This is a genomic window from Nonomuraea sp. CX421 (genome assembly GCF_059358955.1).
The window spans coordinates 397,146-622,702 of record NZ_JCADBK010000001.1 but is presented as its reverse complement, the minus strand read 5'-3'; the positions used below and the strand labels follow the sequence as shown (position 1 = coordinate 622,702).

Below are 225,557 nucleotides of genomic sequence, written 5' to 3'. Positions count from 1 at the left end.
TGCCGGCGGCGGCTCCCCAGGTGCCGGTGCGGATGACCGCCCCGTCGGCGAGCACCACGGTGACCCCGAGGGTGCTCTCGGCGGACGTGCCGTTGGCCGTCGAGCCCCACATCACGGTGTTCTGCGACAGGCTGCCGCCCACGGTCGCGTAGCGGCCGGACATCGGGCCCCAGAACGGGGTGCGCAGCCCGCGCTCGGCGAGCGCGCTCCGGAGCGCGGCCCAGGTGCAGCCGGCCTGGACGACGACGTACATGTCGGCCTCGTTGATCTCCAGGATCCGGTCGAGGCCCGACAGGTCGAACAGGACGCTTCGCTCGCTGGTGGGCGTGTAGCCGGCGGTGTAGGACATGCCGCCGCCGCGCGGCACCACGGCGAACCCGGCGTCCGTCGTCAGGCGGACCGCCCGGCTGACGTGGTCGAGGCTGCGCGGGCGCACCACGAGCGCGGTGGTCGCGCCCGCCTGACCGCCGTCGTGCGAGTGCTGCTCCCGGACGATCGGGTCGTCGAGGACGTCGGCGGCGCCGAGCACCTCGGCGAGCCGGTCCCTCAGCTCCTCAGCGGTGGCCTCGGCGGTGGTCTCGGCGGTGGCCTCAGCGGTGGTCTCGGACGAGGCGCTCATGACGCGGCCGCCAGGCGCCCGTCGGGCAGGCTCAGGAACTCGTCGACGACGCGGGCGAGCTCGTCGGGGCGCTCGTCGGCCACGAAGACGCCGGCGTCCGGGATCTCGTGGAACCGGATCCACTCGGACAGCTCGGCGCTGCGCTCCGTCTCCTCGCGGAGCATCTCCCGCGAGCCGGCCAGCGCCAGCGTGGGAACGCGCAGGCGGTCGATGTAGGGCCGGTGATCGGTACGGCCGACCGCGTTGTGCCCGTACGGCCGCTTGTCACCCGACAGCATCAGGTCGCCGAGACAGCGAGGCGCGACGGTGGGAGCCAGGTCGGGGCCGGACAACGTCCAGAAGGCCTTCCACCACGTCAGGATGTCCGTGGCCTGCTCGTCGAAGACGGGGGGCTCCTCCTCGGCCAGCGCCCTGGCCGTCTCCTCGTCCAGCAGGGCGACGCCGTAGGCGACGATGCGGCGGACCCGGTCGGGCCGCTCCAGGGAGGCGGCCATGAGCACGGAGGCGCCGGTGTGGTGGCCCACTCCGTCGAACCGCTCGATCCCCATGCGGGACAGCGCGTCGAGCACGCGGCGGGCGTAGTACTCGACCGTGGGCGGGGAGGGAGGCGCGTCGGACATCCCGTAGCCGGGGAGGTCGAGGGCGATGACCCGCCGGCCGGTGCCGACGAGGTGGGGGATGAAGGCGGACCACATCATCAGGCTGGACGGCGCCTGATGGAGCAGGATCACCGGATCGCCGGTGCCCTCGTCCCAGTAGTGGATCTGTCCTTCTGGCGTGTCGACGTAGCCCTTCGGCACGAGGCCCCTCCCATGGTCCTGCTGACGCGGCCGGAGGCGTAGGGGCACCTGAGGTGTCCATCCCCTCATCCGCCCGTGAATTTCGACCGAGCCTACGCAGGGCGGAATCCCACTGTCAATATGTCTTATGTTTCCATGAAGGTGCTCGGGAGTGGATCTAGGGGCGGTGGCTTAGACAATTGGGCTGGATCCGCGAGGGCGAGCCCTCCACCAGTCGTAACACTGAACCTTCTTGCCTTTTGCGCTCGTGTTAACGGGTCTTGCGGGCCCAAATCAATGCTTGACGGTGATGCATCAGACGTTTATTGTCAGCGTCACCAAGACGAGCTCGGGCTGCTCGGAGTCCTAGTGCCGGACCTACGCCCTTGCAGACAGATCTGCCTCGCGCCGACATGTCCGCCTTGAGCTGACTCATCCGCCTAGTGCCGACACATCCCGTGTGGGATCTTCTTTCAATCTGAGATGGTGACCATGAGCAAAGTGGACTCGCGGAGGCGTCGGGGCGGGCTGCGACTCGCCTGCGTCGCGCTCGGTTTGACGGTGACGATCACGGCGTGCGGGGGCGGCGGCACGTCCGGCACCGGTGACGCGGCCGACAGCGGCAAGCCGGCGAAGACGTCGATGTCCGTCGCGGCCGGCGCGATCGCCGAGAACATCGACCCGGACGCGCCCTCAGCGGTCGTGGTCGCCAACTACCAGACGGTCAAGAACGTCTACGAGCCGCTGGTCAGGTTCGGATACCAGCCCAACGACGCCGACCTGGGCGGCGGGCTCAAGCTCGACACCCAGAAGGTCGAGCCCGCTCTGGCCACCTCCTGGGAGTACTCCGACAACGCCTGGACCTTCAAGCTGCGCGAAGGCGTGAAGAGCCACGCCGGCAACGAGTTCACCTCCGCCGACGTGGTGTGGACCTACGAGCGCAGCAAGGCGCTCGCCGCCACCGGCGCGCTGCTGTGGACGAAGTTCATGGGCGTCAGCGCCGTCGACGCGGTGGACAAGTACACCGTCAAGTTCACCACCGACGGTGCCAGCCCCATGCTGCTCGCCACCATGGCGGTCGCGTCCTACGTGCGGCCGATCGACTCCACCGAGGCGAAGAAGCACGTGACGGCCGACGACAAGTGGGCCGCCAAGTGGCTGGGCGAGAACGCCGCCGGCTTCGGCGCCTACGCGATCTCCGACTGGCAGCGGCCGAGGAGCATCACCCTCCAGCCTCGCCCGGACTACTGGGACGCGGCCAACAGCGGCAACCTGGCGGTGACCACCCAGGCCGTGACCAACCCGGCCCAGCGCCTCAACGCGCTGACCAAGGGTGACGTGGACATCGCCCTGGGGCTGACGCCGCAGCAGGTGAGCACGGCGAGCCAGAACGACTCGCTCACGGTGGTGAAGTTCAACGCCAACACGCGCGCCTTCGTCTATCCCAACCTCGACGACCCGAACATCGCCGACGTGAAGGTCCGCCAGGCGATGTGGACCGCGGTGCCGACGAAGGACATCATCGAGCGCGTCTACAACGGTGACGCCTTCGAGCTGAAGTCGCCCGTGTCGCCGTACATCGCGGGCTACACCGACGAGTTCTTCCGCTACGACCACAGCATGGACAAGGCCAAGGCGCTGATGGCGGAGTCGAGCAAGCCGAACGGCTTCAAGTCGGAGCTGTACTACTCGTCGGAGGAGCCGATCCTCCAGCAGGTCGCCGAGATCCTCAAGTCGTCCTGGGCGCAGATCGGCATCGACATCCAGCTCAAGGCCGAGCCCAACGCCCAGCTCCAGACGCGTAACTTCAACAACCACGACATCCCGCTCTACATGGAGGACCTGGGCGCCACCGAGGTGCCGGACGCCTGCTCGATCGGCGCGCTGTGGGCCAAGGGCGGCATCGCGAACTCGAACAACTACCACGACGAGACGTTCAACAAGGCCTTCGAGGACTGCCTGGACAAGGTGGAGTTCGCCGACCGTGAGCCGGCCATGAAGGCGCTGCAGAAGGCCGCCATCGACAACCCGATGGTCATCCCGGTCGCCGGCCTCTACTCCACCACCGTCATCCGGAGCAACGTGCAGAACCTGGCCTTCGACCCCAGCGGCGCCACCCCGTACCGAACGGTGACGGTCAAGTAGCGAGCCGCGAGATAGGGGAAGTGCCGCCATGGTCCGGTATGCCACAGTACGGCTGATAACGATTGTCCCAGTGACGCTCGCGTTGATGATCCTCACCTTCATCGTGACGCAGCTGCTTCCGACAAACCCGGCTGTTGTGGCTGCCGGACCTCTGGCCACCCCGGAACAGGTGGCCCAGATGGAGGCGAGGCTCGGGCTCGACAAGTCGATCCCCGAGCAACTGGTCGCCTTCCTGGGCCGCCTGTTCACCGGAGACCTCGGTCAGTCGATCGGCACCGGCAACGCGGTGATCGAGGACCTCGTCCGCCGGTTGCCCTCCACGATGGTGCTGACGACGAGCGGGGTCCTGGTCGGGTTCGTGCTGGCCATCGGCCTGGCCGTCCTCACCGCCAACCGCGAGCGCGGGGTGCTGGCCTCGGTCGGCAAGACCTTCGGCGGGCTCGGCAGCTCCGTGCCCGACTTCGTCGTCGGCCCCATCCTGATCCTGCTCTTCTACGTCGCCATCCCGGTGTTCCCGGTGCCGATCGGCCAGGGCGGGTCGGGGTCGGACGTGCCGGCGGTGACCGGGGCGGCCCTGCTCGACGCCGTCATCGCCGGTAACGGCGGCGCGGTCGTCGACGCGCTCACCCACCTCGCGCTGCCCTCCCTGACGCTCGCCCTGTGCTACGCGGCGCCGATCTACCGCGTGGCGGTCTCCTCCATCGAGGAGATCTCGCGGCGCAGGTTCGTCGACTACGTGATCCTCAACGGCGGGTCGAACAAGCTGCGCTGGAGATACGTGCTGGAGAACGCGTTCCCGCCCATCCTCACCATGAGCGGGCTCGTCTACGGCCTGCTCATCGGCGGCGCGGTGGTCGTCGAGGCGATCTTCAGCTGGGGCGGCATCGGTGAGTACGCGGTCGAGTCCATCACCGGCAACGACTTCTTCGCCATCCAGGGCTTCGTGATGGTCACCGCTGTGCTCTCCATGCTGATCTACCTCAGCGTCGACCTGATCCACGCCTGGCTCGACCCCCGGACGATCAAGCGGAGCGCATCGTGAGCGGCGTACAGCAGATTCCCCAGGTCCCTCAGAACCCTCAGAACCCTCAGGCCGAGACCTCCCGCGCTCGCGGGCCGCTGCTCTCGTCACGCAACATCGGCCTCGCGATCCTGGCGCTGATCGTCATCGGTGCGGTGGTCATCCCCTGGATCTTCGCCGACCGGCTGGAGACCCGGCTCGGCGACGCCCTGCTGGGCCCCTCGCTGTCGCACCCCTTCGGCACCGACCCCGTCGGCCGCGACCTGTTCGCCCGCGTGGCCGAGGCCGCGAGGACCGACGTGACCGTCGCGGTCGTCGGCGTCCTGATCTCCGCGGTGATCGGCGGAATGATCGGCGTCGTCGTCGGCTACTCGCGCGGGAGATGGTCCGGCCTGCTGATGCGCGGCCTCGACGCCTTCCAGGCCTTCCCGCTGCTGGTCTTCGCGCTGCTGCTGCTCGCGTTCGTCGGCGGCGGCGTGTCGACGCTGATCATCGCGGTCGGCTTCGTCAACATCCCGATCTTCATCCGTCTGGTCCGCGCCGAGACCCTGGCCGCGTCGCGGCTCCCGTACGTGGACGCCGCGACCTGCGTGGGGTGCTCCACCCCGCGCATCCTGTGGCGGCACATCCTGCCCAACGTCCTGACCGGAGCGCTGACGCAGACGACCACGGCCGCCGGCTACGCGATCATCCTGGTCGGCGCGCTCGGCTTCCTCGGCGTCGGCACCGACCCCGGCGCGGCGGAGTGGGGCGTGATGATCCAAGAAGGAGTGCAGTACATGACCTCCGGCCAGTGGTGGCTCATCGCCTTCCCGGGGGTCGCGATCGTCGTCACCGTCGTCGCGCTGCAGATGGTCGGCGAGTCCGTCGTCAAAGCCAGGAGGGTCCGTTGAGCTCTCGCACGAACCTGCTCGAAGTCGAGGGCCTGGACATCGCGTTCGGTGCGCGGCCGGTGGTCCGGGACGTGTCGTTCGAGGTCGGGGAACAGGAGTTCCTGGGCATCGTCGGCGGCTCCGGCTCCGGCAAGTCGACCACGCTGCGCGCGGTGCTGGGCCACCTGCCACGCGGCGCGCGCATGACGGGGGGCGCCGTCAGGTTCCTCGGCGCCGACCTCGTCCGCGACGGCGTCCCGGTGAGAGCCGGCAAGGGCGGCCCTGACCAGCGCCGCCTCGGCATGAGCGTCATCGTCCAGGACCCGGTGGGCGCCCTGAACCCGCTCCGGACGGTGGGCAACCAGATCCAGACGCTGATGAAGAGCAGTGGCCGCCAGGTGACCGAGGACCGGATCGCCGACACGCTGTCCGACCTGTTCATCAACAACCCGCGGCGGGTGCTGAAGGCGTACCCGCACGAGCTCTCCGGCGGCATGGCGCAGCGGGTGCTCGTCGCCGTCGCGCTGCTGATGGAGCCGAAGCTGCTGCTGGCCGACGAGCCCACCAGCGCGCTCGACGTGACCGCCCAGGCGCAGATCGTCGAGCTGCTGCGACGGCTGGTCAGCGAGCAGGGGCTGTCCGTCGTCATGGTGACGCACGACCTCGCGCTGGTGAGCGAGACGTGCGACCGCGTCGTCGTCATGCGCGAGGGCGAGGTCGTCGACGTCGGCACCCCGAAGGCCGCCTTCTACGACGACCCGCGGCCGTACACCCGGGCGCTCGTGGACGCCACCTCGTTCACCAGGCAGGAGACAGCCGGATGACCACCGATCCGATCATTCGCGTCGACCACGTCAGCAAGGCGTTCCGGACGCGGAGCGGCGACGTCCAGGCGCTCGACGACGTCACCCTCACCGTGCGGCGCGGCACCACCCTGGCGGTCGTGGGCGAGAGCGGCTCGGGCAAGACCACGCTCGGCAGGTGCCTGCTCGGCCTCAGCTCCTGGGACTCGGGGACCATCGCCATCGGCGAGCACGACGTGGCGAAGCTGTCGAAGGCGTCCCGGGGCGACTTCCGGCGCAAGGTGCAGATGGTCTTCCAGGATCCCTTCGCCTCGCTCAACCCCCGGATGCGGGTCGGGCAGGTGCTGGAGGAGCCGCTGCTGCTGCGCGGCAGGGAACGCGGGGCCCGGCGCGAGGAGGTGCTCCGCTGCCTGGAGCACGTCCAGCTCGACCCCTCCTACGTCTCGCGCTACCCCGGCGAGCTGTCCGGCGGCCAGGCGCAGCGCATCGGCATCGCCCGGGCGATCATCGGTGAGCCCGAGGTCGTGGTGCTCGACGAGCCGACGGCCGCGCTGGACGCCGAGGTGCGCCGCGGCATCTACCAGCTCCTCCAGCGGCTGCAGGTCGAGCTTGGACTCACGTACGTGCTGATCTCGCACGACCTGGCGAGCGTCGCGGCGACGAGCGACGCGATCGCCGTCATGCACCGAGGGCGCATCGTCGAGTACGGCAGCACCGAAGACGTCTTCGAACGGCCGAGGCACCCCTACTCGGTGGCGCTGATCTCGGCGTCGCCCCGGCTCGGCGTCGAGTTCGTGGGCCGCGAGCGGGTCGCCGTGCTGCGCGGTGAGGACGTCCTGGCCCGAGCCGACCAGTGCCACCTGAGCAGCCGCTGCCCGGTGGCACTGGAGGTCTGCCGGTCGGGGCGTCCCGCCTTCGAGGCGGTGGACGGCGCGCACGCCTGCGCCTGCTGGCGGGTCGCGGAGATGCCAGGGGCGCTCGACGCCGCGATCTCGGAGCGCTCCCTCGACGCCGGGCAGCCCGCGTGACGGCTCAACCCTCGGCGAAGACGACGAAGAAGACGACGAAGAAGAAGAGGCGACCGTGAGTTTCGTGTCCACCGGCTTCACCCGCCCGTTCTCGCCCGACGGAACGGCCTCGGTGCTGCCCACGCCCCCCTACGACTTCGCGATCCAGGCCACCATGGTGCACTTCCGCACCGATCCCGAGGCGCTGGCCCAGCTCGTGCCGCCGCCGCTCAAGCCGCTTCAGGCCCGCGCCGGCGAGGCGTTCTGGCTGGTCATCGACCACATGATGAGCCCGGTGAACGTCTCGGGAGCCGACTGGCACCCGGAGCGGCGCCGGATGCTCGAAGCCACGATCGGCATCCCCGTCGATCTCGACGGCGCGCCCGGCGTCTACTACAGCCACTCCTGGACGGACCGCGAGTGGAGCTTCCTCATGGAGGCGCTGACCGGCATCAACGGCAAGCTCGCGCGCATCGCGATCACCGAGGGGCAGCGCATGCACCCGACCTGGTCCGGCCCGCGCGCGGGCGCGGTCTTCGACTCGGCGGTCGAACGGCTGGGCGCCCGCGTGGCCGGCAGCAGGGTGACCCTGGAGGAGAGGATCAGGCCGGAGGAGTCTCCCACCGCCGAGCTGTTCAACATCTTCATGCTGCGGCACGTGCCGAACTTCGAGATCGCCGCCGCCGGCCGTCCACTCGCCTACGACCTGGTCACCGAACGGGACGAGAACGTCGTGTTCGGGGACGTCTGGCGGGGCACCGGCGAGCTCACCTTCCACGACGTCGAGAACGAGTGGCTGACGCCCATCGCGCCGGTCGAGACGATCGCCGGCTACCACCTGGAGGTCTCCTTCCGCCTCCTGGGCATCGAGGTGGTCAAGGACCTCCTCCCAGCCTGGGACGCGGCACAGGCATCCCAGGTGCAGCAGGCATCCCAGGCACAGCAGGCACGGCCATGACGGACGGCGCCCACGACGCCACCACGGCGACCACGGCGACCACGGCGACGAAGGAGACGGCACGGTGAGCGCGAGCTCCAATCGGCTTTCCACGATCAGCGTGCGCGACCTCGAGACGTCGCTGCGCTTCTACCGCGACGTCATCGGGCTCCAGGTCGACGCCGCGACGGTGTGGAGGGGGCCTGAGTTCGAGGACTACTACGCGCTGCCGGCGGGCGCCTCCGGTCACCTGGCCGTGCTCTCGTCCGGGGGACGGCCCACGGGCCGCGTCATGCTGGTGGAGTTCCGCGACGCGGGCGAACGGGCCGGCGGCGACCACCCCGACTGGTTCCTCGGCTACACCAACGCCAACTTCTACACCCCCGACATGGCGGCGGCCCGTCGCCGGCTCGCCGGCCTCGGCTACGAGTTCTGGACCGACCCGCTCCAGTACGACATCGGCGGCCACGAGGGCGCCCCGACCGAGGTGTTCTTCGACGGGCCCGACGGCCTGGCCGTCAACCTGATCGAGCCCCAGGGCGACCCGTCGACCGTGGTCGGGAGCGTCGCGCGTACGTACGAGGAGCTGGGGCCGACCCCGACCGGCTTCAGCGAGCTGGCGACCGCGGCGCACAACGTGCCGTCGATCGACGACGCGCTGCGCTTCTACGTCGACGTCGTCGGGCTGCGCGTGCTGATGGACTTCGAGGTGGCGGGCGACGACCGCAACGACTTCCTCCGGCTGGAGCGGGGCTCGGTCTCCCGCAACCTGTTCCTCCACGGCGACGACCTCATGGGCAAGATCGCGCTGTGCGCGCCGCTGAACTACGTTCTGCCGGACATCCCGGAGGCCGCCAAGGCGCCGCCGGCGGTCGGGCACCTCGTGATGGCGGTGGTGGTCGACGACCTCGGCGCGACCTTGGACAGGGCGGCTGAGCACGGAGTCGAGGTCTTCGCCCCGCCCCGGCCGATCGACCACCCGGGCTTCGGCGACTGCGTCGCGGCCCTGGTCCGCGTCCCCGGCAGCGGGGCCCTGATGGAACTCGTCGCCCTCACCTGAGCGGGCGGCACCACTGACCACTGTTGTGTCGGCCGCCGGCACGCCACGGCCGACAGGGAGGACATTCCGCATGGCAAAGCTGAGCATCTCGGCGATCGCATCCGATGGCGCCGAATGGATCGCCTTCTGCAAGGAGGGCGAGAAGACCGGCCTTGAAGCCGCCTGGGCCGCCGACACCTTCGGCCGTGACTGTTTCGTGGACGCCGGTCTGGCGCTCAGCCACACCGAGACGTTGAAGGTCGGCGTGGCGATCGCGCTGCCGACCCGCACCCCGCTGCAGGCCGCGAGGGCCATCCAGTCGCTCGGCGAGTGGGACCACCGCTTCACCCTCGGCCTTGGTCCGGGGCACACCGCCCGGGAGGGCGCGGTCAGCGAGCGGTTCCACCGCCTGGTCGGCGCCGGCGACATGGAGAACGCCCACGGCATCCCCTTCTTCCCGCCCGCCACGCGGATGAAGGAGTACCTGGAGTGCATCACCACGCTGCTCTACACGCCGCTCGACGAGCCGGTGGACATCGTCCGCGAGCACTACCGAGCCAGCGGCAAGGGCTTCGGCTACCAGCGGGCCGACATTCCCACGATGTTCGGCGCCTTCGGTGACCGGATGGTGCGCATGTCCGGCGAGGTCGCCGACGGCGTGATCCTCCACCACATCGCCCCCCGCGCGGAGCTGCGGCGCAAGTCGGCCATGGCCCGCGAGGCCCACGAACGGTCCGGCAGCACGGCCCCGTTCAAGGTCAGCTTCGGCACGATCACCGCCGTGCACGAGGACGAGGGCGAGGCGCTGCGGCTCGCCCGCGCCGACCTGGTGGGCGCGTTCTCCGTGCCGCTCTACCTCGACCGGCTGGCCGTCGCGCACCCCGACGTGGTCTCCACCCTGAAGCCGCTCCTCGCCGCCGAGAAGTACACCGAGGCGGCGGCCGCCCTCTCCGAGGACGTCGTGCGCGAGCTGATCGTCGTCTCCACCCCCGAACGGCTCCGCGACGACATCGAGAGCTTCGGCGACGGCGTCGACGAGTGCATCCTGCTCCCGTCCGGAGTCTTCAGCTTCATGGTCGCCACCGAACTCGACGTCTGGCCGCCCGCCCTGGTCGAAGCCCGTGACGCGATGCTGCGCGGAATCTTCGGCGGCATCCCGACGGCGTCGAAGAAGGCGGTCTGAGCCATGGGCGACCCAGGATGGTCGGTCGAACCGCTGGGCGGCGACTCGTACGAGTTCGTCTGGCCCACCGGCTACTACCGGACGGTCTTCTCGGTGTCGGACGAGGGCGTGATCGCGCTCGACCCGATCAGCCGCGACGCCGCAGCCGCCTACCGTGACGCCATCGCGTCGGTCACCGACCAGCCGGTGACGTACATCGTCTACAGCCACGAGCATCTCGACCACATCGTCGGCGCCGAGGTGCTGGCCCCGCGGGCGCGGATCGTCGGGCACAAGGACCTCGGCGCCAACCTCACCTCGCGCGGCATCACCGACGTGCCGCTCCCGACCGTCCTGGTCGAGGGCCACCGCCGGCTCCGGGTCGGCCGGGTCACCTGGGAGCTGTACGACCTCGGGCCCAACCACAGCCGGACCAACCTGGCCGTGGTCAACCGCGCCGACCGGTGGGCCGCGCTCATCGACGTGATCGCCGGCGGCCTCGTCCCGTACCGCAACCTGCCCGTCACCGACTTCGTCGGCACGATGAGGTCACTGGAGACCCTGGACGCCTTCGACGACGTCGACGTCACCCTCGACGGCCACTGCCCGCCGGCGCCCCGGGAGTGGATCGACAACTACCGCCGCTACTACCGGGACCTGCTCGACGCCGCGGCCGCCGCCCGGGCCGAGGTGAACGAGGTGAGCATCCTCAACGACGGCGACTACCGGCCCGAGGAACTGGCCGACGGCGTGGCCATGACCGACCGGATGTTCGACGAGACGGCGGCTCTGGCCGTCGAACGGCTGCGGCCCGCGTACGGCGCGTGGGGCGGTTTCGAGCGGTGGGCGCCGATGAACGTCGACCGCGCCCTCATCTATCTGATCACCGGGGAGTGACTTCTTGTGAACGAGACCGAATTCGACGTCCTCGTCGTGGGAGCCGGCACCGCCGGCATGCCGTGCGCGATCGGGGCGGCCGAAAGGGGCCTGCGGGTCTGCGTGGTGGAGAAGCTGGACCGGGTCGGTGGAACGCTCCACGTGACCGGCGGCGACCTCAGCGCGGCCGGCACGCGGCGGCAGGCGGCGCGCGGGATCGTCGACTCTCCCCAGGCGCACTTCGAGGACATCGACCGGATCAGCCGGGGCACCGTCGACGAGGTGGTGACGCGCCTCGCGGTCGAGGAGGCCGCACGGACCGTCGACTGGCTGGAGGACAACGGCTACACCTTCGCCGACGCGGCCCCGGCCGTGCTGTTCGGGCATGAGCCGTACGACGTGCCGCGCACCCACTTCGCTCCCCGGCGCGGGCTGGAGATCCTCGACGCGATGCTGCCGGACTGGGACCGGCTGGTCGCGTCGGGCGCGATCGTCCTGCTCACCGGCAGCACGCTGCGCGAGCTGGTCACCGAGGACGGCGGCCGGGTGGCCGGGGTCGTCGTCGACCGGGCCGACGGGCCCCGCGAGATCCGCGCCGCGAACGTGGTGCTGGCCACGGGCGGCTACGCGGCCAACCCGGAGATGTTCGCCGAGGTGACCCCTCGGGCGCACCGGCTGGTCAGCTGCGCGCCGGAGACGTCGCAGGGCGACGGCATCGTCGCCGCCCGCAAGGTGGGAGCGGCCTTCGTCGGCGCGGACAAGCACCTGCCCACCGCCGACGGCATCGAGACGGCCGCGGGATCGGGCCGCGCCGAGCTCCTCGGCGCCTGGCCGGTCCTGCACGACCCGCTGCGGCTGCCGAGGGAGATCTACGTCGACCCGAGCGGCCGCCGGTTCATGAACGAGGAGGAGCTGAGCCCCGACACGCGCGAGCGCAACATCAGGCAGCTCGACGACACCGCCTGGTTCGTCGTCTTCGACGACGCCTCCATCGACGTGGGGCTTCCCCTGGTCCCGTTCTGGGGCCCCGACGGGCTGCGGGAGAAGGCCCGCGAGGGCGACGTCGCCTGGGTCGGTGACACGCCGGCCGAGCTGGCCCGCAAGGCCGGTATCGACCCGGAGGGGCTGGAGGCCACGATCGCGGAGTTCAACGCGAGCGTGCCGCACGGGCGCGACCTGTTCGGCCGGCGCAGGGCCAGCCACACCCTCACCCAGGGCCCGTTCTACGCGCTGCGCAACGTCGCCACGGTGTTCATCACCTTCGGCGGGCTCGCCGTGGACGGCGACCTGCGGGTGCTCACCGAGGCGGGCGAGCCGATCGAGGGCCTGTACGCGGCGGGCGAGGTGATCGGCGCGGCCGCGACGACGGGCAACGCCTTCTGCTCCGGGATGCTGGTCACGCCGGCCCTCTCCTTCGGCCGCGTCCTCGGCCGGACCCTGACCGGACGGGGAGCCTGAACGATGACGACTGACACGGCCACCCGCGAGGTGCGCGGCTACGTCGCCACCCGGGCCGGGCGCATCCACTACCGCGAGATGGGCGAGGGCCCGGCCCTGCTCCTGCTCCACCAGACCCCTAGCAACGGCAGCCAGTTCGCGCCGAGCCTCCCGCTGCTGGCCCGCGGTCGCCGGGTGATCGCCGTCGACACCCCGGGCTTCGGGATGTCCGACGCCCCGTCCGAGCGGCCTGGCGACGCCGCCTACTACGCCGAGACGTTCGTCGAGGTCGCCGACGCGCTGGGGCTGGCCGAGTTCGACGTCCTCGGGCACCACACCGGCGCCACGTTCGCCCTCGAAGTGGCCGCCACCCATCCCGAGCGGGTGCGCGCGAGCGTCTTCTTCGGGCTGCTGGCCCTCAGGGACGAGGACCGCGACTTCTGGACGAACGCGCTGCTCAAGCCGTACGAGCTGGATCGGGCGATGGACTTCGTCGACACCTTCGTCAAGCCCAAGGTGGCCGACATCGTGCCCGGCGCCGACGGGCCGCAGCTCCAGCGCGAGCTGATCGCGGCCCTGCAGGCCGGCCCCGCCTACTGGTGGGCGTACGACGCGGTCTGCCGGCACGACTCCTACGACCGGCTGGCGCGCCTGCGTGGCCCGGTGCTGTTCCTCAACGCGACGGAGGACGACCCGTCGCTGGTCACCGCCATGCGGGCGGCCGCTCCGACCGTGCCCGGCCACGTCTGGACCGACGTCGAGGGGCATCCCGCGTTCCACTTCCGCGAGCCGCGCGCCTACACGGCCGCCGTCGACGCGTTCCTCGGCGGCCTCCGATGAGCCTCGGATCGGTGCTCGAAGCGGTGGTCGCCAGCCGCGACCCGGCGGCGGCCGCCCGGTTCCTGAGCGAGGCGTTCGGCTGGGAGGTCCTCGGCAGCGGCCAGGACTGGACGCTCACCGGGCTGCCGGACTCCCCGACCGGCCGCGTCCGGCTGGTCGCCGCCCCGGAGGACGTACGGCTGCCGGAGCCGGTGTTCTGGGAGCCGGGGCCGCGCCTGCTGGGCATCTACTCGACCGACCTCGACCGCACCGAGGAGCAGGTCACGCGCGCCGGCGGCCGGGTCGGCCCGATCGCCACCTTCGACGCCGGGCTCTCCACGCCGCTGCGCGAGCGGCTCGCGTGGGGACCGGACGACCTGCTGTGGACGATCCCCGACTACGAGCCGCGGCTGCCCACTCCCGCCATCGAGCGCGACCCGGGCCGGGTCCACGGCGAGCTGCACTCGGCGGTCATCGTGGTCGAGCGGATGGACCCCGCCCTGGAGTTCTTCGTGACCGCGGGCGGCCTGGACGTCGTCTTCGACGGCGAGGTCGGCGGGCCGGAGATCGAGGCCCAGCTCGGGCTCGCGCCAGGCGTCACGTTGCGCAACGCCGTGCTCGGCGGCGACGGCCTGGCCCCGGCGCGGCTCGAACTCGTCCAGGTCTTCGGCGCCGAGCCGCCGCCCCCGGCTCGCCGTAGCATCGGCCTGCGCGAGCTGGTCTTCGGCTGCGACGACCCCGCCACGACCATGGACGCCCTCCTGCGGGCGGGCGGGACCCGGCGCGGCCCTGCCCGGCTCGGCGGTCCGGGAGGCGTCGACCTGACCTTCCGCGCGCTCTGACGCCCGGGGCGGCCGGCGTCGCCGGCCGCCCCGGCGTGCTCAGAGACTCGCCGGAGCCCAGGGCAGCGGCGCGCCGGCGTACTTGTGGGCCCGCACGTCTCCCGACCGCGCGTGCCCCTCGAAGAACTCCACGCGCGCCGCCCGCCCGCACAGCTCGCCGAGCGCGGCGCTGGAGGCCCGGTCGACGACCTCCTGGTACGTCACGGTCTTGAGGTACTTGCCGACCCACAGGCCACCGGTGTAGTTGGCCGCGCCCCGCGTCGGCAGCGTGTGGTTGGTGCCGATGACCTTGTCGCCGTACGAGACGCAGGTCCCCTCGCCCAGGAAGAGCGCGCCGTAGTTGCGCATCCTGTCGAGCGCCTCACGCGGCGACTCGGTGAGGATCTGCACGTGCTCCGAGGCGTACCGGTCGGCCAGCGCGTACGCCTCGTCGAGGTCGGCCACCACGACGACCTCGCCGTGGTCGCGCCAGGCCGGCCCGGCGAAGTCCGCCGTCGGCATGTCGACCAGGAGCTCCTCGACCAGCTCGATCACCTGGCGGCCGAGCGCCTCGGAGGTGGTGATCAGCACCGCGGGGGAGTCGGGGCCGTGCTCGGCCTGGCTGAGGAGGTCGACGGCGACCACGAACGGGTCGGCGTGCTCGTCGGCGACGATCAGGATCTCGGTGGGGCCGGCGAACAGGTCGATGCCGACCTCGCCGAACAACTGCCGCTTGGCCTCGGCGACGTAGGCGTTGCCCGGCCCGGCCAGCAGGTCGACCTTGCCGATCGTCTCGGTGCCGATGGCCATCGCGGCCACGGCCTGGGTGCCGCCCAGCAGCAGGATCTCGTCGGCACCCGCCAGGTGCAGGGCGGTGACGGTGGCGGCGGGGATCTCGCCGTGGATCGGCGGGGTGCAGGCGATCACCCGGTCCACACCCGCGACCTTGGCGGTCACGACCGTCATGTGCGCGGAGGCGACGAGCGGGTAGCGCCCGCCGGGCACGTAGGCGCCGGCCGTGGCCACGGGGATGTTCTTCTGGCCGAGGAACACGCCGGGCTCGGTCTCGACCTCGAAGTCACGCAGCGAGTCCTTCTGGTGCTGCGCGAACGCGCGCACCCTCGCCTGCACGGCGTGGATGTCGGCGATCACCTGGTCGGGGACGGAGGCGACGATCTTCTTGATCTGGTCGGCGTCGAGGCGGAACCGCTCCGGTGACCAGTTGTCGAACTTCTCGGAGTATTCGCGCACGGCCGCGTCGCCGCGCCGTCGGACGTCGTCGATGACACCGGTCACGGTCGTGCGGACGGCCTCGAGCCGCGCCGCATCCTGATTTGCGCCGATGGCGGACTTGAGGTGCTGGGACATGACTGCCTCTCGTATGGGGGCGGGGGATTCACGGTACTTTGCATACGTATACTTGTCCAAGGTCGGCCCAGAAACCGGCCCTCAGCCAGGCCTGGGGGCCGGCGCCAGGCAGGGCCGCGTTCAGGAGCGAAAGGGGCGTAGGCGAGTGCCGAAGAAGGTGACCAGTTTCGACGTCGCCCAGTTGGCCGGCGTCTCCCAGCCGACCGTGTCCCGGGCCCTGCGCGACGTCCCCGGCATCTCGCCCGAGACCCGCGAACGGGTCATGCGCGCCGCCCGCGAGCTGGCGTACATCCCGAGCGAGGCCGGCCGCACGCTGTCGATGCGCACCACCAGGCGCATCGCGGTGGTCACCGAGGAGCTGACCAATCCCTACTACCCGGAGCTGGTCGAGCCGCTGCGCCGCCACCTGGCCCGGCACGACTTCCGCACCGTGGTCGTGACCGACAACGTCGAGGGCCCCATCGGGCTGGAGGCGCTGGCCGACGGCTCCTACGACGGCGTCATCCTCACCACGACGCGACGCCGTTCCACGCTGCCCCGCGACCTCACCGAACGCGGCATCCCGCACGTCCTGGCCAACCGGCTGCTCGACCGGGCCGAGTCCGACAGCTGCGGGTTCGACAACCAGGGCGGCGCGACGGCCATCGGCGACCTGCTGGTCGAGCTGGGGCACGAGCGCGTCGGCGCCGTCCAGGGCCCCGCGGCCACGTCCACCGGTCAGGAACGCGCCGACGGTCTCGACCGCGCGCTGCGCCGCCACGGCGTGCACCCGCGCCACGAGCTCACCAGGCGGGTCGACTTCACCCACGACGCGGGGCGAGCCGCGGCCCTTGACCTGCTCTCCCGCGCCGACCGTCCCACGGCGATCGTCTGCGGCAACGACGTGGTCGCGTTCGGCGTGCTGTCGGCGGCGCGCGAGCTGGGCCTCACCGTCCCGCCGGACCTGACCGTGATCGGCTTCGACGACATCCCGATGGCCGCGTGGCCGCTGATCGGCCTGACGACGGTGCACTGCGACCTCGACCTGCTCGCCCGGATGGCGGTCGACCTGCTGCTCCGGCACGATCGCTCGCCGGACGAGCGGCCGGTGGAGCGCCGCGTCCCCACCCGGCTGGTGCTCCGGTCCACGCACGGCCCGCCGTGACGCCGGGTCGCCGGCGACCCACGACCGGCCGGCATGGATCGTTCCAGGCGATGCGAAGGGATGCGAGAAGGATGGAAAGCGCGGTTCAGGGGCCGAGGCGAGGGGTCGGGATCGCCCTGGGGCAGCCCAGCGTGAGCGCGGCCGAAGCGGTTCGCCTCGGGATCGCCGCCGACCGGGCCGGCGCCACCATGATCGGGGTGGGCGACGGCTTCACCGACGCGGTCGCCATGCTGGGCGCGCTGAGCACGGTGACGGACCAGGCCACGCTCATGGCCACCGTGGCGACCTGGACCCGCACCCCGGTCGCCACGGCCGTGGCCGTGTCGGCCCTGCAGGGGCTGTCCGGCGGGCGCGCGGCGGTGGCGTTCGGGGCGATGCCCAAGGCCTGGAGCGAGGACTGGCACGGCGTCGACCACAGCAGGCCGGTCGCCCGCATGCGCGACTTCATCGGCGCGGTCCGCCAGGCCTACGAGGCTCCGGACGGCGTGCCGCGCGATCACGACGGGCCGTTCTACCGGTTCGCCGGCTACCGCCGCCTGGCGCCGCCGACCGGCCATCCGCTGCGGGTGTGGATCGCCGCCACCGGCGCCAAGATGACCGAGCTGGGCGGCGAGGTGGCCGACGGACTGCTGATGAACGTCATGTGCTCCCCGGAATGGGTCCGGGAGACGTCGCTTCCCGCCATCGCCAGGGGCGCCGCCTCGGCACGACGCGACTCGCCGGTCGGCCGGGCCGCCATGGTCTACACCACGATCGGCGACGACGAGCGGGAGGCCATCGACCGGGCGCGGCCGGGCATCGCCTTCTACTTCCGGACCCCGTACTTCCACGACGTCCTGCGGTGGCACGGGTTCGAACGCGAGCTCGCCGCGGGCCTCGACGCGATGGCGCGCGGCGACGAGGACGCCCTGGTGGCGTCGGTCAGCGACGAGATGGTCACCACCTTCAGCCTGGCCGGTTCGCGGCGATCCGTGCTGGACCGGCTGCGCGTACACGCCGAGATCTACGACTGGATCGAGCTCGCGCCACCGGTCGGCCTCGACGGGCCGACGACGGTCGGGCTGCTGGAGCAGATCGTCGCCGCCATCCCCGACATGAACAACGTGTTCCGCCACTGAAAGCTTCTCCACCGGAAGCTCCTCCACCGAAAGGCCCTGTCATGACCGAGACCACCCCCGCCGAGCGCCAGGAACTCGCCCGGCTCCGGCAGCTGATCACCACCCTGTTCGAGAACTTCGGCAACGGAGACATCGACGCCATGGAGACGTTGCTGGCCGACGACTGCACGCTGTGGGACCTGTTCGTCCCCGACCTGGTCGTGGGCCGGCAGCAGCGGCTCGACTTCCACGAGACCGACCGGGCCCAGTCGAAGGCTCGGGGCGAGTTCGCGTGGAACATCAACTTCGTCCGCGAGGAGATATGGGGCGACGTCGCCCTCCTCTGCTACTACTTCGACTTCACCTACGGCGAGCCGAACGCCATGTCGGCGTCCGTGCGCATCACCGACCTGCTCCGCCGGCGCGACGGCGAATGGAAGATCGTCCACCACCACGAGGGCCGCACTCCGGAACCTCCGTCCTTCCCGCACTGAGCGCCGGAACGCCCACCGCCGGCTCGGACTGTCGACCGATCACAGCACGTATCCGGCGCCCGGCACGGTCTGGATGCACGGCGGTTCGCCCAGCTTGACGCGCAGGCGGCTGATGATGACGCGCACCACGGTGGTGAACGGGTCGGCGTGCTCGTCCCAGGCCGACTCCAGCAGCCTCTCCGCGCTCACGATGGCGCCGTTCGCCCGCATCAGCACCTCCAGTACCGCGTACTCCTTGAGCGACAGCCGCAGGAACCGGCCGTCACGGAACGCCTGGAGGCGGTGAGTGTCCAGTACGATCCCGTGCCGATGCAGCATCGGCGGCAGTGGCGATTGGCTGCGTCGCCCGAGGGCCTGCACGCGGGCGAGCAGTTCGGTGTAGTCGAAGGGCTTGGGCAGGTAGTCGTCGGCCCCCAGGGCCAGGCCGGCGACCCGCTCCGGCACTGATGCCGCGGCGGTCAACATCAGGATGCGCGTACGCGCCCCGGCTCGCACCAGGTCCTGGCAGACCACATCCCCGTGCACCTCGGGCAGGTCCCGATCCAGCACCACCACGTCGTAGTCGTTGACGGCCAGCCGTTCGGCCGCCGCCGCGCCGTCGTAGGCCACGTCGACCGCCATGGCATGCCGGCGTAGTCCCACGGCCACCAGATCGGCCAGACCGCGTTCGTCCTCCGCGACCAGTACACGCATGGCATCTCACTACCGCACCAGCCGTAACAGGGCGTTAACGCTCACGTTCACATCGAAGCAACCCCGGCATCGGCAGCCTTGCGCGACATGACCGACAATTCGACTGCACTGCTCCCCGCGAAGCCCAGGCGCACGGGGAAGAGCCGGCGCGTGCTCGCCGCCGGTGTGACCGCGGTGATCGCATCCAGCCTGCTGGCCTACGGCAGCCCCGTCGCAGCCGACGCGACCACGGCCCAGGCGCTGGCCGCGTGCGTCAACCCGCCCAACGGGCCGGAGCCGGCGACAGGATCACCCACCACGATCACGACCTTGGAGCAGGCGTACCACTGCGTCTTGGCGCACGCCTACAACGGTCCCATCATGGACAACCGCGCGCTGCTGAAGTCCGCCTTCTCGGCGTTCACGCAGGAACTGCAGCGCCGCGACCTCGACCGGCCGACGGCCGTCCTGCACAAGCTCACCGGCGATCGCGAAGCGGACTGGGACACCTTCGCCAAGACGTACGAGACCGTGCTGGCCGACCTGCCGGACCAGGCCGAGCTACGGCAGGCGCTGGCCTCCGCCACCATGCGGGGAATCATCACCAGCCTGCACGACAACCACAACACCTGGTTGCCCAGCCAGACACCGTCCACCACCCAGCAACTGGGTTTCGGCGTCGCGCTCGCATCGGAAGGCCGGGCACCGATCGACATGCGCGACGCGACCGGCCCGATATACCTCAAGGCGGTGGCGGCGGGATCACCGGCCGCGAAGGCCGGACTACGGCCGGGTGACGTCATCGAAAAGATCAACGGCCTGCCCCTCTTCGTCAACGGCATGCTGTCGCCGGGGCTGCTGGAGGACTTCCGCGCCAAGTCGGCGCAGGACTCGGTACGCCTGGCGATCCGACGCCCGGCCACCGGTAAGACGATCACCGTCAAGCTGCGGCCGGCGGCAATGCCCAGGCCCGAAGCTCCGGCCGTGACCGCCGAGCGACTGAGCGGCGACATCGCCCACGTCGTCATGCCCATGTTCGCGCCGGAGGCCGCGAACACCGTGCTCAAGAAGATCGCTGAGCTTCGCGAGGACAAGGAGCTGCGTGGTGTGATCCTCGACCTGCGCGGGAACGGCGGCGGGCGCGATGAGGAGGTCTCCAAGCTGCTCAGCGCCCTCGTGCACGACAAGGTCTACAGCTGGGAGTGCGATGTGAAGGGAGACTGCGAGGAGCATCGCACCGACACCACCACACCCCTGCTGAAGCTGCCCATCGCCGTGCTCACCGACAGCGCCTGCGCCTCCGCCTGCGACGCCTTCAGCAGCGCGGTCAAGAGCCTCGGGCTGGGCAAGCTGGTAGGCGCCCGAACGGCCGGCGGGGTCGCCGGTCTCCCGCAGGCGTACCAGTTGGAGGACAAGAGTGTGCTGCTCCTGACCCCGCGCCACCACGCCTCCGCGAACGGAGAGATCGTCGACGGCATGGGCGTGCCCGTCGACTACCAGGCGCCCATGACCGCCAAGGACTACTCGGCCGGCACTGACCCCGGCGTGGCGAAGGCACTGAAGGTGCTCGGGTCGTAGCCGACTCCACGCCCTCCGAGACGGGTGAGCGCGCCTCCGGACCAGACGTTCGCGCTGTCCGGTCTCCCGGGCCCGGCGTCCTCGGACAGATCGGTCACCGCCGGACAAGTGGTCTATCCCAGGACGCGGGCGGGGCGTAAGATCAACGCCGATGTCAGGCGCGACGCCAGGTCGTCCGCGTCCCCGGCTCCCGCCCGCGCGGACCGGCGAGAAAGGCCCGTGCCTGCGACTCGTCACCCCCCAGGAGTAGCCATGCGGAAGGCAGTCGTCACCGGCAGCACCAAGGGAATCGGCTTCGCGCTCGCCCGAGAGCTGCTCCGGCGCGGGCACTCCGTGGTCGTCTCGGGCCGCACCCAGGCGGCCGTGGACGACGCCGTCGAGCGGCTGCGGCCGGAGGCGACCGGAGAGGCCACGGTCCACGGGTTCGCCGTGGACGTCACCGACGCCGAGCAGGTCGAGAAGCTGTGGACGGCGGCCGTCGACGCGCTCGGCGGGGTCGACCTGTGGATCAACAATGCCGGCGTCGCCCACACCACCCGTACCATCGTCGAGACCACGCCCGACGACGTCCGCGCGATGGTCACCACGAACATGCTCGGCACCGTGTACGGCTCCCAGGTCGCCGTCCGGGGCATGCGAGCCCACGGCGGCGGCCAGATCTTCAACATCCTCGGCGGCGGCAGCGACGGCCGGATCCGCCCGGGCATGGGCGTCTACTCGGCCACCAAGCGCGGCCTCGACTCGTTCACCCGGGCGCTGGCCAAGGAGGTCGCCGGGACCGGCGTACGGATCGGGCAGGTCAGGCCCGGCATCCTCATCACCGAGGGCTGGCTGCGGGAGGCCGCCGTCGCCCCGGAACTGGTGGCCAAGCAGCGAAAGGCGCTCAACATCCTGTGCGACCACGTCGATGACGTCGCGCCCTACCTCGTCGACAGGATGCTGGCCAGCACCAGGAACGGCGACGCCGTCGCATGGCTCACCACCGGCCGGATGACCAGGAAGTTCCTCGCGCCGCGCAGGCGAGACGTGCTCAGCCGCTACGGCCTGTGACGCCCGGAGTCGAAGGCGGGGGCCACCGGCTTCGACGGCAGATACCCCCTACCCGTATCATGGGGAGCCGACCACCAAGGAGGCTCCACGTGTCTCACGACAGCCACCACCCCCCTTCCCGGTCAGCCGGGTCTCATGACCATGACGCCGCCGGCCCCGGCGCGTCCTGGGCGATGGCGGCGCAGGCGACCCTGCACTGTCTGACCGGGTGCGCCATCGGCGAGGTGCTCGGCATGGTCATCGGCACCTCGGCCGGCCTGAGCAACCTCGCGACCGTCGTGCTGTCGGTGGCGCTGGCGTTCGTCTTCGGCTACGCGCTCACCATGCGCGGCGTGCTGCGCGCCGGTGTGGGGCTGCGCACCGCGCTGAAGGTCGCGCTGGCCGCCGACACCATCTCCATCGCCGTCATGGAGGTGCTCGACAACGCGGTGATGCTCGTCGTGCCCGGGGCGATGGACGCCGGCGTCACCAGCATGCTCTTCTGGGGCGCGCTGGCCGGCTCCCTGCTCGTGGCGTTCCTGCTCACCACCCCGGTGAACAAGTGGCTGATCTCACGAGGCAAGGGGCACGCCGTGACGCACCAGTACCATCACGGCCACTGACGACCGGTCGCCTCCGGGCCGTGCTCAGCCCACACGGATCGGGAGGGTGCGCGGGCCGCGCACCTGACCCGTGGCCCAGGTCACCGGCGCCGAGTCGGAGAGCCCGAAGACCGGAAACCTCTCCAGCCAGACCTCAAGGGCGACCCGCAACTCCATGCGGGCCAGGTGCGACCCGACGCAGCGGTGGATGCCGAGGCCGAACGCGGCGTGCCGGTTGACCTCACGGTCGATGACGACGTCGGCCGCCCGGTCGAACTGCGCCGGATCCCGGTTGGCGGCCGGGAACGACAGCAGGACCCAGTCCTCGGCCTTCATGTCGACGCCGCCCCAGTGCATGTCCTCCTTGACCAGCCGGGCCATCGTGACCGGGGCGTAGGCGCGCAGCAGCTCCTCCATCGCGGTCGGCAGCAGCTCCGGCTCGGCCACCAGCCGCTCGCGGTCGGCGGGAGTCTTCGCCAGATGCCAGAGAGAGGCGCCGATGGCGCTCCACGTCGTGTCGATGCCGGCGATGAGCAGCAGCGCCATCGTGCCGGCCACGTGCGACTGCTCCAGCTTCCGGCCGTGCAGCTCCACGTTGACGAGGTAGGTCGTGAGGTCGTCGCGCGGGTGGTCGACGTGGTCGCGGATCTGCGTGAGCAGGTAGTCGAACAGCTTCTCCATCCGGGGGATGCGCACCTCGGGCGGAGCGTTGACGCCTTCGAGCGCGTTCTCGACGAACTCGCGGAACTGCGGCCCGTCCTCGGGCGGGAAGCCGAGCATGTCGGCGATGACGCGCATCGGGATGTGCTGGGCGTAATCACGGGCGGCGTCGACGACCTCCTGCCCCTCCAGCGCATCGATGAGCGAGTGGCAGAACGCCCGGGTCTCCGCCTCTCGCCGGGCCACCGCGGTCTTGGTGAACGCCGGCAGCAGGAGCCTGCGCGCGTGGTGGTGGAAGGGCGGGTCGGAGGAGATCGGCGGCACGCTGCCCACCGGCGCCAGTTCGAGAGGCGGCCGGACGTTGCTCACGATGATCGCGCGCGAGGAGAAGCGCTCGGTGTCGTAGGCGATGGCCGCGACGTCCTCGTAGCGGGTCGGCAACCAGGCGCCGCCGAACCGCTCGGTGCGCGCGATCGGGCAGCGCTGCCGCAGGTCGTCCTGGATGGGGTACGGGTCGGCCGCCCATTCGGGCTCGGCGTGGGAGAAGTCGGTCGCCCAGTCGGAGACCGGGCCGGTGATGATCTCGTTGCGGATGCCGAGGGGCCGTTCCTCCAGCGCCTCCCGATAGTCCTGGCCGAAGCGATCGTCGACGGTCATGGCGGCTCCTAGAGGATCTCGATCGCTCGTTCGGGACAGTTGGACACCGCCAGGCGCGCGGGCCGCTCCTCGCCGGGCGGCACGGCGCCATCGCCGATGACCTGCCCGTAGCCCTCGTCGTCCTCGCCGAACAGGTCGGGGGCGAGGTCGTAGCAGCGGCCGTGTCCCTGGCATCGCCCGGCGTCGATCCGTACCTTCACTGCGGTGCTCCCGTCGGTGCTGTGGTGTCGGTCGGAGCGAGGGCGCCGACGATCCGGGTGAGCAACGAGGTCCACTCCTCGTCGTTCACGGCGTGCAGGTCCGGTGTGATCAGCGCGCTGCCCATCGCCAGCAGCAGGCAGAGGTGGGCGAGCGCGTCCGGCGACAGCGTGGTGTCGAGCTCGCCCGCCGCCTGGCCGACGTGGACCAGCCCGGCGAGCCAGTCGGCGCGTTCGCCGATGTAGTCGCGCATCGGCCGGGCGACGTCCTGGTCGCGCCGGGCCGCGACCAGCGCCTCGACGATGAGATAGCCGGCGGCCTCGCGGCGGTGGGGCAGCCGTCGGCCGACGTCGACGAGCAGGTCGGCGATCGGCCGGTCGGGTTCGGCGGCGAACAGCGTGGCCAGCAGGCGCGGCCCGTGCGCGCGCAGCGCGGCCACCAGCAACTCGGCTTTCGAGCCGAAGTGCGCGTACAGCGCGCCGTTGCTCACTCCGGCGGCGGCGGCGATGTCGGCCACGCGGGTGCCGTCGTAGCCGCGCTCCGCGAACCCGTCGGCGGCCGCCTGCAGCAGCCGTTCACGGGTCTCGGCGGCGGTAACCCCTGCGATACGCGCCATATGCGAATTAAAAGAGCGTTCATTTCCTCCGTCAAGAGCGCGACGAATACTCGATGAATGTCTGACGGCCTTGCAGATGTCTGGCCCCGGCGGCCAGGACGCCACCTTCCACAGCGCGATCATCAACGGGCCCGGACACTGCGGCAAACGTCCCTGCTCAAGTTGATCGGCAAGGAATGCGAGCTGGACTGGTGGCGCCGCCACCCCGACCTGGTCCCCAGCCCAGGAGTGTCACCGGCCGACTTTCGTGGAGACTTTCTCGGCGACCGGGTGCCGGTGATCTATGTCAGCGCCAGCACCGGCGCGACCGCGGGCATGCTGTCGCAGGCCATCGGCAAGTTCCTGCACGTCCCGAACCCCGGCCGCACCGCGACGAAGTGGACCCTCACCGATCCCGTGCTGGACGCGATCGAGGCATGTGGCACCGAACTGCTGCTCCTGGACGACCTGCACATGCTGGACAAGATCCGCGATGGCGGCCAGGAGACCTGGCCCTGGTGCCGCCGCCCGCGGACGGGGAGGCCTTCCACTCCTGGTTCTTCCGCCTGGTCGAGGCGCAGCACAGCCACCGCGACACCGTCGCGTCCCTGCTCGGCCTGCCGCCCTACACCCCGCAGCGCTACACCCTGGGCGAGGACATTCTCACCATCTTCGACGGCAAGTACGTCTTCGAGAACCTGCGCGACGCCACCGGCCTGCGCGCCCGCGCCATGATGCGCATGGCGCTGTTCGGTCAGGGCGGCCAGTTCATCACCTACAGCTGGACCGGCACCACCAGCACCCGGCCCTGGCCCTGGCGCGCCGACACCGCGGCCATCTGCCCCCGCTGCCTAGCCGGACCCGACCCAATCTGGCGCATCGCCTGGCACCTGCTGCCCTGCGTGATCTGCCCCCAGCACCGCGTCTATCTGACCGGCTGCTGCCCGAGCTGCCACACCCGGATCAGCGTCGGCGACACCCTCCGCTACCGCCGCGAATGCAACGGACCGTTCGGCCCGCAGGGACGCATCGTCGGCGCCCGCAACTGCCGCCAGCAACTCGCCCACCTCCCCAGCCAGCCCGTCGAAAACGAGCGATTGCTGCGCATCCAACAGGACCTCCTGGCCCGGCTACGCCGCCTACGCGATGGCCCCATCGAACCCACCAAGACGTTCTGGGATCTCTATGAACTGCTGTTCCGCCTGGCGATCTATTTCGGCACCCCGGAGATGCTCCCCGCCGACACCGACGTCCACCTGTGGTGGACCTTCCACGAGTTCTGCCACCTGCGCGACCAACTCGCCCTCACCGCCGGACCCACCGCCCGCGAACGCTGCGGCGACCTGCTCGCCTACCAGCCCGGACCGCTGCTCAGCGTCGCGGCGATGCTCATCATCGACGAACTCAGCTTCACCGGCAGCCTGCTGGACGCGCTGCGCTACTTCATGGACCAACGCCGCTACGACCCCTGGGCCGGCACCCTCTGGCACGAATACTGCGACGACTACCACCCCACCGTGGTCGCCAACCGGATCCTGAACCACCTCAAGATCAGAACCGTCGATCCGGCGCTGCTCAAACCGCTCGCACTCTGGGAACCCGGCGCGCCCCACCACCTGCACTCAGCCGAAACCGCCGAAGACCTCGACCTGCCCGAGGCCGCGCTACTCCTGGCCGGCGAAGGCATTCGACCCTGGCAACCACCGCAGCAGTCCGGGCATCCCTGAAGCAAGTACGGGCATAACAGTTGATCTTCGGCTCCGTACTCTCAACTTCGATGCCACAACTGTCATCTTCGCTGCGTCCAGACAGCGGCGGTTGTCCATCTGAGGCGCTTGCAGCGTGTTCCGCAGGCTGGGGGCCTGGTCGTCAGTGGGCGCGGGGTGGGTCGAGGACTTCGGCGATTCCCGCCCGTTCGTACTCGTGACCGCTCGGTATGGGACTCGCGTCGCCGGCGAGTAGCGTCTCGGCGACGGCCGTACGGGCATAGAGCACATATCTCCCCGTGCGGTGCGCGCTGGCCAATCCGGCCCTGCGGAGAGCGGTGAGGTGCTGGTTCGCGCCTGGTTCCGACAGGTCGAGGCGGGCGGCCAGTTCCCTGGTTGAGGCGGGCTGGTCGAGTTCGGCCAGCAGTCGGGTGCGGGTCCGGCCGAGCACGGCGGCCAGCGCCTGTGGCGGGTCGCTCTCGCGGTGCTCCCAGAGCGTCGCGACGCCGCGCGGGGGGTAGCGGATCGTGGGCTGCCAGGGCGGGGTCGTGATGGAGAAGACGCGCGGCCAGGTGAACACCGATGGCACAAGCAACAGTCCCAGGCCGCCTAGCGGGCGCACACCTTCGCAGACCGTCTTGGGCAGGCGCAGTGTCTCTCCCCCCCACGTCACGGCGGGGTCAAGGTCGCTGAGCATGCGCCGCAGGCCGCCCTCGGCCAGCAACCTGGCGCGGTAGAGCACATCGCCTTCGAGCAGGGCCCGTACGCGCGGCCAGTAGGGCGCGATGGCCGCCTCCCAGTAGCTGCGGATCTCCTCGGCCAGCCGTTCGAGGCCGCCCACGGGGTCGGCGTAGAGCTCTTGGAGTGCTCGGGTGCGCGGACCGTCCCAGACGTCGAGACCCTCCTGAACCAGGGGTGCCATCGCCGCCATCCCGGCCAGCTCGACCTCCAGGTCGGGTACGGAGGTTGAGGGCGGCGGGCAGACGAAGCCGACGATCGAGATCGTCGGCACCGGCACCAGGTCGGACAGCAACCGCCAGTCGACATCGGCGAGCCGCCGCCGCACCCGTTCGGCCCAGGGCTTCAGTACGGCATGCGCGGCCGGATTCTTCACCACCCGCACGCTGGCGACGACCTCCCACAGAGGAGAAGCCGCGAAACGGACATTGGCCGCATCCTGTGCGGTGAACGTCAGCTCAAGGCCCATCCGATTCGTCCTCTGCTTAATCAATAGCGCTCGGACTGACGATTCCATCATCTAGGTGGTATGACAACTGTTGCCGAGCCTCCGCTCCTGCATGACCCCTCCTTCAGAAATTTCTACCTGGCGTCGGCGGTCAGCCAGTTCGGCACCCAGGTCGGCTACGTGGCGATGCCCCTGCTCGCGGTGATCGCCCTCAATGCGGGGCCCGGTGAAGTGGGACTGCTCAGCGCCCTCACCACCATCACCGTGCTCGTCCTCGGCTTGCCCGCCGGAGCATGGGTGGACCGGGTCAGGCGCCGCCCGGTGATGATCGCGACGGACCTGGTTCGCGCCGTGCTTCTGGTGTCGGTAACGGTCACGTGGTGGCTGGACGCTCTCACGATGACCCAGCTGTACGGCGTCGCCATCGCGACGGGAATCGGCACGCTCTTCTTCGACGTCGCCTCGCAGAGCACGGTCCCGCACCTGGTCGGCCGCGACCGGCTCACCGCCGCGAACTCAGTGCTCGTCGGCACGAACGCGGCGATGGATGTGGGCGGCAGAAGCTCCGCCGGAGTGTTGGTGGCTCTCGCGGGCGCGCCGGTGGCGATCCTGCTCGACGCGCTCACCTACCTGTGGTCGGCCGTGTGGCTACGCCGGATCAGTAAGCCCGAACCCGCGCCCGCCCCCGTACCCGGCGAGCGACTCGGACGGCAGATCGGCGAGGGGGTGCGATTCCTCTTCGGCAACCGGGTCCTCATCGCCATCGCGACACAAGGCGGCATGACGAACCTCGCCTTCCCGCTCTGCTCGACGCTGCTGCCCGTGCTACTCGTCAACGAGCTCGGGCATCCCGCCTGGGTGCTCGGGGCTTACCTTGCCATCGGCGGGCTCGGTGGGCTGGCCGGTTCCTCGACGGCTCACCTGATCGGCCGGCGGTTCGGCCGCGGGCGTGCCGTGTGGATCGTCGGCATGACCACTGCGCCGTTCGCGCTTCTGGTGCCGTTCGTCGGCTGGAGCGTCTGGATCTCGGCGGCCGCATGGAGCATTTTGTGCTTCCGGACAGGGGTGAACAACGTGCTGCTCGTCAGCTTCAGGCAGAAGGTTACACCCGACCCGATGCTCGGCCGGATGAACGCCACCATGCGCCTGATCCTTATCGGTGCGGTCGGCGTCGGTGGTCTGCTGGCGGGCCTTCTTGGCGAGGTCTGGGGCATCGGGACGGCAATGTGGACAGGCGCAGCGATCATGGCGCTTAGCTGGATACCGATCTGGTTCAGCCCACTCCGCCACGAGGTCTGATGCAGGCCGCCATCGCCCGTCTCCAACCACAGGAGGAGTAGCGAATGCGCCGACTTCCGGCCTGTCGGCCGGTGTCGCAGGACCAGGCCGACCAGCCAGCCGGGCTGCCCGGCGCAAGGCGGGCTCAGCGGGGCCATGATCTCGGGCCAGGCTTGGCCGCGCGGGCCGGTCTCGGCAGTGGGAACTGATCACCTTGACCACCTTTCGTGATCTATGAGTGCCGGCCTGATCATCACGATGCCTCTCCGCCAGTGGGGACTCATCGACGCATCCATGGACAACGACGCCAGCGTCGAGACGGTGAACGGCAATCGCCAACGGGCCGGTCTTGTGCGCAGCATCCGCAGGGCTGGCTGGGATCAGATCGCCCACTGGACACCCGGCGTTCCAGCCCGCCCAAGCCATGACACTTGATCTTCGGCCGGATACTGCCAACTTCGATGACGCGAGCACTGGTAATTCGACACCCATCGAAGTGACAGTGCCCAGGTCGGAAGCAGGTCCTACTGTCATCTTCGCTGCGTCCAGACAATGAACTGCGTGCCGCCGGTCCTCCGCCCGTCTGTCGTCGTGTCAACGCCTATGTCCGGATACGGGTGGGCTCGTGTGTCCGGTTACGGGTGGGCTCGTGCAGTCTCACATCCGGGATCTCAGCACGTCGACCTCGCAGCCTGGCAAGAACGGGTCGAACCCGTGCTCGACCAGCCAGCGGATCGCCAGCAGGCTTCGCGACGACCACCATCCGCGAATCACGTCGAGGTCGACATCGGTGCCATAGCCGGCGACGACGTCGCCAAGACGCTCCTCGTGTCCGAACGTCAGAATGGCCAGGTCATGCAGGGCGTCGCCCTGGCTCGCCTCAGACCAGTCGATCACGCCGGTGATCTCGTCACCGTCGACGAACACGTGGCTGACCTGCAGATCGCCGTGCGTGAACACCGGTGTCCACGGCCGGAGCGCGGCCTCGGCAACCTGACGGTTACGCGTGACCAGGTCGGCGGGAAGGACGCCGTTCGTGATGAGCCGCTCGGATTCGCCGTCGAGGCGCGACGCGACCTTCTCCAGATTCGGGCCAGGCCAGGGCGGCAGTGGCGCCTCGTGCAACTTCCGCACGGCGGCACCCGCCGCGGCCCACGCCGACGATGAGGCGGTCGATGGCTCGCCGAGGCGGCCGAGTGCCGTGCCGGGGAGGGCGGCGAGCGCGAGCACGGGGGGCGTGCGCCACAAGACGTCCGGAGTCGGGATCGGCGCCATCGTCATCGCCTCGACCTCGACGTCGGTACGCCGCTGGTTGGTGTCGATCTTCAGAAACACGTCGCCGACGCGCAGGGTCGCGCGCTCGCGATGGGCGACGACGACCTTGATCTCCTCCACGTCGGCCATTATCACGGCGTCACGCTGACGAACGCGACGGGCTCGGCGCCGTTGGCGGCGAAGGGGTGGACGTTGTCGCCGTCGAGCGCATCGGTCAGCCGTTCGGCCTGGTTGGGGGCGTGTTTACCAGCATGGTCATGCCCTGTACGACGTACGCCGCACCAAGCCGTTTTCCAGGACGTACTTCCTTCCTCGTCGGCTGGCATACTTCTCCGATGGGTACGCCGAGGGCTTTCTGGTCCAACACGACGCATGACTGGGGGAGCGGCGTCGACATCGACCACCTCACGCACATCCGCCAGAGGCCGGCCACGTTCGCTCCCGGCGGCGTCCCGCACCTGATCCTGGAAGTCGTCGCCTACGCCGCCGACGAGGCCGAGTGCGGCGACGGCGGGCGCTGCGTCATCACGCTTCAGGCCGACGGCTCGGTCTCGGTGGCGGACGACGGGCGAGGCACGGACACCCGCCTCGATGATCAGGACCAGCTGGTGAAGAAGCCGATCATGGCGTCGAAGGACCTTCGGTTCTTCGATCACCCTGAGACCCAGACGCTTCCCGATGGCCACCCTCGTCGCGGCATGTCCGTCGTCGCGGCGCTCAGCGAGTGGCTCGTCCACACCAACCGCCGGCGGGACGGAGCTTGGCACCAGCGTTACGAGCACGGTGTTCCGGTGACGGATCTGGAACCGATCGCCGGCGACGGAGCGACAGGGACGGTCGTCCACTTCCGGCCGGATCGGTCTCTGCCCATGCTCGGCGCCTTGCCGACCGACGAACTGCTACGGCTTGCCCTGTCCTGGCCGGCCCTGACGGTCGAGGTCGAGGATCGGCGAGCCACCTAGGCGACCGGCGCGACGACGTGGTGGCCCGCTACGAGCGGACCGCGGGCGTCCAGGTCCAGGACCTGGACTTCTACCTCACCTACGCGGCGCCGCGGTACGGGACGGTGATGGCCCGGATCCACCGCCGCCGCATGCACTTCGGCGAGCTGGCGGCTCCCGAGGACCCGAACGAGTACGTCCTGCACCACCAGATGCGGCGGCGACTCATCGACGGCACCTACAGCTGGAAGTGAGCCCGGCGAGCATGACCGAGCCCGAAGGGGCAGATATGACCCACCACCACGACAGGGAGCCCCGATGAAGCCCGTGCCACTCGACGAACTGCCGGTCCACCAGGCACCGCTGTCCATGGCGCGGGTCGCCAGCAGCGACAAGAACTTCTATGACCGCTACTACTTCAACGCCCACGACCGCACCGGCGAACGGTTCCTGGTCATGGGCCTGGGCATCTACCCCAATCTCGGGGTGATCGACGCGTTCGCCACCGTGCGCTCCGGCGACCGGCAGTGGGCGGTGCGCTTCTCCGACGCCTATGAGGCGGGCGAGTTGCGCACCGAGGTCGGCGGCTTCCGGATCGAAGTGATCGAGCCCCTGCAGAAGCTGCGCGTGGTCTGCGAGCACGAGAGCCTCTCCTTCGACCTCGTATGGGAGGGATCGTTCCCGGCGACCCTGGAGGAGCGTCACATCCTCGACGCGGGGCCGCGCTCGATCCTCGACGCCACCCGGTTCGCGCAGGTGGGCAGCTGGTCCGGGACCCTGGCGTTCGACGGCGGCGAGCTGGTCGTGGATCCCGGCACCTGGATGGGCAGCCGGGACCGCTCATGGGGCATCCGCCCGGTCGGCGACGCCGATCCCGCCGGCCGGCTCGGCGACGAGCCGACCGGCGGGCACTGGTGGACCTACGCCCCGCTGCGGTTCGACGACTACTCGCTGCTCGTCATCGTCCAGGAGAGCCCGGACGGCCACCGCACGCTCAACCACGCGACCCGCGCCTTCGCCGACGGCCGCGTCGAGCAGCTGGGCTGGCCGCGCGTCGAGATCACCTACCGCAGCGGCACCCGCTATCCGGAGTCCGCTCGGCTGCACCTCACCACGCCTGATGGCGCTCCGCTGGTGGTGGACGTCCAGACACTCGGCTCCGTGTCGCTCACGGTCGGCGCGGGGTACGGCGGTGACCCGGAATGGCAGCACGGGCAGTGGAAGGGCCGTGACTGGACGTCTGCCACCGAGTACGACCTCACCGACCCCGGGATCGTCGGCCGGCTGCCGTACTCCACCGTCGACCACATCGCCCGGGTCACCTGTGAGGGGAGCGTCGGCCATGGCCTGTTCGAGCACGCCGTGATGGGCCGCCATGACCCGTCGGGGTTCGAGGGCTGGCTCGACCTGGCTCCCTGACGGCCCGGCCTGGCTCGGACGACGGGGAAGGCCGTAGGCTGATCCGAGCGCGGACGTCGCGCGATCGTGAGGATCCTCCAGAGACATCGCCCCATGGGCTGAGGGTCGGGCCGGAGAACCGGTCGTGTCTCCCGAGCAGGGGAGGTGCGGCCGCATGGCCGAACGAAGGATCATCGCGGTGGTGTTGCTGGCCGGTGTCACGGCCGCTATGACGCTCGGGGCGTTGACCCCGTTCCTGGCACAGCTGAGCGACGAGTTCGCTCTCCCTTTCGCGATGACGGGCTGGTTGGCGTCCGGGGTCACCTTGGTGGCCGGGCTCACCTGTATGCCGGTGGGCCAGTGGGCGGACACGCGTCGATTGCGCGGGCCGTTCATCGCAGGACTCCTGATACTCGCGGCGGCGAGCATGGCGTCGGCGAGCATGAGCCACTCCGAAGCGCTGATCGTGCTCCGCGTGGGCCAGGGGGTCGGATACGCGGCCGTGGTGGTTCTGGGCCCCGCCCTGCTCGCCCGGCTGCTCCGAGCCGAGCGGGCACGGCTCGCGCTGGCGTTGTGGGGGATGTGCGTTCCGGTCGGCTTGGCTCTGGCCTCGGTGATGGGCGGGTTGCTGAGCGCTTCAGGATGGCGGGCGTCGGCGACCGCGATAGGAGGGCTGGCGCTCGTCACGGCCGGCGTGGCACGCCTGGCCCTGCCGGACATCGCGGGTCGCCCCCGGCAGGCGGTGCGCGGGCGTGGCCGCGGGGTCTGGCCGCTGGCCGTGGCGTTCGCCCTGATCGCCCTGGTCGGGGTGGCCGTGGTGACCCTGTTGTCGACGTTCCTCTCCACCGTGCATGGACTGGCCGTGAGCGACGCGGGTCTGGTGACCGGGGTGGTGGCCGCGTCGAGCGCGCTCGGCAGCATGTCGGCCGGTGCGCTGCTGAACGCGGGGGTGGCGCCACAGCGGCTCCTGGCCGCGGTCATGCCCATGGCGGCGGTGTCCGCAGGTGTTCTGCTCGCCGGATCGACTGTCGTGGCAGCCCTGTCGGCGGCGGCCCTGATGGCGATGAACGGGCTGGCCGTGTCGGCGCTGTTCGCGATGGTGCCCGTGGTCGCGGGCGACCGTACGGCCTGGGCCGCCGGCGCCCTGACCCAGCTCGGCAGCCTGGGCACGCTGCTGGGGCCGCCCCTGTACGCCGCTGTCATGGAACGAAGTGGCTGGGCGGCGCTGGTCCCGGTGACGATCCTGGTCGCGGCGGTCGGACTCGGCTGTGCCGTGGCGGCCCTGCGGCAGCGACCCGGTAGACCTCGACCGTCTCCTTCGCGGCCCTGGCCCAGCTCAGCCGCTCCCGGACGAACCGTTCCCCGTTCTCCGCGAGAGCACGGCGTGCGGCCGGATCGTTCATGAGGTCGATCACGGCGTCGGCGATGGAGCCGGGGTCGGCGCTCCGGGCGTACCGCACGGCGGGGGCGGCCGGGTCGCCGAGGAAGATCTGGGATGCGCCGGACCGTGGGCGCCGGACTGCGGCGAAATGCATGACTTACGGCTTTTGTGGCGTCTGGATTTCATGCAATGTCCAGTCATACTCCGAAAGCGAACTCTATTCGTTCTCTATATAGATGGGGAGTTTTTGGTGGATCTTCCTATTGTGGCTGGCGGGATTCCCGGGTTTTCGCGTTGGCGCCGGTCCGAGCGCCGCGCAGGGGCGTGTGCCCGCCAACCGTGACGAGACCTTCGGCTCGTCGAGCGCGCCGCCTCATGGGCCGACGCGCGTCAGTCCCACCCGCCGGAGGAGCCGCTGTCCCCACCGCTGTCCCCACCGCTGTCCCCGCTGCTGGACGATCCACCGCTGGAGTACCCGCCACTGGAGCCCCCGCGGCTGGACGATCCACCGCCCGAGTAGCCACCGCCTGAGGACCCGCTCGTTGAAGCCTCGCCGGCGGAATCGGCGTGCGGCGAGATGTCGGCGAGCCAGTCCAGGTCGCCGGCTTCCGGCTCGAACCAGCCCCTGGCGCCCTCGTCCAGGTTGCCGGCATCCGACTTGGGCCAGTCGCCGCCGCCCTCGGGGAAGTCTCGCGCCATGGACCCGGAGATCTGGTTCACCCACTGCTTCCACACCTCGGCGGCCGCCTCACCGTAGTGCCGCCGCGTCTCCGCGACGGCGGCGGGATCCCACTTGACGCGCCTGACCCGACCACGGCGCAGGGCGCGAAGTCCTGCCGTGAGCTCAAACCCGCTCACCGGCCGCGAAGCGCGGGCGGCCGCGCTGGACGGCGGCATGCTCGGGTCCGGAGTCACGTCATCCCGATAGGCGACCGCGGTGTAGGGAGAGTGGTCCGCCACTCCGTACCGCCATACCTGCTGGGCGGACACCGTCCTGAAGACCTCCTCCTGCCTGCGCCTCTCCGCCGCCAGCCTGAGCCTGATCTCCTCCTGGACGGGCTGGTACGCCTCGACCGCCCGCCGGACTCGTGCGTCATGGCGTGAAGAGATCCGACGGGTCCGCCAGCGTAGCTCCCAGGCCTTCGCCTTGTGGAGCTCATCCCTCGCCGCCGCGATCTCCCCGCGGCACTCCTGTAAGGCCGCCAGCCACGCCAGCCGCTCGTCCTCGGTCCCTGGCACCCACTGCGTCAGATCGTCATCCTCGCCGGGCCCGCCGTCCCTGCCCTGGAAGCCGCAGAAGAGAACCAGGTCCCCCGTTCCTTTCAGCCCCGTCGGTTCCACCACCGTCTCGACTTTGACCCATTCGGTCACGAGGACCGTCCCTTCCCCCGGTGAAACCCCCCCACCATGATCCCTTGGCCGTTGCCGCTATTCAATGCAAATAGCCACAAATCAAGCAGCCAGTTACAGGGTGACGACGATCCTGCCCCGGGCCGTCCCCTCGGTCAGGTAGCGGAGCGCCGCCGGTGCCTCGGCCAGGGGGAACGCGCGGTCGATGACCGGGCTGAGCTCGCCCGTCCTCAGCAGGTCCGCGAGCACGGCCATCGAGTCCTTCGTGGGAGGCGTGGCTCTGGTGGGTCTCGGCAACTGCCGCTGGAACACGGACCGGGCCATCAGACCGACGAAGCGCGGCAGACTGCCCAGCACCTTGCGGCCCGCGTCGCCGTAGCGGTCGTGGCCGATGAGGACGTACGTGCCGTCGGGGGTCAGCGCGCGGCGGCAGTCCGCGAACGAGTGATTGCCGGGGATGTCCACGATGAGGTCGTAGCGTACGCCGCGCCGGGTGAAGTCCTCCACGGTGTAGTCGATCACGTGGTCCGCGCCGAGCGCGCTCACCAGGTCGAGCTTGGAGGTGTGCTCGACGCCCGTCACCGTCGCGCCGCGCGCCTTGGCGATCTGTACGGCGCACCCGCCCACGCCCCCGGCGGCGCCGTTGACCAGGACGTTTCCCAGCGGGCCCGGCGGGAGGTTCAGCAGGGTGATGAGCCCGGCGGTGGGCACGCATGCGGCCTGTTCGAAGCTGACGCCGCCGGGTTTCGGCGCCAGGTTGTCCGCTGGCACGGAGACGTATTCGGCGTAGGCGCCGCCGTTCTTCCACTGCTGGCCGCGGATGGTCTCGCCGAACACCTCGTCGCCGGGCCGGAACCGGGTCGCGTTCGCCCCTGCCGACTCCACCACGCCGGCCATGTCCGTGCCCGGGACGCGGTTCTTCGGCCGTCGCAACCCGGACCCCATGACGCGCAGCACGTACGGCCGGCCGCTCACGACGTGCCACACGTCGGGGTGCACGGAGGCGGCGTGCACGCGTACGAGCACCTCGTCGTCCTTGACCGCTGGAATGTCGATGTCTCGTAATTGAAGGACATTTGGTGACCCGTACGCTTCCTGGACGATTGCCCTCATGCCGTCATTCTGCGTCGGCAGCGGGCCCGGCGCTGCGCCGCGCTGGCGTACCAGCCGGTGTCCGCTACAAGTCGCCTCCAAGTGAGCCACAAACGCCAGGTGGTGGGCTTCGACCGCGAGCCGACGACGCCTGCGCACGTCTCCAAGGACGACGCCCGCGCACGTCGCCAAGGGGGCTCGCGACTCACTGAAAGGGAGGGAAGACCAGTGGACAAGAAGATCGTTCGATTGGACGACCTGAGCGACGAGCTGACCGCGATCGACGAGGTCGATCTCGGCCTCGTCACCGGTGGCCGGCCGATGGAGCGCTGCTACCACACGGCCGGCACCGAGGGCAGGCCGTCCGACGGCTGGGTTTCGGACTACTAAACCCAGGGGTCGACATGGCGCCGCGTGGGAGGGAAACGCGTCCCTCCCACGCGGCTGAGGGGGAGAGTTGCTGCTGATCCTGAGTGAACCCGGCGACGCGACGGTTCACATGGTCCTGCCCAAGCTGAAAGCCCGAGGGGTGGACGTTCTGTGGTGGGATCCCGGCGAGTATCCGGCCGACGCCCGGCTGACCGCCCGATTCGACGCGGACGGGACCCGGCTCATCCTGGCCAGAGACGGGGAGGTCGCCGACCTCTCCACGGCGACGGCCGTGTGGTTCCGACGCCCCGGGGCTCCGCGCGCCGCCGAGCAGGTCACGGCGGCCGACCTGCGGGATCGCGTCGGGGAGCTCTCGGAGTGGTTTCTCGAAGGACTCTGGGATCTGCTGGACGCGCGCTGGTTGCCCGGCAGGGAGCCGGTGCTGCGCCGGGCGCACAACAAGCTGGTCCACCTGGCCCTGGCCCGGAAACTGGGCTTCGCCGTACCACCGACCACGATCACCAACGATCCGTCCGAGCTGGCGCCCGCCTATGAGCGGGCGGGCGGACGGCTGATCGCGAAACCGATGGAGCACACCCCGTTCCAGATCGACGGCGAGGCGCACACCGTGTTCACCACCGTGGTCGAACGGAGGGATCTCGTGGGCCGGAGCCGGATCGCCCATGAGCCGACCATCCTGCAGCCGTACGTCCAGAAGGCGGTGGAGCTGCGGGTCACGGTGGTCGGCGACCAGGTCTTCACTGCCGAGATCGCCTCGCAGGACTCGCCGCGCACGCGGGACGACTGGCGGCACTATGACTTCGACCGCGCCCGGCACAGCGTGCACCACCTGCCTGATGACGTGGCTCGCCGCTGCGTCGATCTGGTCGCGGCGCTCGGCGTGTCGTTCGGGGCGATCGACCTCATCCTGACCCCCGAAGGGGAGTACGTGTTTCTGGAGATCAACCCCAACGGTCAATGGGGCTGGATCGAAGATCTGACCGGCCTGCCCATCAGCACCGCCATCGCTGACTGGCTCACGGCCGGAGAAACGGACCCGCGATGACTCAGTCCTCTCTCGGCCCTGCCCTGGAAAGCGGCGTCAACCTGCTCCGCGGGCTGACCCGGCGGCGTTCCGCGGTGGCGGAGGCACACTGCACCGCCGATGAGTGGGCCACGGCGCATCCTTCGCTCGCCGCCCAGCTCGTGGCCAGCCCACGTCCCGGGTCATCGCTCGTCGATTACGATCTGCTGATCGAGGATCCGTCGGGCGGCACCATCATGCTCGGCGTTCAGGCGGACGACGGGGCGTCCTGGCTCGTCGACCACGCGACGCACTGGGCCGCCAGCCGGCTGCTGACCGTCGACGGCACCCCCGTCTCGGTCTCCGAGGCGATGCTCATGCTCCGTTCGCTCACCCGCCCCGGGCTATCGCCGCAGGACGAGTTGGTGCGGTTCTGCCTCCTGCGCGACGCCGCCGCCAAGGAGCAGGTCAGCCTGTACGACATCCAGGCGGCCGCGGACGGCTTCCGCAAGCGGCGCGGCCTGACCAGCCGGGACACGATGCGGGAGTGGCTGGACCGGATGGGGCTGAGCGCCGAGGCGTTCCACGACCACATGGCTGCCAGCGCGAGGGATCACCGGTTCCGGGCCCGGATGCGTGAGGAGCTCGGCCCTGGGCATCTGGCCCGTCATCCCGAGCGGTTCGCGCGGGTATGGGCGACCTGGGTGCTGTCGGAGGAGCCGATCGACGTCGCCGAACTTGACGGCTCACTCGGTGACCGCTGGGACCTGCGACTGACCAGGGCCCGGACCTGGTCCGGCGATCTGCCCGCCCCTCTGCGCGAGACGCCGGCCGGTGGCGGTGTCGGACCGGTCTCCCACGACGGGCGTTTCCTGACCGGCTTGATCACCGAACGGCAGGAGGCCGTGGCGGACGCGGAAACACTGGAGGCCGCGGGACAGGCCGCCTTCGATCAGTGGCTGGCCGACGCCGCCAAGCGAGCCCAGATCACCTGGCACTGGCTCTGAGTGGCTCTGAGCCTCTTCTTTGTGACGGTGGCTCGCCGCGGACGTGCATGGCCCGCAGCGCGGCGGTGCCGGCCAGAACCAGGGTCGCCTCGGGGGTGAGGGGGTGGAATGGGCCGCCACGGACGTCCCGATATGCCCGTTCCAACGGGGAGGTTCGGAAGAAGGCGGCACCTCCCACGACGTCGAGAGCGAGATCGACGATGGCCTTCGCCTCGCACACGGCGTGCCGCTTGGCCACCATCAGCGTGATCAAGGTCGGCTCGTCCGCCGGGGGGTCGTCGCCGACTTCGTCGACGGCGGCGAGCAGCGCCCACCAGGCCACCCGCAGGCGGGTGGCCATCTCTCCCAGCTGACGTACCGTCGCCGGAGCCGGCTCTCCCGTACGCGAGCCGAGCACGCGGAGCGCCTCCTCGTACGCCCCCCGCGCGATGCCCAGATAGACCGCGCTCACGACGGGCGCGAAGTGAATGGCGGCGACCAGCAGCGGCCCCGCCAGCTTCCCGTACGGCCGGCGCCCGAGGATCTTGTCGGCCGGGACGAACACATCCTCGAACACCAGGTCATGGCTCGCGGTGCCACGCATGCCGAGCGTGTCCCAGGTCTCGACCATCGAAACGCCGGGGCTGGACAGCGGTACCCCCGCGTGCAGCACTTCGGCGTCAGGGCCGGGTTCCCCGAGCACCGCGGAGGTGGAGATGACGGTGGCGACCGGCGCCTGCGAGCAGAACGTCTTCCGTCCGGTGAACCGGAACCCGCCGTCGACCTCGACGGCCGTGGTCGTCGGGCACACCCAGTCCGATCCGCCGCTGGTGGCCATGATCAGCCCGTCCGCGGCGACCCGGCGCAGCACGCCCTGGGCATCCGGCGCGCCTCGACGGTGCCGCCAGCACTGGACGAGGGTCAGGTAGAGGTGCATGGCCGCGGACAGGGCGGCCGATCCGGCATGGCGGGCGAGCTCGCCCTCGGCCAGCACGACCTGACGCAGTGCGGCGCCCAGGCCGCCGAACTCCGTGGGCACGGCCAACCGGAGGTAGCCGTGATCCCGCATTACCTGGTAGCCCTCGGTGACGAAGGTCGCGTCCAGGTCGTGTTCCGCCTCGCTCGGCGCGCACCGCAGGCCGACTTCGGCAGCCAGCGCGACCGATGTGGCGGTGCACACCCGCGACTGGTGGCTGGTCATCACCCGCGGCGACGCCGACGTGTGCGACGACGATCCCGGCCATCCGCCGACGGTGAAGGTGACCGTGGGGCTGCGGCGGATGACCGAGATCTGGCGCGGCGATCTCACCTGGCCGGACGCCCTCCGCTCCGGCGCTGTCGAGGTGCACGGCCCGGAGGCGCTACGTCGCGAAATGCCCCGGTGGTTCAGGCTGTCCAGCTTCGCCCAGGTCCCCCGGCCGCACCGGGAGAGCTGACCGCACTCGAAGCCGTTCGCACGTCAGGGCCGGTTGTTCTTCCCATCCAGCCACAGCATGTTCGACTCATCCCGATGACTCCCGGAGCTACCGACATGCTTCGAATCGAGCTCCGGACCCTTTTTGATCACGTGGACCAGTGCCATCGCATGCCCGCGGCCGAGACCATAGTCCTGCTTGAGCCATTCCACGATCACGCCCGCCTTGACCGACGCGTCATCGAACCCGCGTTCCTTCGCGAGATCGATGAACTCACGGGGCGTCAGCCCGGTCCTGTCCTCGATGTTGTCCAAGTACGCCTGAAAAGACATGTGATTCTCCTTGCCGGTCGTAGAGCCACGAGCATGTGCATGTACGTCCATACTGCGTGAAGTGGTGCAGCGCGGTCCCTGAGCACCGCGCCCGTTGCCAGGGACGGTCCGTCAGATCTGAGCGGCCTGCTTCAGCCTGAACATGGTCACCGTGATCCAGGTCCAGGCCGCGATGACGCCGACGAACATGGCGAGCGGCCCCCCTGCCGCGCCGCTCATCGCCCAGCTCAGGCCCACTGCCAGCATCACGCCGCCGGTGCGGCCGGCAACGGCCCACGACGTGCCGCTGAACCGCCGGCCCAGGACGAAACAGAACGCGATCATCGCGATGAACGACATGCTCGCCGCGGCCATGTGCGCGACCCCGGCGGAACTCATCACTCCTGGGACATCGGGCGTTCCAGGAGGAAACGCGAAGCCTGGATCGGCCGGGAAGACGCCGGCCAGGATCAAACCGGCTCCCTGGAGGCCGAGAAGGCGAGGCCCCCAGGCGCCACCCGTACCGGCGTGCCGTAGCCCTGCCGCGCCGCACAGGGTCAGAACCCCGGTTACCACGAAACTGGAGATCTGGATCCAGCCGAGGTCCCCCAAGGAGAGCATGCTGACCGGATGCCGGGTCAGGTCGAAGCCCGTGCGAGTGGCCGCCTGGGCCACGGCGAGCAGAATCCAGAGCGGGGCTGCCAGCATGCCGGCAGTGAGCAGGAGCGGCCCGCTCCGCGTTCTCGCTTCAACGATTGTCATATCGGCATCTTCAGAACGGCGTCGCCGAGGCACCAGAGCAAACTGAGTTCCCGGCATGCCGTCACCAGCGATAGCGTTACCGGCAACGCCATTTCCTGCTTGATGCGGCGAGGGGGAAGACGCTGAACGAGAGCCGCGAACTCCTTGGCCAGTTCCTGCGCGAACGCCGTGCCAGGATCACTCTCGGCCAGGCGGGGCTCCCCGCACGACGATCCCGCCGCGGAAGCACCCTTACGCAGGAGGACCTGGCGTACATCACGGGGTATTCCATCCGTACGATCAGCGCGCTGGAACAGGGCGCCGAACATCGCCCCACCCCCGAACTCCTCGAGGCCATCGCCTCAGCACTCCAGCTCAGCCAGGACGAGCGCAGCGTCCTGTGGTATCTCGCGAACGGCACCCCGCCGCCCGAGCCCCACGGCACCGCCGAGCCCGACCCGGCCCTGCACCGACTGGTCAACGCCCTGGAACCGCATCCCGCCTACGTGACCGACGGCTTGTGGAACTTCCAGGGGCAGAATGCCGAGTTCGCCCGCTGGATCTGCGACTTCACCGCCATGCCCGCCGACGAGCGCACGATCCTGCACTGGTTCTTCCTGCACGAGCACTCCAAGCACGTCATGGTCGAATGGGAGTACGAGGCGACGGCGCTGATGTCGCTGGTCCGCGGCTGGGCGATGCGGTCACGGCGCGGCCACGAGCTCACGGCCGTGGTGAACGACATCTGCGACCGGAGCCCCGACGCCAAACGCATCTGGGCCGGCGGCACCGATCTGCTCGTCCAAGGCCCCTCCCGGCCGATGCTCTTTCGCGAGCCCGGCTACACCGACCCCCGCCAAGCGGACGACCGGCACCATCACGTCCGGTTGACCATCACCACACTCACTCCGGTGCGGGCAGGAGAGAGTCATCGCGTGCTGGCCTTCCTCCTGCCCGAGGACTACACCGCGCCCACCGCGTCGAGCGACGCCTGCTTCGCCTGTCACGCGGCTCCCACATAGGCGCGACGTCCTACGCCGGCGGGCGGATGACCCCAGGAATGCCGTGCCCGGAGACTGGTCGTCAGGGCGTCTGACCCGGCTGGTCCACGAGCCCGGCCCCCAGGACCGACATGGCCCACTCCTCACCATCCCGCACGCTCTTGGTGCCCAGGTAGTGATAGTCGGCCGGGTCGAGAATCGTGTAGCCCTTGCCCGCCTCGCCCAGGTCCAGCACGACGCCGAGCCCGGTGCGGCCGTCGGCCGTGGACACGTTCTCCTCGATCTTGACGTTCGGGATGCGGGCCATGGCGCGGTACATGGTGGCGGCCTTGTCCGGCGGGATGATCGGGCCGAACTTCATGTACCACTGCAGGGTGCCGAACGCCTTGACGTCGTCCTCGGTGCCCGCCGGGCACTCGGGGTGGCAGATCGACAGCGCGGTCCGCTCGTCCATGCCTCGCAGGTGGGCGAGGAGCGCGTCCGGGTCGGTGGGGAACGCCTCCACTTCCTGCTGCGTCTTGAGCGGGTAGGTGCGGCCCTTCTCGGTGCCGACCTTCACCTCGCCACCGTCGCCCTCGCGGACGGCGGACCGCTCGCCGTCCATCCGCGACCAGGTCTCGAAGACCGGCATCCTGTCGAGGAACTGCCGCTCCTTGAGGTAGAACCACTGGTCCGGGCGAGGAGCGGGAACATCGGTGCGCTCGGCGACGAGCGCGGCGTTCTCCAGCACCTTCGCCGCGGTCAGACCGGTCCCCAGGTTGGGCGCGGGGCCGGAGTCGAGCCGGGGCACCACCAGCACGGCGGCCGCCATGGTGGCCCCGGCCAGCGTCAATCCCCAGCTCAGCCGCCCCACACGCTTGGGGCGGCGAGCCTGGTGCGGCGTCGCGATGGCCGCGTGCAGCCGGGCCTCCTCGGCGCGCAGGTCCTGCCGCGGCGGGACCTCGGCGCGCAGCCGGTCGAGCAGCTCCAGTTCGTTCATTGGCCGTACTCCTCGTATGAAGTGGTCGGATCGATGTCGCGCAGGGAGCGGCGCAGCTTCGCCCTGGCCCTGTTCACCCGTGAGCGGATCGTGCCCACGGCCACCCCCAATGACCTGGCGGCTTCCTCGTAGCTCAGCTCACCCCAGGTGACCAGCAGCAGCGCGTCGCGGTGCCCGCCGGGCAGCTTCGCCAGGGCGCCCGCGAGCGCGGCCCGCGCCCCCGACGCGGCCACCCGTGAGTCCACCCCGTCGGTGAACGGTTCCGTGACGGGGTCGACGCCGGTGCGGGCGAGCGCCCGGTACAGCGCGATCTCACCGCGGCGGTGCCGGCCGATGAGGTTGGTCGCGATGCCGTACAGCCAGGGCCGCGCGTCGGCGCGCGTCAGGTCGTAGCGGGCGCGCTGCCGGAACGCCGCCACGAACGTCTCCGCCACGACGTCCTCGGCCGCCTCGGCGCCCAGCCTGCGCACGACGTACCGCTTGAGCGTGGGGGCGTGCCGGGTGAACAGGGCGGCGAAGCGCTCGGGATCATCCCTGGAGCGGGCGATGATTTCCGCGTCAGCCAGCGTCTCCTGGTTCATCGGCGGACTCTGTGGTCGCATCTGCTGCCTCTCCGGTATCGGCGGTTACGCAGGTACTTGCCGCCGCGGCGAGGGCCGGTTCCCACTATCGGGCGATTTTTCAGGACTTCGGGGACGTCATGGGGGTGGCGCGCGGATGAGCCGGTTTACTCACCGTCGGAGCGGAGCACGTTCTGGCCATGAATCAGGCGACAACCGGACATGGCCACACCAGGTGCACGCCCGCACGGCTGTTCGAGATCACCGTCCTGGACACCACGGGTACGGAGGCGCGGTGGCACACCGTCGGCTGGGGCATCGGCCGCCAGGACGCCGACGCCCTCGCTCGGTCTTACGTGACCCGCCCCCTGTGCCCGTACGAGCGTGCCCGGGTCACCCACAACGGCCGCCTCCTCGCCGAGCACCGCCGCCCCGCGCTCTGACCCCCGGCTTCGCGAGAAGGGAAGTGGCCGCAGAGGGGACCCCCCCGACGCCGACCTCTACGGCGATGCCGGCGATGGGGCGACGCTGCAGGCGGCGGCGCTCCGCTCCTCGGCGAACCGCCGCCGCAGTGAGCCGCGCGCCTGCTCCGGCTGCGTGCGCGGTGGGACACTTCCACGTTTCTAACGGTATCTCCGGGTTGACGACGTTAGGACAGCTCTGTCATATTCCTAACGCCCAGAAGGGAAGGTAGGCGTTAGATATCGAAGGTGTTCGTCACATCCACTCCGGAGATTCCGCATGAGCCCCTTCTCGGCCGCGACGGCACCCTGCTGGTCGCGCTGTGGCAGCAAAGCACCGGCACCCATGGACCGAGAGAGGTAGTAGACATGCTTCCCCCTGCGATCGCCCGCACCGCCCACCGTCACCTCGACGTCGGCGGGGTCCGGGTCTTCTACCGGGAGTCCCTGCCCGAGCGGCCCGACGCGCCGGTGCTGCTGCTCCTGCACGGCTTCCCCTCCGGCTCTCACCAGTTCCGTCGCCTCATCGACGTCCTCGGCTCGCGTTACCGGCTCATCGCACCCGACTACCCCGGCTTCGGCCACACCGCGGCCCCGGACGACTTCACCTACTCCTTCGACCGGCTCGCCGACGTCACCGAGGGCCTCGTGCGCGGGCTCGGTCTGACGCGGTTCGTGATGTACGTGTTCGACTTCGGCGCGCCGATCGGCTTCCGGCTCGCCGATCGGCACCCCGAGTGGATCGCGGGCCTGATCGTGCAGAACGGCAACGCCTACGAAGAGGGCCTGTCGGACGGTGCCCGGGACTTCATCTCGCTACGCCCGGATACGCCCGGCGCGGAGGAGACGATCCGCGATCTGCTGACCCTTGCCGGTACGCGCATGCAGTACGAGACCGGCGTACGCGACCTGGCGGTGCTGGCCCCGGACGGTTGGCTGCTCGACCAGCACTTCCTTGACCTGCCCGGCCGCAAGGAGGCGCAGGTAGCGCTGGCCTTCGACTATCACTCGAACGTCGAGCGCTATGGCCGCTGGCAGACCTGGCTCCGCACGCACACCCCGCCCACGCTCATCACCTGGGGCGTCCGCGACCCGTTCTTCCCCGAACCCGGCGCCCGTGCCTACCTGCGGGACCTTTCCGACGCCGAACTGCACGTGTTCGACACCGGCCACTTCGCCCTGGAAACCCACCTGCCCGAGATCGCACCGCTGATCGCCGACTTCCTCGATCGCACCTGGAAATAGGGGTGCGAGCCAGGAGGAGATCGCCATGCGCCCCGTCGCCCGCCACCCGCTCCTGAGCGCCCGCCAGGCTGGCCATGCTCGGCGGTGACGCAGGGGATCCGAACCGCCGGCAGGGGTTCGCGGCGCGGTAACCGCCGCGCACGGACTGCCGGCCGAACCGGGCGCCATCTGTGCCCGCCACTCAGCCTGCCGCGCTTGCTCGGCAAGACATTTTGTTAATCTCTTCCGAGCTGGGTTGCGCTTCAAGAAAATCCTGCGTTAGAGGCAGGCGTTCGCTGAAGTGTTTCTGCCAGTCCTTGCTGCTGACGTATTTTTGCAAGGCGATTCGGAGGCGTTCGCAAGTCTCATGATTGCCCTTGGCTATCGCGAATCCCGTGGATTCCCGATCGCCGAAGCTGATCCCCTCGATAAGTTTAGTACCTTGTTGCTCCGCTAACTGCATGCCGGCGAGTGTCAACCGGTCTCCGACGATCGCGTCCGCGTTACGCTGATATAGCCTGGTGAGGCAGCCGCCAAGTCCCTCTTCCATGACGATCTGCGCCCCCTTTTCGACCCTCTCCAAAGAGACGGCTGTTGTCGAACTCGCAATCGTGCATACATACCGCCCGGAAAGGTCGGAAATTTTCTCGATACCTTTTTCTTGGCGGCGAACCAATACGCCCAGTCGCGAGGACGCGAGCGGACCGACAAAGTCGACTTCTCTTTCTCTGGATGGGGTTATGCCCAGCGTGCCGGCGATGTGAACCTCGCGCGTCATCAGCGTTCTTATCGCATGTTCTCGCGCAACCTTCTTGAATGTGATATCTCCTTCGAAGTCAGCAAAATCAAGCAATCCAGTGATTACGTCTTCGTTATAGCTCGAATCTGCTTCGTTATTGCGATTTCCTTCGTCGTCTTTCCAGACTCCCGCCACTATGCGCGTGGCATCGAGGAATGGGTCTGGCGCCTGGGGTACGTAGGTGCTGCCCTGAAGCAAAGCGAGCGGCAACATCGCGAGCAGGGCACGGCCCGTCTTCGCCATAGCGCTCGGCGGCTTCTTGCGGGAGCGGGAAGTGGCCGGACGGGGTCCTTGTTGAGAGGACAGTCGGGGGACAGCAGGTGGGGGCGGGGGTTTGATCGGCCCCCGTGTCACGGTGAGGTTTCCGGCGGTGCCGACGGAGCGGCGTTGCGGGCGGGGGAGACCTCGGCCAACCAGTTCTTGGTCGATGTGGCGGTGGATCTGATCCAGGGTAAGCGGGCCGGGTACGCGTAGTGCGTTCAGCAACGCTCCGGTGAAGGCGGTGTTCCGGGCACCGAGTGGGGCGTGGGAGAGGGAGGTGGCAGGCGTGGATGTCAAGGTATAGGTGCCCGTCAGGTCAAGCTGCCCCAGGGCGAGGCTCCTCCGGCTGCTCATGACTGTGACGGCTTGGCCGGAGAAGCAGCAGTCCAGTAGGAGCACGCGGGCTTTGGCGCGAGCGCTACCGACCATGCGTTTGACAAGGTCGACGTGGATGGCGGAAAAGCCGACGTGCTCGGCATTCGTGCCGGTCAGAGCGAAGTGCAGCACTCCGGTGTCGTCGAGGACCCCGTGCCCGCAGTAATAGACCAGCAGCAGATCCTCCGCCTCGCGGACAGCGGCGGTCAGGGCCACGCCGACAGCGGCCTGGTCTGCGGGATCGGCCAATACCTGGCAATGATCGGCTGTGAGGAGGCCATGTACGGGATGCGTCAGCACTTGGCGCAGGTCTTCCAGATTCGTGTGCACAGCCGGGATGTCAGGCAACTCCGGGTCGCGGAAGGTGCCTGCCCCGATGAGCACCGCCCGACTGCTCCTACCATCCAGGAGCGGCTTACGACTCACTATGCCGCTCGACAGCCGCCGGGAACTGTTTCGCCACCTCGCGCAGCACCGCCGTCGGGTCCGCAGCACGATGGATGTCCACCTCGATACGCCGCCCGTCGGCAGCGCTGATGGTGACCTTGACGTCGGCACGGCGGGAGGTAAGCCAGGTGCACACCGATTGGATCAGCACCACCACCGCGCCACCGGAGCCCACCGCCACAGTCAGTAACTCCACCGACGCGCCCATCTCTCCCGGCTTGGGTGCTCGCCGCTGAGGCCGTACCCGCCCTCGCAGTTCGTCCTCCAGACCAAGCCAGTTGAACAACCCCACAGTGTGGGGCGCGGCCTCTGCACCCTTGACAACTACCTGCAGGTCTACTGGATCGGACATCTCAGACACGAGGTAACGTCCTTTAATAGCGGCTATTTGGTATCCATCATGCTAGCGGCCTGGATGTGCCCCAGACTTTCATGTCGCTAACCGGACGGCCCGCAGCAGCCTCAAGCGATCGGCGCCAGACCAGACTGACGGCGGCCACGGCATACTTCAGGCATTCCGCAGCGTGTACGGCTTGTCTCCGCGCCAGTTCCGCCAGCAGTGCGCGCTGACTGAAGAGATGGTCGCGCACGCGAAAGACGCGCCGAGCCGCGGTCCGCATCCTTGTGGGAGTACCGACACGGAAGTGGCCAACAGCGATTCATCGGCACGCATCCCGCGTGTCGCGTCGTTGGGCCCCAGACAGGAGACAGGTGAGAACCATCTCGAAATTACTGTTCCGTCTTATCGCCATCGGCGCCCTGGCCTTTTCCGCCATCGCGTTCGGCAGCCCGAATGCCCAGGCTGCGATTCGCGCCTTTCCCGCCGACGGAGGCACCTGCGTCGGCAGCCAAGTCCTACGGTGCCTGGAGCTGCGCTTCGGCGACGCAAGCGAGAACATGGTGGCAAGGGCAGAGATCACTGACCCGGCCGGCGGCTCCTCGGTGGATGTCAAAGTCAAGCAAGTGTGTATACACAACGTCGGTTGTTCCGGCCCGACCGCCAGAGAGGGGTACAAGGCCAGCCTGTCGTCTCCCACGGATTGGTGCGTACAGGGCGAGATCATGAAGGTCGACTTCTCCGCCAGCTTCGAGTGGTGGGACGTCGGCACCGGCTTCCACGGTCAGGAACTGCGTACCGGCGAGGCCCGCTTCACCTGCACCTAAGCGCACCCGGTGACGCCCGGCTCTCAGGGCGGCGACGACGCCCCACCCTCTCGTCTGAGGGTGGGGCGTCGTCGAGCGTTGGCTGGGACCGGTATTCGAAACCCGTCGGCAGCGCCCACCCCCAGGGCACCGCTTCCCGCCGGAGCCCTGGGGGTGGGCAGCCGCTGATCGTCCGCAGCAGTACTCTGCGCGGCCGCAGTCCGCCGAACTGCCGGCAGCTCTGGTGAACGGGCGTCCCGGATATCGGTGCCGTCACGGCTACACCAGCGCCAGATCTCGCGAGGCGTCCGGCCCGAAGTTTCTGTATATGCGTGAGGGTCGGCTGCTGGCAGAGCTATTAGCGCATGTCGGCGGCAGAGGACAGGAGGGGCCGGCAGAGATCGTCTCTGCATTACGAGCCAATGGCCTGGTCATCGTCTGCCACGCGGCGACCCGTGTCGTAACTGAGCTCAACACAGAAGAGCCCGCCCTTCGGGGCGAGCTCTTCATGGGGTAATCCTGTGTCCGAGGGGGGACTTGAACCCCCATGCCCCGCAAAGGGCACTAGCACCTCAAGCTAGCGCGTCTGCCTATTCCGCCACCCGGACGTGGTGCCTGCACGTGGGACCGTCATCCCGCGTCGGCTCCGTAAGGTTAGCAAACTCTGAGGGGTGCGTCATACCAGTACTCCACCGGGCCGATCGGGGCGCGGTCCGTACCCACACAAAGAAGCGCCGATTCCAGGGGGCGACGGGTCGTGCCGGGCAGGCCGCTGCCTGTTCCTGGGCTTCTCTGGGACGTCCCATGGGGCGGACCAGCGGGAGCAGGGCGATTCGCTGCGGTTCGGGGTGCCGGTGCATGACCGATTCCTGGATCTCTGCTGAAAACTCCTTGTGGCAACCGTGGGTGCTGCTACGGTTACGGACCGTTGAGGGGTGAGTCCATGGACCGGCCTCACATTGTGAGGTCGGTTCTGGAGTTCCGGGAGGTCACGTGGCACGCACGCCGAGGCGGCAGCTGAGGGCGCAGCCCTCTGCCGTGCGGCGCGCGTCCATGTCCCTCCGGGCGGAGGATGTGATGACCGAGCGGGCCGACCGGATGGCGCGGTTCGCGGCCGGCGTCCGTCAGGTCATCGCACGAGCGGTCGCGGTCGGCTTCCTGCTGGCCGCTGGTTGGCTGCTCGCCGTCCTGTTCGGGATGACCTTCGCCGCTCCCGCCGCTGCGGACTCCACCGCGGCGCCAGGAGCCGGCGCGCCTCTCACCGTCACCGGGTCCGTCATCGACGGGTTTGCCGCGGTCGACGGCAAGGCCACGGCGTTGGACGACGCCGAGGCGATGGCAGGGCTGACGGTCGACGGGCTCACCAGCCAGTCCGATCCCGGCCTGCCTGCACCTTCCACCGCGAGCAAGATGCTGGACACCGACGGTCTGGTGCCCAACGGCGGTGGCAGCGGCCCGTTCGGGCCGGGCCTGGGGGACATCGCGAGGTCTGTTGACGGCCCGCGTCCCGAAGCTGTGCGCGCCCCCCTGGCGCGCGTGCTTCCCCCCGTCGTCCGCACAGCGGCGGACGACCCTTCTTTCTCACCTGACTGATCCTCGCCACAGGTTCCGGCCCTTCATGTGCCGGCGGCGGAGCGCGGCATCGATCCCCTCCGCCAGCGGGAGACACGTCAGTCATCCCTGGTTCGCCGAATCCGAGGTCCCGCTGTGCGCGGCGCCCTGCGACCTCGCACGGCCTCGGCTGTCCGCGAACTGTCAGGCAATCCCCCTAGAACCACACAGGAGCATCCATTATGCGTACGTGGGCCAAGGCTTCCACTCCCGCCGCCCTGCTGGCGGTCGCGGTCATGTCATTCAGCGGCACCGCGCTCGCTGACACGTCCGGCGACAACTCCATCGGCGGCGGCAACCAGGTCAACCTGCCGATCTCGCTGCCGATCGACATCAGCGGCAACGCCGTCGGCGTGGCCGGCGAGTCCAACGCGTCCTCCGAGGGCGGCGCGACGGTGACCAACACCGGCAAGGGCGGCATCCCCAACAAGACCTCCGGTGACCACAGCATCCTCGGCGGCAACCAGGTCAACGCGCCGATCAGCGCTCCGGTCAACGCCTGCGGCAACGCGGTGGCGATCTTCGGCAGCTCCGACGCGGGCTGCAAGGGCGGCGCCTCGGTCACCAACTCCGGCAAGGGCGGCGCGGGAGGCAACCGGACCTCCGGTGACCACAGCATCCTCGGCGGCAACCAGGTCACCGCACCCATCAGCGCTCCGATCAACGCCTGCGGCAACGCGGTGGCGATCTTCGGCGAGGCGACCGCCGGCTGCAAGGGCGGCGCCTCGGTGAAGAACACCGGTGTCGGCGCCGGGGGCAACACCACCTCCGGCCGCAGCTCCGTGCTCGGCGGCAACCAGGTCATCGCGCCGATCAGCGCTCCGATCAACGTCTGCGGCAACTCGGTCGCGGCGTTCGGCGAGGCGTTCTCCGGCTGCAAGGGCGGCTCGTCCGTCACCAACGGCGGCCGCAAGCCCGGCCACGGCTACCACGGTGGCCACGGCCGCCCCGGCTCCCGCGGCAACGACACCGACGGGCGGTTCGGCGCAGGCAGCGGCAACCAGGTCGTCGCCCCGATCAGCCTGCCCATCACCGCCTGTGGCAACTCCGTGGGCAACGCCGAAGCCGGCTGCAAGGGCGGCACGTCCGTCGACAACCGCGGCGGCGGCTCTGGCGCCGGTGGCAACACCACCTCGGGCCGGTCGGGTGTGCTGGCGGGCAACCAGGTCGTCGCGCCGATCACCGCGCCGATCAACGTCTGCGGCAACGCCGTGGCCGCGTTCGGAGAGGCGTTCGCCGGATGCCGGGGCGGCGCTTCCGTGCAGAACGGCGGCCGGGGCGCCGGTGGCAACACCACGTCGGGCCGGTCGGGCGTGCTGGCGGGCAACCAGGTCGTGGCCCCGATCACCGCGCCGATCAACGCCTGCGGCAACGCGGTCGCCGCGCTCGGCCTGGCCGAGGCCCACTGCAAGGGCGGGGCCAGCGTCTCGCCCCAGCAGGGCTCGGGCGCCGGTGGCAACACCACGTCGGGCCGGTCGGGTGTGCTGGCGGGCAACCAGGTGGTCGCGCCGATCACCGCGCCGATCAACGTCTGCGGCAACGCCGTGGCGGTCCTCGGTGACGCCGCCGCCGGATGCCTCGGCGGGGCCCGCGTCGGCCGGCCGGTCGACCACGGGCACGACCGTTTCGACCGCTACACCCAGATGAGCGGCAAGGTCGCCCAGACCAAGGGCGGCATGTCCGCGCTGCCGGTCGTCCCGGCCCTGAGCGGTCTGCAGGACGCGGGCAACGTCACGCAGTCGATGCGCGGTGGCCTGCCGGCCCTGCCGGTCGTCGGTGACGTGTCCCAGTCGTTCGGGCTCCCCGCCCTGCCCGGTCTCCCCGGCCTGCCGGCCCAGCCCACAACGCCGAGCCAGCCCGCCACTCCGGGTAAGCCGGCCAAGCGCGCCACGGCCGCCGCGTCCAGCGTCGCGGGCCCGTCCGGGCCGCTGTCCGCGGTCAGCCCGGCGACCTCGCTGGTCTCCTCGACCCCGGTGGGGGGCGCGGTGACGTCGGCCGCGGGGGCCCTGCCCATCGGGCTGATGAGCGCCGCCCAGCCCATCGGCGTCACCGGCATGAACAACGGTTCGCTGTTGGCGCTGGTCCTGGGCGGGATGTTCGCCGCCTCGGCCACGCTGTTCGCGGCGACCCGCCGGTTCCGTCTCGGCCGGAAGTAGGGTCCCCGGCCGGCACCCTGTGAGCTGCCGGCCCACGTGACGCTTTGCCCGTTCCGGGGGGCGCGGCCCCGGGACGGGCAAAGCCATGTCCATACTTGGTGGGCAAAGCATGGCGATGGTCAGAGGGTGCGCCGCACCCGCATGATCTTGCGGCGGAGCCGCACATGACGACTTCCGTCCGGATGCAGCCGCACCCGCGCGAGCTCCCAGTGGCCGTACTCCGCGTGTTCGGTCAGCAGTTGACGTGCGGCTTCACGGGACAGGTCGCGCGGAATGTAGATATCCATGTAGGAGTAGTCGAGCACAGCGATTAGTCTCCAGGGTGAGTCAGGGCGCGATGCCGCTCAGTGAGCCTTATTCTGCGTGCTGGTGGGTGGACCCGGAAGCTAGTGGGTAGCCCCGGGGGAAGGAAAAATCCGCGAGACGGGTTACCTTTCAGATCTGTGCCGGGTCCCGGCAGGGGGAATTGTTAGCGAACAGCGAGGTAGGAAGCAGCGTGCCAGCCAACAACGGCAGCGTCGGCGGAACCCGCCTGGTGATAGTCGAGTCGCCGGCCAAGGCGAAGACGATCGAGCAGTACCTCGGTAGCGGCTACGTCGTCGAATCGAGCATCGGCCACATCCGTGACTTGCCGGAGAAGGCCGACGACATCCCCGAGAAGTACAAGGGGGAGGCGTGGGCACGTCTGGGCGTCAATGTCGATCATGAATTTGAGCCGCTGTATGTCGTCAACCCTGACAAGAGGGCGCAGGTCAGCAAGCTGAAGCAGCTGCTGAAGGATGCGGACGAACTCTACCTGGCCACTGACGAGGACCGCGAGGGCGAGGCCATCGCGTGGCACCTGCGCGAGGTGCTCAAGCCCAAGGTGCCGGTGCACCGCATGGTGTTCCACGAGATCACCCCGCAGGCGATCCGCGACGCGGTCGCCAACCCCCGCGACCTCAACCTGCGCCTCGTCGACGCCCAGGAGACCAGGCGCATCCTCGACCGGCTCTACGGCTACGAGGTCAGCCCGGTCCTGTGGAAGAAGGTCAAGCCCCGCCTGTCCGCAGGCCGGGTCCAGTCGGTGGCGACGCGCCTGGTCGTGGAGCGCGAGCGCGAGCGCCTGGCGTTCACGTCGGCCCACTACTGGGACCTGCAGGCGCTGTTCGACACGGGCAAGGCCGAGGAACGGCCACGCGACTTCAGCGCGACGCTGACCAACGTCGATGGCAGGCGCGTGGCGCAGGGCCGCGACTTCGCCAGCACCGGGCAGCTCAAGACCAATGACGTCCTGCACCTGTCGGAGGCCGCCGCCGGTGAGCTGGCCGGCCGGCTCCAGGGCTCGTCGTTCGCGGTCAAGTCCGTCGAGCGCAAGCCGTACACCCGCAAGCCCTACGCCCCGTTCCGGACGACCACTCTGCAGCAGGAGGCCAGCCGCAAGCTGGGCTTCTCCGCCAAGTACACGATGCAGGTCGCGCAGCGCCTCTATGAGGAAGGCTTCATCACCTACATGCGCACCGACAGCATCACGCTGTCGGAGACCGCGATCGCGGCCGCGCGCTCCCAGGCGATCAAGCTGTACGGCCAGGCGTACGTTCCGGACAAGCCGCGCGTCTACACCAGCAAGGTGAAGAGCGCGCAGGAGGCGCACGAGGCGATCCGGCCGTCCGGCGAGGAGTTCCGCACGCCGGGCGAGACCAGGCTGAGCGGTGACAAATTCCGGCTGTACGAGCTGATCTGGCAGCGCACCGTGTCGTCCCAGATGAAGGACGCGGTCGGCGAGTCGGTCACGGTCAAGGTGGGTGGCCGGTCCTCCTCGGGCGAGGAGGTCGAGTTCAGCGCCTCGGGCCGGACGATCACGTTCTACGGCTTCCTGAAGGCCTACGTCGAAGGCGCGGACGACCCGTCGACCGATCGCGACGACTCCGAGAAGCGGCTGCCCAACCTGGCCGAGGGCGACGCGCTCAGCGTCACGCGGCTCGACGTGGCCGGCCACTCGACCAAGCCGCCGGCCCGCTACACCGAGGCGTCGCTGGTCAAGGAGCTGGAGGATCGCGAGATCGGGCGTCCCTCGACGTACGCCTCGATCATCGGCACGATCCTCGACCGGGGTTACGTGTTCAAGAAGGGCACCGCGCTGGTGCCGTCCTTCCTGGCGTTCGCCGTGGTCAACCTGCTGGAGCGGCATTTCGGCAACCTGGTCGACTACGACTTCACCGCCGAGATGGAGAAGGTGCTCGACGACATCGCCAACGACCGGGCCGAGCGGGTGCCCGAGCTGCAGCGCTTCTACTACGGCGAAGACGGCGACGAGGGCCTGAAGGAGATGGTCACCGACCTCGGTGACATCGACGCCAAGGAGATCAGTTCCTTCCCGATCAGGGGCACCGACATCGTCATCCGGGTCGGGCGCTACGGCCCCTACCTTGACCGCGACGGCACCCGGGTCAACGTGCCCGAGGACATGACGCCCGACGAGCTGACCGCCGAGAAGGCGGAGGAGCTGTTCTCGCGGCCGACGGGCGACCGTGAGCTGGGCAAGGACCCGGTGACCGGCAACACGATCGTGGCCAAGGACGGGCGGTTCGGGCCGTACGTCACGGAGATCCTTCCCGTGCAGGAGGAGGAGACCCCGAAGAAGCGGACCAAGAAGGCCGACGTGGCCAAGCCGCGTACGAGCTCGCTGTTCAAGACCATGTCGCTCGACACGGTGACGCTCGACGACGCGCTCAAGCTGCTGGAGATCCCGAGGGTCGTGGGCGAGCTCGACGGCGAGCAGGTCGTCGCGCACAACGGCAAGTTCGGGCCCTACCTGAAGAAGGGCACCGACTCCCGGTCGCTGGCGTCGGAGGAAGACCTGTTCACGGTCACGCTCGATCAGGCCAAGGAGCTGTTCGCGCAGCCCAAGCAGCGGGGCAGGGGCCGGGCCGCGGCCGCCGCGCCGCTGCGCGAGCTGGGCGACGACCCCAACTCCAAGAAGCCCGTCGTGGTGAAGGAAGGCCGATTCGGCCCCTACGTCACCGACGGCGAGACCAACGCCTCGCTCCGCAAGGGCGATTCGGTCGAGGAGATCACCATCGAGCGGGCGGCCGAGCTGCTGGCCGAGCGACGTGACCGGGCGCCCGCGCCCAAGAAGGCGGCGGCTCGGAAGGCTCCGGCGAAGAAGGCGCCCGCCAAGAAGAAGCCCGCGGCCAAGTCCTGAGAGCCCTCTCAGGCGTGAGCGCCCGCCGGTGTGGCTCTGCTCGTAGCATGACGACGTGATTGTCGGCTTCGTAGGCATGGTCATCACGGTGGTCATCGCCGTGCACGTATACCTGTGGCATCGGCTGGTGCGCTCCACCACCCGGCGCGGGAGGGCGCGCAGGGCGTTGACCTGGGGGCTCGTGGGTTTGGGGGCGCTGGTGCCCGTGACCTTCGCGGGCACGCGCTCCGAGTGGGGGCACTGGCTGGCCTGGCCGGGCTACCTCTGGCTGGCGATCATGTTCTACCTGCTGGTCTACCTCGTCGTGCTGGAGATCCCGCGGGCTGTGGCGTGGCTGTTCATTCGCCGGTCCCCGCGTGCGAAGGCGTCCGAGCCGCCGGTCGCGGTCCCTGTCGCCGCACGTTCGACTGTCCCGGGTCCGCCTGTGGTGTCCGGTTCCGCTGGGGAGGTCGCACGCGACGGCTCTCCGGTGGCGTCGGACGGTCAGGACGCCCCCGTCGGAGGGGCGTCGGACGGTCAGGGCGTCCCTGCCGGAGGAGGGCCGGTCGGTGAGGCGATGAGCAGGCGGTTGTTTCTCGGCCGGACCACCGCCGCCATCGCGGGCGTCAGCGCGCTCGGCACGGTCGGCTACGGCATCCGCACCGCGCTCGGCGACCCGGTGATCGAGCCGGTCAAGGTCGTGCTGCCCAACCTCGATCCCAGGCTCGGCGGCCTGCGGTTCGCCGTGGTCAGCGACATTCACCTGGGTCCGTTGACGGGCAGGGCGCACGCCGAACGCATCGTCCGGATGATCAATTCTCTGCGGCCCGACGTGGTGACGATCGTCGGCGACCTGGTCGACGGAACGGTGGCCGAGCTGGGAGCTCTGGCCAGGCCGTTCGCCGACCTGGAGGCGAGTTACGGGTCCTATTTCGTCACGGGCAATCACGAGTACTACACGGCCAACGGTCCGACGGAGTGGATCGACGAGCTTCAGTCGCTGGGGGTGCGGTCACTCCGCAACGAACGCGTGGAGATCCGTCACCAGGGCGGAGTGCTCGACCTGGCCGGGGTCAACGACGTCACGGGCGCGACCATGGACGACGGGCCCGACTTCGACCGGGCGCTCGGCGGTCGCGACACCACGCGGTCCACGGTCCTGTTGGCGCACCAGCCGATCCAGGTCGAGGAGGCCGCCCGGCACAAGGTCGATCTGCAACTGTCGGGTCACACACACGGCGGGCAGATGGTGCCGTTCAATCTGGTGGTGCCATTGCAGCAGCCGGCCGTGTCAGGGCTGTCCACGGTCGACGGGGTGCAGGTCTATGTCACGCGTGGTGCCGGGTTCTGGGGACCGCCGGTCCGGGTGGGCGCGCCGCCGGAGATCACGCTGGTCGAGCTGCGGTGACATTCCGTGCGCGACCTCACGCGCGGTGACAGGTTGGTCGATTACTTTACGTGATCTGCCCGTCACGCCGGCCCTGCGCGGGTGGTAGTATCCAACTGGATACGCTGTCCGGAGGTGGTGATGATGATCTCTTCGCCGGTCCCCGATGTCACGTTCTGGGCGGAGCGAGGCGGGCTGCTGCTGAAGCAGGCCCGTCATGCGGCGAGCATGAAGCAGTCGGCCCTGGCCAGTGTCAGTGGCACGTCGAGGACGACGCTGTCGGCCTACGAGCACGGCAGAAAGTCGCCCACCTTGGAGACGGCGGGGCGCATCCTCGACGCGGCCGGGTTCCGGCTGGTGCTGGAGCCGAAGATCAAGTTCACCGCCGGCGTCGCCGACGGCCGCCGGTTCTTCGTGCCCAGCAGGCTCCCGCGGTTAGCGGCGGCCCAGGCGCTGGGCGACGTGTGGCTGCACGGCACCGCCTACGACCTGGCCGACCGTGACCAGCGTCGCGAGGCCTACACGGTGCTGCTCAGGGAAGGTGACCCAGAGCAGTTGCTCGACCATGTCGACGGGGTGTTGCTCGTCGAGCTCTGGGACGATCTGGTCCTGCCCGCCGCCGTCCGATCGGGCTGGCTGCCGCTGGTCGAGGAGGCCCGCGGAGCCCGCACTTGTGGGTAGGGAGCATCAAGGAGGCCCGCGGAGTCCGCGCTCGTGTGCGAAAGAGCGTCGGGCAGGCCCGCGGAGCCCGTGCGACGAGTGTGGAGAGCTACGAGCGGGACGGGAGGTTTCATCCATGGTCTTTTCGGGGGCCTATTCAGGGTGGGTCACCTGCGCGACCGCCTGCCGACGTAATACTCTCAGCGGCGAACAGCCGGGGCATTTCCGGCTTTTCGCTAGTCTTCCAAGTTCCGGCGAGCACCTGGATACGCTGACATCATGACCGCCCCTGGCCGACGCCGAACCATCCATGTGCTGGCCAACGCTCCGTTCCGCCGGTTGTGGACGGCTATGTCGGTGTGCAGCCTGGGTGACTGGCTCAACATCCTCGCTCTGACCGCCCTCGCCGGAAACCTGACGAAGGGCGACTACCGCACCCAGTCGCTGGCCATCGGCGGCGTGTTCATCGCCAAGATGCTGCCGGCCGTCCTGCTCGGCCCGCTCGCGGGCGCGTTCGCCGACCGGTTCGACCGGCGGGTGACCATGGTCGCCGCCGACCTGTCGCGTTTCGCGGTCGTGCTGTCGATCCCGCTGGTCGGCAGCTACCAGTGGATCATCATCGCGACGGTCCTCGTCGAGTGCGTCAACCTGTTCTGGGTCCCGGCGAAGGACGCCACGGTGCCCAACCTGGTGCCCAAGGATCAGCTCGAGTCGGCCAACCAGCTCAACCTGCTGGTCACCTATGGCAGCGCGCCGATCGCGGCCCTGTTGTTCGCGGTGCTGTCCGTGGCGGCCGACCTGATGCGCAACCTCGTGCCGTTCCTGTCGGGCATGGACCCGACCGCGCCGGCGCTGATCCTCAACGCCGTCGCCTACCTGGTGTCGGCGGCGCTCATCTTCACCCTGCGCGACATCCCGCGGCGCGACGGAGCGATCTCCACCCCGTCGGTGCTCAGGCAGATCGTGGACGGGTGGCGGTTCGTCGGCGGCAACCGCCTGGTGCGCGGGCTGATCATCGGCATGCTGGGCGCGTTCGCGGCGGGCGGCGCGGTCGTGGGCGTCGCCAAGATCTACGTGGAGGCGCTCGGCGGCGGCGACGCGGCCTACGGTGTCGTGTTCGGCGCGGTCTTCGTCGGCATGGCGCTCGGCATGTTCTTCGGGCTCCGGTTCCTGCGGGAGCTGTCGCGGCGGCGGCTGTTCGGGCTCGCCATCACCCTGGCCGGTCTGGTCCTGGCCGCGATCGCCGTGGTGCACAACCTGGCGATCGTGGTCATGCTGACCGTGCTGCTGGGGGCGTGCGCGGGCATCGCCTGGATCATCGGTTACACGCTGATCGGCCTTGAGGTCGAAGACGCGATGCGCGGGCGCACGTTCTCCTTCCTCCAGTCCACGGCGCGGGTGACGCTGCTGCTCGTGGTCGCCGCCGCCAACCCGCTGGCCGCGCTCGTCGGCGCCCACGTTTTCACGCTGGGCGACCTGACGTACCAGTTCGACGGCTCCAACCTGGTGCTGCTGGTAGGTGGGGTGCTGGCGGTGGCCGTGGGCATCCTGGCGCTCCGCCACATGGACGACCGCAAGGGCGTCTCACTCTCCGAGGACCTGCTCGCGGCGGTGCGGGGTGAGCGGTTCCAGCCTGAGTCGGCCGAGCGGATGCCCGGGTTGTTCGTCGCGTTCGAGGGTGGTGAGGGGTCGGGCAAGACGACCCAGTCACGGCTGCTCGCGATCTGGCTGCGAGACCAGGGTTACGACGTGGTGCAGACCCGTGAGCCCGGCTCGACCAAGGTCGGCATGCGGCTGCGGGCCATCCTGCTCGACGCGGCCGAGAAGGGGCTGTCGGCGCGCTCGGAGGCGCTGCTGTACGCCGCTGACCGGGCCGAGCACGTCGAGAAGGTCATCCGGCCGGCCCTCCAGCGGGGCGCGATCGTGGTCACCGACCGCTACGTCGACTCCTCGCTGGCCTACCAGGGGGCCGGGCGGGAGCTCGATCCCGAAGACGTGTCCAAGGTCAACGCCTGGGCCACCGGCGGGCTGGTGCCGCACCTGACCGTACTGATCGACACCCCGCCGGAGATCGGGCTGACCCGGCTGGGCGGGGCCGCCGACCGGATCGAGGCCGAGCCGCTGGCGTTCCACGAGCGGGTGCGCAAGGAGTTCCGCGCGCTGGCGGCGGCCGCCCCCGACCGCTACGTGGTCGTCGACGGCACCCTGCCGTCCGACCAGCTCAGCCGCGCCATCCAGGACCGGGTGCGGGAGATTCTGCCCGACCCGGTGCCCTACGAGTCCGAAGACGCCACGGGCACGATGCCGGCCATCCGCGACTAGCCTGTGTCCGTGACGGTTTTCGATGACCTCGTCGGGCAGGACCAGGCCGTAGCCGCGCTGTCGCGGGCCGCGGCGGCGGCGGACGAGGTCATCGGCGGCGGCCGTGGGGCCGGCATGACGCACGCGTGGCTGTTCACCGGCCCGCCCGGTTCGGGGCGTGAGGAGGCGGCTCGCGCCTTCGCGGCGGCCCTGATGTGTCCCGACCGCGGCTGCGGCCACTGCGACCAGTGCCACCAGGTGCTGATCGGCTCACATCCCGACCTTGAGACCGTACGTCCCGCCGGCCTGTCCTACAGCGTCAAGCAGACCCGCGAGCTCATCCTCAGGGCGGCCGGCGCGCCGACGCAGGGCCGCTGGCGCGTCATCCTGTTCGAGGCGGCCGACCGGGCCACCGAGTCCGCCGCCAACGCCCTGCTCAAGGCCATCGAGGAGCCGCCTCCGCGCACGGTCTGGCTGTTGTGCGCCCCGGCCCCCGACGACCTGATGATCACCATCCGGTCCCGCAGCCGCCTGGTCACCCTGGCCACACCGACGACCGAGGCGGTCGCCCACGTGCTGGCCACCCGCGACAGCGTGCCCTGGGAGACCGCCCGCTTCGCCGCCCGTGCCGCTCAGGGCCACATCAGCCGAGCCAGGGCGCTGGCCCTCGACGAGGACGTCCGCCGTCGGCGCGAGGCCGTCCTGAGCATCCCCAGGTCGCTGACCGGGGTGGGCGAGTGCGTGTCGGCCGCCGAACGCCTGGTCAAGACGGCCGAGGAGGAGGCCGCCGCGGCGACGGCCGCGCTCAACGAGTCCGAGACGTCCGACCTGCGCAAGCTCTACGGCGAGGGCTCCACGGGCAAGGGGCTCAACCGCGGCCTGGTTCGCGGTGGCGCGGGGGCGCTCAAGGAGCTCGAGGACCGGCAGAAGTCCCGCGCCACCCGGATCAAGCGCGACTCGCTCGACGCGGCGCTGCTGGAGCTGGTGTCGTTCTACCGCGACGTGGTGGTGATGCAGCTCGGCGCCCAGGTGGAGCTGGCCAACGACGACCTGCGGTTCGAGCTCGACCAGTTGGCCAAGGGGTCCACCCCTGAGGAGACGCTGCGGCGCATCGACGCCATCATGCTGTGCCGCGAACGCCTCGACGCCAACGTCAATCCCCAGATCGCCGTCGAGGCGATGATGCTGTCCCTGCGCAGTCCCTGACGCCGTCCACGCACCGCTCGCGTCAACCGGTGCCGCACAGGGCGTGGTCCACCAGGGTGGCCATCGCCCGGTCGGCGCGCTGCTCGGCCTCGAAGTCGGTGAGCGAGCGGGAGGTGACCGAGACCACGACCCACGGCGGCCGTCCGGCGTGACGCCCAACCGCCTTGGGCCTTGATTCGACAGCCAGCTAATTTGACACGCTTCTAAGCAGAGGTCATGATGATGGCTACTTAGACAAGCTTCTATTCAAGAGGGTCTGCCGATCACGGCACGCCACCTTCGATGAGGGGTGTGGCGACCGCCGTGCCCTACCTCTGACCGCCAAGACCTCACCGATCCAGGAGACGCCATCATGAGCGACGGATGCTGCGGCACCACCACCTCCCTTGAGCTTGACCAGCTGGTGAGCACAGGTGACACCAGCGCGCTGCCGGTCGTCGTGATCGGCGCCGGGCCGGTCGGCCTGGCCGCCGCCGCGCACCTGACCGAACGCGGCCTCGACTTCCTCCTGCTGGAAGCCGGGCACCAGGTCGGCGCGTCGGTGGCGCAGTGGGGGCATGTGCGGGTGTTCAGTCCGTGGAAGTACAACATCGACACCGCCGCCCGCCGCCTGCTGGAGGCCGACGGCTGGACGGCGCCCGACGCCGACTGGTTGCCCACCGGCGCCGAGCTCATCGATTACTACCTCGCCCCGCTGGCCAAACTCTTCGGAGACAAGGTACGGCTCGGCAGTAAGGTCGCCGCGATCAGCCGTCTCGGCTACGACCGCGTTCGCACCAACGGTCGCGAGGACGCGCCCTTCCTGATCCGCCTGGACTCGGGCGAGGAGCTTCACGCCAGAGCGATCGTGGACGCCTCCGGCACCTACACCACGCCCAACGTCCTGGGGGCCAGCGGCCTGCCCGCCCACGGGGAGCCCGGGGTCGACGTCGACCATGCTCTGCCCGACGTGCTCGGCGCCGACCGCGACCGGTACGCGGGCAGGCGCACCCTGGTGGTCGGCGCAGGTCACTCCGCGGCCACCACGCTGCTGGCCCTGGCCCAGCTGGAGGACACGCGGATCACCTGGGCGATCCGGGCGGGCAGCGCCGGCCGTACCTATGGTGGCGGCGACGCCGACGCCCTGCCGGCCCGCGGCGCGCTCGGCACCCGGCTGCGCGCGCACGTCGAGTCCGGTCGCATCCGGCTGCTGACCGGCTTCTTCACCCACACCGTTCGGCGGAACGGCGACGGCGTCGAGGTGATCAGCCGCGATGCGTCCGGACACGAGCAGACGGTCACCGTCGACCAGATCGTGTCGGCGACCGGCTACCGGCCCGACCACTCCATGGCGAGCGAGCTGCGACTGGACCTGGACCCGGTCCTCGGCTCCACCCGAGCGCTGGCGCCCCTGATCGACCCGAACCAGCACTCCTGCGGCACCGTGCCCGCTCACGGAGTCGACGAGCTTGCCCACCCCGAGCCGGGCTACTACGCCGTCGGCGTCAAGAGCTACGGCCGTGCCCCCACGTTCCTCATGGCCACCGGCTACGAGCAGGTGCGCTCGGTCGTCGCCGCCATCGCCGGAGACTGGGAGGCCGCTCGCGACGTTCGGCTCGACCTGCCCGAGACCGGCGTCTGCTCCTCCAACCTCGCCGAAGCCCAGGAACAGCGCATCGGCCTGGCCACCGGGATCAGCGGCGGCCTGCTGGCGACCCCGCTCCCCCTGGCCACCGTCTCCGCCTCCGACGGCGGCGGCTGCTGCGGCTGAGCTGAGGAAGGACTCCGAGGGCGAGGGCCGGGCGCTGGTCGACCGCCCTTGGAGCGTTGGCTCTGCTCGCCTGCCATCGCCTATAATTTCGACAATTGTCGAAGTAGGGGGTTGTCGTCATGACCACCGTCACGATCCAGTGCTGCGCGCCGATCGCCCGCGAGCCCCTCGCCGAGCATGAGGCGGCCGAGCTCGCGGTGCTGCTCAAGGCGGTCGCTGACCCCGTACGGCTGCGCCTGCTGTCGATGATCGGCTCCCATGCGGGCGGCGAGGCCTGCGTCTGCGATCTGACCGGCGCCTTCGACCTGACCGCCCCCACGATCTCCCACCACCTGAAGATCCTGCGCACGGCGGGCCTGATCGACGGCGAGCGGCGCGGCACCTGGGTCTACTACCGGATCGTCCCGGAGACGGTGAACCGGCTCGGCGCGCTGTTCGCTCCGCTGGCCGATCCAGCTCCTGCCTCAGGTGCGCCGGTCGAGGTGGAGTTCGTCAACACCTGAACGGCGGGGGGCGGCGCGGGCAGCGGGGGCGCTTCGGCGCTCCAGCAGCACCACGTCCCGCCAGCGGCCGTGATGGCGGCCGAGGCGTTCGCGGGTGCCGACCACCCGGAAGCCGAGCGTCTGGTGCAGGGTCAGGCTGGCGGTGTTCTCGGGGAAGATCCCGGCCTGGACGGTCCAGACGCCGGCGTCCTCGGCTGCGGCGATGAACGCGCCGAGCAGGGAGCGGCCGATGCCGTGGGCCTGGCAGCCGGGGTGGACGTAGACGCTGTGCTCCACCACGCCGGCGTAGACCGGGCGCGAGGAGACCGCTGAGGCGGCGACCCAGCCGAGAACCTCACCGCTGTCGGTGTCGACGGCGACATAGCGCAGGTGCGGTAGCTTGCCCGAGGTGAAGCCTTCCCAGTCGGGTGCGGTGGTCTCGAAACTGGCCTGGCCGCTGTCCAGGCCCGCCTGATAGATCTCCAGCACCTGCGCCGCGTCCGCGTCACGCATCGGCCGGATCTCCAGCCCCGGCCCGATGGCGGGCTTGCTCGCCCGCACGATGGCCGAGTGGACGCCGTCGCCGTGAGCGGCCGTCAGCCGTACGGTGATGCCGACGAAGCCCGCCCGCCGCAGCAGCGCCCGGTATTCCTCGGCCTCCAGCGAACCTGCAACGCAGCCGACCCGCTGCTCTGCGGCAGTCCGTCGTGCCGGATCGGCCGAACCGTCGGTGACGATGTCGCTGACCCCGAACAGGCCGCCCGGCCGCAGCACCCGGAACGCCTCGGCCAGCACGGCGGCCTTGTCGTCGGACAGGTTGATCACGCAGTTGGAGATCACGGCGTCCACCGCGTGATCGGGCAGCGGAATCGCCTCGATGTCGCCGTGCAGGAACTCCACGTTGGCCGCCCCGGCCTCGGCGGCGTGGGCACGAGCCAGAGCGATCATGTCCGCGCTGGCGTCCAGGCCGTAGACCTTGCCGTGCGGGCCGACCCGGCGCGCCGACAGCAGCACGTCGAGGCCACCGCCGCTGCCCAGGTCCAGCACCGTCTGGCCGTCGCGCAACCCGGCGACCGCCACCGGATCGCCGCAGCCCAGACTCGCCTTCAGCGCCCCGGCGGGCAGACCACTGGTGTCGTCGTAGCCGGCCGTACCGAGACAACCCCGCTCGAACTCCGCCGCGCCGCCGTCGGCGATCACCCGGCCGAGCAGTGCCGCCCGGGCCAGGCCCGAATAGCGCTCGACCACGTCGTCATCAGCCATCAGAGATCTCTCCTCATTCGCACACCGGGGTTGCCGGCACGGGGTTGCCCATCACGACATCGGCCGCTGTGGGGAAGCAGCTCACGCAGTTCTCGTTGATCCGGTAGAGGCTGGAGGTGCCGTGACGCGTGACCAGCACGAACCGCACCTCCGCAAGGATCTTCAGATGGTGGGAGACCGTGGACTGCCCCACTCCGGAGGCCGCGACGATCTCACCCACGCTCATCGGCTCTCGCCGCCTGGCCAGCAGGGAGACGATCTGGATGCGGGTGGCGTCGGCGAGCGCCTTGAACCAGCTCGCGTACTCTTCCGCCTCGGCACGTGCCAGAGGTCTATCGCCCTCATTCATCGTTAATCGACGATAATCGTTTAAACGGGTAAGGGGAAGGTCTCCGTGCGACGTCATCGACAAGCCGGGCCGTATGGACGGAGTAGACAGCAGGTGTGAGGAGTTCCGGGTCGACGCTCAGCTTCGATACGGCATCCCGGCGCCGTCGCGGAAAATGTGTGGCACGAGATCGTCATGGGGCACTCACGCGACGCGCGTCCGCAGACGTACTGTGGCAACCGAAGGCCGTAAGAACCCCCGAGGCCGTCAGGAGGCGAGCACGAGCCCATGGGAATGATCATGGCCGTGAGCTTCACCCGTTATGGAAGGCTTTACTACCTCGACCCGGGCGGGCACAGCCCCAAGGTCGGCGACAAGGTGCTGGTGCCGACGGACTCCGGGCCAGAGGTGGCCGAGTGCGTGTGGGCGCCGCAATATACGAGCGAGGACATCGACGGGCTGCCGGTCTGCGAGGGCATCGCGGCCGACGAACATCTCTCGCGCGACGAGACCAACAAACGCCGCCGAGCCGAGGCCCGGAGCGTGTCAAAACGCCTGATCAAGCGGCACACACTGCCCATGAAGGTGGTGGGCGTCGACTATCTCGACAGTGACAACGTCTACACGGTCTACTTCTCGGCCCCGCATCGCGTCGACTTCCGCGCCCTCGTACGTGATCTGGCCCGCAATCTCCGGGCCAGGGTCGAGCTGCGGCAGATCGGCCCGCGCGACGAGGCGCGGCTCCAGGGCGGCATCGGGCCGTGCGGCCGTGACCTGTGCTGCGCGACGTTCCTCAAGGATTTCGAGCCCGTCTCGGTCCGCATGGCCAAGGACCAGGACCTTCCGGTCAACCCACTGCGCATCGCGGGCGCCTGCGGGCGGCTCATGTGCTGCCTGAAGTACGAGCATCCGCTCTATGTCGAGACGCGCAACAGGATGCCTCGCACGGGAAGCCGCGTGAGCACGCCTCAAGGAGATGGAAGCGTGGTCGGGCACAACGTGCCCGCCGACACGGTCACCGTCCGTCTGGACGACGGGGGACGGCGCTGCGCCTGTCCTTCGGCCTCTGTCTGCTCACCACGGCAACAGCACGACAAGGTGTACGGCGCCGACGGCGGCGCCTCGCCCCGGGAGGAGCAGCGGTAGGGCAGGCGGTACGGACCTGACATTGTGCCCCTCTGGGAGCCCCCGACCAGACCGAAAACAGTCAGCGTAAGTTGTTGCTACATGCCACTTTCCGGAGCAGGCATGGCTGTTTATCGGGGGGTAACAGTGAACTTTGCGATGAGCGTCGTCTTCCGCGCCATCCCATTGGTGATGGGCGTGATCTGCGTCGCCTTCGGTTGGTACATCCTCACGGGCGGCTCGGACTCCAACCATTTCGTGGCCGGTCACGTGGTCGTGTCCCTGGCCGCCATCTGCTACGCGCTCTTCACCACCGCGGCCACGATCATCCGTCAGCTGATCTACCGCTACAACCTGGCCTGGCGCGTCATCCTGCCCCTGACCGGCTACCTGGCCGCCCTCGTCGCCATCATCTACGGCATCGTCCTCATCACCCGAGGCGACGAAGCCCAGTACGTGGTGGCCGGCCACGTGGTCGTCGGTGTCGGCCTGATCAGCACCTGTGTCAGCACCGTGGCCACCTCCTCGACCTGCTTCGCCCTCATTCCGGTCAACGCCGCCCGTATGCCGGAGGACGATCCGCCCCCGAACGCCTATTCGTCAGCCGTGGGCAGGATCCTGATAGGGATCCCCGTCGTCTGCGCCCTTGTCGGGTTCGTCTACGCCTTCATCCTCATGGCCCAGGGCGGCAGCGCCTACTACACCGCCGGTCGTGTCGTCTTCGGCCTCGCCGCCGTCTGTGCCAGCCTCATCGCCCTCGTCGCCAGCATCGTCCGCCAGGTACGCAACGCCTTCGACGAGCCTGAGCGCTACCGCTGGGGCTGGCTCGTCATCGCTATGGGCACCATGAACCTTCTCTTCGGCGCCTACGTCCTGGCCGCCTCTGACGAGCCCTACCGCATCGCCCCCGGCTGCATCCTCATCGGGCTCGGTCTGGTCTGTTACAGCATCCTCTCCAAGGCCCTGCTCCTGGCCCTGGTCTGGCGCCGGACCTTCCCTCTCGCCAACCGCATTCCCATGATCCCGGTGATCACGGCACTGGCCTGCCTGTTCTTCGGGGCCTTCCTCTTCGAAGCCGCGGACACGGCCGCTTCCTTCTTCATCCCGGCCCGGGTCATGGTCGGCCTCGGGGCCGTCTGCTTCACGCTCTTCTCCATCGTCTCCATCCTTGAGGCGGGGACGTCGAAATGACCGCGGGACGGCGCGATCTGTCCCAGGTTCAGTTGGTCGTCGGGAGCGAAGAGCCCCGCGGCTCCTGTAGACTCTTCCAAGCCGTACGGCACGCCGCCTTAGCTCAGTCGGCCAGAGCACTTCACTCGTAATGAAGGGGTCTCGGGTTCGAATCCCGAAGGCGGCTCCAAGTCAGAAGCCCCTCAAGATCTCTTGAGGGGCTTCTGAGTGTCTAAGCGACAGATCAGCCTCTACCGGGGCCGGCGTCCGAGTCGGAGAGGTTCGCGAGCGGGCGGAGCGGTCCGACAGCCGGGCGCGGCGGTGTCCCTTAGGACTGGGATGGGACGAGGGCTCGCAGGGCGACGTTGACGGAAGCCTGCAGGTCTTCACGACTGGTGCCGGACGCGGCGTGGACGGCGAATCCCTCGCTGAGCGCCATCACGAATCGTGCCAGTGCCCGGTGATCCACGCCGGGCGGAAGGTCTCCTTCTCTCGCCGCGCGAGACAGCCGCTCTTCGATGGCGGCTTCGTTGGCGGCCCGGCCGGCGGCCAGGACCTCGGAGATGCGGGCGTTCTCGGGCGAGCAGGCCAGGCCTCCCTGGATGGAGAGGCAACCCAGGGGATGATCGCCGGCGGTGAGGCCGTCGGCGCTGGAGCGCAGGAACGCTTCGATGGCTGCGTACGCGGTGGGTTGGTCGAGTGCGGCGCGGACGTTGGCCAACTGGGTCTCGCGGTAGCGCGCGAAGGCGCGCTCGAACAGTTGCTCCTTGCTGCCGAACGTGGCGTACAGGCTCGGTCGGTTGATGCCCATCGCGCTGGTGAGGGCGGTCATTGACGCACCCTCGTAGCCGTGTCGCCAGAAGACCTCGGCGGCCCGGTCGAGGGGCGCACCCGAAGGAGGTGCAGCAGCGGCCAGGCGAGCACGATCGCCGCCCAGTTCCCCACCGTCCACGCGCCGGCCAGCTGGCCGACGCAGCCGAAGTGGCCGCAGCGCGAGTCATCGGACAAGGCGGCTACAAGCAGCAACCAGCCGAACTGGACGAAGGGCAGGATGATGCCGGCGAGCCCGGCGGCGACCACCCGCTCGGCAAGCCGCCCCTCGGCGGCGGGTGAGACACTCGCGTTGCGCGTATCCACACCCTAAGCATCTGATTCGACCGTCTCGCGATGCACACGTATTGATCACGGTTCATGTGGGGCGCAACAGGTAATACGTCACGCCGCGGACCATGCTACGGATCAGTTGTCGGCGTCCTGCCATGTGCTCAGCGCCGTACAGCAGACCCGTCGGGGCCGTGGCCGTCCAGCCCGAGGTCCCCCTGGTGGGCTGTCTGACGCTTTGATCGCACGGGGAAGGCCCTTCGACGCGAGGGGCCTTCGGCGTCCATTGAGGAACGGACTGTGCCGCGTCGGCTTCTACCTTGCCGTCCATGACGTACGAAACCGTTCACCGATCTCCTCGGCCCGCTGTCGGAGACCTTCCACGTGATCGCCCCCTCGCTGCCAGGGTTGGGGTTCTCCCCGTTCTCCGAGCCCGTGAACGAGCGGCCGTGGAGCATCGAGCGGGTGGCGCGCACGTGGGCGGAGTTGATGGACAGGCTGGGGTACAAGCGCTACGGCGTACACGGCAACGACGCGGGCGCGCTGGTCTCACCGCAGCTCGCCGTTCTGGTCCCGGAGCACGTGGTCGGGGTGCACATCACCGGCGGCCTCGGCCTGCCCTCCGGCCCCGCCGACCTCGAAGGGCTGTCGGAGGAGGACCGGGCCGGCGTGGAATGGGTGGCCGACATGCTGAGCGGTGCCGGCGGCAGCGGGTACGCGTCCTACCTGGCCGCGCGGCCGCAGACGCTCGGCTACGGCTGGGCGGACTCGCCGGTAGCCCAACTGGCCTACCTGGTGGAGCGGTTCAAGGAGTTCGACGGCTGGCCCGAGGGCGTGGCGCCGCACGAGCCGATCGACCGCGACCTCATCCTCGCCAACGCGAGCCTCTACTGGCTGACGAACACCGGCGGATCGTCGTCGTGGACCTACTACGAGGACGCGGCAGGCATGCCGATCGACCAGGATGTGGTGCCCACCGGCGTCTCCCACGGCGGCCCCGCGGCCTTCCGCCGGATCGCCGAGCGGAGGAACACCATCGTGCACTGGGAAGACCACGAGCACCCCAGTCACATGCTCGCGATGGCGGCCCCCGGTCCGCTGGCGGAAGACATCCGGACCTTCTTCAGCGGAAGATGAGCGGCCGGGCCGGCCCGTGCGGGCCGGCACGGCCGTCGCGATCAGGCCAGGTTGAACCGGTCGAGGTTCATGACTTTGTCCCACGCCGCGACGAAGTCCGTCACGAACTCCGGAGTCGAGGCGTCACGGCCAGTACGGGGCGAGGAGGTCGAACTTGTTGGGCAGGCCCAGCCGGTAACGGACGTCGTCCAGGTCGTAGAGGGACTGGAACTCGTTCGGCAGATACAGGTCGTACAGCTGGGCCTTGGTCGCGGAGGAGCCGGCGGCGTCGAGGATGGCGTTGGCCGTCGTGCGGCCCGCCTCGTTGCCGCCTTCCATGGTCGCCAGGTTGATGTTGTTGCGGACGTAGTCGGCGGCCAGGTAGAAGTTCGGGATCCGGGTGACTGAGTCGGGGCGGTTCGCCCACGAGCTCGGGGAGTTGATGAGCAGGGGCTCGTCGTTGGCTACCGCGGGGGTGCCCTCGCCGGTGATGGCGGGGTCGACGAACCAGCTGTGGACGAGCGAGTCCGGCAGCAACTGGGCGCCGTTGGGGGTGACGGCGCGGATCTGGGCCAGGACCTCCTGGACGATCTGCTGGCGGGTGCACTGCTTGGCGGTCTTGCCGAACAGGATGCCCGGCGTGTTCCAGTCGGACAGGTCGAGCGACAGGCAGTCGCGGGCCTGGCCGTTGCCGTAGGTGGCGGGGAAGTCGGTGGTCCAGAACTGCGCCTGGCTGATCGAGGTGAGCGCCCACGGGGTGCCGGCGTAGACCATATGGCCCTTGACGATCGGCCTGGGCTCCTTCAGGTAGATCATGACGCCGTTCATCCAGTCCGTCTCCAGGTTGCTCAGCCTGGCCAGCTGGGGGTCGGCGGACTTCATCGCGGTCGACAGGATGGGCGTGAGACGCTCGATGGGCATCGCGGCCACGTAGTGGTCGGCGGTGATGGTGCCGGCGGCGCCGGTGGGGTCGGTCACCCTGGCGCCGGTGATTCGCCCGCCGCTGTAGTCGAACCCGGTGGCGGTCCAGCCGACCTTGAACTGGACGCCGAGCCCGGTCAGGTAGTTGATCCAGGGGTCGATCCACACGTCGTTGGAGGGGCCGTTGAGCACCTGGTCGGGCGGGCCGTACGGGCCGAGCCCGAGGCCGCTGTAGAGGAGCGCCTCGAACATCATCGCGATCGTGCGGGTGTTGGCCCGATCGGGCTGGGCGGCCACCAGGGAGGCGGTGAACATCCTGGTCAGCAGCTCGCGGTACTCGACCGACATGATGTCGGACTTGGTGAAGTCGGAGAAGCTCATGTTCTCCCACTGGCCGAGCTTCCGGCGAGGACCACTGGTGATGAACGTGATCATCTTCGACAGGAAGAAGTTGACCTGTGTGAGCGGGATGGTGGTGCCCGCGATGAGCGCGCTCCGTAAGAAGTCCTGGATGACTTCCGGGGTGAGCCCGCCGCTCAGCTCGCTGGGGATGGGGACGCGTAGCATCTTCTGCCGGTAGGCGATGGCCGTGAGGCTGGCGGCGACCAGGTTGTCGCGGACGGTGCCGGAGCCGAACGGGATGCGGCTCATGGTGTCCGGCAGGTTCTGGTAGAAGCCGGGGAAGAACCGGAAGCCGTGCTCGCCGGGCAGATCCTTGCGCCCTCCGGTGGCGGTGCCGGGCACCGGGATGCTCCTGGACTTGCCGCCGAGGATCTTGCGCTCGTACACGGTGACCTGGAAGCCGCGTTCGGCCAGCTCGTGGGCGGTGCTCAGGCCGCCCATGCCGGCCCCGAAGACCGCCACCTTGCGGCCGGCGCTGCTGCTGATGAGTGCGGGGGCGGCCGCTCTGGCGCCCTCCGCGCCCCATAACGGCCCGGTGGCCGCTCCCGCCGCGGCGGCCATCGCGCCGGTGACGAACCTGCGCCGGTTGATCCCGCCCTGACCGTTGTCTTGGATCCCCTGCTCTGCCATGGACCGGCCTCCGCTCACCGATAGCTAACCGACAGGGCTGTTGGTTCAGCTAGGCGAGACGATGAACGCGCGGATCACTTCTGTCAAGACATGGATGTGCGTCCTGGTGTCTGGGAGAGACCGTTCCACAGCACGAGCATGCCTGCCTCGACGAGTTGCCCGCGCGGCATCGACGGGTTTCTGGCCCACCACTGGGCGAGGCCGTCGGTGCCGGAGATGAGCAACTCGACGACGGCGTGCGCGGTGTCGCTGTCGGGTTCGAGGCCGAGGTTGCGCAGGTCGCGCCCGAGCATGACGGCGACCGAGCGGGTGCGGGTCTCGCGGATGCCCCAGCGGACGGCCTTGATCTCCGGGTCGTCCTCGTCGGTGTGGTCGAACAGCAGGCGCCGCGCGTCGGGCCAGTCCTCGGAGAAGCTGAAGTAGGCGTCGAGCGTGGCGCGCAGACGCCGGCCGGGCGAGCCGGAGCCGGTGATGCGGGCGCCGATGTGTTCGACCAGTCGCGCGTTCTGCTCCTGCAGAACCGTGATGAGCAGGACCCGCTTGGACGGGAAATGGTCGTAGAGCACCGAGCGGGTGACTCCGGCCGCGGCCGCGATCTCCTCCATGGCGGTGGCGTGGTAGCCGCGGGCGGCGAAGACCTCCAGGGCCGCCTCGGTGATGCGGGCCCGACGGGCCGAACCCCGCATGCGTTTCTTCGGCTCCTGGATCGCCATGTCCGGCAGCCTACCCGCGACCCGTTGACGCCGCGCCTGTCTGGGGCATAAAACCGACACTAGAGTCGGTTAGCGCGCCAGGAGGCCACATGCCAGAGCACGCGGACGTCGTCATCGCGGGAGCACGTTGCGCGGGCTCCGCCGCCGCGGCCGCTCTGGCACGGCGCGGATGCAAGGTGATCGCGGTTGACCCGGCGCGGTTTCCGTCGACCACGGTCTCCACCCATTTGCTGTTCGCCTCGGGCGTCGCCGAACTGGCCAGGGCCGGCGCCCTGGAACGCGTCGAGAAGATCGGCGCGCCGAAGCTCTCCCGCGCCTTCGTCGGCGGCCCTGGCCACGCCGCCTCCGGCCGCTACACCCCGATCGACGGCATCGATTACGGCATGTGCGTGCGCCGGACCGCGCTGGACGAGGCTCTCGTCGACACGGCTCGCGCGGCGGGCGCCGAGGTCAGGGAGGGCCACCGCGTCGTCGACCTCCTGTGGGAGGGGGGCCGGGCCGTCGGTGTGAAGGTCAGCGAGCGCGGCGGCCGGGAGTACGAGGTGCGCGCCAACCTGGTCATCGGCGCGGACGGGCGCCGCTCGACCGTCGCCCGCCTGGTCGGCGCCGAGCAGCCGCGGATCTCCCACGCCAACGGCCGGGCCTGCTATTACGCGTACTACGAGGATCCGCGTGAGGAGTGGCGCACGACGGCGGCGATGTGGTTGACCGGGCAGGAGCTGGGCAACGCCTTCCCCTGCGACGGCGGGCTGTCGATGGTGCTGCTGATGCCGCCGGCCGCGCGGGCCGCGGACTTCCGGGGCGACCTGGAGACGGAGTTCCACCGTACCGTCGGCCTGGTGCCGGGGCTGGCGAAGCGCCTGGAGGGGTGCACCAGGGCGACGAAGATCGTCAGCTCGGCCGTGCACCCCTCGTTCTTCCGCACGTCGGCGGGCCCCGGCTGGGCACTCGTCGGCGACGCCGGGCACTTCAAGGACCCGGTCACGGCGCAGGGCATCCGCGACGCCGTCAGGTTCGGGCGGCTGCTCGGCGAGCGCGTCGCCGATGTGGTGGACGACCCCGCGGCGCTCGACCAGGCGACGCGGGCCTGGGAACGGTCACGCGACGCGCAGTGCCTGATCATGTATCACTGGACGAACCTGCTCGGGCGCGGCGACGGGCTCGCGTACGTGCAGATCGAGCTGCTGCGCGGGCTGACCGACGGGCCCGACGGGGTCCGCCGGATCCTGGAGGTCTACTCCAGGATCCGCGACCCGCGTGAGACGCTGGCGATGAGCGGCATGGTCAAGGCCGTCGCCCGAGCCCTGCGCGACAACCCGGGCGCCCGCCTGTCGGTGCTGAAGGCGACGGGCGAGACGCTGCGCGAGATGGCCGGCCACCACGACGAGGCCAAACGGCTGCTCCGCCCCGCCATGTCCGCCTCGGCCTGACTCCGGTCACCTTTGCGCGGTCGCGGGCGAACGCCGTACGTTGGCCGCCATGGAGATCATCAAGGGTGCCGGGGAATGGGCGCCGCCGGCTGCCGGGGCCGCCAACGACTGGGTTGAGCACTTCAAGGTGTCAGACCTGTCCGTGGGGACGTACTGCATCCCGGCGGGTGGGGTCGACAACCAGAGCCCGCACACCGAGGACGAGATCTACGTGGTGACCTCAGGACGGGCCCGGATCGTGACACCGAGCGGTGAGGCCGAGGTCGGCCCCGGTGCGGTGATCTTCGTCCCGGCGGGCGAGGAACACCGCTTCGTGGACATCACCGAGGATCTGGCGCTGCTGGTCGTGTTCGGCCCTGCCTACGGCTCCCGGGCCTGAGTCCCGGTCATCGCCAGGCGCGTACGATGACCACGCCGTGGACCAGGGGATGGGAGCCGTCATGGGGCACGTGCTGGTGACCGGGGCCACCGGTGGGATCGGGGTGGCGCTGGTCGACGCGCTGGTGGAGGCCGGGCATCGGGTGACTGCCGTGGGGCGCGACGTCGGGCGGCTGACTGTGCCCGGGATCGAGGTGGATCTCGCCGAGCCTGGGACGCTTGCCGTCACGATCGGCGCGGCGGAGGACGCGGGGGAGTTGGGGGAGGTGCACGCGCTGGTGCACTGCGCGGGGATCTCCCCTGTCGCGGCCGTTGCCGACACCGACCCCGAGACGTGGCGACGGACGCTGGCGGTGAACGTGGCCTCCGCCGCCGAACTCGTACGGCTGACGCTGCCCGCGCTACGGCGTTCACGTGGTCACGTGGTCTTCGTGAACGCGGCGCCCGGAATGACCGGAGTCGCCCGCTGGTCGTCGTTCGTCGCCGGTAAGGCGGCGCTGCGCGAGCTGGCCGATTCGCTCCGCGAAGAGGAGGCGGCCCGCGGAGTACGCGTGACCACCGTCTATCCCGGCCCGACGGCGACCGCCCTCCTCGGCGAGGTCAGGAACGCCTTCGGCCGGCCGTACGATCCCGAGCTGTGCATCCGGCCTGAGACGGTCGCTGCGATGATCGTGTGGGTGCTGAGCGCACCCGCCGACGCCTACGCCTGCGATCTGTCCGTACTGCCGTCGCCGCGCTGACCGGTACGCGACAAGGTGTCGGCTGGAGACAGGTGGGTGAAGTGCCTGGGAGTGTCCGAAGAAGGCTGACGCGCGCGGTCACTCGTCCCTGGGCATGAGGGTCAGCACCTTGCCCTTGATGTCGGCGGCCAGGTAGGCGCCGCCGTACTCGTCGGAGAGGTAGGCGAGCAGCACGGGCTGGTCATCCGCGAACGTCCAGGAGCCGTGCACGATCAGGTAGCGGCTGGTCGCCTTGGGGATGCCGAGTCTGTTGTCGGCGGTGCGCCACAGGGCGGGGAGCGCGTCCCAGTTGAAGGAGCTCAGCTTGACCTTGGCGTCGTCGGGGCTGAGGGTTCCTCCGGTGTCCCGGGTGACCTGCCCGTTGCGGTAGGTGTAGGTGTCGTAGAGGTTCTTCCTGCCGCGGACCGGGGCCTGGGCGATCGCGTACTCCTTGTACACGGTGAGGCCGGTGAACTCGGTGCCACCTGAAGCCTTCTCCAGGAGGGGGATCACGGCTTTGATCCCCGCCGGGGTCAGCAGCGACCCGGTCGGGGTGTCCTGCGGCGACGGTTCGTCGGTGGCGGTGGCCACGGGAGCGTTGGTGGCGGTCGTCTCGGGGGCGTCGCTGGCGGTCACTTGGGGAGTGCCGGTGGCGGACGGCGAGTTCGTGGACGTCGTCGGGCTCGCGAGGCCGTTCAGGGTCCGGGGGAGCAGCACCACGACCGTGGCGAGGATGCCGCCGAGCGCGGCGACTCCGGCGATGGTCACCGCGCGCAGCCGGCGGGGGCGACGGTTGGGCATCGTCGAGTAGCCGGGCATGGGCGGGCTTCCCGGCGACGCCGGCTGGTAGCCGGGCATGGGCTGGCCGGCGGCCTGGGCCAGCATCCAGTCGAGCCGCGCGGCGTCGGGCCGGGCGGCGGGGTCGGGGGTCAGCAGTGCCGTCAGCACCGGAGTCAGCGGACCGGCCTGGAGGGGCGGCGGGACGTGGCCGTTCAGCACGGCCGCGAGCGTGGCGATGGGGGTGTCGCGGCGCATGGGGTGGCGGGCCTCGACCGCGACGTACAGCAGCATGCCCAGCGACCACAGGTCGGAGGCGGGGTTGCCCTCCTGGCCGCGCAGGCGTTCGGGCGCGATGTACTCGGGGGAGCCGACCACCTCGCCGCTGACCGTCAGCCCGGGTGCGTCGTGCAGGGCGGCGATGCCGAAGTCGGTGAGCACCGGGCTGCCGTCGGGACGCAGCAGGACGTTCGCGGGTTTGACGTCGCGGTGGCAGATGCCGGCCGCGTGGGCGGTCCGCAGCGCGGCGAGGATGCCGCGCCCCACGTGCGCCGCCTCCGCCGGGGTCAGCGGTCCGTGCGCCAGGCGCTCCTGCAGCGAACGGCCGCGTACGAGCTCCATGACGATCCACGGGTGCGGCGTCATCGAGGAGTCCACGATGTGGTGGATGGCGACCACGTTGGGATGGTGCAGCCGGGCCAGCGCGCGGGCCTCGCGCAGCACCCGTTCGCGGAGCATCCCGGCCCTGTCCGAGTCCAGCTGCTCGGAGCCGGACGGGCGCACCTCCTTCAGCGCCACCTCCCGCTGGAGGGCGAGATCGTGGGCGCGCCACACCGTGCCCATGCCGCCGCTTCCCAACTGTTCCAGCAGCTCGAAACGGCCGTCGATGACCATCCGCCCAGGATTCACAGCGCACAGCCTAGAGCCATAAAAAGCCGCGAAACGGGTCGGATGCCCAAAGAAACGACCAGAGGGTGTGCGCCTTCAATATCGGCCGTCTGAGGGGGCCCTTGCGGGGTGGGACGAAATGCCCAACCATTAGGAAGGTTTCTTACCAAATGCCCAGGGAGCGCCGGTGCGCGAGAGCTCGATCCGGGAACGCGGCGGAGTGGCGCACTGGCTCGTCGTCCTGGGGTTGCTGCTGGTGGCCGCCTGCGGGGTGGCCGAGCCTGCGAGTGATCCGGTCGACGCCGACGACGTGATGTTCGTGCAGATGATGGTGCAGCATCACCGGCAGGGCATCGAGCTCGCCAGACTGGGCGCGGCCAGGGCGCGGACGCCGGAGCTGAAGACGCTGGCCGCCGCCGTCGAGACGACGCAGCAGGCCGAGGTCGAGATGATGCTGCGCTGGCTGCACGCCTGGGACCAGCCGCTGACGGCCGCGTCGGGGTCGCACGACGATCACGGCGGCCTGCCGGAGACCGACCGTCAGCGGATCGCGGCGCTGCGGAGCTCGCGTGGTTCGAAGAGGTTCGAGCGCGACTTCCTCCACCTGATGATCGCGCACCAGGGCGTCGCCGCGCGGATGGCCGGCGAGCACCTCACGGCCGGGGTCAATCCGGAGGTCAGGCGGTGGGCGGGGCAGGTGGAGGCGTCGCGTACGGAGCAGGTGCGGCTGATGCGGGCCATGCTCCCGGCGTGACTTCGCGAGCGAACGGGACGAGCGGGCCGTCATCCGCCTGATGACGAGAAAAATACTCTCGTCATAGACGGCTGTGACGAAAAGTGATTAGATCACTTGATATGTCCGAGGTAACACGGCCGACACTTTCCGACGCGCTGACCGAACGCATGCTGGAGCTCATCCGCACCGGCGGGCATCGGCCGGGCGACAGGTTGCCCTCGACCAGGGTGCTGTCGGAGCGGTTCGCCGTCACCACCCCGACATTGCGTGAGGCACTGCGCAGACTTGAGGCCACGGGGGCCATCGAGATGCGCCACGGCTCCGGCATCTATGTCGGCGCCGACATCGAGCGCCTCGTGCTGCCCAACCCCAACATGCGCGAGATGCACGCCGCCCAGCTGCTGGAGCTGCTCGGCGCGCGCATCGTCATCGAGCCGCCGCTGGCCGCGATGGCCGCCGAGCGGGCGAGTGGCGCCGAGCTCGCGGCGCTGGAACAGGTGCTCGACGCCGCCGCCAGGCATCTCGACGGCAAGGACGCCGAGCTCCACGACACGAACATGACCTTCCACCGGGCGACCGCGCGGCTGGCCGGCAACAGCGTGCTGCACGAGGTCGTCGACTCGCTGCTCACCGTCCACGGACCCGAGCAGAGGGAGATCCTGCAGATCTTCGACGACCGCCGCCGCGACCACGACGAGCACCTGTCGATCCTGGAGGCCATCGTGGCGCGCGACGCCGCGGCGGCCGAGGAGCGGATGCGGGCTCATCTGGTGGACGTCAAGACGGTCATCGAGCAGAGGTTGCACCACCCCCCCAAGTGAAGCAAGGAGGCCGGGAATGATCCGGTCACGCATGGCCGTGCTCGGCGTGGCGGCCGTTGTCCTCGCCGCCTGTGGCGGCAACGGCGCCGAGGCGCCCGCGAAGAAGAAGACCGAGCTGACGCTCTACAACGACAAGGGCGCGTGGAGCAAGTTCTTCGACGAGATGGGCGTCCTGTCGAAGGAGAAGATCGGCTTGGGCATGAAGCCGACGGGCTACACCGACTCGGCCCAGTACCAGGCCTTCATCAAGGCGTCGTTCCGTACGAACGTCAAGCCTGACCTGTTCACCTGGCAGACCGGGGGGATGCTGGAGGAGATCGTCAAGCAGAAGCAGGTGGCCGACACGACGGCCGTCTGGCAGCAGGCGATCAAGGCGGGCGACCTGTCGCAGGACCTGGCGCCCTACTACACGATCGACGGCAAGCAGTACTGCGTGCCGATGAACGTCGCCTACTGGGGGATGTTCTACAACAAGAAGATCTTCGACCAGCACGACCTGCGGCCGCCCACGACGTGGGACGAGCTGATCACGGTCGCGGAGACGCTGAAGAAGAACGACGTCAAGGCGTTCTACCACACCAGCGTGCTGTTCTCCTTCGTCTGGTTCGAGCAGCTCATGGCCGGGATGGACCCCGACCTGTACGACCGGCTGTCCACGGGCGAGGCGAAGTACACCGATCCGGGCGTGGTCCAGGTGATGGAGAAGTGGAAGGAACTCATCGACGCCGGATATTTCATTAATCCTGGCGACAAGACCGACCCGGGCGACGTGCTGAAGAACGGCAAGGCCGCCATGGTCTCCTTCGGCACCTGGTTCAACACCAGCATGACCCAGCGCGACATGAAGGCCGGCGCCGACTACGGCTTCTTCACGATCCCCAACGTCAACGCCTCGCTGCCCAAGACGTCGATGATCTTCGAGAGCGGCCCGCTCTGCTCGCTGGCCAAGGCCGACGACCCCGAGGCAAGCCTGAAGTACCTCACCTGGTGGACCACCGCCGAGGCCCAGGAGAAGTGGGCCACGACCCGCGGCGACGTGAGCGCCAACCCCAAGGTGGAGATCAAGGACGAGGCGCTCGGCCAGGTCACCAAGGACGCGGGCAGCGGAAAGTATCGCCTGGTCAACCGCTACTTCGAGGCCACGCCGCCGCCCATCCTGACGGCCGCGCTCGACGGGTTCGGCAAGTTCGTGACCGAGCCCGGCAGCTACAGGGAGGTTCTGGAGACCATCCAGAAGGAGGCGGACGAGTACTGGAGCACGCACCAGTGAGCCTCGTGAAGCCATGAGCACGCGCATCCCCATGCTCGGCCGCTTCCGGCTCGGGTACGTGGCCCCCGCGGCCTTACTGGTCGCGGGGCTGCTCTACACGCCTTTCCTGTGGACCGCGTACCTGAGCCTCACCCGCTACGACGGCCTGGCGCCGCCCGAGTGGACCGGCCCGCACAACTTCGTCAAGCTGCTCGACGACCCGGCGCTGCTGACCTCGATCCGCAACACGCTGCTCTGGGTGATCGGCACCATGGTGCTGCCGGTGGGCCTCGGTCTGCTGGTGGCGGTGCTGTCCTACGACCTCAAGGGCGGCGCCTGGTATCGGGTGCCGTTCATGCTGCCGTACGCGCTGAGCGGGGCCGGGCTCGGGCTGGTGTGGAGCCCGATCCTGTCGCACGACGGCATCGCCAACCAGCTGCTCGGCGTCGACACGGCCTTCTTACAGGACGCGCCGCAGAACACCCTCGCCATGCTGCTGGTGTGGACGTGGCAGCAGCTCGGCGTCAACACGCTGCTGTTCGTGGTCGGGCTGCAGTCGATCCCCAAGGAGCCGATCGAGGCCGCGCGGATCGACGGCGCCTCGGGCTGGCGACTGTTCCGGTACGTGATCTGGCCGCTGATGAGGCCGCTGACCGCCGTCGTGGTGGGCCTGGCGCTGGTGGCGAGCCTGAAGACGTTCGACATCGTCTGGGTAATGACGCAAGGGGGGCCGGGGCGCAACTCCGAGACGCTCGCCGTGACGATGTACAAGGAGACGTTCGTGGCCAGCGACTACGGCTACGGCTCCGCGGTGGCCGTGCTGCTCACCGTGGTGACCGGGCTGGCGTCCTACCTCTATCTCAGGAGGCAGGTGCGATGATCCGCCGTGCCGTGCTGATCGTGCTCGGCCTCGTCTGGCTGGGCCCGACCTATCTGCTGCTGGTCAACGCCTCGCGGCCGGCCGCGTCCTACGACCCCTCGTCGGCGTGGCTGCCGTCGGGCGACTTCGAGCTGCTCGCCAACTTCGGCAGGGCGCTGGCGAGCGCCGACCTGGGCCAGAGCCTGGCCAGCACCGCCCTCTACAGCGTCGTGTCGCCTCTGCTCGGCGTCGTCATCGGGGCCCTGGCCGGCTACACGATCGTGGTGCTGCGGCTGCGCCACGGGTTCTGGTGGTTCCTGCTGATCTTCGGCGGCACCGTCTTCCCGTCGCAGATGCTACTCGTGCCGCTCTTCGTCGGTTACAGCGACGCCGGTCTGTACGACACCAGGCTCGGCATGATCCTCATCTACACGGCGATCAACGTGCCGCTGGCCGCGTTCGTGCTGCGCAACTTCTACTCCGGCGTCGCGTTCTCGATCTTCGAGGCGGCCCGGATGGACGGCGCGTCCACCTGGCGCGTCTTCTGGCGCATCTACCTGCCGATCTCGACCAGCGCGCTGGCCGCCGTGTTCATCCTCGAGTTCACCTTCATCTGGAACGACCTCATCTTCGGCCTGACCCTGAGCACGACCGCGGACGTCCGGCCGGTGATGACCGCGCTCGCCGGGCTGATGACCGACGTCTACGCCGGCACCCCGGTGCCCGTCGGGCTGGCCGCCGGGCTCGTCTGCTCGCTGCCGACGGTCCTGCTGTTCCTCGCCACCCAGCGCCTCTTCGCCCGAGGCCTGTCCCTAGGGAGTGTCTGAATTGACCAGCCGGTTGCTCCAGCGGAGTCTCGGCTCCCCCGACTACGACGGGATCCGGCAGGCGCTGCGCGACGGCACCTCCACGCCCGTCATCAGCGTGCGCGGGCTGGAGGTGCGGGTCGCGGTGCTGCCGCTGTTCACCCACGACGGCCGCCAGGCGGTCCGGGTGTCGAGCACCCAGCCACTGACCCACGTGCTGGTCGGCGTCGACAGCGCCACCGGCACCGACGTGACGCTGCTGGTGCCCGAGGTGAACACCCCCCGCGTGCTCACCCTGGAGTCGCGCGACGACGCCGGGCTCGTCGGGTCCGCGCAGGTCACGATCAGCCCGCAGCGCAAGTGGAGCGTGTTCGTCGTCCACCACTCCCACCTCGACATCGGCTACACCGACCCGCAGGGCACGGTGCTGCGCCACCACCTCGACTACCTCGACGCCGCGCTCCGGCTGGCCGAGGAGACCGCCTCCTGGCCCGACGACGCGAAGTTCCGCTGGACCGTCGAGTCGTCCATGCCCGCGCTGAAGTGGCTCGCCGCCCGGCCCGCCGAGCAGGTCGACGCGTTCGCCGCGCTGGCCCGCGAAGGCGTCATCGAGGTCACCGCGCTGCCGTTCCAGCTGCACACCGAGGCCTGCTCGACCGAGGAGCTCTACCGCCAGCTCCGCTTCACCTCCCAGCTCCAGCGCAGGTACGGCTTCGCCACCCGGTCGGCCATGCACACCGACGTGCCCGGCGCGGTCGTCGGCCTGGTCGACGCGCTGGGCGCCGCCGGGGTGCGCTACCTGGCCGCGGCCCACAACTGGGCCGGGCGGTCCGTGCCCTACCTGCACGGCGGCGACAAGCTGGCCCGGCCGTTCCGGTGGCGGGCGCCGAGCGGCAACGAGGTGCTGGTCTGGTTCACCGACACGCCGCACGGCATGGCATACATGGAGGGCAACACGGTCGGGCTGACCGACTCCTACGAGCTGGCCGATGACCTGCTGCCGCGTTACCTGTCGGCGCTGGCCTCGCGCGGTTACCCGTACGGGCCGGGGACGTTCGGCTGGCAGGGGCCCGACGCGCCGCGCGAGCCGTACGAGCTGGACGTGCTGCACCTGCGGGTGCAGGGGGCGCACGCCGACAACGCCGGCCCGTCGATCGTGCCCGCGTCGATCGCCCGCAGGTGGAACGAGCAGTGGGCCTTCCCTCGGCTGCGCTCGGCCGTCAACAGCGACTTCTTCGAGCACGTCGAGGAGCGCTATCTCGATCGGCTGGCCGTGCACGAGGGCGACTGGACCGACTGGTGGGCCGACGGGCTCGGCTCGGGCGCGCGCCCGCTCGGCTACGTGCGGCGGGCGCAGTCGGCGCTGCGGGTCGCCGAGACGCTGCACACGCTGGCCGGCGCCGACGCCACCGAGCTGATCGACGAGGCGTACGACAAGGTGGCGCTGTTCAACGAGCACACCTGGGGCGCCGCGAACCCGTGGGAGGACGCCGAGGAGGCGGGCGACTCGGGCGGGCTGCAGTGGACGCGCAAGTCGTCGGGCGCCTACGACGCCCAGGACGACGCGGCCGACCTGCTGCACGCGGCCACCCGCCGGTTCGCCGCCGCGCTCTCGGGCGAGAGTCCGGGCCCGCTGGCTTCGTTCGCGGTGTTCAATCCCGGCACGCGAGCCAGGACCGACGTGGTCAGGGCGTTTCTGCCGCGCGACGTGGTGCCGGTCGACGTGCCGATCGCGCTGGTCGACGCGCGCACCGGGGAGCGGGTCGCGCACCACGAGGAGTACGTCGACCCGGTGGACTGGCCGACCAGGCCGATCGGGCGGCACCTGCGGGCGGTCGTGCCGGACATTCCGGGCTACGGCTATGCCCGGATCGACGTCGTCCCGGGCGAGAGCCAGGCTCCCGAGCCGGTCGAGCTCGACCTCGGCGGGGTGATCGAGAACGAGTTCTACCGGGTCGCCTACGACGTCCGCGAAGGCTACATCAGCTCGATCTTCGACAAGACCGCGGGCCGCGAGCTGGTCAACGGCGACGCGGCGGCCGGGTTCGGCCAGTACGTCTACGACCGCTACGCCACCGCCCCGCACTTCAACCACCTGTCGGGGCATGTCGGGGCGCACGACCGGACCCTGCTCGGCGACCGGGCCATCGGCCGCAACGCGACGATCGTCAAGGCGCAGCGCACCGCCGTGGGGGAGAAGCTCGTCGTCGAGCTGCAGGGCAAGGGCGTCGACTGGCTGCGCACCACGGTCGAGCTGCACTACGGCGTCGCCCGGCTCGACCTGACCTACCAGCTCGCCAAGCAGGGCACCCCGGCCAAGGAGGCGGTCTTCCTCGCCTTCCCGTTCGCCTCCGGGCCGGCGACCGCGTGGGAGCTGACCGGCGGCGTCGGCGGCCCCGACGTGCCCCAGGTGCCGGGGTCGGCCGCGTACATGCTGCCGATCAGGCACTGGATCGCCTTCGACGACCCCGAGCTGACCATCGCCTGGGCCACGCTGGAGGCGCCGCTGGTGCAGCTCGGCACCATCCACATGCCGTACGCGCCGTTCCCGCCGACCCTGGACCGGGAGGACGGCACGGTCTATTCGTGGGCGCTCAACAACATCTGGGACACGAACTTCCCGGCGCAGCAGCAGGGCGAGACGACGTTCCGTTACGCGGTCATGTCGGCGGCGGGCGTCGAGGGCAGGCGCCTCGGCGCGCTGGCGGCCTCCGGGCTGACCGAGCCGTTCGTCGGCGCGCTGCTGGAGGGCCCGGCCGAGGCCGCCGCCCGCGCCTACGTCTCCGTCGACCATCCCGACGTGCTGGTCACCTCGATCGGCCGGGCGGGCGCGGAGCGGGTGGTCCGACTGCAGTCACTGGCCGCCGAGCCGGTCGAGGTCACCGTCGGTCTGCCCGGCCTGCTCCGCGCGCGGGTGAGCGCCGGGCTGGCGCACGAGCTGGAGCCCGCCGAGGTCACCGGCGAATCGGTCAACGTACGGCTGCCCGCCTGCGGGGTGGCCGCCGTCTGGGGGACATGCGAGTGAAGATCGTTGACATCCGGGCCACGACGGTCACCGTCCCGCTGGAGGCGCCGCTGCGGCACAGCAACGGCGCCCACTGGGGGCGGTTCGTCCGGACCATCGTGGAGGTCGAGGCCGACAACGGGCTGATCGGCCTGGGTGAGATGGGCGGGGGCGGGGAGAGCGCCGAGGCGGCGTTCCGCGCGCTCCTGCCGTACCTGAAGGGGCACGATCCGTTCCAGCTGGAGGCCCTGCGGTTCAAGATCGCTAACCCGACCGCCTCGCTCTACAACAACCGCACCCAGCTGCTCGCGGCCATCGAGTTCGGCTGCCTCGACCTGGTCGGGCAGCAGCTCGGGGTGTCCGTCGCCGAGCTGCTGGGCGGCCGGATCCGCGACGAGGTGCCGTTCGCCTCCTATCTGTTCTTCCGCTACGCGGCCGAGGGCCACGCCGAGATCCGCACCCCCGAGCAGCTGGTCGAGCACGCGCGGTCGCTGCGGGCGGCGCACGGGTTCGGCGTGCACAAGCTGAAGGGCGGCGTGTTCCCGCCCGGCCACGAGCTGGAGTGCTACCGGGCGCTGGCCGACGAGTTTCCCGAGGACCGGCTCAGGTACGACCCCAACGCCGTGCTGTCGCTGGCCGAGGCGCTGAGGTTCGGCAAGGCCATCGAGGGGCTCAACAACGACTACCTGGAGGATCCCGTCTGGGGGCTCGAAGGGCTCAGGAGCGTGCGCGAGCAGGTCCGGGTGCCGCTGGCGACCAACACCGTCGTCGTCAACTTCGAGCAGCTCGCCTCCAACGTGCTGCGCCGCGCCGCGGACGTGGTGCTGCTCGACACCACGTTCTGGGGCGGCGTCCGGCCGTGCCTGAAGGCGGCCGGGGTGTGTGAGACGTTCCAGCTCGGGGTGGCCGTGCACTCGTCGGGCGAGCTGGGCATCCAGCTGGCGACCATGCTGCACCTCGGCGCGGTGCTGCCAAACCTCACGTACGCGGCCGATGCCCACTACCACCAGCTCCGTGACGACGTGATCGAGGGGGGCAAACTGCCCTACTCCGGCGGCGCGATCGCGGTGCCGACCGGGCCGGGGCTGGGGGTGCGGCTGGATCGCGAGCGGGTCGCTCGCTACGCCGAGCTCTACCGCGAGCTGGGCGGCTATCCGTACGACCGCGATCCCGGGCGGCCGGGCTGGTACGCCCAGGTGCCGAACGAACGCTTCGCAGACCCCACTGTTTCCGGAAATATCACTCTCTGACTGGTAGGTACCCCTGGGCCCGGCCACGCCGGTCGAGCGGATGGGCGGCGAGCGCGCGGAACCCTTACCTGACCTGGCATGTCATAACGAGGCGCGTTCTCGTCGGCACGCTAGGTTACCGGTCGAAAGGCTCCGCCGATCAAGGAGACAGCCATGAAGCCGATCATCCGGGCCGCCGCCGTCGTGGGCGCGGCCGTGTCGCTCGCCCTGGTCCTCCCCGCCGCCGCCTTCGCCGGCCCCAGGGGCACCTGCTCCTCCGGCCGGGTGTGCCTGTACAAGGCGCCCGACTTCAACAACGGCTTCAGCGACCTGTGGGCCGACTTCGGCGGAGACGACACAGACCTGCGCAACAACCGGTGGCGCTTCGGCGACCACGCCATCGCCTTCTGGTCGCGGGTGGACAACGAGACCAGCTCGCTCAAGAACGACAGCGCCTGCCGCGTCACCCTGTGGCAGGACCGCTTCTTCACCGGCGCGCACAGCACGTTCGAGCCCGGCGCTGCGGACGGCTACCTGCCGAACAACGCCGTCGGCGACAACAGCGCCAGCTCCATCGACATCTCTTGCGAATGAGGTCCGGTGCCGGGGCCCGGCCGGCGGGGAGGGGGCGGCGGCTCGCGCCGGTCCTGGTCGTCCTGGCCGGGCTGCCGTCCTGCTCCGCCGCTCCCGTCCCGAAGGCGGCCGAGCCCGTGGTCCGGGTCACCGGCATGACCGACCTGGTGCTGCCGTTCGACGCCTACAAGCCGACGGCCGGGCAGCGCGCCGTGCTCGCCGACGCCCACGCCGGCCTGCTCGCCCAGTGCATGCGCCGCCACGGGTTCACCGTGTCACCGCCCCCGGCCGATGCGTTCAAGATCGCGCGGACCGATCCCGGCAACAGCCGTCGCTACGGGGTCGCCGACCCCGAGCATGCCCGGCGCTACGGCTACCACCTCGCCCCGTCCGACCCGGCCGGTCCGGCGTGGCACGACAAGCTGTCCCGGGCCGCCCGCCACCGCCTCTACGGCTCGTCCGGACGTCCGGGCTGCATGAGCGAGGCCTCGGCGATGATCGCAGGGGGAGCGCCCAAGGCCGACTGGCGCTGGCTGGCGCTGCAGGACTCACGCAGCCTCGATGAGGCGGCCGCCCAGCCCGCCGTCACCGAGGCCGTCGAGCGCTGGAAGGCGTGCATGGAGCGCGCCGGCCTGCGCTACCCGACGCCGGAGGCGGCCATCGCCGACCGCCGCTGGAACCTGGAGCGGGCCGCGATCACGGCCACGGAGAAACGCATCGCGTCGGCGGACACCGCCTGCAAGTGGTCGTCCGGCCTGGTGGCGGCCTGGTTCGCCGCCGACGCCGCACTCCAGCGGGCCGTCATCGCCGCCGAGCCCGACCGGTTCGCCATGCTGCGCGCCAATCTCCGGCACCGCCTCTCACGCGCCTCCGCCGTGACCGACCGCTGAGGTCGGCGTCGGCCGTTGAGGTCCGGCGCCGGATGTCGACCGGTCGTCGACTGCTGGCTTCGGCGCGGACCGGCCGCTGGGCCCCGCGTCGCTCACTCGGGCAGCGCCGCCGGGTTGCGCGCCAGCAGCCCGCCGTCCACCCGGTGCTCCGTGCCGGTGATGAACGACGAGCGGGGCCCCGCGAGGAACGCCACCAGCTCCGCCACCTCCTCCGGCCTGGCCACCCGGCCCAGCGGATGAGCGCGGCCCCACTGCGCCACCTGCTCGTCCTGCGACAGATCGCCCCGCCACAGGTCGGCCGCCCAGCGCAGCATCGGTGTGTCCACCGAGCCCGGGCAGACCACGTTCACCCGGATCCCGTCGGGCGCGTGGTCGAGCGCCATCGCCCTGGTCAGCCCGTTGAGCGCGGCCTTGCTCGCGGTGTAGGCCGCCACCCGCGTCTGCGAGGAGAACGCCTGCACCGACGACATCAGCACGATCGACCCGCCGCCGCGCGCCCTCAGCTGGGGGATGGCCGCCTGGCAGGTGAGGTAGACGCCCTTGAGGTTGATGTCGAGGACCTCGTCCCAGACGTCCTCGGGGGTGTCGACGACCGTGCCGTAGCGCTGCACGCCCGCGCACGTCACGACGACGTCCAGCCCGCCGTAGCGGGTCACGGCCAGGTCGACCAGGTCGCGCATGTCGCCGGCCCGCCGGACGTCCGCGACCACACCGGTCACCTGCTCGCCGTCGAACTCCGCGTCCTTGTCGGCGCCGCAGAACACCACCGACGCCCCGCCGTCGGCCAGCCGGTCGACCACCGCCCGCCCGATGCCCATCGAACCGCCCGTGACCAGCGCCACCTTCCCGCCGAACTCGCTCATGCCAGAACCTCCGCCCGCAACCTCGACACCTTGCTCTCATAGGGGGCCAGGGTGAGCGCCGTGCCGTTGGCCACGGCCGTGGCCAGCCCGTCGGTCGGCATGCTGGAGAACGGCTCCAGCCCCAATGTGTACGCCAGCCCCCACCAGGGATAGCCGGTCGTCGCGCCGAACTCCTGCCACATCCACAGATGGGGCAGCAGCGCCGCGTCCCACTCCACCCGCAGGCCGACGCCGGCCGAGATCTCGTACCAGCCCTCGGTGAACCCGGTCAGGTAGACGATGTCGCTCGGCGCCCCCGGCGCCCCGACCACGCTCAGGTCGATCTCGCCGCCACCCTCGGCGGGCACCACCGGCCACGTCCACGGCCCGCCGGCCCGGACCAGCCGCCCGGCCGGGCTGATCGCGCTCTCGTGCGGCACCACGATGACGCCGGCCGGCAGCCGGATCCGGGCGCCCGGCCGCAGGAACGGCCGGCCGTACACGATGTGCTGGCCCCACATCGCGTGCACCTCGACGCCCGACTCGTTGGTGGCCCGCCCCTCGATCTCCAGCGCGGCGGTGCCGGACCGCACCCGCAACGTCCTCTCCACCAGGTACGGCAGCCGCCTGGTCCGCACGCTGAGCCGGACCGCGACCTCCTGCTCGGAGTCGGCCACGACCTCGGCCTCCCACGGCAGCCCCGCGACCTCGCCGTGCTGGGCCAGCCGCGCGCCCCGGTATTCGCTCGGGGCGCCGCCGTTGGGGAAGACCTCCTGCCAGCCGCCCTCGTAGTGGTCGACGAACTGGGCGACGTCGTCGGACGCGCCCTGGAGATGGCCGGCCGGGTCACGCAGGCCCTGCGGGGAGAGCCAGACGAAGTCGGTGTCGCTGGGCTTGTACAGGAACTCCACCACGTCGCCGCCCTTGCCCGGCACGACGGTCACGCGGAGCTGCTCGTTCTCGAGCACGACCGCCCGCAGCCCGTCGATCACGACGCGCCGCAGGCGGGCGCCCCAGTTGCGTCTCACTCGAAGGTCACGTCGATGAACCGGGGCCGGTAGATCGACACGTCGCGGTAGTGGTCGGTGTTGACGAAGCTGTTGACGTTGTAGGACACGACCAGGCCATGACCCGCCGCGTGGGGATGCGCGTGGGCGTTGTACGTGAAGATGTTCCCGCCCGTCTCAGGGGTGGTGTAGACGTGCTGCTTGCCGGTGAACGGCCCGAACGGCGAGCAGGAGGAGTAGGCCACGATGTCGGGGCTGAGCACCTCGGTCGTGTCATGGGTGATCAGCACGTATCCGTCGCCGACGCGGCTCACGCTGTATTCGTTGGCCACGCCGCTCATCACGCGGGCGGAGTCGGCCTCGTTCGGCGACCAGGTGCCGTCGGCCCTGAGAAACTCCCACCGGCCGAGCAGGCTCTGCCCCTTGACCCGGGCGATGTGCATGTACTTCGGCGACCCGTGGTCCTCCACTCCGTAGACGTAGGTGTGACCGCCGGTCTTGAGGATCCCGGAGGCCCAGGCCACGCCGTGCCCCGAGGGCAGGTCGTGCACGCTGATCGGCTGGTTGAGGCGCCCCGGCGCGAACCTGGCGACCACGTTCCGGTGCCAGCGCCAGTCCCAGGCGCCGGCGCCGAAGCGCTCGTACTCCTGGTAGGTCACCTCGACGATGCCCCCGGCCAGGGTGGCGTCGCCGGCCCAGTACCAGTGGTTCTGGTCGCGCGGCGGCATCACCGCGGTCGGCCGATCGGCGGTGCCGTCGTGGATGGTCGACAGCCGGCCGTCGCGCTCGACGGCGAAGGAGTTGTTCAGGAAGACGGTGGTGCCGCCCTCCTCGACCACCGGCGGCCGGGAGCCGTCGGCGTTGACCTGGCCGAGGAACGTGTCGGAGAACACCCACAGCTCACGTCCGTTCGGCAGCCGGAGCGAGTAGGTGCCGTCGGCGCCGGTCCAGTCGTCCAGGCGGCTGTTGTCGTCGCCGTAGGTGGTGAACAGGCTGGTCAGCCTGGGGTCGATGGTCGCGCCGCGCACCGTGGGGGCGCACGAGGACGCCTCCGTGGCCTGCTGGGCGACGGCCACGGAGGGCACCGGCTTGGGCGGGGCGGCGAACGCCTGCTGCGGCACCGAGGTCAGGCCGAGCAGCGTCGCGGCGGCTAACGGGATGAGGGCTGACCGGAATCGCGTCATCACACGTCCGTCCTTGGGGGGAGGATGGCTGCCTACAGTTCTAGTCATTAGATCACTTACTGTCCAGCCCTCCTGTGAGCCCTCCCGGGTAACCGTTCGGATGGCTCTGAAGTGTGAACAGCTTGTTCCACGGCGTCGGCGTTCCACGGCGTCGGCGAGATCCGGTCGATGTCCACCTCGCGGCCGAGGGCGCGCCCGCTCGACGTGGTGCCGCACCAGCGGAAATGAGGTGCCCGTCGGCGAAAGCGGCGAGTACGCTGCGCGAGGACCTTTGGAGAGGAATCGTCGTGGGACACGTCGAAGTAGGACACCTGACCTACGTGCTGCCTGACGGGCGGCCGTTGCTCAACGACGTGTCGTTCCGGGTCGGTGAGGGGGTCAAGGCCGCGCTGGTCGGGCCCAACGGCGCGGGCAAGACGACGCTGATGCGGCTCATCGCGGGAGACCTGCAGCCGGTCGAGGGGAGTGTGGCCAGCTCCGGCGGGCTCGGCGTGATGCGTCAGTTCATCGGCAGCGTGCGCGATGGCAGCACGGTGCACGACCTGCTGCTCGGGGTCGCCCCTCCGTCCGTGCGGCAGGCGGCCGAGCGGCTGGAGCAGGCCGAGCTGGTGATGATGGAGCGCGACGACGAGAAGGCGCAGCTGCGCTACGCGCAGGCGATCACCGACTACACCGACGCCGGTGGCTACGACATCGAGGTGCTCTGGGACACGTGCACGGTGGCCGCCCTCGGCGTGCCGTACGACAACGTGAAATATCGGGAAGTGTCCACGTTGTCGGGCGGTGAGCAGAAGAGGCTGGTCCTGGAGGCGCTGCTGCGCGGCCCCGACCAGACGCTGCTGCTCGACGAGCCCGACAACTACCTCGACGTGCCGGGCAAGGAGTGGCTGGAGCGGCAGCTCCGCGAGACGCCCAAGACCGTCCTGCTGGTCAGCCACGACCGTCAGCTCCTCGCCAACGCCGCCGACCGCATCGTCACCGTCGAGTCGGGCAACATCTGGATCCACGGCGACGGCTTCGCCACCTACGCCGAGGCCCGCCGGGCCCGCAACGAGCGCCTCGACGAGCTGCGCAGGCGGTGGGACGAGGAGCACGCCAAGATCAAGGCCCTGGTCAACATGCTCAAGAACAAGGCCCGCTACAACGACGGCATGGCCGCCCCCTACCACGCGGCCCAGACGCGGCTGCGCAGGTTCGAGGAGGCGGGCCCGCCCGAGGTGGCCCCCAGCGACCAGAACATCAGCATGCGCCTCAAGGGCGGACGCACCGGCAAGCGCGCGGTCATCTGCGAGCAGCTGGAGCTCACCGGTCTCATGCGGCCGTTCGACCTGGAGATCTGGTACGGCGAGCGGGTCGCGGTGCTCGGCTCCAACGGCTCGGGCAAGTCCCACTTCCTGCGGCTGCTCGCGGGTGAGCCGGTCGGCCACTCCGGCGTGGCCAGGCTGGGCGCCCGCGTGGTGGCCGGCCACTTCGCGCAGACGCACGCCCGGCCCGACCTGCTGCGCCGCACGCCGGTCGAGATCGTGATGTCCGAGCACGCCAAGGACAAGAGCCAGGCCATGAAGGCGCTGGCCCGTTACGAGCTGGCGGGGCTGATCGCCGACCAGCGGTTCGACACCCTCTCCGGCGGACAGCAGGCGCGGCTGCAGATCCTGCTGCTGGAGCTGTCGGGCGCCACGCTGCTGCTGCTCGACGAGCCGACCGACAACCTCGACCTGGCCAGCGCCGAGGCGCTCCAGATGGGGCTCGACGCCTTCGACGGCACGGTGGTGGCGGTCACCCACGACCGCTGGTTCGCCGCCGACTTCGACCGTTTCCTGGTGTTCGGCTCCGACGGCACGGTCTACGAGGCGCCACAACCGGTCTGGGACGAGGCCAGGGTCGTCCGTCCGCGTTAAAGAGTTGGTACGGCTGGCGCGTGTCCTCTGCCAGCCGCACCCATGGAGGGGCTATCACGGCAAAGTGATCCCGCGTAGCCGAACCGTCAGCCTCCTCGCACTCGGGGCGATTTGTCTCGCCGCGTGCTCGACGGAGAAACCGCCAGAGCCCCAGCTCAAGCCGCTCACGCTCAAGGAGCAGGTGTCGAACGTCGTCAAATCACCTGACGGCTACACCGTGAACTGGGCCGGAGTCCTCGCCAACGCCAACCCATGGCACTTCGGCGAGCATGTCGTGGCCACGGTCGTCGGGCGTGACGCCGCCGGCGCCGAGGTCGTCAAGATGGAGCAACCGCTGGACGCGGTGCCGCCGGGCGGCTCGCTGGCCTTCACCGGCCAGACGTCCGCCACGAAGAAACCGGTCAAGGTGACGATCGGCTACCGCCCCGCCCAGTGGCGGCCCGCGGCCCGCATCGTCTCGGCGTTCAAGCAGTTTCCCGTCACGCGGGTGCAGACCCTGCCGCAGAAGAACGGGTCGTACCTCATTACCGGATACATCGCGAACCCGTACCAACTGCCCGCGAGCACGCTGGTGGTGAGCGCGCTGCTGCGTGACAAGGCGGGCAAGTTGCTCGGGGGAGGCAGCACGTTCGCCGACGACGTGAAGGCGGGCCGCCCACCGCGCTTCATCCTGACCATCGAGGGGCTGCCCAAGGGGGTCGAGGTGGCCAGGACCGAGGTGACGGCCCGCACCTGGGGCTCGACCGCGCGGCCGTACGAGGATCTCGCGCTGGGCGGCGCGGTCCCGTTGCACACGATCAAGCCCACGACCCCGCCGTTCGCCGTGGACCGTGGCAGCCAGATCGTGACCGGCAAGCAGTGAGAGCCGCGCCTGTTCCCGGGCGCGGCTCGCCCTATTTCCCGCTATCTCCTCCTATGGTAAATCTCAATCGAATAAGGCAATAAATCGGGCAGGCAGTGAAATTCCGCACCGCGCGGTAGGTGAAAGAGTTGTTTTTTATCGGCCGTCCCGATAGTGATCGCAGCTATTCATGGTGAAAGGGTAGAACTACTAGTTACCAATCCATTACCTTCGGTCACATGAATGACCGCGTCCTGGTCGAGGCACTCCGCGCCGACGACCCGGGTGCCCTCGCGGCGCTCTACGATGCGCACGCCGAGGGCATCTACAGATACTGCTGGTCCCTTCTCCGCAACTCCGACGGCGCCCAGGTGGCACTCCGCGACACGTTGATCGCGGCTGAGGCGCACGCCGATTCCCTGGCCGATCCCAACCGTCTCCGGCCGTGGCTCTACGCGCTGGCCCGGAGCGAATGCCTGCGCCGCCGCCGGGCCGCGGGCCCCGGCGAAAGCCCGCCCGGCGGTGCCCAGGCGCCGCCCGTCGAGCCCGCCGACGCCGACCTGCGGGTCATGGCGTGGAACGCGACCCAGAGCCTGGGTCCGGCCCACCGCGAGGTGCTGGAGCTGTCGGCCAGGCACGAGATGCCGACCGCCGACCTCGCGGCGATCCTCGGGGTGGCGCCGCGCCAGGTCGAGGATCGCCGGCATGAGGCCCGCGAGCGGCTCCGTGACGCGATCACCGCCGAGATTCTGGCCCGCAAGAGCCCCTACGAGTGCCCGGCCCGGGCGGGCATCCTGGCCGGGTTCGCCGGCGAGCTGACCCCGGAGCTGCGCGACCGGTTGGTCCGCCACGTGCCGCTGTGCGTCGCCTGCTCGCCCCACCGCGCCCGTCAGGTGTCCGAGGCGAAGGTCTTCGAGCTGCTGCCGGTGGTCACGCTGCCCGAGTCGCTCAGGGTCAGGGTGATGAGCTGCTTCGCCGACCCCGGCCTGGTGCCCTACCGGCGCTACGTGGCCAGGCGGTCCGGAGCGCTGGACGGCGCCGGATTTCCCGTCCCCGGTGGCAGGCCGGCTCGACGGTGGCCTCAGGCGGTGGCGGGCGCGATGGCGGCGGTCGCGACCGTGGTGGCGATAGCGATGCTCCTCAACGACTTCGGCAGGCAGGAGCGTGCCGGGTCCGGCATCGGCGCGGTCGCGTTGCCGGTGATCGGCGACTCGCCCGGCATCAGGCTCCCGTGGCTGGCCGCCCCCCAGGACTCCCCGGTCAACGTTCAGCCCATCCTCGACATGCGCGACACCGTCCCGGTGGGGGCGACGGGCTCGGCCTCGCCGAACGGCCCGGTCGTCACGCCCGGCGCGCGTCTGACGACGGCCCCTCCGGGCGCCTCGCCCCGCGCCACCCCTCCGACCCACCCGACCCATCGGCCCGACGGCACGCCGAAGCCGCAACCCACCGGCCACCCGGTCATCTCGGCCGACCCGACCGGCCCGACCGGCCCGACCGGTCCCAAGGAGCCGCCGCGCCGGCAGCCCCGTGACCACCAGAGCCACCCGCCCACGCCCTGCCCCGCCACCCCGAAACCCGGGCCGTTCCGCCCACGTCCGGACAGACCGCGACATCCCCACACGCCGACCGCGACGCCGACCGCCAACCCGGCTCCGACCGTCACGCCGCCCGAAACCCCCGTGCCCACGGCGACTCCGACCTGAGGCCCGGACCAGCTCTGATTACGTTGCGTAAGTGACGGGTGTGCGAAGAGTGACTGGTGGGAACGGTGTGCATAGACCACATCCGAGGGGGATCTATGCACACCGTCAGGGCTGGACTTGTCGCCTGCCTGGCCCTCCTGCTGTGCACACCGGCCCACGCCGACCCCCGGCCGTCGCCGCACGACCTCGCCGAGGCGCGGCACGCCGTACGCGATAGGAAGAAGGACCTGGGCGTGGCGAGCGCGGCGCTCGCCACGGCCGAGGCCCGGCTCCATGACCTGGCCGCCGGAGCGGAGCGTCTGGTCGAGGCCTACAACGGCGAGCTCGTCCGGCTCCGGCAGGCCCGCGAGACACTCGACCTGGCGCGGGCCAGGCTGAGCGCGGCCGAGGCCGAGGTGGCGCTGGCGCGCGACGCGGTGGCCCTGATGGCGGCGCAGAGCTACGGCGGGTTCAACGTGAGCAGCTCGGCCATCCTCCTGATCAGCGACACCGGCGACCAGGACGGTTACCTGCACCGGGCCAGCACCCTCGAACAACTCAGCGGCGAACGCGCCTACATCCTCGGCCGCCTGCGCGACGCGCAGGAGGTCTCGGCCATCCTGCGCGCCCAGGCGGCCGACGCCTACACCGAGCACGAGGCCGCCACCGAGCGCGCCGAACAGGCGCAGGCCGCCGCCGTGCGGGCCGTGACCGAGCAGCGGGCCGAGACCAAGGACCTGCGGGCCGAGCGCGCGCACCTGCGGCGGCGGGTCGAGGCGGCACGCGGCCGGGCCGACCGGCTGGCCAGGCAGCGACTGGCGGCGCTGCGGCAGGTCGGCTACAGCGCCGCGCTGCGCGGGACGGGCTCGCTGATGGGCGACGTGGCGGCCAACTGGGCGTTGACCCAGCTCGGCAAGCCGTACGTGTGGGCCGCCGACGGGCCGTCGAGCTATGACTGCTCCGGCCTGACCATGCGGGCCTGGGAGCAGGCCGGGGTGCGGATCGACCACTGGACGGGCACCCAGTGGACGTCCGGCCCGCACATCCCGCTCGACCAGCTACGCCGCGGCGACCTGCTGTTCTTCGGCTACGTCTCCAGCGACCCCGGCACGATCCACCACGTGGGCATGTACGTCGGCGACGGGATGATGGTGCACGCTCCGCAGACCGGCGACGTGGTGCGAATCGCCTCGATGTGGCGCCCCGACCTCGTGGGCGCCACCAGGCCCCAGGGGTGATCAGTGGGCGTGATCGGTGTCCTTGGCCCGCTGGAACGAACGCTGGATCTCGACCTCGGCCTCCATGCGGCCCACCCAGTTGGCGCCCTCGACGGACTTGCCGGGCTCCAGGTCCTTGTAGACCTCGAAGAAGTGCTGGATCTCCAGCCGGTCGAACTCCGCGACGTGGTGGATGTCGCGGATGTGCTCCATCCGGGGGTCGGTGGAGGGGACGCAGAGGACCTTGTCGTCGCCGCCCTTCTCGTCGGTCATCCGGAACATGCCGACCGCCCGGCAGGTGATGTAGCAGCCGGGGAACGTCGGCTCCTGGAGTAGCACCAGCGCGTCGAGCGGGTCGCCGTCCTCACCGAGGGTGTTCTCGATGAAGCCGTAGTCGGCGGGGTACTGCGTGGAGGTGAACAGGAGCCGGTCGAGCCTGATCTTGCCGGTCTCATGGTCCACTTCGTACTTGTTCCGTTGCCCCTTGGGAATCTCAACGACAACGTCGAACTCCACCGCGGTTCCTCCGCTCGAGCCCCCGGGTACCCCCGGTTGGGCGTTAATGTCTCGTAGGCGAACACCAGAGAGAGGTCAGGCGACGTGGCGCGGCACGAGCGGTGGGTGATGTTGACCACACTCGTCCTGCTGCAGGTCGTCACCATCGTCACCGGCGTCCATGTGCTGCGCGACGATCTCAACCTGAGCACGTTGACGAGCGGGCCTGCACCGACCACGCCGACAGCGTCTCCCGAGGAGACTCCTCCCGTCCCCGTGGTCACCGCGGGCCCTGTGCTGGCCCAGCTGCCGGCGAGGGCCGGAGACGGACCTCTCCCGACCAAGGGTACTTTGACGCGACAGCTCACCGACGCGCTGGGTGACAAGGCGCTCGGTGACAGGGTCGGCGCGGTCGTCATCGACGCGGCCACCGGCGAGCGCGTCTTCGCCGCCGATCCCGAGACCGGCATTGTCCCGGCCTCGACCACGAAGGTCGTCACCTGCGCCGCGGCGCTCGCCGCGCTCGGCCCCGACGCCCGCCTGTCCACGCGGGTGGTGGACGGCGCGTCGGCCGGCTCGATCGTGCTGGTGGGCGGCGGCGACACCACGCTGGCCGGCCCGTCGGCCAAGCCCGGCGCCTACCCCAGGCAGCCCACGCTCGCCACGCTCGCCGCCCGCACCGCCAAGGCCCTCAAGGCGCGGGGCACCACCAAGGTCACGCTCTCGTACGACGCCTCCCTCTACACCGGCCCTACGCGCGCCCCCGGCTGGAAGCCCAACTACGTGCCCGACGGCGAGGTCACCCCGGTGCACGCCCTGACCATCGACGCGGGCCGGCAGTACCCCGGGCACTCCCGGCCGCGGGTGTCCGACCCGCCGCGCTTCGCCGCCGCGGCCTTCGCGGGGCTGCTGCGCAGGCATGGCATCGGCGTCGCGGGCACGATGCGCCCGGCCAGGGCCGCGCCCGGGGCCGCCGAGCTGGGCAGGGTCGAGTCCGCCCCGGTCTACGCCCTCGTCGAGCGCGCGCTGACCTACAGCGACAACGATCTGGCCGAATCCCTGGCCAGGCAGGTGGCCGTCAAGGAGGGAAAGCCCGCCTCCTTCGCGGGCGCGAGCGACGCCGTCCACGCAGTCCTCCAGCGCCGCGGCGTCGCCAAGGGCATTGAGGTCCACGACGGCAGCGGCCTGTCCACGCGCAACCGCATCAGCGCCGACGCGCTGGCCCGGCTGATCGCGCTCGCCGCCGGCCAGCCCGACCTGCGCGCGCTCGCCTCCGGCATGCCGATCGCCGGGTTCTCCGGCACGCTCGGCAACGGCCGGCGCTTCACCGGCGGCGACAGCAAGGGCCAGGTGGGCCTCGTCCGGGCCAAGACGGGCACCCTCAACAACGTCAACACGCTCGCGGGGCTGGCCACGACCAAGGACGGCCGGCTCGTCACCTTCGCCTTCATGGCCGACCAGGTCCCGTCCAACGCCGAACCCGTCCTCGACCGCCTCGCCGCCATCGTGGCGAGGTCATAAGGGGGCTTCTTCGCGGTACGAGCATGGAGCACGTACGGTGGACGGTATGCAGGTGATCGACTGGGATCTGGCCGTCACGACCGGCACGCGCCTGGTGCGCCCCGGTCCTCAGGTGAGCCGAGAGGAGGCCAGGCAGGCCGTCACCGAGCTCCGCACCCTGTCCCGAGAGGCCGAGGGACACGTCCGCGAGTTCACCAAAATCCACACCGAGACCGCCCCGCAGCCGGCGACGATCGTCGACCGCCCCGGCTGGATCAAGGCCAACGTCGAAGGGTTCCGCGTCGTCCTGGAGCCGCTGACCCAACGCATGACGAGCACCGCCACCCCGCCTCCGGCCATCGTCGCCGCCGTGGGCTCCCGCATCACCGGCGTCGAGGTGGGCGCCGTGCTGGCCTTCCTCGCCTCGCGGGTGCTGGGGCAGTACGAGCTGTTCCTGCCGCCCGACCCGACGGGCCGTGAGCCGGCCGGCCGCCTCACGCTGGTCGCGCCCAACATCGTGCACGCCGAGCGCGAGATGAACGTCAACCCGCAGGACTTCCGCCTCTGGGTGTGCCTGCACGAGGAGACCCACCGGGTGCAGTTCACCGGGGTGCCCTGGCTGCGCGAGTACATCCGGTCGCAGATGACCGAGTTCCTGCTGGCCTCCGACCTCGACCTGCCCACCGTGCTCGAACGACTGCGCAGCGCCGCCGACACGGTGGCCGACGTGGTGCGCGGCGGCGAGGGCAACCTCATCGACGCCATCCAGTCGCCCGGCCAGAAGGAGATCCTCGACCGGCTGACGGCCGTGATGACCCTGGTGGAGGGCCACGGCGACTTCGTCATGGACGCCGTGGGGCCCTCGGTCGTGCCCTCGGTCGCGATCATCCGGTCCAAGTTCGCGCAGCGCCGCGAGGGTGGTTCCCGGCTCGACCGCACGATGCGCCGCCTGCTGGGCATCGAGCTGAAGATGAAGCAGTACGCCGAGGGTTCCGCCTTCGTGCGCACCGTGGTCGACAGGGTGGGCATCGACGGGTTCAACAAGGTGTGGACCTCCCCGGAGACGCTGCCGACGACCCCGGAGATCTCCGACCCCGCCGCCTGGATCCGCCGCGTCGTCGACGCCCCGGCGCTGCCCGCCTGACCCTCACCGAGATCGCCGGTCCACGATCTCGGCGACAATGGAGCCTGTGGGTCCGCAACCAGCCGTAGCCGACGTCCGCCGGGTCGTCCGCGAGTCGCTGGCCGACGTCCCCGAGGGCCGGCTGGTGCTGGCCGCCTGCAGTGGCGGCGCCGACTCCCTCGCGCTGGCGGCGGCGCTCGGTTTCGTCGCCCGGCGGGCCGGGCTCAGGGCGGGCCTGCTGACCGTCGACCACGGGCTCCAGCCCGGCTCGGCCGAGCGGGCGGCCCGAGTGGCCGCGATGGCCGACCGGCTCGACCTGGAGCTCGCCGAGGTCCTCACCGTCCAGGTCGGCACCGCCGGCGGGCCCGAGGCGGCCGCCCGCGACGCCCGATACGAGGCGCTGGCCGGCGCGGCCGACCGGCTCCAGGCGGCGACCGTGCTGCTCGGCCACACGAGAGACGATCAGGCCGAGACCGTGCTGCTCGGCCTCGCCAGGGGCAGCGGCCTCAGGTCGATCTCGGGGATGGCCGCCAGAAGCGGCCGTTATCGCAGGCCGTTCCTGGAGCTCTCGCGGGCCACCACCGTCGCCGCCTGCCGCGCGCTCGGCCTCACGCCGTGGGACGACCCGCACAACGAGGACCCCCGCTACACCCGGGTGCGGGTGCGTGCCAGAATCCTGCCGGTGCTGGAGGCGGAGCTCGGTCCCGGGGTGGCCGAGGCGCTCGCCCGCACCGCCGCGATGGCGCGGGAGGACGCCGACGCCCTCGACGGGTGGGCCGCGAAGGCGTACGACGATTGCGCTCTTAGCGATATCGGCGGGTGCGTGACGCTCGCCGTGGAGGGGCTCGGCGGGCTGCCGGCCGCGGTGCGCCGGAGGGTGCTGCGGCGGGCGGCGCTCGCGGCGGGGGCGCCCTCCGGAGCGCTGTCGGCGACGCACGTGCTCGCCGTGGACCGGCTGATCACGCACTGGCGCGGGCAGAAAGCCGTCGACCTGCCCGGCGGTCTGTCGGCCGTTCGACGGTATGGGACCCTGATACTCGCCACCCGTCCCATCCCGTAAGGAACCACACGTGGACGCTGCCGACATGGGCAAGGACCTGGAGAAGGTCCTCATTTCAGAGGACGACCTCCAGGCCAAGATCAAGGAGCTGGCCGGGCGCATCGACGCTGACTACGCGGGCCAGGACGTGTTGCTCGTGGGGGTGCTCAAAGGCGCCGTCATGGTGATGGCCGACCTGGCCAGAGCGTTGCACGTGCCCGTGCAGATGGACTGGATGGCGGTCTCGTCCTATGGGGCGGGCACCAAGTCGTCGGGTGTCGTGCGGGTGCTGAAAGACCTCGACACCGACATCATGAACCGTCATGTGCTGATCGTCGAGGACATCATCGACTCCGGATTGACCCTCCACTGGCTGCTCGAGAACCTCAAGTCGCGCAACCCCGCGTCCCTTGAGATCTGCGCCGCGCTTCGCAAGCCCGACGCCCTGAAGGTGCCGATCGACGTCAAGTACGTCGGCTTCGACATCCCCAGTGAGTTCGTCATCGGATACGGCCTCGACTACGCCGAGCGCTACCGTAACTTGCCTTTCATCGGGACCCTCGCGCCCCATGTGTACAAGTCCTGATACCGCCGGCCGCCGGGAACACCGGGCACCCTGACGTACGTTGGTAGGGCAAGACCGGTCCAGCGGGCGGTGCCGCCGCACGCTGTGCAGGTGTACCTTCTGACTCCGGAAGGGTGACCGCGCGTCCCCTTCGGGTAGTCAGAAGTCGCGGCGCCGGATGTCGCGGCCCCGGGCGCTCCCCGGGGTTCCAGGCCATGGTCAGGAAGGGACGGGCCCGCAAGGGGGTTCCGCATCGGATGGATCTCAAGCGATTTACACGTGGGCCACTGCTGTGGATCCTGGGCATCGTCGTGCTGCTCCTGCTCGTCACCCAGCTCTGGAGCGGCGGCGGTAATTTCAAGCAGGCCGACACGTCCACGGTCCTTCAGCAAATTCGCACTGGAAACGTCAGCAACGCGAAGATTGTCGACAAGGACCAGCGCATAGAGCTCACGCTCTACAACGCGATCCCGGTCAAGCCGGGTGACACCCCCACCAAGACGATCCAGTCCGACTGGGTCTCCGGTTACGGGCCCAAGCTGACCGAGGAGCTGCAGACGCAGTTCCAGGCCGGCAAGACCAAGAGCTTCACGACCGAGGTGCCCCAGGACAGCATCCTGGTCAGCATCCTGGTGAGCTTCCTGCCCATCGTCATCATCGTGCTGCTCTTCCTGTTCATCATGAACCAGATGCAGGGCGGCGGCTCGCGGGTGATGAGCTTCGGCAAGTCCAAGGCCAAGCTGATCACCAAGGACACCCCCAAGACCACCTTCGCCGACGTCGCGGGCGCCGACGAGGCCATCGAGGAGCTCCAGGAGATCAAGGAGTTCCTGCAGGCCCCGGCCAAGTTCCAGGCGATCGGCGCGAAGATCCCCAAGGGCGTGCTGCTGTACGGCCCGCCCGGCACCGGCAAGACCCTGCTCGCCCGCGCGGTCGCGGGTGAGGCGGGCGTGCCGTTCTACTCGATCTCCGGCTCCGACTTCGTCGAGATGTTCGTCGGCGTCGGCGCCTCCCGGGTCCGCGACCTGTTCGAGCAGGCCAAGGCCAACGCTCCGGCGATCATCTTCATCGACGAGATCGACGCCGTCGGCCGCCACCGCGGCGCCGGCCTGGGCGGCGGTCACGACGAGCGTGAGCAGACGCTCAACCAGCTGCTCGTCGAGATGGACGGCTTCGACGTCAAGGGCGGCGTGATCCTGATCGCCGCGACCAACCGGCCCGACATCCTCGACCCGGCGCTGCTGCGTCCCGGACGGTTCGACCGGCAGGTCACCGTCGACCGTCCCGACCTCGAGGGCCGCAAGGGCATCCTCAAGGTCCACGGCCGCGGCAAGCCGTTCGCGTCCGACGTCGACCTCGACGTCATCGCCCGCCGCACGCCCGGGTTCACCGGTGCCGACCTCGCCAACGTGATCAACGAGTCCGCGCTGCTGACCGCGCGGGCCGACCAGAAACTGATCACGATGGAGACCCTCGAAGAGGCGATCGACCGCGTCATGGCAGGGCCCGAGCGCAAGACCCGGGTCATGTCCGACAAGGAAAAGAAGATGATCGCCTACCACGAGGGCGGTCACGCGCTGGTGGCCCACGCGCTGCCCAACTCCGACCCGGTGCACAAGATCACGATCCTGTCCCGCGGCCGCGCCCTCGGCTACACGATGACGCTGCCGATGGAGGACAAGTTCCTGGCCACCAGGTCCGAGATGATGGACCAGCTCGCCATGCTGCTCGGCGGCCGTGCGGCGGAGGAGCTTGTCTTCCACGAGCCCACCACCGGCGCCTCCAACGACATCGAGAAGGCCACGGCCGTCGCCCGCCGGATGGTGACCGAATACGGCATGAGCGAGCAGCTCGGCGCCCGTAAGTTCGGCACCGGCCAGGCCGAGGTCTTCCTGGGCCGCGAGATGGGGCACGAGCGCGACTACTCCGAGAAGATCGCCTCGACGATCGACGAGGAAGTCCGCCGGATGATCGAGTCGGCGCACGACCAGGCGTGGGACATCCTGGTCGAATACCGCGACGTGCTCGACAACCTGGTGCTCGAGCTCATGGAGAAGGAGACGCTCTCCCGCGACCAGGTGCTGCGCGTCTTCGCACCCGTGGTGGTCAAGGAACACCGGCCGTCCTACGCGGGCTACGGCAAGCGGCTCCCGTCCGACCGGCCGCCGATCCTGACCCCCAAGGAGCAGTCGGGCAACGGCTCGCTCCCCACGGGCCACCAGGACGCGCTGCCTTCCGGAGACAGTGCGTGACGTCTCAGCACGAGGTCGATCTGGGCCGGATCGAGAAGGCCGTCCGGGAGATCCTCTACGCCATCGGCGAGGATCCCGACCGTGACGGCCTCCTCGACACCCCCTCGCGGGTCGCGCGGGCCTACGCGGAGCAGTTCTCGGGCCTCGGTCAGCAGCCCGAGGACGTCCTCACCAAGGTCTTCGACGTCGACCACGACGAGATGGTGCTGGTGAAGGACATCGAGGTCTACTCGACCTGCGAGCACCACCTCGTGCCGTTCCACGGGCAGGCCCACGTCGGCTACATCCCCAACGAGAAGGGGCAGGTCACCGGCCTGTCCAAGCTCGCCAGGCTGGTCGACGTCTTCGCCCGCCGGCCGCAGGTGCAGGAGCGGATGACCTCGCAGATCGCCGACGCCCTGATGCGGGTGCTGGAGCCGCGCGGGGTCATCGTCGTGGTGGAGGCCGAGCACCTGTGCATGACGATGCGCGGAGTCCGCAAGCCGGGCGCCAAGACCGTCACCTCGGCGGTCCGCGGCGACTTCCGCACCAGCGACAAGACCCGGGCCGAGGCGATGTCCCTCATCCTCCACAGCTGACGCGGCGACGCTCGGCCGGCCACCCGATGGCCGCGTGGGATTCGTTATGCACAATGGGGGACCCATGACATCAACGGGTATGAACAAGAGCCTAGGCTTGGCCCATGACAAGCCTGCCGACTAGCGTGCCGGGGCTGGCCGCCGAGGAGCGGTGTCTCGTCATGGGCGTGGTCAATGTGACGCCTGACTCGTTCTCCGACGGCGGTGAGTGGTTCGACGAGACGGTCGCCATCCAGCACGGGCTCGACCTGGTCGCGCAGGGGGCCGACATCGTCGACGTGGGCGGCGAGTCCACCCGGCCCGGCGCCGCCAGGGTGCCGCTCGACGAGGAGCTGGCCAGGGTGGTGCCCGTGATCAGGGCGCTCAGCGCGGAGGGTGTGGCGGTCAGCGTCGACACGATGCGCGCCGAGGTGGCCAGAGCCGCCGTCGCCGTCGGGGCCAGGCTGGTCAACGACGTGAGCGGCGGCCTGGCGGATCCGGCCATGCCCCGCGTGGTCGCGGCCACCGGCGTCCCCTACGTGGTGATGCACTGGCGCGGCCACAGCCACGACATGGACAGCAGGGCCGTCTACACCGACGTGGTCACCGAGGTGCGCGAGGAGCTGGCCAAGCGGGTCGATCTGGTGCTCGCCGAGGGTGTGTCCGAGGACCAGATCGTGATCGACCCCGGGCTGGGCTTCGCCAAGAACGCCGCCCACAACTGGGCGCTGCTGGCCGGCGCCTCCCAGCTGGCCGAGCTCGGCTACCCGCTGCTGATCGGGGCCTCGCGCAAGAGGTTCCTGGGGCGGCTGCTGGCCGGCGCCGACGGCAGCCCTCGCCCGTTCGGTCGCAGCGACGACGCCACCGTGGCCGTGACGGCGCTGGCCGCGCACGCCGGGGCCTGGTGCGTCAGGGTTCACCAGGTAGGTCCCAACGCCGATGCCGTGCGCGTGGCCGCCGCATGGAAGAGAGCCGGAGCCAATACATGAGCGTCGACACCGCTGCCATCGAGACGGTCAACCAGGATTTCTACACCGCCATCGAGGACGCCGACCTCGACAGGATGACCGAGATCTGGGCCGAGGACACCGGCGACGAGCAGGTCAGCTGTGTTCACCCGGGCTGGACCCTGCTGGCCGGGCGGTCCGAGGTGCTGCGCTCGTGGGCGCTCATCATGGCCAACACCACCTACATCCAGTTCGTGCTGACCGACGTCCACACGACTGTGCTGGGCGACGTGGCCGTCCTCACCTGCGTCGAGAACATCCTGACGGCCGGCGAGGAGGGTGAGTCCAGCTTCGCCGCGGGCAAGGTCGTGGCCAGCAACGTCTACATCCGGACCGCTCAGGGCTGGCGGCTGTGGATGCACCACGGCTCGCCCGTGCTCCAGGGCGACGAGGACGAGGAGGAGGAAGGCGAGCTTGAGCGCTGATCGCATCGCGCTGACGGGCCTGCGGGCCCGTGGGCGGCACGGCGTGCTGGCGGCCGAACGTGAGCTGGGGCAGGAGTTCGTCATCGACGCGACACTGTTCCTCGACACCCGGCCCGCCGCACTGACCGACGATCTCAGCAAGACCGTCCACTACGGAGAGCTCGCCCAGGCACTGGTCAAGGTCGTGGAGGGGGAGCCCGTCCAACTGATCGAGACGCTGGCGCAGCGCCTCGCCGACGTGTGCCTGGCCGACGAGCTGGTGCGCTCGGTCGAGGTGAGCGTGCACAAGCCGGCGGCGCCGATTCCGCTACCCTTCGACGACGTCACGGTGACGATCGAGCGGAGCCGCCCATGAAGGCAGTCCTCTCTCTCGGCAGCAATCTCGGCCAGCGGTTCGACACGCTGCAGGGGGCCATCGACACACTCTTCGACGCTCCGGGCCTGGAGTTCGTACGAGCGTCGCCGGTCTACGAGACCGATCCGGTGGGAGGTCCTCCCGGGCAGCGGCCGTTCCTCAACGCGATCGTGATCGCCGAGACCACGCTGGAGCCGCGCACGCTGCTGGAGCGGGCGCAGGGAGTCGAGAACGCGTTCGGCCGCGAACGCCTGGAGCGTTGGGGGCCGCGTACGCTGGACATCGATCTGATCATGGTGGGTGACACGGTCTGCGACGACCCAGAGCTGACCCTGCCGCATCCGCTGGCGCACGAGCGGGCGTTCGTGCTCGCGCCCTGGGCGGACGTCGACCCCGAGGGTGAGCTGCCCGGGCGCGGCCCGATCACGGCACTGCTGGCCGGGCTGACCGAGCCCGACGAGCAAGGTGTGCGGCTGCGGGCCGACCTCGATCTGCAGAGCCCCGATTGAGGCCCACCCGTCCCGGCGTGCTCGTCGGTCTGGTCCTGGTCGCCGCCCTGATCACCTGGCTGGTGGTCAGGCAGGTCTACGCCGGGCTGCCGGTCCTGCCGTGGACCGCCATCCCGACGGTGCTGCTGCTGGCCGTCGGTGAGGGTTACACCGCGTGGATGACCAAGGCCAGGATCGACCGCAAGCCCAATACCAAGCCGGTCGAGCCGATGGCGGTGGCGCGGCTGGCTGCCCTGGCCAAGGCGTCGGCCTACGTGGGAGCGGTGTGCGCCGGCCTGTTCGCCGGGTTCGCCCTCCACACGGTTCAGTTGCTCACCCGGGACACGCCGCGGCTCGAGTTCTTCATCTCGCTCGGGTCGTTCCTGTCCTGCGTGGCGCTCGTCTGTGCCGCTCTGCTGCTGGAGCACGCCTGCCGCATTCCGAAGGCCCCGGAGGATCAGAGCCCCAAATAACGCGCGACGGCATGCTCGACCGCGGCGAGTTGCATGTGCCTGCTTGAGCCAGACCTCACGCTCGAGTTTTGTCTTGCAGATGTTCAACGGCGGCGGCCGAAGAGGTAGATGACGGGGAGGGTGCAGAGCAGGGGGCCCACGATGGCGATGGGGCGTTCCAGCCACCACTTGAGGTCGGGCGGCACCTTCTCGCCCAGGGTGCCGAAGAGCCACCACGAGACCCCCAGCGAGATCGCCATGCCCGTTGTGTGAAAGAGGAAGAGCGGCAGGGCGAAGCGGTTGATGGTGTGGTTGGCGCGCTGCCAGCCGGGCCGTTCCAGGAGGCGTTCCATCGACGGCCGCAGCACCTCGACCAGGCCGATCTGGAAGATGAGCAGGGCCACGATGACGAACGTGGGCGGGGCCATGTTCGACCACTTGTCGCCGGGCACGCCCACCATCGAGCCCGGGTAGATGCCCGAGTAGACGAGCCCGAACAGCGCGAACAGCCCTGTCCACAGCAGTCCGACGTCATAACGTCTGGGCAGGGCGACGATCCGTTGGTAGAAGAAGCCCGCTTGGTGGGCCAGCCCCCAGACGATGATCATGTTCAGCCAGCCGACCCAGTCGACGCCGTAGCGGAAGCGCACCACGTCGACCACCAGCGCCGCGCCGCCGAACCAGATGAGCGTGAGCACGTCGTAGCGCCGGTGCAGCCAGAGCGCCAACGGCAGCAGCACGATGAGCACCAGGTAGACGCCGAGGAACCAGAGCGGGCTGAGCACGAGCAGCACCACCCGCCACATCCAGTCGACCCCGAACACCCAGGTCACGACCGCGCCGATGGCGACCCAGACGCCGGATAACGCCAGCGCGGGCACGGCCAGCGCGCGGATGCGCCGCCAGACGAACGCCCCGATGCCGACGCCGCGCCCGTGAGCCCGGTTCCAGGACAGCAGGTGGACGTGGCCGCCGACGTAGAAGAACAGCGGCAGCACCTGCAGCAGCCAGGTGAGGATCCACAGGCCGGAGGTGAAGCCGAGCGGGCTGGTCGGCACGGGGCCGCCCGGCTCCCACTGCAGGATCGTGAACGCCCAGTGCCAGACGACCACGACGATCAGGCTCAGCGCGCGGAGCCAGTCGACGTACTGGTCGCGCCGAAGGGGAGGGTCGGCCGCCGTCACTTGTCGATGTCACCCACGACGAAGAACATCGAGCCGAGGATGGCCACCATGTCGGCCACCAGGTGGCCGGGCAGCATCTCGCGCAGCACCTGGATGTTGTTGAAGGAGGCCGAGCGCAGCTTGAGCCGCCACGGCGTCTTGTCGCCCCTGGACACGAGGTAGTAGCCGTTGATGCCGAGAGGATTCTCGGTCCAGGCGTACGTGTGGCCCTCGGGCACCTTGAGCACCTTGGGCAGGCGCTGGTTGATGGGCCCGGGAGGCAGCGAGCGGAGGTGTTCGACGCAGGCGTCGGCCAGGTCGAGCGAGACCTTCAGCTGGTCGAGCAGCACCTCGAAGCGGGCGTGGCAGTCGCCGGCGGTGCGGGTGACGACCTTGACGGGCAGCTCGGGGTAGGCGAGGTAGGGCTGGTCGCGGCGCAGGTCGAAGTCGACGCCCGAGGCCCGGGCGATGGGGCCGCTCACGCCGTACTGCATGATCTGCTCGCGACCGAGCACGCCGACGCCCTTGGTGCGGGCCCGGAAGATCTCGTTGCCCAGAATGAGGTCCTCGATGTCGGGGACGCGGCGGCGGGTCTCGGCGACGGCCTCCGACACCCGGTCGAGCCAGCCGAGCGGGAGATCCTCCTTGAGGCCGCCGACCCGGTTGAACATGTAGTGCATGCGTCCGCCGGAGATCTCCTCCATGACGCCCTGGACGCGTTCGCGCTCGTTGAAGGCGTAGAAGAGGGGGGTGATCGCGCCCAGCTCCAGGGGATAGGAGCCGAGGAACATCAGATGGCTGAGCACGCGGTTGAGCTCGGCCAGCAGAGTGCGCGCCCAGACGGCCCGGACCGGCGGCTCCATGCCCAGCATGCGTTCGGCGGCGATGACCACGCCCAGCTCGTTGGCGAAGCCGGACAGCCAGTCGTGCCGGTTGGCCAGCATGATGATCTGGCGGTAGTCGCGGACCTCGAACAGCTTCTCAGCGCCCCGGTGCATGTAGCCGATGATCGGCTCGGCGGTGGCGATGCGCTCGCCGTCGAGCGTGAGCCGCAGCCGCAGGACGCCGTGGGTGGACGGGTGTTGCGGGCCGATGTTGAGGATCATGTCCTCGGTCGCCAGCTCCTTGGCGCCCGCACCGATCCCCACCACGCGTTCCGTCATAGGGCCCATGCTGCCACCGGCCGCGGTGGGGGGCCAGCCGGGCGAATGGTCAAGGAACGGTATGGGAGTGCATCGCAGAGTCGGACATGGGGATGATAAACGGGAATGGAGGGAGAAATCGCCATGAAAAGATCTCTCTTCGACCTAGCTGCCCTGATCTCGCGGGTGACCATCGGCGTGATCTTCATCGCTCATGGATGGCAGAAGTGGCAGGCCGGTCTCGGCGCCACGGCGCAGAACTTCACGCAGTCGGGGGTGCCGCTCCCGCAGTTGGCCGCCGGGTTCACCATGGTGGCGGAGATCGTGGGAGGCGCCCTGCTGATCCTCGGCCTGTTCGTCCGGCTGGCGGCCCTGGCGCTGCTGATCGTCAGCGTCGGCGCGCTGGTCTTCGTCCACGGTTCGCAGGGAATCTTCGAATGGGAGCTGGTCGGCTCGCTGGCCGCGATCTGCCTGCTGTTCCTCGCCGTGAGCGGCGGGCGGCTCGGCCTCGACGGCCTGCTCCGCCGGATCCACCGCAGACGTGCCGAACGCGAGCTCGCCGAGAACGGCACGACCACGCGGACCTCGTCCGCGACGACCAGGCCCGCGCCCACATCGCGTGAGAGCACACCCGGCGGGACCGCATCCGGGGGGACCGCATCCGGGGGGACCGCATCCGGGGGGACCGCATCCGGCGAGACCCCGACGCGTCCGATGAACGTGCCGAGACAACCGAGGGCGCCCAGATCGGTCAGCGACCTGAGCGACCAGGACATGCGGGACATCGACGCCATCATCGACGAGCCGACGAAGCGGCGGCCGCCCAACCGTTGAGCGGCCTAGCGGCCGGCGAGGTCGCGCAGGGCTCCGATGAGGCGGTCCACGTGCTCCTCGGTGCTGCCGATGCCGATCGACGCGCGCACCGCGGCGGCCGCGCCGTCCTGGCAGCCGCCGCCGGGCTCCTGGCCGCGCCCGCTTCGGCTCTCGCCGGCTCCCGCGTCGCCCGCCTCGTCCGAGCCCCCGCGCTCGGGCCTGCCGAGCAGGTGGCGGACGAACGGGTGCGCGCAGAACTTGCCGTCCCGTACGCCGATCCCGTAGTCGTCGGAGAGCGCTTCGGCGACCTCCCGGGCGGAGTGGCCGTCCACGGTGAACGAGACGATGCCCACGCGCGGGTGGTCGGGCCCCCACAGTGACAGCTCGCGTACACCCTCGATCGAGGCCAGCCCGGAGCGGAGCCGGGCGATCAGCCGCTCCTCCTCGCGGACCAGCGCGGTCCACCCCGTGGCGGACAGCGCGTCGCAGGCGGCGGCCAGCGCGATGGCGCCCAGCACGTTGGGGGTGCCGGCCTCGTGGCGCGGCTCGGGGTCGTCGTGCCACTCGGGCTCGCCGTCCACCGAACGCACCGCGCCGCCCCCCTTCAGGTACGGCTCGCCCGCCGCCAGCCAGTCGCGCCGCCCAATCAGCGCCCCGGCGCCGAACGGCGCGTAGAGCTTGTGCCCGGAGAAGACCACGTAGTCGAGGTCGAGGGCGGTCAGGTTGAGCCGCCGGTGGGGCACCAGCTGGGCCGCGTCGACCAGGATGCGGGCGCCGTGGCGGTGCGCGACGTGGGCCAGGGCGGCGATCGGCCAGAGCTCGCCGGTGACGTTGGAGGCGGCGGTCACCACGAGCAGTTTCGGCCCGTCCGTGGCGGCCAGCGCCTCGTCGGCCGCGCGCACGGCCTCGCCGGGGAAGGCGGGGGGCGCCAGCCGTACCGTGTGGGGCCAGGGCAGGAGCGAGGCGTGGTGCTCGGTGTCGAAGACGACGGTGGTCGTGCCGGCGGGCAGGCAGGAGGCGAGCAGGTTGGTGGCGTCAGTGGTGTTGCGGGCGAAGATCACGGCGTCGTCGGGGCGGGCGCCGACGAAGGCTCGTACGGTGTGGCGGGCCTGCTCGTAGCGGGTGGTGGTGAGCTGGGAGGCGTAGCCCGCGCCGCGGTGCACGCTGGAGTAGGCCGGGAGCGCGGCGGCGACGGCCGCGTTGACCGGCTCCAGACAGGGGGCGCTCGCGGCGTAGTCGAGGTTGGCGTAGCCGACCAGCCGGCCGCCCCTGACCGGGACCTCCAGGTCGGCGCCGAGCACGGCCGGGATCGGGCGGCGGCCGTCCTCGACGGGCGCCTCGGCGGGCACGGAGTTGAAGATCGTCAAGGTGGACACGGCGAACCTCCTGAGGGCCGTCGGACCCCTGGAGCAGCCATGGAGCCCGCGCTTGCCCGCCACACCTCGTGACGGACCAGGTCTTCACCCGGGGCACCCCGCCGCGGACGCGAGGGTTGCCGGCCAGCGAGCCGGGGCTTGGCGCTGGCACTCATGACCTACGCCCGCACTATAACCGAACCGCCACATTCGTTGGCAATCCGGTGAACTTCTGAAGCGGCTGGCTCGTTGGTACCCCCGACATCCCGACATCCCCGAGGCCGTGGAGGCAGACAGATGCTGGACTGGGTGGCCGACCCACAGATCTGGATAGGCTTCTTCACCCTGGTGGCCCTGGAGATCGTCCTGGGCATCGACAACATCATTTTCATCTCCATCCTGGCCGGGAAGCTCCCGCCCGAGCAGCGCGACAGAGCGCGCGTTCTGGGCCTCGCGGCGGCTCTGATCAGCCGCCTGCTCCTGCTGCTGGCGCTGTCGTGGGTGGTGCGGCTGACCGAGCCGTTGTTCGAGGTGCTGGGCCACGAGATATCCGGGCGCGACCTGATCCTGCTGCTGGGCGGGTTGTTCCTGCTGGCCAAGAGCGTCACCGAGATCGGGCACAGCATGGAGCCCAAGCACCAGGACGGCCGGACGCGGGCCGCCGCCTCGTTCGCCTCGGTGATCGCGCAGATCATGGTGCTCGACGTGGTGTTCTCGCTCGACTCGGTGATCACCGCCGTGGGCATGGTCGACGAGCTCGGCGTGATGGTGGCGGCGGTCGTCGTGGCGGTGCTGGTGATGCTGTTCGCCTCGGGGCCGATCAGCAGGTTCGTGGACCAGCACCCGAGCATCAAGATGCTGGCGCTGGCGTTCCTCGTGCTGATCGGCGTGGTGCTCATCGCCGAGGGTCTCGACCAGCACATCCCGAAGGGCTACATCTACTTCGCGATGGCGTTCTCGGTCATCGTCGAGCTGCTGAACATCCGGATGCGCGGCAAGCACTCCAAGCAGGAAGAACTTCCTTCTAAGATGAAATAGTGCGCTTTGATCCTTGGAATCCGGATTTTGTGGCCTACCCCTACGACGTCTACGCCGACCTGAGGCGGGCGGCTCCGGTCAGCTTCTTCGAGCCGACCGGACAGTGGCTGATCTCTCGGCACGCCGATGTCAACGCCCTGCTCCGGGACCGCCGGCTGGGCCGCTCCTACCTGCACGTGGCCACCCACGAGGAGTTCGGCCAGCAGGCCGAGCCGGAGTTCCAGGAGCCGTTCTGGCGGGTGGTCAGGGCCGGGATGCTGGACGTCGAGCCGCCGGTGCACACCCGGCTGCGCCGTCTGGTCTCCAAGGCGTTCACCCCGCGCATGGTCGAGTCGCTGCGCCCCCGCGTGCGGGCCATCGCCGGCGGGCTGATCGACACGTTCGTGGAGAAGGGCGGCGGCGACCTGATCGCCGAAGTGGCGGAGCCGCTGCCCGTGACGGTCATCGCCGAGATGCTGGGCATCCCGGAGGCCGACCGCCACCTGCTGCGCCCCTGGTCGGCCGACATCTGCGGAATGTACGAGCTCAACCCCTCGCCGGAGGCCCAGCACACGGCGGTCCGGGCGGCCGACGAGTTCGCCGGCTACCTCAAGGACCTGGCCCGCGAGCGCACCGCCCGTCCGGGAGACGACCTGATCAGCGCGCTGGCCGCGATCGACGAGCTCACCGAGGACGAGCTGATCGGCACCTGCGTGCTGCTGCTCAACGCGGGTCACGAGGCCACCGTGAACGTGACGGGCAACGGCTGGTGGTCGCTGTTCAGAAACCCCGCCGAGCTCGTACGGCTGCGCGAGGACCGCGGCCTGCTGCCCACGGCGATCGAGGAGCTGATGCGGTGGGACACCCCGCTGCAGATGTTCGAGCGGTGGGTGCTGGAGGACATCGAGGTCGGCGGGGTGGAGATCCCGCGCGGGGTCGAGGTGGCGCTCCTGTTCGGCTCGGCCAACCGCGATCCCGAGGTCTTCGACGATCCCGACCGGCTCGACGTGGGCCGGGCGGACAACCCGCACATCTCCTTCGGCGCGGGCATCCACTTCTGCCTCGGCGCGCCGCTGGCCCGTATCGAGCTGCTGGAGTCGTTCGGGGCGCTGCTGGACCGGGCGCCCAAGCTGGAGCTGGTGCGCGAGCCGGTCTGGAAGCCGGGCTACGTCATCCGCGGCCTGGAGTCCCTGGAACTCGCCGTCTGAACAGGTCCTCGGAGCTCCCCGTCCAACAAGTTTCTTCGGACCGCGCCGTCTAACGGGTCTGGCTGAGCCAGCCGAAGCCGCCGAGACCGCGTGGGTCGATCAGCTCGGCCTCCTCGGAGGCCCGGGCCAGCGCCCGGAGGTAGCCGCGCGGATCGTGCTTGGCCAGGTCGAGCGGCGGTCGCGCGCCGGTGACCCCGAGCGAGCGCAGCTCGTCGCGCTGTGTGGACAAGGCTGTGGATATCGCGCCGGCCCGCTCACCGGCCTCGGCGCACGCGTCGAGGGCGACGTGGGCGGTGATGTCGCAGGTGCCGTCAGGGATGGGCGTCACGACGGAGCCGTCGCGGTATCCGGTGAGCGTGCCATGGGTCGGACGGTTATCCACAGGGTGTGCATAATCGACGGCGACCGCCCGGCCGTGTGTGAGCCGCCGCATCACCGCCGCCCAGGCCGCGTCGCGGGGGTGGCCGATCTCGGCGCGGGACCCCACACAGGACAGCGGCCACCACCGGTCGATCCACTCGCGGTCGGCGGCCCCGACCGGCTCACCCAGCCGCTCGGCGCCGGTGCGGAGGTCGACCATGACCAGCCGCGGCCCGTCGGGGGTCTGCTCGGCCACGTCGAGCGGGATGTTGTCGAGCCACTCGTTCGCGATCGCCAGGCCGATGATCCCGGACGGGATGGCGGCGGTCCAGCTGATCGAGCCGTCCAGCCCGGCGGGCCGGGGGGAGAGGTCGACGGCCGTGATGCGCAGCCTGTCGCGCAGGGCGGGCTCGGCGGCGTCGAGAACGTGGCCGACCAGGAGGCCCTCGCCGGCGCCGAGATCGACGAGATCGAGGACGGGCGGCGTCTTCAGCTCGGCGTCGACCTCGGTCAGCAGCGCCAGGACCGCCTCGGCGAACACCGACGAGGCGGCGACCGAGGTGCGGAAGTGGCCCGATGGCCGTTCGCGGAGGTAGAAGCCGCCCTCGCCGTAGAGCGCGTGCTGTGTCGCGGCGCGCCAGGTGAGCCACATTCCTGGACTATCTCATGACCGGTCGTTGGAGACGTGAAGTTAACGAGCGAACACTCTTGGTCACGCCGTTGCGCTACCGTGTACGCGTTCGTGAGAGCTCGGGCGGCCCTGTCCAGCCTGTCCGAGCTCCCATTCCCGGCCGGTCAGTCGGCGGCTGGCCGGCCCAGGTGCGCACCTCCAAGGGGGTCGCACGACGCGGGCGTCGGGTCCGGTTCGGGGACTCGGCGCCCGCTCCTCCGCGATGCCCCCTCTCCTCATCTCTTCCGACAGGGGTGCACCGTTTTGTCTGCCCTTGTGTGATATGTCACTAACTCAACATGCGGCAAAACCCCAGTCACGTACGCAACTCCCCACAGTGGTTACGCTGGTCGGCAGTGCCATCGGGTCGACAGGGGTGGGACGTCATGGACGCAGGTGATCGCCCGGCACGGCTGGCCGTCGGCGTGCTGGGGGCAGGAAAGGTGGGCTCCGCGCTGGGCGCGGCGCTCGCGCAGGCGGGGCACCGGATCGTCGCCGCGAGCGGGGTGTCCGACGCCTCGCATCGTTGGGCCACCGACCGGCTGGGCGTCACACCGACGCGCCCCGAGGAGGTCGTCACCGCCGCGGAGCTGATCCTGCTGACCGTGCCCGACGACGCGCTGCCCGATCTCGTCAACGGGCTGGCCACGACCGGTGCCGATCTCAAGGGCAAGCTCCTGGTGCACACCAGCGGGGCCTACGGGCTGTCGGTGCTCGATCCGGCCGCCAGGGCCGGCGCCCTGCCGCTGGCCCTGCATCCCGTGATGACGTTCACCGGCAGGGACGACGACCTCAACCGCATCACCGGCTGCTCGTTCGGGGTGACCGCGCCCGATCCGCTCCGGCCGATCGCCGAGGCGCTGGTCATCGAGATGGGCGGCGAGCCGGTCTGGATCGCCGACTCCGACCGGGCGCTCTACCACGCGGCGCTGGCCGGGGCCGCCAACCACATGGTCACCCTGATCGCGGAGTCCTCCGAGCTGCTGCAGCGCATCGGCGTGGACCATCCGGGCCGGATGCTCGGCCCGCTGCTCGGCGCCGCGCTCGACAACGTGCTCAGGCTCGGCATCGCCGCGCTCAGCGGTCCCGTCGTGCGCGGCGACGCGGGCACCGTACGCAAGCACGTCGACGCCCTCATCCTGGCGGCTCCCGAGGCGGCCGACGCCTACATCGCGCTGGCCAGGCTCACCGCCGACCGCGCGCTCGCGGCGGGGCTGCTCAAGCCGGAGGAGGCCGAACGCCTGCTCGACGCGCTGGGTGGCAACATATGGACCTGACCGTGACCCGCATGGCACGGATCCGACCGCCGCCTCCGGAGGCACCACATGGCCCTGATCGTCGCCCGCAACCGCGCCGACCTGCGTAAAGCACGCGGTGACGGACCTGTCGCCCTGGTCCCCACCATGGGGGCGCTGCACGAAGGGCACCGCTCGCTGATCCGCGACGCCCGGGCCCGTGCCGCCCAGGTGGTGGTCAGCATCTTCGTCAACCCGCTGCAGTTCGGCCCGCACGAGGACTTCTCGCGATACCCGCGCACCTTCGAGGCCGACCTGGCCGTCTGCGAGGCCGAAGGAGCCGACGTGGTCTTCGCCCCGTCGGCCGAGGACATGTACGCTCCCGACCGCCAGGTCAGCCTTCACTCCGGCGAAATGGGGCGGATCGTCGAGGGTGCCGCCAGGCCGGGCCACTTCGACGGCATGCTCACGGTCGTGCTCAAGCTGTTCAACCTGGTCCAGCCCGACCTCGCGGTCTTCGGCCAGAAGGACGCCCAGCAGCTCGCGATGATCCGGCGGATGGTCGCCGACCTCGACCTGGACATCGAGATCGTCGGCGCACCCACGGTCCGCGAGCCCGACGGCCTGGCCCTGTCGAGCCGCAACCGCTACCTGTCGGCGGCCGACCGCCAGGTAGCGCTCGCGCTCTCCCGGGCCCTGCGCGCCGGGGCGGCGCAGGCCGCGTCGCCGAAGATCCTGGGGGCCGCGCGGGCGGTGCTCGACGCGGCCGCGCCGGCGCTCGACCTCGACTACCTGGTGCTCGTCGATCCGTCCACCTTCGCCGAGGTGGGGGAGTCCTACTCCGGCGCCGCGGTGCTCGCGGTCGCCGCCAGGGTCGGCGCCACCCGGCTGATCGACAATGTCGTCGTGTCCGTCGGCGGCTGACCCCGGGCATGCCCCATGAGTCGGCAGGCGTTATCGTCATAGTGACGAAATCGCCTCGATGAGGAGACTCCATGAGCGCACCGGCGATTCCCCTGCGGCTGACGGCCCCGGCACCGGGCTGGATCGTCGAGGCGGACGTGGTCGTCGTGGGTTCCGGCATCGCCGGGCTGACGGTGGCCCTGCGTCATGCCGAGCTCGACCCCACGGCCAAGATCCTGGTCGTCACCAAGGACGTGCTCTCGTCCGGCTCGACCAGGTGGGCGCAGGGGGGCATCGCCGCCGTGCTCGCGCCCGACGACTCGACCGACGAGCACCTGAACGACACCCTGGTCGCCGGGGTCGGCCTGTGCGACGTGGGGGCCGTGCGCACGCTGGTGACCGAGGGCCCAGGCGCGCTGCGGCGGCTGATGGACCGCGGCGCGCTGTTCGACCGGACCGCCGGCGGAGAGCTCCAGCTCACCAGGGAGGGCGGCCACCGCCGCGACCGCATCGTGCACGCGGGCGGCGACGCCACGGGCGCCGAGGTGCAGCGCGCGCTGGTCGAGGCGGTGCGGGCCACCACCGCGATCGAGGTGATCGAGCACGCGCTCGTTCTCGACCTGCTCAAGGACGCCCGCGGCCGGGCCCGTGGCGTGACGCTGCACGTCATGGGCGAGGGCGCGCGTGACGGCGTCGGCGCGGTGCACGCCAGGGCGGTGGTGCTCGCCACCGGCGGCATGGGGCAGGTCTACGCGGCCACGACCAACCCCGTTGTCTCCACGGGCGACGGCGTGGCGCTCGCGCTGCGGGCCGGCGCCGAGCTGCGCGACCTGGAGTTCGTCCAGTTCCATCCCACGGTGCTCTGGCTCGGCGAGGGCTCGACCGGCCAGCAGCCGCTGATCTCCGAGGCGGTCAGGGGCGAGGGCGCGTTCCTGGTCGACCACGAGGGCAACGCGTTCATGCGCGACGCGCACGAGCTGGCCGACCTGGCCCCGCGTGACGTCGTGGCCAAGGCGACCATGCGGACGATGCGGGCGACCGGGCGGGACCACGTCCACCTCGACGGCCGCCACTTCGGCGAGCACAGGTGGCGGACCAGATTCCCCACCATCTACGCGATCTGCCGCGACAACGGCATCGACCCGGCGACCGAGCCGATCCCCGTCGCCCCGGCGGCCCACTACGCCAGCGGCGGCATCCGTACGGACCTGAGGGGCCGTACCTCCATCGAGGGCCTCTACGCGTGCGGCGAGGTCGCCTGCACCGGCGTGCACGGCGCCAACCGGCTCGCGTCCAACTCCCTGCTCGAAGGGCTCGTCTTCGCCGAGCGCATCGCCGAGGACATCCACGCCGTACGGCCCGCGCCCGGCGAGCCGGTGGCCGGCCGGACGACCACCGGCCTGGTCGACCCACGGGCGCGGACCCGGATCCAGGCCCACATGAGCACGGGAGCGGGCGTGCTGCGCGGCCGCGAGTCGCTCACGGCCACCGCCAGGGCGCTGCGCGACGCCCGCTGGACCCCCGTCCACGTGCCTCCGTGCACCGAGTCCTGGGAGGCGACCAACCTGCTCACGGTGGCCACCGTCCTCACCGGGGCGGCCCTGGCGCGGCTGGAGACGCGCGGCTCGCACTGGCGCGAGGACTTCCCCGATCGCGACGACAATGACTGGCTGGGGCACCTGGACGTGACCCTGACGGAGGAGGGCCTGACGATGACCTACACGCCGCACGGCGACGCCGCGCCGCCGCGCCTGACCCAGGAGCTCACCGCGTCGGGGCTGGATCCGGCCGAGGTCGGCGCGGTCGTCGACCGGGCGCTCGCCGAGGACCTCACCGAGGCCGGTGACGTCACGAGTGAGGCGACCATTCCGGCCGGGCAGCGCTCCACGGGCGACGTGGTGGCCCGCCGGGACGGCGTCGTCGCGGGCCTGGGCGTGGCCGAGGTGGTGTTCCTCCGGTTCGGGGTCCGCGCCGAGCGCAGGGCCAAGGACGGTGAGCGGGTCCGGGCGGGTGACGTGCTGATGACGGTCGAGGGGCCGACGCGTGGCCTGCTGACGGCCGAGCGCACCGCCCTCAACCTGCTCACCCATCTGTCCGGCATCGCCACCCTGACCGGCAGGTGGGTGGAGGCGGTCAGCGGCACCGGCGCGCGGGTGCGCGACAGCCGCAAGACGCTGCCGGGCCTGCGGGCGCTGGAGAAGTACGCGGTGCGCTGCGGAGGCGGCGTCAACCACCGGATGTCCCTGTCGGACGCGGCCCTGATCAAGGACAACCACGTGGTGGCGGCGGGCGGCGTGGCCGAGGCGTTCCGCGCGGTGCGCGAGCGCTTTCCGGAGCTGCCGATCGAGGTGGAGGTCGACCGGATCGACCAGCTCGAGCCGGTGCTCGACGAGGGGGCCGAGTTGATCCTGCTGGACAACTTCACGATCGAGCAGACCGCGCTGGCCGTACAAATAGTGAAAAACCGGGCGAAACTGGAGGCGAGCGGTGGGCTGACCTTGGAATCGGCCCGGGCTGTGGCTGAAACTGGCGTTGACTACCTTGCGGTGGGAGCGCTTACGCACTCGGCGTCGGCCCTGGACATCGCACTTGATCTACGGGGGTAACCGATGCTGCTCACGATCGACGTCGGCAACACGCACACGGTGCTCGGCCTGTTCGAGGGCGAGGAGGTCATCGAGCACTGGCGGCTGGCCACCGATGCCCGCCGCACCGCCGACGAGCTCGCGGTCGTGCTTCAGGGGTTGCTCGCCCAGTCACCGTTGCTCAAGGGAGCCGACGTCAGCGGCATCGCGATCTGCTCGACGGTGCCCAGCGTGCTCAACGAGATGCGCGAGATGTGCCGCCGCTACTACGGCGACGTGACCGCGGTGATCGTGGAGCCCGGCGTGCGCACAGGTGTGCCGGTCCGGATGGACAACCCCAAGGAGGTCGGCAGCGACCGCATCGTCAACGCGTTGGCCGCCATCGACCAGTACGGCGGCCCCTGCATCATCGTTGACTTCGGCACCGCGACCTCGTTCGACGCGGTGTCGGCCAAGGGCGAGTACATCGGGGCGGTCACCGCGCCCGGCATCGAGATCTCGGTCGACGCGCTGGCCGCGGCGGGCGCCCAGTTGCACAAGGTCGAGCTGGTCAGGCCCCGTTCGGTGATCGCCAAGAACACCGTCGAAGCACTCCAGGCCGGCATCATCTACGGTTTCGCGGGCCAGGTCGACGGCATCGTCGAGCGGATGGCGGCCGAGCTGGCCGAGGACCCCGACGAGGTGACCGTGGTGGCCACCGGCGGCCACGCGGCGCTCGTGGTGGGCGAGTCGCGCTCGATCGACGTGCACGAGCCGTGGTTGACGCTGATCGGCCTGCGGCTCGTCTACCACCGCAACACCGCCTGAGACCGAACAAGCGGCCCCCCGCTCGGGAAGGGGGCCGCCTGAGCTCGTGGAACATTGGTAACGGAGAGTTCTTGCGGCGTTCCTGCAGCGACCCGACGAGTCCTTGCAGTTCGCCATATCCCCTACGCTTTGATGCTGTGAGCGACGAACTTCCCGAGCAGATGCGCATCCGGAGGGAGAAGCTCGACCGCCTTCGCAGCGAGGGCGTCGACCCTTACCCGGTGAACTACCCGCGTACGGCCACCAATGCCGAGGTCAGGGCCCGATACCAGGGGCTGGAGGCCGACACGGCGACCGGTGACGAGGTGGCGGTCGCGGGCCGCGTCATGCTCAACCGCGTGGGCGGCAAGCTGTGCTTCGCCACGCTCCGCGACGGCAGCGGCGATCTGCAGGTCATGATCTCGCTCGACAAGGTGGGCGAGGAGTCGCTGGCCGCCTGGAAGCGCGACGTCGACCTCGGCGACCACGTGGGCGTGACGGGCGAGGTCATCACCTCCCGGCGCGGCGAGCTGTCGATCCTGGCCGACGCCTGGCAGATCACCGCCAAGTGCCTGCGCCCGCTGCCGGAGAAGCACGTCGGCCTCACCGACCCCGAGGCGCGGGTGCGCCAGCGCTACGTCGACCTCATCGTCAACGACGAGGCCCGCGAGATGGCCCGCGTCCGCAGCGCCACCGTGCGCGCGGTGCGCGACTTCTGGCACGAGGAGGGCTACCTCGAGGTCGAGACGCCGATGCTGCAGCCGATCCACGGCGGCGCCGCGGCCCGGCCGTTCAGGACCCACATCAACGCCTACGACATGGAGCTCTACCTCCGCATCGCGATCGAGCTCTACCTGAAGCGGCTCGTGGTCGGCGGCATCGAGAAGGTCTTCGAGATCAACCGCACCTTCCGCAACGAAGGCGCCGACTCCACGCACAACCCCGAGTTCACCATGCTCGAGGCCTACGGCACCTACCTCGACTACAACGACATGGCCGACCTGACCCAGCGGATGTACCAGAAGGCCGTGGTGGCGGCGCTGGGCACCAGCGTGGTGGTGCACGAGGGCGTCGAGGTCGACCTGGGCATCTCCGAGTGGCCGCGGGTCACCCTGTACGGCTCGGTGTCCGACGCGGTGGGCGAGGAGATCACCACCGACACCCCGCTGGAGCGGGTCCGCGCGCTGGCCGACAAGCACGACGTGCACTGGGACGCCAAGTGGGGCCAGGGCAAGCTGGTCCAGGAGCTGTTCGAGGGGCTCGTCGAGCACACGATCGTCCAGCCCACGTTCGTCATGGACTACCCGCTGGAGACCTCCCCGCTGACCCGCCAGCACCGCGACAACCCGCTGCTGACCGAGAAGTGGGACCTCATCGGCTTCGGCAGCGAGCTCGGTACCGCCTACTCCGAGCTCATCGACCCGATCGAGCAGCGCCGCCGCCTGGTCGAGCAGTCGCTGCTGGCGGCGGGCGGCGACCCCGAGGCCATGCAGCTCGACGAGGACTTCCTGCAGGCCCTCGAATACGGCATGCCGCCGACCGGCGGCATGGGCGCGGGCATCGACCGGATGATCATGGCCTTCACCGGCCGCAACATCCGCGAGACCATCCTGTTCCCCCTGGTCAAGCCCACCCGCTGAGCGTCAAGCCCAGCGTTGAGCGTCAAGCCCAGCGTTGAGCGTCAAGCCCAGCGTTGAGCGTCAGGCCCGCACGCTGAGCGCCCGCACCGGCAGGCTCGCGAGGCCGCGCAACACCAGGTTCGCCTTGTACGGCGGATCAGGATCGACGAGCTCCAGCTTGGGCGCCGCCCGGGCCAGGGCCCGCAGCGCGATCTCGCCCTCCAGCCGGGCCAGCGTCGCGCCGAGGCAGAAGTGGATGCCGAGCCCGAAGGCCAGGTGCCTGCCCGGGCCGCGCGTGGGGTCGAACCGGTCGGGGTCCGCGTACTCCGCCGGGTCCCGGTTGGCGGCGCCGATCAGCGCGAGCACGGGGGTGCCCGCCGGCGTCGGCGTGCCGCCCAGCTCCGTGTCCCGCAGCGCGGACCTGAGCGTCAGCTGGACCGGCGGGTCGTACCTCAGCACCTCCTCGACGACCTCCCGGGGGTGTTCGGCGGCCAGGGGCAGCGCGCCGTGCCGCAGCAGGGCGAGCACGCCGTTGGCGATGAGGTTGACGGTCGTCTCGTGACCGGCGACAAGGAGCAGAACACAGGTGGCGAGCAGCTCGGCCTCGGTCAGCTCCTCGACCTGGGCGAGCGCGCTGAGCAAGTCGTCGCCCGGCCGGCTGCGCCTCTCCTTGATGAGCCCCCGGAAGTAGTCGCCGAACTCCAGCCGGGCGCGCTCGCTCTCCGACATCAGCTCGGTGGACAGCAGCGGGTCAAGGCCGCGGGCCAGCGCCTCGCTCCAGCCCTGGAAGCGTCCGTGATCATCGGCGGGCACACCGAGCATCTCGGTGATCACCATGACCGGCAGCGGGTAGGCGAACCCGGAGACCAGGTCGCCCTCCTCGGGCAGCGCGGTGATCAGCTCGGCGGTGATCGCCTCGATCCGCGGCCGGAGCCGTTCGATCATTCGTGGGGTGAAGGCCCTGCTGACCAGGCCGCGAAGGCGCGTGTGGTCGGGCGGGTCCATGCGCAGGAACGATGGCACGCGCTGCTCCGGATCGGCCGTCCTGAGCGGATTGGAGTCGTGGCCGAAGGCCGGGTGGCGCAGCAGGGTCGAGCAGTGCTCGTACGTGGTCGCCACCAGGAGCCCGCCCCGGGTGCGGAGCAGCGCGCCCTGCTGCCGCATTTCCCGATAGTGCGAGTAGGGATCGCGTAGAAACTCCGGATCGAACGGATCAAAACCCAGGAGGTCGGTCGCGCTCGTAGACGAGCTGTAAGGGTCACTGTGGCCGCTCATCGCGCTCCGAAGTGTAGCGACATATCACGAGTACTTCATATATAACGGATCATGTCAATGTATAGGTCAAGTGCAGGGATTATCGCGCTTGACGACCTTTCAGATATGCGTTTACCGTCTGCGGGACGAGCAGGTGGTTCGGGGAGAATCGCTGTTGGGGGGAGGGCTCCCGATGGATGTGCTCACCGAGGGTGTTGAGCTGAGCCATGCCGACTTAGCGTTGCTGGCGGAGCTTGCCAAGGGAGTCACGGTCGATCGGGTCGGCAGACGGCTGGATATCAGCGGCCGTACGGTCCGCCGCAGGCTGCGAGGGATCTGCGACCGCATCGGGGTGGCCACGGCGATCGAGGCCGTGGCCTGGGCGGCGCGCCGCCAGCTGATCTAGCGGAGAACCGGCGCCCGGTCGCCGGAGCCTCGCCGTGAGATCGGGTGCCCTGGGTGAAGGCGCTCAGTCGGCAATGCGTACGGCGCCGGCGAACGGCCGCCGGGCGATCGACGCGATGCGCACGACGTCGCCGGTGCGGGGCGCGTGGACCATCATGCCGCCGCCGAGATAGATGCCGACATGGTGCAGGTCGCTGTAGAAGAACACCAGGTCGCCCGGCCGCATCTCCTCTTTGGAGACATGCCGGCCGGCGGTCCACTGGCTGCCCGTGTAGTGCGGCAGCGAGATGCCGACTCGCTGGTAGGCGGCCATGACCAGGCCGGAGCAGTCGTAGCCGCTCGGCCCCTCGGCGCCCCAGACGTAGGGCTTGAGCTGCTGCGTCAGCGCCCACCTGGCGGCCTCGGCGGCCTTGCCGCTGCCCGCGATCGGCAGGTTGACCCGCACGGCGCGGGTGCCGGGACGGCCGGCCTCGCCGAGCGCGCGGTTGAACAGGTTGCTCTCGACCTTGGCGACCAGTGTCACGATCTTGTCGCGCTTGCCGCCGAGGTCGTCGACGAGTTTCCGCACCTCGTCGATGCGCGAAGCCGCACTGTCCCTGGCCTGCTCGGCCGTCGCCCTGGCCCGGTTGACCTGGTTGACCTGTTCGCCCTGCTGCTGCTCCAGGGCGTAGGTGGTGGCGGCGCGGTCGAGGAACCGCTCGGGGTCGTCGGAGCTGATCAGGGCCATGGCCCGGCCGAGGCCGCCGGTCATGTACTCGTTCTGGGCCAGCAGGCTGGCCTTGGCGCGCTTGGTGGCCAGGTCGGTCTCGCTGGCGGCCAGTGTCTTCTTCGCGGCCGCGGCCGACTTCTGGGCGGCCTTGAGCTTCTCGCGCTGGCCGTTGTACTCCTCGGTCAGCGTCGCGATCCGCGTGTGCATCTCCTCGACCTGCTTGGACAGCTCGCTGAGGGATGGCGTGGGATCGGCGGCGACCGGAGCCGCGGGGAGGGCGAAGACGAGCGCGGCGATGGCGGCGCCGAGGACGGCGAACCGGCGGGGCCCGGAATGTTCCGGGGGGCGGGCGTGCTCGCCCGCGATCTTCCTCCCGCGATCGCGCGTGCGCTTCACCGACCAGCTCCTCTCATCGACGCCTACCGGGTTAGCTGACGGGTTCGGGCCGGAGCAGCCCTACCGAGCGTCGCGCTCGGATTCACCCCAGTGGTGGTTGGCGGCCACCGGCGGGTCCCCGGCTCCCCCGTGGGGGATTGGGCGCGTCTCCACGCGGCGATCGCATGGGTGACATCGTCGCTGGACATTAGTGCACCTTGGGTTCTTGCTCAACCAGAACTGCCAACTCGGTTGAGATTGCGCCACCGATGGGTCACAAGGTGATGTCGGGCCCAGGCGACCCTGACTGATTTTATGCCGCGTTTGCCCCTGCTTGAGCTGGCCTTGTCCTTCTGGGAGTGACATGTCGGGAGAAGGGCAAGAGGAGAGATTTACGGGCGAGCCGTAATGCGATCTGTACTCTGGAGAGCCATGGAACAGGCCACCGAAGTGACGGTCCAGGACACCGGCATTCTCGTGCGCCGTGCCCGCACCGCCGATGTCAGGACCATCGGACGCCTGGTCGCCACCTACGCGGGCGCCGGGCCCCGCCTGCTGCGGAAGGCCACGGTCACGCTGTACGAGGACGTCCAGGAGTTCTGGGTGGCCGAGCGGTCAGGAGAGGTCGTCGGCTGCGGGGCGCTGCACGTGCTCTGGGAGGACCTCGCCGAGATCCGCACGGTGGCCGTGGACCCCGAACACCGCGGGCTCGGGATCGGTCACCGCATCGTCTCCGCGCTGCTGGGCACGGCCCGAGAGCTCGGCCTGCAGCGGGTCTTCTGTCTCACATTCGAAGTCGACTTCTTCGGCAGGCACGGATTCCATCCCATCCAGGGCACGCCTGTCTCCCCTGAGGTCTATGCCGAACTCCTGGCCTCGTACGACGAGGGTGTGGCGGAGTTCCTTGATCTCGAACATGTCAAGCCGAACACCTTGGGCAACACCCGCATGCTGCTCCACTTGACATCAGGTGACTCGGATCTTGACTAAGGCGAAAGGTGATTGTTGATACCTATGTCGATACGTTGGGCGACACAGGCATGTGTCCTGACACGTGCCACATGCGCACTCGAAGCGAGGTGACACGGTGAGCACAGGACAGCCACCGTATCCTCAGGACGAATCCGGCGAGAATCCTGGATCTCCTGAATACGGACAGCAGTACCAGGGTCGTCCCCATGGCGAGCCCGACCCCGATGTGACGGTCGTCGGCTACCGTGCCGACGACTACGGCCAGCAGCAGGGCCAGCCCCAGTACGGCCAGCAGGGCCAGTCCCAGCCGGGCTATGGTCAGCAGCCCCAGTACGGCCAGCAGGCCGACTACGGCCAGCAGGGCTATGGCCAGCAGGGGCAGCCCGGCTACGGCCAGCAGCCCCAGTACGGCCAGCAGGGTTACGGTCAGCAGAGCCAGTCCCAGCCCGGTTACGGTCAGCAAGGTCAGTCCCAGCCCGGTTACGGTCAGCAGGGCCAGTCCCAGCCCGGCTATGGTCAGCAGCCCCAGTACGGCCAGCAGTCGCAGTACGGCCAGCAGCCCGAATACGGTCAGCAGGGCTATGGCCAGCAGCCCGAATACGGTCAGCAGGGCTATGGCCAGCAGCAGGGGCAGCCCGAATACGGCCAGCCTGGTTACGCCCAGCAGCCGGAGTACGGCCAGCAGCAGCCTTCGGGCCAGCAGGGCTACGGTCAGCAGGGGCAGTCGCAGCCCGGTTACGGCCAGCAGCCGCCCTCGGGTCAGCAGTACGGCCAGCAGCCCGGTTACGGTCAGCAGCAGTACGGCCAGCAGCCGCCCTCCCAGCCGGAGTACGGTCAGCAGCAGTACGGCGGGCAGCCCGGCTACGCGCAGCCCCAGCAGGGCTACGGCCAGCCCGGTTACGGCCAGCAGCAGTACGGCCAGCCGCAGCAGGGCTACGGTCAGCCCGGTTACGGCCAGCAGGGCTACGGTCAGCCCGGTTACGGCCAGCCGGTGGGCGTGCAGCCGCCGGGCGCGCCGGCGCCGCTCGCGGAGTGGTGGCAGCGGTTGGTGGCGAGGCTGATCGACGGTGTCATCTTCGGTGTGATCTCGACCGTGTTGTCGCTGATCCTGGGAGGCCTCTTCCTCGCCAGCTACAACTGGACCACCGGCCAGACGACGGGCCTGATGGGGCCCTTCGTGTTCGGCCTCATGATGGCCATCCTCATGACCGCCCTCTACGTCGCCTACGAGTTCTTCATGACGAAGGCCAAGGGGCAGACGGTCGGCAAGATGGTCATGGGCATCAAGATCGCCCAGGTGGGCGGCCCGGTGCCGCTGGAGGGCATCCCCAATGATGTGGCCCTCAAGCGGGCCGGCGTGACGTGGGGCGGCTACCTCCTCAACCTCGTCCCGGCGTTCGGGGGTCTGCTCGCCGCGATCGCCGTGGGTCTGAACGGCGCGTCCCAGCTGTGGGACAAGCCGCTGCAGCAGACCTTCGCCGACAAGGTGGCCGGCACCGTGGTGGTGAAGATCAAGTAGTCGTCGTCCACGCCAACAGAGGCCGGCCGCTGGCCGGCCTCTGTTTTGCGTGCACCTCCCGTACCAATATGGGAGTCGACCGGATCGCCGATGGGGCGAGGTGGGGTTATGGCGGGGACGTCGGCGGGCGCGAAGCCCGCGGAATGGTGGGAACGACTCGTAGCCCGACTCATTGAAGGCCTCGTCTTCGGGGTCTTCTATTACATTCTGTTCATTACGTTGTGGGGCGCCTTCCGGACTGTCGGGGTCTTGGACGCCTTCGACGGCCGTCTGCCGGGGGTGTTCGCCTGGTTACTGGCAGGTCTGGGATATACGGTCTATGACTGGGTCGCGCATTCCACGCGCGGTCGCACGTTCGGCAAGGCGATCATGAAGATTCACGTGACGCCGGACGACCTTCCTCGCAGGGCCCTGCTGAAACGCGCCCTGGTCTATCCCGGGCCGGTCATGCTGATGGGCATTCCGGTGGTCAATGTGCTCGCCGGAATCTTCGTGTTCGCTGTGGGGTTGCTGATCCTGGTGGACAAACCGCTCGAACGCGGTCCGCACGACAGGCTGGGACGAACCCGGGTGGCCAAAGATCTTGGTTGACCCGGCCGGGGCCCTCGGCTGAGGCCTTTCCGCAAAGTTTTCCCTTGATCCGGTAAGGAGCCTGGAGAGACTGCCATTAGGCTATGGGCGTCCCTGATGTCGGACGTTGGTGCCCCTGACACGCCGAGTGCGTCTCTGTGCCGCTATGGTCGGGTGCGGGGGTTGTCCATCCCACGCGGTGTGCGAGCCGCTCCTGCTCCCGCTCGCCGCGTCGGCGATCCGAAAAGACGCCCCTGAAAGCCCGTCCGCTGTGGAAGCGAGGACGAATGGAAGCCGTAACCGACGTATTGTCAGCGCTCATCCCCCCGGTGGTCGTCGCCGGCGCCTTCATCTTTGGCGTTGTGAAGTTGGTCCGCGCGGACGGCCCCCGGCGAGGCCCAAACCCCGAGGATCAGGTCGAGAACCACAACTGATCGGCGAGTCAGCCGAATCCCCGTAGCGTTGAATTGTCTCCGCGCCTTTTCGGGTATATGTTTGGCCTCAGCGAATGAAACAATGCTCCGCGAAAGGATTGCGTAGATGGCCAAGCAGATCCAGGAGATTCTCATCGATGACCTCGATGGGGGCGAGGCCAATGAGACGGTCAGCTTCGCTATTGACGGCTCCTCCTATGAGATTGACCTCAGCGACGTAAACGCCAAGAAGCTGAGGGACGCGCTCACACCTTTCGTACAGCACGCTCGCCGGGCTGGTGCCGTGGCCGCGCGGCGACGGGGGCGTGGTGGGCAGCGTGCGATGAGCCGCGAGAAGAGCTCGGAGATCCGGCAGTGGGCAAAGGCTCACGGCCTGCCGGTGAGCGAGCGAGGCCGCATCGCCTCCACCGTCGTGGAGAAGTACGAAGCCGCTCACTGAGCGACCTCGCCTCCGACCATGCGCTTATGCCGTTCGCCTAGGACCCCGGCGAACGCCATAAGCGCATGATCATTTTACCGTCCTTCTCAAATGCTGGACGGTTCGGTTTGTCGATCTTCCCACTGCTTCGTATGGGGACATTTGGGCCTGTGTCGCTCCCGTTACTGAATGCCACGAACGTAAAGCCTTTTGTGACGACCCCCGCGAATGCGGGTTTCTCCGCCCTGGCGCGTTCCACGGTGCGTTCGGACGCCCGGATCCGGCGTGCGCGCCGAATGCCGGCGCCGGCCCCGTCTCCGGCGGGAGTTCGGAGGCTCGGAGCGCCTTCGGTAACCGGGCTGACCAGTCCGCGGATTTTGCGTGTGGAGAGGGCGGCCATCCCGGGCGGTTTGGCATGGTTTGAAGCGCGACATAGGATGTTTGCGTATGAGTCTCGGGCGCGACATCCGCGACGGCCTCCCCAGGCCCACTCGCTCCCGCGTCCGACGGCGATCCACGTCGATCCGCCCCCGCTGCGGCGGCCATTTCGAGCCGCTTCCCGCAGTCCCGCTAAACATCGTTCGCTTGCGGCGTATCGGGAACACGCCACCCCCGAACGGTAGTTGGATAGAGGGTGAACGCCCTGCTCTCGGGGAACGTCTCTGCTATAGAGCGTGTCAGCGGCAGTCGGCGCGGTTCGCCGAGCCAGGGCTAGCATGCGGGATGACGGGACCGGATTAACCGGCCTGACTGACCGCTCTGTGAGGAGCGACGAGATGTTCGAGAGGTTCACCGACCGAGCGAGGCGGGTTGTCGTCCTGGCCCAAGAAGAGGCCAGGATGCTCAACCACAACTACATCGGCACTGAGCACATTCTTCTTGGCTTGATCCATGAAGGTGAGGGCGTGGCCGCCAAGGCTCTGGAGAGCCTCGGCATCAGCCTTGAAGGAGTGCGCCAGCAGGTCGAGGAGATCATCGGCCAGGGCCAGTCGGCTCCGTCGGGGCACATTCCGTTCACCCCGCGGGCCAAGAAGGTTCTTGAGCTGTCGCTCCGTGAGGCTTTGCAGCTGGGTCACAACTACATCGGCACCGAGCACATCCTGCTCGGGCTCATCCGTGAGGGTGAGGGTGTGGCGGCGCAGGTGCTGGTCAAGCTTGGAGCAGATCTCAACCGTGTCAGGCAGCAGGTCATCCAGTTGCTCCACGGCTACCAGGGCAAGGAGCCGGCCGCCGCGGGCGGTCCGCAGGAGTCGGCCCCGTCGACCTCCCTGGTGCTCGACCAGTTCGGCCGCAACCTGACCCAGGCGGCCCGTGAGGGCAAGCTGGACCCGGTCATCGGCCGCGAGAAGGAGATCGAGCGGGTCATGCAGGTCCTCTCCCGGAGGACCAAGAACAACCCCGTTCTCATCGGCGAGCCCGGCGTCGGCAAGACCGCCGTCGTCGAGGGCCTGTCGCAGAAGATCGTCAGGGGCGAGGTGCCCGAGACGCTGAAGGACAAGCAGCTCTACACGCTTGACCTCGGCGCCCTGGTCGCCGGCTCCCGCTACCGCGGTGACTTCGAGGAGCGCCTGAAGAAGGTCCTCAAGGAGATCCGCACGCGCGGCGACATCATCCTGTTCATCGACGAGCTGCACACGCTCGTGGGTGCGGGCGCCGCCGAGGGCGCGATCGACGCCGCCAGCATCCTCAAGCCGATGCTGGCCCGCGGTGAGCTGCAGACCATCGGCGCCACCACTCTCGACGAGTACCGCAAGTACCTCGAGAAGGACGCCGCGCTGGAGCGCCGCTTCCAGCCGATCCAGGTGGCCGAGCCCTCGCTCAGCCACACGATCGAGATCCTCAAGGGTCTGCGCGACCGCTACGAGGCGCACCACCGCGTGTCCATCACCGATGGCGCGCTGGTCGCCGCCGCGCAGCTGGCCGACCGCTACATCAGCGACCGCTACCTTCCCGACAAGGCGATCGACCTCATCGACGAGGCCGGTTCCCGGATGCGCATCCGCCGGATGACCGCTCCGCCGGACCTGCGCGAGTACGACGAGAAGATCGCCAACGTCCGTCGCGACAAGGAGTCCGCGATCGACGCGCAGGACTTCGAGAAGGCGGCTGCCCTCCGCGACCAGGAGAAGCAGCTCCAGCTCAAGCGCGAGCGCCGGGAGAAGGAGTGGAAGGCCGGCGACATGGACGTCGTGGCCGAGGTCACCGAGGAGCTCATCGCCGAGGTCCTGGCGACCGCCACCGGCATCCCGGTCTTCAAGCTGACCGAGGAGGAGTCCCAGCGCCTGCTCCGCATGGAGGACGAGCTTCACAAGCGGATCATCGGCCAGGACGACGCCATCAAGGGCCTGTCGCGGTCCATCCGGCGCACCCGCGCCGGTCTGAAGGACCCGCGGCGTCCCGGCGGCTCGTTCATCTTCGCGGGTCCGTCCGGTGTCGGTAAGACCGAGCTGTCCAAGGCTCTGGCGGAGTTCCTCTTCGGTGACGAAGACGCTCTGATCAGCCTGGACATGTCCGAGTTCATGGAGAAGCACACCGTCTCCAGGCTGTTCGGCTCGCCTCCCGGCTACGTCGGCTACGAGGAGGGCGGCCAGCTCACCGAGAAGGTGCGGCGCAAGCCGTTCTCCGTGGTCCTGTTCGACGAGATCGAGAAGGCCCACCCCGACATCTTCAACTCGCTGCTGCAGATCCTGGAAGACGGTCGCCTGACCGACGCCCAGGGGCGCGTGGTCGACTTCAAGAACACGGTCATCATCATGACCACCAACCTCGGCACCCGGGACATCTCCAAGGGCATCGGGGTCGGGTTCGCGAAGTCCAACGACGCCGACTCCAACTACGACCGGATGAAGTCCAAGGTCCAGGAAGAGCTCAAGCAGCACTTCCGGCCCGAGTTCCTCAACCGTGTCGACGACATCGTGGTCTTCCACCAGCTGACGCCGGCCGAGATCATCAAGATCGTGGATCTGATGCTCGCCCAGGTCGACGCCCGCCTGAAGGACCGCGACATGGGGCTCGACGTCTCGCCCGACGCCAAGCAGCTGCTGGCCGACCGCGGTTACGACCCGGTCATGGGCGCTCGCCCGCTGCGGCGCACCATCCAGCGCGAGCTGGAGGACTCGCTGTCGGAGAAGATCCTCTACGGCGAGCTCCGTCCGGGGCAGGTCGTCAAGGTCACCATCGAGGGCGAGGGCGACAACGCCAAGTTCGTCTTCGTCGGTGAGGACGCGGCCTCCCAGGTTCCCGACTCGGCCGCCGCGATCGCCGCGCCGATCCAGCACTGACAGCCACCAGGCTCGTCGAAGCCCCCGTGTGAGTCATCACACGGGGGCTTTCGCGTATCCCGGACGCCTGGCCGGTGGTTGTTGCTGAATTGTTGGTCAGCGAGGTGTATCGCCACCACAAGTAGTACTACACTGCGTAGAGTACGTTCAGCCTGCTCCAAGTAAGCCACAAGATCGAATTCCTAGGCTGTCACTGCGCCCACGGGAGTAGTGAGCCGTCAACTCAGGGGGGACGCGTGTGCCCGCCCGGAGCAGGCATGCTCGGCAGGGCCCCCGTGTGATCCCTGAGGCGGGCGACGGGAACGATCTCGAATGCAAGCCGTGGAGGAAACCGATGCGCCTGCGTCACAACGACGGAACGCTCGTTCACCTCGCCTACAACGCAGGCGTCCACCCCGCTGAAGACCTGGAGAACTTGATCGCTCACCTCACCCGCTACGCTGTGCCGGTGCGCAAGAGGCTCGGCGTCGAGCGGATGGGCATCGGGCTGTGGCTCTCGTCCAGCGTGGCCGACCACCTCACGGCCGACCGCATCGAGCTCGTACGCCTGCGCCGCTCCCTGGAGGAGCGCGGCCTGGAGGTGGTGAGCCTCAACGGCACCGGCGGGCGCAACCAGGAAGTGCCGGGCCCCGACTGGGCCAAGCCCGAGCGCTACCGTTACACGATGGCGCTGGCCAAGATCCTGGCCTTTCTGCTGCCCGACGACGTACGGTTCGGCAGCATTTCCACGATCCCGATCGGCTGGCGGCGCGACTGGCCCGCCGATCTTCACTCGATCGCCACGCGCCGCCTGGAGCGGCTGGCCAGAGAGCTGCGCGGCATCTACAGCGTGACCGGCAAGACCATCCGCGTCGGCTTCGAGCCGTGGCCCGGCTGTGTCCTGGAGACCACGGAGCAGGCGCTGGAGCGGGTCTGCGGCATCGACTCCGAGCATCTGGGCGTCGTTCTCGACGCCTGCCACCTGGCCGGCGGCGCCGAGGAGGCCGGTGAGGCGCTGCGCGGCCTGGCCGCCGCGGGCGCTCCCGTGGTCAAGCTGGGCCACGTCCACAGCCACGAGACGCCCGGCACGGGCGCTGTGCTGCACGACACGCTCACGGCCATGTTGTCGGGCGCGGTGAGCGGCACCGCGCACATCGAGGTCGAGACGCACAACCTGTCGGTCCCGGGCCGGGCCAAGGGGCCGGGCGCCCTGGTGTCCTTGCTGGCGGAGGAGCTCGACTGGGCTCGCAGCAACCTCACGGGTCTGGGTCTCCAGCTCGCCGCGTAGCGGCGCGTCCCTCGGCCCCGGCGGGTCTTCACTCGTGCGGTGCAGCCGTCACAGGGTGCCGAACCAGCCGGGGGCGTCGAGGCGCCACAGGTCGGCCGGTGTCACCTTGCGGAGGTCGGCCTCGAGTGCCTGGAGGCGGTCCTCGCCCAGCGTGGCGGACCACCGGGCGCGAAGGTCGTCGAAGATCTGGGCCGAGCGGGCCAGGGCGTCCATGCCGTAGGGGGTCAGGCGGACGATCTTCCGCCGCGTGTCGTCGGGGTCGCGCGTGCGCTCCACGTAACCGATGCGTTCGAGGGTTTCTATGGTCTTCCCGGCGGCCTGTTTGGTCACGCCGAGGGTGTGGCCGAGGTCCACCGCCGTCGTGCCCTGAGGGCCGATGGCCTGCATGACGAAGCCGTGCATGGGCCGGATGTCCGGGTGGCCCTGCCGTCCGAGCTCGGCGTGGAGCTCGTCGATGAGGCTCCGGAAGGCCAGAAGGAGACGGAGTGGCAGCTCGAAGCCCGGGGGGGCGCTTGACATGATAGACAACCTGGTTCACTATCTAGACAAATGTGTTGTCTATCTTAGAGGGGACAGTCATGGCTGTCATTCGTGACGCGCAGGCTCGCCGGATCGAGACGCCCAACGGGGTGATGACCACTCTCGCCTCGCCCACCCAGGGCGCGGCCGGGCAGGCCATGTGGCGGGTCGACGCCACGCCGGGCATGGCAGGGCCCGTGCACGCCTTCGACGGCGAGTCCGTGTGGACCTGGCTCGCCGGGGCGGGCACCGTGGACCTGGGCGGCGAGCGGTTCGAGCTGGCGGCGGGGGACACGATGGTGCTGCCCGCCCACGTGACGCGGCGCATGTTCGCCGACCCGGAGCATGGTTTCGCGGCGATCGTGACGGCGCCGGCCGGGATCCAGGTCTACAACCAGGAAGGGCTGGCGGCTCCGGGCGCCTGCGACCTCGTCCCCGAGGGGACCGTCCGGATGCCGCTCCCGTGGGCTCAGTGACCGGGTAGGCGGTAGGTGCCGTCGTCGAGGTGCTCGGCCAGGCCGTCGGCGATGAGGCCGTCCAGGGCGCGCTCGCGTTGCACGGCGTCGTCCCACACCGTGTCCAGCGCCGCCTTGGGCACCGGGCCGTGGGCGGCGCGCAACACCGCCAGCAGGCGGCCGCGACACTGGCGGTCCGTGCCCGCGTAGGTCTGGCCCTTGCGGGCGGGGCCGGCGTGCGGTGGCTTTCCGGCCAGACGCCAGGCGCAGGTGTGGGCGATCGGGCAGTCGGCGCATCTCGGGCCCCGGGCCGTGCAGACCAGGGCGCCCAGCTCCATGACCGCGACGCCCCAGCGGGCGGCGCCCAGCTCGGGCAGGAGCGCCTCGGCCAGCCGGCGTTCGGCCGTGGACGTGGCCGTCGGTGGATACTCCTCGGCTCGAACCGCCCGCGCGAACACCCTGCGCACGTTCGTGTCGAGCACCGCGTGCCGGCCGCCGTACGCGAAGCTGGCGACCGCGGCGGCGGTGTATTCGCCGATGCCGGGCAGCGCCAGCAGCGTCGCGTGGTCCGCCGGGACCTCGCCGCCGTGGTCCTCGGTGATGGCCCGGGCGCACGCGTGCAACCGGAGCGCCCGGCGGGGGTAGCCGAGCCTGCCCCAGTGGCGGACGGCCTCACCGGACGGCTCGGCGGCCAGCGCCTTGGGCGTGGGCCAGCGGTCCATCCACTCGTGCCACACGGGCAGCACGCGGGTGACTGGCGTCTGCTGCAGCATGATCTCGCTGACCAGCACGCCCCAGGGCGTCGCCTCGGCGGCGCGCCACGGGAGATCCCGGGCGTTGGAGTCGTACCACTCCAGAATGGGTAGGTGCAGGAGGTTCGGCTCAACCACGCGCCCCAGCGTATGCCGAGATGGCCAACAGCGGCGTGTCGTCACCCTAAGTAGCCAACGAATTACCATGCTGTGTGTATGGATCCGGAAGCGATGCGTGGCGACGGCGGCGATGGAGACGGCGACGTCTATTGGCGACGGCGGATGAGCGTGCTCATCGCGGTCCTGGTAGTGGTGGCCGTGGTGGCGTGGGCGTGTTCCAGCGGGGCCGACGGGCCCGAGCGCACCTCCAACGCCGAGACCTCGCCGTCCGCCTCTCCGAGCACCGACCCCCTGCTGGCCGGGCTCCGCACCCTGGCGTTGGGCACGGCCACCCCGACGCCCAAGCCGAGCGTCACCAAGGCCACGCCGTCCGCCAAGCCGTCGCAACGGGCAGGACAGCCCTGCGCCGAAGGCGATCTGGTGCTCAGCCTGCAGGGCGAGCAGGAGGTCTACGGGGCCGGCGCCCGGCCCACCTTCCTCGTCACCGTGGTCAACACCGGGCCGGTGATGTGCAAGGCCGACGTCGGGCCGAGGGCGATGGAGATCCGCATCACCTCGGGTGACGATCGGATCTGGTCGACGGTCGACTGCGTCAGCGGGCCGGGCACCGACATGAAGGAGCTGCAGCGGGGCGTGCCCTACGTGCGTTCCATGGAGTGGGACCGCCGCCGTTCGAGCGAGACCTGCGGCACCCAGTCGTCGGAGGCGCTGCCGGGGACGTACGTGGCGGTGGTGCGGATGGGCGGGCTACGGAGCCCCAAGGGGGTCTTTCACCTGCGCTAGCCCGTGAGGGCTCAGACGTAGCGCTCGAGGATCGACGACTCGGCCAGGCGCGACAGACCCTCGCGGACGCTGCGGGCGCGGGACTCGCCGACGCCGCCGACCGCCTGCAGGTCGTCGATGCTGGCCGCGAGGAGCTTCTGCAGGCCGCCGAAATGGTTGACCAGGCGGTCGACGACCGTGGCGGGCAGGCGGGGGACCTTGGCCAGCAGGCGGAAACCGCGCGGGCTGACCGCGCTGTCGAGCGTCTCGCCATCGTCGTGGCCGAGCACATGGGCGACCGCCGACAGGTCGAGGAGCTCACTGCCCGAGAGCTGGTCGAGATCGTGCATGGCCTCGGCGAACCGCCGGGTGCGCCGGCCCGTGGGCGACGGGAGATAGTCGCGCACCACCAGCTCACGCTCGGAGTCGACGCCCGCCACCAACTCGTCGAGCTGGAGCGAGAGCAGGCGACCGTCGGTGCCCAGCTCGACCACGTAGCCCTTGATCTCGTCGTTGATGCGCCTGACCATCTCCAGACGCTGCGCGACGGCCGCCACGTCGCGGACCGTGACCAGATCCTCGATCTCCAGGGCGGACAACGTGCCCGAGACCTCGTCGAGGCGGTGTTTGTAGCGCTCAAGGGTGGCCAGGGCCTGGTTGGCCTTGGACAGGATGGCCGCCGACTCCTCCAGGACATAGCGGATGCCGTCGAGGTAGAGGGCGATGATGCGCATCGACTTGCTGATCGCGATGATCGGCAGGCCGGTCTGCCGGGCGACGCGCTGGGCGGTGCGGTGACGGGTGCCGGACTCGTCGGTGGGGATGGCCGGATCGGGCACCAGGTGCACCGCCGCCCGGATGATCTTGTGCTCGCCGTTGACCACGATCGCGCCGTCCATCTTGGCCAGCTCGCGTAGCCGGGTCGCCGAGAAGTCGACCTCGAGCTCGAATCCGCCGCTGCACACCTGCTCGACCACGTTGTTGTAGCCGAGCACGATCAGCCCACCGGTCTGCCCGCGAAGGATCCGCTCGAGCCCGTCGCGCAGTGGTGTGCCCGGAGCAACCGAAGCAAGGGCTATGCGACGACGGTCGTCGAGACTCCTGTCGTTTGCCACCTGACCCCCGTGTCCGATTAGTCAAGGCCAGCTTAGCCGTGCTATGTGACGTGTGTGAGCGCGTCCCAGACGTTCTCCGCCTCCACGACCTCGAAGCCGGGGGCGAAGGCGACCGGCCCCACCGGCACGAGGCTGCGCCCGCCGCCGCGCTTGCGGGTGCTCTCGTCGAGCGAACCGGCGGGCACCAGCGCGCGTTTGAAGCCGAGCCGTGCGGCCTCGGCGAGCCGCCGCCGCACGTCCTTGACCGGTCGCAGCTCGCCCGCCAGCCCGACCTCGCCGAGCGCGACCAGCCCTGCGGGCAACGGCTTGTCGCCCGCGGCGCTCGCCACGGCCAGCATCACCGACAGGTCGATGGCGGGGTCGGCCAGCTTGATGCCGCCGACGGTCGCGGTGAACACGTCGCAGCCGCCGAGCTTGGCGTTGAGCCGGCGCTCCAGCACCGCGAGGATCATCTGGACCCGGTAGGTGTCGAGCCCGGAGGAGGAGCGCCTGGGCTGCTGGGCCTCGGTGCGGGCGACCAGGGCCTGCACCTCGGCGGGCAGCGGCCGGGTGCCCTCAACGGTCACGGTCACACAGGTGCCGGGCACCGGCTCGCTGCGCCGGGAGACGAACAGGCCGCTCGGGTCGGTGATGCCCTCGATGCCGCGCTCGTGCAGGTCGAAGCAGCCGACCTCGTCGATGGGGCCGAACCGGTTTTTGATCGCGCGGACCATGCGGAGCCGGGAGTGCCGGTCGCCCTCGAAGCTGAGCACGACGTCGACCAGATGCTCAAGTGTGCGCGGGCCGGCGATCGAGCCCTCCTTGGTGACATGGCCCACCAGGACGGTCGCCATGTTGCGCTCCTTGGCCAGCCGCACCAGGTTGGCCGCGACCTCGCGCACCTGGGTGACCCCGCCCGGCACGCCGGTGGCCTGCGCGGAGCCGATCGTCTGCACCGAGTCGACGACGAGCAATCTGGGCTGGACCTTCTCCACGTGGGTGATCAGGGCCGACAGCTCGGTCTCGGCCGCGAGGTAGAGATCGCGCTCGATCGCGCCGATGCGGTCGGCGCGCAGCCGCACCTGGGCGGCCGACTCCTCGCCCGTGATGTAGAGGACGGTGTCGCGCTCGGCGATGCGGGCGGCGGCCTCCAGCAGCAGCGTCGACTTGCCGATGCCCGGCTCGCCCGCCAGCAGCACCACCGCGCCGGGCACTAGGCCGCCGCCCAGCACGCGGTCGAGCTCGGCCACGCCGGTCGTGCGGGCGGCCGCTACCTCGGCCTTGACCTGCCCGATCGGCATGGCGGGAGCGGTCGTGGCGCCCGCCTGGACGACGTGCGCGCCGGCTCGCGCGCCCTCCTCGTCGACCGTGCCCCACGCCTGGCACTCGCCGCACCGGCCCACCCATTTGGTGGTGCGCCACCCGCACTCGGCACAGCGGTAACCGGGCTTCTGCGCTGACTTGGCCATGCGGAGCAGGCTAGCGGGCACCGCCGACAATCTTCGACCACCCCGTCGTGCCGTCGCTCACCAAGCACCTACAGCGTGGATGCCCCGTCCTTCAGGGCGGGGAGGAAACGCGGAACGGTCAGGCATCTCGATCTCCCGTTTGTGTCGGTGGTGATCGGTAGATTGGCCGGCGTGTCCCGCTTCCGGCTCCAGCCCTCGCCTGCCCAGGAGGCGGCGTTGCTGGAGCATTGCGGGCACGCCCGGTTCGTGTGGAATCTCGCTGTTGAGCAGCACGCGCACTGGAAGTCGGGACGCAAGAGCGCGCCGGGTTTCGCCGAGCAGTGCAGGCAGTTGACCGAGGCGCGGGCGGAGAACGAGTGGCTGCGAGCGGGGTCGATCATCGTTCAGCAGCAGGCGCTCAAGGACTTCGCTCAGGCGATGGCGAACTTCTTCGGCAAAACCCACCGTCGTCCGACGTGGCGCAAGCGGGGGCGGGGCGAGGGTTTCCGGGTCGTAGCGGTCAAGGCCGGTGACGTGCGCCGCCTGTCCCGCAACGTGGGCGAGGTGAAGGTTCCGAAGGTGGGCTGGGTGCGGTTGCGCTGGTCCCGTGCCGTCCCTGAAGCGGTGAAGTCGTTCCGCGTCACCCGTGACTCGGCGGGCCGCTGGCACGTCGCCTTCGCTGCGATCCCGGAGCCGATCCCCGCACCAGGTACGGGCGAGGTGGTCGGCGTTGACCGGGGCGTGGCCGTGTCGGCGGCGCTGTCCACCGGCGACCTGCTCGGCGCGCCCACGCTCCGCGACACGGAGAAGGCCCGCCTGCTGCGGCTGTTGCGGAAGCTGGCGCGGGCCAAGCGCGGGTCGAATGGGCGTGGCGAGGTGAAGGCCGCCATCGCCCGGTTGAAGGCACGCGAGACGGATCGGCGTAGGGACTGGATCGAGAAGACCTCGACCGGCCTTGCCCGCAGGTTCGACATGATCGCCGTCGAAGACCTCAAGATCTCCAGCATGACCCGCTCGGCGCGCGGCACCATCGACGCGCCGGGCAAGAACGTCCGGCAGAAGGCGGGCCTGAACCGGGGCATCCTTGCCAACGGCTGGGGCCTGCTCGTCGAACGGCTGGAGCACAAGGCTCCCGGCCGCGTCCAGAAGATCAACCCGCGTTACACGTCGCAGACCTGCAACGCCTGCAAGCACGTCGCCAGACAGAGCCGCGAGAGCCAAGCGGTCTTCCTGTGCGTCGCCTGCGGGCACCAGGCCCACGCTGACGTGAACGCCGCGAAGAACATCAGAGACATGGCGGCAGGGCATGCCGTCGCTGCGCGGGGAGGCTTGCCGTTGGGCGAGCCGATGAACCGCGAACCTCAACGCGACCTCCTCCTCGTGGGGTAGTCGCCGTTGGAATCCCCCGCCTTCAGGCGGAGGAGGATGTCAAAACGTGTACGTCCGGAAGGCGGTCGTCTGCGGCGCCAGGTACGCGGTGTGCGGCTGAGCGGTGAAGCCCGGGACGACCGAAAGATCGTGGCCGCGGGTGAAGACGCGGACCTGGGTCTTGGCCGCCGGCAGCACCAGCGTGACCTCCAGCGGCCCGGCGGGGACGTGATAGGCGAAGCCGCTCCGGCTGCCCAGCTCTCTCCCGTCCACCGTGATGGGCACCGGCTCCGCCAGCCTGAGGCCGGTGACCGGAGCGCCCGCTCCAGGCGTCAGCCTGAGCGTGAGCGTGCGGCGGTCACCGGACGTCTCGTCCTTCAGCACGTCCACCGAGGGCGCCCGTAACCGGGTGGACGCCTGGGCGGGAGTGGTGGCCCAGCCTCCGTCGTCGAAGAACTTCTCACTTTCCGCGCTCTGTTCCGCGGAGCGGGACCCCCAGACGGCCGTGCCGGTCGCCGTGTCCATGGCGTAGGCGACGCGCGTCTGGCGGGGATGCTCGGCGTCGAAGCGGTCGACGGCCAGGCCAGCCCCCAGCAGCGCCACGGCCGCGACCAGGCCGGTCACCGGCACCAGGACGGCCCGGCGACGCGCGGACGGTGGTGACCCGGCCGGTGGCGGCAGGGGCGTCTGACGGTGTGCGGACGGTGGTGACCCGGCCAGCGCCAGCAGGAGCAGCGCCAGGAGGGCGAAGTGCGGAGCGGACAACATGCCGCCGATCCGGAGGCCCACGTCGAGCGAGCCCAGCGCGGTGCCGCCGAGCAGCACAGTGGCCGGGGCCAGCCCGACCGTGAGCGCGAGAACGGGCCATCGCACGCGCAGCGAGACCAGCCAGCCGATCGCGACGAACAGCGCGGGCCAGGCCAGGGTGTGGGACCCGCCGGGCAACGCCGCCGCGGAGGCCGCGCCCAGCAGGGCCACGAGCAGCACCGCGCCGGCCGCGAGCTCGACGGGCCGCCCGAGCAGCCGCCAGGCCGCCACGATCGTCGCTGTGAACACCAGCAGTGCGGCCTGGTAGAGCCACGGCCGATAGGGGTCGCCGGTGAGCAGCTCGGTGTATTCGGGTCTGATCAGCCCGAGTAGCGGCATGATCGCGTAGCCGGCGGCGCCGGCGGCCAGCACCGGCAGCAGGGCCAGCCCGGTGGCCGCGGCCAGGCGGGGCAGGGTGAGCAGCGCCCGCCGGCGCAGCGCCCACACCAGCGCGCCGGCCGCCACCAGCGCGCCCAGCGCGACGGGCAGCTCCAGCCAGGCCGGATAGCGTACGAACAGGCCGGGCACGGTGAAGTAGACGGACTCCCCGGCGGATCGGAGCGTCGCCAGGTCGGTCCCGCCGAGCGCGCGGGTCAGGGCGAGGGCGTTGTCGCCCATCTGCTGCAGGCTGCCCAGGTCGAGGTGGGCCGGGTCGTCGAGGGGCGTGTGATAGTAGGCCCCGCCGCCCAGGAAGGCCGAATCGAGGCCCATCCAGCCGGCCTCGTCGAACACGTGGTAGTCGGTGTTGTTGGGCAGCAGCGCCAGCAGCGCGGCGAAGGCCGAGTCGGCCGACGGATGGGGCGCGGCCGAGCCGTAGACCTCGACGGCGCCGGGCGAGCCGCGGAACATCTGCACGGTGCCGCGCACCCCGCGGGCCTCGTTGTTGAGCACCACGGTCGTGCCCTTGGCCAGGGCGTCGTGCCTGATGAAGGCGTCGGCGCCGAGCAGGCCGAGCTCCTCGCCGTCGGTGATGAGGAAGATGACGTCGTTGCGCAGCGGCCCGGGCAGCGCCCTGGCGACCTCCAGCATGGTGGCCACGCCCGCGCCGTCGTCGGAGGCCCCGGGACCCGCGGCCACCGAATCGTAGTGGGCGGCCAGGACCACCCGGCCGGTCGGATCGGTGCCGGGCCGGACGGCGACGATGTTGCGCATCCGGCCCATCGACGTCACGCCGTCGTGGTCGAGGGGCAGCACTCCCACTTCTTCCTGGACCCTGGTCTCCAGGCCGAGCGCGCGCAGCCGGGAGACCACATGGTCGCGGACGCGGTCGTGCTCGGTGGAGCCGGGCGGATGGGGAGCCTGGGCGATGGCCTCGACCTGCTCGAAGGCCCGGGTGGCGCTGAAGGAGCCGGCGGGGGCGCCGGCCGGGCTGGGGTTGGGGGGCGCGAGGTCGAGCATGGTGACCGCGAGCAACGCCGCGAGCGCCGCGAGCCCGATGAGAACGTTGCGGGTCATGGGCACCACGTTAGGCGGCCGGATACCGCCTGTGATCAGCCCCGAGCATGATCTTCGGGTCAATCCTAGGGACTACGCCGCGGGCTACGCCGACGGACTGCGCCGACGGACTGCGCCGACGGACTGCGCCGACGGACTACGCCAGGCCGAGCTCGGCGACCAGCATGCGCTTGGGCCTGGCGCCCACGACCTGCTTGACCGGCTCGCCGTTCTCGAACAACACCAGTGTGGGCAGGCTCATGACGCCGTAGCGCGCCATGAGCTCGGGGTGCTCGTCGGTGTTGACCTTGCCAACGGCCAGGCCGAGCTCGGTCTCGATCTCGGCGAGCACCGGGGCGACCATGCGGCACGGCGGGCACCACTCGGCCCAGAAGTCGACGAGCACCGGCTCGTCGCTCCCGAGGACCCGCTCCGTGAAGTTCTCCGTGGTCAACGTGATCATGTTTCTCCCTTGAGTACGCAACCTGGACAGGATTCGGCCAGTTGGGCGGCCACTTCCGCGCGACGGGCGAGCAGGACGCGGATCTCGTCGTCGATCTGGGCCAGCTTGCGCCGGTAGACCGCGACCGACTCGCGGCAGGACCCGCCCGTCGTGTTGCCCGCGCGCAGGCAGTCGACGAACGGCCGGGTGTCCTCGAGCGTGAAGCCCACGGACAGCAGTGCCCGGATCTCGTCCACCAGCCTGACGTCGTCCTCGGTGTACTGCCGGTAGCCGTTGGCCCCCCGCCGGGTCGTCAGCAGGCCGTGCTGCTCGTAGTAGCGGAGGGAACGGCTGCTCACCCCGGTCCGCCGGGCCAGCTCTCCGATGCGCATGCGGCCACGGTAATCCTTGACACCGACGTCAGGGTCAAGCCGGGAAGTGGCGCCAGCGCAGCACGTTGGGGTAGGCGAGCTCCAGGCCGGGCGTCTCGGCGATCGCCTTCTCGGCCACCCGCGGGGCGAACTCGATGCGCAGCACCGCCTCCAGGTCGGCCCTACGTTCGAAGACCATGCGCAGGTCGAGCGGCTGCCGCTGCCAGCCCTGTCGCAGCCAGAAGTCCTCCACCCGCTGCGCGGAGTAGGTGGGCACGGTACGCGAGAACCACCGGCCGAACGATCCGCGCCCGGCGTCGAGGTCGATGACGAACGCCGTGCCGCCTCGGCGCAGCACCCGGGACAGCTCGCGCAGGCCGGGCTCGCAGCCGGGGCCGAAGAAGTAGGCCCAGCGGGCGACCGCGACGTCCACCGAGGAGTCGGGCAGCGGGAGGTCCTGCGCCGTGCCGGCGTGCACGGTGACGTTGGCCAGCCGGGCGCACCGGCGGCGGGCCAGCGCGACCAGGTCGCCGTGCGGCTCGACCCCGATCACCCGCGCCGCGCCCATGATGTCGCCGGGCACGCTCGCCGCGCCCCCGGCGACTTCCGCCATGCTCGCCGCGCCCGTGGCGACCCCGGGCACGCTCGCCGCGCCCGTGGCGAGGCCGGGCAGGTGGTAGCCGGTGCCGCAGCCGATGTCGAGCACCGTGGCGCCGGCCCACGGACGCAGCGCCCACATGGCCGCGTTGGCCGCGCCGTCCGGATCGACGGCGCGATTCTCCAGCTCGTAGACCTGCGGAGAGTGCCAGATGTTGGGGCTCGGGATGGCGCCCTTGGCGATCCGGGACATGCCTCAACCGTAGGGGCTCGCGCGCCAGAACGGCTTCACCGGCTTAGGCTGGCAACGTGGCTGACGTCATCCGTGTGCCCAATGCGAAGATCGCATTGTCCACCGCTTCGGTATATCCAGAGCGCACTCCCGACGCGTTCGAGCTGGCCGCGCGCCTGGGCTACGACGGTGTCGAGATCATGGTCGGCGCCGACCCCGTGAGCCAGGACATCGACGTGATCGAGCGGCTCTCTGATCACTACGAGATCCCGGTCCTGGCCATCCATGCGCCGTGTCTGCTCGTCACGCAGCGGGTGTGGGGGCGTGACCCGTGGGCCAAGCTGGTCAAGGCCCGGCAGGCGGCCGAGCGGCTCGGCGCCTCGACGGTCGTGGTGCATCCGCCGTTCCGCTGGCAGCGCGACTACGCGCGCGACTTCGAGACCGGGCTGGCCCGCATGCGCGACGAGACCGACGTCACGTTCGCGGTGGAGAACATGTTCCCGCTGCGCGCCAGGGGCAACGACGTGGTGCCCTACTCGCCCGACTGGAACCCGCTCGACTACGACTTCCCCCAGGTCACGCTCGACCTCTCGCACACCGCCGTGTCGGGCTCCGACGCGATGGAGCTGGCCACCAAGCTCGGCGACCGGCTGGCCCACCTCCACCTGGCCGACGGCCTCGGCGTGACCAACAAGGACGAGCACCTGGTGCCCGGCCGCGGCAACCAGCCGTGCGCGCCGATGCTGGAACGGCTGGCGCGCTCCGGTTACGGCGGGCTGGTCGTCCTGGAGGTCAACACCCGCAAGGCGACCAGCCGCACCGAGCGCATCGACGATCTCGCCGAGGGGCTGGCGTTCGCCCGGCTCCACCTGGCGGCGTCCACATGAGCGCCGGCCCGATGCGCGGAGTGTGGCTGTGAGCACCATCAAGCGGCGTCCCGGCCGCCGGCCCGGTTCGGCCGACACCCGCGGCGAGATCCTGGCGGCGGCCAGGCGGGTCTTCGCCGAGATGGGGTTCGACAAGGCCACGGTGCGGGGCATCGCCAGGGAGGCCCAGGTCGACCCCGCTCTCGTGCACCACTATTTCGACACCAAGGAGGGCATCTTCGCGGAGGCTCTGCGCCTGCCGCTCAACCCCGAACTCGTCGTGTCGACGCTGCTGGAGGGCCCGCGCGAAGAGATCGGAGAGCGGTTGGTACGGTTGATCCTGACAGTGACGGCGGTCCCCGAGACCCGGGAGCCGATGCTCGCCCTGATCCGTTCGGCCATGACGCATGACCATGCCGCGTCGATGTTCAGGGACTTCGTCACCAATGCCCTCCTCTACCGGGTCGCGGACGCGCTCGGCGTTCCCCACCTGCGGATCGAGGCCGCGTTCAGCCAGATGTTCGGCGTGCTGATGGCTCGTTACGTGCTCAAACTCGAACCGATGGCCGGCGCCGACCCGGAGGAACTCGTCGAACTGCTGGCTCCGACCATCCAGCGCTACTTCACCGAGTAGAGCATTGTTCTAGAATAGGTCCTGGCCATAGGGTAAGGTCGCGTAACCTCGGCGATGTTACCGATAGGTAGGATTTAGAGGACACCTGGTCATTACGTGGATGACCGGCGACCGTACGCTGGCAGCCAACGTCGTCTGTGGGAGGACCCCGTGCTCTGGGTAGCCATCATCGGGCTCGTCATGACCGTCCTGGCGGTGGCCGTCGCGGGCCGCAGGGCGATCTTCCTCTTCAAGCTCGCGACGGTGGGCCCACCCGCGCCCGAGCGCATCGAGTACGCCAAGGACAACGCGGGTGCCGAGCTCAAGGCGCAACTCGTCGAGGTGTTCGGGCAGAAGAAGCTGCTCAAGTGGACACCGTCCGGCGTCGCGCACTTCTTCGTCATGTGGGCGTTCTTCATCCTGCTGACCGTCTACATCGAGGCGTACGGCGCGATCATTCAGGGCGCGATCACCGGCAGCCCCGACTTCCACATCCCGCTCGTCGGGACCTGGCCGATCCTCGGCTTCCTGCAGGACTTCATCGCCGTGGCCTGTCTCCTGGGCCTGGTCGCGTTCGCCGCCATCCGGATCAAGAACTCACCCAAGACGCTGGGCCGCAAGTCGCGCTTCTCCGGCTCCCATCTCGGCGGCGCGTGGCTCGTGCTGTTCATGATCTTCAACATCATCTGGACGCTCTTCCTGGCGCGCGGCGCGGCGTCGGCCAACGGCAACCTGCCCTACTCGGCGGGCGCCTTCGTGTCGATCCCGCTGGGCGAGGTGCTGCCGCGGAGCACCCTGCTGGAGGAGATCGCGCTGCTCCTGCACATCGGCTTCATGCTGGTGTTCCTGGTCATCGTGGTGCACTCCAAGCACCTGCACATCTTCACCGCGCCGCTGAACGTGCTCTTCTCGCGCCGCCCCGACGGCCTCGGGGCCGCCTCCGAGCTGCGCATCGACGGTAAGGCCGTCAACTTCGAGGACGAGGACCTCGACCCCGAACGGCTGGGCCGCGGCAAGATCGCCGACACCACCTGGAAGGGCTTCCTCGACTTCTACTCGTGCACCGAGTGCGGTCGCTGCCAGTCGCAGTGCCCGGCCTGGAACACCGACAAGCCGCTGTCGCCGAAGATGCTCATCCTCGACCAGCGTGACCACGCGTTCAAGGTGGCCCCGTACCTGATGGCGGCGGCCAACGGCGGCTCGACGGCCGAGGCCAACCCGCACGCCGACACCGACGTGCTGGCCCTCCTGGAGAAGCCGCTGGTCGGTGAGGAGGGCGTGATCCACCCCGACGTGCTCTGGGCGTGCACCAACTGCGGCGCCTGCGTCGAGCAGTGCCCGGTGGACATCGAGCACATCGACCACATCCTCGACATGCGCCGCTACCAGGTGATGGTGGAGTCGTCGTTCCCGTCCGAGGCGGGCGTGATGGTGAAGAACCTGGAGAACAAGGGCAACCCGTGGGGCATGTCCGAGATGAAGCGGGCCGACTGGATCGAGGAGCTCGACTTCGAGGTCGAGGTCGTCGACGAGAAGATGCCCGAGGACACCGAGTACCTCTTCTGGGTCGGCTGCGCCGGGGCCCTGGAGGACCGGGCGAAGAAGACCACCAAGGCCGTCGCGGAGCTGCTGCACATCGCGGGCGTGAAGTTCGCGGTGCTCGGCCCGATGGAGGCGTGCACCGGCGACCCGGCCCGCCGGCTCGGCATGGAGTACCTGTTCAACATGCTGGCCCAGCAGAACATCGAGACGCTGAACGAGGCCGGCGTCAAGAAGATCGTCGCGACCTGCCCCCACTGCTTCAACACGCTGGCCAACGAGTATCCACAGCTCGGCGGCACGTACGAGGTCGTCCACCACACGCAGCTGCTGGCCAAGCTGGTCGACGAGGGGCTGCTCACCCCGATCACGCCGATCGAGGAGAAGATCACCTACCATGACCCGTGCTTCCTCGGCCGCCACAACAAGGTCTACTCCCAGCCTCGCGACATCATGTCGAAGGTGCCGGGCGTGCAGACCCAGGAGATGCACCGCCACAAGGATCGCGGCTTCTGCTGCGGGGCCGGCGGCGCCCGCATGTGGATGGAGGAGCGCATCGGCAAGCGCATCAACACCGAGCGCGTCGACGAGGCCCTCACCACCGATCCCGACACCGTTTCCACCGCCTGTCCCTTCTGCATGGTGATGCTCGGCGACGCCATCAACGAGAAGAAGAACAACGGCGAGGCGAAGGAGTCGCTCGAGGTTGTGGACGTCGCACAGCTCTTGATCAAATCGGTTAAAAGCGCATCTTGACCGGATAAAGTCGGACTCCTCCATGGTTTCTGTGGGGGAGTTCCGCCTGTCAGGAGCGCTTCTCGCCGGAAATCTGCCATCCACATAACGGGAAAATCACGGTAACCTCAACGTCGCATGGCTTCATTCGACGGGGAGGGGGCTCGCGATGCGCGTCGTCGTCACAGACGCGGAAGTCACGCTCGCGGACGTGCTCTCCCTGCGACTCGCCATCGAGGAGCCGTTGGTGGACGGCACGGAGCTGGTGCTCCGGCACCGCACGACGGGGGTCGAACGCGGGGTGCTGCTCGGCACGCCGGGCGCCAGGGCCAGCGACGCCACGCTGGCCGTCTCACTGGCGCCGCTCGTGCTCACCGCCGGGCGCTGGGACGCCTACCTGCGTCACGACGGCAAGCGCACGCGGCTGCGCAGCGTCGACCCGGGCTTCTCGCTCGACCACCTCGACACCTACGCGCTGTGCAGGCGCACCCTGGCCTACCGGTCCTACCGGACCCGCAACGGATTCCTGGCCCTGAAGATCGACGATGCCTCGCCGGCCGCCGAGGTGCGCGCGATCTGGTTCCGCGAAGGCCGCTTCGAGGTGACCGGCGTGCTCGCCTTCACCGGGCTGGAGGACGACGACTGCCGCCACGAGGCTCGCCTGGCGCTGCACCGCAGGCAGTCCGAGGACTTCATGACGCGCACCTCCGCGACCGTGCAGGGAGTCCGGTTCCATGCCGCGTTCTCGCTGGTCGACGTGCTCGCGGCCGACCCCGACGGGGCCGGCACCTGGGAGCCGTCGCTGAAGGTCGAGGGCGTCCCGACGGCGATGAAGCTCGGCTCGCGCCTCGACGACGTCGACGGCAAACGCCGCCGCCTGCACTACCCGTCGGCCCGCATCGACGGAGTGCCGATCCGCCCCTGCTACACCGCCGACGACGAGCTGCGGATCGAGGTGGGCGGGTGAAGATCACCCTCGTCCTCGCCTCCGCGTACGGCATGCGCGGCGACGTGCGCTCCACCCTCAACCTGGCCAACGCGCTGGCGGAGCGGAACGAGGTCGAGGTGATCAGCGTCCGGCGGCCGAAGGAGAAACCGTTCTTCCCCGTCGCGTCCGGAGTGACGATGCGCTCGGTGATCGACGCCCGGCCGGGGAGCAGGCGGTTGTTCCCGCGTGGCCAGGTGCGGGCCGAGGTCGCGCTGTGGCGACTGCTCCGCGGCCTCAGGTCCGACGTGATCATCACGACCCGGCCCGGTCTCGGCGTCCAGGTGGCCAAGCACGCGCCGCGCGGCATCCTCAAGATCGCCCGTGAGTGGAGCCGGCCCACCGTTCCCGGCCCGGTGCAGCGGTTCTACCCACGGCTCGACGCGGTCGTCACCGCTACCGAGACGGCCGAGGCGGAGTGGTCCGAGCTGCTGGAGGACGAGGGGCCGGTCGTGCACACCGTGGCCGACGCGCTGGCCCACGGGCCGTGGCCGCGTTCGCGGATGGACAACCGCATCGTGGCGGCGGGCGGCCGGTGGGTGCCCGTCAAGGGGTACGACCGGCTGATCAGGTCGTTCGCCGTCGTCGCGGACAAGCGGCCCGACTGGCGGCTCCGGCTCTACGGCGGCGGGCCCGAGGAGAGGCGGCTGCGTGCCCTGGTGCGCGAGCTCGACCTGCACAACCACGTCTACTTCATGGGCACCACGCCCGACCTGCCCGGTGAGTTCGCCAAGGCGTCGATCGTGGCCAACACCTCGCACACCGGCGACCTGGGCATGACCGTGCTGGAGGCGATGGGCTGCGGGGTGCCCGTGGTGGCGGTCGAGGGCGCCAGAGGGCCGATGGAGTTCGTGGCGACCGGCTACAACGGCGTGCTGGTGCCCGAGGTCGAGGACGAGCTGGAGCTGTTCGCCGCGGCGTTGCTGGCGCTGATCGACGACGAGCGCAGGCGGCGTTCGCTGGCGGCGGGAGCGCTGGAGACGGCGGTCCGCCATTCGGCCGACGAGATGGCCAGGCAGTGGGAGACGCTGATTTCCGGCCTCCGCTGAGAGATACCTGATACGGGTATCCTGGAGGTATGCATGGGTACAGCGGAGACAAGCAGGCCTATCTGACCCGGCTGAGGCGGATCGAGGGGCAGATCAGAGGTCTGCAGCGGATGGTCGATGACGACTCCTACTGCATCGACGTGCTCACGCAGGTCTCCGCGGCGACGCGGGCGCTGCAGGCGGTGGCGCTCGGGCTGCTGGAGGATCACATCTCCCACTGCGTGGCCGACGCGATCAACACCGGCGGGCCCGAGGCCGAGGCGAAGGTCAAGGAGGCGTCGGCCGCGATCGCGCGTCTCGTCCGTTCGTAGGAGATCGGCGGCTTGACTGACTAGTCATATTGTGGGAAGCGGCACACCCCCCAAAATGACTGTCCCGGACCCCTGAGGAGCCCGGGACTAGGTCCAGTGATGGTCCTTCAGCGGCTCGCCGAAGTCCGCAATCCGAGCGCGTCGTCGAGCTCGTCCAAGGTCAGCCGCCGCTCACTGACTGCGACGGCGGTAAGCACCTCGGCGTAGAGCGCAATCTCGTCCAACGCGACACGGTCGTGGACCCGAGAGTCCAGGTCATCGTGCCCCACCGCGTCGTCCTTCCTTCCGCAGCCCACACCCTCTACGAGGTTACGGCTGAGGCCCTTCCGGCGACATGGCCCATCGGAGTCATTCCTTTCGGCGCCACTCCGGTCCCTCCAGGATCGTTTCCGGAAACCGAGATCACAATTCAGCGAATTATCTGTTGCCTGAAGTGGCGACACGATACGGGACGGGTAAGAGTTAATACCGGTATTAGTGGGTTAAGAGGGAACATCGTCGCGTTCGTGGGCGACCCGCCGCACGAGCGCCGACTGGCCGGCGAACCCGCGCTCCGGCACCCTGGCCCCGCTCACCCTCGCCCACGCCAGCCCGACGGCGTACGCGGATCCCAGCACCGCCGCCGCGCTCACCCGGTCGGGCGGCTCGATCTCGAACCCCGACACCACGTGATGACCCGGTGCCCGGGCGGGCACATGCCACCCCTCGCCCTCCCGCGCCACCTGCCCGTGACGCTCGTGCGGGTCGGCGGGCAACGGCTGGGCCGGCCCCAGCACCGGGAACCCGTCGGGCTCCGTCGACTCGGCGGCCGAGGTGCCGGTGAGACCCGCGCGGGCCAGCTCGCCGTAGGCCCGCCTGAGCCGATGGTCGAGCCGGCCGGGCAGCATGCCCCTGGAGTCGGACAGATCGGCCAGCAGCGTCGCCGCCGCGTGGGCCGGATCGCCGGTGAAGGCGAGCGCCTCGGACAGCTCGTAGACGGTGTGGCAGAAGTGCGCCGAGGGATCGGTCTCCGCCAGCACCGCCCTGGACAGCCGGGCGGGGCAGCGTTCCAGCCACGCCCGGCGTACGGTCTCGTCGTCGCGCAGCGCGGCTCGGTCGTCGAGGCCCGGCCGGTCGAGGGCGGGCTCGACCATCGTCAGCAGGGCGAGCGCGCGCGGCCGGAAGCGGGGGTCGGCGAGCAGGACCCGGGCCGTGTCGGCCATCACGGCCGTCAGGCGGAGCGCCTCGCGCGAACGGCCCGAGCGCACCCGCTCGGCGACGAGCGCGACGAGGTCGAGCAGCGGCGGCGCGGGCAGCCAGCGCACCCACTCGTCACCCGGCAGCGGCCGCCGAAGGTACTCGCCGAAGATCGTGATCAGCCCCTCGTTGCCATCGAAGGCGGGCGCGTAGGCGCACCACATCACCGTCCCCCAGACGGCGGCGACCGTCCCGGGCACGTCGGACGCGAAGATCTCGCCGAAGGCGGTCAGCGGGAAGTCGTGCTCGGACCTGCGGCCACTGGCCCGCAGCAGCACCCGGACCTGGTCGGTCAGCGCCGCCGGCACGTCGGGGCCGATGAACGCCTGCGTGGAGCCGGGCTCGGCGGCGAAGTCGGGGCCTTGGGGGATCACCCGGGAGGGCAGCGCCGCGGCGGCGTGGCCGACCCGCCGGGCCCGCCCGCCTCTCGGTGGCGGGGACAGGTGCCAGCGGCCGTCGGCCGGGTCGTGCAGGTGCCACCGCGCGTGCGCGCCGAACAGCCACCGGTCGCCGTCGGGTGTGCCAAGGCCGCGCGCGGCGATCGCGCGGGCGCGCGCCGGCACCGGAAGAGTGGCCCAGCGATGGTCGGCGACCATCGCCCGGACCTCGGCCTCCGCCGCGGCGAACGCGTCCCAGGTGCGCACGGCGGCCATCGTACTGTCCGGGTTCGGAAATCAGCAGTGACCATGACACGGCAGAATGTCCACTATGAGGGCGAAGATGGCAGCAGTCGTGTCGGTCGCGGGCATGCTCGCCGGTTGCGGGACAGCGACGTCGGCGCAACCTTCGCCCACGGGACCGGGCGTGCTCACCTTAGAGGCGGCCATCCCGCCCACGCCGGGAGGCGAGGTGGGTGCCGCCTCCGCGGAGTTCGCCATGGCCACGGACCTGGCGATGTGGAAGAAGCTGAGCGACGTCGAGAAGGACCTCGACCGCATCGCCAAGCTCGACGTGAACAAGACGGCGAAGGGCGCGATGTACCTGGAGCCCAGGACCTCCGCCTGGTTCGACGGCTTCCGTGGGCCGTTCGTCTTCCAGGAGCTGGCCGGAGACATCGTCATGCACGCCCGGGTCAAGGTCGAGGGCAGGAGCGGCGGCGTACCCAAGCGGAAGTTCTCGCTCGGCGGCCTGATGGCCCGCCAGCCCGGTTCGTACGCGGTCCCCAACTGGGTGTCGGTCACCACCGGCACAGCCGACAAGGGCAGCCAGGTCGAGGTGAAGTACACCAGGGAGGGCAGCTCCAAGCCGCAGGAACTGGCGGTGAAGGCCGGCTGGGTCGACCTCGTCCTGGCCAGGGTCGGCCGCGTCGCCGTGGCCCTCTACAAGGAGGACGGCGGCACCTGGAAGGTCGGCAAGCGCTGGGAGTCGAACCTGCCCGAGGTGCTGCAGTGGGGCATCACGGCCTACACCGACTGGGACAGCTACAGCACTCTCAAGAAGGACGCCACGAAGGGCAACGCCACGCAGGTCAGGGGGGTGCCGGACGTGAAGCTGACCGTGGACTTCGTCAGATTTCTGCGCCCGGAGCTGCCTGACTACGCGGACCCGCTCAACACCGCCTCGGTGCCGGACGCGGCGCTGATCAAATCACTGACGCCTGCCCGTGCCTGATCGCCTTGGCCATGTAGTTGTCGGGCGTGCGGGCGAAGGACTCGCGGTCGTCGTCGGTGAGCTCGCGGACGACCCGGCCCGGCACTCCGGCGACCAGCACCCCAGCCGGGATCTTCTTGCCGGGCCCGACCAGCGCTCCGGCCGCCACCAGCGTGCCCGCCCCGACGCGGGCGCCGCCGAGCACGATCGCGCCGATGCCGATCAGCGCGCCCGTCTCGATGTGGGCGCCGTGCACCATCGCCTTGTGGCCCAGGCTTACCCTCGACTCCAGGATCGCCGGCTCGCCCGGATCGGAGTGCAGGCAACAGAGATCCTGTACGTTGCACTCCTCCCCGATCTCGATCCGCTCGTCGTCTCCCCGGAGAACGGAGCCGTACCAGATGCTGGACGCCCGGCCCACTCGCACCCGCCCGACCACGACGGCGCCAGGGGCGATGTACGCCTCGGGATGAATGTCCGGGACTGCTCCGTTGTTCAATGCAGCGATGTACACCCGTCTCATCGTAATTCCCGCCCAGGTCTGGTGTTCCGGTTGCGGACGTGGGCAGATGGCAGGAAAGTCGTTTCCTGACGTCTCGTCACCAGACCCTTACCAGCCGCAGTTCTCCCCCGCCTCACGCAAACCCTTAGGTAACCCCCATGACAAACCAGCACGAGAGCTTTCCCGATCTGATGCAAGAGGACACCTTCGAGGTCGCGCTCCGCGGCTACAACCGTGCTCAGGTCAACGACTACGTCAACCGCACCCGCAACCAGATCCGTGATCTGGAGGAACGGCTGGTCCGGGCGATCGACCAGGCCGAGCAGGGCCGGCTGGAGCTCGCCGAGGCCCGGCGGCGCATGGTCGAGGCGCCACAGAGCTACGAGGACCTCAGCCCCAGGCTCGCGCAGATTCTCAAGCTGGGCGAGGAAGAGGCCGCGCAGAAGAAGGAGGACGCCGAGGCCGAGGCCATCAGCGTGCGTGACGCGGCCAAGTCGGAGGCCGAGCGGCTGGTCACCTCGGCCCGCGAGACGGCCGACAGCATCCTCACCTCAGCCCAGGCGGAGGCCGAGCGACGGGTGGGCGAGGCCACGGCGGCGGCCGAGCGGATGCTGGCGCAGGCGGGCGCCGACGCCGACGAGAAGCTGACCAGCTCCCGCATGGAGGCCGACGCCACCCGGCTCGAGGCGCGCGAGGAGGCCGAGCAGTTGGTCGCCTCCGCCCAGGCCGAGGCCGAGCGGCTGATCGAGAGCGCCCAGGCCGAGGCCGCGCAGGGGCTGGCCGCCGCCCGGGAGGAGGCCGAGTCGACCCTCGCGGCCGCGCAGCAGCGCGTGGCCGCGCTCGACGAGCACGCGGGCCGGCGGGTCGAGTACCTGGGCAACACCCACACCGAGGTCGTGCGCCGGTTGACCGAGATCAGCTCGGTGCTCGGCGACCTCATGCACGCCGAGAAGGCCGCGGGCCCGCTGCTGGTCGAGCAGGCGGACGCGCCGCGGCTCGAGCGCCCGCAGGAGGCTCGGTCCCTTGAGGCCGGATCCGACGAGCGGCCGACCGAGGACGCCCGCCACGACGAGCGGCCGATCGAGGCTCGCTACGACCAGCGGCCGACCGAGGAGGCCCGCTACGACGAGTCGCGGACCGAGGATGTCCGGTACGACGGGTCGCCGACCGAGGAGGTCACGTTGGCCGACCCTCGCGCGGAGCCGCTGGACCCTCAGCGGCGGGAGGCCCACCACGAGGAGCCTCAGACGCGCGACCTGACGCTGCCGGCGAACGCGCAGGACGACGTCCGCGTCATCGTCGAGGAGGACGAGGCGTCACGGGTCCGGCCCGCGGTCTCCGATGACACCGACGTGACCCTCGGCCACCTGTCCGACATCCGCAAGTAGCACGCGTCTCCGGGACAGCCTTCGCGGGCGGACGTCCCGTGAGCGGAAGCCTCCGCCCCCGATCGGGTCGGAGGCTTCCGCGTGTGCGGCCCCCTGGGGGCCCGGTGCCGGGGCCGCCGAGACGCTGGACCCGGCACCGGGCTGTTCGTGTGCGCCTGCCGCCGGGCCGTCTTCTGACGGCCGGCGGCCCGCGCTAGGGCGGGGCGGGGCCGGTGCGGCGTCGTGGTCCCTCCCGCTCCGCGGCCCTGCTCTCCTGGTCCCGGAGCTGCTCGCGCAGGTCGTCCGGGTCGTCGGCGTCGATGGTCATCGCGCATCCGGCGTCGCGTTGCCCGGCGCTGAGCGGATGGTGCCTGGTGGCCCACCAGCGTCCGGCGTCGCTTCGCCAGATGGTCCATTGCGGGAACTCCCGGGCGATTTCGGCGAGATGCCGGTCAAAGGACATCTGGTCATCCTTCCGGGGCCCCCTTACGAGGTTCCGTCTCCCTGAAGGATCCGTCACCTCTCTAGAGAAATCTATGATCGGGAAGGACAGGTCAACCTATCGCTTGACATATCCGCTTGAACTACGGACCGGACTGCGGGTCGGATGGGACTCGAGGACAGCTACGCGTCGAAGTCGTACTGAAGGACGTAGGCGGCGGAGTCGAGCACCATCTCGTTGTGCTCCACGGGCCGCCCCTCCTCGGTGTAGGCGGTGCGGCTGATCACGATCACCGGCGTGCCGCCCGGCAGGCCGAGTAACCGGGTCTCGCGCGGAGCCGGCATCCGGGCCCGTACCTCCTCGGTGAAGTGCGCGGGCGACAGGCCGAGGTCGCGCAGCCGGGCGTAGACGCCGCCGGGGCCGGTGTCGGGCAGCGTGATGGGGGTGCCGTCGACCAGTGGAGCGGGAAAGTAGGAGGTCGCCAGCTGCACCGGGCGGTCGTCGACCGAGTAGCGGCGGCGCCGGACCCACGCTTCTTCGGTCGCGAGCAGCCCGGCGATCTCCTCGGACGCCTCCTCAAGCACCACCTCCACCTCGTCCACGGTGAACGGCCGGCCGCGGGCGTCGGCGTCCCAGATGGCCCGCCCGCCACCCCATTGCTCGCGTGACAGGCGGCGGGAGCCATGCCTGCGGATCGGTTTGAACAGCCTCACGTAGACCCCCGAACCTCGCTTGGGCACCGCCAGCCCTTCGTTGATGAGTACGGCGAGCGCCTGCCTCGCTGTGGCGCGGGCGATCGCGTGGTCGGCCATGAGCGTGTTCTCGCCCGGCAGCCGGTCCCCGTCGCGCAGTTCGCCGGACAGGATCCGGGCGCGGAGGCCGTCGGCGATGCGTCGGTAGATTGGGGGATCGTGGGGTACCGGGGATTCAGACACGTTTGACCACCCTCTGTCACCAACCGGGTTCGGCGTCTCCAGAGAACTTGCCCCGTCTTGTCCACGATCGCACAGATACGGAGGTTGGTCGCGAGCTTCTTTTCAGCAGATCGGGCCTATGTGGTGATAGGTGATGGGTTTCAGCCATCCGTTATGGCGAAATGACTCCGGCCGCTGTTCGGCGGGCCCGCCAGCGGCGAGTAACCAGCGCGGCCGGCACCACCCCCAGGGTGTCGAGGAGCACGTCGTTGATCAAGGTGAACCCGCCCGGCCGTAAGCCGTACCGAAGGGCCTCGACGGTGATCGAGGCGGGGGCCGCCGCGACGCTCGCTCCGCCCCATGACTCCCGGGTTCGCGTCACGCGCACCCCGATGAGGTACGGGAAGGTGTCCTCGCGGACAGGGTGGCTCACCGTACGGGCAGGTGCTCCCCTAGGAAGTCCAGGGCGATCCGCCAGGCGCGGTCGGCCGCCTCCGGCTGGTGGAACATCGGCGCCTCGCTGTTGAGAAAGGCGTGCCCGGCCTCCTCGTCCACGTGCAGGCGCACGTTGGGCCGGCCGGCGACGGCCTGCTCGACCTTGGCCACCTGCTCGCGCGAGATGAAGGGGTCGCTGCCGCCGAAGACCAGCAGCAGGGGAGAGCCGATGCGCTCCACCAGCCCGGCCGCATCGGGCACGGCCGAGCCGTAGAAGGACAGCACCGCGTCCAGCTCGGTCTGGGTGGCCAGCATGAAGCTGAGCGAGCCGCCCAGGCAGAACCCGAGCACGCCGGCGCCGCCGGTCACCTCCGGCAGCCGCCGCAGGTGGCCGAGGGTCAGCGCGCAGTCGGCCACGCCCTGCGCGACCTCGAATCCGCGGGCCAGCTCGATCGAGGCCGCCGTGCCCTCCGGGGTGTGCTCGCCGACCCAGCCCCGCTGGAGGCGCCAGAACAGGTCGGGCGCGGCGACGACGTAACCTCGGGCCGCGAGCTCCTCGGCCACCTTCGTGATGTACGGGCCGACGCCGTAGATCTCGTGGATCAGCAGGATGCCGGGGCCGCTGCCGCCGGGAGGCAGCCAGACGTGGACGTCGAAGGAGCCGTCGTGGGCGGTGACCTGATCGAGGCGTGTCTGCATGATGTCCAGGATGTCTACTCTGTTGCGGGCGCGCGGCCGGTTGCCCCAGCCGCTCGTCCTGTTCTACCCAGAAATGCGGGAAACCGGGAAACTGTGGTGATGCTCACCCTCTGCTGGAATCCACTGACGCCCCCTGGAGCCGCGTGATGAACGACGAATGGTCGGAGGCGGTGGACAGCCGCACCCAGGCGGCCGACCGGCTGCTCGACGCCGCGCGCTCCGGCAAGCCGTGCCCGCCCGTCCGTGACCTGATCGGCGCCGAGCGCGACGCCTACGCCGTACAGGAGATCAACCGGCGGCGGGCGCTGGACGAGGGACGGCGGCCGGTCGGATGGAAGATCGGCCTCACGAACGCCGAGACCCGGCGGCGGTTCGGAGCCGACGAGCCGAGCTTCGGGACGCTGTTCGCGGACAGGTCGCAGCTCGACGGGCTACCCGCGCCGGTGGACGGGTTCCTCCAGCCGCGCGCCGAGGCCGAGATCGCGCTGGTGCTCGGCCGCGACCTGGAGGGCGGGCCGTTCACGGCGGCCGAGGTGATCAGGGCGGTGGAGTTCGCGCTGCCCGCGATCGAGATCGCCGACTCCCGCGTGGCCGCCTGGGACATCACGCCGGTCGACACGATCGCCGACAACGCCTCCAGCGGCGCGTTCGTGCTGGGCAACACGCCCGTCCCGCTCGCCGGCCTGGACCTGCGGCAGGCCGCGATGACCATGACGCGTGGCGACGCCCCACAACAGGAGGTCTCGACCGGCTCGGGCGCCGCCTGCCTGGGCCATCCGGTCAACGCCCTGGTCTGGCTGGCCGGGCGGCTGGGCCGTACGGACCGCCCGCTGCGGGCCGGCGAGGTGGTGCTGACGGGCGCGCTCGGGCCCGTGGCGCCCGTCGAGCCGGGTGACGTGTTCGAGGCGCGCATCGCCGGGCTCGGGTCGGTGCGGGCGGTGTTCGCGCCGTGACGGGCTCCGGCGACGCCCTGCTGGTGCCCGGCAAGGCCACTCCGAGGGGAGCGTTCCCGCACGTCAAGCGGGCCGGCGACTTCCTCTACGTGTCGGGCACCAGCTCACGCAGGCCGGACGACACGTACGCGGGCGTCGAGGTCGACGAGCGCGGGGCCGTCACGCTCGACATCCGGGCGCAGACCAGGGCGGTGATCGAGAACGTCGGCGACATCCTCACCGCCGCCGGCGGCTCTCTGGCCGATCTCGTGCAGATCACGACCTATCTGGTGAGCATGTCCGACTTCGAGGGTTACAACGAGGTCTACGCCGACTACTTCGACGTGGCCGGACCTACGCGGACCACGGTGGCGGTGCGCCAACTGCCCCATCCGCACCTGCTGATAGAGATACAGGCTGTCGCCTACCGTCCCCAGGAGCCATCATGATGCCCCCCATCGACTTCACGAAGTGGATCGACGAGCACGCCCACCTGCTCAAGCCGCCTGTCGGCAACAAGCTGGTCTTCGAGGGCGCGAGCGACTTCATCGTCATGGTCGTCGGCGGGCCGAACGCCCGCACCGACTTCCACGTCGATCCCTATGAGGAGCTCTTCTACCAGGTACGCGGCAACATGCACGTCAACGTGATGACCGAGGACGGGCCCGACACCGTGCACATCCGCGAGGGGCAGATGTGGCTGCTGCCGCCCGGGGTGCCGCACTCGCCGCAGCGGCCGGAGGCCGGGTCGGTGGGCCTGGTGGTGGAGCGGATCCGGCCGGAGGGCGAGCTGGAGCGGTTCCAGTGGTACTGCGCGGAGTGCGCGGCCCTGGTGCACGAGGTGGAGTTGCAGGTGCGTGACATCGTCAAGGACCTGCCGCCGGTGTTCGAGGCGTTCTACGCCGACCCGGCCGCCCGCACGTGCGGCGGCTGCGGCGCCCTGCACCCCGGTAAGGGCTAGCGCGTGGTCATCGACGTTCACACGCACTACGTGCCCAAGGGCTGGCCCGAGCTGGGCTGGCCCGGGGCGCCCCGGTTGCGGGTCGAGTCCGAGCGCGAGGCGATGATCCTCGTCAACGACCGCGATTTCCGGAAAATTCAGGATGACTGCTGGGATGCCGGGGAGCGGCTGCGGCAGATGGACGAGGACGGGGTCGACCGGCAGGTGGTCTCGCCGACCCCCGTGTTCTTCGCCTACGAGCGTCCGCCGGAGCAGGGCGTACGGGTCTCGAAGATCTTCAACGACCTGGCCCTGGAGATCTGTTCGGACGAGCGGCTGATCCCGTTCTGCCAGGTGCCCCTGCAGGACCCCGACCTCGCCTGCGCCGAGCTCGACCGGTGCGTCGACAACGGCCACCGCGGAGTCGAGATCGGCAACCACGTCGGTGACCGCGACCTCGACGACGCCGGGATCGTGCAGTTCCTGCAGCACTGCGCGGCCAGGGACGTGCCCGTCTTCGTGCACCCCTGGGACCTTCCCGGCGGGGCGCGCATGGGCAGGTGGATGGCGCAGTGGCTGGTCGGCATGCCGGCCGAGACCCACCTGTCGATCCTGTCGATGGTCCTCGGCGGCGTCTTCGACCGGGTGCCGCCCACGCTGCGCGTCTGTTTCGCCCACGGCGGCGGCTCGTTCGCGTTCTGGCTGGGGCGGGTCGAGAACGCCTGGCACCGCAGGCACGACGCGGTGGGCGGGTCGGAGCTGCCGCCCTCCGGCTACCTCGATCGGTTCAGTGTCGATTCGGTGGTCTTCGACGAGCGGGCGCTGCGGCTGCTCGTCGACACGCTGGGCGAGGACCGCGTCATGCTGGGCTCCGACTTCCCGTACCCGTTGGGGGAGTCTCCGGCGGGCGACCTGATCAGGAAGGCGGCCTTCCTCACCGAGGAGGCCCGCGCCAAGCTGCTCGGCGGCAACGCCGAGAGCTTTCTGAGGTGAGGGCGACCCTCCCGCGCCTGGCGCGGACAGGAGGGATGAAAATGGGGTGATTAGCCACTATCGCCATGAAAGAGTGACCGCATGCTCGACCGCGATCGCTGCCTCGCCCTCGACGCCGACGACCCGCTGCGGGAGTTCAGGGCGGAGTTCGTGCTCCCCGAGGGAGTCATCTACCTCGTCGGCAACTCCCTTGGCGCGCTGCCCCGCCACACCCCCGAACGGGTGCGGCGGGCGGTGGAGGACGAGTGGGGCGGCCGGCTCGTCGGCGGCTGGAACGACGCCGGCTGGTACGACCTGCCCCTCACCCTCGGCGACCGCATAGCGCCCCTCATCGGCGCGGGCCCCGGCCAGGTGGTCGTCGGCAACACCACGTCCATCGCGGTGCACCAGGCGGTGTCGGCGGCCGTCAGGCTGCGTCCCGAGCGGCGGGTGATCGTCTCCGACACGCGCAACTTCCCGACCGACCACTACATGATCCAGGGGCTGGCCCAGGCGCTCGGCGGCTACGAGATCCGCGACTTCGCCGAGGGCCGGTTCGACGACGCGGCCGTGGTGCTGCTGTCGGAGGTCGACTACCGCACCAGCGAGCGGCACGACGTGCCCGCCGTCACCGCGCGCGTGCGGGAGGCGGGAGCGCTCATGGCATGGGACGTGTGCCACAGCGTCGGCGCCCTCGACGTGGACGTCTCGGCAGCCGACTTCGCCGTGGGGTGCACGTACAAGTACCTCAACGCGGGGCCGGGCGCGCCCGCGTTCCTCTACGTCAATCCGCGCCACCACGCCGACGCGGTGAACGTGCTGTCCGGCTGGCACGGCCACGCGGAGCCGTTCGCGTTCGAGGAGGGGTACCGGCCGGCCGAGGGGATCAGGAGGTTCGCGGTGAGCACGCCGCACGTGCTGTCGATGGCGTCGCTCGACGCCGCCCTCGACATCTGGGAGCGGGTGCCGCTCGACCTGCTGCGCGCCAAGAGCATGGCGCTCGGCTCACTCTTCGTCGACCTCGTCGGAGACGCGCTGGAGCTCGCCTCGCCGGCCGACGCGGAACGGCGCGGCAGCCACGTGAGCTTCCGCCACCCCGACGGTTTCCCGGTGGTGCGAGCCCTCATCGACCGGGGCGTCCAGGGCGACTTCCGGGCGCCCGACATCCTCCGCTTCGGCATCGCGCCGCTCTACACCCGCTACGTGGACGTGTGGGACGCCGCCCACACCCTGGTCGAGGTGCTGGACAAGGAGCTGTGGAAGGACGAGAGGTACGCCCAGCGGCCGGCCGTCACGTGACCGGGCCGTCCAGCAGCCTGATCGCCCGCTTGGGCGCGATCGCCCGGTAGCTCTCCTCCACCCAGTCGATCAGCACCTCGGTCTCCGGCAGCTCGGCCAGGAACGGCACCGTCACCCACCCGGCCTTGCCCAGCCCGTAGCCGCTGGGCTTGGCGCCGGGCACGGTCAGCGCGTGCCCGTGCGCCTCCGACAGCAGCTTCACCCCGAACGTGGGATCCCACTTCTCGGTCGGCTCGTCCAGGCCGAGGAAGAGGAACACCTTCTTGTTCACCTTGATGACGGTCTCGCCCCACGGGTGGTCCTCGTGGGTCTCGGGCAGTCCGAGCGCGAACGCCCGCAATTCCTCGCGTACGTCGTGCCAGTCGTTCATACCTCTCCTCGGGACTCGACCGCTCGGGACTCGGTTGCTCGGGACTCGGTCGCTCGGGAATCGGTCGCTCGGAATTCGGCGAGTTTGGCGTCGATCCGGTGCCTGATCCGGTCGCGCGCCTCCATCCGCGGGACACCCGACATCAGCAGGGCGTCGTAGTCGGTGTCGAGATGGCGGATCGACGCGACGACGGCCAGGGTGATGGCGCCCGCATCGAGCGCTCTGGCCGCCGCCGTGCGGCCGACCCGGCCGCTGCCTCGCTGACCGGCGTGCGCGGCGATCTCCTGGGCCCGCTCGGCCGGGCAGGCCGGGAACAACCGGGCGATCTCGGCCGCCATCCGGGTCTGGAACTCGACGTCCTGCTCGGCCCTGCGCTCCCTGTCGCGCTCGCGGCGGCGCAGGCGGACCTCCTCGTCGGCCAGGCAGCGGTCCTCGGCCGCCTCCCGCGCGCGCTCCTCGACCAGCAGGCCCTGGCGCTGGTAGACCTTGCGCCGCCGGTTGTACCGGACGACCACCGCCGACAGGCCGCTCTCCTGCTTGGCCCGGCGGCTGAGCGCGGCGTTGCCCGCCGGCAGGAAGACCAGGTGGTCCATGTCCGCGCAGGTCAGGCAGTGCGGTCGGTCCTCTTCCATGATCAGATAGGGGCCGGTGTCGCGGCAGGTCGAGCACGTCCACACGTCCAGGGGGGCGACCACCACCAGGTCGGGAGCCTTGGCCTGGCGCTCGGTGAGCCGTTTCACCCGCGTCTCGCTCAGGTCGGGCGACAGCCAGTGCACGCGGAACGGCTCCTGCTCCGGCGAGGCGGTGAAGCGCAGCTCGCGCCGGTCACGGCTGCCGGCCAGATAGGGCGTGGCCACCGGCCGCAGCCCTCTGGCCTCGGCCCAGTCGCGCAGCAGGGCGGCGGTCGCGCGCAGCCGGTCGTCGTCGACCGCGGCCAGCTCGGCCAGCGTGGCGACCCGGCCCTGCCGCCACAGCTCGACGTGCCGGGTGTGCAGCCAGCGCAGCCCGGTCACCACGTCGATGAACGTCACGTACTTCTGGTTGGTCAACGCGATCTCGGCCGCCTCCGCGACCCTGCGCGCCAGATTCGGCTTTCCCACGCCCCTCAGTGTGCCGCCTCTTTGTCGTCCGATCGGCTTTCCTTTTGCCGATCGGGGCTAGGAAACAGGCCGGATCCGGCTGCCTGAGGGGACAGGCCGGGAGCTATCTGGGAGAAAACGTGCGTCTGTTCTGGCCTGCCGTGCTCGCCACCTCTGACGTACCGACCGTGACGGGCGGGTTCGGCGGCCGGCCGGTCATCGCCGTTCCCGACGCCAAGCCGGGACACACCCCCCGGGTCATGGTGCTGTCGGCGGGCGACGGCCGGCGCACGGTCCCGGGCGACGTGGTGCTGACGGACGTCTCCGTCCACGAGTGGTCCGGCGACCGGCCGTACATCAGCACGTACGACGGCCACCGGCCCGTCGCGGTCGCCTTCGACGGCCGCGACCTCCCCGGCACCTGGCACGAGGCGCTCATCGACCGGCCAGCGGGCTCGCGCGTCATGCTGATCAGCCCGGCGGCCCACGCGGCCGGGCCGGGCGTGCCGCTCACCGGGATAGCGCCCCAGGACGCGGTGGTGCTGGTCTTCGACATCATCGGCGGCTACCCGCCGGACGCGCGCCTCGTGGGCCGCCCGCTGCCGGCCGTTCCTGCCGACCTCACGCCCACCGCCGCCCCGCGCGTCCTCATCGACGGTTCCGGCGCGGAGGTCCGCCCCGGCTCGAAGGTGGTGGCGCAGTACGTGACGGCCGAATGGCCCAGCCGGCGGGTGGTGGACTCGTCCTACCGCCGCGGCGGCCCCGCCGCCTTCGACCTCGCGGCCGGGACGGCGCCCGCCGGCTGGCCGGACGCCCTCCCGGGCCGGCGGATCGGCGCCCGGCTCGCCTTCGGCGCCCCCGAGAAGGCCAGGATGTACGTCGTCGACGTGCTGGACGCGCTCGACCTCGCCGGACAGGCGTAGGCGGCCCCGGCGGCAGGAGGGACGCCGGGACCGCCTGGACCAAGGCGGGACCCACAGGGGATCCACGGGGGATCAGCCGCAGTGCTCGAACGGGCTCTCGTAACTCGTCGAGCCCGCCTTGCCACCCCACTTCACGCAGGTGTTGGCGGCCGTGGCGCGGACCGGGCCGGCGTAGAACGCGGCCACGACCGGGAGGCGCTGTCCAGGGTGCTGGCCGCCTGGACCGCCACCACCGAACAGCCAGTTCAGCGGCCGGCAGGCCCGGTCGCTCGGCCACTTCCGGCGCGCGCTGGCCATGTTCCTGGCCGCGGACGACCCGCACGGCGAGGCGTTCGTCCGCCAGGCCATCGGCCGGGTCCATCTCAGGACGGGCGAGCTCGCCCAGGCGTCGGAGTCGCTCCGCCAGGCCATGCGGCTGGCCCAGGAGCTGGGCGACTCCCACCGTGAGGGCTGTGTCTGCCTGCAGATGGGCAACCTGCACGGGGCCATGTCCTTCCACCGGCACGCGCTGGACATCACCGAGTCGCTCGGCGACCGGCACTGCCGCGCCTACGCCCTGCAGAGCATGGCCGGGCTCCAGGTCACCCGCGGCGAGCTGGCGCCCGCCTCGGCCGCGCTCGAACGGTCACTGGAGATCTTCCAGGAGCTGGGCGACCGGAGTGGCGCGGCCTCGACCACCCAGCTGCTGGGCGAGCTGCACCGCTCGGCCGGTCGCACGGTGCTCGCCCGCGACTATCTCAAGCACGCCAGCGAGCTGCGGCGCGACCTGCCCGTCCGCACGTCAGGGGCCTGACACGATGCGGCGCACCAGGCGTCGCAGGCGGGACACCTGCTGCATGCCCTGAAGCGCCTCCAGTGACTCGGCGGCGGTCGGCCGCTTGGCGGGGGAGTGGTCGAGCATGCGCTGCACCACCTCGGGCACATCGGGGCCGTGAGCGTCGGCGCTGGTCGGCAGCTGGCCGGTGAGCAGCTGGTAGGCGATCACCCCGGCCGCGTAGACGTCGGAGGCGGCCGACATCCGGTCGGACCGGTCCTGGCACTCGGGCGCCACGTAGTGGGCGTCGAGCACGTTGCTCAGCTCGTGGGCCACCGTGAAGTCGCGCGGCCCCGGCTTGGCGTAGTCGAACCCGGTCAGCACCGCGTGCCCGTCGTCGGTGACCAGCACGCAGGCCGGCGTCAACGCCCGGTGGATGACGCCGTGGGCGTGGGCGTGGGCGAGCCCGCGGAGCAGGTCCTGGATCACGCTCAGCCGGACGCCCCGGCCCAGGCTCAGCTGCAGCGTCTCGCCGTGCACGTCGTCGAGCACCAGCACGAACCGGCTCTCGTCGTCGATGGCGAAGAAGTCGCGGGAGCGCACCACGCACGGGTGCGGCGGGATCCTGGTCAGCGTCTGGTAGGCGTTGGCGATGCGCTGCCGCTCGGCGGCCCGCCACTGGTGGTCGGCGAGCGGGTCGGCCTGGTAGACGCGGAGCAGCACCGTCTCGCTGCCTGGCAGCGTGGCGTTGAAGGCCCGGTATTCGGTGACCTTGGCGTCGCCGCCGAGTTGCTCCTCGACCTCCCAGTTGCCGAACCTGGGTGGCGCGGTGCTGCGGCGTACGGTCTGGTTGAGCGCGTCGAGGATCGCGGTGAGGTAGGGCCTGATGTCGGGGCTGCAGCCGCGCCTGACCCGCGAGACGTCGCTCAGCGTGGGGATCAGGCCGGGCAGGTCGGTGACGTTGACCACGTCGCGCCCGGCGGGGTCGACCAGCTTGGCGTCGGGCGAGGTGAGCACGACGAGGCTGTCGACGTAGACGCGTTCCAGCTGGGTGGCCTTGGAGACGAGCAGGCCCTTCAGCGCTCGCGCGGTGCCTCTCAGCTTGGTGACGGGCGAGCCGTACGCCTCTCTGCGCGGGGGGAACCACCGCGAACCCGACACCTCGATGCGCCCCCGCGTGCCCTTGACGTCGACGACCACCAGCGCGTGGCCGGTGAGCACGAGCAGGTCGACCTCGAACACGTCCTCGCCGCGAGGCACCTCGACGTTGTGCAGGAGCAGCCACTCGGCCGGCGCGTGGTCTCGCAGGTATGTGATCACCCGGCGCTCGGCGTCGTTGACCGGACGTCCCCCGCCGACGATCTCTGCCATGGAGCTATCCTCGCACGGGATCTCATTGACAGCATGTTGTCGTTATGACAGCATATAGTCATGAAGAGACCGGTGCATGTAGGTATTTACGACACGATGGCCGACTGGGAGACCGGTCACACGACCGCCCACCTCCGCAGCGGACGCTTCCACCGTGAGCCCGGCGGCTACGACCTGGTCACGGTCGCACTGACGGCCGAGCCGATCACCACCATGGGCGGCTTGCGCGTCGCCCCCGACCTCGCGCTCGACCGGCTCGACCCGGCCGGCAGCGCGCTGCTGATCCTGGCCGGCGCCGACCTGTGGGACCAGGGCGACGAGCTGGCGCCGTTCGCCCGCGAGGCTCGCGAGATCCTCCGCCGTCTCGACGCGTGCCGGCCGGACGTGCTCGGCGCCTGGTTCCGGCTCCACTCCAGGAGCGACGCGTCGGCCTACGAAGTGCTCATGTCGGCATGAACGAGTCAGCCGACCTGCTCTCGGCGACCGCGTTGACCGCCTTCCGGCTCAACGGCCAGTTCCTGGACGTCTCCGAGAAGCTGGCCCGGCCGGTCGGGCTGACGGCGGCCTGGTGGCAGGTGCTCGGCGCCGTCCTGCCCGAGCCGCTGCCGGTGGCGGGCATCGCCCGCGCCATGGGCATGACCCGCCAGGGCGTGCAGCGGGTCGCCGACCTGCTGGTGGAGAAGGGGCTGGCCGAATACCGGCCCAACCCCGCGCACCGCCGCGCCAAGCTGCTCCAGCCGACCGGGGCCGGCCGGGCGGCCATCGAGAAGATCAATCCCGGCCACCAGGCGTTCGCCGACCGCCTCGTGGCCGAGCTCGGCGCCGCCGGGGCCCGGGAGTCCCTGGAGGCCCTGCGCAGGCTCTCGGCCGCCCTCGACCGCCTCGCCGAACCCGGCGCGGACGGCAAAACCGGCTATCCGGACTGACGACACCGGCATGCCGGTCGCCGGACGCCCGCGCGGGCCCGCCCGCGCCGGCGCCGGTCACGGCCGCCTGCGGAAAACGCCAGGCGATAGCCACGCCTTCACCGGCCGCATCAGTCGATCCCGGCGAACGTCCACCGGCCCGGATGGAGTTCGCCAAGCTTCGGGTGATCATGCTTAAACCGCGCGGTGGAGCGGGCCATACATTCTGTATATGACTTGGCCTCTTCGGCAGCGCGAAACTCGTGTGCCAAGAAAACGAGGCGGCTATTTGACTCCGGCCAGATCTTCTTGGGTTGCGGACCTCGTCGAGTGTCGGGATCGTTATTGACGGCACCTCACCGCCCTGCACAAACGACAATGGCGCTGGAAATTCCGCGCCCAACAAACGGAGGAAACAAATCATGATCCGTCGCATTCTCGTCGGCGCAGCCATGGCAGGCATCGCGTTCGGTTTCTCCGCTTCCGCGGCCTCCGCCGACGTCGGCCCCAACCCGGTCAACACCGGCAACAGCCTGCTGAGCCAGATCAGCATCGTGGACGACGCCTACGTGCTCAACAACGTGCTGAACGACTCGATCAAGAACATCGACGTCCTCACCATCGCGCACCTGGAGAACGTCGCCGTCGACGTCGCCAACAACAACTGACGTTCCCCCATGGCACGGACGCGAAGGTGCGTCGCCGGCTCGTCGGCCGCATGGCCGTACGAGCCGCCGAGGCCGCCATCCCTTCGCTCTCCGGGCCGGGGTGCACATGGCACGTCCATGTGCGGACCGCTGGATCTACCGTGGATTCTCGCGAGGCCACGGACCGGCTCGGTGCGCACCGAGCACGAAGCGTCTTCGGCCCGGGCCGGCCCGCTCTCTCAGCGGACCGGTCCGGGCCGCCGCCTTTCCTCCTCCAAGGCTGGTACGACCGCCCCCAGGCCGTACCGCGCCCCGTCATCCGCGACCGGTCTCACGGCGAGAACGGCGACTCCGAGGCCCTGCCCATCCAGGCCCCGGTTCACGCTCCGAGACTCCCGACTTGGAACCACCCCACCGCCCGACCTCCTCACCTCCCACCGTTACCCCTCCCCACCATCTTCCCGCCCGCGGTCGTTCTCGCCTGCGGTCCCGCCGGACCCCCGCCTGCGGTCTTCTCGCCTTCGGTCCAGTCGGACCCTTCTCACCCGCAGTCTCCCAAAGCCCTCCTCGCCCGCCGTCCTGGCAGGGCTTTTCTCGCCTGTGGTCCTCGCCGGGTCTCTTGCTCGCGGCCACCGGTTGTTCCTGGCTGGGGCCCTTTCGTGCGCTGCCGGCCGGCGTCCCCCGCGCCTTCTCGTCCGCTGGTGTCGCCCGTCGCCGGCCATCGCCCGGTGATTCAGACGGGGCATGCCGAACGCCGCTCATGGCGCGACCGACCCGGTCGGCGAGCGGTTCGCGTTGGCCTGGTGACGTGGGCACCTGGCGTGGCAGCCGCGTCCCTCGGCCTCGCAAGGGGCGTCAGCTGAAAGCCGTGCGCGCTCGGCGAGCGCCGTCAGTTGAGGCTGTGCGCGCCTCGCAGCAGCCGTCAGCGAGAGCTGTGCGCGCTCGGCGAGCGCTGGACGCGCTCGGCGAGTGACCGGCGTCGGCTCCGCGACGTGGTGGCATGACGCGGTGGCCTGCGCCCTGGCCCGCGAGAGCCGCTTGCGAGAACCGTCCGGGCCCGGCGAGAAGCGACGTGGCGCCGCCTGCGGACTGCGAGACGGGGTGTACGTCGTATTGGCAACGCTGCTTTTCGTACCACCTCAGTGGAATTATCGCCGCCTTACGCCGACGACATCTCGCAAATCTGGACCAATCACATCAAGACGACCCCCTACAAGGAATTGGGGCGCGTATTTGACTTCGGCTTAGCTCTTTCAGCTTGCGCCGTTCGGCCGTGCGGTGGATCGTTATTCGCGCCTCTCGCAACCCTGTGAGGGTGAATTAGATGACGCGCATTCAGCGCCGATTCCAACGAAGGGGAAGTAAAATGATGCGTCGCATTCTCGCCGGTGCAGCCATCGCCGGCTTCGTGATCGGGCTCTCTGCCGCGAGCGCTTCGGCGGACGTCGGCCCCAACCCCGTCAACACCGGCAACCAACTGGGGAGCCAGCTGTCGGTCATCGACGACCTCGCGCTGCTCAACAACGTGGGCAACAACTCCCTCAAGAACATTGACGTCCTCAGCATCGGGCACCTGGAGAACGTCCGGGTCTCGGCACTGAACAACAACCGTGGGACCGGCACGACCCGCACCTGCGGAGTGCGGATCTGCGACTCGACCACCACCACTCCGCCCGTCCGCACGCCGGGAACGACCACCACAACCACCACCACCGGCACGTGCACCACCACCAGGACGTGCAACACCACCACGACGTGCACGCCCGCGCCGACGTGCACCCCCGCGCCGACGTGCACGCCCGCGCCGACGTGCACGCCCGCCCCGACGTGCACCCCGCGTACCCCGGACATCATCCTGCCGTGCGTCGAGGTGCCGCCGGTCCGCGTCCCGAACGTCGTGCCCTGCACCACCACCTCCAGCACCAGCACCAGCACCAGCACCAGCACCACCCCTCGCACCTGCGCGCCCTGCACCGTGACCCCGCCCGTCCGTACCCCGGGCACCCGCGTGCCGCCGGTCCGCACGCCGAACTCGCGCTACTAGGACGACCGCGGTTCCATGCCGCAGGGTCTCGGTGCTCGCGCTCTGCGGGGGCATGAGCGCGCGCCCGCGTCCAGCGGCCAGGGGCGAACAGTAAAGAGCGGATCGCGCTGGGAGGCACCGCCTGATGGCGGCGGTGTTCCCCAGGAGCGAACCCCGGCGGGCGCAGGCCGGTGATGGCGGCTTTCGGTAGGCCGTCCGGCCCCGGCCGGTGAAGATCATCGCGAATGTGAGAGCCCCGGACTCCGGCGGCGACGAGCACCACAGTGGCGGGTGGTGTCGGCGACGCAGCCGCCGGCGCGGCCAGGTCCGTCTACAGGGCGGCCGAGCAAGGTAGTCCGCAGGGCAAGCGAACGCCCGGCTGATCGAGATATCTCGATCAGCCGGGCGTTCTGGCGTTCAGGCCGGATCTACTTAACTGTGCGCTCTAATACCACTATTTTATTGCGAATATCACGAAACAAAACACCTTTCGTGTAATCTGGTTGCGGGTTATCGTCAGCTGCTGATGGCGGTCATCCTCCCTGGTGGCAGGGCCACCGGGCGGTCCGGAGACAACCCCCACGCTCGTAGAAGAGGGGGTGTGAGGCCGGTGAGCGATGACGCGGACGTCACGCGACAACTGATCTACGAGGACGACCTCGTCCGGATCACCCTGAGCGAGGCGACAGACCCTCCCCTCCTGACGCTCGTCGGCGAGATCGACGTGACCAACAGCGAGGCGCTGAGGAGGGCGCTGACGTGCTGCCACCGGGACCGCGGGCAGGTGGACGTCGACACCGGTGAGCTGGCCTTCATCGACCTGTCGGGCCTGCGCGTGCTGATCATGCCCGCGGTGCCCCCGGCGGAGTGCTGGATAAGGCTGCACAACGTCACTGCGTACCAACGCCGACTGCTGACCCTGATGGGCTGGTATTACCGGGCGCACCCGGAATCGGGCGACCCGGCGCTGTGGGCCTTCCCCTAGCGCCGAAGACGAGGGTCGCGGCCGAGGTGCCGAGACCGGTCGGCCCACCCAGCCGCCACCGCGGCGGCTGGTGGTGGCGGCGCAGCGAGGACTCGTCATAGCGCCGGCACTCGCGATGCCAGACCAGGATCCCCGACATCCAGTGCTCCAGGTCGCGCACATAGCCGCCCAGCACGCCCCGGGCCTCCTCCGACAGCTCGAAGTCGTCGTACAGGACGGGCAGCTCGTGCTCGGCCACGTGCTGGAACTGCCGCATCCGCGACGCGATCAGGTCGGCCACCACGTCCAGCGCGGCCGGATAGCCGCAGCCGAAGAAGCTCTGCACGACCAGCACGCAGTTGTGCACCTCGCCCTCGAACTCGATCTCCTTCTGGTAGGAGAAGACGTCGTTGAGCAGGGCGGCGTAGTCCATGGCGGAGTTTTCCAGCGACCGCATCGGCCCGCTGTCGTAGATCTCGCGGGGCACCTGGTCACCGTGGCTGAGGCGGCACAGGCTGGCCGTGAGCTCGGAGCCGAACGTCTTGCGCCGCATCTCGACGTAGTCGACGGGGTCGGGGATCCGGTTCGCGGTCTGGTTGTCCAGCTCCCACAGCCAGCTGTCGATCATGTCCTCGATGGCCGTGCGGAACCTGCGCCGGGCCTCGGGCTCCATCGGCCCCGCCGTGCGCGACCACAGGTCGGCGAGGCCGCGTTCGAGCGCGCTGGCCGGAGCGGGCAGCGCGGAGCCGTCGAGCGGCATGAACAGGCGGAGCCGCTCGACGGTGATGCGGGCGGCGGCCAGGTTGCGGGTGCGGCCGAAGACGACGGGGAAGTAGTCGTCGCCGTAGGTGCCCCAGGCCAGCCAGGCCGACGACAGGTCGAGCTCCTCCAGGGAGGCGTCGGGGTGGATGCCGGCCGCGCACAGCGGCAGGTCGTAGTCGGCGATCTTCTGCTCGTCCCAGACGGCCGAGCCGGTGACCCCGGGCTGCGCCTCCAGGATGCCCATCTCGTGCGCCCAGGCGATGACGTTGGCGCGCGAGCGGTCGAGGTGGGGCGAGAGCCGGGGCTCGAACGGCATGGGCAGCTCGGGAATGCGCGAGGGCCCGACGGGCTGGTGGGGGACGTGGGTGAACGACCGGATTCGCTGGGCGCCGAGAAGCCCGGTGATCGACGCCGGGCCCAGGACGCCGCCGGTCCGGGCCCGCTCGTTCATGTAGCGGCTGGAGCGCAGGTGCCACTCGTGACCGCCCGACTGCCAGTCCTGCAGCCCCTTCACGTACGCCATCACACCCGCGCAGGAGAGCGGGTCGAGGCCCTGCGCCACGAAGAGCGGGCCCAGCTCGGTGAGGGTGGTGTGCTCGAACTGCTGGAGCCGCGAGGTGAGCAGGTCGTTGACGGCGTCGGCCGCCTCCTGGGTGGTGCAGCCGAGGAACGTCTCCAGGACCAGGACGCCGTTGCTCAGCTCGCCCTCGTCCTCGACCTCCCGCTGGTAGGAGAACAGGTCGTTGCGCAGGTGGACCCCGTCGGAGAACGCGTCGCGCAGCACCCGCATCGGCCGGGAGCCGGCGATGCGGGCGGGCACCTCGGCGCCCACGGCGTGCTCGATCAGCCCCGCCGACCACGGCGCCCCGCCGACCTTGCGCCGCATCTCGATGTACTCGACCGGGTTGGGCACCCGGTGCGCGTTGATGTTGGACAGCTCCCAGAGCGACTCGTTGAGCAGATGCCGGGTGCTCTCGGCGAAGCGGGCCCGCCAGTCGGGTGAGCGGGCGGGCACCGTGCGGGCCCACAGGTCGGCCAGCCCGGCCTCCACGGGGTTGGCCGGCTCGGGCAGGCCATCGGTCAGCTCCATGGGCATGAAGGCGGGCAACCGGTCGAGATAGGCCTTGCCGCCCTTGCGGTCGCCCGACCGCTTGAACGTCTCCAGGAAGTGGTCGTCGAAGAAGAACACCCACACGTACCAGTCGGTGACCAGACTCAGCTCGGGTCCGTCGCAGTCGGGATGGGTGTAGGCGCACAGCAGGGCGTAGTCGTGGGCGCGCAGGTCGTCGAGGGTCCAGATGCCCGAGCCCTCCAGCATCCCCATGTCGCGGGCCCAGCGCTCGGAGTGCTCTCTGGCCTCCTGTACGTGCGGGTTGAGCCGAGCGGGATACGGCTGGTAGAAGTCGGGCAGTTCGAAGGGCTGACCGCTCAAGTGGTGGCTCCGATCTCGACGTGGTCCAGCATGCCGAGCGCGTCGGGCACCAGGACCGCGACGGAGTAGTAGGCGCTGACCAGGTAGGTGACGATGGCCCGCTCGTCGATGCCCATGTCGCGGACACTGAGGCCGGGCTCGCGCTCGCCGGGCAGGCCGGTCTGCCGCAGGCCGACGACGCCCTGATCGGCCTCGCCCGTCCTGAACGCGAGGATCGAGGTGGTGCCGCGGCGGGTGACCGGCAGCTTGTCGCACGGCAGGATCGGCACGCCCCGCCAGCCGGGCACCGTCCTGCCCTCGACGTCGACGGGCTGCGGGTAGACGCCCAGCCGGCTGCACTCGCGGCCGAAAGCGGCGATGGCGAGCGGATGGGCGAGCAGATAGCGGGTCTTCTTGCGGCGGGTGAGCAACTCGTCGATGTCGTCGGGGGTAGGCGGGCCGCCTCGGCTGGGCAGCCGCTGACGGGGGTCGACGTTGTGCAGCAGCCCGAAGTCGGGATTGGTGAGCAGCTCGCGCTCCTGCGACTCGCGCACCGCCTCGACGGTCAGCCTGAGCTGCTCCTGGGTCTGGTCGATCGGTTCGCTGAACAGGTCGGCGACCCGGGTGTGCACCCGGAGCACCGCCTGGGAGACGCTCAGCTCGTAGGTGCGGGGGCTGAGCTCGTAGTCGACGAACGTGCCCGGCAGCGTGGGCTCGCCCCGGTGGCCGGCGGCCAGCTCGACGGCCGCCTCGCCGTACTTGTTGCGTGGTCTGGCCGTCGCGGCCCGGTGCCGTGCGAGGTGGTCCCGGAGGGACGGCGAGCGGTCCGCCGCCACCCGGAACACCTCCCACGGCAGCGCCAGCACCGTGCACGGGGTGCGGGCCTCCAGGGTGAACCGCCAGCGCGCCTGCGGCGACGGGGGGTCGCCCCCGGCGTGGTCGCCGTCGGACAGCGTCGCCCGCACGACGCTGTCGCCGTACTGGCCGGTCTGGAGTTTGGCGGCGCGGCCGTGCACGATCAGGAGCAGGCTGCCGGCCGGCTCGCCGGCCCGCGCGATCGTCTCGCCCCGGTCGAACTCCCGCTGCTCGAACAGCCCGGCGAGCGTGTCGAGCACCGCGGCGTCGTCGAACCCGCGCAGCAGCGGCAGCTCGGTCAGACTCGGCGGAACCACCCGTACGCGGGAGCCCGCACTCGTGAAACTCACCCGGCCGCCGCCCACCGGGTAGCTGAGCCGCCGGTTGACCCGGTAGCTTCCGCCGGCCACCTCGACCCAGGGGAGCACCCGCAGCAGCCAGCGCGGGGAGATCTCCCGCATCTGCGCGACCGTCTTGGTCGTCGTGGCGAGCGTACGCGCCGCCGCGGTGTCCAAGCTCAGCCGTGTGTCTCTCTGGTCCCGCTCCGTCACACCGAACACCGCCAATCTCCAGACCCCGGTTGTCTAGTCCTCGCGACCGATCTCGACGTCCTCGAGGACGCCGAGCGCGTCGGGCACCAGGACGGCGGCCGAGAAGTAGGCGGTGACGAGGTAGGACATGACGGCCTGCTCGTTGATGTTCATGAACCGGACCGACAGGCTCGGTTGGTACTCGTCTGGGATGCCCGTCTGGTGCAGGCCGACGACCCCCTGGTTCTCCTGACCGGTGCGCATGAGCAGGATGGAGCTGGTGCGGGTGTCGGTGACCGGGATCTTGTTACAGGGGAAGATCGGCACCCCCCGCCAGGCCGGCACCCGGTGCCCGTTGACCTCGCTGGCCTGCGGGTAGAGCCCACGCTTGGAGCACTCCCTGCCGAAGGCCGCGATGGTCTGCGGGTGGGCCAGGAAGAAGGCCGGTTCCTTCCACACCTTGGACAGCAGGTCGTCGAGGTCGTCGGGGGTGGGCGGGCCGGTGCGGGTGCGGATGCGCTGGCTGAAGTCGGCGTTGTGCAGCAGGCCGAAGTCGCGGCTGTTGATCAGCTCGTGCTCCTGCCGCTCGCGCAACGCCTCGATGGTCAGCCGGAGCTGCTGGTCGAGCTGGCTCATCGGCTGGTTGTAGAGGTCGGAGACCCGGGTGTGGACCCGCAGGATCGTCTGCGCGACGCTCAGCTCGTATTCGCGGGGGCTTGACTCGTAGTCGACGAACGTGCCGGGGAGCGTCGGCTCGCCGGAGTGCCCGGACGACATCTCGATCGCGGCCTCGCCGTAGTCGTTCTGGGCCTTGCCGCCGCAGTCGCGCAGCCGGTCGAGGTGCTCGCGCAGCTCGGGCGACCGGTCGAGGATCTGCTGGAAGTCCTGGCGGGACAGCGTGAGCACGGTGCACGAGGTCATCGCCTTCGCGGTGAAGCCGAAGCGGCCGGGGTCGGTCAGCAGGCTCTCACCGAGGTAGTCGCCGTCGGCCAGCACCCCGAGGCTCTGCTCGTCGCCATAGGCGCCGTGCCCGATCTTGACCACCTTGCCGTGCGCGATCAGGACGAGCTGGTCGACCGGGCCGTCCTCGGCGACGATCGCCTGGCCGGGCTCGCACTCGCGCTGGGTGAAACGGTCGGCGAGGGCTTCGAGGATCTCCATGTCGTCGAAGCCGCGTAGCGGGGGCAACTCGGTCAGCTCGGCGGGGATGACCCGCACCTCGGCGCCCGTCGTGGTGAACGTGATGCGGCCGTCGCCCAGGGTGTAGGTGAGCCGGCGGTTGACCCGGAAGACGCCACCGGCGGTCTGCACCCACGGCAGCAGTCTCAGCAGCCAGCGGGAGGTGATCTCCTGCATCTGCGGAGGGGTCTTGGTGGTCGTGGCGAGATTGCGCGCGGCGTCGGTGCCGAGGCTGAGCTGCTGCTGGCCGTTGGGCGCGGTTGATTCGGTCGTTTCGGTCATGCTGCATCACCCATCTTGATCTGTAGGGCCTGGCCGGGGACTGCTGGAACGTTCCAGGGCGCGTGGAGACGCCGGGGGCGCTCGGGCGATGAGGTTGCTCCTTCTAGCGATCGCGGTGGGCGAGCTGGACGGCGAGCACGGTGAGCGCGCTGCGCGCCTCGGGGGCGAGCGGCGCGAGCGCGAGCGCGTCGGTGGCCATCCGGACGCGGTCGTCGATCATGTCCTCGACCTCGGCCAGCGCGCCGGTCACGCGGATGATCTGACGCAACTCGGCGGCGTGCTCCTCGGTCAGCTCGGGATGGCCGTGCCAGGCGCGCAGGTAGGCCTGCTGGACGGGCGTCGCCCGCTGCACGGCGTGCGCGAACAGCACCGTGTGCTTGCCCTCGCGCAGGTCGTCGAGCGCCGACTTGCCCGTCTCGGCCGACGAGCCGAACGTGCCCAGCACGTCGTCGCGGAGCTGGAACGCCTCGCCGAGCGGCAGGCCGAAGCGGGAGTAGGAGTCGAGCAGCGCGGGCGACGCGCCGGCCAGCGCGCCGCCGATCTGCAGTGGGCGCTCGACGGTGTACTTGGCCGTCTTGTAGCGGATGACCGTGAGCGCCTCGCGTACGGTGGAGCCGGATCTGAGCTGGGCCAGCATGTCGAGGTATTGACCGCTGATGACCTCGCTGCGCATGGCGTCGAACAGGTGGTGGGCGGCGCGCAGCCGCCCGGGCTCCACCCCGCAGGACGACAGCAGGGCGTCGGACCAGGCCAGGCTGAGAGTGCCGAGCAGGATGCCGCCGGCCTGGCCGAAACTCTCGGCGCCCGGCCCCTCGTGCAGTCGCGACAGGCTGCGGTGGACGGTCGCCTGGCCGCGGCGCAGGTCGCTGCCGTCCATGATGTCGTCGTGGATGAGCAGCCCGGCGTGGCACAGCTCCAGCGCCGCCGCCGCGCTGATGATCTCGTCGCAGTCGTCGCCGCCGGCCCCGCGCCAGCCCCAGTAGCACAACTGCGGCCGGATGCGCTTGCCGCCGTTGAGGATGAAGCCGGTCAGCAGTTGGTAGGCCGCCACCACGTCGGGGTCGCTGACCGGGGCGCGCCACGACTCGAGGAACCGGCCCAGCCGATCGTCGATGCGTGGTCCCACAAGGTTGTGCGTGAAGCCGACCGTCATGGCACACCACTCCTCCCGCAAAGATTTCGCTACGTGTAGTTACTCATTCAATACGGAGCGTGTAAAGCCTCTGGCGTCACTGGAGTAATGATCGGTCCCAGCAGCACACGCGGCGCGGGGCGCCGGGCGTCCGGACGGGTGACGAAAGCGGCTCCGGCCGACGTTGCCGGAGACGTGCGAACGGCGGTCAAGGGCGTCCATGACCAGGGCAACCTCTGCGGTCCCAACGCCAACGTCCGCCCATGAGAGATGCGGCAGGCGGCCGAAGCGCTGGACGCGACGACTACCCGGCGTATAGGCAGTGTGCCTAGTCGTAGTCGATCGTCGCCTGCTTCAGACCGATGGGGATCCCATGTCCATGCGCCGCTCATACCTGGGCCTGCTCGCCGCCGCCCTCGCCGTCACCGCCTCCGCAGGATGCGGAGGCTCCGTCACCACCGCCGGCACGGGCCTCGCGGCCTCCTCGCCGACCGCCACCAGCGCGGTGCAGCCCTCCGACCGTGACAAGACGTGGCTTCGGAAGACCCACCGGGGCAACCTGGCCGAGATCGGGGCGGGCCGGCTGGCCGAGCAGAAGGGCACCTCGCAGCAGGTCAAGTCGATCGGCGAGATGCTGGTCAAGGACCACGGCGAGCTCGACAAGCAGGTCGTGGAGCTCGCCGGCAAGCTGGGGGTCAAGCTGCCGGAGGGCATGTCCGAGGACCAGCGCGCGCAGGCCAAGAAGCTGGCGAACGCCTCGTCGGCCCAGTTCGACCGCGAGTTCGTCACGCAGATGACCGCGGCGCACAAGGTCGCGATCGCCGCCACCAAGCAGGAGATCGACCGGGGCTCCTCGCCGGAGGTCGTGGCGCTGGCCAAGTCCGCGCTGCCCGCTCTGGAGGACCACCTGTCCCTGCTGGAGAAGGCGGCGGGTTCCTGACGCGGATCCCGGTCGCCGCGGGGCCATCGGGACAACACGCGAAACGTCCGGTTTCGGGCCACTGAGCAGGGGCAGCGGGGGACGCATGAAAGTGGTCGTGGTGGGGGCGACGGGGAATGTCGGCACCAGTGTGGTGCGGGCGCTGGAGGCCGACGGCGAGGTGACCTCCATCGTGGGGGTCGCCCGGCGGATGCCGAGCTGGCGCGGCGGACGTACCGAGTGGCGGCGCGCCGACGTGGTCACCGACGACCTGACGCGGATCTTCGACGGCGCCGACGCGGTGGTGCACCTCGCCTGGCTCTTCCAGCCGACCAGGGACGCCACCGTCACCTGGCGGGCGAACGTGCTGGGCAGCATGCGCGTCTTCCGGGCGGTGGCCGAGACGGGGGTGCCCGCCCTGGTGCACGCCTCGTCGGTCGGCGCGTACTCGCCGGGGCCCAAGGACCGCGCGGTGGACGAGAGCTGGCCGACCCATGGCTGGCCGGGAGCCGCGTACGGCCGCGAGAAGGCCTACGTCGAGCGGGTGCTGGACGTCTTCGAGAATGACCATCCCGGCATCCGGGTGGTGCGGATGCGGCCCGGCTTCATCTTCAAGCGGGAGGCCGCGACCGAGCAGCGCCGCCTGTTCGCGGGCGCGCTCGTGCCGCGGCGGCTGATCCGGCCCGGCCGGATCCCGTTCGTGCCCGACATTCCGGGGCTTCGGCTGCAGGCCCTGCACGCCGACGACGCGGGCGAGGCCTTCCGGCTGGCCGTCACGCGGCCGGTGAGCGGGGCGTTCAACCTGGCGGCCGATCCGGTGCTCGACCCGGCCGAGCTGGCCCGGCTGCTCGGCGCCCGGACGGTGCCGGTCTCCGCCTGGGTGGCCAGGAGCGCGATGGCCGCGGGCTGGCACCTGCGGCTGCTGCCCGCCGCGCCGGGGTTGCTGGAGCTGGTGCTGCAGATCCCGATCATGAACATGGACCGGGCCCGCGACGTGCTGGGGTGGACGCCGAGGCATACGGCGGGCGAGGCCGTACAGGAGCTCATGGGGGGGCTGCACGACGGAGCCGGGCTGGACACGCCGCCGCTCGCGCCGCGTGGCGAGCCGGCCGGGGAGATCCACGCCGGAGCGGGAGTGTGGCCGTAGGGGCCGGTCAGGCGACGCTGCCGCCGTTGTCGGGGGCCGGCGGAGCGAGGACGATGGTCAGGGCCTCCTCGACCGTCGCGTGCACGGGCAGGTGAGCGTCGATCCGGGTGATCTGCACCATCCGGGCGGGCATCGGCCGGAGCGCGGCCAGGCGAATGCTGCCGCCGTGCCGGACACAGTGGGTGTAGGCGTTGAGCAGCACCCTTAACCCCGAGCTGTCGAGAAAGCACACCTCGGTCATGTCGAACACGAGATGGTCGTCGGGCCGCTGGCGCGACTCGTCGATGAAGCTCTCCAGCCGGTCGGCGTTGGTGGCGTCGAGGTCGCCGCCCACAGCGATCACCGTGACGCCCGGGAGGTGCTGGCAGGCGTAGGTCAGCCACGACATCTGGTGCCCCGGGCGTCGGGCAACGGTGTTGGACTGTAGGTCGCCATGGACGAACGATAGCCCTTCGGGGCGCGCCGATCGCGGTGTACCGGGTCCCGGTTTGGCGGCGAGCCGCCGGGACGGCTCAGTCGCTCTCCGCGACGGCGGCGGTGGCCTGATCGGCGCTCGGGTACAAGGGGAACGCCTGGGACAGACCGGTCATCCGGAAGATGCGTTCGAGCCGCGAGGTGAGCCCGGCCAGGGCGATCGAGCCCCCGCGTTCCAGCATGAGCTTGCGGAAGATGAGGAAGACGCGGATGCCGGTGGAATCGCAGAACTCCAGGCCGCTCAGGTCCAGCACGAGGTTGCGGTGCTCTGGGGCGAGCACGCCCTCGATGTCGGAGCGAAGCTCCGCGGCGTTGATGTAGTCGAGCTCGCCGGTCAGGGACAGGACGCAGACTCCCGCGCCGGTGTCGGCCGAGACCTGCGTCATGTGAACGGGTGCGGTCACCGGGAGTGCCTTTTCACGATCGGAGGTACGGTCAGGGCCAGGACGGCCGTGTCGTCGGTCAGGCCGGGGCCGAAGGTCGAGAGTGTGTCCTCGAACTGCTCCACCATGGCCTCGGCGGACTGCCCGGCGAGTTTGGCGGCCAGACCCATCAGGCTGTCCTCACCGTACATGTGCCCGGCTCGGGTCCGAGCCTCGGTGAGCCCGTCGGTGTAGAGGAGCAGCCCGTCGCCGGGCTCCAGCCGCGTGTTCGCGACGGCGAAGTGGGCCTCGGGCAGCAGCCCGACCAGCATGCCGCCCTCGGTGTGCAGGGCGTCGACGGCGCCGCTGGACCGCACCGCGAGGGCGGGCGGATGACCGCCTCCGGCCAGGCTGACCTCGACCCCGTCGCGGCCGGGCGTGAGCACGCCGTAGACGACCGTGCAGTAGCAGGGGTCGGCGCCGAGATACTCGTCGAGCAGCACCGCGTTCAGGTTGGCCAGCGCGGCGCGCGGGTCGCCGTCGTAGACGGCGGCGGCGCGCAGGGTGTGCCGGGCCAGGGCGGTCACCACGGCCGCCTCGGAGCCCTTGCCGCACACGTCGCCGAGGAAGAACGCCCAGCGGTCCTCGTCCAGGCGGAAGACGTCGTAGAAGTCGCCGCCCACCTGGTCGGCCGAGGCCACGTGGTAGAGCGTGGCGATGTCGAGCCCCGGCACCTTCGGCGGCGACGGCGGCAGCAGCACCCTGCGCAGCGTCGAGGTCAGCAGCTCCAGCCGTCGGCGCTCGGCCTCGGCCTGCTCGCGCAGCCTGCGTTCCAGGGCGACCGTGTTCATGGCCGACAGGCGCAGCTCCAGCTCACCGGCCACCACGGCGGCGAGGTCGGTCAGGGTCCGCATCTCCTGGAAGGTGGTCTCGCGCGGCTGGTCGCCCAGCACGTTGACGGTGCCCAGCCGGTGGCCGTCGGCCGTGATGATCGGGGCGGCGGCGTAGAAGCGCACGCCGAGCTGGCTCACCAGGGGGTTCGCGGCGGTCCGCGGGTCGGTCAGGGCGTCGGACACGCTGTAGGGGTCGGACTGCAGGATCACCGACGCGCAGAGCCCGGGGTGGCGGGGGATCTGGCAGAGCCCCTCGGGCAGGCCGGTGTGCGCCCTGAACCAGACGTGGTCCTCGCCCACGATCGTCACCGAGGCCATGGGCACGTCGAAGACCCGGGCGGCGAGCAGGGCGATCCGGTCGAATGTGCCGTCGGGTGGCATGTCCAGAATCCGGTAACGGCGCACCGCCGCCAGTCTCGCCGTCTCCACTTCGGGGTCGATCAGCGTTGCCGTCATATGGTCGCGGTCACCGTTTCTTAGAGGAGTCTCCCCAAAAGTGTACTAAAACCTCAAAAATGCAGATGTCTACCGTTAATGGAGATAACTTCGCTTGAGTAGTGCACATATCGAGCATACGGCCAGCTCGGCGGCGTTGTGATCGGTCAACTGGTCCAGTGGGTGTCGATGATCGGCTCCCGGGAGAGAAGCTCGGAGAAAAGGTCCTCCCAAAGCGGCATGATGACGTCGGGCGCGTAGTTCAGGGCGGTCTGCGCGGCCGCCGCGCCGATGCGCAGGCGCAGCTCGCGGTCGCCCATCAGCCGGTCGAGGGCCGCGGCCAGCCCGTCGACGTCCTCGGGCGGCACGAGCAGCCCGTCGACCTCGGGCGTCAGGACGTCGGCCGGGCCCGTCGGGCAGTCGAACGCCGCCACCGGCAGGCCCTGACCCATCGCCTCGATCATCACCATCGGCAGCCCCTCGAAGCGGGACGACAGCGCGTAGATCGACGCGTTCGCGAGCTCCTTGTCCAGCCGGTCGGTACGCCCCATCAGCCGGATCCGGTCGCCCATCTCGTGCTCCTCGATGAGCGAGGCCAGGTGGTCCTTCTTCGGACCCGAGCCGAAGATGCGCAACTGCCAGCCGGGATGCCGCTCGGCTGCCCTGGCGAACGCGGGGATGAGCAGGTCGTAGCCCTTCTGCCGGACCAGCCGCCCGGCCGTCACCACGATCGGGTCGGTCTGCCGGGACGGCTCGTGCGAAAGGTGGACGGCGTTGGGGATGCGCACGACGGGCGTGCGGGGCAGCAGCGCGCGGTATTCGCGCTGGTTGGTCTTCGTGAGCACGACCACGGCGTCGAAGCGGCCGTAGTAGCGGGCGATCTCCTTGCGGACCGGCTCGGGATAGGCGGCCAGGTTCATGTGGTCCTGCGCCACCCTGATGACGCCCTTGGGAGTGCGGCGGGCGGAGATCAGGTTGAGGGCCGGCCGGGTGGTCACCAGGATGCCGTCGTCGAGGCCGGACACGTAGTCGATGACCGCCTTCTCCACCCGCTCGGTGAAGTATTCGGCGGCGAACTCGCCCCACGGGACCATCTTGCCCCGCAGCCGCCGCCACACCTTGCGGCCCAGCGAGTCGGCGAGGATCCGCTCACGCTGGTCGACCAGCGTCACGATCTTCACCCGGGAGTCGAGGCCGAACTGCGGGGCGTTGCGCCGGCGGATGACGCTGACGATCTCCACCTGGTGGCCGAGCTCCGCCATCGCGCCCGCCTGGTTGAACACCGTGCGGATCGTGCCGCCCAGTCCGTACGCGTGCAACAGCAGATAGCGGATCTTCACAGGTAACCCCAGCTTTGGCACATCGGCTTGAGGATCTCGGGGATCTCCTCGGGCGTAGGGAGATCGCGGCCGGGCTGCACCGTGCCCGAGCGGATCTTGTCCTGCCAGTCGCCCAGCCCCTTGCGGATGACGCCCGGCTGCCCGTAGTCGAGCATCTCGGGTGCCCACGGAATGGAGAGGAACTCGCAGATGGCCCGCGTCTCGCGCTCGGGATCGGTGGTCAGGCTCTCGTAGCGCACGGTCAGGCCGGTCAGCCCCTTGCGTGCCCGCTGCACCGCCTTCATGTAGCGCAGGGCGTCGGCCGCGGCCTCGGCCCGGGTGCGCTTGTCGGGGCTGGCCTCGTACCAGGAGGTGGCGATGGAGGCGGGGTGACGCAGCAGGAAGACGAAGCGGGCGTCGGGCCAGCAGGTGGCGATGCGCTGGTAGGCGAAGGAGTTGGCGGGGGTCTTGTCCACGATGTACTGCTTGCCGCTTCGTACCAGCTCGCGATGGAGCACGCGGTCCCACAGCAGGTGTTCGAGGTCGGCCTGGTTGTGGCCGAGCGCTTCCATGGCCTTGCGGGCCAGGGAGGTGCCGAAGCCGACGCTGAGGCGGCGTACGTGGAGCTCGTGCGGCGCGTGCAGGAGCGGGTGGGCGTCGAGCATCGCGCGCAGCAGGGTGGAGCCGGAGCGCACGGGTGACAGGATGAACACCGGCTCGGTGAGAAGTCTGTCGGTGGCGGGATCCGCGGGCGGCCTGACCGCGCTCTCGGGCGGTGGAATGGCCTTCCTGACCCGCTCGAAACGGACACCCGCGTATCTGCCGAGCGCCGAGTTGAGCTTTGTCTGCCAGGTCATGCGGATGAAGGCTACCCAGAAAACCTGGGCATTCCCTGGGAGCGGCCCCTCGCCTACGGTCGTGGTGGGGTTTGCGGGCAGGAGGGCTCGACGTGCGCGCGATGGTGTCATGGCTCCTGGTGTTCGCCGCGCTCTCGATGCTCCCGGCGTGCGGCGCCGCCGGTCCGCGCGAGCCGGGGCTGAGGAGTGAGCTGTTGCGGATGCTCGACCGCGACCAGGCGTTCAGGACCATGGAGGCGCCCGAGGAACAGTGGCGGCGGGTCGAGGAGGCCAACACCCTGCGCATGAAGCAGATCCTCGACACGTACGGCTGGCCGGGCCGGTCGCTGGTCGGCGAGGACGGCGCCAAGGCGGCGTGGGCCCTGGTCCAGCACTCCGATCTCGACCTCGCCTTCCAGCGCAGGGGGCTCGTTTTGATGCGGAAGGCGGTGGACGACGGCGACGCCGAGCCGAGCGAGCTGGCCTTCCTGGAGGACCGGGTACGGGTCGCCGAGGGCCGCCCGCAGGTCTACGGCACGCAGTGGGAGCTGACGCCCGAGGGCGAGTGGCGTCCGCGGACGCCGATCGAGGACGAGGCCCGCGTGGACGAGCGCCGGGCCGGGGCCGGGATGAAGCCGCTGCGCGAGTACCTGCGTGAGCTGCGCACCTTGGCCGGATGATCCGGTGGTGAAAAAATCTAGACATGATCGTGATTGCCCATCTCAGCGACACACATCTCGACGACACCCCGCGCAGCATCGAGCGGACGCGCAGGGTCGCCGAGTTCCTCGATGGCCTGCCCTACGACTTCGACGCCGTGCTGGTCACCGGTGACATCGCCGACCACGGCCGGGCCTCGGAGTACGAGGAGGCTCGCAAGCTGCTGGACTTCCGCCACCCCACGTTCATGGGCCCCGGAAACCACGACGACCGGGCGGAGTTCCGCCGGGTGCTGCTGGGCGAGCCGCCCAGCACGGCCCCGATCAACCAGGTGCACCGCACGCCCAAGGCCGTCTACGCGCTGTGCGACTCCACCATCCCGGGCGAGGACGCCGGGCATCTGGCCGACGAGACGCTCGACTGGCTCGCCGGCGTGCTCGACGACACCCCGGCCGACGTCCCGGTGATCGTGGCCTTCCACCACCAGCCGATCGTGCTGCACCACCGGGGCATCGACCCCATCGGCCTGCGCGAGCCCGACCGGCTCGCCGAGCTGGTCGGACGGCATCCGAACATCGCGGCGGTCCTGTGCGGCCACTGCCACGCGGCGGTCGCCTCCGACTTCGGCGGGCGTCCGCTGCGGGCGGCTCCGGGCGTGGTCTCCAGTCTGAAGCTGCCGTGGGAGTCGGGCGCGAGCCTGGCCGAGGACATCGACTACGACGTCGCGCCGTCGCTGGCCTTCCACATTCTCGACGGCGGCCGGTTGCTGACCTACTACCGCGTGGTCGGCTGACCGTGCGGTGGCTCTGATCTGCTCCGGGGTGGTTTGCCGGATCTATCGGTGAGGGGAAGAACTTCTCACCGATGTCCGGCTCGTTATGGTGTTCGGGATTCGTCCATCGGTCACCACTCACAGGTTGGGCCCTAGGCGGGCCTTGATTGTGGGGTTAAGTTCCAATAGGCGCTGTCTCGGGGGATCTTGCAGCGCATTTGGTGTCGTTGGAGGATCCACATGCGCGTTTCCCTGATGAAGGGCGTCACTGCCGTGCTCGCGGCACTCGCCCTTCCCCTGGCCCTGGCCACTCCAGCCAGCGCCGGCCCGGTCGACGACGTCTTCGCCAAGCTCCTGGTGAAGCAGGTCAAGGGCGCTAACGTGACAAAGCACCTGAACGCCCTGCAGGCCATCGCCAACGCCAACGGTGGCACCCGTGCGGCGGGGACGCCCGGCTACGACGCTTCCCGCGACTACGTGGCGGACAAGCTGCGCAAGGCCGGCTACAAGGTCACACTCGACGCGATCGACTTCGTCCAGGGCTGGACCGAGAACAACCCGCCCACCCTGGAGATCCCAGGACAGAAGACCTACGTCCCGAACGAGGACTTCCACACCTTCCAGCCCTCGCCCGCCGGTGACGTGACGGCGCAGGTCCAGGGGGTGGACCTGACCCTTCCGCCGACACCCACGCCGACCTCCACCAGTGGTTGCGAGACGTCGGACTTCGCGGGATTCGTCCCAGGCAACATCGCGCTCATCCAGCGGGGCACCTGCGCGTTCGCCGCCAAGATCCGCAACGCCGGGTTCGCCGGCGCCTCCGGCATCATCGTCTTCAACGAGGGCCAGCCGGGCCGCACCGACGCCTACCCGCTGGACATCGGCGAGTGGCGGGCCGGCGTGCCGATGGTCTTCGCCGACTTCGCGGTGGGCAACGAACTGGCGGCCACGCCGGGCACGACCGTACGCCTCAAGGTCGACGCCACGCTCCAGCTCGGCACCAACCACAACGTGATCGCCGAGACCCGTGGCGGCGACCCGGGCAAGGTCGTGATGGTGGGCGCCCACCTCGACAGCGTCACGGAGGGGCCCGGCATCAACGACAACGGCTCCGGCAGCGCGGCCATCCTGGAGACCGCCCTGCAGATGAAGCACTACCCGGTCAAGAACAAGGTCCGGTTCGCCTTCTGGGCCGCGGAGGAGATCGGCCTGCTCGGCTCCGACCAGTACGTCGAGGAGCTCACCCAGGCACAGCGTGACCGGATCAAGGTCTACCTGAACTTCGACATGGTGGCCTCGCCCAACTACGCCTACAAGCTGTACGACGGCGACGACTCCGACGGCGCCGGCAGCCCGGCCGGCCCGCCCGGATCGGCCCAGATCGAGAAGCAGCTCGAATCCTTCTTCGACAGCCGCGGCCTGGCCCACGTCGGCACCGACTTCGACGGCCGCTCCGACTACGGCCCGTTCATCGCGGTGGGCATCCCCTCCGGCGGCATCTTCACCGGCGCCGAGGGCATCAAGACGCCCGAGGAGGCCGCCCTGTTCGGCGGGACCGCGGGCGTGGCCTACGACGTCTGCTACCACCAGGCGTGCGACACGACCGCGAACATCAACGCGACCGCGCTCGACGTCAACGCCGACGCGATCGCCGACTCGACCGCCAGGTTCGCCTTCAACCTCCGGTCCATCCCGGCCCGTGACACCGCCGCCGCGGCGGACCGCGTCGCGGTGAAGTCCGCCGGCTGATCCCAGCTCCGAGGAGGGCGGTCACCTCGGTGACCGCCCTCCTTCGCGTGGTGGCGAGCCCGCCGCCGTTCCGCCTTCCGCCGGCTGCCGGGACGGTTCCCGTCGTGGTCAGCGGCCGGATGCGGTCAGCGAAGGCGTACAACGTCTGTTTCAGGGCACTTTGCCATTCCTTGACCGACACTTGAGGAGGAACGGTGAGCACTGCGGAGCAGGCGGGGCGCCAGGCGCAGTCCATGGCGCGCCGGGCAGCCGACCATCCGGCACTGGACCGGCTCGCCAGGGTCGGCCTGGCGTGCCGCGGGGTGCTGTACGCGCTGATCGGGGTGCTGGCGGTACAGATCGCCATCGGCGGCGGCAGCAAGGAACAGGCCGACAAAGGCGGCGCGATCGCCGCCGTGGCGGATCTGCCGTTCGGGGAGGTGATTCTGTGGATCATGGTGGTGGGCTTCGCCGCCCTGGCGCTGTGGCAGGCCACGGAGGCGCTGTTCGGCGGTCTCAAGACCGCTGACCGCGCCGAGGCGGCCGTCCGGACCGGTGTGTACGTGCTGGTCTGCTTCACGCTGCTGTCGATGCTGCTGTCCGGCAAGGCCACGTCCGACGACGAGAAGTCGCAGGACGTGACCGCCAAGCTGCTCGAACTGCCGGGCGGCCAGCTGATCGTCGGCGCCATCGGCCTCGCCGTTCTCGGCGTGGGCGTCTACTGGATCCACTCGGGGATCAAGAAGAAGTTCCTTGAGGAGCTCAACCTCGGCCAGATGTCGCCGCGCGCCCGCTCGGTCATGGAGCGGCTCGGCATGGCCGGCTACATCGCCCGCGGCGCGATCGCCGGGCTGGCCGGGATCTTCGTTGTCCAGGCGGCGATCACCTACGACCCGGACAAGGCCGGCGGCATGGACCACGCGCTCCGGGCGTTCGCCGACACCCCGGTCGGGCCGTGGCTGCTGGTGCTGATCGCCCTCGGCCTGGTGCTCTTCGCCGGCTACTGCTTCGGCGAGTCGCGCTGGCGCCGCACCTGACCGTCACCCGAAGCGGGTTGGTGGCCGAACCTCACGGAGGTGAGGCCACCCATCCGCACGACCGGGTCGGGCAGCACCCGCTCGTCGCAGTCGACTCGGCGGCGAGCTCAATGACCGGCTCGATGACCGGGGCGGCCTCGCCCGCCTCGACGATCCTGCGCGGCAGCCGCTCGCGCACCTCGGCCACCTCCCTCAGGTGGGAGCGGAGCCCGATCAGGTTGACCAGCTCGTGCGGGTCGCCTAACCGATCCGCCCAACCTCTCGCAACGCGTAAGGCCCCGCGCCTAGCCTGAGATTGCGACATCATCAGGAGGTGCAGGGCCTTGACTGACGCTAGCACGACCATTGGACAACGTCTGCGCTCGCTACGGCTCCAGCGAGGCCTCAGCCAGGGCCAGCTCGCCGAGCGGGCAGACGTGAGCGTCGACCTGATCAGCAAGCTCGAACGCGACGTCCGCGAGAGCATGTCCTGGGCGTCCATGCTGAAGCTGGCCCGCGCGCTCGACGTCGACCCCGGCCAGATCGCGGGCAAAAACTCACACCTCGAACCCGTGCCCGGCGCCGCAGTGCTCACCGTCCGCGACGCCGTCATCAGCCCCGACCTGCTGCCCGGCCTGCACCCCGACCACGACGGCGAACCACCCACCCTCGACGACCTCTGGCTCCTCGTCGAGCGCGGATACGGCGCGTACTTCGCCGGCGAGTTCGGCGTCCTCGCAGCCGACCTGCCCGGCATCATCAACGAGTGCCGCCTGCTGCAGACCGTCGCCCTGGCTGCGGCCTCCGGCCCGCTCTCGCACGCCTGGCAGCTCGCCGCCTCGGTGCTCGTGCACACCGGCCGCGACGACGCCGCGGCGATAGCCGCCGAGCGGGCCATCCATGCCGCCCGCCACGGCGACGACCCGTGGCGGTTGGCCACCCACTACGGCATGTATGCCTGGGTGATGCTGCACCAGGGCCGCCTGGACGAATCCGAGCGGCTCGCCGTGCAAGCGGCGGCCGACATCGAGCCGTCCATGACGCGCGGGCCGGCCGCGCAAGTGGCGGCGTGGGGCGGGCTCATGCTGCACGCAGCCGTCGCGTCCGGCACCCGCGGTGATGCGGACGCCGCCCAGGAGTACCTGCGGATCGCGTCCGCCGGGGCGGCCCGGGTCGGTGAGGACCGCCACGACTACTGGACGTCGTTCGGGCCCACGCACGTGGCGATCCAGCAGGCGCACATCATGACCGCGCTGCACCGTCCCGACGCCGCGCTGCGAGCCGCCCGCCGGGTCCGCGCCGATGGCCTCTACCGCGTGCAGTACGGCCGCCATCTGCTGGACGTCGGCGCCGCGCTGCTCGAGCGGCATCGCACCGACGAGGCGGTCGACGTCACTGTGAAAGCCCGCGATCTGTCGCCGGAGTGGTTCCGGCATCAGGGCGTGGCGCGCACGCTCGTCGACGACCTCGTGGAGCACAAGACCAGGCTGTCGGGGACGCTGCGCAGCCTGGTGCAGACGCTCGACCAACCCTGACGCCAGCAGTCCGGATGTCGTGTCCGGGTTGGCGTCCGGCCGCACGGCGAGTCCCGACATCGTGTCCCTGGGACCGGGCGACGGCCGGCCCTACGGTCGCCAGCATGGGATACCGGGACGACGAGCTGGAACAGCTCCGCGACGACTACCCCGGCTGGCGTGTCTGGCGCGGCATGAACGCCCACCGCGAGCCACCGCCTGGTACGCGATCCGCCGCGCCGAGGTCACCGACGCCCAGTCGTCGACGGGGTCACCCGCAGCGTCGGCGGCGACACCTCCGAGCAACTGCGCGAACACCTCGACGCGCAGGCCGACATCGAGGCACGCCTCGCGAGCCGCCCGTCGCCGGCCCGGTGCCGGTGATGGACGTGACCGACGCGGGCGAGGTCGAGTGCGCCCGGCTCGTGGGGCGCCAGTTGGCCGCATTGCGCACGACCTACCCCGGCTGGGAGCCGTGCCGGATCCAGGGCCCTGGAGTCGCCGGGCCCGAGTCCGGAGCCACCTCCGGGCGACGCCGGGCCCCGAGTGCCGCCTGACGCGGGGGCCCGGCACCCAGACCCCCGGCCGCGTATCGCTGACTGGGGCCATGGCGCGGTGGCGGGATCCCCACATCCCAGGCGCCCGCCGCAGCGCCGCCATCCACCAAGGAGGTTCGATGACCATCCCGTCCACCCGCCCCTGGGGCATGACCCGCATGACGCCGCACCAGGAGGCAACGCCTCTGCCGTGGAACACCGCCGAACTCGAGGAGAGCACCCAGCTCGCCGTCTACCGTGACGCGGGCGGCCACGCCGTCGACATTACCTGCGGGACCTACGCGACGGTCACGATGTCCCGGCCGTCTGACGGCTCGGGGAACGCCGCCCAGGTAGCGGACGACTCGAACACCGACCAGCGCTGACATGCGATCCTCTCCGGGCACCGTCATGGTGATCACATGCATGGATGACGTCACCGCCAATTCCGTCATCGCCGCGCTGCACGAGCGCGGCGCGCGGGTGGCCCGGGTGGATCCGGCTGACATCGGCCCTGATCTGACGTTCAACGCGCAGCTCGGGGCCGGTGAGGCTGGATGGATGGGCCTGTTGCGGACCCCGACCCGCGACGTAGCGCTGCAGGATGTGCGGGCGGTCTACTGTCGCCGCCCGTCGCCGTGGCGCTTCCACGAGCTGCCGCCGCAGGAGCGCGAGTTCGCGAAGGCTGAGGCGCGGCACGGGCTCGACGGCATGCTCGCGGCCTTGCCGAACTGCCTGTACGTCAACCACCCGTCCGCCGTCGAGCGGGCCGAAGTGAAACCAGCGCAGCTCCAGATAGCCGCACAGGTCGGCATGGAGGTGCCGGCCACACTCATCACGAACGACGTCGGCGCCGTCCGCGAGTTCGCCTCCAAGCACGGCCCCATCGTCTACAAGTCGTTCCGCGGCCTGCCCGCGGCGCCGGGGGGCGAGGTGGCGGCCATCTGGACGCAGCGCGTCGATCCAGCCGACGTGGACGAGTCGCTCGCGCTCACAGCCCATCTGTTCCAAGCCGAGGTGCTCAAGACCAGCGACGCCAGAGTCACAGTGGTCGGTGATCACGTATTCGCCAGCGAGATCACCACCCCGGACGGGGTACTCGACTGGCGTCGCGGCGACTGGGACCGCCTCGGGCACAGCCCGATCGAGGTACCTGCGCCGATCCAGGCCGCAATGCACGTCTACCTGCGTCGCTTCAGCATGGTCTTCGGCTGTTTCGACTTTGCCCTCACCGCCGCAGGCGAGTGGATTTTCCTGGAGTGCAATCCCAACGGGCAGTGGGCCTGGCTGCCCGACGCGGACGCGATAGCCGAGGCGCTCGCGGACACCCTGCTGGAAGGATGGACCCCATGAACGACCTGGCAGCCAAGCTCCGGAAGGAACTCGCCGCCGAGATCGATCTTCCGTGCTGGCGTGCCGCGCTGGAAGCGGTGCCGCGAGAGGTGTTCGTCGGCGACGACGTGTTCCAGGCTGGCCCGCGTGGCTGGGAATCCATCCACCGCTCGCAGATGAGCCCAGAGGATTGGCTGGCCCTCGTCAACAGCGACCAGAGCCTGGTGACCCAGGTCGCCGGTGTCATGGCCGAGGACGCCACCGAGCCGATCGCCAACGTGTGGGCGACGTCGTCGTCTACGCTGCCCAGCCTCGTCGTGCGAATGCTGGACACGGCCGAGATCAGCGAAGGTGACAAGGTGCTGGAGATCGGCACCGGCACCGGCTACTCCACGGCGCTGATGTGCCACCGGCTCGGCGCGGGTGCCGTCACCTCGATCGAGTACGACCCGATGGTTGCCGGACGGGCGAAGACGGCGCTCACAGCGGCAGGGTATGAGCCGACCCTCGTGCAGGGCGACGGGCTCGACGGCTGGGACCCTAACGCCCCATACGACCGGCTCATCGGCACCTGCGCGGTGCGTACGATCCCACCCCGGTGGTTGCGGCAGGTCCGCCCGGGGGGGACGATCACCACGCCCATGCTGGGCTGGATCGGCGGTGGCGCGTTGGCACACCTGAAGGTCGCCGACGACGGCACCGCGAGCGGCACCTTCCCGGAGGTCGTGTACTTCCAGCCCGCCCGGCCGCACGCGGCACCGCCCATGGGCCTGATGAAGCTCGGCGTCGGCGACGTCAGCCACACCACCGTGGATCCGTCGCTGCTGACCGATCAGACGGGCCAGTTCGTCGCACAACTCGCCGCACCCCAGGCACAGCACGCTTGGGTGGAAGACATGCTGGCACTGCACGACGTGGAGTCCGGCTCGCATGCGGACATCTGCCCCGCCGACTCGGGCGGCTGGGAGGTCCACCAGTACGGGCCGTACCGCCTGTGGGACGCGGTCGAGCGGGCCCTTACTACGTGGCTGGACGCCGGCGAGCCACCCCAGTCCGCGTTCGGGCTCGCCGTTGCGCACGACGAGCAACGGGTGTGGCTAGGCAGCCCTGACGGGCCGACATGGAGCCTGCCCCGGTGCTGAAAGACCGTCTGGGCTCGCCGGTGGGCACTCCGCCGAACGAGCCCTGCACCAGTCAGACCCGCCGGGTGCGGCGCTGCCGCCGAGCACGTAGGACACGGTCGCGACCGCCGGCCCGCCCGCCTGCCTACTGGTAGATCACGGACAGGAATCTCACCAGCACCGCCTCGCGGGTGGCCGCCGGCAGCGCGTCGAGCACGGCGTTGACCACGGCCATCTCCGGCTGCCCGGCGCCCGGCCGGAGGTCCACGCCGACGGAGGCGGCCAGTTCGGCGAAGGTGGCGTCGTCCAGGGACTCCAGGTCGAGCCCGGCGATCAGGTCGACCAGGCCCTCCGGCAGCTCGGCGGGGCCGCGCGACCGGGCCGCCTCGGCCGACTCGGCGATCACCTGGAGCATCGCCTCGACCCCGGCCAGCGTCACCCCGGTCACCGTGATGTGCAGGTTGGCGGGAATGCCGGCGTAGGACAGCTGCGGCTGCAGGAACCAGCCCCGGGCACGGGCCTCGTCGGCCAGCGTGAACACGTCGACGTCGGTGCCCCGGAAGGCGATGAGCGACGAGTCCGGCTCGCCGAGCACTTCCAGGCCAGGGATCTCGGCGATCCCCGCCCTTAACCGGGCGGCCGCCCGCAGCGTGGACCGGCCGAGCTCCAGGTAACCCTCCCGGCCCAGCGCGCGCAGGGTGGCCCAGGCGCCGCCCAGCGGACCGGCCGACCTGGAGCTCTGCACGGTGGCGTTGATGATCGTGTAACCGGGCCAGGCGGCCGACGCGAAGTACGCCTTGCGGCGCATCGCCGGGTCGGCGAACAGCAGCACCGAGGCGCCCTTCGGGGCGTAGCCGAACTTGTGCAGGTCACAGGAGAGCGAGGTGACACCGGGCACCGACAGGTCGAACGACGGCACGTCCGCTCCCGCCTCGCGCAGCCACGGCAGCAGCCAGCCGCCCACGCACGCGTCGACGTGGCAGGGCACGTTCGCGGCGGCGGCCACGGCGGCCACCTCCTCGATCGGGTCCACGACTCCCTGCGGGTAGGAGGGCGCGGAGGCGACGACCAGCACGGTGTCCTCGTCGATCGCCTCCTTGATCCCGAGCGCCGGCACCCGGTAGGTGCCGAGGTCCACGGGCACCGGGCGGACGGTCACCCCGAGGTAGTGGGCCGCCTTGTGGAAGGCGGGATGGGCGGTGACGGGCAGCACCAGGTTGGGCCGCTCGCGCCCGGCCGCGTCGCGGGCCGCCTTCACCGCCAGCATGATCGACTCGGTGCCGCCGCTGGTGAAGATGCCGTGGCCGCCGCCGAGCAGGTCGGCCACCGCGCCGACGACCTGCTTCTCCATCTCGACGATGCTGGGGAAGGCGGTCGGGTCCAGGCAGTTGACCTCCAGCATCTCGAAGTAGGCGCGGGCCGCCGCCTCGTGCACCTCGCCGCGCCCGGTGTCGTAGACGTAGGCCGTGACCTGGCCGCCTCGTACGGGCAGGTCGTGCTCCTTGAGCCGGGCGACCTCGGCCAGCAGCTCCTCGACGGTCGCGCCGGTTTCGGGCAGATTCACACGTTCTCCTTCACTCGTACTCCGGTCAGCCGGCCGTACCGGACGATGAACGGCAGGCTGAGCAGCATGAGGACCGCGGGCAGCGCGGTGAAGCCGAAGAGCAGCCCGTCGAGGGCGCCCGCGTGCTGTTCGACGGGCGCCTCGACCGGCGCGGAGACGAACCCCGACAGTGTCAGCACCAGCGCGAACAGGCCGGGGCCGAGCGCCAGCCCGGCCGTCTCGCCCGCCGTCCACAGCCCGGTGAACGCGCCCGCCTGCGCGTGGCCGGTGCGCGCGGTGTCGGCGTGCACGGTGTCGGGCAGCATCGAGAGCGGCAGCAGTTGGAGCGCCGCGTAGCAGATCCCGGCCAGCGCGGTCAGCGCCAGCGTCGCGACCAGGGACCCGGTGGCGATGGCCGGGATCAGGGCCAGCGCGACGAGGCCGAAACCCAGGGTGCCCGCGAGGTAGCAGCGCACCATCCCGTAGGCGCGGGCCAGCCGCGCCCACACGGGTACGGCCGGCATGCTCGGCCCGACGAGGCAGACGAACATCACCGAGGTCAGGCCGTAGTCGCCGAGCCGGTACGCAGCCACGTACGGAGCGCCGGCCAGCATCACCGCCACCCCGAGCGCCTGCGCCACGAACGCCGCGAGCAGCGTGAAGAACGGCACGTTGCCGCGCGCCAGGCGGAAGGCGGCGACCGGGCCGAGCTGCTGGGGCCCGGGCCGCGACTCCACCCAGCGGGTCGCCAGCGTCGCGGCGACCAGGGCGGCGGCCATCACCGCGCCGATCGTCACGCCCATCGCCGCGTAGCCGGGCCGGCCGCCGCCGAACAGGCTCACCACCTCGGGGGCCAGCCCGCCGGCGACCAGGATGCCGACGGTCAGGCAGACGACCCGCCACGACATGATCCGGGTCCGCTCGGCCGGGCTCTCCGACATCTCCGCGGGCAGCGCCACGTACGGCACCTGGAAGAACGCGAAGGCGGTCGCGGCCAGCAGGAACGCCGCGCCCGCCCAGGCCGCTCCCGGCGCCTCGCCGGGCACCGCGAACATCGCCGCGAACGCCAGGGGCAGCCCGACCGCCCCGGCCAGCATCAGCCGGGTCCGCCTCCCCGTGCGCACGGCCTCGCGGTCGCTGGCGGCCCCCACGAGCGGGTTGAGCAGCACGTCCCAGATCTTCGGCACGACCAGCACGGCGCCGGCCACGGCGGCGGGCACGCCGAGCATGTCGGTCAGGTAGTAGAGGAGGAGCAGCCCCGGGACGGCGGAGAACACGCCGGTGCCGACCGACCCCGCGCCGTAGCCGAGTAAGCGGCCCCTGCCGAGCCGCTCCGCGCTCACGGGGCGTCGCCCGGCAGGCGGAGCATGCGGTGCACCAGCTGGTGCAGGTGGGCGCGGAAGCGGCGCAACTCGACCCGGTCATCGGTGCCGTGACGGTTGCCCTGCTCGTCGAGCACGCCGCCCTTGGCGAAGCCGTGGACGCACCAGACGACCGTCCACACGGCGTACTCCACGTCGGCCGAGGAGTCGATCACGCCGGCCGCGACCACCGGCCGCAGCGCCTCCATCACCGCGGACATCAGCGGCTGCACGTACTGCTGTTCCAGCTCGGTCAGGTCGCTGGCGTCGGACAGCCAGCGGTGCATCCACAGCGCGGGGACCTCGGGGTTCTCCACGCTGAAGTCGAGGTAGTCGTCGACCACCCGGTGGATCGCCAGGACGGGGTTCGTGCCCGACAGGTCGGACAGGGACGCCTCCAGCATCATCCGTTCGGCCCGGTGGGCGCGCTCCATCACGGCCAGGTAGAGCTCGCGCTTGCCGCCCATGTGGTAGTTGACGGTGGCGATGTTCAGGCCCGCCGCGTCGGCGATCGCCCGGGTGGAGGTGCCGTCGTAGCCCAGTGCCGCGAACAGTTGGGTGGCGACCTTCAGGATGAGAGCGACCTGCCCGCGGTTGTCGGCGGAAGTCATGCCGCAGAAGGTAGCCGCCGGGTCGATTCCCGGTCAATCGCTTGATGGAAAGTTTCGGCCATTATCGTCTCGAATGGGAGCAAAACGGATATTTCATACGATGTGTCGCAGGAGGGTACGTCTCCGTATCCGGGTAGAGGACGGAGGCCGCACTACCACCAGGAGGACCAGGGCGATGATCGCCGACCACGACGTGCTCCGCATGCTCACCGGACTACTGGACGACAGCCACCTGGCCTCGCTGGAACAGCTTCCGGAGCTGGTCCAGAAGCACGCCGCGCTCGCGGGCCTCGACGAGGTCGGCGTCTACCTGGTGGACCTGCAGCAACACCTGCTGCGCCTGGTGACCGGGAGCGGCGGCGACGTGCATCAGACCTTCGGGGAGCGGCCGGCCGAGTTGCGGGTCGAGGCCACGCTGGCCGGGCGGGCGTTCCAGGAGGTGCGGATGCTTCCCATGCCGGCGACGGAGCAGGGGCTGGCCGGCTGGTGGGTGCCGCTGCTCGACGGCACCGAACGGCTCGGCCTGCTGCAGGTCAGGGTCGCCGACCCGGACGACGGTGTCGAGGAGGTCATGCGCCACCTGGCCTCCCTGGTGGCGCTCATGCTGGTCAGCCTGCAGACCCGCAGCGACACCTACGCCCGGCTGGTGCGTTCGCGGCCGATGCACGTCGCCGCCGAGATGCAGTGGCAGCTGACGCCGCCGCTGACGTTCGCCACCGAGGACGTGACGATCGCGGCGGTCATGGAGCCGGCCTACGAGGTGGGCGGCGACGCCTTCGACTACGCCCTGGCCGGCGACGTCGCGCACCTGGCGGTCTTCGATGCCATGGGCCACGACGTCGCCGCCGGTCTGACCGCCAACCTCGCCATGGCGGCCTGCCGCAACCACCGCCGCCAGTACGTGGGACTGGTCGCCAACAGCGAGGCGATCGAGCAGGTGCTGATCGAGGAGTTCGGGCGGATGACCCGCTACGTCACCGCGATCATGGCCGAGCTGAACGTGCGCACCGGCCTGCTCTCCTGGGTCAACCGCGGCCACCACCCGCCGGTGGTCATCCGCGGCGGCCGGTGGGCCACCGTCCTGGAGTGCCCGCCCTCCCACCCGCTCGGGCTCGACCTGGGCCTGCCCATCACCCTCTGCCAGGAACAACTGGAGCCGGGCGACCGGGTGCTGTTCTTCACCGACGGCATCATCGAGGCGGGCGGCCGCGCCGGCGGGGAGTTCGGCCTGCACAGGTTCATCGACTTCATGATCCGCCACAGCTCCGCCAGCCTGCCCGTGCCCGAGACCCTGCGACGGCTGGTCAAGAGCGTCATGAAGTATCACCAGGACCAACTCGACGATGACGCCACGGTGCTGCTGACCGAATGGCACGGCCCCGCCGCCGACCGGCTGCGGATCTGAGTCCTCCGGCGGCCACCCTCAGGTGGCCATCTCGCTGGAGTCGGTCAGGTCACGCGGACCCGCCGGCGCGGACGGATGGGACGGCACGGGCGGCAGACCGGCCCGCCGCAGCCGGTGCACCTTCAGCCCGTCGCCCCAGCGGGTGATCGCCTCCTCGTCGGCGAAGGCCAGGGCGCGCATCATGTTGCCGCCGTCGGTCGCGTCCACCGCGCGGCGCAGCCGCCACTGCAGCGGTCCGGCCATCCGGGCGGTGCCCGCCTCGATCGTGTCGCCGTAGTGCGGCGCGTACGCGACCCCGGCGAATCCCGTACGGCGGAGCAGCGTCGGAAGCGTCTCGGACGAGTAGAACATCAGGTGATTCTTGGTGAAGCCGCTCCACGCCGACCCGTACGCCTTGAGCTGCAGCGACCGGGCGTTGACGGTCAGGATGAGCAGCACGCCGCCGGGCGCGAGCAGGTCGCGGAACTTCTGGAAGTCGTCGAGCGGCCTCGGCAGGTGCGCGAGCACCGACCAGAGCGTGATGACGTCGAACCCGCCCGCCGCGATCTCCGGCACGTCCTCGGGCGCGCCGTGGTAGGCCCGCGCCCGGGTGAGCCGCGCGTTGGCCCGCTCGACGGAGTCGGGCGACAGGTCCACCCCGCACGCGTCGAACCCGCGCTGCTCGGCCAGCTCCAGGAACAACCCGACCCCCGAGCCGAAGTCGAGCAGCCGCCTCCCCTCGCCCTGGTCGAGCACGGGTGAGAACGCCTCCATGGTCAGCTGGTAGCGGCGCTGCCGATTGGCCGCGTAGGCGCCGGTCAGGAAGCCGCTGTAGCCGGAGGAGTAGAGATCGCCGAGCCGCTCGGGCCGGACGTTGGGATTGCGGTAGAGGAATCCGCACGACGGGCACCGGACGACGTGGTAGTGCCAGCCCTTGTCGCCCCTCGGCTCGAACAGCGGTTGCTGCCGCGGCTCACCGCACAGCATGCAGCTCAGGAACTCCTCGATCTCACCGAGCTCCCGCGTCGCCGCGTACTCCTCCAGGGACAGGACCGGCGTCCGGCGCAGCCGCCACCGCCACTGGACCTGGCGGGCGAACCGCTCGCCTGGACGTACGTAGACGCGCTGCCCCACGGGCAGGCGGTCGTAGCGGGAACCGTAGGCCAGCCGGCCGAGGACACGCCGGGCAGAGATCATCGCAGAACACCCCAAATGAAGTCGGATGCCTTGAGGCCTTGCCTGCGCTGACTAGGCGTAGTCCATGCAAACGGTCTAGGAACGGTCCGGTAAGCGCCGATCTCCGCGCCGACCCCCGGCCGCGCCGCTCACGGGCGGCCGGGGGCGGCGCGCTCAGGCGGCTTCGTGCCGCCGCTGGCAGGTGATGCAGTAGCGCGACAGCGGGCGGATCTTCAGCCGCTCGTACGGGATGCCGGCTTCGCAGTGGGCGCAGCGGCCGTAGCTGCCGTCGTCCAGCCGGTCGAGGGCCTGCTGGGTCTCGTTGATCGCCCGGTCGGCGGCGGCGATGGCGGCCATCAGGTCCTGCCAGCCCATGTCGGCGCCGTTGCCGCTGTCCGCCGACGACTTGAGGCTGTCCAGCTGGGTCTCCCGGCGCCGCAGCTGCTCCCGCAGCTCCTCGCGCAGGGTCTGGATCTGGATGCTGCTGAGTTCGATGATCATGTGAAGTCCTTCCGGAAGGTACGTCTCAGCCGGTGGTCACCTGCGCCGCGTGGGTGGGCAGCACGCGTGGGCGGACGCTCGCGGGACCCACCGGTGATCGGATGCGGGCACGCGCGAGCGCCCGCGGGCCATGGGCCTGCGCGGGCAGGGAGAGATGCGGGAAACGGTCAGATCAGCGGAGGACTGCGCGAGTCGGCCGAACGGTAGGCGAACTGCTGAGGGCTGCGGATCGAGCCGGTGTCGGCGCCCGTGGCGGCCGGCAGCGGAAGGTGGGGCGCCTCCGGCCGCGACCCGCGGCGGAGCGGCGGCCACAGGGAGGGCAGGTGCTCGCGCGCGCCGGCGAAGGCCGACGGCATGCTCGACGGCTGGGCGATCCAGTCTCCGGACCCGATCAGGTCGGCCCAGCGGCGCGAGGGGTCACCCCCGGCCCAGGCCGGGGTGGAGACGGTCAGGAACATGGACAGCACGAGCAGGCCCACCGCGACCGAGAAGGCGGTGGACCGGCGTGGAACCTGCCACGACCTGCCCATGAGCTCGACCATAGCCCAGCCCGCGCGGAAAGGCATGTGGGTAATACCCCGGGTAGATTGACGGCCGGGGTACGGTTGGCCGAACCGGTCGAGGAGGGGATCATGCGCACCAGGCTGCCTGCCGCGCTTCTCCTCCTGCTGTCCATGTTCGCGTTCGTGGGCGGCCACAGCGCCGACGCCGCCGGTCACGGCAAGGCCGTCTCCGCTCCGATCGAGGTCTGGCAGACCGACTTCGCGTTCGGCGGCCTGATCCCGGACGACGGCGTGCCCCGGATGCACGCCCACACGGGCGGGCACGCCGTGGCGGGCGCCATCGCCGTGCTGCCCGTCACCTCCTGGCACGCGCAGGACCTCCGGTCCGTGCCGGCCGGGCTCGTTGGCGAGGTCCTCCCCTCGCAGCCGGGCCACCGGGTCGCCCCTGCTCGCGCACCACCCTCCACGACGCTCTGACGTCCTCTTTCTCATCCGAAGCCCGTGGAGGCTCCCATGTCACGTGCGCCGTTGTGGCGCGCGCTGGTCGCGTGCGTCATCGTGGCCGCCGCATTTCTGATCGCTTTCACCATGTCGCCACGCCTCGGCCTCGACCTGCGCGGCGGCACCCAACTGGTCTTCGAGACCCGCGACACCCCGACGGTCAAGGCCGACTCCGAGGCCACCGACCGTGCTCTCGACGTGCTCCGGCGCCGGGCCGACGCGCTCGGCGTGGTCGACCCCACCCTGGTCCGGTCGGGCGAGCAGCGGATCATCGTGGAACTGCCCGGCGTGCTCGACCCGCGCCAGGCCGCCGAGGTGATCGGCCGGACCGCGCAGCTCACCTTCCACTCGGTCACCGGCGAGGCGAAGCCCGACGACAAGGAGGCGCTGGCGGACGAGTCCGGGCAGCGGCTCGCGCTCGGCCCCGCCGCGATCACCGGCGACGGGGTGACCGACGCCGCGGCGGCGACCGACCCCCAGATGGGGCCCGGCTGGTTCGTCACCATCGACTTCCGCGAGGCCGGCGCCTGGCAGAAGCTGACCGGGGCCGCCGCCTGCGAGGCCGTCGGCGACCCCAAGCGCCGGGTCGCGATCGTGCTGGACAAGGAGATCATCTCCTCGCCGCAGGTCGACCCGTCCGTGCCCTGCCGCGGCGGCATTCCCGGCGGCTCCACGCAGATCACCGGCTCCTTCAGCTCGGAGGAGGCGAAGAACCTGGCCATCCTGGTCAAGGGCGGCGCGCTGCCGGTGCCGCTGGAGATGATCGAGCAGCGGACCGTCGGCCCCACCCTCGGCTCGGCGGCCATCGAGGCGAGCGCCAAGGCGGGCATCGCCGGAGTGATCCTGACGGCGCTGTTCATCATCGCGATCTACCGGTTGGTCGGCCTGATGGCCGCGATCGCGCTGGGCGCGTACGGGCTGATCTCCTACGCCGCGCTCGTCGCCCTGGGGGCGACGCTCACCTTGCCGGGTCTGGCCGGCTTCGTGCTGGCCATCGGCATGGCGGTGGACGCCAACGTGCTGGTCTTCGAGCGGGCCAGGGAGGAGTACGCCGTATCGTCCCGCCGGGGGCTGAGATCGGCCCTGGACCGAGGGTTCAAGAACGCCTGGAGCGCCATCGCCGACTCCAACATCACCACGCTGGTGGCGGCGGGCCTGCTGTTCTGGCTGGCCTCTGGGCCGGTACGAGGCTTCGGCGTGACGCTGGCCATCGGGGTGATCGCCTCGCTGATCTCGGCGATGATCATCACCCGGGCCCTCACCCAGCTGATCATCAGCCGGGTCGGCCCGCGCATGTCGGGGCTCGGCGACGTCGGCCGGGTCAGGACCTGGATCACCAGGCGTAACTTCGACCTGATGCGGCGCGGCCGGCTCTGGCTGGCCATCTCCGTCGCGGTGCTCGCCACCGCCGTCGCCGGGCTCTCCTTCCAGGGCCTGAACTTCGGGGTCGAGTTCACCGGCGGCCGGATCGTCGAGTTCGCCACCCAGCGACCGGTCGACGCCGAGACGGCCCGGCAGGTCGTGGCCGACGCCGGGCATCCCACGGCGGTCGTCCAGTCGTCGGGCGACGCCATCTCGGTGCGCACCGGGCAGATCACCTCCGACGACGTGGTCGCCATCGAGAAGGCGCTCGACACCGAGGTGGGCGAGGTGAACAAGCAGCGCGACGAGCTGATCGGCCCCAGCCTGGGCGAGGAGTTGCGCCGCAACGCGCTCATCGCGCTGGGCGTGGCCCTGGCCGCCCAGCTGCTGTACCTGGCGGTCAGGTTCAGGTGGACGTTCGGCACGGCCGCGGTGCTGGCGCTGGTGGTGGACACGGCCGCCGTGGTCGGTGCCTTCGCCTGGCTGGGCAAGCCGATCGACGGCGTCTTCCTGGCGGCGATGCTGACCATCATCGGCTACTCGGTCAACGACAAGGTGGTGGTGTTCGACCGGGTGCGGGAGATGTGGGCGGCGCAACGCAAGGCGCCGTTCGCGCAGGTCGTCAACGGCGCGATCCTGCAGACCGTGCCGCGTACCGTCAACACCGGCCTGGGCGCGCTGTTCATCCTGGTCGCGCTGGCCGTCTTCGGCGGTGACTCGCTGCGCGACTTCGCCATCGCGCTCATCATCGGCATCGTGGCCGGCACCGCCTCCTCATCGTTCGTGGCCGGGCCGCTGGCGATCGAGCTGGAGAGGTTCAGCAAGCAGCCGCCGCCCGAGCCGCCCAAGGCGCGGACGCCCCGATCCCGCGACGGCAGCGGGGCGGTCGTGTAGCACGGCGTCCGGCCCGGCGGCCCTTCGCGGTCGCCGGGCCGGGGTCGGTCATCCTTCGTGAACGGCGGGCCCAGGTCCGGCGTCCTTCGTGGACGGCCGGACGGTCAGCCCAGGCGGAGGCGGGCGTTGACCCGGCGGACCAGCTCCTCCGGGAGCTTGAGCACCCTGCGGTCGTAGGTGAGCAGCCCGTTCAGCTCGTCCTCGACGTCGGAGAGCTGGGTGTAGACGGTCGCGCTCAGCCCGAGGGGGATGGCCGGCGCGATCTGCTCCGCGTGCAGCCGCTCGAACGCCTCGCCCAGCTCCTCGGCCGTGTCGTGCCTGCGATAGCCGAAGTTGCGGTCGTTGAACGTGTGCCCGTCCACCCGAAGGCCGTAGCCGCCGTACTCCGACAGCACCAGGACCCGGCCGTCGCGGCGGCGCGGCACCCGGAAGCGGCGGAAGTAGACGTGCAGGCTCCGCAGGTCGCCCGCGCCCTGGTCGTGCCAGCCGCTGGCGTGGTCGATCGTACGGGTGGGGTCGAGCTCGGCCAGCTCGGCGGCGATCTCCGCCGCGTCGAACTGGCCCCAGCCCTCGTTGAACGGCACCCACACGGCCAGGCTCACCACGTTGCGCAGGTGCTCCACGGTCTCGTGGAGCTCCGCGCGGAACCGGGCCCGGCCCTCCTCGTCGGCCCGGCCGAACCACCGGTGCCGCCGGTCGCGGAGCCGCAGCGGCGTGACGGCGGGCGCGGTGATCACCAGCGGGTGGTAGTGGCCGCCGCCGTTGACCAGGTCCTGCCAGACCAGGATGCCGAGCCGGTCGCAGTGGTAGTACCAGCGCAGTGGCTCGATCTTGATGTGCTTGCGCAGCATGGTGAAGCCGAGCCGCTTCATCGTGGCGATGTCGTGCACCATGGCCTCGTCCGAGGGCGCGGTGTACATGCCGTCGGACCAGTAGCCCTGGTCCAGGATGCCGGCGTGGAAGTAGGGGGCGCCGTTGAGTGTCAGCCGGGGCACGCCGTCGGCGTCGGGTCCCACGGCGAACGAACGCAGCCCGACGTAGCCGTCCACGCGGTCGTCGCCGAGGCGTACCGTCACGTCGTACAGGAAGGGATCCTCCGGCGTCCACGGCCTCGGGTCGGGGACGGGCAGGCGGACGGGGTGGCCCGCCGGGACGGTGGCGCGGGCCACGGTGGTCCCGCCGGCGCGCAGCTCGACGTCGGCGTCGCCCGCTCCCGAGGCGTGCACGGTCACCTCGACGAAGGAGTCGCCGAGGTGCGGGGTGAGGGTCAGCCGTTCCACGTGCAGGGCCGGCACGCACTCGGCCCAGACGGTCTGCCAGATGCCCGACTGGGCGGTGTACCAGATGCCGCCGCGCTTCAGCCGTTGCTTGCCGCGCGCGTGGTGCCCGGTGTCGGACAGGTCGCGTACCTGAACGACCAGGGTGTTGGCGCCCTCGGTCAGGGCCTCGCCGAGGTCGCAGGTGAAGGGCAGGTAGCCGCCGGTGTGGCCGCCCACCTCGACGCCGTTGAGCAGCACCCGGCAGGTCTGGTCCACCGCTCCGAAGTGCAGCAGCACCCGGACCGGCCGGCCGTCGGCGGGCAGGAAGCCGTCGGGCAGGGTGAGGGTGCGCCGGTACCACAGCGTCTGGTCGGGCTGGAGCTGCCGCTCGACGCCCGACAGGGGCGACTCCGGCGAGAACGGCACCAGGATGACCCCGTCGTACTCGGCCGGTTCCTCGCCGGCGGGCGTGATGGCGTACTCCCAGCGGCCGTTGAGGTTGAGGTGGCTGTCGCGGACGAGCTGCGGCCGGGGATACTCGGGCAGGATCGCGTCGGGGTCGAGCGCGGCGCCCCAGGGCGTCGGCGGGTTCACGTCGTCGCCTCCCGTCTGCGCAGCGCGAGCACGCTCGGCACGACCAGCACCAGCATGGCGGCCGAGGCCAGGAAGATGGCCGGCGTGGGCACCTGTTTGAGCACGCCCAGGTCCTCGTAGTACTCGTCGGCGCCCCTGATCACCAGCGCGCCCAGAAAGGGGCCGGCGACCATCGGGATGAGGATGCCGAAGACCATCCGCAGCCCCTGGACGTGCCCGGCCCTGTCGGCGGGCGAGTGGTCGCGGATGATCGCCCCGACCGGGGCCATGACCAGCATCAGGCCGGACATGAGCACCAGCCCGGCGGCTATCGCGGGGACCAGGCCGCGCACGGCCCACATCAGCAGCAGACCGAGCCCGTACACCCCGATGGCCGGCAGCAGGAAGCGCACCTTGCCCACGCGGTCGATGAACCGGCCGGCGACCACGCTGACGATCGAGGCGCCGGTCAGGACCACCCCGAGCACGACGGCGTACGCCTCGATGTGCAGGTAGCGCTGGACGTAGATGATCAGGTACGGCAGGTAGATCTGCGTGGCGATGCCCGAGAGCGCCGCGACGGACAGCGCGAGGTAGAGCGGCGGGTTGGCGCGCATCACCGAGGGCCGCAGGCCGTGCAGCACGGAGGCGAGGTAGCCGCCCCGCCGGCGGACGAGGTGCGGCCGGTCCTGGACGAGGAACCAGGAGGCGAGGCCGACCAGGGTGATGGCGCCGCCGACGAGCAGGAAGAACAGCTGCCACTCGCCGGCCCGGGTGAGGGGGTCGAGGGCGCCGAAGACGGCCAGCATCGACACCAGCGGCATGATCGCCAGGACCGACTCGACCCGGCCGCGGTTGCCGGGCCGCGTCACGTCGGTGACCCACGCCTGGAAGGCGGCGTCGTTGGCGCCGGCCCCGAGGAAGGACATCAGGCAGTCGAGCGCGATCACGGCCAGCACGGCGGCGGTGACGGCGCCGGCCACGGGGCCGACTCCGGCGAGGGCGTCGACGGTGACCAGCCCGAAAGCGGCGGTGGACAGACCCCACAGCACGTATCCGGCCGAGACGAACACCCTGCGCCGGCCCGTCCGGTCGGAGGAGGCGCCGATCACCAGCGTCGCCAGCGTCGCGGCCACCGCGCTGGCCGCCACCATGGCCGCGATGACGCGCGGGTCGTCGCTGATCGTGTCGTGGACGAACACGTTGAGATACATGTTCTCGACGGTCCAGGCCACCTGACCGACGAAGCCGAGGACGATCACCGCGGTCCAGAGCCGGGGCGGCAGCCGGGAGGGGGCCGTTGTCACGCGCGAGAGCCTACAAGGGTCTCCAACTCCAACAGGCGCCTGCTTTATCACAGTTTGGAGTGCTTTTATGTGACGACTTTTCCCGCTATGTCGGAAGTAGGGAAAGCGCTGGGCGACCTTATTAAGGGAAACCTTAGGTGGGCGTTGACATCCCCGGTGCGCGGCGTTCCACTTGGCCTCCACGACCAGCGAAGGGGTGTTGGATGCAGGTTCCAGCGCCGTTGGAGTACGAACGCGCCACGAGTGTCGATCACGCGATCGGGCTCCTGGAGCGGCTCGGAGACTCCGCGAGACTCGTCGCGGGCGGCCACAGTCTGCTCCCGATGATGAAGCTCCGGCTCGCCACGCCGGAGTATCTGATCGACATCAACGATCTGTACGCCCAGCTCGGCTACATCAAGGTGGAGCAGACCCAGATCCGCATCGGCGCGATGACCCGGCACCGAGAGCTGCTGGAGTCCGAGGCGCTCGCCGACACCTTCCCCATCTTCCGTGACGCCGAGCGCGTCATCGCCGACCCCGTCGTCCGCAACCGGGGCACTCTCGGTGGTTCGCTCTGCCAGGCCGACCCGTCGGAGGACCTGTCCGCGGTGTGCACCACGCTCGGGGCCAGCTGCGTGATCCGCAACAGCGGCGGCGAACGGGTCGTCACGATGGAGGAGTTCCACCGGGGCCCGTACGAGACCGCGGTCGGCGACGCCGAGATGCTGGTCGAGATCCGCGTTCCGATCAGGGGCAACGGGTCCAGCGCGTACGAGAAGGTCGAGCGGCGCGCGGGCGACTGGGCGATCGTGTCCGCCGGGGCGGCCGTCTGGCTGGACGGCGGAGTCATCTCCGACGCCCGCGTCGGCCTCGCCGCCGTCGGCCCCAACACCACCGGGCTGCCCGCCGTCTCCGAGGCGCTGCGCGGCCGGGAACCGTCCGAAGAGGTCTACCAGCTGGCCGGCGACCTCGCCGCGCGGCACTGCAGCCCCGCCACCGACACGCGGGGCAGCGCCGACTACAAACGCCATCTCGCCATGGAGCTCACCAGGCGGGCCCTGCGCCGCTCCGTCGCCCGGCTCAACGGGAGGGTGTGACATGCACGTGACCATGAACGTCAACGGCGAGGAGGTCACCGGGGAGATCGAGGGGCGGCTGCTCCTCATCCACTTCCTGCGCGACCACCTCGGACTGACCGGCACCCACTGGGGCTGCGACACCAGCAACTGCGGCACCTGCGTCGTGTGGCTCGACGGCGAACCGGTCAAGTCCTGCACCGTGCTCGCGGCCATGGCCGGCGGCCACGAGGTGCGCACCGTCGAAGGGCTGGAGCGCGACGGCGAGCTCGACCCCGTCCAGCGCGGCTTCATGGAGTGCCACGGCCTGCAGTGCGGGTTCTGCACGCCCGGCATGATGATGACGGCCAGGGCGCTGCTCGACCGCAACCCCGACCCCTCCGAGGGGGAGATCCGCGAGGCGATCTCCGGCCAGATCTGCCGCTGCACCGGCTACGCCAGCATCGTCCGCTCCGTGCGGTGGGCCGCCGCCCACGAGGCCGCTAACCGGGAGCCCGCCAACCGGGAGCCCGCCGACCGGGAGCCGGCCGACCACGAGCCCGCCCCTCAGGAGCCCGTCGTCCTGGAGCCCGCCACCGACGTCACCAGCGGAGCCACCCCATGACCGCGACCGACCACCGGCCCGCCGGATTCGAGAACAACGACCAGAAACCGCTCGGCTACGGCCGGATGCTGCGCAAGGAGGACCCGCGCTTCATCCGCGGCCGGGGACGCTACGTCGACGACGTGCGACTGCCCGGCATGCTGCACCTGGCCATCCTGCGTTCACCGGTCGCGCACGCCCGCATCGTCAGCATCGACGTCAGCGCGGCGCAGGCGCACCCCAAGGTCAAGGCCGTCGTCACCGGCGCCGACCTGGCCGAGCAGGGCCTGGCCTGGATGCCGACCCTGTCCAACGACGTGCAGGCCGTGCTCGCCACCGACAAGGTCCGCTTCCAGGGCCAGGAGGTCGCCTTCGTGGTGGCCGAGGACCGCTACTCCGCCCGCGACGCCCTCGAACTGATCGACGTCGAGTACGACCTCCTTGACCCGGTGATCGACGCCCGCACCGCGCTCGACCCCGGAGCCCCCGTCATCCGCGACGACCTCGAGGGCAAGACCGACAACCACTGCTTCGACTGGGAGACCGGCGACGAGGCGGCGACGGAGGCGGTGTTCGCCTCGGCCGACGTCGTCGTGAGCCAGGACATCGTCTACCCGCGCGTGCATCCCGCGCCGATGGAGACCTGCGGCTCGGTCGCCGACTACGACCGGGTCGAGGGCAGGCTCACCCTCTGGTCGACCACCCAGGCGCCGCACGCCCACCGCACGCTGTACGCGCTGGTCGCCGGCCTGCCCGAGCACAAGATCCGGGTCATCTCGCCCGACATCGGCGGCGGCTTCGGCGGCAAGGTGCCGATCTACCCGGGCTACGTGTGCTCGATCGTCGCGTCGATCGTGACCGGCAAGCCGGTGAAGTGGGTCGAGGACCGCGCCGAGAACCTCACCAGCACCGGCTTCGCCCGCGACTACATCATGCGCGGCGAGATCGCGGCCACCAGGGAGGGCAGGATCCTGGCCATCCGCACCAACGTGCTCGCCGACCACGGCGCCTTCAACGGCGTCGCCGCGCCGACCAAGTACCCTGCGGGTTTCTTCGGCGTCTTCACCGGCAGCTACGACATCGAGGCCGCCTACTGCAAGATGACGGCCGTCTTCACCAACAAGGCGCCCGGCGGCGTGGCCTACGCCTGCTCGTTCCGCATCACCGAGGCCGTCTACCTGGTCGAGCGCATCGTCGACTGCCTGGCGTACGAGCTGGAGATGGACCCGGTCGAGCTCCGGATGAAGAACTTCATCCAGCCCGACCAGTTCCCCTACACGACCAAGACCGGGTGGGTGTACGACTCGGGCGACTACGAGCCGACCATGCGTGAGGCCCTGCGCCTGGCCGGCTACGACGAGCTGCGCGCCGAGCAGGCCGAGCGGCGGGCCCGGGGCGAGCTGATGGGCATCGGGGTGGCGTTCTTCACCGAGGCCGTCGGCGCCGGGCCGCGCAAGGACATGGACATCCTCGGCCTCGGCATGGCCGACGGCTGTGAGCTGCGTGTCCACCCCACCGGCAAGGCGGTCGTCCGGCTGTCCGTGCAGAGCCAGGGACAGGGCCACGAGACCACGTTCGCGCAGATCGTGGCCGAGGAGATCGGCATCCCGCCGGACGACATCGAGGTGGTCCACGGCGACACCGACCAGACGCCCTTTGGTCTCGGCACCTACGGCAGCCGTTCGACGCCGGTGTCGGGCGCGGCGGCGGCCATGGTCGCCCGCAAGGTCCGCGACAAGGCGCGGATCATCGCCTCGGGCATGCTGGAGGTGTCGGTCGCCGACCTCGACTGGACCAAGGGCTCCTTCCACGTCAAGGGCGACCCGTCCAAGTCGGTCACCATCCAGGAGATCGCGTTCCGCGCGCACGGCGCCGGAGACCTGCCCGAAGGCATCGAGGGCGGCCTGGAGGCGCAGATCTGCTACAACCCCTCCAACCTCACCTATCCGCACGGCGCCTACATCTGCGTGGTCGAGATCGACCCCGGCACCGCCCACGTCAAGGTGCGCCGGTTCATCGCGGTCGACGACTGCGGCACCCGGATCAACCCGATGATCATCGAAGGCCAGGTGCACGGCGGCCTCACCGACGGCGTGGGCATGGCGCTGATGGAGATGATCGCGTTCGACGAGGACGGCAACTGCCTCGGCGGCTCGCTGATGGACTACCTCATCCCCACCGCGCTGGAAGTGCCCGACTGGGAGACGGGCTTCACCGTCACCCCCTCACCGCACCATCCGATCGGAGCCAAGGGGGTCGGCGAGTCGGCCACCGTCGGCTCCCCGCCGGCGATCGTCAACGCGGTCGTCGACGCGCTCAAGCCGTACGGCATCCGCCACGCCGACATGCCGCTCACCCCCTCGCGGGTGTGGGACGCCATGCGCGGCGTGCCGACGCCGCCGATCTGACAGGAAAGACGCGATGCGGTCCAGCAGACGGATGGAGGAACTGGTCGCCGACCGGGTTCCCTTCGTTCACGCGGTCGTGGTCCGGGCACAACTGCCGACGGCGGTCAGCCCGGGCGACGACGCGATCATCCTGCCCGACGGGTCCATCGAGGGGTTCGTCGGCGGGCAGTGCGCCGAGAGCTCGGTCCGCACCGCCGCACTTGGCGCGCTGCAGGACGGGCGTACCGTCCTGCTGCGCGTCCTGCCCTCCGGCGAACAGGACTTCCCCGACTCGCCGGGCGCGCGGGTCGTGGTCAACCCCTGCCTGTCGGGCGGTGCCCTGGAGATCTTCCTGCAGCCGCTGCTGCCGCCGCCGGTGCTCTGGGTGTCCGGCGGCTCGCCGATCGCCATGAGCCTCGCCGACCTCGCCGCGACGGTCGACTTCACGGTACGGCGGGCCGCCGAGGGGCGGTCGCCCGAGGGCGCCTCGGCGGTCGTGGTGGCGAGCCACGGGCGTGACGAGCAGGCCGCGATCCGGGCCGCCCTCGACGCGGGCGCCGGCTACATCGGTCTCGTGGCCAGTCACCGGCGCGGCACCGCCGTACTCGACGAGATGGGGCTGACGGACGACGAACGGCGGCGGATCCACACGCCGGCCGGTCTTCGGATCGGCGCCCGCACGGCACCGGAGATCGCCCTGTCGATCCTCGCCGAGATCGTCGCCACCCTCCGCGGTGGCGACCTGGCACCGCCGGGTCCGCCCGCGACGCCTGGCTCGCCCGACTCGGTCGGTTCGTCCGGTTGGTCCGGTTCGTCGAGGGGTGCGTCCGTGGGCGCCGGCGAGGAGCCCGTGCTCGCGGTCGATCCCGTGTGCGGGATGAGCGTGACCGTCTCGGCGGGCACGCCGCACCTGGTCCTGGACGGCGAGGACGTCTGGTTCTGCGGCACGGGCTGCCGTGATCATTTCGCGCGGACGGCGGGGCGGTAGGGAAGTGGCGGAAAGCGGCGGCCTCACGAGCCCTGCGTTCACCGGGGCCGACGACATCAGGCGCCGCCTCGACGAGCTCGACTACCTGGTCGACGACGGCACCGCGGCGGCGCTATACTTCGCGCTCAGCCTCGGCCGGCCGCTGCTGCTCGAGGGCGAGCCCGGAGTCGGCAAGACCACGGCCGCCAAGGCACTGGCCCGCGCCCTGGCCACCCCGCTCATCAGGCTGCAGTGCTATGAGGGGCTGACCGCCGGCGAAGCCCTGTACGAATGGAACTACCAGCGGCAGATGCTGGCCATCCGCCTGGCCGAGGCCCGTCACGACCGGCTGAACGACGCCGACCTGTTCACCGAGGACTTCCTCCAGGAACGCCCGATTCTGCAGGCAGTCAGGCACCGCGGCCCGCAGCCGCCGGTGCTGCTGATCGACGAGATCGACCGCGCCGACGACGAGTTCGAGGCGTTGCTGTTCGAGTTCCTCGGCGAGGCGTCGATCACCATCCCGGAGCTGGGCACGTTCACCGCCGAACGCCGTCCGGTCGTCGTCCTGACCTCCAACCGCAGCCGCGACCTGCACGACGCGCTGCGCAGGCGCTGCCTCTACCACTGGATCGACTTCCCGGCCCCCGAGCGCGTGGTAGAGATTCTGCGCCGTACGGTGCCCGGCGCGAACGAGGCGCTCATCCGCTCGGCCACCGACTTCGTCGGCCGGATCCGCCGCTTCGACCTGGACAAGGCGCCGGGCATGGCGGAGACCATCGACTGGGTCTCGGCGCTGTCCTCGCTCGGCGCGACCGAGCTGGTCAGGGAGGACGTCCTGCGCACGCTGAGCACTGTCGCGAAGACCCTGGACGACCGCGAGGTCATCACCGCCGCGCTCGACCAGTTGACCTGAGGAGACACCCAGATGAAGATCGACAATGAGTTCACGGTCGGAGTGCCCGTCGAACGAGCCTGGGAGGTGCTCACGGACCTGGAGGCGATCGCCCCCTGTATGCCCGGAGCCCAGCTCACCGGCGTGGAGGACGAGGTCTACACCGGCAAGATCAAGGTGAAGGTGGGCCCGGTCGTCGCGCAGTACGCGGGCACGGCCAGGTTCCTGGAGAAGGACGCCGTCAACCACCGCGCCGTCATCGACGCCAAGGGCCGTGACTCCCGGGGCGCGGGCAACGCCTCCGCCGCCATCACCGCCCACCTCCGCGCCGACGGCGACCACACCGTCGTCACCGTGAACACCGACCTCAAGATCTCCGGCAAGATCGCCCAGCTGGGCAGCGGCATGATCAAGGAGGTCTCCACCAAACTCCTCGGCCAGTTCGTCACCTGCCTCGAATCCAAACTCACCACCCCGGCCCCCGCCACCACCCCGGCCACGGGCTCGGCCCCGGCCACGAGCCTGGCCGCCGCCACGAGCCCGGCCGGTGGCGCTGCCGTGTCGGCCACGGCGGATGATGCGGCGGTGCTGGCCGCTGCTGACAGTGCGACGGCGCCGGTCGCCGAGTCGTCCCCCGCGCGGGGTGACGCCCCCGCGCGGGGTGACGCCCCCGCGCGGGGTGACGCCCCCGCGCCCGGTGACGCCCCCGCGCCTGGTGAAGCGGTTGTGCCGGGTGACTCCACCGCGCCGGTAGCGGAGTCGCTCCCATCCACCGGGGCCGCCGCCCCGCAGGATGCAGCCGTGCCGACCGCCGCACAGGACGGGGGTGGCGTCGCGTCGGCCGACGCGCAGGCCGCTGGTGCGGGTGGGAGGCGGGTCATTGATCAGGATGAGGTCGAGCCGCTCGACATCATGAGCGTCGCGGGCGGGTCGGTGTACAAGAGGGTGATACCGCTCGTCGTCGGGATCGTGGTCGTCATCGTGGCCGTGATCGTCGTCTGGACCCTTGTCGAGTAGCCGCTCCACGCGCCGGGCGATGCTGCCGGGTGTCGATAGGGCCGCCTTCGCCGCCTCGCTGGCCGCGCGGTTGCGGCGGCGGGGCGTGCCCGTGGGACTGACCGGCGTCGATGACTTCCTCCGGGCGATCGACGTGGCGCAACCCAGGACGCTGCCGGAGCTCTACTGGACGGCCCGTATCACCCTGGTTCGGCGACACTCCGAGATCGCGCTCTTCGACGAGGCGTTCGCGGAGATCTTCGAGGCGACGGGTCCCGCGCTCGACCCGCACGCTCGGCGCCGGCCGCTCGCCCGGAAGAACGGCGCGGACGACGCGTTCGCCCCCCTGCCGGACGCGCGGGCGGGCGGCGACGACGCGGGCGGGCTGCCGTGGACGACGCTGCCGGCGGTGGTCGCCGGGGCCGAGGATTCGGACGGCCCGGCGCGTGTGCCCGAGTTGTCGCCGAGTGATGTCGAAGCGCTGGGCGACGTGCCGTTCGAGCAGCTTGACGAGCGGGAGTGCGAGTTGCTCGGCGGCTGGCTGGAGGAGGCGGCGGCGAGCTGGCCGACCCGGCGCAGCCGGAGGTTCCGGGTGTCGTGGAAGGGACGGGGGATCGCGGTGCGGGCGACGCTGACCCGCTCCCGCCGTACCGGATGGGAGCCGTTCCGGCTGGCCGGGAAGGAGCCGGTCGTGCGGCCACGGCGGGTCGTGATGCTCTGCGACGTGAGCCAGTCGATGCGTGCGCAGGCATCGGCCTACCTGCATCTGATGCGGGCGCTGACGATGACCGTGGACGCGGAGGTGTTCGCGTTCGGGACGACGCTGACCCGTCTGACGCCCGTGCTCGCGAGCCGTTCGGCGGCCGCGGCGGTCGAGCTGGCGACCGAGCGGGTGACCGACCGGTTCGGCGGGACGCGGATCGCCACCAACGTACGGGCGCTGCTGTCGTCGCACCACGGCGCGAAGGTCAGGGGCGCGATCGTGCTGGTCGGCTCGGACGGCTGGGACGGCGATCCGCCCGAGGAGCTGGGCGCCGCGATGGCCAGGCTGAGCCGCCGGGCGCACCAGGTGATCTGGATGAATCCCCGGGCCGCCGCCCCCGGCTTCGAACCACGGGTGGCGAGCATGGCGGCCGCCCTGCCGTACTGCGACCTGATGCTGCCCGCGCACACGTTCGGCTCGCTTCGAGACGTGATCGGCGCGGTCGCCGGGTCGCGTTTCCGCTGGTAGCCATGGCCGGAAGCCGGGTATAGGGCATCGGGGAAGTTCGGGGCACACGACGATGGATCGGGCGGGGCTGTGCGGACGGGGGATCCGGACGGGCACGCGGGACACCGGGTTATGCCGGCTGGCCGCGCGGTCGCCACAACGAGCGGGCTGCTGTCCAGCCGGCAGGGGCCGAAGGTCCAGCTTCGGCATGGCGAGGGTGACCGGGCGCATCTGACCAGCCTGCAGGGGCTGGTGGCCCTGTCCCTCGACGCGCTCAGCTCCGTCGCCTACGGTCCAGAGGCGATCGCCGTCGTGCTGGTCGCCGCGGGCAGCGCCGCCATCGGCTACACCTTGCCGATCACCATCGTCATCGCCCTCCTGCTCGTCATCCTGGTGACGTCCTACTGCCAGGTGATCGCCGCCTATCCGGACGGCGGCGGCTCGTACGCGGTGGCCAAGCAGGACCTCGGTCAGCGGGTCAGCCTGCTGGCCGCCGCCGCGCTCATCGTGGACTACGTCCTGACCGTGGCGGTCAGCCTGACGGCGGGTGCCGCGAGCCTGGCCTCCGCGTTCCCCGTCCTCGCCCCGCACCTTCTCGAAACCTGCCTGGTGGGGCTTGCCGTGCTGACCGCGGTGAACCTCTACGGCCTCGCGGACAGCGCGAAAGTGCTGCTGCTGCCGACCCTGCTGTTCATCGCGACCATCCTCGGCATCGTGGTCGCGGGCCTGCTGCGGACCCAACCGGCGGCGGTGGTCGGGGCACCGGAGCCGCTGCCGGCCTACGAGGCGGTCAGCGTGCTGCTGATCCTGAAGGCGTTCTCCTCCGGATGCTCGGCCCTGACCGGGGTGGAGGCCATCGCCAACGGCGTGCCGATGTTCCGCCGGCCGAGGGTCCGGCGTGCCCAGCGGACGGAGCTGATGCTGGGCGCGCTGCTGGCCACGATGCTGGTCGGGCTGGCCGCCCTCATCCGGCGTGACAGCGTGGTCCCCCGGGCGGACGTCACCATCCTCGCCCAGCTCACGGCCGGCGCCTACGGCACGGGCTGGCTGTACTACGCGGCCAACATCATCGTCGCGTTCGCACTCGGGCTGGCGGCGAACACCAGCTTCGGCGGCCTGCCGGTGCTGATGAGCCTGCTGGCCAAGGACAACCGCCTGCCCCATCTGTTCTCGCTGCGCACCGAGCGGCCCGTCCACCGGTACGGGGTCGTCGCGGTGGCGATCACGGCCGCGGTGCTCCTGATCGCGGTCGACGCCGACACCCAGCGGCTCATCCCGATGTTCGCCATCGGGGTGTTCATCGGGTTCACCATCAGCCAGGTCGGACTGGTCCGCCACTGGACGATACGGCGCCCGCCGAGGTGGGTGGGCAAGGTGACGCTCAACGGTGTGGGCGCCGTGATCACCGCCATCGCCGCCCTGGTGCTGCTCTTCTCGAAGTTCACCGAGGGCGCCTGGGTGGTCGTGGTGGTGGTGCCCCTGCTCATGCTGATGTTCAGCCGGATCCAGCGTTATTACACCAAGGTCGACGAGGCGCTCCAACGGGGCAGGCCCCAGCCGGTTCCGCACGCTCCCGATCCGTCGTCCGCGCTGGTCATCGTCCCGATCAGCCCGACGCACGCGGTCAGCGCGCTGACGGAGAAGGCGCTCAGCACGGCGCTGGCCTTCGGCCACGAGGTCATCGCGGTCGCCGCCTCCGACAGCTCCGAGACCACCGAGGACATCCGCGGGAGATGGGACGACTGGAACCCGGGAGTCGACCTGGAGGTCATCGAGAGCCCCCGCCACACGGTGGTCCGCCCCGTCATCGAGTACGTCAAGCGCAAGGAGGCGTCCGGCAGATGGCTCATCGTGGTCATCCCGGGCGTGGTGCCGACCCATCCCCGCTACCGGATCCTGCACACCCAGCGGGACCTGCTCCTGGCCGCCGGCCTGCGTGACCACACGAACGCGGTGGTGTGCCACCTGGCGTACCGGATCGATGTCCGGGTGATACGTATCCCGGCGGAAGGCTGAACGAGCACGCCTCCACCCGAAGACCGCTAGGCCACCGGCCCGGACGACCACCAGGTCCAGGTCGCGCAGATACCCGCAGCATGGTGCTGGCCGCCACCGTGCTCGACTTCACGGACGCCGTGGCGCCCCTCCTGAGGATTACCCGGGCAGGACCGAGCCGCTCCACGACGCGCTGGCGGCAGAGTAGATGTCCGCCAGTTCGCCATCGAAGTATGCGGAGAGGCTCGTGTCGTAACGCAGGTTGCCATCGGTGTCGGCGACGCTGACGGTGATGCCGTTGAGGTAGCCCAGGCGGCTGCCGTTGTCATAGCGCAACATCCAGGAGGAGCCGAGGGCGCCTTCGCCGGTGAACGGAGACTTGACGGCGACGAACTCCTCGGCCTTCAAGCTGGGGACACTTGCGGCGCTCGTGCGACCGCTGGACGATTCGATGGTCTCACCCGTGTAAGGCCGCTTGCCGTCGGGATGAGGGCCGGCCGGGTAGCCGAAGACGTCGACCGAGGAGCCCAGCGGCTGGTTCCAGGCCACGCCCTGTCCACCGACGTTGTCGACCAGCCTGCCGAAGTTGGTCAATCCATCTGAAGTGGAGGAGACGACGCCGCTGTAGACGTTGACGAAGGCGTAGTCGCGGTCGTAGTCGTTGTACGTAAGGAAGTCGTAGTGGCCGAAAACCAGCTTTCCGACGTAGAGACCCGACGGAGTCGTGCCGTCGGAGTAGCCGGGGATGAAGACCCACTTGTCGAGGGTGACGCCAGGGCGCTGGGTGTCGTACACGCAGTGCGCTGCGGTAGCCACGAGGTTGCGGTACTGCGACTGTACGGCGGTGCCCGTGCACCAATGTGGCTGACCGTCGGCGCCGACGAAGAACACCTTGCCCGAGGTGGCGGGCGTTTTAGCGTTCGCTACGCCGGTGGTGGACGGGGGCGACGGCGGGATATGGCCGGGTTTGGTATCCACGGGAATGGTGCCGACGGGATTGACCCGGTCGACGGCGGTCTGAACGTTGTACGGGGTGGCGTTCGTCAGGTTGGTGCCGCCATCGCCAAGCCAGAACGTCGCTACCTCAACAGCGGCCGCTTGAGAAGAGGCCAGAGGATCGGTCTTCACGCTGGAGGCCCCGGCCGGTGCGGCCACGATACCGGAGACCAGAAGGCTCACGGCTAATACGCTCAATGTTCGCTTCATCTCACCATCTCCAGATTTACTCGTAGGAGTGTGGCGATAATTCGAACAAGTGATCGCCACTGATCGTAGACGCTACCTGTCCGACTCGTAAGGATCAACGATTTTATGAGGCGTCTGTAAATCGCTGTCAGATGGCATGTCGGGAAACGGGCGGATCCTGGCCGATGCATCCTGACCGATGCGCGGACGACGGTCGTCCCGAGTCGTGGGGGGCAGGTCCCAGGTGGCGGGACACGCCGAGGCTAGCTCCAGAGCGTGATGTGGATGGACGGGCGGAAGCGGCCGACGTTCACGCCCGGGCCGCGCAGCATGGCCTGGGTGGCGCGCGGGCTGGTGACGAACCTGACGAGTTCGGCCGCCGCCGGGGGAGCGCCGCGTTCGGCCAGCGTGAGCGTCACCCAGGTGCCGTCGAAGCGGAGTGACTGGCCGGTGACGCGGGTCAGCCGGCCGTTGGCCAGGTCCGGTCCCACCGCGAACGAGATCGCCGCCGCGACTCCGCTGCCGCGCTTGGCCTCCTCCAGCGCCGCCGCGTGGCTCTGGTAGATCTGCTGGTGCTCCTCCGGCACGTTGAGCCTGCGCAGCATGGTGGGCACGGCGCCGAGGTCGGTCGCGGCCGACGGGCCGAGCAGCCACATCTGCTCGCGCAACTGGTGAAAACCGACGTCGCGGCCGGCGAACGGGTGGTCGGGCCCGCAGACCACCACGATCTGATAGTTGAGGAACGGCTTGGAGACCAGGGAGCCGTCCACGTTGCCCGGGTTGGGGCCGATCGCCACGTCGACGGTCCGCGAGTGCAGCAGCGCGCCGAACTGCCTCGGGTCGTGCACGCTCAGCTCCACGTCCAGGTCGGCGGCCCGTCCGGCGAACAGCCCGATCAGTCCGGGCGCGGCGTGCTCGGCGAACAGGCTCGACGCGGCGACCCGCAGCAGTCTGCGGCCCTGGGCCGCCTGGCCGACCTCGATGATCGTGCGTTCCTGCAGGCTGAGCAGCTCTGCCGCGCGGCTGGCCAGCCGCAGCCCGCCGGGCGTGAACGCGAGCCCGGAGGCGGTCCTGGCGAACAGCCGGTCGCCGAACTCCTTGCGCAGCTGCCCGATGTGCAGGGAGACGGCGGCCTCGGAGACGTCGAGCTCCGCGGCGGCCAGCTTGACCGAGCCCAGACGCACCACGGCGGCGTACGCGCGCAGCTGGGTGGGGGTCATGACGCGGACGCCGCCGCTCTAGCGATGACCTCCTCGGTGGTGAGCGGGGTCTTGGGGTGGTGGCTCAGGCACATGGGGACCCGCGTCTTGACGAAGGCGCGACCCTCCGGCGCGAGGTAGAACTCACCGGAGGTCAAACGGGATATCTCGGGCACGCTTCCGCCTTTGGCCTGGGCCATCTCCTTGGCCGTGTTGATCTGGATCGGCGCGTTCAGCAGGCCGAAGAACTGGGTCGCGGCGTTGCCGGGGATCTGGTTGTGCAGCCCCTTGGGCGCCTGGGTGGCGAAGACGAGGCCGAGGCCGTACTTACGGGCCTGGGAGGCGAGCGCCAGCGTGCTGCGCAGGCAGGCGGTCGCGCCTCCGACGGCCGGGGCGAACGTCTGTGCCTCGTCCATCACGAACAGGCCGCCGAGCGGCCGGTCACCGGCGGGGTGCTTCTTGATCCAGGCGAACAGCGCCATCTGGAGCCGGCCGACGAAGCTCTGCCGCTGCTCGTCGGCCGGAAGCCCGGCCAGGCTGATCACCGAGACGCGGGCCCGCTTGCCCGGAGGCGGGGTGAGCAGCAGGCCGGGGTCCACCGGCTCGCCCTCGCCACCGAACAGCGGGTCGTTGTCCATCGCCGCCGTCAGCGACTGGGCCAGGCCGGCCGCGATGCGCGGGGCGTCGGCCAGCTCGCTCACGCCCTCGGGCAACTCGGACAGCAACGCGACCAGGCCCCTGAGGCGCGTCCCGCCGGAGCGGCCGTAGTGCTCGAGCGCCTTCCTGAGCACCGCCTGGCCGAGCTGCGCCTTGCCGGTGGAGGCGTTGAGCTTGATCCGGGGCACGATCGAGGCCATGGCCGCCTCCACGGCCTCGGCGAACTCGTCGGGATCGTCGGCCACGTCGGCGAAGTCGGGCAACGGGTGGAAGCTCAGCGGCCTTCCCGCCGCTCGTCTCGGGGTCCAGACGATCACGTCGGTGTTCGCCAGGTACTCGTCGGCCCGGCGCGCGTCGCCGTCCTCCCAGTGCGCCGGTGGCGCCGGCCACCTGTCGCCCAGCCGGGCCAGGTCGTTGTTCGGGTCGAGGACGATGGACGACACCCCTCGCAGGGCGCACTCCTCGATCAACCGCCGGATGAGCACCGTCTTGCCCGACCCGGAGCCGGCGAAGATCGCGGTGTGCTTCCTGAGTGCCTCCAGCTCGACACTCGCCGGCGCGCCGCCCTCCACGGCCCGCCCGACCACGATCCGCGCCTCCGCCTCCGCCCGTCCGAAGCCCGCCGATCCGGACTGAACGGGTTCGGGACGAGCGGGAACGGTCCATGGGGCGGAGAGGGCCTCGGTGAGGAAGGCGATCTGCCGGGTGGGCCGGCGGGAGACCAGCCAGGCGGCCAGGTGCGGCGGCCCGGCCGCGAGCAGCTCCTTGAGCACGGCCAGCTCCCGCAGGTCGTCGTCGCCCAGGGCCAGTGTCCGCCCGCCCGCGCGCTCGAACGCCTCGATGACCTCCCTGGTGCGAGGCCCCCTCGACCACGGGGTGTTCCGCAGCACGAACAACCGCCGCTTGGGGACCTCGGCGTCCAGCCCGGCGGCGACGGCCGCCTTGCGCACCCGGTTCAGCGCCGCGACGGCGTTCTCCGCGCCGACCGCGCGGAACCCCCAGTGCATCTCGTCCTCGGTGGCCTCGTCGAGGGTCCGGCGCAGCCGCGCGTGCAGGGGCGGCTTGGAGCTGGGCGGAGGGTCCTGGCTGAACTCGCGCCCCGCGTCGCCCTGCTCGGCGATCCAGGCCGACAGCCCGGCCGACAGCAGGGCGGGCATGATCGCGTCCTCGGTGGCCGAGTCCGGCACGGGCCGGGCCACGGCGTCGCGCAGCTTGGCGTACAGGGCGTCGATGTCGGCGAGCTCCGCGTCGGCGAGCTGGGCGACGTCGGTGGCAGGCGCCGCCGGGGCCGGGGTGGTGCGCCGGAAGCCGTCCAGCTCCCTGACCTCACCGTCGTTCAGGCAGGCCTGGACATGCCCGTCGATCCGGATGAGCAGCTGACGCGGGGTGAAGCCGGGGGCGTCCTCGAAGGCCGAGGGCCGCACCGGCCACGTCGGGTACGGCGGCTCGATCCCGGCCGCCTGGTACTGCACCTCGAACCGTCTGGCCACCAGCCGGCGTCCGGTCTCGGCGTCGGGGATGGTCATCAACGGCGCGGCCTGCCGGAAGCGGTCGCGGACCGTGTCGGTCGCCACCTTCTCGATGAGGGTCCACGTCGCGGGGATGCAGGACACGACGGTGAGGGTGCGGCGGGTGTATTCGCGCAGGGCCATCAGGCCGCCGGCGATCCGCTCGATCATGAGACGTTCGGCGGCGTCGTGGACCGTCGTGGGATCCGTCGACGTCAGCGACTGGGCCACCAGCGCGTCGATCTGGTCCACGGCGACGACCGTGGGGCCGGTGAGCGCGAGCAGGTGCGAGATGTCCCTGACGATCTCCTGCGGGGTCCGGTCGACCTGCCTGATGCCCCACCGCGCGCGCTCGCCCGGCTCGCCCTCGGGCACCGACGACAGGTACGCCTCGCCGAGGTCCTGCAGGCCGAGGTCGTCGGAGGCGTAGAGCACGAGCGCCCGCGCGGCGTCCTGGGCCAGGCTGCCGACCTTCCGGTCGAAGCGGCGGAGCGCGCCGACGAACGTTTCGAGTTCCTCCCGGGTGACGGACTTCTTTCCGGTCACCGCCCGTCGTACCATCCTCGGCACGTCCGCCACCGCCGCCAGACGGGACAGGAACACCTTGAGCTGGCTCTCCCCGTTCGCGTCCTCACGGGCGAGGCTGTCGAGGAGGGACACGACCATGCTCTCCCAGAAGCCCTTGGCGTCCAGCAGACCGGCCAGGACGAAGTAGCCCCCCTCCCGCTGCGTCCGCTCGCGCATCCAGCCGAGCAGGTGCGTCTTGCCCGCGCCGCGCTGGCCCTGCACGACCACGCCGATGGGGCTGGCGTCGGGCCGGCTCCCGGCCTCGGCCAGGCCGTCGAGCAGCACCTTCGTGGACGCGCCGTGCAGGCCCTCCACGTGGAAGTCCGAGTGCCGCCACACGTCGTCGGCGCCTTCGGTGTAGTTGAAGCTGAGTGCCTCCAGGGCGTCGGCGCCTGGGGCCGTCACGGCTTGCCGATCCAGAGCAGGTGCTTGTCCTGGTCTCCGATGATGACGGCCGCCTCCCGATCCTGCGCCGTGAGAGCCTTCTGGTTGGACTCGGGGACGAGGTTGACGTCGGCCAGCCGCTCCATCCGTACGAGGGTCTCGTCGACCCGCTGCCTCGGCGCGTCGCCCAGGAGCGGGCGGAGCCTCGTCAGGCTGACCCAGGCGCCGGGCTCGGCGGCCAGCTCGGCGTAGGCGGCGCGGACGCGCGCCTCCAGCTCGCCTGGCTCCTCGCCCGGGCCCTTCCCGCGCAGGACCTCCTCGGTCGGAACCTCACCGGTCGGAACCTCTCCGGCCGGAGCCTGTCCCGCCTCGACCTCGGCGGGCTGGAAGACGTCGGCGAGTCGCTGGTTGGTGCGCTCCAGGAAGGCGGGCAGCCAGCCGAGCAGCGCCCGTGCCAGCACCCCCGACGATCCGGTGAACGCCGGGACCCGGCCGGCGCGGAGGTCCTCGGCCAGGCGGGCCCAGCCGGAGTCGGTCAGCACGTGGACGAACGTGCGCCCCTGCTTCCAGCTGTCGACCAGTTTGAGCTCGTTGAGTCTGCGCCGTTTCGCACCGTCGATCGTCAGCCCGCAGCGCTCCTTGAGCTCGCTGTTGGAGATCTCACAGGCCTCCACGGCCAGCACGACCAGGGCGGAGAATTCGGGGAGCGACAGTGCGCGCTCTGACATCGGTCATCCTTCCGGTGTTCCACGGCGACGGCTGAGATACAGCTCGATCTGGCGGACCACGGCTTGCGGGTCGGTCAACACATGGGAATCGGTGAAGCGGAGTACGGCGTAACCGGCGAGCTGGAGGCGTACATCGCGCCGCCGGTCCTCGTCGAACGTGCGGGGGTGGCGGTGCTCCGGGCCGTCGATCTCGACGACGCACCGTTCGTCCTGCCACAGGAGGTCGACCCGCACCGGGGCGGCCAGGGGGTGCGGCCGGTAGGTCTGGTTCCAGGCCCGTCCGGCGGCCCACGCGTACCGCGCCAGCGCGGCCTCCAGCGCCTGCTCGCTCCGGCTCCCCGGATGCGGCCGCCCGGCCACCGCCGGATAACTCACGCGCGGCCGCCCCTCATCGCCGTCGAGTGGAGGTGTCATGTGCTGGATGCGCTTGGTGTCGAGTGGAGGTGTCATGTGCTGGACGCGGTCGGTGTCGAGTGGAGGTGTCATGTGCTGGACGCGGTCGGTGTCGAGTGGAGGTGTCACGTGCTGGACGCGGTCGGTGTCGAGTGGAGGTGTCACGTGCTGGACGCGGTCGGTGTCGAGTGGGGCGCCGGTCAGCCAGACACCCAGCTCGCCGCGCTGGGCGAGCCACTCGCAACCCGCGACGAGCACCTCCTGGCCGGCCGGTGAGAGCCCGGCTGGCACGTCGACCAGGAGTGCCGCGCGTGACCTGCCGAAGCTGGTGGCGATCACTCGGGCCAGCCCGGCGGCCCGCGTCTCGGGGGAGAACCCGCTGGGCGCGTCAGGCCGGCCGGCCAGCGCCAGCTCGGCCAGCTCGGCCAGGAACGGCCCGAAGTGGTCGCTGGCCGACGCCCGGCGCAGAGCCAGCGTGCGTACGGCGGCCATGCCCGCGCCTCCCGGCCCGTCGAGCCCTTCGGCGCCGGGCAGCCAGGCGGGGAACAACGCGACGGCGGTGCGCTGGAGCTCGCACAGCACGGCGGCGACGAAGCCGGTGGTGGAGCGCGCGTCGGCGGGCAGGTAGGTGACGAGCGCGGGGGCGTCGTCAGGCAGGGGGTCGGTCGCCAGCGCGACGGCCTCGGTGTCGGCACCGTCGAGCCATACTGGCCGGCCGACCGGTAACCGCGCCCACGACCGCACCGACTCGCCGCCTTCGACTGCCCGAACACCTCAGTCTTGGCGACGGTATACGGCCCGCCCGGGAAAGAGAAGCGGGACGGCCTGACATGCCCCCTCCGCTTCGCCGCCAAAGTCGGCGGAATATTCTGCGAGAAAGGGGTATATACCTATCGAAGTCCAGCAGAGGGCTTCGCCTCGAGAATGGGTGAGGCGTGCTTCTGCCTGGACTTTTCCTGCATGTGGCCGCCCGCTGAACAAGGAGCAGGTATGGCTGTCCAGGAACTCGTGCTCACCGAAATGACCGCCGAACAACTCCTCACCGAGATGGTCAACCCGGATACGCCCGAGAGCGCCCGCGAGCGGTTGCGTGAGCGGTTGGTGGAGATGCACGACCGGCTCGCGCACGAGATCGCCCGGCGCTACCGCTACCGGGGCGAGCCCATGGAGGATCTGCTCCAGGCCGCGTACGTGGGCCTGATGAAGGCGATCAACGGCTTCGACGCCTCCCTCGGCCACGAGTTCAGGGGATACGCGGTCGTCACCATGACGGGCGAGGTCAAGCGCCACTTCCGGGACCGCACCTGGGCCATCAGGGTGCCCCGCGTCTACCAGGAGCGCCGTTCCGAGCTCAACAAGCTCAGCTCCGACCTCTCCCAGGACCTCGGCCGGGCGCCGACCGTCGCCGAGCTGGCGGCCCGGATGAACATCTCGCAGGAGGACGTGCTGCTGACGCTCGACGCGTCGGCCGCCTACAGCACCCTGTCGCTCGACGCCCCGCTGGGCGGCCCCGACGACGACGCCACGCTCGGGGACGTCATCCCCGAGGAAGACCACTCGCTCAGCGTCCTGATCGACAAGCACGCCGTGAAACCGCTCATCGACTCCCTGCCCGCGCGGGAGAAGAAGATCCTCCTGCTGCGCTTCTACGGCAACATGACGCAGTCGGAGATCGCCGCGGAGTTCGGCATCTCGCAGATGCACGTCTCCCGCATCCTGCGCAACGTCCTCTCCCAACTGCGCGCCGGGCTGTCGGACTAGCGGCTGTCGGACCAGCGGCCAGTCGGACCAGCGGCTCGTCCGACCAGCGGCTGGTCCGACCAGTGGTCAGTCCTGCTCGGCCATCGCCTGGCGGATCAGGTCGCGAGCCCGGTCCATCATCGCGATGGGAGCGCCGAGCACCATGTTGGTCACCGCCGACTCGATCCCCGGATGGGGATGGGTCGGCGCCAGCGCGGCGGCGGCCTTGACCCAGGCCGCCAGCGCCCGGCGCTGGGCCACCGACGTGGTGGCGCGCAGCCTCGGGAACTCGACCCTCTCCTCGTTGCGGGCGTGCTCGGTGACGGCGGCGCGCAGTGCGGCGAGGCGCGTCTCGAATCCGCGGGCGTCCGGCCCCGTCCGGTCCAGGTCCCTCAGCAGCTCCTTGGCCTCCCTCTCCTCGGTCAGGCGCTCGTCGACGACCGCGTCGCCGTCATGGAGCACCAGCCGGGCGTAAGGGTGGACGATCTGCTCCTCGATGGTCTCGTGTACGGCCAGCAGCCGCACCAGGCGGGTGAACGACTCGTCCCGGTGGCCGGCGGACGCCCGCTCGACCTCGTCGAAGAGGTCCTGGATCATCACATGCTGGGCCACCAGCAGATCGACGACATCGGTCTCTTCCATGGTCTCCGGCATGACGGGGGACTCGGGCATGGTGTTCCTCTCGCGGGGTCGTCGAACGTGGCGGGCCCGCGCCGCCGGGCGCGACGGCCGGGCCCACGTGAGGAGCTATCCGGCGTGAGCGGCCCGCTCGTTGGGCACGCAGTGCGTCATCTTCAGGTCGCTGACGTCGCGCGGCCCGTTGGCGCCCAGGTTCGACAGGCGTGCCCGCTCCTCGTCGGTCAGGGTCTGCGTGTCGAGCGGCGGGAGGTCGGCGACGTCCTCGGGACGGATGCCGAGCCCCTCGCCGACGCGCAGGCCGAGGTCGTCCTCCACGAGCAGGAAGTGCCAGACCATCCGCTCCTGGACGCGCGGGTCGCACTGCTTGAGCGCGGTGATGAAGTTGTCCACCAGGTCGTCGCGCTCCCACTGCTCCATCAGCAGGTAGCGCTGACCCGCCTGGACGTAATCGTTGGTCCGCGGGATGCGCTTGCGGGTGAGCCGTCCGGAGATGACCGGGCCCTGCTCGTCCACGGTCGGGTAGTCGGCCTCGCGTAGCCCGTCGACCAGCGACGGCTCGTAGTTGATGTGCGGGCTCTCCCCTGCGGTGTCGACGAAGTAGGTCATCTGGCCGTCGCGCTGGTTGGTGCGTACCGGAGAGTTGCGCGCCTGGTTGATCGGCAACTGCAGGTAGTTGGGGCCGACCCGGTAGCGCTGGGTGTCGCTGTAGGAGAACGTCCGGCCGACCAGCATCTTGTCGTCGGAGAAGTCCAGGCCGTCGATGAGCACGCCGGTGCCGAAGGAGATCTGCTCGTTCTCGGCGAAGTTGTTGTCCACGTTGCGGTTGAGCACCATGCGGCCGACCGGCCGGGCCGGGAACTCGTTCTCGGGCCACACCTTGGTGTCGTCGAGCGGGTCGAAGTCCAGCTCGGGGTGCTCGTCGTCGCTCATGACCTGCACCAGCAGCTCCCACTCGGGGTAGTCGCCGCGGTCGATCGCCTCGTGCAGGTCTCTGGTCGCGTGCCCGAGGTCGTTCGCCTGTACGGCCGCCGCGTCGGCCTCGGTCATGCTGCGTACGCCCTGCTTGGGCATCCAGTGATACTTGACCAGGACCGTCTCGCCCTGCTGGTTGACCCATTTGTAGGTGTTGACGCCGAAGCCCTGCATGTGCCGGTAGTCAGCCGGGATGCCGCGCGGGCTGAACAGGTTGACCAGCATGTGCATGCTCTCGGGCGTCTGCGACATGAAGTCGAAGATCCGCGCGGGCTCCTGCCTGAAGGTCACCGGATCCGGCTTGAGCGCGTGGATGACGTCGGGGAACTTGATCGCGTCCCTGATGAAGAAGACGGCGAGGTTGTTGCCGACCAGGTCCCAGTTGCCGTCCTCGGTGTAGAACTTGATCGCGAAGCCGCGCGGGTCGCGGGCGGTCTCCGCCGAGTCGCGCCCGCCGATGACCGTGGAGAACCTGACCGCGACATCGGTGCGCTTGCCCTCCTCCTGGAAGATCTTCGCTCGGGTGTAGCGGCTGATCGGCTCGTCGCCGAGTCTGCCGTACGCCTCGAAGAAGCCGTGGCTGGTGACCCCGCGGGCATGGACCACGCGCTCGGGGATCCGCTCACGGTCGAAGTGGCTGATCTTCTCGAGGAACTGGTAGTTCTCGAGCGTCGCCGGCCCGCGCGCGCCCACGGTCCGCTGGTTCTGGTTGTCGTAGACCGGATGTCCCTGCCGGTTGGTCAGCACCTCGCGCTTGCCGCCCAGGTGGGATCCTGTGCTCGGATTGTCAGTCATGTCCCCGGTTTCCTCTCCCTCGATGGGCCTCTTCCCACCCGGTCATCAAGGTCCGATGCCCCGAGAGCAAAGAGTCATCCCCGATCCGGCCGGAGAGTGCGCGCTGCTTGAGGGGATGTTCGCCGGGTAACAGACGCGGAGCAAACCCGATCAAGGCGGGTCGCAGCCGAACCATGGAGTCGTGAAATGGACGTACCCGCTGTCGTCTGGTGGCTGACGGTCATCGGGATCGCCGGCCTGCTCGTGTTCGACTTCGTCTTCCACGTGCGCAAGGCGCACGCTCCGACACTCTCCGAGGCCGCGTGGTGGTCGGCCGGCTACGTGGGCGTCGCCCTGCTCTTCGGGGTCGGCGTGTGGTTCTTCGGCGACGCCGAGATGGGTGTTCAGTACTTCGCCGGTTACGTGACGGAGAAGGCGCTCTCGGTCGACAACCTGTTCGTCTTCCTCGTCATCATGTCGAGCTTCAAGGTGCCCCGGGCCTCCCAGCAGAAGGTGCTGCTCTTCGGCATCGTCTTCGCGCTGGTCGCCCGGACCGGGTTCATCTTCCTCGGCGCCGCGCTGATCAACACGTTCGCGTGGGTGTTCTACCTCTTCGGCCTCATCCTGCTGATCACCGCCGGCCAGCTGCTCAAGCCCGAGAGCGAGGAGGGCCACTCGTCGGACAACCTGGTCGTCCGCGTCGCCCGCAAGACGCTGCCCGCCTCCGACACCTACGACGGCGACAAGCTTTTCACGGTCGCCAACGGCAAGCGGGTCATGACCCCGATGCTGCTGGTCATGATCGCGATCGGCGGCACCGACCTGCTCTTCGCGCTCGACTCCATCCCGGCCATCTTCGGCCTGACCCAGAACGTCTACCTGGTCTTCACCGCCACCGCGTTCGCCCTGGTCGGGCTGCGCCAGCTGTACTTCCTCATCGACGGGCTGCTCGACCGGCTCATCTACCTGGCCATCGGGCTGGCCGCCATCCTCGCCTTCATCGGCGTGAAGCTGATCCTGCACGCCCTGCACGAGAACAACGTGCCGTTCATCAACGACGGCGAGCCGGTGAAGGTGGTCGAGATCAGCACCGGGCTGTCCCTCGCGGTCATCATCGGAGTCCTCGTCGTCACCGTGATCGCCTCCCTGGTCAGCGCCAAGGGACGCGCGCAGAACGCGGTGTCCTGCGCGCGCCGCCATGCCACCGAGTACCTGTACGTCGAACGCGACCCGGTCCGGCGCGAGGAGATCTTCCGCGACCTGCTCGCGGAGGAGGCCGCGATCCGCAAGCTGCCGGAGAAGTATCGGGCCAGGATCCGCGACGAGGACAAGCTGATGGACCTGCTCCGCAGGGCGCACGCCGAGCACGACTCGCCCGCGCCGGGCTGACGCCGTCCCTCGGTCGCGGCTCACCCGATGAGCAGCAGGTGGCCCAGGGAGTCACCGGCTGATCTGATCCGCGCGGCTGTCCCGAGCGGCTCCGGCCGGCTGAAAGTTTCATGTCGGAGGGCTGATGAGGCGTGCGGGAGGGGCCGTCAGGACGGCGTGCGTTGACATCCGCCACCGCGTGCCAAGACCCTGTTGGGAGCGCTCCCACACGTATGTCCCGTGAGGAGGTGACGCCGCCAACCGTCGTGCGACCGTTCCACGACACCATCCCGCCCGGGTGGCTGACGCGGCCGGTGGGGAGAACCCCTCCTCTCCCCGCCGGCCGCGTTCCGCGTGCCGGGTCCCGGCCTCCCGCCGCTCCACGGGCCGCCGCCTCGCATGTCGGTCAGCGGGTCGCCCGGATCCGTCAGCGGGTCGCCCGGACGAATCTCTCGCGGGCCGCCTCGATCGCGTCCTCGTCGCCGAAACCGCCGAACGCCTCGTCGTGATAGCGCTCGGGGATGAGCTCCCGGACCCGTTCCGGGTAACCGGCGCCGGACTGCGGCACCCGTACCCGGTCGGAGGTGCCCAGCCGGACGGCGATCGGGCCGGACGCGCGCACCGAGACCGACCATCCGGCGCCCGGGCCGGTGATCGCGCACATGTGGTGCGCGTAGACCCACGTCACCTCCGCCACCGTGCCGGCGTCGGCCGGGTCGGTGCCGAACACGTCCACCGCGCACACCACGCGCCCGGCGTCCGGCCCGAACTCGTGCCCGTGCTCGTGGTGCTCGGCTGGTGAGGCCCGCTCCAGCAGGGCCGTCACCCGGTCGGTGAGCCGCGCGCGCAGCTCCTGCCGCCCGGACAGGTGCAGGTGGACGACCAGCGCCGCCCCGGCGAGGACGGCCAGGGCCACGGCGGCGGCCACCACCGTCCTCGTCCGGCGCGGCGCCGGCCGGCGAACTTCCGTCGTCATGCGCCGACGCCTACGGGCTTGAGCAGGTCAGCGCGGGCGCGGGATCCGGAGCGGTGCCCGTGGCGTTGAACCCGAACGTGGTGGTCGAGTTCGCCGCGAGCTGCCCGTTGTACGCGGCGTTCTTGACCGTCACGGACGGCGGTTGCCCGGTCAGCACGCCGTTCCAGGGCGAGCCGTCGAACCCCTGGCCGCCACCGTACGTCCAGCGGACCGTCCAGCCGTTCAGCGTGCTCGCCCCCTGGTTGCGCACGGTCACCTCGGCCTGGAAGTGGCCCGGCCAGTTCGGGGTGGCGATGGTGCGCCAGGTGGCGGCGCACCCGCCGCCGGTGGGCGTCACCGTCGGGGTCGCGGTG

Annotated in this window: 214 protein-coding genes, 2 tRNA genes and 2 riboswitches (2 of these 218 cut by a window edge); of the genes, 134 read left to right on the top strand and 82 right to left on the bottom strand. The window is 70.2% G+C overall.

Annotated features, from left to right (window positions below; genetic code table 11):
• On the bottom strand, positions 1-619 hold the start of the coding sequence (locus AC5L3X_RS02915; protein ID WP_494854883.1) for an FAD-binding oxidoreductase. It extends 1,016 nt beyond the left edge of the window; the window shows 619 of its 1,635 coding nt (coding positions 1-619); it begins with the start codon at positions 617-619; its stop codon lies off the left edge, out of view.
• Entirely contained in the window at positions 616-1,419 is an 804-nt protein-coding gene (locus tag AC5L3X_RS02910) for an alpha/beta fold hydrolase (protein ID WP_494854881.1), read from the bottom strand. The genes AC5L3X_RS02915 and AC5L3X_RS02910 overlap by 4 nt, the downstream gene beginning before the upstream one ends.
• A 471-nt stretch (positions 1,420-1,890) precedes the next feature.
• Here AC5L3X_RS02910 and AC5L3X_RS02905 point away from each other — a divergent pair, with 471 nt between their 5' ends.
• The 12 genes from AC5L3X_RS02905 to AC5L3X_RS02850 all read left to right on the top strand — a co-directional run bounded on the left by AC5L3X_RS02905 (position 1,891) and on the right by AC5L3X_RS02850 (position 14,358).
• The gene (locus tag AC5L3X_RS02905; protein ID WP_494854879.1) at positions 1,891-3,543 is read left to right on the top strand and encodes an ABC transporter substrate-binding protein; all 1,653 of its coding nucleotides are present in this window, start codon (positions 1,891-1,893) and stop codon (positions 3,541-3,543) included.
• Between the two features lie 28 nt (positions 3,544-3,571).
• Entirely contained in the window at positions 3,572-4,585 is a 1,014-nt protein-coding gene (locus tag AC5L3X_RS02900; protein WP_494854878.1) for an ABC transporter permease, read from the top strand.
• Positions 4,582-5,457 carry an ABC transporter permease gene (locus tag AC5L3X_RS02895; RefSeq protein WP_494854877.1) on the top strand — a complete coding sequence of 292 codons (876 nt, stop codon included), beginning with the start codon at positions 4,582-4,584 and terminating at the stop codon, positions 5,455-5,457. Before AC5L3X_RS02900 ends, AC5L3X_RS02895 begins: the two co-directional genes overlap by 4 nt.
• Complete coding sequence (locus AC5L3X_RS02890; protein WP_494854876.1) at positions 5,454-6,260, top strand: ABC transporter ATP-binding protein; 807 nt, start codon at positions 5,454-5,456, stop codon at positions 6,258-6,260. Before AC5L3X_RS02895 ends, AC5L3X_RS02890 begins: the two co-directional genes overlap by 4 nt.
• Positions 6,257-7,267 carry an oligopeptide/dipeptide ABC transporter ATP-binding protein gene (locus AC5L3X_RS02885; protein WP_494854875.1) on the top strand — a complete coding sequence of 337 codons (1,011 nt, stop codon included), beginning with the start codon at positions 6,257-6,259 and terminating at the stop codon, positions 7,265-7,267. Before AC5L3X_RS02890 ends, AC5L3X_RS02885 begins: the two co-directional genes overlap by 4 nt.
• Positions 7,268-7,322: 55 nt before the next feature.
• Complete coding sequence (locus tag AC5L3X_RS02880; protein ID WP_494854874.1) at positions 7,323-8,204, top strand: acetoacetate decarboxylase family protein; 882 nt, start codon at positions 7,323-7,325, stop codon at positions 8,202-8,204.
• Positions 8,205-8,268: 64 nt separating this feature from the next.
• Entirely contained in the window at positions 8,269-9,243 is a 975-nt protein-coding gene (locus AC5L3X_RS02875) for a VOC family protein (RefSeq protein WP_494854873.1), read from the top strand.
• Between the two features lie 70 nt (positions 9,244-9,313).
• A complete protein-coding gene (locus AC5L3X_RS02870) occupies positions 9,314-10,405 on the top strand; it encodes an LLM class flavin-dependent oxidoreductase (protein ID WP_494854871.1) in 1,092 nt (363 codons plus the stop codon).
• A 3-nt stretch (positions 10,406-10,408) separates the two neighbouring features.
• Positions 10,409-11,281, top strand: coding sequence for an MBL fold metallo-hydrolase (locus AC5L3X_RS02865; protein WP_494854870.1), 873 nt, complete (start codon positions 10,409-10,411; stop codon positions 11,279-11,281).
• Between the two features lie 6 nt (positions 11,282-11,287).
• Complete coding sequence (locus tag AC5L3X_RS02860; RefSeq protein WP_494854869.1) at positions 11,288-12,718, top strand: FAD-dependent oxidoreductase; 1,431 nt, start codon at positions 11,288-11,290, stop codon at positions 12,716-12,718.
• 3 nt (positions 12,719-12,721) lie between these two features.
• Positions 12,722-13,537, top strand: a complete 816-nt coding sequence (locus AC5L3X_RS02855) for an alpha/beta fold hydrolase (RefSeq protein ID WP_494854867.1) — start codon at positions 12,722-12,724, stop codon at positions 13,535-13,537.
• Positions 13,534-14,358: a VOC family protein gene (locus tag AC5L3X_RS02850; protein WP_494854865.1), complete on the top strand. Its 825-nt coding sequence runs from the start codon at positions 13,534-13,536 to the stop codon at positions 14,356-14,358. The genes AC5L3X_RS02855 and AC5L3X_RS02850 overlap by 4 nt, the downstream gene beginning before the upstream one ends.
• Before the next feature lie 39 nt (positions 14,359-14,397).
• On the opposite strand, the gene hisD is transcribed toward AC5L3X_RS02850, so the two are convergent.
• Positions 14,398-15,705, bottom strand: a complete 1,308-nt coding sequence (gene hisD / locus AC5L3X_RS02845; protein ID WP_494854863.1) for a histidinol dehydrogenase — start codon at positions 15,703-15,705, stop codon at positions 14,398-14,400.
• A 145-nt stretch (positions 15,706-15,850) separates the two neighbouring features.
• Here hisD and AC5L3X_RS02840 point away from each other — a divergent pair, with 145 nt between their 5' ends.
• From AC5L3X_RS02840 to AC5L3X_RS02830, 3 genes are read left to right on the top strand one after another with little or no spacing between them, the layout of a single operon-like run.
• Entirely contained in the window at positions 15,851-16,849 is a 999-nt protein-coding gene (locus tag AC5L3X_RS02840) for a LacI family DNA-binding transcriptional regulator (RefSeq protein ID WP_494854862.1), read from the top strand.
• Positions 16,850-16,899: 50 nt separating this feature from the next.
• On the top strand, positions 16,900-17,967 hold the full coding sequence (locus AC5L3X_RS02835) for an LLM class flavin-dependent oxidoreductase (RefSeq protein ID WP_494854860.1): 1,068 nt from the start codon (positions 16,900-16,902) through the stop codon (positions 17,965-17,967).
• A 41-nt stretch (positions 17,968-18,008) separates the two neighbouring features.
• The gene (locus tag AC5L3X_RS02830; RefSeq protein WP_494854858.1) at positions 18,009-18,440 is read left to right on the top strand and encodes a YybH family protein; all 432 of its coding nucleotides are present in this window, start codon (positions 18,009-18,011) and stop codon (positions 18,438-18,440) included.
• A 39-nt stretch (positions 18,441-18,479) separates the two neighbouring features.
• Here AC5L3X_RS02830 and AC5L3X_RS02825 read toward each other — a convergent pair whose 3' ends face one another.
• The gene (locus AC5L3X_RS02825; RefSeq protein WP_494854857.1) at positions 18,480-19,133 is read right to left on the bottom strand and encodes a response regulator transcription factor; all 654 of its coding nucleotides are present in this window, start codon (positions 19,131-19,133) and stop codon (positions 18,480-18,482) included.
• 87 nt (positions 19,134-19,220) lie between these two features.
• Here AC5L3X_RS02825 and AC5L3X_RS02820 point away from each other — a divergent pair, with 87 nt between their 5' ends.
• From AC5L3X_RS02820 to AC5L3X_RS02810, 3 genes are all read left to right on the top strand, one after another.
• Entirely contained in the window at positions 19,221-20,690 is a 1,470-nt protein-coding gene (locus AC5L3X_RS02820) for a S41 family peptidase (protein ID WP_494854855.1), read from the top strand.
• Positions 20,691-20,942: 252 nt separating this feature from the next.
• Entirely contained in the window at positions 20,943-21,740 is a 798-nt protein-coding gene (locus AC5L3X_RS02815; protein WP_494854854.1) for an SDR family oxidoreductase, read from the top strand.
• Positions 21,741-21,829: 89 nt separating this feature from the next.
• Positions 21,830-22,342: a DUF4396 domain-containing protein gene (locus AC5L3X_RS02810; protein ID WP_225262051.1), complete on the top strand. Its 513-nt coding sequence runs from the start codon at positions 21,830-21,832 to the stop codon at positions 22,340-22,342.
• 24 nt (positions 22,343-22,366) lie between these two features.
• Here the strand turns inward: AC5L3X_RS02810 and AC5L3X_RS02805 are convergent, their stop codons facing one another.
• The 3 genes from AC5L3X_RS02805 to AC5L3X_RS02795 are packed head-to-tail and all read right to left on the bottom strand — an operon-like array spanning position 22,367 to position 24,452.
• Positions 22,367-23,638: a cytochrome P450 gene (locus tag AC5L3X_RS02805; protein ID WP_189122276.1), complete on the bottom strand. Its 1,272-nt coding sequence runs from the start codon at positions 23,636-23,638 to the stop codon at positions 22,367-22,369.
• A gap of 8 nt (positions 23,639-23,646) precedes the next feature.
• Positions 23,647-23,838 (bottom strand): ferredoxin, encoded by a 192-nt coding sequence (locus AC5L3X_RS02800; protein WP_494854852.1) that lies wholly within the window; start codon positions 23,836-23,838, stop codon positions 23,647-23,649.
• Positions 23,835-24,452: a TetR family transcriptional regulator gene (locus AC5L3X_RS02795; RefSeq protein ID WP_494854851.1), complete on the bottom strand. Its 618-nt coding sequence runs from the start codon at positions 24,450-24,452 to the stop codon at positions 23,835-23,837. The genes AC5L3X_RS02800 and AC5L3X_RS02795 overlap by 4 nt, the downstream gene beginning before the upstream one ends.
• 497 nt (positions 24,453-24,949) lie before the next feature.
• On the opposite strand from AC5L3X_RS02795, the gene AC5L3X_RS02790 reads away from it, so the two are divergent.
• Positions 24,950-26,158, top strand: a complete 1,209-nt coding sequence (locus AC5L3X_RS02790; protein ID WP_494854850.1) for a TniQ family protein — start codon at positions 24,950-24,952, stop codon at positions 26,156-26,158.
• Between the two features lie 142 nt (positions 26,159-26,300).
• Here the strand turns inward: AC5L3X_RS02790 and AC5L3X_RS02785 are convergent, their stop codons facing one another.
• Positions 26,301-27,344 carry an ArsR/SmtB family transcription factor gene (locus AC5L3X_RS02785; RefSeq protein ID WP_494854849.1) on the bottom strand — a complete coding sequence of 348 codons (1,044 nt, stop codon included), beginning with the start codon at positions 27,342-27,344 and terminating at the stop codon, positions 26,301-26,303.
• 60 nt (positions 27,345-27,404) lie between these two features.
• Between AC5L3X_RS02785 and AC5L3X_RS02780 the strand changes: the two genes are divergently transcribed.
• On the top strand, positions 27,405-28,622 hold the full coding sequence (locus AC5L3X_RS02780) for an MFS transporter (protein ID WP_494854848.1): 1,218 nt from the start codon (positions 27,405-27,407) through the stop codon (positions 28,620-28,622).
• A 636-nt stretch (positions 28,623-29,258) separates the two neighbouring features.
• On the opposite strand, the gene AC5L3X_RS02775 is transcribed toward AC5L3X_RS02780, so the two are convergent.
• A complete protein-coding gene (locus AC5L3X_RS02775; protein WP_494854847.1) occupies positions 29,259-30,005 on the bottom strand; it encodes a phosphotransferase family protein in 747 nt (248 codons plus the stop codon).
• 56 nt (positions 30,006-30,061) lie between these two features.
• Here AC5L3X_RS02775 and AC5L3X_RS02770 point away from each other — a divergent pair, with 56 nt between their 5' ends.
• The 4 genes from AC5L3X_RS02770 to AC5L3X_RS02755 all read left to right on the top strand — a co-directional run bounded on the left by AC5L3X_RS02770 (position 30,062) and on the right by AC5L3X_RS02755 (position 33,620).
• Positions 30,062-30,838: a hypothetical protein gene (locus AC5L3X_RS02770; RefSeq protein WP_494854846.1), complete on the top strand. Its 777-nt coding sequence runs from the start codon at positions 30,062-30,064 to the stop codon at positions 30,836-30,838.
• Between the two features lie 17 nt (positions 30,839-30,855).
• Entirely contained in the window at positions 30,856-31,071 is a 216-nt protein-coding gene (locus tag AC5L3X_RS02765) for a hypothetical protein (protein WP_494854844.1), read from the top strand.
• A gap of 64 nt (positions 31,072-31,135) precedes the next feature.
• Positions 31,136-32,236, top strand: coding sequence for an Rv3169 family protein (locus AC5L3X_RS02760; protein WP_494854842.1), 1,101 nt, complete (start codon positions 31,136-31,138; stop codon positions 32,234-32,236).
• Between the two features lie 154 nt (positions 32,237-32,390).
• Positions 32,391-33,620, top strand: coding sequence for an MFS transporter (locus AC5L3X_RS02755; protein WP_494854840.1), 1,230 nt, complete (start codon positions 32,391-32,393; stop codon positions 33,618-33,620).
• Positions 33,621-33,986: 366 nt separating this feature from the next.
• Here AC5L3X_RS02755 and AC5L3X_RS02750 read toward each other — a convergent pair whose 3' ends face one another.
• Together AC5L3X_RS02750 and AC5L3X_RS02745 are read right to left on the bottom strand one after the other, a co-directional pair.
• The gene (locus tag AC5L3X_RS02750) at positions 33,987-34,967 is read right to left on the bottom strand and encodes a hypothetical protein (protein ID WP_494854839.1); all 981 of its coding nucleotides are present in this window, start codon (positions 34,965-34,967) and stop codon (positions 33,987-33,989) included.
• 93 nt (positions 34,968-35,060) lie between these two features.
• Entirely contained in the window at positions 35,061-36,059 is a 999-nt protein-coding gene (locus AC5L3X_RS02745) for an NAD(P)-dependent alcohol dehydrogenase (protein ID WP_494854838.1), read from the bottom strand.
• Positions 36,060-36,266: 207 nt separating this feature from the next.
• On the opposite strand from AC5L3X_RS02745, the gene AC5L3X_RS02740 reads away from it, so the two are divergent.
• From AC5L3X_RS02740 to AC5L3X_RS02730, 3 genes are all read left to right on the top strand, one after another.
• Positions 36,267-36,428, top strand: a complete 162-nt coding sequence (locus AC5L3X_RS02740; protein WP_189122264.1) for a hypothetical protein — start codon at positions 36,267-36,269, stop codon at positions 36,426-36,428.
• Positions 36,429-36,495: 67 nt separating this feature from the next.
• On the top strand, positions 36,496-37,473 hold the full coding sequence (locus tag AC5L3X_RS02735; RefSeq protein WP_494854836.1) for an MvdC/MvdD family ATP grasp protein: 978 nt from the start codon (positions 36,496-36,498) through the stop codon (positions 37,471-37,473).
• On the top strand, positions 37,470-38,438 hold the full coding sequence (locus tag AC5L3X_RS02730; RefSeq protein WP_494854835.1) for a TIGR04500 family putative peptide maturation system protein: 969 nt from the start codon (positions 37,470-37,472) through the stop codon (positions 38,436-38,438). The genes AC5L3X_RS02735 and AC5L3X_RS02730 overlap by 4 nt, the downstream gene beginning before the upstream one ends.
• Here the strand turns inward: AC5L3X_RS02730 and AC5L3X_RS02725 are convergent.
• The gene (locus AC5L3X_RS02725; protein ID WP_494854833.1) at positions 38,419-39,597 is read right to left on the bottom strand and encodes an acyl-CoA dehydrogenase family protein; all 1,179 of its coding nucleotides are present in this window, start codon (positions 39,595-39,597) and stop codon (positions 38,419-38,421) included. The genes AC5L3X_RS02730 and AC5L3X_RS02725 overlap by 20 nt on opposite strands.
• Between AC5L3X_RS02725 and AC5L3X_RS02720 the strand changes: the two genes are divergently transcribed.
• Positions 39,584-39,853 (top strand): hypothetical protein, encoded by a 270-nt coding sequence (locus tag AC5L3X_RS02720; RefSeq protein WP_494854832.1) that lies wholly within the window; start codon positions 39,584-39,586, stop codon positions 39,851-39,853. The genes AC5L3X_RS02725 and AC5L3X_RS02720 overlap by 14 nt on opposite strands.
• 23 nt (positions 39,854-39,876) lie before the next feature.
• Here AC5L3X_RS02720 and AC5L3X_RS02715 read toward each other — a convergent pair whose 3' ends face one another.
• Together AC5L3X_RS02715 and AC5L3X_RS02710 are read right to left on the bottom strand one after the other, a co-directional pair.
• Positions 39,877-40,164 (bottom strand): DUF4287 domain-containing protein, encoded by a 288-nt coding sequence (locus AC5L3X_RS02715; protein WP_494854830.1) that lies wholly within the window; start codon positions 40,162-40,164, stop codon positions 39,877-39,879.
• Between the two features lie 111 nt (positions 40,165-40,275).
• Positions 40,276-40,905, bottom strand: a complete 630-nt coding sequence (locus AC5L3X_RS02710; RefSeq protein ID WP_494854829.1) for a DUF998 domain-containing protein — start codon at positions 40,903-40,905, stop codon at positions 40,276-40,278.
• Positions 40,906-41,000: 95 nt separating this feature from the next.
• On the opposite strand from AC5L3X_RS02710, the gene AC5L3X_RS02705 reads away from it, so the two are divergent.
• Positions 41,001-41,906, top strand: a complete 906-nt coding sequence (locus AC5L3X_RS02705) for a helix-turn-helix domain-containing protein (protein ID WP_494854962.1) — start codon at positions 41,001-41,003, stop codon at positions 41,904-41,906.
• A 61-nt stretch (positions 41,907-41,967) separates the two neighbouring features.
• Here the strand turns inward: AC5L3X_RS02705 and AC5L3X_RS02700 are convergent, their stop codons facing one another.
• Together AC5L3X_RS02700 and AC5L3X_RS02695 are read right to left on the bottom strand one after the other, a co-directional pair.
• A complete protein-coding gene (locus tag AC5L3X_RS02700) occupies positions 41,968-42,864 on the bottom strand; it encodes a CU044_5270 family protein (protein WP_494854827.1) in 897 nt (298 codons plus the stop codon).
• Positions 42,861-43,445, bottom strand: coding sequence for an RNA polymerase sigma factor (locus tag AC5L3X_RS02695; protein ID WP_494854825.1), 585 nt, complete (start codon positions 43,443-43,445; stop codon positions 42,861-42,863). The genes AC5L3X_RS02700 and AC5L3X_RS02695 overlap by 4 nt, the downstream gene beginning before the upstream one ends.
• Positions 43,446-43,624: 179 nt before the next feature.
• Between AC5L3X_RS02695 and AC5L3X_RS02690 the strand changes: the two genes are divergently transcribed.
• Positions 43,625-43,867, top strand: a complete 243-nt coding sequence (locus tag AC5L3X_RS02690; protein ID WP_189122255.1) for a hypothetical protein — start codon at positions 43,625-43,627, stop codon at positions 43,865-43,867.
• 387 nt (positions 43,868-44,254) lie between these two features.
• Positions 44,255-45,130: an alpha/beta fold hydrolase gene (locus AC5L3X_RS02685; RefSeq protein ID WP_494854823.1), complete on the top strand. Its 876-nt coding sequence runs from the start codon at positions 44,255-44,257 to the stop codon at positions 45,128-45,130.
• A gap of 181 nt (positions 45,131-45,311) precedes the next feature.
• Here the strand turns inward: AC5L3X_RS02685 and AC5L3X_RS02680 are convergent, their stop codons facing one another.
• Both AC5L3X_RS02680 and AC5L3X_RS02675 read right to left on the bottom strand, forming a co-directional pair.
• Positions 45,312-46,928, bottom strand: a complete 1,617-nt coding sequence (locus tag AC5L3X_RS02680) for a caspase, EACC1-associated type (RefSeq protein WP_494854822.1) — start codon at positions 46,926-46,928, stop codon at positions 45,312-45,314.
• Between the two features lie 31 nt (positions 46,929-46,959).
• The gene (locus tag AC5L3X_RS02675; RefSeq protein WP_494854961.1) at positions 46,960-47,343 is read right to left on the bottom strand and encodes an effector-associated constant component EACC1; all 384 of its coding nucleotides are present in this window, start codon (positions 47,341-47,343) and stop codon (positions 46,960-46,962) included.
• Positions 47,344-47,702: 359 nt separating this feature from the next.
• Here AC5L3X_RS02675 and AC5L3X_RS02670 point away from each other — a divergent pair, with 359 nt between their 5' ends.
• Positions 47,703-48,155: a hypothetical protein gene (locus AC5L3X_RS02670; protein ID WP_494854820.1), complete on the top strand. Its 453-nt coding sequence runs from the start codon at positions 47,703-47,705 to the stop codon at positions 48,153-48,155.
• Positions 48,156-48,656: 501 nt separating this feature from the next.
• On the opposite strand, the gene AC5L3X_RS02665 is transcribed toward AC5L3X_RS02670, so the two are convergent.
• A tRNA-Leu gene (locus AC5L3X_RS02665) sits at positions 48,657-48,742 on the bottom strand.
• A 469-nt stretch (positions 48,743-49,211) separates the two neighbouring features.
• Between AC5L3X_RS02665 and AC5L3X_RS02660 the strand changes: the two genes are divergently transcribed.
• Together AC5L3X_RS02660 and AC5L3X_RS02655 are read left to right on the top strand one after the other, a co-directional pair.
• Positions 49,212-49,727, top strand: coding sequence for a hypothetical protein (locus AC5L3X_RS02660; RefSeq protein WP_494854818.1), 516 nt, complete (start codon positions 49,212-49,214; stop codon positions 49,725-49,727).
• Between the two features lie 200 nt (positions 49,728-49,927).
• Positions 49,928-51,901, top strand: a complete 1,974-nt coding sequence (locus AC5L3X_RS02655; RefSeq protein ID WP_494854816.1) for a chaplin family protein — start codon at positions 49,928-49,930, stop codon at positions 51,899-51,901.
• 119 nt (positions 51,902-52,020) lie between these two features.
• On the opposite strand, the gene AC5L3X_RS02650 is transcribed toward AC5L3X_RS02655, so the two are convergent.
• The gene (locus AC5L3X_RS02650) at positions 52,021-52,206 is read right to left on the bottom strand and encodes a DUF5703 family protein (protein WP_189122240.1); all 186 of its coding nucleotides are present in this window, start codon (positions 52,204-52,206) and stop codon (positions 52,021-52,023) included.
• 191 nt (positions 52,207-52,397) lie between these two features.
• Between AC5L3X_RS02650 and topA the strand changes: the two genes are divergently transcribed.
• From topA to AC5L3X_RS02615, 7 genes are all read left to right on the top strand, one after another.
• Positions 52,398-55,085: a type I DNA topoisomerase gene (topA, locus tag AC5L3X_RS02645; protein WP_494854814.1), complete on the top strand. Its 2,688-nt coding sequence runs from the start codon at positions 52,398-52,400 to the stop codon at positions 55,083-55,085.
• 55 nt (positions 55,086-55,140) lie between these two features.
• Positions 55,141-56,472, top strand: a complete 1,332-nt coding sequence (locus AC5L3X_RS02640) for a metallophosphoesterase (RefSeq protein ID WP_494854813.1) — start codon at positions 55,141-55,143, stop codon at positions 56,470-56,472.
• 123 nt (positions 56,473-56,595) lie between these two features.
• Positions 56,596-57,132 carry a helix-turn-helix transcriptional regulator gene (locus AC5L3X_RS02635; RefSeq protein WP_494854811.1) on the top strand — a complete coding sequence of 179 codons (537 nt, stop codon included), beginning with the start codon at positions 56,596-56,598 and terminating at the stop codon, positions 57,130-57,132.
• A gap of 258 nt (positions 57,133-57,390) precedes the next feature.
• On the top strand, positions 57,391-59,433 hold the full coding sequence (gene tmk / locus AC5L3X_RS02630; RefSeq protein ID WP_189122238.1) for a dTMP kinase: 2,043 nt from the start codon (positions 57,391-57,393) through the stop codon (positions 59,431-59,433).
• 9 nt (positions 59,434-59,442) lie between these two features.
• The gene (locus AC5L3X_RS02625; RefSeq protein ID WP_189122237.1) at positions 59,443-60,618 is read left to right on the top strand and encodes a DNA polymerase III subunit delta'; all 1,176 of its coding nucleotides are present in this window, start codon (positions 59,443-59,445) and stop codon (positions 60,616-60,618) included.
• A 352-nt stretch (positions 60,619-60,970) separates the two neighbouring features.
• Positions 60,971-62,368 (top strand): FAD-dependent oxidoreductase, encoded by a 1,398-nt coding sequence (locus tag AC5L3X_RS02620; protein WP_494854809.1) that lies wholly within the window; start codon positions 60,971-60,973, stop codon positions 62,366-62,368.
• A gap of 119 nt (positions 62,369-62,487) precedes the next feature.
• A complete protein-coding gene (locus tag AC5L3X_RS02615) occupies positions 62,488-62,871 on the top strand; it encodes a metalloregulator ArsR/SmtB family transcription factor (RefSeq protein WP_494854807.1) in 384 nt (127 codons plus the stop codon).
• On the opposite strand, the gene AC5L3X_RS02610 is transcribed toward AC5L3X_RS02615, so the two are convergent.
• Both AC5L3X_RS02610 and AC5L3X_RS02605 read right to left on the bottom strand, forming a co-directional pair.
• Positions 62,833-64,113 (bottom strand): GNAT family N-acetyltransferase, encoded by a 1,281-nt coding sequence (locus AC5L3X_RS02610; RefSeq protein ID WP_494854806.1) that lies wholly within the window; start codon positions 64,111-64,113, stop codon positions 62,833-62,835. The genes AC5L3X_RS02615 and AC5L3X_RS02610 overlap by 39 nt on opposite strands.
• Positions 64,114-64,126: 13 nt before the next feature.
• Positions 64,127-64,462 carry an ArsR/SmtB family transcription factor gene (locus AC5L3X_RS02605; RefSeq protein ID WP_494854804.1) on the bottom strand — a complete coding sequence of 112 codons (336 nt, stop codon included), beginning with the start codon at positions 64,460-64,462 and terminating at the stop codon, positions 64,127-64,129.
• A gap of 279 nt (positions 64,463-64,741) precedes the next feature.
• Here AC5L3X_RS02605 and AC5L3X_RS02600 point away from each other — a divergent pair, with 279 nt between their 5' ends.
• From AC5L3X_RS02600 to AC5L3X_RS02590, 3 genes are all read left to right on the top strand, one after another.
• Positions 64,742-65,587: a PSP1 domain-containing protein gene (locus tag AC5L3X_RS02600; protein WP_494854960.1), complete on the top strand. Its 846-nt coding sequence runs from the start codon at positions 64,742-64,744 to the stop codon at positions 65,585-65,587.
• Between the two features lie 138 nt (positions 65,588-65,725).
• Complete coding sequence (locus AC5L3X_RS02595) at positions 65,726-66,757, top strand: DUF2776 family protein (RefSeq protein WP_494854802.1); 1,032 nt, start codon at positions 65,726-65,728, stop codon at positions 66,755-66,757.
• Between the two features lie 92 nt (positions 66,758-66,849).
• A tRNA-Thr gene (locus tag AC5L3X_RS02590) sits at positions 66,850-66,926 on the top strand.
• 138 nt (positions 66,927-67,064) lie between these two features.
• On the opposite strand, the gene AC5L3X_RS02585 is transcribed toward AC5L3X_RS02590, so the two are convergent.
• Together AC5L3X_RS02585 and AC5L3X_RS02580 are read right to left on the bottom strand one after the other, a co-directional pair.
• Entirely contained in the window at positions 67,065-67,568 is a 504-nt protein-coding gene (locus tag AC5L3X_RS02585; protein ID WP_494854800.1) for a TetR/AcrR family transcriptional regulator, read from the bottom strand.
• Positions 67,565-67,873: a hypothetical protein gene (locus AC5L3X_RS02580; RefSeq protein WP_494854798.1), complete on the bottom strand. Its 309-nt coding sequence runs from the start codon at positions 67,871-67,873 to the stop codon at positions 67,565-67,567. The genes AC5L3X_RS02585 and AC5L3X_RS02580 overlap by 4 nt, the downstream gene beginning before the upstream one ends.
• Positions 67,874-68,203: 330 nt before the next feature.
• Between AC5L3X_RS02580 and AC5L3X_RS02575 the strand changes: the two genes are divergently transcribed.
• Positions 68,204-68,974 (top strand): alpha/beta fold hydrolase, encoded by a 771-nt coding sequence (locus AC5L3X_RS02575; RefSeq protein WP_494854958.1) that lies wholly within the window; start codon positions 68,204-68,206, stop codon positions 68,972-68,974.
• A gap of 123 nt (positions 68,975-69,097) precedes the next feature.
• Here the strand turns inward: AC5L3X_RS02575 and AC5L3X_RS02570 are convergent, their stop codons facing one another.
• Both AC5L3X_RS02570 and AC5L3X_RS02565 read right to left on the bottom strand, forming a co-directional pair.
• Positions 69,098-70,906 (bottom strand): hydroxysqualene dehydroxylase, encoded by a 1,809-nt coding sequence (locus AC5L3X_RS02570; protein ID WP_494854796.1) that lies wholly within the window; start codon positions 70,904-70,906, stop codon positions 69,098-69,100.
• Between the two features lie 83 nt (positions 70,907-70,989).
• On the bottom strand, positions 70,990-71,619 hold the full coding sequence (locus tag AC5L3X_RS02565; RefSeq protein WP_494854794.1) for a TetR/AcrR family transcriptional regulator: 630 nt from the start codon (positions 71,617-71,619) through the stop codon (positions 70,990-70,992).
• A gap of 89 nt (positions 71,620-71,708) precedes the next feature.
• On the opposite strand from AC5L3X_RS02565, the gene AC5L3X_RS02560 reads away from it, so the two are divergent.
• From AC5L3X_RS02560 to AC5L3X_RS02550, 3 genes are read left to right on the top strand one after another with little or no spacing between them, the layout of a single operon-like run.
• Positions 71,709-73,049, top strand: coding sequence for an NAD(P)/FAD-dependent oxidoreductase (locus AC5L3X_RS02560; protein ID WP_494854792.1), 1,341 nt, complete (start codon positions 71,709-71,711; stop codon positions 73,047-73,049).
• Positions 73,050-73,098: 49 nt separating this feature from the next.
• The gene (locus tag AC5L3X_RS02555; protein ID WP_494854790.1) at positions 73,099-73,428 is read left to right on the top strand and encodes a cupin domain-containing protein; all 330 of its coding nucleotides are present in this window, start codon (positions 73,099-73,101) and stop codon (positions 73,426-73,428) included.
• A gap of 37 nt (positions 73,429-73,465) precedes the next feature.
• Complete coding sequence (locus AC5L3X_RS02550; RefSeq protein ID WP_494854788.1) at positions 73,466-74,167, top strand: SDR family NAD(P)-dependent oxidoreductase; 702 nt, start codon at positions 73,466-73,468, stop codon at positions 74,165-74,167.
• Between the two features lie 78 nt (positions 74,168-74,245).
• On the opposite strand, the gene AC5L3X_RS02545 is transcribed toward AC5L3X_RS02550, so the two are convergent.
• On the bottom strand, positions 74,246-75,832 hold the full coding sequence (locus tag AC5L3X_RS02545; protein WP_494854786.1) for a serine/threonine-protein kinase: 1,587 nt from the start codon (positions 75,830-75,832) through the stop codon (positions 74,246-74,248).
• A gap of 166 nt (positions 75,833-75,998) precedes the next feature.
• On the opposite strand from AC5L3X_RS02545, the gene AC5L3X_RS02540 reads away from it, so the two are divergent.
• The 9 genes from AC5L3X_RS02540 to AC5L3X_RS02500 all read left to right on the top strand — a co-directional run bounded on the left by AC5L3X_RS02540 (position 75,999) and on the right by AC5L3X_RS02500 (position 85,978).
• A complete protein-coding gene (locus tag AC5L3X_RS02540) occupies positions 75,999-76,565 on the top strand; it encodes a DUF305 domain-containing protein (RefSeq protein ID WP_494854784.1) in 567 nt (188 codons plus the stop codon).
• Between the two features lie 101 nt (positions 76,566-76,666).
• The gene (locus tag AC5L3X_RS02535; protein ID WP_494854782.1) at positions 76,667-77,368 is read left to right on the top strand and encodes a FadR/GntR family transcriptional regulator; all 702 of its coding nucleotides are present in this window, start codon (positions 76,667-76,669) and stop codon (positions 77,366-77,368) included.
• A 16-nt stretch (positions 77,369-77,384) separates the two neighbouring features.
• Positions 77,385-78,638: an ABC transporter substrate-binding protein gene (locus AC5L3X_RS02530; protein WP_494854780.1), complete on the top strand. Its 1,254-nt coding sequence runs from the start codon at positions 77,385-77,387 to the stop codon at positions 78,636-78,638.
• Positions 78,639-78,651: 13 nt separating this feature from the next.
• The gene (locus AC5L3X_RS02525) at positions 78,652-79,497 is read left to right on the top strand and encodes a carbohydrate ABC transporter permease (RefSeq protein ID WP_494854778.1); all 846 of its coding nucleotides are present in this window, start codon (positions 78,652-78,654) and stop codon (positions 79,495-79,497) included.
• Entirely contained in the window at positions 79,494-80,303 is an 810-nt protein-coding gene (locus AC5L3X_RS02520; RefSeq protein WP_494854776.1) for a carbohydrate ABC transporter permease, read from the top strand. Before AC5L3X_RS02525 ends, AC5L3X_RS02520 begins: the two co-directional genes overlap by 4 nt.
• Before the next feature lies 1 nt (position 80,304).
• Positions 80,305-83,307, top strand: a complete 3,003-nt coding sequence (locus tag AC5L3X_RS02515) for a glycoside hydrolase family 38 N-terminal domain-containing protein (protein WP_494854774.1) — start codon at positions 80,305-80,307, stop codon at positions 83,305-83,307.
• Positions 83,304-84,536: an enolase C-terminal domain-like protein gene (locus AC5L3X_RS02510; RefSeq protein WP_494854772.1), complete on the top strand. Its 1,233-nt coding sequence runs from the start codon at positions 83,304-83,306 to the stop codon at positions 84,534-84,536. The genes AC5L3X_RS02515 and AC5L3X_RS02510 overlap by 4 nt, the downstream gene beginning before the upstream one ends.
• 153 nt (positions 84,537-84,689) lie before the next feature.
• The gene (locus tag AC5L3X_RS02505; protein ID WP_494854771.1) at positions 84,690-85,109 is read left to right on the top strand and encodes a peptidase inhibitor family I36 protein; all 420 of its coding nucleotides are present in this window, start codon (positions 84,690-84,692) and stop codon (positions 85,107-85,109) included.
• Positions 85,106-85,978, top strand: a complete 873-nt coding sequence (locus AC5L3X_RS02500) for a hypothetical protein (protein WP_494854769.1) — start codon at positions 85,106-85,108, stop codon at positions 85,976-85,978. Before AC5L3X_RS02505 ends, AC5L3X_RS02500 begins: the two co-directional genes overlap by 4 nt.
• Positions 85,979-86,070: 92 nt before the next feature.
• Here the strand turns inward: AC5L3X_RS02500 and AC5L3X_RS02495 are convergent, their stop codons facing one another.
• Genes AC5L3X_RS02495 through AC5L3X_RS02485 form a run of 3 tightly spaced genes read right to left on the bottom strand, consistent with a single transcriptional unit; the run spans position 86,071 to position 89,011 of the window.
• Complete coding sequence (locus tag AC5L3X_RS02495; RefSeq protein WP_494854768.1) at positions 86,071-86,841, bottom strand: SDR family NAD(P)-dependent oxidoreductase; 771 nt, start codon at positions 86,839-86,841, stop codon at positions 86,071-86,073.
• The gene (locus AC5L3X_RS02490) at positions 86,838-87,848 is read right to left on the bottom strand and encodes a DUF4432 family protein (protein WP_494854767.1); all 1,011 of its coding nucleotides are present in this window, start codon (positions 87,846-87,848) and stop codon (positions 86,838-86,840) included. Before AC5L3X_RS02490 ends, AC5L3X_RS02495 begins: the two co-directional genes overlap by 4 nt.
• Positions 87,845-89,011, bottom strand: a complete 1,167-nt coding sequence (locus AC5L3X_RS02485) for a DUF5005 domain-containing protein (RefSeq protein WP_494854766.1) — start codon at positions 89,009-89,011, stop codon at positions 87,845-87,847. The genes AC5L3X_RS02490 and AC5L3X_RS02485 overlap by 4 nt, the downstream gene beginning before the upstream one ends.
• Positions 89,012-89,298: 287 nt before the next feature.
• Here AC5L3X_RS02485 and AC5L3X_RS02480 point away from each other — a divergent pair, with 287 nt between their 5' ends.
• From AC5L3X_RS02480 to AC5L3X_RS02465, 4 genes are all read left to right on the top strand, one after another.
• Positions 89,299-90,909 carry an ABC-F family ATP-binding cassette domain-containing protein gene (locus AC5L3X_RS02480; protein WP_494854765.1) on the top strand — a complete coding sequence of 537 codons (1,611 nt, stop codon included), beginning with the start codon at positions 89,299-89,301 and terminating at the stop codon, positions 90,907-90,909.
• Positions 90,910-91,090: 181 nt separating this feature from the next.
• Positions 91,091-91,771, top strand: coding sequence for a hypothetical protein (locus tag AC5L3X_RS02475; RefSeq protein WP_494854764.1), 681 nt, complete (start codon positions 91,091-91,093; stop codon positions 91,769-91,771).
• 218 nt (positions 91,772-91,989) lie between these two features.
• The gene (locus AC5L3X_RS02470; protein WP_494854763.1) at positions 91,990-93,456 is read left to right on the top strand and encodes an RNA polymerase sigma factor; all 1,467 of its coding nucleotides are present in this window, start codon (positions 91,990-91,992) and stop codon (positions 93,454-93,456) included.
• Positions 93,457-93,551: 95 nt separating this feature from the next.
• Positions 93,552-94,673, top strand: coding sequence for a C40 family peptidase (locus AC5L3X_RS02465; protein ID WP_494854762.1), 1,122 nt, complete (start codon positions 93,552-93,554; stop codon positions 94,671-94,673).
• Here the strand turns inward: AC5L3X_RS02465 and AC5L3X_RS02460 are convergent, their stop codons facing one another.
• Positions 94,674-95,168 (bottom strand): inorganic diphosphatase, encoded by a 495-nt coding sequence (locus AC5L3X_RS02460; protein ID WP_189122210.1) that lies wholly within the window; start codon positions 95,166-95,168, stop codon positions 94,674-94,676.
• A gap of 108 nt (positions 95,169-95,276) precedes the next feature.
• Between AC5L3X_RS02460 and dacB the strand changes: the two genes are divergently transcribed.
• The 11 genes from dacB to AC5L3X_RS02405 all read left to right on the top strand — a co-directional run bounded on the left by dacB (position 95,277) and on the right by AC5L3X_RS02405 (position 104,931).
• Entirely contained in the window at positions 95,277-96,668 is a 1,392-nt protein-coding gene (gene dacB, locus AC5L3X_RS02455) for a D-alanyl-D-alanine carboxypeptidase/D-alanyl-D-alanine endopeptidase (RefSeq protein WP_494854956.1), read from the top strand.
• A gap of 46 nt (positions 96,669-96,714) precedes the next feature.
• Positions 96,715-97,791 (top strand): zinc-dependent metalloprotease, encoded by a 1,077-nt coding sequence (locus tag AC5L3X_RS02450; RefSeq protein WP_189122561.1) that lies wholly within the window; start codon positions 96,715-96,717, stop codon positions 97,789-97,791.
• 37 nt (positions 97,792-97,828) lie between these two features.
• Positions 97,829-98,830 (top strand): tRNA lysidine(34) synthetase TilS, encoded by a 1,002-nt coding sequence (gene tilS / locus AC5L3X_RS02445; protein ID WP_494854760.1) that lies wholly within the window; start codon positions 97,829-97,831, stop codon positions 98,828-98,830.
• 10 nt (positions 98,831-98,840) lie between these two features.
• On the top strand, positions 98,841-99,395 hold the full coding sequence (gene hpt / locus AC5L3X_RS02440) for a hypoxanthine phosphoribosyltransferase (protein WP_225262021.1): 555 nt from the start codon (positions 98,841-98,843) through the stop codon (positions 99,393-99,395).
• A gap of 236 nt (positions 99,396-99,631) precedes the next feature.
• Complete coding sequence (ftsH, locus tag AC5L3X_RS02435) at positions 99,632-101,626, top strand: ATP-dependent zinc metalloprotease FtsH (protein ID WP_189122208.1); 1,995 nt, start codon at positions 99,632-99,634, stop codon at positions 101,624-101,626.
• Entirely contained in the window at positions 101,623-102,204 is a 582-nt protein-coding gene (gene folE, locus AC5L3X_RS02430; protein ID WP_189122207.1) for a GTP cyclohydrolase I FolE, read from the top strand. The genes ftsH and folE overlap by 4 nt, the downstream gene beginning before the upstream one ends.
• Before the next feature lie 104 nt (positions 102,205-102,308).
• Entirely contained in the window at positions 102,309-103,172 is an 864-nt protein-coding gene (gene folP / locus AC5L3X_RS02425) for a dihydropteroate synthase (RefSeq protein ID WP_494854757.1), read from the top strand.
• Positions 103,169-103,615: a nuclear transport factor 2 family protein gene (locus tag AC5L3X_RS02420; protein WP_189122206.1), complete on the top strand. Its 447-nt coding sequence runs from the start codon at positions 103,169-103,171 to the stop codon at positions 103,613-103,615. The genes folP and AC5L3X_RS02420 overlap by 4 nt, the downstream gene beginning before the upstream one ends.
• Positions 103,605-103,970, top strand: coding sequence for a dihydroneopterin aldolase (gene folB / locus AC5L3X_RS02415; RefSeq protein WP_189122205.1), 366 nt, complete (start codon positions 103,605-103,607; stop codon positions 103,968-103,970). Before AC5L3X_RS02420 ends, folB begins: the two co-directional genes overlap by 11 nt.
• A complete protein-coding gene (gene folK, locus AC5L3X_RS02410; RefSeq protein WP_494854755.1) occupies positions 103,967-104,479 on the top strand; it encodes a 2-amino-4-hydroxy-6-hydroxymethyldihydropteridine diphosphokinase in 513 nt (170 codons plus the stop codon). The genes folB and folK overlap by 4 nt, the downstream gene beginning before the upstream one ends.
• A 17-nt stretch (positions 104,480-104,496) precedes the next feature.
• Positions 104,497-104,931, top strand: a complete 435-nt coding sequence (locus AC5L3X_RS02405; protein ID WP_308015907.1) for a DUF3180 domain-containing protein — start codon at positions 104,497-104,499, stop codon at positions 104,929-104,931.
• Between the two features lie 83 nt (positions 104,932-105,014).
• On the opposite strand, the gene AC5L3X_RS02400 is transcribed toward AC5L3X_RS02405, so the two are convergent.
• The gene (locus AC5L3X_RS02400) at positions 105,015-106,094 is read right to left on the bottom strand and encodes an acyltransferase family protein (protein WP_494854752.1); all 1,080 of its coding nucleotides are present in this window, start codon (positions 106,092-106,094) and stop codon (positions 105,015-105,017) included.
• A complete protein-coding gene (locus tag AC5L3X_RS02395) occupies positions 106,091-107,236 on the bottom strand; it encodes an NADH-quinone oxidoreductase subunit D (protein WP_189122200.1) in 1,146 nt (381 codons plus the stop codon). Before AC5L3X_RS02395 ends, AC5L3X_RS02400 begins: the two co-directional genes overlap by 4 nt.
• A 123-nt stretch (positions 107,237-107,359) precedes the next feature.
• On the opposite strand from AC5L3X_RS02395, the gene AC5L3X_RS02390 reads away from it, so the two are divergent.
• Positions 107,360-108,049 (top strand): DoxX family protein, encoded by a 690-nt coding sequence (locus tag AC5L3X_RS02390; RefSeq protein WP_494854750.1) that lies wholly within the window; start codon positions 107,360-107,362, stop codon positions 108,047-108,049.
• A gap of 5 nt (positions 108,050-108,054) precedes the next feature.
• Here the strand turns inward: AC5L3X_RS02390 and AC5L3X_RS02385 are convergent, their stop codons facing one another.
• Positions 108,055-109,404 (bottom strand): aminotransferase class V-fold PLP-dependent enzyme, encoded by a 1,350-nt coding sequence (locus AC5L3X_RS02385; RefSeq protein WP_494854748.1) that lies wholly within the window; start codon positions 109,402-109,404, stop codon positions 108,055-108,057.
• Positions 109,405-109,447: 43 nt separating this feature from the next.
• Positions 109,448-109,563: riboswitch (SAM riboswitch) on the bottom strand.
• Positions 109,564-109,680: 117 nt separating this feature from the next.
• On the opposite strand from AC5L3X_RS02385, the gene AC5L3X_RS02380 reads away from it, so the two are divergent.
• A complete protein-coding gene (locus AC5L3X_RS02380; protein WP_189122197.1) occupies positions 109,681-110,421 on the top strand; it encodes a TerC family protein in 741 nt (246 codons plus the stop codon).
• Positions 110,421-111,608 (top strand): cytochrome P450, encoded by a 1,188-nt coding sequence (locus tag AC5L3X_RS02375; RefSeq protein WP_494854746.1) that lies wholly within the window; start codon positions 110,421-110,423, stop codon positions 111,606-111,608. The genes AC5L3X_RS02380 and AC5L3X_RS02375 overlap by 1 nt, the downstream gene beginning before the upstream one ends.
• A 49-nt stretch (positions 111,609-111,657) precedes the next feature.
• Here AC5L3X_RS02375 and AC5L3X_RS02370 read toward each other — a convergent pair whose 3' ends face one another.
• A complete protein-coding gene (locus AC5L3X_RS02370) occupies positions 111,658-112,620 on the bottom strand; it encodes an SAM-dependent methyltransferase (protein ID WP_494854744.1) in 963 nt (320 codons plus the stop codon).
• A gap of 404 nt (positions 112,621-113,024) precedes the next feature.
• Here AC5L3X_RS02370 and AC5L3X_RS02365 point away from each other — a divergent pair, with 404 nt between their 5' ends.
• From AC5L3X_RS02365 to lysX, 5 genes are all read left to right on the top strand, one after another.
• Positions 113,025-113,915, top strand: coding sequence for a Rossmann-like and DUF2520 domain-containing protein (locus AC5L3X_RS02365; protein WP_189122194.1), 891 nt, complete (start codon positions 113,025-113,027; stop codon positions 113,913-113,915).
• A 48-nt stretch (positions 113,916-113,963) separates the two neighbouring features.
• Positions 113,964-114,797: a pantoate--beta-alanine ligase gene (gene panC, locus AC5L3X_RS02360; protein ID WP_494854743.1), complete on the top strand. Its 834-nt coding sequence runs from the start codon at positions 113,964-113,966 to the stop codon at positions 114,795-114,797.
• Positions 114,798-114,868: 71 nt separating this feature from the next.
• The gene (locus AC5L3X_RS02355) at positions 114,869-117,382 is read left to right on the top strand and encodes an L-aspartate oxidase (protein WP_494854742.1); all 2,514 of its coding nucleotides are present in this window, start codon (positions 114,869-114,871) and stop codon (positions 117,380-117,382) included.
• A 3-nt stretch (positions 117,383-117,385) separates the two neighbouring features.
• A complete protein-coding gene (locus tag AC5L3X_RS02350) occupies positions 117,386-118,168 on the top strand; it encodes a type III pantothenate kinase (RefSeq protein ID WP_494854740.1) in 783 nt (260 codons plus the stop codon).
• Positions 118,169-118,305: 137 nt separating this feature from the next.
• Complete coding sequence (gene lysX, locus AC5L3X_RS02345; RefSeq protein WP_494854739.1) at positions 118,306-119,787, top strand: bifunctional lysylphosphatidylglycerol synthetase/lysine--tRNA ligase LysX; 1,482 nt, start codon at positions 118,306-118,308, stop codon at positions 119,785-119,787.
• A 60-nt stretch (positions 119,788-119,847) separates the two neighbouring features.
• Here the strand turns inward: lysX and AC5L3X_RS02340 are convergent, their stop codons facing one another.
• Positions 119,848-120,930, bottom strand: coding sequence for a cytochrome P450 (locus AC5L3X_RS02340; protein WP_494854738.1), 1,083 nt, complete (start codon positions 120,928-120,930; stop codon positions 119,848-119,850).
• A 283-nt stretch (positions 120,931-121,213) separates the two neighbouring features.
• Between AC5L3X_RS02340 and AC5L3X_RS02335 the strand changes: the two genes are divergently transcribed.
• Positions 121,214-121,426: a LuxR C-terminal-related transcriptional regulator gene (locus tag AC5L3X_RS02335; protein ID WP_043615366.1), complete on the top strand. Its 213-nt coding sequence runs from the start codon at positions 121,214-121,216 to the stop codon at positions 121,424-121,426.
• A 63-nt stretch (positions 121,427-121,489) separates the two neighbouring features.
• On the opposite strand, the gene AC5L3X_RS02330 is transcribed toward AC5L3X_RS02335, so the two are convergent.
• Positions 121,490-122,530, bottom strand: a complete 1,041-nt coding sequence (locus tag AC5L3X_RS02330) for a C40 family peptidase (RefSeq protein ID WP_494854737.1) — start codon at positions 122,528-122,530, stop codon at positions 121,490-121,492.
• Between the two features lie 5 nt (positions 122,531-122,535).
• A riboswitch (cyclic di-AMP (ydaO/yuaA leader) is annotated at positions 122,536-122,684 on the bottom strand.
• Between the two features lie 257 nt (positions 122,685-122,941).
• Between AC5L3X_RS02330 and AC5L3X_RS02325 the strand changes: the two genes are divergently transcribed.
• The 6 genes from AC5L3X_RS02325 to AC5L3X_RS02300 all read left to right on the top strand — a co-directional run bounded on the left by AC5L3X_RS02325 (position 122,942) and on the right by AC5L3X_RS02300 (position 130,970).
• Positions 122,942-123,499, top strand: a complete 558-nt coding sequence (locus AC5L3X_RS02325) for an amino-acid N-acetyltransferase (RefSeq protein WP_494854736.1) — start codon at positions 122,942-122,944, stop codon at positions 123,497-123,499.
• A gap of 97 nt (positions 123,500-123,596) precedes the next feature.
• Positions 123,597-125,000, top strand: a complete 1,404-nt coding sequence (locus tag AC5L3X_RS02320; protein WP_494854735.1) for an RDD family protein — start codon at positions 123,597-123,599, stop codon at positions 124,998-125,000.
• A gap of 108 nt (positions 125,001-125,108) precedes the next feature.
• Positions 125,109-125,591 carry an RDD family protein gene (locus AC5L3X_RS02315; protein ID WP_494854734.1) on the top strand — a complete coding sequence of 161 codons (483 nt, stop codon included), beginning with the start codon at positions 125,109-125,111 and terminating at the stop codon, positions 125,589-125,591.
• Positions 125,592-126,110: 519 nt separating this feature from the next.
• A complete protein-coding gene (locus tag AC5L3X_RS02310) occupies positions 126,111-126,443 on the top strand; it encodes a histone-like nucleoid-structuring protein Lsr2 (RefSeq protein WP_189122186.1) in 333 nt (110 codons plus the stop codon).
• Positions 126,444-127,198: 755 nt separating this feature from the next.
• A complete protein-coding gene (locus tag AC5L3X_RS02305) occupies positions 127,199-129,703 on the top strand; it encodes an ATP-dependent Clp protease ATP-binding subunit (protein WP_189122185.1) in 2,505 nt (834 codons plus the stop codon).
• Positions 129,704-130,037: 334 nt separating this feature from the next.
• Positions 130,038-130,970 (top strand): TIM barrel protein, encoded by a 933-nt coding sequence (locus AC5L3X_RS02300; protein WP_189122184.1) that lies wholly within the window; start codon positions 130,038-130,040, stop codon positions 130,968-130,970.
• Positions 130,971-131,018: 48 nt separating this feature from the next.
• Here the strand turns inward: AC5L3X_RS02300 and AC5L3X_RS02295 are convergent, their stop codons facing one another.
• A complete protein-coding gene (locus tag AC5L3X_RS02295; protein WP_494854733.1) occupies positions 131,019-131,489 on the bottom strand; it encodes a MarR family winged helix-turn-helix transcriptional regulator in 471 nt (156 codons plus the stop codon).
• A gap of 59 nt (positions 131,490-131,548) precedes the next feature.
• Between AC5L3X_RS02295 and AC5L3X_RS02290 the strand changes: the two genes are divergently transcribed.
• Entirely contained in the window at positions 131,549-131,965 is a 417-nt protein-coding gene (locus AC5L3X_RS02290) for a cupin domain-containing protein (RefSeq protein ID WP_189122182.1), read from the top strand.
• On the opposite strand, the gene AC5L3X_RS02285 is transcribed toward AC5L3X_RS02290, so the two are convergent.
• The gene (locus tag AC5L3X_RS02285; protein WP_494854732.1) at positions 131,959-132,834 is read right to left on the bottom strand and encodes an HhH-GPD family protein; all 876 of its coding nucleotides are present in this window, start codon (positions 132,832-132,834) and stop codon (positions 131,959-131,961) included. The genes AC5L3X_RS02290 and AC5L3X_RS02285 overlap by 7 nt on opposite strands.
• A gap of 78 nt (positions 132,835-132,912) precedes the next feature.
• Between AC5L3X_RS02285 and AC5L3X_RS02280 the strand changes: the two genes are divergently transcribed.
• The gene (locus AC5L3X_RS02280) at positions 132,913-133,599 is read left to right on the top strand and encodes a hypothetical protein (RefSeq protein WP_189122180.1); all 687 of its coding nucleotides are present in this window, start codon (positions 132,913-132,915) and stop codon (positions 133,597-133,599) included.
• An 11-nt stretch (positions 133,600-133,610) separates the two neighbouring features.
• Here AC5L3X_RS02280 and disA read toward each other — a convergent pair whose 3' ends face one another.
• The gene (gene disA / locus AC5L3X_RS02275; protein ID WP_494854730.1) at positions 133,611-134,693 is read right to left on the bottom strand and encodes a DNA integrity scanning diadenylate cyclase DisA; all 1,083 of its coding nucleotides are present in this window, start codon (positions 134,691-134,693) and stop codon (positions 133,611-133,613) included.
• A gap of 41 nt (positions 134,694-134,734) precedes the next feature.
• A complete protein-coding gene (gene radA / locus AC5L3X_RS02270) occupies positions 134,735-136,141 on the bottom strand; it encodes a DNA repair protein RadA (protein WP_494854729.1) in 1,407 nt (468 codons plus the stop codon).
• A gap of 171 nt (positions 136,142-136,312) precedes the next feature.
• Between radA and AC5L3X_RS02265 the strand changes: the two genes are divergently transcribed.
• Positions 136,313-137,509: an RNA-guided endonuclease InsQ/TnpB family protein gene (locus AC5L3X_RS02265; protein WP_494854727.1), complete on the top strand. Its 1,197-nt coding sequence runs from the start codon at positions 136,313-136,315 to the stop codon at positions 137,507-137,509.
• Between the two features lie 39 nt (positions 137,510-137,548).
• On the opposite strand, the gene AC5L3X_RS02260 is transcribed toward AC5L3X_RS02265, so the two are convergent.
• From AC5L3X_RS02260 to AC5L3X_RS02245, 4 genes are all read right to left on the bottom strand, one after another.
• Positions 137,549-139,750 carry a M20/M25/M40 family metallo-hydrolase gene (locus AC5L3X_RS02260; protein ID WP_494854726.1) on the bottom strand — a complete coding sequence of 734 codons (2,202 nt, stop codon included), beginning with the start codon at positions 139,748-139,750 and terminating at the stop codon, positions 137,549-137,551.
• A gap of 136 nt (positions 139,751-139,886) precedes the next feature.
• Positions 139,887-140,192, bottom strand: a complete 306-nt coding sequence (gene trxA, locus AC5L3X_RS02255; protein WP_494854724.1) for a thioredoxin — start codon at positions 140,190-140,192, stop codon at positions 139,887-139,889.
• Positions 140,189-140,563 (bottom strand): MerR family transcriptional regulator, encoded by a 375-nt coding sequence (locus AC5L3X_RS02250; RefSeq protein ID WP_189122175.1) that lies wholly within the window; start codon positions 140,561-140,563, stop codon positions 140,189-140,191. Before AC5L3X_RS02250 ends, trxA begins: the two co-directional genes overlap by 4 nt.
• Positions 140,564-140,597: 34 nt before the next feature.
• A complete protein-coding gene (locus tag AC5L3X_RS02245; protein ID WP_494854723.1) occupies positions 140,598-141,392 on the bottom strand; it encodes a class I SAM-dependent methyltransferase in 795 nt (264 codons plus the stop codon).
• A 56-nt stretch (positions 141,393-141,448) separates the two neighbouring features.
• Between AC5L3X_RS02245 and AC5L3X_RS02240 the strand changes: the two genes are divergently transcribed.
• The 6 genes from AC5L3X_RS02240 (at position 141,449) to AC5L3X_RS02215 (ending at position 147,469) form a co-directional block, all read left to right on the top strand.
• Complete coding sequence (locus AC5L3X_RS02240) at positions 141,449-142,258, top strand: sugar phosphate isomerase/epimerase family protein (protein WP_189122173.1); 810 nt, start codon at positions 141,449-141,451, stop codon at positions 142,256-142,258.
• A gap of 28 nt (positions 142,259-142,286) precedes the next feature.
• A complete protein-coding gene (locus tag AC5L3X_RS02235; RefSeq protein ID WP_494854721.1) occupies positions 142,287-142,871 on the top strand; it encodes a TetR/AcrR family transcriptional regulator in 585 nt (194 codons plus the stop codon).
• Positions 142,872-143,021: 150 nt separating this feature from the next.
• Positions 143,022-145,145 (top strand): (Fe-S)-binding protein, encoded by a 2,124-nt coding sequence (locus AC5L3X_RS02230; RefSeq protein ID WP_494854720.1) that lies wholly within the window; start codon positions 143,022-143,024, stop codon positions 145,143-145,145.
• Between the two features lie 148 nt (positions 145,146-145,293).
• Positions 145,294-146,091, top strand: coding sequence for a hypothetical protein (locus AC5L3X_RS02225; RefSeq protein WP_189122170.1), 798 nt, complete (start codon positions 145,294-145,296; stop codon positions 146,089-146,091).
• A complete protein-coding gene (locus tag AC5L3X_RS02220) occupies positions 146,088-147,158 on the top strand; it encodes a glycosyltransferase (protein ID WP_189122169.1) in 1,071 nt (356 codons plus the stop codon). The genes AC5L3X_RS02225 and AC5L3X_RS02220 overlap by 4 nt, the downstream gene beginning before the upstream one ends.
• 29 nt (positions 147,159-147,187) lie before the next feature.
• The gene (locus AC5L3X_RS02215) at positions 147,188-147,469 is read left to right on the top strand and encodes a metal-sensitive transcriptional regulator (protein WP_189122168.1); all 282 of its coding nucleotides are present in this window, start codon (positions 147,188-147,190) and stop codon (positions 147,467-147,469) included.
• A gap of 482 nt (positions 147,470-147,951) precedes the next feature.
• Here the strand turns inward: AC5L3X_RS02215 and AC5L3X_RS02210 are convergent, their stop codons facing one another.
• A complete protein-coding gene (locus AC5L3X_RS02210; protein WP_494854718.1) occupies positions 147,952-149,358 on the bottom strand; it encodes a hypothetical protein in 1,407 nt (468 codons plus the stop codon).
• Between the two features lie 67 nt (positions 149,359-149,425).
• On the opposite strand from AC5L3X_RS02210, the gene AC5L3X_RS02205 reads away from it, so the two are divergent.
• Complete coding sequence (locus tag AC5L3X_RS02205; RefSeq protein WP_494854716.1) at positions 149,426-150,316, top strand: DUF1349 domain-containing protein; 891 nt, start codon at positions 149,426-149,428, stop codon at positions 150,314-150,316.
• On the opposite strand, the gene AC5L3X_RS02200 is transcribed toward AC5L3X_RS02205, so the two are convergent.
• Positions 150,288-150,818, bottom strand: coding sequence for a gamma carbonic anhydrase family protein (locus AC5L3X_RS02200; protein WP_494854714.1), 531 nt, complete (start codon positions 150,816-150,818; stop codon positions 150,288-150,290). The genes AC5L3X_RS02205 and AC5L3X_RS02200 overlap by 29 nt on opposite strands.
• A 137-nt stretch (positions 150,819-150,955) precedes the next feature.
• Between AC5L3X_RS02200 and AC5L3X_RS02195 the strand changes: the two genes are divergently transcribed.
• Entirely contained in the window at positions 150,956-152,185 is a 1,230-nt protein-coding gene (locus AC5L3X_RS02195; RefSeq protein WP_494854713.1) for a hypothetical protein, read from the top strand.
• Between the two features lie 193 nt (positions 152,186-152,378).
• Here the strand turns inward: AC5L3X_RS02195 and AC5L3X_RS02190 are convergent, their stop codons facing one another.
• The 4 genes from AC5L3X_RS02190 to AC5L3X_RS02175 form a co-directional block, all read right to left on the bottom strand.
• Positions 152,379-152,627: a hypothetical protein gene (locus tag AC5L3X_RS02190; protein WP_494854712.1), complete on the bottom strand. Its 249-nt coding sequence runs from the start codon at positions 152,625-152,627 to the stop codon at positions 152,379-152,381.
• Positions 152,628-152,788: 161 nt separating this feature from the next.
• Positions 152,789-153,541, bottom strand: coding sequence for a GntR family transcriptional regulator (locus AC5L3X_RS02185; protein ID WP_494854711.1), 753 nt, complete (start codon positions 153,539-153,541; stop codon positions 152,789-152,791).
• A gap of 151 nt (positions 153,542-153,692) precedes the next feature.
• Positions 153,693-153,953 carry a hypothetical protein gene (locus tag AC5L3X_RS02180; RefSeq protein ID WP_494854710.1) on the bottom strand — a complete coding sequence of 87 codons (261 nt, stop codon included), beginning with the start codon at positions 153,951-153,953 and terminating at the stop codon, positions 153,693-153,695.
• The gene (locus tag AC5L3X_RS02175; protein ID WP_189122160.1) at positions 153,950-154,654 is read right to left on the bottom strand and encodes a dienelactone hydrolase family protein; all 705 of its coding nucleotides are present in this window, start codon (positions 154,652-154,654) and stop codon (positions 153,950-153,952) included. The genes AC5L3X_RS02180 and AC5L3X_RS02175 overlap by 4 nt, the downstream gene beginning before the upstream one ends.
• A gap of 146 nt (positions 154,655-154,800) precedes the next feature.
• Here AC5L3X_RS02175 and AC5L3X_RS02170 point away from each other — a divergent pair, with 146 nt between their 5' ends.
• The 5 genes from AC5L3X_RS02170 (at position 154,801) to kynU (ending at position 158,797) form a co-directional block, all read left to right on the top strand.
• Complete coding sequence (locus tag AC5L3X_RS02170; protein WP_494854708.1) at positions 154,801-155,607, top strand: 2-keto-4-pentenoate hydratase; 807 nt, start codon at positions 154,801-154,803, stop codon at positions 155,605-155,607.
• Positions 155,604-156,035, top strand: coding sequence for a RidA family protein (locus AC5L3X_RS02165; protein WP_189122158.1), 432 nt, complete (start codon positions 155,604-155,606; stop codon positions 156,033-156,035). Before AC5L3X_RS02170 ends, AC5L3X_RS02165 begins: the two co-directional genes overlap by 4 nt.
• A complete protein-coding gene (locus AC5L3X_RS02160; protein ID WP_494854707.1) occupies positions 156,032-156,547 on the top strand; it encodes a 3-hydroxyanthranilate 3,4-dioxygenase in 516 nt (171 codons plus the stop codon). The genes AC5L3X_RS02165 and AC5L3X_RS02160 overlap by 4 nt, the downstream gene beginning before the upstream one ends.
• Before the next feature lie 3 nt (positions 156,548-156,550).
• The gene (locus AC5L3X_RS02155; RefSeq protein ID WP_494854706.1) at positions 156,551-157,519 is read left to right on the top strand and encodes an amidohydrolase family protein; all 969 of its coding nucleotides are present in this window, start codon (positions 156,551-156,553) and stop codon (positions 157,517-157,519) included.
• Between the two features lie 81 nt (positions 157,520-157,600).
• Positions 157,601-158,797, top strand: coding sequence for a kynureninase (kynU, locus tag AC5L3X_RS02150; protein ID WP_494854705.1), 1,197 nt, complete (start codon positions 157,601-157,603; stop codon positions 158,795-158,797).
• On the opposite strand, the gene AC5L3X_RS02145 is transcribed toward kynU, so the two are convergent.
• Together AC5L3X_RS02145 and AC5L3X_RS02140 are read right to left on the bottom strand one after the other, a co-directional pair.
• The gene (locus AC5L3X_RS02145; protein ID WP_189122154.1) at positions 158,790-159,167 is read right to left on the bottom strand and encodes an MmcQ/YjbR family DNA-binding protein; all 378 of its coding nucleotides are present in this window, start codon (positions 159,165-159,167) and stop codon (positions 158,790-158,792) included. The two genes, kynU and AC5L3X_RS02145, sit on opposite strands and share 8 nt — an antisense overlap.
• Entirely contained in the window at positions 159,164-160,267 is a 1,104-nt protein-coding gene (locus tag AC5L3X_RS02140; protein WP_494854703.1) for a DUF2293 domain-containing protein, read from the bottom strand. The genes AC5L3X_RS02145 and AC5L3X_RS02140 overlap by 4 nt, the downstream gene beginning before the upstream one ends.
• A gap of 119 nt (positions 160,268-160,386) precedes the next feature.
• Between AC5L3X_RS02140 and AC5L3X_RS02135 the strand changes: the two genes are divergently transcribed.
• Positions 160,387-161,169 carry an FKBP-type peptidyl-prolyl cis-trans isomerase gene (locus tag AC5L3X_RS02135; protein WP_494854702.1) on the top strand — a complete coding sequence of 261 codons (783 nt, stop codon included), beginning with the start codon at positions 160,387-160,389 and terminating at the stop codon, positions 161,167-161,169.
• Positions 161,170-161,241: 72 nt separating this feature from the next.
• On the opposite strand, the gene AC5L3X_RS02130 is transcribed toward AC5L3X_RS02135, so the two are convergent.
• Positions 161,242-161,466: a hypothetical protein gene (locus AC5L3X_RS02130; protein ID WP_494854700.1), complete on the bottom strand. Its 225-nt coding sequence runs from the start codon at positions 161,464-161,466 to the stop codon at positions 161,242-161,244.
• Here AC5L3X_RS02130 and AC5L3X_RS02125 point away from each other — a divergent pair.
• On the top strand, positions 161,465-161,962 hold the full coding sequence (locus tag AC5L3X_RS02125) for a tetratricopeptide repeat protein (RefSeq protein ID WP_494854698.1): 498 nt from the start codon (positions 161,465-161,467) through the stop codon (positions 161,960-161,962). The two genes, AC5L3X_RS02130 and AC5L3X_RS02125, sit on opposite strands and share 2 nt — an antisense overlap.
• Here AC5L3X_RS02125 and mads6 read toward each other — a convergent pair.
• The gene (gene mads6, locus AC5L3X_RS02120) at positions 161,951-163,294 is read right to left on the bottom strand and encodes a methylation-associated defense system protein kinase MAD6 (protein ID WP_494854697.1); all 1,344 of its coding nucleotides are present in this window, start codon (positions 163,292-163,294) and stop codon (positions 161,951-161,953) included. The genes AC5L3X_RS02125 and mads6 overlap by 12 nt on opposite strands.
• 60 nt (positions 163,295-163,354) lie before the next feature.
• Here mads6 and AC5L3X_RS02115 point away from each other — a divergent pair, with 60 nt between their 5' ends.
• From AC5L3X_RS02115 to AC5L3X_RS02095, 5 genes are all read left to right on the top strand, one after another.
• Entirely contained in the window at positions 163,355-163,750 is a 396-nt protein-coding gene (locus AC5L3X_RS02115) for a DJ-1/PfpI family protein (RefSeq protein ID WP_494854695.1), read from the top strand.
• Positions 163,747-164,220, top strand: a complete 474-nt coding sequence (locus AC5L3X_RS02110) for a MarR family winged helix-turn-helix transcriptional regulator (RefSeq protein WP_494854693.1) — start codon at positions 163,747-163,749, stop codon at positions 164,218-164,220. The genes AC5L3X_RS02115 and AC5L3X_RS02110 overlap by 4 nt, the downstream gene beginning before the upstream one ends.
• A gap of 401 nt (positions 164,221-164,621) precedes the next feature.
• A complete protein-coding gene (locus tag AC5L3X_RS02105; RefSeq protein WP_494854692.1) occupies positions 164,622-164,867 on the top strand; it encodes a hypothetical protein in 246 nt (81 codons plus the stop codon).
• A 1,345-nt stretch (positions 164,868-166,212) separates the two neighbouring features.
• Positions 166,213-166,890, top strand: coding sequence for a hypothetical protein (locus AC5L3X_RS02100; RefSeq protein ID WP_494854691.1), 678 nt, complete (start codon positions 166,213-166,215; stop codon positions 166,888-166,890).
• Between the two features lie 589 nt (positions 166,891-167,479).
• Complete coding sequence (locus AC5L3X_RS02095; protein ID WP_494854690.1) at positions 167,480-167,854, top strand: STAS domain-containing protein; 375 nt, start codon at positions 167,480-167,482, stop codon at positions 167,852-167,854.
• Here the strand turns inward: AC5L3X_RS02095 and AC5L3X_RS02090 are convergent.
• The 4 genes from AC5L3X_RS02090 to AC5L3X_RS02075 form a co-directional block, all read right to left on the bottom strand.
• Positions 167,760-170,027 (bottom strand): terpene synthase family protein, encoded by a 2,268-nt coding sequence (locus AC5L3X_RS02090; RefSeq protein ID WP_494854689.1) that lies wholly within the window; start codon positions 170,025-170,027, stop codon positions 167,760-167,762. The genes AC5L3X_RS02095 and AC5L3X_RS02090 overlap by 95 nt on opposite strands.
• Positions 170,024-171,376 (bottom strand): family 2B encapsulin nanocompartment shell protein, encoded by a 1,353-nt coding sequence (locus tag AC5L3X_RS02085; RefSeq protein WP_494854687.1) that lies wholly within the window; start codon positions 171,374-171,376, stop codon positions 170,024-170,026. Before AC5L3X_RS02085 ends, AC5L3X_RS02090 begins: the two co-directional genes overlap by 4 nt.
• 69 nt (positions 171,377-171,445) lie before the next feature.
• Positions 171,446-172,852 carry a family 2B encapsulin nanocompartment shell protein gene (locus AC5L3X_RS02080; protein ID WP_189122144.1) on the bottom strand — a complete coding sequence of 469 codons (1,407 nt, stop codon included), beginning with the start codon at positions 172,850-172,852 and terminating at the stop codon, positions 171,446-171,448.
• 103 nt (positions 172,853-172,955) lie between these two features.
• The gene (locus AC5L3X_RS02075; RefSeq protein WP_189122143.1) at positions 172,956-174,005 is read right to left on the bottom strand and encodes a polyprenyl synthetase family protein; all 1,050 of its coding nucleotides are present in this window, start codon (positions 174,003-174,005) and stop codon (positions 172,956-172,958) included.
• A gap of 358 nt (positions 174,006-174,363) precedes the next feature.
• Between AC5L3X_RS02075 and AC5L3X_RS02070 the strand changes: the two genes are divergently transcribed.
• Positions 174,364-174,924: a DUF4142 domain-containing protein gene (locus tag AC5L3X_RS02070; RefSeq protein WP_189122142.1), complete on the top strand. Its 561-nt coding sequence runs from the start codon at positions 174,364-174,366 to the stop codon at positions 174,922-174,924.
• 85 nt (positions 174,925-175,009) lie between these two features.
• Complete coding sequence (locus AC5L3X_RS02065; protein ID WP_494854686.1) at positions 175,010-176,050, top strand: NAD-dependent epimerase/dehydratase family protein; 1,041 nt, start codon at positions 175,010-175,012, stop codon at positions 176,048-176,050.
• Positions 176,051-176,057: 7 nt separating this feature from the next.
• On the opposite strand, the gene AC5L3X_RS02060 is transcribed toward AC5L3X_RS02065, so the two are convergent.
• The 5 genes from AC5L3X_RS02060 to AC5L3X_RS02040 form a co-directional block, all read right to left on the bottom strand.
• Positions 176,058-176,438 (bottom strand): STAS domain-containing protein, encoded by a 381-nt coding sequence (locus AC5L3X_RS02060; RefSeq protein WP_189122140.1) that lies wholly within the window; start codon positions 176,436-176,438, stop codon positions 176,058-176,060.
• Between the two features lie 124 nt (positions 176,439-176,562).
• On the bottom strand, positions 176,563-176,928 hold the full coding sequence (locus AC5L3X_RS02055; protein WP_225261999.1) for an STAS domain-containing protein: 366 nt from the start codon (positions 176,926-176,928) through the stop codon (positions 176,563-176,565).
• Complete coding sequence (locus AC5L3X_RS02050; protein WP_494854684.1) at positions 176,925-178,235, bottom strand: PP2C family protein-serine/threonine phosphatase; 1,311 nt, start codon at positions 178,233-178,235, stop codon at positions 176,925-176,927. Before AC5L3X_RS02050 ends, AC5L3X_RS02055 begins: the two co-directional genes overlap by 4 nt.
• A gap of 146 nt (positions 178,236-178,381) precedes the next feature.
• On the bottom strand, positions 178,382-179,554 hold the full coding sequence (locus tag AC5L3X_RS02045) for a glycosyltransferase family 4 protein (RefSeq protein WP_189122138.1): 1,173 nt from the start codon (positions 179,552-179,554) through the stop codon (positions 178,382-178,384).
• Positions 179,551-180,390 carry a sulfotransferase family protein gene (locus tag AC5L3X_RS02040; protein WP_494854683.1) on the bottom strand — a complete coding sequence of 280 codons (840 nt, stop codon included), beginning with the start codon at positions 180,388-180,390 and terminating at the stop codon, positions 179,551-179,553. The genes AC5L3X_RS02045 and AC5L3X_RS02040 overlap by 4 nt, the downstream gene beginning before the upstream one ends.
• A 101-nt stretch (positions 180,391-180,491) precedes the next feature.
• Here AC5L3X_RS02040 and AC5L3X_RS02035 point away from each other — a divergent pair, with 101 nt between their 5' ends.
• The 4 genes from AC5L3X_RS02035 (at position 180,492) to AC5L3X_RS02020 (ending at position 184,566) form a co-directional block, all read left to right on the top strand.
• Positions 180,492-181,049 (top strand): DUF6624 domain-containing protein, encoded by a 558-nt coding sequence (locus AC5L3X_RS02035; RefSeq protein ID WP_494854954.1) that lies wholly within the window; start codon positions 180,492-180,494, stop codon positions 181,047-181,049.
• 23 nt (positions 181,050-181,072) lie between these two features.
• On the top strand, positions 181,073-181,822 hold the full coding sequence (locus tag AC5L3X_RS02030; RefSeq protein WP_189122136.1) for a metallophosphoesterase: 750 nt from the start codon (positions 181,073-181,075) through the stop codon (positions 181,820-181,822).
• Between the two features lie 219 nt (positions 181,823-182,041).
• A complete protein-coding gene (locus tag AC5L3X_RS02025; RefSeq protein WP_494854681.1) occupies positions 182,042-183,550 on the top strand; it encodes a M28 family metallopeptidase in 1,509 nt (502 codons plus the stop codon).
• 194 nt (positions 183,551-183,744) lie between these two features.
• The gene (locus AC5L3X_RS02020; protein ID WP_225261995.1) at positions 183,745-184,566 is read left to right on the top strand and encodes a DUF1206 domain-containing protein; all 822 of its coding nucleotides are present in this window, start codon (positions 183,745-183,747) and stop codon (positions 184,564-184,566) included.
• A 31-nt stretch (positions 184,567-184,597) separates the two neighbouring features.
• Here the strand turns inward: AC5L3X_RS02020 and AC5L3X_RS02015 are convergent, their stop codons facing one another.
• A complete protein-coding gene (locus tag AC5L3X_RS02015) occupies positions 184,598-184,744 on the bottom strand; it encodes a hypothetical protein (protein ID WP_494854680.1) in 147 nt (48 codons plus the stop codon).
• Between the two features lie 145 nt (positions 184,745-184,889).
• Here AC5L3X_RS02015 and AC5L3X_RS02010 point away from each other — a divergent pair, with 145 nt between their 5' ends.
• From AC5L3X_RS02010 to tgmC, 5 genes are all read left to right on the top strand, one after another.
• Positions 184,890-186,080, top strand: coding sequence for a helix-turn-helix domain-containing protein (locus AC5L3X_RS02010; RefSeq protein ID WP_494854679.1), 1,191 nt, complete (start codon positions 184,890-184,892; stop codon positions 186,078-186,080).
• Positions 186,081-186,442: 362 nt separating this feature from the next.
• Positions 186,443-186,616, top strand: coding sequence for a hypothetical protein (locus AC5L3X_RS02005; RefSeq protein ID WP_494854678.1), 174 nt, complete (start codon positions 186,443-186,445; stop codon positions 186,614-186,616).
• A 119-nt stretch (positions 186,617-186,735) separates the two neighbouring features.
• Complete coding sequence (gene tgmA, locus AC5L3X_RS02000) at positions 186,736-186,981, top strand: putative ATP-grasp-modified RiPP (protein WP_494854677.1); 246 nt, start codon at positions 186,736-186,738, stop codon at positions 186,979-186,981.
• 1 nt (position 186,982) lies between these two features.
• Complete coding sequence (gene tgmB / locus AC5L3X_RS01995; protein WP_494854676.1) at positions 186,983-187,948, top strand: ATP-grasp ribosomal peptide maturase; 966 nt, start codon at positions 186,983-186,985, stop codon at positions 187,946-187,948.
• Positions 187,945-189,069 (top strand): ATP-grasp peptide maturase system methyltransferase, encoded by a 1,125-nt coding sequence (tgmC, locus tag AC5L3X_RS01990; RefSeq protein WP_494854675.1) that lies wholly within the window; start codon positions 187,945-187,947, stop codon positions 189,067-189,069. Before tgmB ends, tgmC begins: the two co-directional genes overlap by 4 nt.
• 124 nt (positions 189,070-189,193) lie before the next feature.
• Here the strand turns inward: tgmC and AC5L3X_RS01985 are convergent, their stop codons facing one another.
• The 3 genes from AC5L3X_RS01985 to AC5L3X_RS01975 are packed head-to-tail and all read right to left on the bottom strand — an operon-like array spanning position 189,194 to position 192,563.
• Positions 189,194-190,612 carry a pyridoxal phosphate-dependent decarboxylase family protein gene (locus AC5L3X_RS01985; protein ID WP_494854674.1) on the bottom strand — a complete coding sequence of 473 codons (1,419 nt, stop codon included), beginning with the start codon at positions 190,610-190,612 and terminating at the stop codon, positions 189,194-189,196.
• On the bottom strand, positions 190,609-191,934 hold the full coding sequence (locus AC5L3X_RS01980; protein WP_494854673.1) for an MFS transporter: 1,326 nt from the start codon (positions 191,932-191,934) through the stop codon (positions 190,609-190,611). The genes AC5L3X_RS01985 and AC5L3X_RS01980 overlap by 4 nt, the downstream gene beginning before the upstream one ends.
• A complete protein-coding gene (locus AC5L3X_RS01975) occupies positions 191,931-192,563 on the bottom strand; it encodes a TetR/AcrR family transcriptional regulator (protein ID WP_189122133.1) in 633 nt (210 codons plus the stop codon). Before AC5L3X_RS01975 ends, AC5L3X_RS01980 begins: the two co-directional genes overlap by 4 nt.
• Before the next feature lie 175 nt (positions 192,564-192,738).
• On the opposite strand from AC5L3X_RS01975, the gene AC5L3X_RS01970 reads away from it, so the two are divergent.
• Positions 192,739-193,968, top strand: a complete 1,230-nt coding sequence (locus AC5L3X_RS01970) for a PP2C family protein-serine/threonine phosphatase (RefSeq protein ID WP_494854672.1) — start codon at positions 192,739-192,741, stop codon at positions 193,966-193,968.
• Positions 193,969-193,986: 18 nt separating this feature from the next.
• Here the strand turns inward: AC5L3X_RS01970 and AC5L3X_RS01965 are convergent, their stop codons facing one another.
• From AC5L3X_RS01965 to AC5L3X_RS01955, 3 genes are all read right to left on the bottom strand, one after another.
• On the bottom strand, positions 193,987-195,144 hold the full coding sequence (locus AC5L3X_RS01965) for a class I SAM-dependent methyltransferase (RefSeq protein WP_494854670.1): 1,158 nt from the start codon (positions 195,142-195,144) through the stop codon (positions 193,987-193,989).
• A gap of 153 nt (positions 195,145-195,297) precedes the next feature.
• Entirely contained in the window at positions 195,298-195,624 is a 327-nt protein-coding gene (locus AC5L3X_RS01960; RefSeq protein WP_189122131.1) for a TraR/DksA family transcriptional regulator, read from the bottom strand.
• Positions 195,625-195,791: 167 nt separating this feature from the next.
• Complete coding sequence (locus tag AC5L3X_RS01955) at positions 195,792-196,154, bottom strand: hypothetical protein (protein WP_494854668.1); 363 nt, start codon at positions 196,152-196,154, stop codon at positions 195,792-195,794.
• A gap of 102 nt (positions 196,155-196,256) precedes the next feature.
• Here AC5L3X_RS01955 and AC5L3X_RS01950 point away from each other — a divergent pair, with 102 nt between their 5' ends.
• Both AC5L3X_RS01950 and secD read left to right on the top strand, forming a co-directional pair.
• Complete coding sequence (locus AC5L3X_RS01950) at positions 196,257-196,604, top strand: hypothetical protein (protein ID WP_494854667.1); 348 nt, start codon at positions 196,257-196,259, stop codon at positions 196,602-196,604.
• A 36-nt stretch (positions 196,605-196,640) separates the two neighbouring features.
• On the top strand, positions 196,641-198,884 hold the full coding sequence (secD, locus tag AC5L3X_RS01945; RefSeq protein ID WP_494854665.1) for a protein translocase subunit SecD: 2,244 nt from the start codon (positions 196,641-196,643) through the stop codon (positions 198,882-198,884).
• Between the two features lie 104 nt (positions 198,885-198,988).
• On the opposite strand, the gene AC5L3X_RS01940 is transcribed toward secD, so the two are convergent.
• Entirely contained in the window at positions 198,989-200,737 is a 1,749-nt protein-coding gene (locus AC5L3X_RS01940) for a glycoside hydrolase family 2 protein (RefSeq protein WP_494854664.1), read from the bottom strand.
• Positions 200,734-202,023, bottom strand: a complete 1,290-nt coding sequence (locus AC5L3X_RS01935; RefSeq protein WP_494854663.1) for an MFS transporter — start codon at positions 202,021-202,023, stop codon at positions 200,734-200,736. Before AC5L3X_RS01935 ends, AC5L3X_RS01940 begins: the two co-directional genes overlap by 4 nt.
• 203 nt (positions 202,024-202,226) lie before the next feature.
• Here AC5L3X_RS01935 and AC5L3X_RS01930 point away from each other — a divergent pair, with 203 nt between their 5' ends.
• From AC5L3X_RS01930 to AC5L3X_RS01895, 8 genes are all read left to right on the top strand, one after another.
• Positions 202,227-203,102 carry an FAD binding domain-containing protein gene (locus tag AC5L3X_RS01930; RefSeq protein WP_494854661.1) on the top strand — a complete coding sequence of 292 codons (876 nt, stop codon included), beginning with the start codon at positions 202,227-202,229 and terminating at the stop codon, positions 203,100-203,102.
• A 1-nt stretch (position 203,103) separates the two neighbouring features.
• Complete coding sequence (locus AC5L3X_RS01925; protein ID WP_494854660.1) at positions 203,104-203,685, top strand: (2Fe-2S)-binding protein; 582 nt, start codon at positions 203,104-203,106, stop codon at positions 203,683-203,685.
• Positions 203,682-206,072 (top strand): aerobic carbon-monoxide dehydrogenase large subunit, encoded by a 2,391-nt coding sequence (locus tag AC5L3X_RS01920; protein WP_494854659.1) that lies wholly within the window; start codon positions 203,682-203,684, stop codon positions 206,070-206,072. Before AC5L3X_RS01925 ends, AC5L3X_RS01920 begins: the two co-directional genes overlap by 4 nt.
• A 13-nt stretch (positions 206,073-206,085) precedes the next feature.
• Positions 206,086-207,039 (top strand): XdhC family protein, encoded by a 954-nt coding sequence (locus tag AC5L3X_RS01915; protein ID WP_494854657.1) that lies wholly within the window; start codon positions 206,086-206,088, stop codon positions 207,037-207,039.
• 4 nt (positions 207,040-207,043) lie between these two features.
• Positions 207,044-207,934 (top strand): AAA family ATPase, encoded by an 891-nt coding sequence (locus AC5L3X_RS01910; RefSeq protein WP_494854656.1) that lies wholly within the window; start codon positions 207,044-207,046, stop codon positions 207,932-207,934.
• A 12-nt stretch (positions 207,935-207,946) separates the two neighbouring features.
• Positions 207,947-208,930, top strand: a complete 984-nt coding sequence (locus tag AC5L3X_RS01905) for an SRPBCC family protein (RefSeq protein WP_494854655.1) — start codon at positions 207,947-207,949, stop codon at positions 208,928-208,930.
• Positions 208,920-210,140 carry a vWA domain-containing protein gene (locus AC5L3X_RS01900; protein ID WP_494854654.1) on the top strand — a complete coding sequence of 407 codons (1,221 nt, stop codon included), beginning with the start codon at positions 208,920-208,922 and terminating at the stop codon, positions 210,138-210,140. Before AC5L3X_RS01905 ends, AC5L3X_RS01900 begins: the two co-directional genes overlap by 11 nt.
• 111 nt (positions 210,141-210,251) lie before the next feature.
• Positions 210,252-212,135 (top strand): APC family permease, encoded by a 1,884-nt coding sequence (locus tag AC5L3X_RS01895; RefSeq protein ID WP_494854652.1) that lies wholly within the window; start codon positions 210,252-210,254, stop codon positions 212,133-212,135.
• Positions 212,136-212,273: 138 nt separating this feature from the next.
• Here AC5L3X_RS01895 and AC5L3X_RS01890 read toward each other — a convergent pair whose 3' ends face one another.
• The 5 genes from AC5L3X_RS01890 to AC5L3X_RS01870 all read right to left on the bottom strand — a co-directional run bounded on the left by AC5L3X_RS01890 (position 212,274) and on the right by AC5L3X_RS01870 (position 219,479).
• A complete protein-coding gene (locus tag AC5L3X_RS01890; RefSeq protein ID WP_494854650.1) occupies positions 212,274-213,293 on the bottom strand; it encodes a trypsin-like serine peptidase in 1,020 nt (339 codons plus the stop codon).
• 269 nt (positions 213,294-213,562) lie between these two features.
• A complete protein-coding gene (locus AC5L3X_RS01885) occupies positions 213,563-214,519 on the bottom strand; it encodes a LysR family transcriptional regulator (protein ID WP_494854649.1) in 957 nt (318 codons plus the stop codon).
• Positions 214,516-217,635, bottom strand: a complete 3,120-nt coding sequence (locus AC5L3X_RS01880) for a helicase HerA domain-containing protein (protein ID WP_494854647.1) — start codon at positions 217,633-217,635, stop codon at positions 214,516-214,518. The genes AC5L3X_RS01885 and AC5L3X_RS01880 overlap by 4 nt, the downstream gene beginning before the upstream one ends.
• Positions 217,632-218,342, bottom strand: coding sequence for a hypothetical protein (locus AC5L3X_RS01875; RefSeq protein WP_494854646.1), 711 nt, complete (start codon positions 218,340-218,342; stop codon positions 217,632-217,634). The genes AC5L3X_RS01880 and AC5L3X_RS01875 overlap by 4 nt, the downstream gene beginning before the upstream one ends.
• A gap of 3 nt (positions 218,343-218,345) precedes the next feature.
• Positions 218,346-219,479 carry an endonuclease domain-containing protein gene (locus tag AC5L3X_RS01870; protein ID WP_494854645.1) on the bottom strand — a complete coding sequence of 378 codons (1,134 nt, stop codon included), beginning with the start codon at positions 219,477-219,479 and terminating at the stop codon, positions 218,346-218,348.
• A 246-nt stretch (positions 219,480-219,725) separates the two neighbouring features.
• On the opposite strand from AC5L3X_RS01870, the gene AC5L3X_RS01865 reads away from it, so the two are divergent.
• On the top strand, positions 219,726-220,496 hold the full coding sequence (locus AC5L3X_RS01865; RefSeq protein ID WP_189122116.1) for a SigB/SigF/SigG family RNA polymerase sigma factor: 771 nt from the start codon (positions 219,726-219,728) through the stop codon (positions 220,494-220,496).
• Positions 220,497-220,562: 66 nt separating this feature from the next.
• Here AC5L3X_RS01865 and AC5L3X_RS01860 read toward each other — a convergent pair whose 3' ends face one another.
• Together AC5L3X_RS01860 and AC5L3X_RS01855 are read right to left on the bottom strand one after the other, a co-directional pair.
• A complete protein-coding gene (locus tag AC5L3X_RS01860; RefSeq protein ID WP_494854643.1) occupies positions 220,563-221,147 on the bottom strand; it encodes a hemerythrin domain-containing protein in 585 nt (194 codons plus the stop codon).
• Positions 221,148-221,222: 75 nt separating this feature from the next.
• Positions 221,223-222,881, bottom strand: coding sequence for a catalase (locus AC5L3X_RS01855; protein WP_494854642.1), 1,659 nt, complete (start codon positions 222,879-222,881; stop codon positions 221,223-221,225).
• Positions 222,882-223,067: 186 nt separating this feature from the next.
• On the opposite strand from AC5L3X_RS01855, the gene AC5L3X_RS01850 reads away from it, so the two are divergent.
• A complete protein-coding gene (locus tag AC5L3X_RS01850) occupies positions 223,068-224,249 on the top strand; it encodes a TerC family protein (protein ID WP_494854640.1) in 1,182 nt (393 codons plus the stop codon).
• A 406-nt stretch (positions 224,250-224,655) separates the two neighbouring features.
• Here AC5L3X_RS01850 and AC5L3X_RS01845 read toward each other — a convergent pair whose 3' ends face one another.
• Both AC5L3X_RS01845 and AC5L3X_RS01840 read right to left on the bottom strand, forming a co-directional pair.
• Entirely contained in the window at positions 224,656-225,204 is a 549-nt protein-coding gene (locus tag AC5L3X_RS01845) for a hypothetical protein (protein WP_494854638.1), read from the bottom strand.
• A 10-nt stretch (positions 225,205-225,214) separates the two neighbouring features.
• Positions 225,215-225,557, bottom strand: partial view of a lytic polysaccharide monooxygenase auxiliary activity family 9 protein gene (locus AC5L3X_RS01840; RefSeq protein ID WP_494854637.1) — the 3' portion only. The gene runs 749 nt beyond the window's last position; the window shows 343 of its 1,092 coding nt (coding positions 750-1,092); the start codon falls outside the window, past its right edge; the stop codon is at positions 225,215-225,217.

Excerpts from the sequence above, each read along its gene's own strand:
- AC5L3X_RS02905 (WP_494854879.1), top strand. The coding sequence starts at position 1,891 with ATGAGCAAAGTGGACTCGCGGAGGCGTCGGGGCGGGCTGCGACTCGCC.
- AC5L3X_RS02900 (WP_494854878.1), top strand. The coding sequence starts at position 3,572 with ATGGTCCGGTATGCCACAGTACGGCTGATAACGATTGTCCCAGTGACG.
- AC5L3X_RS02885 (WP_494854875.1), top strand. The coding sequence starts at position 6,257 with ATGACCACCGATCCGATCATTCGCGTCGACCACGTCAGCAAGGCGTTC.
- AC5L3X_RS02870 (WP_494854871.1), top strand. The coding sequence starts at position 9,314 with ATGGCAAAGCTGAGCATCTCGGCGATCGCATCCGATGGCGCCGAATGG.
- AC5L3X_RS02865 (WP_494854870.1), top strand. The coding sequence starts at position 10,409 with ATGGGCGACCCAGGATGGTCGGTCGAACCGCTGGGCGGCGACTCGTAC.
- AC5L3X_RS02855 (WP_494854867.1), top strand. The coding sequence starts at position 12,722 with ATGACGACTGACACGGCCACCCGCGAGGTGCGCGGCTACGTCGCCACC.
- AC5L3X_RS02850 (WP_494854865.1), top strand. The coding sequence starts at position 13,534 with ATGAGCCTCGGATCGGTGCTCGAAGCGGTGGTCGCCAGCCGCGACCCG.
- hisD (WP_494854863.1), bottom strand. The coding sequence starts at position 15,705 with ATGTCCCAGCACCTCAAGTCCGCCATCGGCGCAAATCAGGATGCGGCG.
- AC5L3X_RS02835 (WP_494854860.1), top strand. The coding sequence starts at position 16,900 with ATGCGAAGGGATGCGAGAAGGATGGAAAGCGCGGTTCAGGGGCCGAGG.
- AC5L3X_RS02830 (WP_494854858.1), top strand. The coding sequence starts at position 18,009 with ATGACCGAGACCACCCCCGCCGAGCGCCAGGAACTCGCCCGGCTCCGG.
- AC5L3X_RS02825 (WP_494854857.1), bottom strand. The coding sequence starts at position 19,133 with ATGCGTGTACTGGTCGCGGAGGACGAACGCGGTCTGGCCGATCTGGTG.
- AC5L3X_RS02820 (WP_494854855.1), top strand. The coding sequence starts at position 19,221 with ATGACCGACAATTCGACTGCACTGCTCCCCGCGAAGCCCAGGCGCACG.
- AC5L3X_RS02815 (WP_494854854.1), top strand. The coding sequence starts at position 20,943 with ATGCGGAAGGCAGTCGTCACCGGCAGCACCAAGGGAATCGGCTTCGCG.
- AC5L3X_RS02805 (WP_189122276.1), bottom strand. The coding sequence starts at position 23,638 with ATGACCGTCGACGATCGCTTCGGCCAGGACTATCGGGAGGCGCTGGAG.
- AC5L3X_RS02795 (WP_494854851.1), bottom strand. The coding sequence starts at position 24,452 with ATGGCGCGTATCGCAGGGGTTACCGCCGCCGAGACCCGTGAACGGCTG.
- AC5L3X_RS02785 (WP_494854849.1), bottom strand. The coding sequence starts at position 27,344 with ATGGGCCTTGAGCTGACGTTCACCGCACAGGATGCGGCCAATGTCCGT.
- AC5L3X_RS02780 (WP_494854848.1), top strand. The coding sequence starts at position 27,405 with ATGACAACTGTTGCCGAGCCTCCGCTCCTGCATGACCCCTCCTTCAGA.
- AC5L3X_RS02775 (WP_494854847.1), bottom strand. The coding sequence starts at position 30,005 with ATGGCCGACGTGGAGGAGATCAAGGTCGTCGTCGCCCATCGCGAGCGC.
- AC5L3X_RS02760 (WP_494854842.1), top strand. The coding sequence starts at position 31,136 with ATGAAGCCCGTGCCACTCGACGAACTGCCGGTCCACCAGGCACCGCTG.
- AC5L3X_RS02755 (WP_494854840.1), top strand. The coding sequence starts at position 32,391 with ATGGCCGAACGAAGGATCATCGCGGTGGTGTTGCTGGCCGGTGTCACG.
- AC5L3X_RS02745 (WP_494854838.1), bottom strand. The coding sequence starts at position 36,059 with ATGAGGGCAATCGTCCAGGAAGCGTACGGGTCACCAAATGTCCTTCAA.
- AC5L3X_RS02730 (WP_494854835.1), top strand. The coding sequence starts at position 37,470 with ATGACTCAGTCCTCTCTCGGCCCTGCCCTGGAAAGCGGCGTCAACCTG.
- AC5L3X_RS02715 (WP_494854830.1), bottom strand. The coding sequence starts at position 40,164 with ATGTCTTTTCAGGCGTACTTGGACAACATCGAGGACAGGACCGGGCTG.
- AC5L3X_RS02710 (WP_494854829.1), bottom strand. The coding sequence starts at position 40,905 with ATGACAATCGTTGAAGCGAGAACGCGGAGCGGGCCGCTCCTGCTCACT.
- AC5L3X_RS02700 (WP_494854827.1), bottom strand. The coding sequence starts at position 42,864 with ATGAACGAACTGGAGCTGCTCGACCGGCTGCGCGCCGAGGTCCCGCCG.
- AC5L3X_RS02695 (WP_494854825.1), bottom strand. The coding sequence starts at position 43,445 with ATGAACCAGGAGACGCTGGCTGACGCGGAAATCATCGCCCGCTCCAGG.
- AC5L3X_RS02690 (WP_189122255.1), top strand. The coding sequence starts at position 43,625 with ATGAATCAGGCGACAACCGGACATGGCCACACCAGGTGCACGCCCGCA.
- AC5L3X_RS02685 (WP_494854823.1), top strand. The coding sequence starts at position 44,255 with ATGCTTCCCCCTGCGATCGCCCGCACCGCCCACCGTCACCTCGACGTC.
- AC5L3X_RS02675 (WP_494854961.1), bottom strand. The coding sequence starts at position 47,343 with ATGTCCGATCCAGTAGACCTGCAGGTAGTTGTCAAGGGTGCAGAGGCC.
- AC5L3X_RS02660 (WP_494854818.1), top strand. The coding sequence starts at position 49,212 with ATGACCGAGCGGGCCGACCGGATGGCGCGGTTCGCGGCCGGCGTCCGT.
- AC5L3X_RS02655 (WP_494854816.1), top strand. The coding sequence starts at position 49,928 with ATGCGTACGTGGGCCAAGGCTTCCACTCCCGCCGCCCTGCTGGCGGTC.
- AC5L3X_RS02635 (WP_494854811.1), top strand. The coding sequence starts at position 56,596 with ATGATCTCTTCGCCGGTCCCCGATGTCACGTTCTGGGCGGAGCGAGGC.
- tmk (WP_189122238.1), top strand. The coding sequence starts at position 57,391 with ATGACCGCCCCTGGCCGACGCCGAACCATCCATGTGCTGGCCAACGCT.
- AC5L3X_RS02620 (WP_494854809.1), top strand. The coding sequence starts at position 60,971 with ATGAGCGACGGATGCTGCGGCACCACCACCTCCCTTGAGCTTGACCAG.
- AC5L3X_RS02615 (WP_494854807.1), top strand. The coding sequence starts at position 62,488 with ATGACCACCGTCACGATCCAGTGCTGCGCGCCGATCGCCCGCGAGCCC.
- AC5L3X_RS02610 (WP_494854806.1), bottom strand. The coding sequence starts at position 64,113 with ATGGCTGATGACGACGTGGTCGAGCGCTATTCGGGCCTGGCCCGGGCG.
- AC5L3X_RS02605 (WP_494854804.1), bottom strand. The coding sequence starts at position 64,462 with ATGAATGAGGGCGATAGACCTCTGGCACGTGCCGAGGCGGAAGAGTAC.
- AC5L3X_RS02600 (WP_494854960.1), top strand. The coding sequence starts at position 64,742 with ATGGCCGTGAGCTTCACCCGTTATGGAAGGCTTTACTACCTCGACCCG.
- AC5L3X_RS02595 (WP_494854802.1), top strand. The coding sequence starts at position 65,726 with ATGAGCGTCGTCTTCCGCGCCATCCCATTGGTGATGGGCGTGATCTGC.
- AC5L3X_RS02585 (WP_494854800.1), bottom strand. The coding sequence starts at position 67,568 with ATGACCGCCCTCACCAGCGCGATGGGCATCAACCGACCGAGCCTGTAC.
- AC5L3X_RS02570 (WP_494854796.1), bottom strand. The coding sequence starts at position 70,906 with ATGGCAGAGCAGGGGATCCAAGACAACGGTCAGGGCGGGATCAACCGG.
- AC5L3X_RS02565 (WP_494854794.1), bottom strand. The coding sequence starts at position 71,619 with ATGGCGATCCAGGAGCCGAAGAAACGCATGCGGGGTTCGGCCCGTCGG.
- AC5L3X_RS02560 (WP_494854792.1), top strand. The coding sequence starts at position 71,709 with ATGCCAGAGCACGCGGACGTCGTCATCGCGGGAGCACGTTGCGCGGGC.
- AC5L3X_RS02555 (WP_494854790.1), top strand. The coding sequence starts at position 73,099 with ATGGAGATCATCAAGGGTGCCGGGGAATGGGCGCCGCCGGCTGCCGGG.
- AC5L3X_RS02535 (WP_494854782.1), top strand. The coding sequence starts at position 76,667 with ATGTCCGAGGTAACACGGCCGACACTTTCCGACGCGCTGACCGAACGC.
- AC5L3X_RS02530 (WP_494854780.1), top strand. The coding sequence starts at position 77,385 with ATGATCCGGTCACGCATGGCCGTGCTCGGCGTGGCGGCCGTTGTCCTC.
- AC5L3X_RS02525 (WP_494854778.1), top strand. The coding sequence starts at position 78,652 with ATGAGCACGCGCATCCCCATGCTCGGCCGCTTCCGGCTCGGGTACGTG.
- AC5L3X_RS02520 (WP_494854776.1), top strand. The coding sequence starts at position 79,494 with ATGATCCGCCGTGCCGTGCTGATCGTGCTCGGCCTCGTCTGGCTGGGC.
- AC5L3X_RS02505 (WP_494854771.1), top strand. The coding sequence starts at position 84,690 with ATGAAGCCGATCATCCGGGCCGCCGCCGTCGTGGGCGCGGCCGTGTCG.
- AC5L3X_RS02500 (WP_494854769.1), top strand. The coding sequence starts at position 85,106 with ATGAGGTCCGGTGCCGGGGCCCGGCCGGCGGGGAGGGGGCGGCGGCTC.
- AC5L3X_RS02495 (WP_494854768.1), bottom strand. The coding sequence starts at position 86,841 with ATGAGCGAGTTCGGCGGGAAGGTGGCGCTGGTCACGGGCGGTTCGATG.
- AC5L3X_RS02485 (WP_494854766.1), bottom strand. The coding sequence starts at position 89,011 with ATGACGCGATTCCGGTCAGCCCTCATCCCGTTAGCCGCCGCGACGCTG.
- AC5L3X_RS02470 (WP_494854763.1), top strand. The coding sequence starts at position 91,990 with ATGAATGACCGCGTCCTGGTCGAGGCACTCCGCGCCGACGACCCGGGT.
- AC5L3X_RS02465 (WP_494854762.1), top strand. The coding sequence starts at position 93,552 with ATGCACACCGTCAGGGCTGGACTTGTCGCCTGCCTGGCCCTCCTGCTG.
- dacB (WP_494854956.1), top strand. The coding sequence starts at position 95,277 with ATGTTGACCACACTCGTCCTGCTGCAGGTCGTCACCATCGTCACCGGC.
- AC5L3X_RS02450 (WP_189122561.1), top strand. The coding sequence starts at position 96,715 with ATGCAGGTGATCGACTGGGATCTGGCCGTCACGACCGGCACGCGCCTG.
- tilS (WP_494854760.1), top strand. The coding sequence starts at position 97,829 with ATGGAGCCTGTGGGTCCGCAACCAGCCGTAGCCGACGTCCGCCGGGTC.
- ftsH (WP_189122208.1), top strand. The coding sequence starts at position 99,632 with ATGGATCTCAAGCGATTTACACGTGGGCCACTGCTGTGGATCCTGGGC.
- folP (WP_494854757.1), top strand. The coding sequence starts at position 102,309 with ATGACAAGCCTGCCGACTAGCGTGCCGGGGCTGGCCGCCGAGGAGCGG.
- AC5L3X_RS02420 (WP_189122206.1), top strand. The coding sequence starts at position 103,169 with ATGAGCGTCGACACCGCTGCCATCGAGACGGTCAACCAGGATTTCTAC.
- folK (WP_494854755.1), top strand. The coding sequence starts at position 103,967 with ATGAAGGCAGTCCTCTCTCTCGGCAGCAATCTCGGCCAGCGGTTCGAC.
- AC5L3X_RS02395 (WP_189122200.1), bottom strand. The coding sequence starts at position 107,236 with ATGACGGAACGCGTGGTGGGGATCGGTGCGGGCGCCAAGGAGCTGGCG.
- AC5L3X_RS02390 (WP_494854750.1), top strand. The coding sequence starts at position 107,360 with ATGAAAAGATCTCTCTTCGACCTAGCTGCCCTGATCTCGCGGGTGACC.
- AC5L3X_RS02380 (WP_189122197.1), top strand. The coding sequence starts at position 109,681 with ATGCTGGACTGGGTGGCCGACCCACAGATCTGGATAGGCTTCTTCACC.
- AC5L3X_RS02370 (WP_494854744.1), bottom strand. The coding sequence starts at position 112,620 with ATGTGGCTCACCTGGCGCGCCGCGACACAGCACGCGCTCTACGGCGAG.
- AC5L3X_RS02365 (WP_189122194.1), top strand. The coding sequence starts at position 113,025 with ATGGACGCAGGTGATCGCCCGGCACGGCTGGCCGTCGGCGTGCTGGGG.
- panC (WP_494854743.1), top strand. The coding sequence starts at position 113,964 with ATGGCCCTGATCGTCGCCCGCAACCGCGCCGACCTGCGTAAAGCACGC.
- AC5L3X_RS02355 (WP_494854742.1), top strand. The coding sequence starts at position 114,869 with ATGAGCGCACCGGCGATTCCCCTGCGGCTGACGGCCCCGGCACCGGGC.
- AC5L3X_RS02350 (WP_494854740.1), top strand. The coding sequence starts at position 117,386 with ATGCTGCTCACGATCGACGTCGGCAACACGCACACGGTGCTCGGCCTG.
- AC5L3X_RS02340 (WP_494854738.1), bottom strand. The coding sequence starts at position 120,930 with ATGCGGCAGCAGGGCGCGCTGCTCCGCACCCGGGGCGGGCTCCTGGTG.
- AC5L3X_RS02335 (WP_043615366.1), top strand. The coding sequence starts at position 121,214 with ATGGATGTGCTCACCGAGGGTGTTGAGCTGAGCCATGCCGACTTAGCG.
- AC5L3X_RS02325 (WP_494854736.1), top strand. The coding sequence starts at position 122,942 with ATGGAACAGGCCACCGAAGTGACGGTCCAGGACACCGGCATTCTCGTG.
- AC5L3X_RS02315 (WP_494854734.1), top strand. The coding sequence starts at position 125,109 with ATGGCGGGGACGTCGGCGGGCGCGAAGCCCGCGGAATGGTGGGAACGA.
- AC5L3X_RS02310 (WP_189122186.1), top strand. The coding sequence starts at position 126,111 with ATGGCCAAGCAGATCCAGGAGATTCTCATCGATGACCTCGATGGGGGC.
- AC5L3X_RS02305 (WP_189122185.1), top strand. The coding sequence starts at position 127,199 with ATGTTCGAGAGGTTCACCGACCGAGCGAGGCGGGTTGTCGTCCTGGCC.
- AC5L3X_RS02300 (WP_189122184.1), top strand. The coding sequence starts at position 130,038 with ATGCGCCTGCGTCACAACGACGGAACGCTCGTTCACCTCGCCTACAAC.
- AC5L3X_RS02295 (WP_494854733.1), bottom strand. The coding sequence starts at position 131,489 with ATGTCAAGCGCCCCCCCGGGCTTCGAGCTGCCACTCCGTCTCCTTCTG.
- AC5L3X_RS02290 (WP_189122182.1), top strand. The coding sequence starts at position 131,549 with ATGGCTGTCATTCGTGACGCGCAGGCTCGCCGGATCGAGACGCCCAAC.
- AC5L3X_RS02280 (WP_189122180.1), top strand. The coding sequence starts at position 132,913 with ATGGATCCGGAAGCGATGCGTGGCGACGGCGGCGATGGAGACGGCGAC.
- radA (WP_494854729.1), bottom strand. The coding sequence starts at position 136,141 with ATGGCCAAGTCAGCGCAGAAGCCCGGTTACCGCTGTGCCGAGTGCGGG.
- AC5L3X_RS02260 (WP_494854726.1), bottom strand. The coding sequence starts at position 139,750 with ATGACCCGCAACGTTCTCATCGGGCTCGCGGCGCTCGCGGCGTTGCTC.
- trxA (WP_494854724.1), bottom strand. The coding sequence starts at position 140,192 with ATGATCACGTTGACCACGGAGAACTTCACGGAGCGGGTCCTCGGGAGC.
- AC5L3X_RS02250 (WP_189122175.1), bottom strand. The coding sequence starts at position 140,563 with ATGCGCATCGGAGAGCTGGCCCGGCGGACCGGGGTGAGCAGCCGTTCC.
- AC5L3X_RS02245 (WP_494854723.1), bottom strand. The coding sequence starts at position 141,392 with ATGTCCCGGATCGCCAAGGGCGCCATCCCGAGCCCCAACATCTGGCAC.
- AC5L3X_RS02225 (WP_189122170.1), top strand. The coding sequence starts at position 145,294 with ATGCGCGTCGTCGTCACAGACGCGGAAGTCACGCTCGCGGACGTGCTC.
- AC5L3X_RS02215 (WP_189122168.1), top strand. The coding sequence starts at position 147,188 with ATGCATGGGTACAGCGGAGACAAGCAGGCCTATCTGACCCGGCTGAGG.
- AC5L3X_RS02210 (WP_494854718.1), bottom strand. The coding sequence starts at position 149,358 with ATGGCCGCCGTGCGCACCTGGGACGCGTTCGCCGCGGCGGAGGCCGAG.
- AC5L3X_RS02205 (WP_494854716.1), top strand. The coding sequence starts at position 149,426 with ATGGCAGCAGTCGTGTCGGTCGCGGGCATGCTCGCCGGTTGCGGGACA.
- AC5L3X_RS02200 (WP_494854714.1), bottom strand. The coding sequence starts at position 150,818 with ATGAGACGGGTGTACATCGCTGCATTGAACAACGGAGCAGTCCCGGAC.
- AC5L3X_RS02195 (WP_494854713.1), top strand. The coding sequence starts at position 150,956 with ATGACAAACCAGCACGAGAGCTTTCCCGATCTGATGCAAGAGGACACC.
- AC5L3X_RS02190 (WP_494854712.1), bottom strand. The coding sequence starts at position 152,627 with ATGTCCTTTGACCGGCATCTCGCCGAAATCGCCCGGGAGTTCCCGCAA.
- AC5L3X_RS02175 (WP_189122160.1), bottom strand. The coding sequence starts at position 154,654 with ATGCAGACACGCCTCGATCAGGTCACCGCCCACGACGGCTCCTTCGAC.
- AC5L3X_RS02170 (WP_494854708.1), top strand. The coding sequence starts at position 154,801 with ATGAACGACGAATGGTCGGAGGCGGTGGACAGCCGCACCCAGGCGGCC.
- AC5L3X_RS02160 (WP_494854707.1), top strand. The coding sequence starts at position 156,032 with ATGATGCCCCCCATCGACTTCACGAAGTGGATCGACGAGCACGCCCAC.
- kynU (WP_494854705.1), top strand. The coding sequence starts at position 157,601 with ATGCTCGACCGCGATCGCTGCCTCGCCCTCGACGCCGACGACCCGCTG.
- AC5L3X_RS02145 (WP_189122154.1), bottom strand. The coding sequence starts at position 159,167 with ATGAACGACTGGCACGACGTACGCGAGGAATTGCGGGCGTTCGCGCTC.
- AC5L3X_RS02125 (WP_494854698.1), top strand. The coding sequence starts at position 161,465 with ATGTTCCTGGCCGCGGACGACCCGCACGGCGAGGCGTTCGTCCGCCAG.
- AC5L3X_RS02130 (WP_494854700.1), bottom strand. The coding sequence starts at position 161,466 with ATGGCCAGCGCGCGCCGGAAGTGGCCGAGCGACCGGGCCTGCCGGCCG.
- mads6 (WP_494854697.1), bottom strand. The coding sequence starts at position 163,294 with ATGGCAGAGATCGTCGGCGGGGGACGTCCGGTCAACGACGCCGAGCGC.
- AC5L3X_RS02115 (WP_494854695.1), top strand. The coding sequence starts at position 163,355 with ATGAAGAGACCGGTGCATGTAGGTATTTACGACACGATGGCCGACTGG.
- AC5L3X_RS02110 (WP_494854693.1), top strand. The coding sequence starts at position 163,747 with ATGAACGAGTCAGCCGACCTGCTCTCGGCGACCGCGTTGACCGCCTTC.
- AC5L3X_RS02105 (WP_494854692.1), top strand. The coding sequence starts at position 164,622 with ATGATCCGTCGCATTCTCGTCGGCGCAGCCATGGCAGGCATCGCGTTC.
- AC5L3X_RS02100 (WP_494854691.1), top strand. The coding sequence starts at position 166,213 with ATGATGCGTCGCATTCTCGCCGGTGCAGCCATCGCCGGCTTCGTGATC.
- AC5L3X_RS02080 (WP_189122144.1), bottom strand. The coding sequence starts at position 172,852 with ATGACCGAAACGACCGAATCAACCGCGCCCAACGGCCAGCAGCAGCTC.
- AC5L3X_RS02075 (WP_189122143.1), bottom strand. The coding sequence starts at position 174,005 with ATGACGGTCGGCTTCACGCACAACCTTGTGGGACCACGCATCGACGAT.
- AC5L3X_RS02070 (WP_189122142.1), top strand. The coding sequence starts at position 174,364 with ATGCGCCGCTCATACCTGGGCCTGCTCGCCGCCGCCCTCGCCGTCACC.
- AC5L3X_RS02065 (WP_494854686.1), top strand. The coding sequence starts at position 175,010 with ATGAAAGTGGTCGTGGTGGGGGCGACGGGGAATGTCGGCACCAGTGTG.
- AC5L3X_RS02060 (WP_189122140.1), bottom strand. The coding sequence starts at position 176,438 with ATGTCGTGGCTGACCTACGCCTGCCAGCACCTCCCGGGCGTCACGGTG.
- AC5L3X_RS02050 (WP_494854684.1), bottom strand. The coding sequence starts at position 178,235 with ATGACGGCAACGCTGATCGACCCCGAAGTGGAGACGGCGAGACTGGCG.
- AC5L3X_RS02040 (WP_494854683.1), bottom strand. The coding sequence starts at position 180,390 with ATGACCTGGCAGACAAAGCTCAACTCGGCGCTCGGCAGATACGCGGGT.
- AC5L3X_RS02035 (WP_494854954.1), top strand. The coding sequence starts at position 180,492 with ATGGTGTCATGGCTCCTGGTGTTCGCCGCGCTCTCGATGCTCCCGGCG.
- AC5L3X_RS02030 (WP_189122136.1), top strand. The coding sequence starts at position 181,073 with ATGATCGTGATTGCCCATCTCAGCGACACACATCTCGACGACACCCCG.
- AC5L3X_RS02025 (WP_494854681.1), top strand. The coding sequence starts at position 182,042 with ATGCGCGTTTCCCTGATGAAGGGCGTCACTGCCGTGCTCGCGGCACTC.
- AC5L3X_RS02005 (WP_494854678.1), top strand. The coding sequence starts at position 186,443 with ATGGACGTGACCGACGCGGGCGAGGTCGAGTGCGCCCGGCTCGTGGGG.
- tgmA (WP_494854677.1), top strand. The coding sequence starts at position 186,736 with ATGACCATCCCGTCCACCCGCCCCTGGGGCATGACCCGCATGACGCCG.
- tgmB (WP_494854676.1), top strand. The coding sequence starts at position 186,983 with ATGCGATCCTCTCCGGGCACCGTCATGGTGATCACATGCATGGATGAC.
- tgmC (WP_494854675.1), top strand. The coding sequence starts at position 187,945 with ATGAACGACCTGGCAGCCAAGCTCCGGAAGGAACTCGCCGCCGAGATC.
- AC5L3X_RS01975 (WP_189122133.1), bottom strand. The coding sequence starts at position 192,563 with ATGACTTCCGCCGACAACCGCGGGCAGGTCGCTCTCATCCTGAAGGTC.
- AC5L3X_RS01970 (WP_494854672.1), top strand. The coding sequence starts at position 192,739 with ATGATCGCCGACCACGACGTGCTCCGCATGCTCACCGGACTACTGGAC.
- AC5L3X_RS01965 (WP_494854670.1), bottom strand. The coding sequence starts at position 195,144 with ATGATCTCTGCCCGGCGTGTCCTCGGCCGGCTGGCCTACGGTTCCCGC.
- AC5L3X_RS01960 (WP_189122131.1), bottom strand. The coding sequence starts at position 195,624 with ATGATCATCGAACTCAGCAGCATCCAGATCCAGACCCTGCGCGAGGAG.
- AC5L3X_RS01955 (WP_494854668.1), bottom strand. The coding sequence starts at position 196,154 with ATGGGCAGGTCGTGGCAGGTTCCACGCCGGTCCACCGCCTTCTCGGTC.
- AC5L3X_RS01950 (WP_494854667.1), top strand. The coding sequence starts at position 196,257 with ATGCGCACCAGGCTGCCTGCCGCGCTTCTCCTCCTGCTGTCCATGTTC.
- secD (WP_494854665.1), top strand. The coding sequence starts at position 196,641 with ATGTCACGTGCGCCGTTGTGGCGCGCGCTGGTCGCGTGCGTCATCGTG.
- AC5L3X_RS01930 (WP_494854661.1), top strand. The coding sequence starts at position 202,227 with ATGCAGGTTCCAGCGCCGTTGGAGTACGAACGCGCCACGAGTGTCGAT.
- AC5L3X_RS01925 (WP_494854660.1), top strand. The coding sequence starts at position 203,104 with ATGCACGTGACCATGAACGTCAACGGCGAGGAGGTCACCGGGGAGATC.
- AC5L3X_RS01920 (WP_494854659.1), top strand. The coding sequence starts at position 203,682 with ATGACCGCGACCGACCACCGGCCCGCCGGATTCGAGAACAACGACCAG.
- AC5L3X_RS01915 (WP_494854657.1), top strand. The coding sequence starts at position 206,086 with ATGCGGTCCAGCAGACGGATGGAGGAACTGGTCGCCGACCGGGTTCCC.
- AC5L3X_RS01905 (WP_494854655.1), top strand. The coding sequence starts at position 207,947 with ATGAAGATCGACAATGAGTTCACGGTCGGAGTGCCCGTCGAACGAGCC.
- AC5L3X_RS01895 (WP_494854652.1), top strand. The coding sequence starts at position 210,252 with ATGCCGGCTGGCCGCGCGGTCGCCACAACGAGCGGGCTGCTGTCCAGC.
- AC5L3X_RS01885 (WP_494854649.1), bottom strand. The coding sequence starts at position 214,519 with ATGACCCCCACCCAGCTGCGCGCGTACGCCGCCGTGGTGCGTCTGGGC.
- AC5L3X_RS01875 (WP_494854646.1), bottom strand. The coding sequence starts at position 218,342 with ATGTCAGAGCGCGCACTGTCGCTCCCCGAATTCTCCGCCCTGGTCGTG.
- AC5L3X_RS01865 (WP_189122116.1), top strand. The coding sequence starts at position 219,726 with ATGGCTGTCCAGGAACTCGTGCTCACCGAAATGACCGCCGAACAACTC.
- AC5L3X_RS01860 (WP_494854643.1), bottom strand. The coding sequence starts at position 221,147 with ATGCCCGAGTCCCCCGTCATGCCGGAGACCATGGAAGAGACCGATGTC.
- AC5L3X_RS01855 (WP_494854642.1), bottom strand. The coding sequence starts at position 222,881 with ATGACTGACAATCCGAGCACAGGATCCCACCTGGGCGGCAAGCGCGAG.
- AC5L3X_RS01850 (WP_494854640.1), top strand. The coding sequence starts at position 223,068 with ATGGACGTACCCGCTGTCGTCTGGTGGCTGACGGTCATCGGGATCGCC.
- AC5L3X_RS01845 (WP_494854638.1), bottom strand. The coding sequence starts at position 225,204 with ATGACGACGGAAGTTCGCCGGCCGGCGCCGCGCCGGACGAGGACGGTG.